The organism is Aliivibrio logei, from assembly GCF_001691055.1.
In the GTDB taxonomy this organism is placed as follows: domain Bacteria; phylum Pseudomonadota; class Gammaproteobacteria; order Enterobacterales; family Vibrionaceae; genus Aliivibrio; species Aliivibrio salmonicida.
On record NZ_MAJU01000011.1, the window covers coordinates 1 to 230686 of the forward strand.

The window sequence follows — 230686 nt, forward strand, 5'->3', positions numbered from 1 at the left end:
TCTTCTGCCAGTTCAACGTCATTATGCTCTTCTGTATCCGTATTCAACGTTTCAATAACGTCATCTTCAAGCTCGTTATCTGTTGGCATTTCAGATTCTAGCGGTAATTCTTCATCGATATCAAACGCTTCAGTCTCAAGAGCGGTTTCTGGTTCAAATAAAGAAATATCATCCTCTTCATCATCACTTTCAACTAACCAATCTTCATCTCTCGGTGTTTCTTCAGAAAGCGTCTCTGATACTGTTACACCTTCTTCAGCATCATCGCCACTCTTTCCCAGAGCTTCTTCCTCATCAGAATCATCACCGATTAGTTCATCTAATAAAGCGGTACTGTTTTCATCTAATTCAAACGTAGAATCATCCTCGTCGTCAGCTAATAGTTCATCTAAAAGCGCCGTACTGTCTTCATCTATTTCAATATCATCAAGATCGGTACTATCGTGATCTGACTCTTCAAGTAATTCATCTAATAATGCAGTGCTATTATCATCAAGCTCTAAATCATCGTCATCATCATTTGATTCAGCTAACATTTCATCTAATAACGAAGTGTTATCATCATCAATGTCTAAGTTAATATCGTCTTCATCTGATTCAGCGAGCATTTTATCTAGCAATGCCGTGCTGTCATCTTCAAGCTCTAAACTTGTATCCGATTTTTCATTTTGTTCAGGAAGTATGTTATGCAATACTTCCGTGTCGTCATCAAGATTAAAATCAATACTGTCGTCTTCAGTATTAGCCATATCACCTAATAATGATTCGAAATCTACGTCTTCTTCTAGACCGCTTTTTTCTGGTTCAGAAACAATTTTAGTTTCTTCTTTTTCATCCAAATCCCAACCTTGGTCTAAGACAGATTCTTCATCTTCTTCAGTATCCATTGATGAGAAAAGATCATCTAGCATCGATTGGTCTAATTCACCACCTTCAAGATCTTCATTGTCTTCAAGTTCTGGTGATTTTTTATCTAAAGCCGATAGATCAGAATCATCAATTAATGATAAGTCAAAATCATCATCCTCCGCTTCTAGATCACTTTCAGAGAATAAATCACTATCAAAGTCGTTTAGGGCTTTTTCCATTTCTTCTAAGCCAAGCGCCTTTTCTTCTGCATCAACAGTTAATGCGCTGCCTGACATATCAAGATCGTCATCCAAATCATCTAAACTATCAAGATCATCTAAATCACTTAACTCCGAATCTCCTTTTGATAATAATGAATCTAAATCGTCTTCATCATCTAACGATGCAAACGGGTCATCAAGAGAATCTGTGTTTTCATTTTCAAACTCCGCGAACAAATCATCGTTAGAATCCGTGTTCGTATCGTCACCGAATAAAAACTCATCATTATCTAGATCGCCTAAGATATCATCGTCATCATCTAAGCTGATCTCTGGAATATCATCATCCATATTGAAATGGTCATCAGGCATAATCAGAGCTGACGGTAGATCGGTTTGCGTATTCTCTTCTGCTTCTTCTTCCTCTTCTTTCTTACGACGTGATAAGAAGAAAGCAATGAGGCCTGCGATTAACGCACCAGGAATTAACGCAAGTAATGCGATCAAACCAGGGCTTGATGCCAATTTATCCATTGAACTTGGTTCTGCTTTTTTCTCAGAAACGGCAAGTTGTTTTTGCTCAGTAATGAATTTCTCAACTTCATTACGAATACGATCTTCATTGCCTAGTTCATTTTTTAAATTATCAACTTCATTTTGAACTTCAGCTAATCGCACACGTAATTGATGATTATTTTCTTGTAACGCTGAGAACTCTTGCTCTGTTGTTGCAAGTTCTGTTTTTAACTCACCAAGGCCAGTTGTTTTTTCTGCCATTACTGGCGCTACTGTTTTTTCTACTGCGGTTTTTTTCTCAGTAAACGTTGGTTTCTCTAGTTTTGGTTTTACATCTACTTTAGGTTCTGTGGATGCTTTAGGAGCTACCGACGATCGAGTGTCTGCTTTTTTCTGTGCCGTTTGTTTCTTTTTATGTGCGGCAAGTAATTGCTTCGCATCATCCGTATTTTCACGACGAACTTGTTCTAGTGTTGGTAGACGTAAACGGCTTTTTGGCTCTAAACCATGAATATTGTTATTTTCAAAGGCTTGTGGGTTTAGACGATAAATAGCAAGTAAGGTTTGCTGTACCGATGTCGTCGTTGATGGATTAACACGACTTGCAATAGACCAGAGGGTTTCATTTTCACCCGTTGGTCCATAAATTTTAGTTGCCGTCGGAGCGCTAACCGCAGAAGAAGAAGCCTTAACTGTTGAGGTTCTTGTTGGTGATGCAGGGGCAACCACTTGCGAACTGATCGTTTGATCTTTCCCATCAGGACCAACAATTTGAATTGTACTTGCAGCATTCGCAACCGAACACTGAGATGCAACGAACAACGCTAAAGGTGTTAGCGTTTTAAAGAATTTTTTAGATGCGTCAGACACTAGAGATGCCTCTTAATAAAATGAAAAAAACAATACCGGTGTAACTATATCGGATAATAATCAGAAAACTGTAGTTTTTAAGCAAAAACTGTGTGGTTTATGGAAGAAAAAAGCCTTAGTTTCCACTAAGGCTTTTTTTAAAAGAAAGAATAAACTTATCAATCAATGAATAAGGTACTCTTTAATCATTAAATTAATGGTGACGATTAGTAATAGTCACGAATTAATACTTCTGCAATTTGAACCGCATTTGTTGCCGCACCTTTACGTACATTATCAGCAACTACCCACATATTTAGTCCCATAGGGTGACTAATGTCAGCACGAATACGAGCAACCATTACATGATCTTTACCCGTTGCATCGCTTACTTGCGTTGGGTAATCATTACCATGGAATACTTCAATACCATCGGTTTCTTCAAGTAAGCGAGTCGCTTCTTCTGCATCAATTGGAGCACGAGTTTCAACATGAACAGATTCAGCATGGCCATAAAAAACAGGAACACGCACACACGTTGCATTCACTGTGATGCTCTCATCTGCAAATATTTTTTGCGTTTCCCACACCATCTTCATTTCTTCTTTGGTGTAGCCATTATCCATAAACTCATCAATATGAGGCAAACAGTTAAATGCAATTTGCTTATCGTATGCTTTATTTTCTGCAGGTAGTCCATTGAGTAGTTTTGCAGTTTGGCCTGCAAGCTCATCAATACCCGCTTTACCTGAACCAGATACTGACTGATACGTAGATACGTTAATACGATCAATACCAACAGCATCGTGAATTGGTTTTAATGCCACTAACATTTGAATCGTTGAACAATTAGGGTTCGCGATAATGTTACGGTTACGGAAATCAGCTAATGCTTCTGGATTCACTTCAGGGATCACTAATGGGATGTCCTGATCGTAACGGAAGTGTGATGTGTTATCGATAACAACAACACCAGATTCAGCCGCAATAGGCGCCCACTTAGCAGACAATTCGCTACCAGCAGAAAATAAACCTAATTGCACTTGGCTCCAATCAAACTCTTCTACGTTTTCAACCGTTAATGTTTTACCATTAAAACGAACTGTTTTGCCTTCACTGCGCTCTGAAGCTAGAAGATATAAATTACGTACAGGAAACTTGCGCTCTTGTAATACATTTATGATTGCTTCGCCAACGGCACCAGTTGCGCCTAGAATGGCAACATCAAATTCTTGAGTCATTAGACTTCCTCGATTGTAAATCCAAGTTGTTGTAACGGGGTAAGACCACAGTCTTTATTACCCGTGATAGTGATTGCACTGTATTCTCTTCTATCCCAATAATCTTTACGCATATTATCAAACGCACCGATTGTTGAGATTTCTTTTCTAAATACCGCATCATCTTTTCGCACATCATAGACTAACTGAATCAAATTGTGCAGTGTTGAATGATCCCACTGCTGATTTAGTGTCACATTAGGGATTGGAGCGACAGGCAATAGATTTTGAGGATCAGCACGCTCTTCCCGTTGTAAGAACTCACAGAACGAATTAAATATCATGGTCGTTCCTCGAGCTTTACCTTCCAAGCCATAACCTGCAATGTGCGGCGTTGCAAAAGAAAGTAATGGCAAGAGCGCCATATCAACCTCTGGTTCAAACTCAAAAACATCCAATACGGCTTTAAAACCATCTTGGATTAATAGGCGATTTTTTAACGCATCATTATCAACCACGGGACCACGAGCGGCATTGATCAATATTTGGTCATGACGCAATGTTAATAAGCGCTCTTGACCAATCAAATGATGTGTAGGGAAATCACCATCACGTGTAATCGGGGTATGGAGACTAATAACGTCTGACTTTTCTAATAATTCATCTAAAGAAACAAAAGAACGAGTGTCCCCTTCTTGCTCTTTAATCGGATCATTCAATAGGTAAGGAATACTTAACGCATCAAGACATTGAGCTAAATATGAACCCACTTGGCCCGCACCAATAATACCGAACGTTTTATCAAAAATAGAAAAACCATGTTGCTGAGCTAATACCATCACACAACTTAATACGTATTCAGCAACGCCTACTTTATTACAGCCTGGAGCCGCCGTAAAAAAGACACCTTTATTTTTCAATAAAGCTTGGTCAACGTGATCCATACCAGCGGTAGCAGTACCAACAAAAGAAAGTTTATTCGCTTTACTCAATAATTCTGAATTCACTTTAGTGACTGAACGAATCATCAACGCGTCAACGTCAATTAAATCATCAGCCGTCAAGGTTCTTCCTGGTTTAGCTATTACTTCGCCGAGTTCACTAAAAAGTTCTGCGGCATAAGGCATATTTTCATCAATCAATATTTTCATATTTTCAATATCTGTCCTTTAGATTCATCGGTTCAGTGTATCACCGCTCGATTACACCTATCTACCTAAGTATTAATCCTAGCAATAAAAAACAGTCATAAAAAAACCCAACCAATTGGCTGGGTTTTCATTATTTTAAACGTTAGTCACTGCGCAATATTATGCTTCGTATTTCTTAATTACTAACGTTGCGTTTGTGCCACCAAAGCCAAAGCTGTTAGACATTACCGTTGTTAGTTCTTGATCACGTTTTTCAGTCACGATATCAAGGCCTTCAGCTGCAGGATCTAAGGTTTCAATATTAATGCTTGGCGCGATAAAACCGTGCTCTAACATTAATGTTGAATAAATAGCTTCATGAACACCCGCCGCACCTAGTGCGTGACCAGTCATTGCTTTAGTTGCAGAAATTGCTGGGCTATTGGTACCAAAAACTTCTTGGATAGCGCCTAGCTCTTTCGCGTCACCAACAGGCGTTGATGTACCGTGAGTATTCACGTAATCAACACTGTCTACATTTTGCATCGCCATTTTCATACAACGAACTGCGCCTTCACCTGACGGAGCTACCATGTCGTAGCCGTCTGATGTTGCACCGTAACCAACGACTTCACCGTAGATTTTTGCGCCACGAGCTAATGCGTGTTCAAGTTCTTCAATAACAACCATGCCGCCGCCGCCAGAGATAACAAAACCATCACGGTCCGTATCGTACGTACGAGATGCTTTATCTGGTGTGTCATTGTATTTCGATGATAGTGCGCCCATCGCATCAAACATCATCGTTAAAGACCAATCTAGCTCTTCACCACCACCAGCAAACATTACGTCTTGTTTGCCTAATTGAATAAGCTCTACCGCGTGACCAATACAGTGCGCAGACGTTGCACATGCAGAACTCATTGAGTAGTTAACTCCGCGAATTTTAAACGGAGTTGCAAGACACGCCGATACTGTAGAAGCCATTGTACGAGGAACCATATATGGTCCAACACGCTTAACGCCTTTTTCACGCAAGATATCCACTGCATTAACTTGGTTTAGTGATGATGCACCACCAGAACCTGCAACAATACCGGTACGATCATTTGAAACTTGATCTTCAGTTAAGCCAGAATCCGCTACTGCTTGCTCCATTGAGATGTAAGCAAATGCAGCCGCATCACCCATGAAACGCATTTTTTTGCGATCAATGTGATCCGCTGGGTTCATCTTCAAATTGCCCCAAACATTACTGCGCAGGCCTTTTTCGGCGAACTGCTCAGAGAAGTTAATGCCTGATTTACCCGCTTTCAGAGATTCTAATACTTCTTCAACATTGTTACCGATACTTGAAACAATGCCCATGCCTGTAATTACGGCTCTTTTCATGATTCTTTCCTAATAAGTCATAAATCTTGGTAGATAATAGCGAAGATAGCACAACAAAGTGGTCAGCTTTCCTATAAGTCGTTAAAATCCGACGTAGATTATCTTTAATGGTTCAAATTTATGTCACAAAACCACGTTATACCAAAGAACAACATAACCAATGCTGTCTTAGAATGGAATGAGTCTGGAACACCAGTCTCCAATGATTTTGATGATGTGTATTTCTCTAATGATAATGGGTTAGAAGAAACACGCTATGTCTTTTTACAACAAAATCATCTCCTGCGAAGATGGCAAGAGTGTGACTTACGTCGTTTTGTTATTGGCGAAACGGGATTTGGGACGGGTTTAAACTTCCTTGCCGTGTGGCAATGCTTTAAAGAATTTCGCGCCCAATACCCTGATGCACCACTTAAAGAACTTCATTTTGTTAGCTTTGAAAAATTTCCAGTCACTAAATCTGATTTAGTTAAAGCACACCAAGCATGGCCAGAGTTGGCCGAATTCGCAGAGCAACTACATAAGTATTACCCTGCCGCCGTTCCTGATTGCCATCGTTTAGTACTAGAAGAAGGCATGATAACACTCGATCTCTGGTTTGGTGACATAAAAGATTGTATGCCTCAAATTTGGATGGATGATCACGGTATTATTGATGCATGGTTCTTAGATGGTTTTGCGCCAAGTAAAAACCCTGAGATGTGGAACCAAAATCTCTTCGATAATATGGCAAACCTCGCGAAAGAACATTGTACTTGTGCGACATTCACTTCTGCGGGCTTTGTTCGTCGAGGATTAATAGAAGCAGGCTTTGACATGAAAAAAGTCAAAGGATTCGCTCATAAACGAGAGATGATCGCAGGCACATTAACAGAACGAAAAGCAAAAGCAAATCACGCAGTTTGGTATGCCCGAACGACTCCGGAAGAGGTTACTGATGTCGCTATTATCGGTGGAGGCGTTGCCAGTGCTGCACTAGCTATGACGCTGCTTCGTCGTGGTGTAAAAGTGACGGTATATTGCAAAGATGAAAAAGCAGCACAAGGTGCATCAGGCAATCAACAAGGCGCGGTTTACCCTCTACTAAATGAGAAATATAATTCACTTTCTCGCTTTTTTGCTCCCGGGTTTATTTTTGCACGTCAATTCATTGAACAAGCCGCTGAACAGGTGGAATTTGATCACGATTGGTGTGGCGTAACTCAACTAAAATGGGACGATAAATCAGAAAAAAAACTCAACAAGATGCTTGCTGCCCATTTTCCAAATGAATTAGTCACAGAATTAAACAAAGAAGACACCAACCTACACGTTGGGTTACCTATTAACATGGAAAGTGTTCATTATCCTCTTGGTGGATGGCTCTGCCCAAAACAACTCACTCGTGGGTTATTTGATCATTTTGCTGCCAACCCATTATTTACCTTACACTGTGATTCAGAAGTAACCTCTCTTCAACAAACCAATGATAAACAATGGCATGTGTTATTAGGCGATAGCGTGCATCCACATCAAACCGTCATTGTCGCTAATGGGCATCGTTTCACTGATTTTGAACAAACGAAAGATATCCCTGCGACCGCAGTTCGTGGGCAAGTGAGTCATATTCCCACCACTGAATCATTGAAAAAACTCAACACCGTATTGTGCTATGACGGTTACTTGACACCAGAAAACACCAAACACCAAACTCATTGTATTGGAGCGAGTTACGATCGTCGTGATTTAGATTTAAAATTTAAAGAATCAGATCAAGTTGAAAATGGTGAGCGTTTACATAAATGTATTCCTAACGAAGCATGGCCAAAAGAAGCAGATACAAGCTCAAACCAAGCTCGTGTTGGTATTCGCTGCGCCAGTCGTGACCACTTGCCCTTCATTGGTAATGTCGTTCGATTTGAAGCGATGCAGGAAGAATATAAGAACCTTTATAAAAAGCGTCATTGGCAGCGCGATGCAAAAGAGATCCCTATCTATGAAGGTTTATTCTGTATGTTGACGCTAGGTTCTAGAGGCTTAAGCTCGGCTCCTTTATTAGCGGAAACCTTAGTTTCTCAAATAATGGGCGATCCAATCCCATTGCCTAATTCAGTGCTTGAAGGTCTACATCCGGGAAGATTATGGGTAAGAAGGTTATTGAAAGGAAAACCGTTGGATATTTAAGAGAAAGGAATAGCCGATTTTAGCTCGGTCGCAAGCTCTCTTACCCGTTTCAGGGGAGTTCGTTGTAAATGATAAACTCACAACGAACTCCTCTGATCACAGCTACCTAAATCTTGATCTTTTACTTAATAGAATCAGCCAAGTGGCTCACCGCTAATGCAAAATAATGCGAGCGATTCCAATCCATTAACACTTGATAGTTATTATAAACAAGGTAAGCACGACCATCATTATCATCTGGTTGCACTAACCATGCTTCTAACTCAACATTAGGTAACGACTTTCCATTTAAACGACGAACCCCTAATGCCTCCCATTCAGAGAGTAACTTTCCTTTATCTTCAGAAAGTCCCTTTAGGGCTTCTGCATCAAAAGCATCAGGCAACGTTACCTGACGACCCCAAGTATACGTATCATCCCAACCCACTTGTTTTAAGTAATTCGCCGCAGAAGCGAACACATCGGCATGAGTCGTCCAAATATCTTTACGACCATCATCATTGCCATCAACAGCATAAGCCAAAAATGACGTTGGCATAAACTGGCATTGCCCCATTGCACCTGCCCATGAACCTTTCATGTTTTCAGGGGTAATGTGACCTTGTTCTAAAATGGTTAATGCCGCCATTGTTTGCTTTCTAAAAAAGGCTTCACGGCGACCATCATAAGCCAACGTAGTTAATGCTTCTATCACATTATAACCCCCCGTTAGCTTACCAAAATTACTTTCAACACCCCATAACGCGACGATAAATCGAGGTTGAACCCCATATTCTTTGCCAATTCTAGTAAGCACTTCATGGTGTTTTTGATATAAATCGTTCGCTTGTTTTATCTTCCACTTTGGTACTGCTCGTGGAATATATTCATCTAGTGTTAATTTTTTTTCTGGCTGATTCCGATCAGATTTGACCGCTTTTTCTTTAAAAGCCACATTTTTAAACGCTCGTTCTAAAATAGGCTCTGAAATACCATTCTCGCGCGCTTCATTTTTTAAGTTAACGATATAATCCTGGAAATCCCCTTCAGGTGTATTCGCAGATACGCTTGTGGCCATTAACAAACTGACTATCCCTAGCAGTAATCTTTTCTTCATATTATTTCTCGTTTCGTTTGGCTTTATCTTGCTTGTATTTCTCAAGCAAATTTTCAGGAGGTGGCGGTAATTGTAAAAAATAGCCGTCATTTTTTAAAGAAGCTTCTACTTTTTCAATATCAACAGAGGCTAATTTTCTGCCTTCTAAATTTACCACCATAACCATTTTTGGCGTACCAAACATTGTCATCAATTCTTGAGGTACTGGAGAAAAATCATCTTTTTTCTCAATATAAAGATAAGCACCTTGCTTTTTAGAGCTTTTATAAATCGAACAGTACATTTTAGAACCTAATATTGATAGAGTTGATATTGCTCCCAATCCAGAAGTCTCTTCTCCTGTCTATTTGATGAGAGCCTTGTTAGAAAGTACACTTAAGACAATAAGATAACTTGCTGTGTGGTCAAACTGACTATAACATGGTATCAGATTTGTGGTATTAAAATTACCGTCTGAAAATCTGAATATTCATAACAGCGAAGATACCGAGAGCATGACAAAAACAGCCGATTTGAAGGGCAGTAATTTCACCCTTTCAGTATTACATTTACCTAATGATGACATCACTCAAGCCCTTAGTATGCTTGAGCAAAAAGTAGCACAAGCGCCTTCTTTTTTTGCTTCCGCTCCAGTGGTCATTAATATTGAAAATGTATCGAATGAAATTAATTTTGTTGAACTTAAATTAGGTGTAGAGCGCACAGGCATGATCCCTGTTGGCATTACCGGTTGCAAAGATAAAGAAAAGCAAGCGCAGGCAACGTCTGCAGGTTTTGCGGTAATGACGTCTTTTACACCTCAACAAGTAACACAAAAAGCAAATATGCAACCAACGAAAGTGGTAAGAACCCCTATTCGTTCTGGACAACAAGTGTATGCCAAGGATGCTGACCTTGTGATCTTAAATCATGTAAGCCCTGGGGCCGAAGTTATCGCCGATGGCAGCATACATATTCACGGTACGTTAAGAGGCAGAGCAATTGCCGGTGCCAGTGGCCAAAAAGAAGCAAAGATATTTTGCAAAAATTTACAAGCGGAGCTGATATCCATTGCCGGAAATTATTGGCTAAGCGATCAAATTGACAAAGAGTATTGGCATCAAAATGTCATGGTCACTATGGTTGAAGACCATATTAAGATCGATACCCTAACGTTATAGCACAACATAAAAGGAATAATAAAATGGCACGTATTGTCGTTGTGACTTCTGGTAAGGGTGGCGTAGGTAAAACTACTTCTAGCTCTGCCATTGCATCGGGGCTTGCTCTGGCTGGCAAGAAAACCGCGGTAATTGATTTTGATATTGGCTTACGTAATCTTGATTTAATCATGGGTTGTGAACGTCGCGTTGTTTATGATTTTGTTAATGTTATTAATGGTGAAGCAACGCTAAACCAAGCATTGATTAAAGATAAGCGTGTAGGTAATTTATTTATCCTTCCTGCGTCTCAAACTCGTGATAAAGATGCATTAACCAAAGAAGGCGTTCGTCGTGTTCTTGATGAGTTAATCGCAATGAACTTTGATTTCATTATTTGTGATTCTCCAGCAGGTATTGAAGCTGGCGCATTAATGGCATTATATTTTGCGGATGAAGCCATCATTACCACAAACCCTGAAGTATCATCTGTTCGAGATTCTGACCGCATTTTAGGTATTTTAGACTCTAAATCTCACCGTTCAGAAGAAGCTTTAGAGCCAGTAAAACAACACCTATTATTAACTCGCTATTGCCCAACACGTGTAAATCAAGGCGAAATGTTAAGTGTGGGTGATGTTGAAGAAATTCTAAATATCCCTCTATTGGGTGTGATTCCAGAAAGCCAATCAGTATTGAATGCATCAAACAAAGGTGTACCAGTAATTTTTGACGAAGAATCAAACGCAGGCTCTGCATACCAAGATGCAGTTGACCGTCTGTTAGGCAAGGAAGTTTCGTTCCGCTTCTTAGAAGAAGAGAAGAAAGGTATCTTTAAACGACTATTTGGAGGTTAAGCATGGCATTGCTAGAGTTTTTCAGACCACAAAAAAAAGCCACTGCTAACATAGCGAAGGAAAGGCTACAGATCATTGTTGCTGAACGCAGAAATGGAGGTCCAGCACCTTCGTATTTACCACAACTTAAAGAAGATATTCTTAAAGTAATTAGTAAATATGTTAATGTAAGCCCTGATATGATCACGGTTTCACTAGAACAAAAAGAAGAAGACCTCTCAGTATTAGAGCTAAATATCACTCTGCCAGAAGACGATAATTAAACACTATTTCGTTAATCAGAGTCTATAAAAAAGGTGACCTATCAGAGTCACCTTTTTTGTTTCTGTTTATTGAGATTAGCTTTTATCTAACACCGCCATAAAACGCTCAGCAAGTAACCCTTCTCTCCACTCTTTTAGTACGTCTGGTTTTAAATCAGGGTGACTGTTTTTCTTCCATTTCCAAGACAACAATTGATTAAGCTGTTTTTTAGAGGCTAAAAACTCAGGCATCAAACCCGATTGATCAGAGGCCGCTTTTACTTCATCTTTTAACAACTTAAAAATTTGCTTATAGCCAGGATAATCCATTAATCGTGTTAACGTTTCTGGATATTCGTTTTCATTTAGCTCATCGGCAAGGTATGTGAAACGCAATAGTTTTCCACCATGACGTTGAACCTCTCTCGAATCAAACTCTTCTTTTAGCATTTGCTCTTTACTGCGAAGTCCAAATCGAGCTAATTTCCATAAGTTTGCTTCTTGTACAACAAAGTTAACCGCCAAATCGCGCTTTCTTGCTTCTTCTAATCGCCATTGTGCTGCCATTTTTAAAATAGCTAACTGCTTACCATTTAATTGCCAAGCATTTTTAATATCTAAATACGCTTTCTCAGGATCAGGTTGTTTTTCACGCTTTTTAACCGCAAGTAACGATTCTTGATACGCTGCTTTTTCCCACTCTGTTTGAGCTAATTCTGCTTGTAGTTTCTCAAATAATGGTAATAAATAATGCACATCGGCTGCGGCATAATCTAATTGTTTATCTGATAAAGGACGCGCCATCCAATCAGTACGAGATTCACCTTTATCGAGATCAACACCTAAATAATCAGACACTAATTTCGCAAAGCCTGTCGACAAACCATAGCCTAAAAATGCCGCCATAATTTGAGTATCAATCATTGGTGTCGGCATACAGCCAGCATAATGTTGAAATACTTCTAAATCTTCACCACAAGCATGAAGAACTTTAGTCACACTTTCGTTTTTTAATAAATCCCAAAGCGGCGTTAAATCATCAATTTCAACAGGATCAACTAACGCTAATGTTTCACCATCAAACATTTGAATTAAACCTAAACGTGCATACAAAGTTCTCGTACGTACGAACTCAGTATCCAGCATTAAAAAAGGTTTATTACTTGCCTGTTGGCAAATTTCAGCTAAACGTTGGCTGTGTTTAACGATTTCAAATTCCACAATTTCTTCCTTAAAAATCTGTAACGCTTCTATTAATTGGTCTAAGGCAAGATAGCTTAACGTTAGAAAAACTAAGCTATCTTGTCTCTTCAAATAAAAATAATGCCAGCAACGAGGCTGGCATTTTCGGTTTGAGTATTGTAACTAAATTATGCGGTTTCTTCTGCTTTATATTCGTCACGCAGTTCACGGCGCAAGATTTTACCTACGTTTGTTTTTGGTAAGTCATCTCTGAACTCAACAATACGAGGGATCTTATATCCAGTTAAATGCTGACGACAGTGAGCAATCAGTTCATCTTTTGTTAAGCTTGGATCTCGTTTAACAACACAAATACGAACCACTTCACCTGATGTTGGATGAGGTTTACCTACTGCTGCAACTTCTAATACTTTGCCATGCAGTGCAACAACATCTTCAATCTCATTAGGGTATACATTAAAACCAGAAACCAAGATCATGTCTTTTTTACGGTCAACAATATGTAGGAAGCCTTCATCAAACTTAACGATATCGCCAGTGCTTACCCAGCCATCTTCCGTGATCATATCTTTAGTGGCTTCAGGTTGATTCCAATAACCTTTCATAACTTGAGGGCCACGAACTTGAAGCTCACCAACCTCATCATTTCCAACAACGTTACCTTCATCATCAACCATACGAACTTCAGTTGATGGAACTGGCAAACCAATTGAACCATTATATGACGTTAAATTATGAGGATAAGCTGCAACTAGTGGTGAACACTCAGTCAAACCATAGCCTTCAAGTAAATAACAACCAGTATGCTGCTGCCATTGTTCTGCAACTGCACGTTGCACAGCCATGCCACCACCAACAGATAAGCGTAGGTTACTGAAATCTAACCCATGAAAATCTTCATTATTAACCAGCGCATTAAACAGTGTATTTACACCAGTTATGGCCGTAAATGGGTATTTCTGTAGCTCTTTAATAAAGCCAGGAATATCACGAGGATTCGTAATTAATAAATTACGGCCTCCCATTTCAATAAATAATAAACAGTTCACTGTTAATGCAAATACATGATACAGAGGCAATGCCGTAACGATAAGCTCACGCCCTTCCGTTAGTACAGGGCCATAAGCACCTTTAGCTTGCATGACATTCGCCACCATATTGCGGTGAGTTAGCATTGCACCTTTCGCAACGCCTGTCGTACCACCCGTGTATTGTAGAAAAGCTAAGTCTTCACTATCAATAAATGGTTTTATGTACTGCATTCTACGACCTTTACGTAATGCATTACGCATAGAGGTCGCATGTGGCAAACTGTATTTAGGCACCATTTTTTTCACGTATTTAACAACGAAATTGACAATGGTCCCTTTCGCTCTTGGTAACTGCTCACCAAGATTCGTTAAAATAACGTGTTTAACCGGCGTATTATCTACGATTTTTTCTAGTGTACTGGCAAAGTTTGAAACAATAACAATCGCGGCAGCACCTGAATCGGTTAATTGATGCTCTAATTCACGTGGGGTATAAAGAGGATTAACATTGACCGCAATCATACCAGCACGTAATACACCAAATAATGCAATTGGGTATTGCAGTAAATTTGGCATCATCAATGCAACACGGTCACCTTTTTTAAGCTTCAGATCATTTTGTAAGTAAGCGGCAAAGGCGCGACTGCGCTCTTCTAACTTACGAAACGTCATGACTGAACCCATGTTAATAAATGCAGGTTGGTCTGCATGTTTTTGAACTGATTGCTCAAACATATCAACTAATGAGGTGTATGCATCAGGGTTAATTTCTGCAGGTACGTCTTCTGGGTAACGTGAAAGCCAAACTTTATCCACGCTTTTCTCCTATATCTTTATAAGAGACTCATTGTTTATCTCACAATAAGCCTCTGGCTGTGATAAGCATCACTTTAAGTGGGTAGACTATTTACTCTAGTATTATAGTCAACTTATTTTATTATCAATTATAGATTTGACTGAAATTTCATCATGAATGTGACGAAAGTTTACATTTAAACGTTTTTTAAGTATTAATTTTGTTAAATAACACATTTAAATACGTTGAGATTTTTCCCGGGTGTTGTAAATGACAATGATGCCCACCTTCGATTTGAAAAGACTCAACGTGTTGAATATAAGAATAGCGATGCTCTTTTTGCTTTAAATGTCCATACCCGTCAACCCCAATAATGACAATCACGGGACATGTTATATCAGACAGTAGAGCCAATGCGTGAGCTTCTGACATTCGATACAAAGATTCGCATTTTACTTTTGCATCCGTCGTCCATTGCACGCCATCAGAGGTTGAACGTACTGCTCTTTGCATTATAGGTTCTAATAACACTTCTGGTAATTGGTTTACCTTAGAGCGCAACGCTAACGCTGCTTGCCTATCTTTTAATGTTCTTTGGGGCTTATGACGATAACGCTGACGACTTAATACACCTTCACGTAATCGTTCGGATGTTTTCTCCGCCTCTTCACTTAAAGGGCCTAATGCTTCTATCATCATTAATGCAGCCACTTTTTCAGGAAAAGCAGCGCTATAAGCACTCGCAATCAACCCGCCCAATGAATGCCCCACCAAAATAACGCTATCTAGTTTTAAAGACAGTATTGCCTGATGAAGATCATCAACATAATCAAAAAAATGATAAAAATTATCGACGCCTTTATGATCAGATAATCCGTGCCCAAACCAATCAAATGCAATTAAGCGACAGGTCGGGTTAGAAACGGAAAAAGCCGTCATTGTACTTAAAAACGTAGCCGCGTTATCTTGCCAACCATGTAAAAATAAAACTACATTATCGGCATTCTTAGGTCCAAGCTCTATTATCGCTAACGAACCGTGATGAAGCGATAGGTCATATTGATGAAATGCGTGCATAACCGCTTATTGAACTTCCTGAACGACTTTGCCACGACGAGTATCAATATGGCTGCGTTGATATATACAGCGCGTTCCTCGACATGGCATATAATCCATATCAAAATCATTCGTTACTACGTATTCTTGAATTTGCCATAAATGCAATGCACTGCCATCAATCACAGGAAATGAATATTCATAGTCACCAACATTCCCTTTTTCAATCGATGCTGTTTTTCCTAACACAGTAATAAGTCGTCCCTTCGCGTAAGCGATTGGATCAACAAAACCATCCATATAAACAACAAATCGTCCATTCGGTTCTTCTGATATATCGGGTTTTCCAGCCGATGAGATCGGTAGGTTAACGACTTCAATTCGAGTTTTTTCTGCTTGATTATCAATACGAGCAATCACTCCGCCTAAACGAACAGCAACCGCGTTTCCTGATTCCGACGCATCAGAAAATGGCGTATAGGTAACAATCGTATTTTCTTGGTTTGACTCTAGCTCGGTCGGTAAAGAACTACACCCAGCCAAAAACAAAGCACATAATAAAAATAATGAACGTTTCATAATCACTTTCTCCTTATTAATTTAGATATAAAGATCGACACCCACTAATTGAGCAAGTTCTTCTCGACGTTTCTGCAACATAATATCCATGTATTCTTCCATCGCATGACGATTTCGTCCCTCAGGTAAATCATATTGAAGTCGAGAATCAGCATAAGCAGATGCATCAAGGTGTTTAATGTGATTAGTTACCGCTTTGGCCACTTGAGATGGCTGAGAAACAGAAGCTTTATCACCTCCTGCTTTCTTTACCTGATTTTTCTTTCCTACTGCTTGCTGCTTTTGTATTAGCGCAGGAGGTAAACCCTGAATAGAAACCATAGTGACCTTTTAAATTAATAATAACAGCGAGCTAATTAATCTCGCTGTTAGAGATAGAAAGATTACTCACGACCTGGTAATTTTTTCCATGTCACGGTATCACGAACATAAACAGGCGTTGATTCCTCAACAGGAACCGCTAAGCCTTGTTCAAATTTTTGTAATGCAAGTATCGCCATATCCTGAGCTTCAGGGTATAGAATATCACTCGCCTTTGTCTCAAGAGGCAATGTCTCTAATGCATCAGGATAAGCATCCCAACCAGTGCCTACCGTTAGCCATTCACCCGTTTGATCTGGTAGTTTAGCCGCTAATTCAGCCGGAACTGAAACCATATCAGAAACAAGTGGTGACCACGTTGCATCGTCATTACGTTGATACATGCCAAAATAGACTTCACTCATTCGTGCATCAATTGCGCCTGCAATTTGTGTTGCACCATGAATACGGTAAGCCGCTTGAGCCATTGCTTCTAATGTAGAAATACCTATCATAGGTAAATCGGCACCAAACGCCAAACCTTGAGCAATACCAATACCAATACGAACACCGGTGAAGCTACCAGGACCTTGTCCAAATGCTAATGCATCTAAATCTTGCAAACGCACACCCGCTTCTTTTAATACTTCATCCACAAACGGAAGAATCTTAATGGTGTGTTCACGCGGTGCCACTGCACTTCGAGAATGGACTTTTCCGTCAATGATTAATGCGACAGAACAGTTTTCAGTGGCGGTATCTACCGCTAAAATTTTTACGCTCATTAGTGCCTCAATTTTCTAAAATAACTTCTTGTTTCTCTAATTTTTTATGTTGATCTGCTTTCGCTAAAAATTCAGACACATTTTTTAAATCTCGAGTTCTTGGTATCGGCGGTAAACTTTGTAGAAACGTAGCCCCATAAGGCCTAGTAACTAAACGATTGTCACAAATAATCAATACCCCTTTGTCTTTGGTATCGCGAATTAATCGCCCTACCCCTTGTTTTAAGGTAATAACAGCATCAGGTATTTGTACTTGTGAAAATGCGTCACCACCACTTAGCTGACAATCTTCAATACGCGCTTTCAAGAGCGGATCATCAGGGGCAGTAAAGGGAAGTTTGTCGATGATAACACAGCTTAGCGCATCACCTCTAACGTCAATACCTTCCCAGAAAGCCCCTGTAGCAACCAATAACGCGTTGCCAAGTTCCATAAACTCCGCCAACAATTTTTGCTTGGTCGTCTCACCTTGCATTAATACCGGCAGATCTAACATCTCTCTGAACTGTCCTGCCAAATCCCGCATCATTTGATGTGACGTGCACAAAAAGAAACACCGACCATTATTTTGTTTAATCACTGGTAGCAGTAATTCTACAAGTTTATTCGCAATCCCATGACTGTTCGGTTCAGGAAGAAAACGCGGAACACACAACAACGCTTGAGTTTGATAATCAAACGGACTCGGTAATGAAAACTGTTTTGTAGGTTCCAACCCCAAGCGCTCGGTAAAATGAGAGAAATCATCATTTACAGCCAGTGTTGCCGACGTAAATATCCAAGCCCCTTCTTTATCTGCCACTTGTTCTTTAAACTTATCCGCGACAGACAATGGTGTAATATTCAAACTAAAATGACGAGGAGTACATTCAAACCAATAGGAATAACCACCAATAGTGGTATCACATACACGCTCTAGACGATTCTTTAATAAGGCACAACGATCAAAAGCAGCATCCAATAGCTGGCTACGCCCTAATGCTAATTTCAAAACATCATGAGCCAGCTCAAACGCATCATTTATACGTACAATTTCACGTTGAACCGCCGCCGACTTAATGGCCTCTCGCCAATTACCTCGAAATCCAGATTCACCTAACACAATACGTAAGTCCATTGCTGCACCCGCTAGACGCTCTGCTACTTTTTGCAATTGGCGCATGTCTCTTGCTTCGGTGCGATAACCAATTTCGATGTCTTTTGCTAATTCGGTCAACTGGCGGCTAGATAGGTTTTGTCCAAAATATTGACTCGCAATATCTGGTAATTGATGGGCTTCATCAAAAATAAAAATATCGGCTTCTGGAATCAGTTCACCAAAACCTGTTTCTTTAATCGCTAAATCAGCAAGAAATAGATGATGGTTCACCACCACGACATCGGCATCCATTGCTTTCTTTCGTGCTTTAACCACAAAACACTCATCAAAGCTCGGGCAATCTTTACCTAAACAGTTGTCGTTGGTGGAAGTAATTGAAGGAATTATCGGACTGTCTTCGGCAATCGCGGTGCAATCACCAAGATCCCCTGTTTTTGTTTCTGATGACCAAGCACGCACCTTAACAAGTTGCGTTAATAACTCAGGATCAGCTTGAGGAGTATGACTTTCGACTAATTGCTGGTTTAAACGCTCTGGACAAAGGTAGTTTGAGCGTCCTTTTAATAAAGCCACTTGGCCATAAAAACCCAGTGAAGACGTCATTAAAGGCAAATCACGATGAAAAAGCTGTTCTTGTAAGTTTTTAGAACCCGTACTGATAATGGTCTTCTTGCCACTAATCAGGGCAGGAACAAGATAAGCAAACGTCTTTCCTGTTCCCGTACCCGCTTCTACCACTAATTGTGTACCATCTTTGATAGCAGCATGAACCGCATGAGCCATATCTAATTGAGGTTGACGAGGTTGGAAACCCGGAATCGCTTTTCCTAACGCGCCTGATGACGAAAAAATCTTAGCAATCATATCAACCCATACTCATCGTGATTTTAAAATAGGGTTGAGATTATGCCAAGATTTACAGAGAAACTAAACGTTAAGTTTACTTATTCAGATAACGAGTTGGCCATAAACGTTGAATTCGCGGACTCAGTACTTTGTCTTCATAACTCCAATAAATATTATTTCTAACAAACCAAGTAATTTACTCTCATCAACATGACATTGTGGCGTTTTACATAATTGATGCCCCACCGACTTTATAATGTTTATTCGCCAGCATCTTAACCATCGCACAGTTCCTTAATTACAATGCATTATGATCGGTATCTTATTTATATTTTTGATTTTTCAGGGCGAAAAACACTTTACGTTCCCTTCTTTTGTCGGTACAACCATAGACAGTCCAAATTTATAGACACACTTTGTGAGCACGAGAGATATAATGGAAAAGAAAATATTATTAACGGATTGCCCTGATTCTCGTGGGCTAATCGCCAAAATAACCAACATTTGTTACAAACATCAGCTGAACATTGTTCACAATAATGAATACGTAGACAACGTTACGGGTCAATTTTTCATGAGAACCGAACTTGAGGGGATCTTTAATGATGAAACCTTCTTACTCGATATTGATCAAGCATTGCCGCCAGGCAGCCAACGAAAGTTAGTATTAGAACCAAAAAAGAAAGTCGTTATTCTTGTCACTAAAGAAGCTCATTGTATTGGTGATATTCTAATCAAAGCCTATTCTGGTGCGATGAACATCGAGATCTCGGCGGTTATTGGTAACCACGATACGTTAGGTGCCTTGATTGAGAAGTTTGATATTCCTTTTCATTATGTATCTCATGAAGGCTTGTCACGTGGCGAGCATGAAGACAAAATGCTAAGCATTATTCATTCATACGCTCCTGAATACGTCGTTTTAGCAAAATACATGCGTGTACTTACTCCTGAATTTGTTGAGCAATTTCCAAAAAGAATCATCAATATCCATCACAGTTTCTTACCTGCTTTCATTGGTGCAAAACCGTATCAGCAAGCTTATGATCGTGGAGTGAAAATCATTGGTGCTACAGCACACTTTGTCACCAATAATTTAGATGAAGGTCCAATCATCAAACAAGATGTTATCCCTATTGATCATAACTTCAGTGCAGAAGATATGGCAATGGCAGGACGTGACGTTGAGAAATCAGTATTAAGTAAAGCCTTAACAAAAGTTCTGAATGACCATGTATTTGTTTATGGTAATAAGACCGTTATTCTTTAAATAATGTCGTAAATACAAAAAACGGAGATCATCATGATCTCCGTTTTTATTTGTTCTTAATTTGAATTCAATCCAATTATTGTGCAGTAATAAACTCTATCGCGTGTTTATTAAATTCTCTCGGCCTGTCGATATTACATACGTGACCACATTCTGGAATTTGCAATAAATGACTGTGTTCATGTACCGCAACCATTTCTTGTACTGGTTTCATGAACATGTAGTCATTTTCACCCATGACATACAGCGTGGGGATTGGTAATTCTTTATCTTTAAAACAGCGCATTAATGGATTCACATCTGCAGCTAATTTAAACCAACGTTTAAACTCTTTCTGGCATAATTTCTTAGCTTCTCTGGTGAAAATATGACGCGATTCTTTTTGGCTTTTTTGTGGCATGACAACATAAGCAAACAATTTATACAGCCACATATAAGGCATGATATTTTTAGTAATATCGCCCATTTTAATCAAAAACTGAGAGCGGAAATTAAAACGTGTAATTGCACCGGCTAATACCATCGAACTGACTCTGTCTTGTGCCAGTTCCGCTAGGTTACGAATAATGATGGTGCCAAGAGACATACCAACAAAATGTGCTGATTTAATATTAAGATGATCAAGGACATCGATAATATCTTGGCTTACGACCTTAAAAGAATACTGTTTATTAATGAATTCTTTTAATTGTGAGAAGTGACTTGAGCGACCGTGGCCACGTAAATCAATAAGCAAAATATTAAAATTCTTTCTAAAAGCAGCGATTTGTTTGAACCATGTAGTGGAACTTCCACCTGCTCCATGAACAAACACAACCCACTTTGAGCTTGATTCATGTTCATAGGTTTTATGGAATAACAAAGAATTAGACATTCACTCTACTTTTAATATGAGAAAGATATGGAGTCAGACTATACCATCCTATATCAACGATGAATACTCACAAGGAAGTAGACTGATAGAAATCTGACATACGGTTACAAAACATTACTAAGTTATTGATTTTTTAGTTAAGTTCAGAGTTATTACTCTATATATACTATTAAAACAATCAATATAAGCTAAGCTACCTTGTTCTTTTTCTATGTAACAATTTAATACAAACAGTGCATTTGTCTCATAAAAATCATACTCATCAAGACCATCAAACTGAGGAATATTAATTTGCGACACTAATTGCTCAGATATAGCATTAGGTATTCTCTGACTAAATGCGACGTGAGTAATATCACTCCGACTGGCGATATAATCAACAATGGTTGTGCTATCAAATTGACAAGAAGAGACCTCAATACTTGCAAGTGCATTTTTAAAATCGCCACTAAGTAGCATCCAATTAGCTCCTTCACCAATCGCTTGATGAATAGGGAGATCTAAATAAGCGTGCGGAAGCGTGTTGTTTTCTGGTTTCTCATCAATGCCTCCTAACAGCACTTGTGTTTCTTTGCCTAACTTCAAATTTGCATGAACTAATAGTAATGCATTTTCGACCACGAAACCTTGTTGAGCTAAGTTCAGATTTTTGCTTTCTAATCCCAAATATTTAGCAATATAAAAGCCGGCGGTATTGCTTAATGAATTGATGAAATCAACCGGTTTTGGCGGCATTTCTTCAATATAACGTTGATGACACAAACGATTGAAGACAGCCAGATTACCTTGCCCTGATACCATAAATACGGCGGTATTTTTATCAATACCCCCTAATTCAATACCATCCTTTTCTTTTAATAACCCAGAAGCGCCTAATAAACCAAGTTGAATAAAACGATCAGTACGGCGAACATAGCCCGACGCAACTTTCTTACATTCTACTTTTGTATCAAACATTTCATCTTGTTTAATATTGAGCGTTGATACTCGATGAACATACATCATGCCGATACCTTTTTTATTACCAACGCGTTGTTATTTCCACCAAAACCAAAGCAATTTAATAAAAACACCCCTTCATGGCATTCTTGAGCCACAGTAAGTGGGCCCCACTCAATCTCATTATCTTGCAGTGAAAAATTTGGCGTTGCTGGGATAAACCCATGATCAATACTATTCATCATTAATACCAATTCACTGACACCACAACTTCCTAGTGTATGACCAATATAAGGTTTTAATGAGAAAAACGAAGGCATTTGATTAAATACTTGTTTCATACCGCTGACTTCTGCCAAGTCACTTAAATGACTTGCAGTACCATGAGCTTTCACCGCCGTAATATCAGCAGCGTTAACCTGACTATTTAACAAAGCTTGAGATAGCACTCGTTTAATCCCAGAGCCATCCGAATTAACACCCGTTACACTGTGTGTTTCACACTCGCTCGCACCACCTAAAAAGTGCCAGCCCGAATCACACACATCATCACGACTCATTAAAATCGCACTCAATGCTTCCCCCAGTAATAAACCATCTCGGTTTGTATCAAATGGCTTTATTGTTTCTTGCGCTAGTAACTGCATAGAAACAAAACCTTCAAACGAATGTGGGGCAAACATTTCCATCCCAACAACAAGCGCATAATCAATAATGCCACTTTCTAACATCGTAGCGGCTTCTAACACTGCATTAGAACTTGATGTGCATGCGGTATTACAGGTTAAGCTAAAGGTACTTAAACCAAAGTACGCTGAAATCACATCAGCATAATGTCCGTTTCCAACACGCTGTTGTTCTAATTCAGGAAGCGCTCCCTCTTTAATGCCTTGCCCTAATGGCACCATTAAAGAAATATCATTTGCTGCGCATCCAACAAAAACACCACAACGACTCAACTGTTCGGTAGTGAGTTGATGCAGTTCAAAAATAGGCGAGATTAAGGTAATTAAATGAGGAAGAGGATCAAAAAGAACACTAAAATCCCCTTCGTTCTGAATCGCGTAATACGGTAACGTTTTGGTCTGTTCGAACACTTTTACCGATTTATTTACGGTGGTATAACGTCCAGATCTCAGGGATTGTATTCTCTGCTTAATATCACCGAGGGCACTCAAAGTATCGCCCGCCAAAAGAGTTATCATCGTCATTATTCTGGTTGTAAATGGTCGGCAAGGTTATTAATCGTCGTAACTACCCTGCGGAACTCTTTTGGATCAACCAAACGTAAATTAAAATGGCGTTGCAATAACATTGAAATTTGCAATCCATCTACAGAGTCCAATTCTAATTCGCTCTCATCAGAAAAAAGTTCGACATCATCCGCCAATTCGTTAGCCGAAATATCTTCTCTATCGCACTCTTCTAAGATCATGGTTTTTAGTTTTACTTTAAATTCAGTATCTAAAGAGCCTTTCATGAGTTTTTCCTTTGTTTATAGGTAAATATAACGCTTGCAATCAACAGTGACACCACACCAAATAAAGTCAACGCAATGGATTCATTCAATACATCAATTACTGTCCCTCTGCGTAAAAATATATCCAGAAACCCTTCTAACCCCCACGACATCGGGGAAATATTAGCAAAGCTCTGCATCGCTTCTGGCATCACAAACTTAGGCACCATAACGCCACCAATCGCACCTAATAAAATATTAATGATCCCGCCAATAGTGGTTGCTTGCTCGATACTATCGACTGCTGTCGCCACTAAAATAGAGAGCCCAATAGCCGATAAGCTCAATGACAACGAGATTAAAATCAACCCAAAAACCGAGCCTCCAATAGTTAAAGGCGCAGCACCAAATAGAGGCACAATATACATACCAACCCCAATCATTAGCCAAACCTGAACTTGATTTATCAGCATATAAGGCAGGATTTTTCCACCAAACAACACGGGCAAACTTAGATTCATGGTACTTAAACGCATGAGGGTATTTTGTTTTTGTTCACTAATAAAAATCGTCGACATAGGAATGATGACAAAAAACAAACCAAAGACGATCCAGGACGGTACACTCTGCTGAGTTGACGTTGGCTTCTCATCTTCCGATAATTTGGCGTATTGCACCTTTATTAACGACGTTTCATCAAAATTAACGGGGACATTTGAGTTTTCGTCATCTAAGAAGTCAAATCCGTCTTGATTGGATGATTTCATTTCATCAAGCTGATTACCCATCCAACTAAGTGCTATCTGATTTTTAAAAATAGTCAGCAATGACGGAGAAGTATCGGCAGCTACACTAATATTGAGTGGCACCTCATCTTGATAAAAACCCTCAGGAATGTCGATGATAAATTGCACACCTTCCTCTTCAGGTGAGAGATAATGATCAGACGCTAACTCATGCTTTTTTAATACAGTTAAATTAGACAGCTTATTAATTAAGGCTTCACTGCCTGAACTTTGATCGTGATCGACAAGGGCATACGTCATTAATGCTTTATCTTCGTTCATCACATCTTTAAGCGCTAATGACATAATCAAAATAAACACCGCAGGCATAATAAACAAAGCCGCTAATGCATGTTTATCTCGGCTGACTAATAAGAATTCTTTTATCAACATCGCTTTAAACATCAGATCTGCCTTTAGACGTTAAATTGATGAACAATGATTCTAACGTCGTTGTTCCGTAGCGAATTTGCTTCATTTTAATATGATGAGTTTCAAGTAAAATCAATATTTCAGAAACCAAATCACTGTTTGAAGAGTTTAATAATAGAGTCGTTTCATCAATGAAGGAAACGTCTTCAAGTAAGGTAATTGTAGAGTGTAAATGCATTGAAGTATGAGGATAAAGCTCAACAATGACCTGTTGGCTTTCTTCATTATTCACCATTGATGAGATAGAACCTTGCTTAACTACTTTTCCGGCATTCATGATGGCGACTTGGTCACAAATTTTCTCAATCTCTGGCATGTAATGCGAGGTATAAATAACGGTTTTATTATCCGATTTGTACGCTTTAATCGTATCTAAAATCTCATTGCGAGATTCAGGATCAATACCCACCGTTGGCTCATCAAAAAACAACACATCCGGATTGTTTAATAACCCAATCGCAATATTTAAACGACGCTTTTGACCGCCAGATAACGTGGCTGACTTTTGATCCATCATGGCTGAGAGTCGGTTCGTATCAACAGCATACGCCAAGTTATGTTGCAATGTTTTACCTCTGATCTTTTGCACGCCGGCAAAGAAATTCAAATTTTCTTTTACCGTTAAATGCTCATAAAACGCCAAACTTTGTGGAATTAAAGAACAGCGCTCACGAATGATTTTTAGGTTCTTTTTCAGTGGTAAATCAAAAAACGAAATATCGCCCGAATCAAATGAAATCAAGCCATTTAGAATCGAGATTAACGTTGTTTTTCCGGCTCCATTAGGGCCAAGTAGGCCATAAATAGAGTTTTCAGGGATCGATAATGACAACCCATCTAAGGCCTTCTTATTCCCATAACACTTATCTAGCGAGTTAATCTCTATCATTAAAACGCTCGCATTAACAACTGATATAACTGCTTTTCTTGCTCAGCGACAGATTCAAGCTTTGTTGCAATAACATCAAACTCAATCGCATTTTTATTTCTTGGGCGAATGGCTTTGGCAATTAAGAGCGCAAATTCACGCCACTCATCACCAATAGCGGTCATTTCAACAGAAGCGGCCTTCAACTTTTCGTTGTTAATTAGCTCTGACGATTCTTGTAAAAAAGAAGCGTAAATATAACGAAACCCAGCTCCGCCGGTTCCAATTTCTTCTTGCATACGAATGATATGGCCTAAAAATAATTTGGCGTAGTGTTCATCTTTATTTGCTAACTGACGAATATGTTTCGCAAGAAAATACATTCCTTTTAAGCCTGCAATCGGCACTGGCGTTTTCAGCATCGTTTTTGCAGTTTTCTTAATACTTTTCTCAATTACCTTACGATAATCAATAAATTCTGGAATGTACGTTGGATAATACAAAGAACCTTTAGGTGCCATCACTCCTTTTACAAAGCGCGCTTTTTGTAGTGCTTTTTCTTCTGCTTCAACAAGATGCTCAAATACAGGATCACTGATTTTATAGCTACCATGCTTTTTGCCTACTACGATCAAATTATGCGCATTAAAATGAAAACGCATTTCTTCTGGAAAATAAGGTAACCAAAATACCGAGGTTTGAGCCCCTACAATTTTACCTTGTTCCAATAACTCATCTAATCGTTTTGTGCCTTGTTCTGGTTTAGAAAATGTTTCTAATTTCATTTTCAAACCAATATTTTTTTGAAGCCCTTTCATAATTGATTTAGGCATCGAGCGATACGCAATTAATGGCATACCACTTATTTTCACAAAAGGAAGATAAGCAAACACTAGCGCACTCGATAAACCAAACACCATTGGTTCCGATAACGGTAATCCATGATGAGTTAACATAGAAGACATAACGCCACTTTCACAGTGTGCATAATGTTGGTGTTTAAATTGGTTATTATTGGTCATGAGCACGCTTTATTTATTTTTATTGGAAAGATTAGGGAGTAAGGCTAACTGCTTTACTGAGACCCCTAAGGCATCGCTGTAGATTGCTAATTTGGCCGATGAAAGCTTGGCAAACACTGATGGAGAGAAATGACGCTTAACTCGCCATTGAAACCAACCGACGGATTGAGCCAATACCATGATATCCATTCGTTGAGCAAACATATGATAATACAGTGGTGATTTTTCACCTTGCCGTACCAATTCATACGCTTCAAGCGCTTGACGTTCAAACTCATTCAGCGCTTGCTTTGTCACTTCTTCTTCGACTTCCCACCCAGTAGATGCAATAACCGAATAGTCCCCATTTTCATCGGTTGCGTATACCGCTTTCGAATTATTCGCATACGTTGAGATATTATCTTGTGGGACCTTACCTACGTCCATTACACCACCTTCAATTGCATGAAAGCGGTAGAGAAACGCCCACTTTCAGGTACATAACACAACACTATGTCACCCACCTTTAATGAACCAGAATGAAACAGTTCTTCCAACATAATATAAATAGACGCCGATCCCGTATTCCCTTTAGAGGACAAATTAGTAAACCAACGATCTTGTGGAATATCACAACCCGCTTCTACCATCCCTTCATATAAGCGATCTCGAAAATAACCTGAAGAGTAATGAGGAACAAAATAGGTAATGCTTTCTGGATTTACTTTGCCATTCTCAATCAACTCTTTAAGGGGTTTAATAACGGTGTACTCAACAATATTTTCGTTAAGTTGCTTAACATCTTGTTTAACCGAGAAGATAGAATGATCAAGCCACGCTTGAGATTCGTACTCACGCCATCCTTTTAAGCTACCATCATCTTGCTTATCCGCTCCCGCATACATACATGCATCTAGTTCATTCGCGTAAGATTTCTGCATCATCCATTCAATTTCTAAAGAGATAGAATCGACATTTGGTTTAGATGTCAGTAAAGCGGCACCGGCACCATCACTCAGCATCCAACGTAAAAAATCTTTTTCAAATGCGATTTCTGGCTGACGTTCTAATTCACTAACCACCGTCTCAATTTCTGCCTGAAACTTATTCGCACGCATCATGGCTGACGCATTTTCAGAACCTGTCACCACGGCATTATTACTCTGACCACTCAATATAGACATGTAGCCATATTTCAATGACATGGTGCCAGAAAGACAGATACCAGAGGTAGCAATCACTTCACAAGCAGGGATCTTTAACTCGCCATGTACCATTAAAGCGTGATTAGGTAAAATCTGATCGGCAATCGTCGTACCGCAAGCCAATAACTCAGTATGATTAATATCAAACGATACTGAATTTAGTTTTCTAATTGCCTCTGCGGTTAACTCCGTATTTGTGTGTGTCGTTTCACCCGTTTCTGGGTTTATCGCATAATAGCGTTGTTTGATTTTGTTAGAGCGTAATATAAGATTTTTTGCACGAGAAGGACGAGAGCCCACTTGCCCAAGGACGTGTTCTATTTCTTTATTATTAACGGCTTCATTCGGCAGAAAAGCCTGAATATCGTTAATATATACTTTGTTATTCATTCTAACGTCCTGATGGTTTTTCATAATAAGTGATGCTTTCTTCAACCGCTTTTTTTCTAAAAGGAGAGATTAATTTTTTTACTAACAAGTTTATCGGCACTAACGTTAGAACCATTAAAGCAAGAAATACGGCGTATATAGTAATGACTATTTTTCGTGGAAAGGAGCCCGGTTTACCCGATTTTTGAATTAACTTTCCCCACACCATGAATGAACGCGTGGCGATTTTTTCAGACCCAACCAATTTCCCATTTACTGTCACAGCATTGAGCTTCGTCAATAAGGGTTCTTTATTCTTTTCTAAATCATTATCTAATGCAGAGACTAAGCGATGACCAAAACGTTCGCTTTCTTTTAGGTCTTTTTCTGATACACCCGCTGCGGGAAATACCCAAAACGGATCTTTTTTTCCGGTAAGCAACCAGCGAGGAGTTGTAATAAAAGCGTATATAGACCCGCCTTGATCCGTTAATACGGCATTATCAATCAGCGTACCACCTAGATCGGCAATAACCGCTTTCATTTTCTCTTGTGCCATTACCCACATATCACGACAAGCAATAAAAGTAACAACTGGTTTACCTTCAATAAGCGCTTTAGCCTGTGGTGTTTTTAAAAAACCAGTGATTGGAATGGAGGGCGACAAAAACCACACCGTATAACCTAAAATAATTAAGTCATATTCATCGTCTAAATCCTCAGCAGGTTTTACTTCGCAGCCATTCATATAGATAGCTTCGGGGAATGCATCAAAAAAAGGATAAAACGACCAAGGGTATGGGTATTTATTGATAGGTTCAACACAGTGATAATCCACTTTTACTGAATCAGTTTGACGTAAAGGGGCAGTTGCTAAGTCAACAAATTTTGCTAATTGTCCACTTTGAGAGTGAGAAATAACGAGAACTTTTTTCATAAAAGAGACCTAAAACAACTTTAAGAGCTTATTAGTTGCGAGGTATTTTATAGCATCTATATTTAATATAAATAGCTAATCATTAGATTTAACAAAATGTACGGCGTCATTTGGTTATTTTATATAAATATCAATAAAGATGAACTGATGTTACTTCGAAAAATCACATAACCCTTGATATATCGCTTAACAAAAAGACAGCATACAAACTATATGCATTTATTTAACAAACTTAATTAGGGATATCATGAACAAGCTCGTATTAATTATTCTGTGTGTTTTACTTCCTCCTGTCGGTGTTTTCTTTGCTAAAGGCGTAGGTAAAGATCTATTGATCAATATCATTCTAACTGTCTTTTTCTGGATACCAGGAGTGATTCATGGTCTTTGGATCGCAACTCGATAATCATAACTATTTAAACAATAAAAAAGCGAAGCTAATATAGCTTCGCTTTTTCTATTTAATACACGATATTTAAGCCGCGTTAACTTGCCATTTCTTACGTAATGCTTTTGCGGCTTTTACCATGTTTTCAAGCGCAGCTTCTGTCTCTTTCCAGTTTCGAGTTTTAAGGCCACAATCTGGGTTCACCCATAAACGCTCTACAGGAACTTTCGCTGCTGCTGTCTCAATTAAACCGATAATCCATTCTTCACTTGGAATATTAGGTGAGTGAATATCATAAACACCCGGTCCAATTTCGTTTGGATAATTAAAATCTTCAAACGCTTTTAATAATTCCATGTTTGAACGAGACGTTTCAATCGTTATCACATCCGCATCAAGTGCCGCCACCGATTCAATAATCTCATTAAATTCGCTGTAACACATGTGGGTATGAATTTGTGTTTCTGATTTTGCACTGGCTGCTGAGATCTTAAACGCTTCAACTGCCCAATCTAAATACGCTTTTTGATCGCTCTTTTTAATCGGCAAGCCTTCGCGAATCGCTGGCTCATCAATTTGAATAATATTAATGCCCGCTTGCTGAAGATCTGACACTTCGTCACGTAACACGAGAGCTAACTGCTGTGCAATTTCTTTGCGGGTAATATCTTCACGTGGAAACGTCCAACCAAGAATGGTAACGGGACCCGTCAACATTCCTTTCATTTGTTTTTTCGTTAAAGATTGTGCATATTGAGTCCAATCGACAGTAATTGGGGCTTCACGCTCAATGTCTGCAACCACGATAGCTGGCTTAACACAACGAGAACCGTAACTTTGAACCCAACCAAATCGTGTTGCTTGAAAGCCATTTAAGTTCTCCGCAAAGTATTCAACCATGTCATTACGCTCTGCTTCACCATGCACCAATACATCAAGATCTAAACGCTCTTGACGCTCTACTGCATCGGCAATATGCCCTTTCATCGCAGCTATATAATCTTGCTCATTCAATTTACCTGCACGATACGCACTACGCTGTTGACGAATATCAGACGTTTGTGGGAATGAACCAATGGTTGTGGTTGGTAATAATGGTAACCCTAATTTTTCAGCTTGATGCTGCGCTCGTACTGAATACGCTTCTGCGCGCTCTGCCAATGCCGGGGTAATCGCCGATAAGCGCTGTTGCACTGCCGGTTTATTAATGTGATCTGCGGTTTCTCGTTCTCGTAATGGTTGACTGTATTGATGACACGCTAGAATTGCGTTTTGGTTGCCATCAAGTGCATCCCCCAACAATGTCACTTCTTTTAGCTTCTGCTTAGCAAACGCAAACCACTGTGTTGTTTCTTGTGATAATTCCGTTTCTTGCTCCAAATCTACAGGGCTATGCAGCAGAGAACACGAACTTGCAATCCATAACTTCCCCCCCAGTTTCGCTTTTACTGGCTCTAGTTTTTCATGCAAGCGCTCTAAATCTGCTCGCCATACATTTCGACCATTGACAGCACCAACAGATAATACCCAGTCTTTAGGTAATGCATTCACAATAGTATCTAATTGCTTAGGAGCTGCTGATATATCAATGTGTAACCCATTAACCGCTAGCTCTGTAATTTTATCTAAATGATGTTCAACACCATCAAAATAAGTGGTTAGAAGTAACTTCACATCACTTTGGATCACTTGATAAGCAAGCTTGAAGGAATCTGCCCATGCTTTTGGTAATTCAAGCGCTAAAATAGGTTCATCAATTTGAACCCATTCAACACCCAATGCTGATAATTTTGAGAAAATAGCTTGGTATGCCGTTAATACACGCGGTAATAATGAAAGACGATCAAACCCTTGCTCAACTTCCTCATCGTTAATTTCTTTACCTAACCATAAGTAGCTTAGTGGGCCTAAAAGTACGGGTTTAACGGTATGACCTTGTTTTTGTGCTTCTGAAATTTCTTCAAACAATTGTGACCAACTGACGTTGAATTTATCGTCTTTTGAAAACTCAGGAACAATATAATGATAATTGGTGTTGAACCATTTCGTCATGTCTGAAGCCGCTTCACCACAACCACAGCTATTTTGTGATTGACCGCGGCCAACTCTAAATAAGGTATCTAAATCAGGAAAACCGGTATTGTGACGTGCAGGTACATGACCTAATAATAAACTTGTCGTTAATACATGATCATACCAAGCAAAATCACCCGCAGTAACAAAATCCAATCCAGACGCCGCCTGATCATTCCAATGACGCTGACGAAGCTCACTGCCTACTGATAATAATTCTTTTTGTTCGATCTCTCCGCGCCAGTATTTCTCTTGTGCGAACTTAAGTTCACGTTGAGCGCCTACTCGTGGATAACCTAAAATATGCGTTACTGTTTTTGTTTTCAATTCTGTTGTCATTGCTCTAATTCCCTTAGCCGTTTGGATGGCTAAACAATGACTCTTTTCTTTACCTGGCACAACGGAGAAATATTCACATTGATTATGAATTTATTTCAACAACAATAATTTTTTAATTAAAGTATTAACATCATTTAGCCGTCTAGATGTTTACTTTAACGATTTTTCACTTTACTGTGAAGATTATTGAACTGACTCAAACGGAACTTGAGGAATTATAATGATTGAATTAAAACACCTAAAAACCTTAGTCACACTTAGAGATACGGGATCATTAACCGCAACAGCGAATGCCCTACACCTCACTCAATCAGCACTGTCTCATCAATTAAAAGATTTTGAAACTCGTCTTGGTGGCACTGTTTTTTTACGGAAAACTCGCCCAGTCAAATTTACGTCTGAAGGTGAAATACTGTTAACGCTTGCTGATGATATTTTGCCTAAAATGGCCAGAGCTGAATATGACATCGCAAGTTTAAAAGAAGATCTTCATGGAAGGCTGCACATGGCTATCGAATGTCATTCTTGCTTTCAATGGTTAATGCCTGCAATTAAAGAGTATCAAGTCGGTTGGCCAGAAGTAGAATTGGATTTTTCATCTGGCTTTGGTTTTGAACCTTTACCGGCATTAGTTAATGGCGATTTAGATCTGGTTATCACTTCTGATATTCAACCTCGAAATGAAGTACATTACGAACCTTTGTTCGATTTTGAAATACGTCTGGTCATGGCAACCAATCACCCTCTTGCAAGTAAAGAATACATTGAACCGGAAGATTTGATCGATCAAACCATGATGACGTACCCAGTACAAAAGCAACGCTTGGACGTGGTTAAGCATTTTTTATCGCCAAACAACGTTGAACCCGCTAAATGGAAGCAGGCAGAAAACACATTAATGTTAATACAGATGGTATCCGCAGGATTAGGGGTTGCAGCATTGCCGAATTGGGCAATTAGCGAATTTTCACGACAGGGGTTGATTGAAAGTAAACCATTAGGGGAAGGGTTATGGCGAAGATTGTTCGCTGCCGTTAGAGACAGCGAACATGATAAAAAATATTTACAAGCATTTTTCTCTACTGCGAAACAGCAGAGCCAGAGTCATTTAGATGGTATTAAAATGACTTAAATGAGGTATGTTTAAAATCATTTATTCTTAAATTGATTCGTTAATGGGTCATATTTATAACCCAAGCCACTGAGCTTGTCTTGAACTCCTTCTGTATCAAGCTCATACATTCTGGATAATTCTTCTAGACTGTGACATTCCAATCGCAATTTTTCGTTAATGATGCCGAGCAGAATTCCACTTTCTAGGCCATGAGCATTACTTAAATCCAATCTTCACCCTCCATGTTACTTAAGAGACAAGATTAGAATAGACCAGATTTTGGAAGTAAGGCGTGGGCTACATCACAAAAAACAACTGAAATTGATAATAACCAGAAATAGCCATAATAATGCTTGCTGGTACTAAAAATTGCCATTTAGCGGCTTGCTTATTAAACAAATGAAAGTTCCATAAACCAAGGCTCAGTAACATCAGTCCTAAACCAATCCCCAACTTAACGGCCATTCTGTCTAAGAAGATTTCATGAATACTTAGGGTTTGACATAGTAAAATAACAACCATCACTATGCCGCTAATAATTCCACTGATGGGTAATAATCGATGAAATGCCTGTAAGCGAGTTCGTGCCAACGTTAATAAAAGATGAGTTAACAGAGCACCAAATAAGAAAGGACCAATAAGAGCAAAAAACAATTGCGTAAATGAGCCAGAGCCTAACGCTAAGTTAACAAAACTTGCGGCTGCAAACCCATTTGCTAGAGCCATAATAATTAGAGGCCCTTTATCTCGAGTTTTACTGGTTTTAACACTAAAATAAAACCCAGCAATGGCAATAGCAGGAATAAGGTTAATGGCAAAAACTATCGCGTAAGTCATCCCAACCCCCGCAATAAGACACCAACCTAAAATTAATACTGGTAACCATTTGTGAATGCGTCCTCGTTGACCAGGACAAATATCACCTTTATGCAAAATAATAGTTAACAGGATTTGTGCACCTAACAGTGCAGGAATAAGAATATATTGTAAGGTTTGAAAAAACATAATTACGCCACTGGATTAGAATAACGCTAGTATAAACCCTATTTTAACTTCGTCTAGTGACGGTGAAAAAACAACCATACCTACTCAACATCTCAAAACATCACATCATCTCTTTCAACTTATTATCCTTTTATAGCAACAAGAACAACAAGCCAATAGCATGTTATTAACAAAATTAATTATTGTTTGTTTTAGATCATAATGAAGTTAACTAGGTGATGTGCCACAAACAAAACTTAGGTAAGTTTCTATTATGAAATGTGTAAGAAAGTGTATGTAAGTTACACAATTTTTGTATTTTTGAAACTTTATAGAAGGAAATTCCATGTTGGAGTTAATGATTGGTTTAGTGATCACCGTTTTGGTTGGTTACTTTATTGTCAAAGGATATAAGGCTGCCGGTGTTCTACTGACTGCGGGTTTAGCGTTATTAATGATTGCGGGTTTATTAGGTCATACTGTTTTACCAGCTAAAGTTGCGACAACAGGTAACTTATTAACCGACGCATTAGAATACGTGAAATACATGCTGCAATATCGTGGGGGCGGCTTGGGTATGCAAATCATGCTACTTTGTGGTTTTGCTTCTTACATGACTCACATTGGCGCAAATAATGTCGTTGTTAAACAATTTTCTAAACCATTAGCATTTATTAAATCACCTTATGTGTTACTTGTAGCGGCTTACATTGTGGCATGTTTAATGTCTCTTGCTGTAAGTTCGGCAACAGGTCTTGGTGTGCTGTTAATGGCGACCCTTTTCCCAATGATGACAGCAATGGGTATTTCTCGCCCAGCAGCAGTAGCCGTTTGTGCTTCACCAGCCGCAATCATTCTTTCTCCGACCTCTGGTGATGTTATTGTTGCAGCAGAAAAGTCTGGCCTTCCTTTACATACCTTTGCGGTTGAAACGGTATTACCAGTTTCTATCTGTGCAATCATTGTAATGGCAGCCGCCGCTTTCTTCTGGAACAAATATCTAGATAAGAAAGAAAACACGCCAATGGAAAAAGTGGATATTTCGGCAATGGAAGTAAACGCGCCTTCTTATTATGCAATTTTGCCTTTCTTGCCAATTGTGGGTGTTTTTATCTTCAACGGTGAAACGATCCCTGGTTTATCTTTAGATATTTATACTATCGTTGTAGCGTCTATCTTTATTGGCGCAATCGTCAATTTCATTACTAATCGCTTTAACGGCAGAGCAACACTTGAAGATTTAGAATCATGCTACGAAGGCATGGCCGATGCGTTCAAAGGTGTGGTAATGCTATTGGTAGCGGCAGGCGTATTTGCACAAGGTCTAATGTCAGTAGGTGCCATTGATAACCTACTTCACCTTGCTGATTCTGCTGGTGCTGGTGGTATGGCGTTAATGCTTCTTCTTACTGGTTTAACCGTAGCCGCTGCAATTGCTACCGGTTCGGGTAACGCACCATTCTATGCCTTTGTTGAGCTTGCTCCACAACTTGCGGATAAAATGGGTCTAAGCCCTGCATTCTTAATCATTCCAATGCTTCAAGCATCTAACCTTGGTCGTACTATTTCACCGGTATCAGGGGTTATCGTTGCGACATCTGGTATGGCTAAAATCAGTCCATTTGAAGTAGTTAAACGTACTTCTGTCCCTGTAATCTGCGGTTTAATTACGGTTATCGTAGGTACAATGGTACTGGTTCCTATGTACGTATAATTAAGAAAAAACCATATTAACGCCAGCAGTGTAAAACTACTGGCGTTTTTTATTACAGTAGGCACCTTTATCACAAAGAATTTACAGTTTGCTCACCCAAAATGCATCGATAACCTATATATTTACCTCAAATATGAATCTACAATTAATAGGTAAATTAGTAATGATTAGACAAACAGCCATCCTTGTCGCTCTCTTTCTCTCCGCCACTTCTGTCGCTTATCTTTACCGTTTATTTTTATAATCTTTCTTCAAATAATTCTCTTACTTAGAAAGGGGCCTTTCTTTTCTGGTTAAAACACTCTCAAATCGGTATAATTCGGCCTCCAAATTCTGAGGTGAACTAATGCACAACGTAACTCCAATAAACGAATACCCGAAATTCTGGGCAGAATGCTATGGAACAGCCCCTTTCTTTCCGACATCTCGTAAAGAAATGGACCAACTTGGTTGGGATAGCTGCGACATTATCATTGTAACTGGGGATGCGTATGTGGATCACCCAAGTTTTGGTATGGCGATCATCGGACGTTTGCTAGAAGCACAAGGCTTCCGCGTTGGTATCATTGCCCAGCCAAAATGGGAAAACAAAGACGAGTTCATGGCTCTTGGTCAACCAAACTTATTCTTTGGTATCACTGCGGGTAACATGGATTCCATGATTAACCGTTATACCTCGGATAAAAAACTTCGTCACGATGATGCTTACACTCCAAACAATGAAGGCGGTAAGCGCCCTGATCGTGCGGTATTAGTCTATTCTCAACGTTGTCGTGAAGCATTTAAAGATACCCCTATCGTATTGGGTGGTATTGAGGCAAGCCTTCGTCGTTTAGCACATTATGATTACTGGTCTGACAAAGTTCGCCGTTCTGTATTATTTGATGCAAAAGGCGACATTCTTCTGTTTGGTAATGCGGAACGTGCGTTAGTTGAGGTTGCTCACCGTCTTGCTAGTGGTGAAGACGTGAAAACAATGACCAACATCCGTGGTACTGCCGTTAACCTCGCAGCCGAACCTGAAGGATTTAAAATCATTGATTCGTCTCGTATTGAGAAACCAGGCAAAGCTGCTTTTGTTCCTATCAATCCATACGCGACAGAAGAGCAATGCGAAACTAATAAAGCTGAGGTGAAAGAAGAGCAACCACAAGTTATTACGGTAACCGCTTCTCGCCATGATTCAAAAACAACAGCAATTCGCATTCCACCGTTTGAAAAATTAAACAGTGACCGTATTCTTTATGCTCATGCTAGTCGTATTATGCATTTAGAAACGAACCCATATTCTGGTCGTGCATTAATCCAACGTCATGGTGATCGTGAGTTATGGGTAAACCAAGCGCCAATTCCTCTGACAACAGAAGAAATGGATTTTGTGTTTGATCTGCCTTATGCGCGCGTACCACACCCTATGTATGGCAAAGCAAAAATCCCTGCGTATGAGATGATTAAAACATCAGTCAACATTATGCGTGGTTGTTTTGGTGGTTGTTCGTTCTGTAGTATTACAGAGCACGAAGGTCGTATCATTCAAAACCGCTCTAAAAAATCAATTCTTAATGAATTAGAAGAAATTCGCGACAAGGTTCCTGGATTTACCGGTACGATCTCAGATCTTGGTGGCCCAACAGCAAATATGTACCGTTTAGGTTGTTCAATACCAAAAGCGGAAGCAACGTGTCGTCGACCATCTTGTGTTTTCCCTAAGATCTGTGACAAGTTAAATACCGATCACGTACATACGATTGATTTGTACCGTGAAGCACGCCAAGTAAAAGGCATAAAGAAAGTCTTAATTGCCTCAGGTGTTCGTTACGACTTAGCGATTGAATCGCCAGAATACGTACGCGAGTTAGTGACTCACCACGTTGGTGGTTACTTAAAAATTGCCCCTGAACATACTGAAAAAGGCCCATTAGATCTTATGATGAAGCCTGAGATGGGGTCATACGATCGCTTCAAAACAATGTTTGAGAAATACAGCAAAGAAGCAGGTAAGAAACAATATCTGATCCCTTACTTTATCTCGGCTCACCCGGGCACAGAAGATGAAGACATGCTGAATCTAGCGATGTGGCTGAAAAAGAACAACCTTGAGTGTGATCAGGTTCAGAACTTCTATCCATCACCAATGTGTAATGCAACGTCAATGTATTACTCAGAAACCAACCCACTAAAACGCGTTAAATATAAAAAACGTGAAGATGTGACCGTTGCAAAAGGTGAGCGTCAACGCCGACTGCACAAAGGCCTATTGCGTTATCATGATCCTAAAAACTGGAAAATGATCCGTGAAGCATTAACTGAGATGGGTAAAAAGCACCTTATTGGTGATAAACCACACTGTTTAGTACCTGAACATGACATTGATACACAAACACCGGCTGAACGTCGTCAAACAGGTCGTCATGGCGCAAAACGCTTTGCAACTAAGCATACGCAAGCGCAGTTTGATGGTGATCCTCGTACTAGCAATAATCGCAGTGGTCAAAATAACAGTAACCGCAGTGGCAAGCCTGCTACACAAGGACAGCAACAAAACCGTACAGGGAATTCTGGTTCAGATAAACCAGCCTCTAGCGGTCAAAAGAATGGGATTCGCAACGGTTATTCAAACAACAAACCAAGTGGTAATGGCAAACCTGGTAGCAGTAAACCTACTGCAAATAAGCCAAACGGTTCAGCACCAAAACGTAATAAACCAAAACACCGTTAATTACTGTTTCTTAAATAGAACAAATTAACATGCATAAAAAAAGCGAACCTTGTCGGTTCGCTTTTTTATTATCTGAACAATGAATAATTTATCTCCCATGAATGAGAGACAAATCCCTCATCAACGGAAGCTAATATTATTTCCAGATGTATAAGTTAAACAGTTTCTTACCACGCTTAATCACGCTGTACTTACCGAATAATGCGTCTTCTTTTTTCAGAATCACTTCAGCATCAGCCACTTTTTCACCATTCACTGAAACCGCACCGTTACCGATAAATTCACGCGCCATCTTATTTGATTTTGCTAGTTCAGATTGAGTCAGTACTTCAACGATAGTTTGCTCAGAAGTCTCAAGTTCAGTCGTTGGTAGACCATCTTGTGCTAATTGTGCTAAATCGGTTTCAGTTAGAGAGGCTAAGTCACCAGAGAATAACGCGGCTGTAATGCGCTCAGAAGACGCTAAACCTTCTTCACCATGCACTAAGCGAGTGACTTCTTTAGCTAGTACACCTTGGCCAGCAGGACGACCTTGTACACTTTTGTCACTCTCTTCAATAGCAGCAATCTCATCAACAGATAAGAATGTGAAGAAACGTAAGAAATCATATACATCAGCATCTGCTGTTCCCAACCAGAATTGGAAGAATGCGTATGGTGACGTTTTGCTTGGGTCTAACCAAATTGTACCTGATTCTGTTTTGCCGAATTTAGTACCGTCTGATTTAGTCACTAGAGGTAGCGTTAGGCCGAATACTTTATTACGGTTCATACGGCGAGTTAGATCGATACCGCCAGTAATGTTACCCCATTGATCAGAACCACCGATTTGAAGCGTACATTCTTTCGCTTTATTCAATGCAGCAAAATCGTATGATTGAAGTAGCATGTAGCTGAATTCAGTAAATGAAATACCAGAACCTTCACGGTCAATACGCTGCTTCACTGATTCTTTTTGAATCATTGCGTTTACGCTGAAATGCTTACCAATGTCACGCATGAATTCGATTACATTGATTTCACCAATCCAATCTAGGTTATTCACCACTTCTGCACCATTTTTTGATTCATTAAAATCAACAAATGCAGACACTTGTGCACGGATTTTATTAACCCAATCACCAACAACATCTGATGTATTTAATTGACGCTCAGCCGCTTTAAAGCTTGGGTCACCAATTAGGCCAGTTGCACCGCCAACAAGCGCTAATGGCTTATGACCTGCTTGTTGAAAACGTTTAAGCACTAAAAGAGGAACAAGGCTACCAATATGTAAGCTGTCTGCTGTCGGATCGAAACCACAATAGAGAGTACGACAGTCTGTAGATAGGTGCTCAGCAAGTTCTTCATCTGCTGTACACTGTGCAATAAGCCCACGAGCTTTTAAATCCTGCAATAATTCATTTGTTGCTGTCATAGATAACCTACTTGTACTCTAAATTTCGGTATAAAAAAGAAGTCTCGATTTTACACATTTAGCGGCTAAATAACAGAGTTAGTGACTAAAAAGGCACTTCGTCGCCGTATCAATCTCTTATGATTAATTAATATCAAATATTCTCGTTACAATTGCTTTCATTTCCAGATTAGAAAAGTTCAAATTTTGACCTATATTTACGTCATAAAGTGTCATTTTGTGATGCCTAACTCAAACCTAAATAATGGTTATTTGCTAGGTATTGAATCTGCTAACTATGCCCATATTTCATTAGTAGGTGTTGCTAAGATACGCTTTACTTAGTTGCTATTTCTTTCTATCTTGCTAAGGAAAAAGAATGAAAAAGTTTGCCCGCGCTGCCGTCTTAATGGTTCTCGTCTTTGGACGACCTCAAGTACAAGCAGCCTCTTTAATTGAGTCCATTGAACCTGATTTTCAAGAAGCTAACCAATCAGAATTAGATCGCCATCATGTCCTTCATAGCTTAAATGGCCTACTTTCTATTGAAAGTTGGAACCAGTTTTCACATCAACCTTATTCCGATTTCGACATCTTAAATTCTAAAGCTCATCAAGCTCAACGAGAGTTAGAAAATATTTGTAAAGAAACCGCTCTGATTTCAAATACTCAGCCTCAATTTGCTGGCGTAAAAAGTAGCGAGCGCGCTTTATTAAAAATAGAGCAAGAATTAAACGGGCAGGTAAACAAGCTCACAGACATCGCACGAGCAACCATCGTCGCTGATTCCATTCCTGATCTCGTGACTGCTTATGAATCATTAAATAGAGAAACAACCATACTGAGTGTAACGAATCGTTTTTCAACACCAGCTAAATCAGGGTATCGAGATATAAAACTATTAGTTGAATTGCCAAAAACAAAACTCGTTGCAGAAGTCCAATTGCATTTAAAAGACATCGCGATTGTTAAGAATGGCGCTGAACATAAAATTTACGAAGAAATACAAAATATGGAACGTCTTGTATTTGTCGAGGACAGGAACTTCACTGAATTTGAACAAGCACGCATAACAAAACTGAGAGCATTATCTCAATCTTTATATGCTAACGCTTGGAAATCTTACCTCCCAACACAAGCTCTGGCTTAATCATAAAAAAAGCCTTTTCTGTATTAGAAAAGGCTTACATTTTTTATCACACTGGATAATTAAACTTGATCACGCAATGCATCAATCGTGAGTTTTGCTTGCTGTTTAAAGTGTGCTCTTTCGCTATTATCTACAGGCGAAGCTTGAGGTAAAGGAACTTTCATTGCATTTACCGCTCGCCCATTTTTAATCAGCTCATAATGCAGGTGTGGCCCTGTTGAGCGTCCTGTATTACCACTTAATGCAATTTTATCGCCCATAGATACTTTCTGCCCTTTCTTCACCAAAATCTTACTCAAGTGAAGGTAACGCGTCATGTATTCACGGCCATGCTTAATAATCACATAATTACCCGCTAAAGGATGGTGTAAAGCTCGAACAACCACTCCATCACCCGTCGCATAAACAGAGGTGCCTACAGGAGCAGCAAAGTCTGTCCCATTATGTGGTGAAATACGCCCTGTAATTGGGTGTTTTCGGTATGGGTTAAATGGCGAACTGATTCTAAAACGCTCATGTGTTGGATAACGATCCAATGCTCGGTTTAAACTTCGGCCTTGAACATCATAATAATGACCATCCGTATGTTTCAGTAAGGTAATTTCTCTACTGCCATTTTTGTACAGTACCGCTTCAACCTCACCAGATGACACTGCTTTTCCATCAATAAATTCTTTATTTATCTCAACCGCAAATTTATCACCTTTACGTGCTTCTCTGCCAAAATCAAATTTCCACTGTAATTGCTTAGCCAATGTTTGAATTTGTCCAGGCGTTAATCCTGCTGAACGTGCTGAGTTATAAAAGTTACTCGTCACTCTGCCCGTTAGAAATACCGGTTTAATTTCACCTTTCTCTTCTAACTGCGTAAATGTGTATTTATCACCACTCCACGCGTAAACATCAGTGTCTTTTATATTACGATGAATTTTAAGTTCAGTTAATTTTCCATCATTATCTTGCTGCCATTCAAGATCAGCACCAACTCTCATGTTCGCTGCTGACTTATTCACATCCAATAATGAATACATATCCGCCATTGGTAGCGCATATTGTTTGAATATTTCACCGAGTGTTTCACCGCTTGCCACAGTATGAGAATGCACAGTATCTGCTGCATCTAACTGTTTATCGAGTTCATCTTTAGGTGCATTGAAATTAGGATCATCTTGTTCAAAGATTGTCTCAACAGGTTCACTGTTTTGATCGGCTAATGTTTGAAGATTATCACTTGATAATGACACTTCATTTCGACCTTGAACTGATGAGGAAGTACCTAGACTGTGGGTAGGTTCCCAAATTAAGATAACGCAGGTAAACAGAGATAAAGACAATAAAATAAACTTATGTCTTTTTGATAATGTACCTACTTTAGCCGCGATGGCTTTTTTATATTTTATTGACTTAGACAACGTGATAACTCATTACTGATGGTTGATAGAAATATAAAATAAGCCCCATTTTCATCCGCTTGCTGTATGGCTAAAGGATCAAGTTCCCCTTTATGCACTTCTGTTCCTCTGGTAATTGTAGTCACAATTGCCGGTTCAAACTGAGGTTCAGAAAAAACACATACCGCTTGTTGATTTAAAAGTGATTTTTTTATATTAATCAAAGTTTTTGCACCCGGTTTTCTATCCGGACTCACCGTAAAGTGCCCCAAGTTATTCATTCCAAAATAACGTTCAAAATAACCATATGCGTCATGAAAGACAAAGTAGCCTTTACTCTGCACTGGTTTTAATTGCTTTGAAATAGTCTCCACAGCCTGTGCTAACTTATTTTCAAAGGCTGCAAGATTAGACTTATATTGGTCTTTATTCAATGGATCAATTTTAATCAATTGAACCGTTATCTCTTTTGCGACACCCAAAGCTTCTTTTGGGCCTAACCAAAAATGCGGATCAGTATTGTGATGATGCCCGCTTTCTTCGGCATGATCGTCATGGCCATGTTGATCAAAATGATAAAAATCAACCGAACTAAATTCACTGATCGTGATGACATTTTTTTGGTCCGCTAACACTTTACTTAGGAAAGGTTCTAAATCATTTCCGTACCAAATGATCATATCGGCATTTTTTATTTTTTTAATATCAGAAGGACGTAATGCATAATCATGTGGAGAAGCACTTTGTGGAACCAAGTAAGAGGACTCCGACACGCCATTTGTCAGTTCTTGCACGATTAGGTTAATCGGTTTCACTGATGACAACACGTTCATTGCTTGAGCTTGAGCGCTTAACAATGTACATAAACATAAGGCAATAAATTGATTTTTTTTACTCATTTTCTTCTCTTAAAAAATGTGATGGCGGTTGGATTTCTAAAATGTTACATTATAACACTTACTAATTGCAAACGACTCTTATTTTAAAATGACTACTTTACTCACTTTACAAGATGTCTGCGTTGTCTTTGATGACCGTCATGTTCTCGATAATATTTCATTATCCATCGAATCAAATAAGATCATTACTTTGATTGGTCCCAATGGTGCAGGTAAATCAACGTTAGTGAAAGCTATTCTCGGTTTGCAAAAACCGACCAGTGGTCAGATTAAAAGAGAAAAAAAATTACGCATTGGTTACGTACCTCAAAAAATACATTTAAATGACTCCCTTCCTCTAACAGTACAAGGCTTTTTGAAGTTAGCGGGAAAATACAGCCAACAAGAATACCTTGATGCATTAAAGCTGGTCGAGGCTGAACATTTACTTAACTCAAATATGCATAAATTATCGGGTGGCGAATCTCAGCGGGTATTACTCGCAAGAGCACTGCTACAACGTCCAGACTTACTAGTACTTGATGAACCAGCCCAAGGTGTCGATGTTCAAGGTCAAATCAGTTTGTATGCGCTAATAGAGTCAATTCGTCATCGTTTTAATTGCGCAATATTTATGGTCTCTCATGATTTGCATCTTGTGATGGCGAAAACAGACGAGGTCATTTGTTTGCAGCATCATATTTGTTGTTCTGGTGCGCCAGAGTCGATCTCTAAACACCCTAAATACATTGCATTATTTGGTCAACAACGAGATCAAGAATTGGCCTTCTACCATCATGACCACCACCACAATCATGATCTTTCTGGTGAACCTACCAATGGTTCATGCTGCAGTAAAAATAAAAAGGCATCATCATGATTGAGTTTTTACTTCCTGCTCTTTTAGCAGGATTAGGCATTGCATTACTTGCAGGGCCATTAGGTTCTTTCGTTGTATGGAGAAAAATGGCCTATTTTGGCGATACTCTCGCTCATGCCTCTTTACTTGGGTTATCTCTTGGCTTTTTATTCGACATCAACTTAAATTTAGCGTTGATCGTCTGCTGTATTGCCATCGCATTATTATTAGTTACGCTACAAAAACAACGTTTAGTCGCAACTGATACCTTACTTGGTATTTTAGCGCATAGCTCTCTCTCGCTAGGACTCGTTGCTGTCAGCTTTTTAGATAATGTGCGTGTGGATTTAATGTCTTATTTGTTTGGTGATTTACTTGCCGTTACTTATGACGATTTAATTTATATTTATACCGGCGTTATCATCGTTTTAGGTTTGATATACATTGTATGGCGCCCACTATTGTCATCCACGATCAGTGAAGAATTGGCTCAAGTTGAGGGAGTAAATGTAGAGTTAATGCGTTTAGTCTTAATGCTAATGGTTGGGTTGGTTATTGCGATATCAATGAAGTTTGTTGGTGCATTAATTATTACTTCGTTGCTAATTATTCCTGCTGCTACCGCTCGACGTTTTTCTCGTTCACCAGAACAAATGGTGCTATTCGCATCAATCTTTGGTTGTATTGCCGTTATTGCAGGTCTTGCCCTTTCTTGGCACTACGATACCCCAGCGGGCCCTTCCGTTGTTGTTTCTGGCGCGGCTATCTTTATGTTATCTCAGTTAAAGAAAACGACTCAATAGCAGTCTTAATATAATAAGCTTTAGATAATACCCATAAATAAAAACCCCGAGCTCACAAGAACTCGGGGTTTATTTTTACGGGAATATCAACAGTTGATTACCAACCAGTGATTTCACGCAATCCTTTACCGATATCAGCAAGGCTCTTAACTGTTTTAACACCTGCAGCTTCAAGTGCTGCAAACTTATCTTCAGCAGTACCTTTACCACCAGAGATGATTGCACCAGCATGCCCCATACGCTTACCAGGAGGCGCGGTAACACCTGCAATGTAAGAAACTACAGGTTTAGTTACATTATGCTTAATGAACTCAGCCGCTTCTTCTTCCGCTGTACCACCGATTTCACCAATCATTACAATTGCTTCAGTCTCTGGATCTTCTTGGAATAGCTTTAGGATATCAATGAAGTTTGAACCCGGAATTGGGTCACCACCAATACCAACACACGTTGATTGGCCGAAACCTTCATCCGTTGTTTGCTTCACGGCTTCATAAGTCAATGTACCTGAACGAGAGACAATACCTACTTTACCTTTTTTATGAATGTGACCAGGCATAATACCAATCTTACATTCATCAGGAGTAATTACACCCGGACAGTTAGGACCGATCATCACAACACCTTCAGCATCTAGACGAACTTTAACGTCAAGAAGATCAAGCGTAGGAATACCTTCTGTAATCGTTACGATTAATTTGATGCCCGCATCGATTGCTTCAAGAATCGCATCTTTACAGAAAGGTGCAGGTACATAAATAACAGAAGCGGTTGCGCCAGTTGCTTCAACTGCATCACGAACGGTGTTAAATACAGGAAGACCTAAATGAACTTGACCACCTTTGCCTGGTGATACGCCACCAACCATTTTTGTTCCGTAATCAATTGCTTGCTCTGAATGGAATGTTCCTTGGCCACCAGTGAAACCTTGGCAGATAACTTTTGTATCTTTATTAATTAGTACAGACATTATTTGCCCTCCGCAGCAGCAACAACTTTTTCAGCAGCTTCAGTTAATGAAGTAGCCGCAATGATATTTAGGCCACTTTCAGCCAGTTTTTGTGACCCTAGTGGTGCGTTATTACCTTCAAGACGAACAACAACAGGTACTTTTACACCCACTTCTTCAACCGCACCAATAATGCCATCAGCAATAAGGTCACAGCGAACAATACCACCAAAGATGTTAACCAAAACCGCTTTTACATTGCTGTCTGATAAGATGATCTTAAAGGCTTCTGTTACACGCTCTTTTGTTGCACCGCCGCCAACATCTAGGAAGTTAGCAGGTTGGCCACCGTGTAGATTCACGATATCCATTGTGCCCATAGCAAGGCCTGCACCATTTACCATACAACCAATGCTGCCATCTAGGGCAACGTAGTTTAATTCCCATTGTGCTGCATGTGCTTCGCGCTCATCTTCTTGAGATGGATCATGCATTTCACGCAGTTTTGGTTGACGGTACATAGCATTAGAATCAATGTTAATTTTACCATCTAGACACAGAAGGTTACCTTCTGCCGTTACCACAAGTGGGTTAATTTCAAGTAGCGCTAAATCATACTGAGCAAACATGTTGCCAAGACCTAGAAAGATCTTAACGAATTGCTTAATTTGATCGCCTTCAAGACCAAGTTTAAAGGCTAATTCACGGCCTTGGAAAGCTTGAGGACCAACTAATGGGTCAATAGCCGCTTGATGAATTAACTCTGGAGTTTCTTCAGCAATCTTCTCAATATCCACACCACCTTCAGTCGATGCCATGAACACGATACGACGCGTAGCACGGTCAACAACCGCACCTAGGTATAATTCATTTGCAATATTTGATGCTTCTTCAACCAAGACTTTCGTTACTGGTTGGCCTTTAGCATCCGTTTGGAAAGTCACTAGGTTTTTACCTAGCCACTTTTGAGCGAATTCTTTAACGCCTTCTTTTGTGTCATGCAGCTCAACACCGCCCGCTTTACCGCGACCACCAGCGTGGACTTGACACTTAACCACTTTTTTCGCAGTGCTTATACGTCCAGCCGCTTCAAAAGCTTCTTGAGCCGTATCACAAGCGTAACCTTCGGGTACAGGAAGGCCGTATTCTGCAAAGAGTTGCTTTGCTTGATATTCATGTAGGTTCATTATGTTCTATCCATTTTATGTTATTCCCTTTAATGGGAATTTTTAATGTCCTAAGACGCTCTAAGGCATCTTTCTATTTTTATCCAATAATGAAGTTGAATAAGAGGCTATCGTGAGCATGATAGCCTTTGTTTATTTCTAGATATTTATTACTAAACGTCTAGTAGTAAGCGAGCAGGATCTTCAAGTAACTCTTTAATCGTTACGAGGAAACCTACTGACTCACGACCATCGATTAGACGGTGATCATAAGAGAGTGCAAGATACATCATTGGTAGAATTTCTACCTTTCCGTCAACCGCCATTGGGCGATCTTGGATTTTATGCATACCTAGAATTGCAGCTTGTGGTGGGTTAATAATTGGGGTCGACATAAGCGAACCAAATACACCGCCATTTGTGATAGTAAAGTTACCACCAATCAAGTCTTCAACCGCTAATTTTCCATCACGGCCTTTGATTGCAAGCTCTTTGATGCCTTTTTCAATATCAGCAAAGCCAAGTGCATCACAGTCTTTAAGTACTGGAGTCACTAAACCACGTGGCGTAGATACCGCCATGCTAATATCAAAATAGTTATGATAAATAATATCATCACCATCAATGGATGCGTTCACTTCAGGGTAGCGTTTAAGTGCTTCAGTTACCGCTTTCACATAGAAAGACATGAAACCTAAACGAGTGCCGTGACGCTTTTCAAACTGCTCTTGATACTGCTTACGAAGTTCCATGATTGGTTTCATGTTTACTTCATTAAACGTCGTTAGCATTGCCGTGCTGTTTTTCGCTTCCAATAAACGTCTTGCTACTGTTTTGCGAAGACGAGTCATTGGTACGCGCTTTTGGCTACGATGAGCTAATGGCGCAGCTGGCTCATTAGATACCGTGGCTTTTGCTGATGTTGCTTTTAATGCTGCAACATGTGCATCAACATCTTCACGAGTAATTCGACCACCAACACCGGTGCCTTTTACATCTGATGCTTTAATGTCATGCTCACCAAGTAAACGACGTACCGCAGGGCTTAATGCGTCATTTTTCTCTTCTGCTAACGATGCGGTGTGACGTTTATCAGGAGAAGACTCCGTCTCATTCGTCACATCTTTTGTTGGCTCACCAACAACTGCACCTAGTTTGATTTTAGCAAGCAACTGTTTAGAAAGAACCGTCGCACCTTCATCTTCAAAAATAGCTTCGAGTACACCAGCTTCAGGAGCCGGTACTTCAAGAACCACTTTATCTGTTTCAATATCTACAAGTATTTCATCACGCTCAACTGCATCACCAGGTTGTTTATGCCATGTTGCTACAGTAGCGTCTGCTACAGATTCAGGTAAATCTGGAACCAGAATTTCGATTGTCATATCCGTTTTCCTATACTTTCTAGTTCTTATCTAGGGTCAGAGCGTCTTCAACTAACGCTTTTTGTTGTTTCACGTGCACCGACATATAGCCAACTGCCGGAGAGGCAGACGCTGGACGTCCTGCATAGTGTAATATTGCGCTCGCAGGTAATGCTGAACGGAAGTTATGTTGGCTTGAGTACCAAGCACCTTGGTTTTGTGGCTCTTCTTGACACCAAACATAATCCACTACATTTGTATATTGTGCGATGGCGGCTTCTACGTCTTCTTTAGGGAATGGGTAAAGCTGCTCAATACGAACAATAGCAACATCATTCTGTTCATTAGTACGACGCTGCTCTAAAAGATCAAAATAAACCTTACCAGAACAGAACACGACGCGTTTAACTAACGCAGGATCCAGAGCATCGATTTCAGGGATTGCTGGTTGGAAATTACCTTCAGCAAGATCTTCTAGTGACGATGTACATAGAGGATGACGTAGTAATGATTTTGGTGACATTACGATCAATGGACGACGCATTGGACGAACAACTTGACGGCGCAGCATGTGGTAAACCTGTGCAGGTGTTGATGGAACAACAACTTGCATATTTTGTTCAGCACACATTTGTAAGAAACGCTCAAGTCGTGCAGATGAATGCTCAGGACCTTGACCTTCATAACCGTGAGGTAATAGCATTGTAAGACCGCACATACGACCCCATTTTTGCTCACCAGAAGAGATAAATTGGTCAATAACCACTTGAGCACAGTTAGCAAAATCACCAAATTGTGCTTCCCAAATGGTTAAACCACTTGGTTCTGCCGTTGCATAGCCATATTCAAACGCAAGTACCGCCGCTTCTGAAAGCACGGAATCATGTACTTCAAATGGGCCTTGCTTATCATGAATATTTGCCAACGGAACATACGTACTCGCATCAGATTGATTATGCAGTACAGCATGACGGTGGAAAAAAGTACCACGGCCAGAATCTTGACCAGTAATACGAATTCGCTGACCCGCATCAACAAGAGTTGCATAGGCTAATGTTTCGGCCATACCCCAATCAATTGCTTTTTCACCTGCAACCATAGAAATACGATCATTACACATCTTATTCACGCGACTGTGTAATTTATGACTGTCTGGGTATTGGCAAACACGCTGACCAAGCTCAACTAAACGATTTTTATCGAATTCGTTAGCCCACTCAATATTCCAATCGTGACCAAGAAATGGAGACCAATCTACATTATGCAGTTGCATTGGACGCCACTCTTTAACCACGACTTCACCATGGTCAAGAGCATCACGATATTCATTAATTAATTGAGTTGTTGTTTCTAGCTCAAGATCTTGACGCGCAATCAATGTATCTGCATACAACTTACGAGGCGTTGGATGTTTTTTGATTTTTTGATACATCAATGGCTGAGTTGCATTTGGTTCATCAGCTTCGTTATGACCATGACGGCGATAACAAACTAAATCAATCACAACATCACGTTTGAATTCATTACGATAATCAAGAGCAATACGAGTAACAAAAGCAACCGCTTCAGGATCATCCGCATTCACATGGAAAATCGGTGCCTGAACCATTTTAGCAATATCAGTACAATACTGCGTTGAACGCATATCTTTAGGATTCGATGTTGTAAAACCAACTTGGTTATTAATAACAATACGAATCGTACCACCAACATGGAATGCACGAGCCTGAGACATATTGAATGTTTCAGCCACCACACCTTGACCCGCAATCGCAGAATCACCATGAATAGTAATTGGAATGACTTTGTCACCTGCGGCATCATTCAAACGGTCTTGACGCGCACGAACTGAACCGATGACTACAGGGTTAACAATTTCAAGATGAGAGGGGTTAAACGCTAGGGCTAGGTGAACATTACCGCCTGGCGTAGCAAAATCAGAAGAGAAACCTTGATGATATTTTACATCACCAGTACCCCATGATTCGCCATGTTTACCCGCAAATTCATCGAATAAGTCTTGAGGTTTTTTACCAAGGACGTTGATTAACATATTCAAACGTCCACGGTGAGCCATTCCGATAACGATTTCACGACATCCATTTTCACCACCACGGCGAATAATTTCTTTCACCATCGGAACCATGGCATCGCCACCTTCCAATGAGAATCGTTTGGCGCCAGGGAATTTAGCTCCTAAGTAACGCTCTAGCCCTTCGGCGGCAGTTAGCTCTTCAAGGAAGGTTAACTTTTCTTGAGGCGTAAATGTTGGTTTACCCGCAACAGATTCTAAACGTTGTTGGATCCAACGTTTCTCTTCTGTATTAGTGATATGCATGTATTCTGCACCAACAGAACCACAATAAGTGCCTCGTAGTGCTTCATACAAATCAGAAAGCTTCATTGTCTCTTGCCCAGAAGCAAAAGAACCAACATTAAACGTTTCGGAGAAATCGGCGTCAGTTAGATTATGAAAAGCAGGTTCTAACTCTGCAACATATTCATGTTGTTGTAGCTCTAATGGGTCTAAATTCGCATTTTGGTGACCACGGAAACGGTATGCATTAATTAACTGCAAAACACGTACTTGCTTAGCATCTACATCTGGATCATTAACTTGAGCACTAACTTGCTTTGTTTCTTTCGCAAGACGACGGAAATAATCTCGTACAGGGGAATGGGCTTGTTCTGATACACCAGTATTCTCAACTGGAAGTGTATCAAAAACTTCTCTCCATTCATCGCTAACGATTTCCGGGTCACTGAGATAGAGTTCGTAGAGTTCTTCTACGTACGTTGCATTAGCGCCAGCTAAATGTGAAGACTCAAACCATGCCTTCATCACGCTATTCTGCATTATTTTCCCTTAATCCAGTAGTTTCACGTCTATCCCGGTCTTTTGTGCCGGGCTTATAAACTTCAACTTACTCACCGCTTAATAAGATTCATAAAACCAATGAGTAAGTTGAGGGAGTATGGTTATACCGCTTTCTTCAATAGCATGGTCTTAATATGACCAATCGCTTTTGTCGGATTTAACCCTTTAGGACATACACTTACACAATTCATTATGCCATGGCAACGAAAAACACTGAATGCATCGTCTAAATTAGACAAACGTTCATTTGTTGCGGTATCACGACTATCAATTAACCAACGGTAAGCAGCAAGAAGCCCAGCAGGTCCAATGAACTTATCAGGGTTCCACCAGAATGATGGGCATGATGTCGTACAACATGCGCACATAATACATTCATACAACCCATCTAAGTGTTCACGTTCTTCAGGAGACTGTAGGTTTTCTCTAGAAGGCGGTGTAGCACCATCACTGATTAGGAAAGGTTTCACTTTCTCATAATTTTCATAGAACTGCGCCATATCGACAATTAAATCTCGAACGACAGGTAAGCCTGGTAATGGACGAATAACAAGATCACCTTTACCAATCAACTCTGATAACGGAGTGATACAAGCAAGCCCATTTTTACCATTCATATTTAAGCCATCAGAACCACATACACCTTCACGACATGAACGACGGAATGATATTGTAGGATCTTGCTCTTTTAATAAGATAAGTGCATCTAGCACCATCATATCAGAGCCTTCTTCCACTTCTAACGTATACGCCTTCATATGAGGGGCATTATCTACATCCGGATTATAACGGTAGATTGAAAAATTCAATTTCATCTTTCTGCCCTCTCTTAGTACGTACGTGCTTTAGGTGGAAATGCTTCACGATGGATAGGCTCCATGTTTACACTACGCTTTGTCATTGATTCCGTCTCAGGATTATATACTGAGTGACATAACCAATTTGCATCATCACGTTCAGGAAAATCAAAACGAGCGTGCGCGCCACGGCTTTCTGTACGGTAGTTAGCTGCAACCGCGGTTGCAAATGCCGTTTCCATCAAGTTTTCTAACTCTAAACACTCAATACGCTGCGTGTTAAATTCTGTTGATTTATCGGCAAGATAAGCATTTTTCAAACGCTCACGAATCGCTTTAAGCTCTTCAAGACCTTTAGCCATTGCATCGCCTTCACGGAATACCGAGAAATTATTTTGCATACATTGTTGTAAGTCTTTGCGGATTTGAACTGGGTCTTCACCACCCGTACTGTTCTCCCAACGATTGTAACGATCGAGAGACGCTTCAATATCCGCTTCAGTAGCCGGCTTAGCTTCTGCTTGTTTCTTCAGTGTTTCACCTAAGTGAAGACCAGTTGCACGACCAAACACGACTAAATCAAGCAGTGAATTACCACCTAGGCGGTTTGCACCATGGACCGATACCGACGCAATTTCACCACAAGCAAATAGACCTTGAATTTCTACATCTGCGCCCGCTGGGTCTTGCTTAATAGCTTGACCAGACACTTGTGTTGGTACCCCGCCCATCATGTAATGACAAGTAGGAATCACTGGGATTGGTTCTTTTACTGGATCAACATGAGCAAAGGTACGAGATAGTTCACACACACCAGGTAGGCGAGATTCAAGCGTTTCTTTACCTAAATGATCCAACTTCAGTTTAAGGTGAGGACCCCAAGGACCATCACAACCACGACCTTCGCGAATTTCAACCATCATTGAACGAGCAACAACATCACGACCAGCAAGATCTTTCGCGTTTGGAGCATAACGCTCCATGAAGCGCTCACCGTCTTTATTTAGAAGATAACCACCTTCACCACGACAACCTTCAGTAACAAGAACACCCGCACCGGCAATACCCGTCGGGTGGAATTGCCACATTTCGATGTCTTGCATTGGAACGCCAGCACGAATCGCCATACCAACACCATCACCGGTATTAATGTGCGCATTCGTTGTTGACGCATAAATACGACCAGCGCCACCTGTAGCAAGGATGGTTGCTTTCGATTTAAAGTAACAAATCTCCCCTGTTTCCATGCAAAGCGCGGTACAGCCTAAAATCGCACCGTCTTCATTTTTAACAAGGTCAAGCGCATACCACTCAGAAAAAATGGTCGTTTTGTACTTAATATTTTGTTGGTATAACGTATGAAGCAAGGCGTGCCCAGTACGGTCAGCTGCCGCCGCAGTACGTGCCGCTTGCTCACCACCGAAGTTTTTAGATTGGCCACCGAATGGTCGCTGATAAATCGTACCGTCATCAAAACGAGAAAAAGGCAATCCCATCTTCTCTAATTCGATAACTGATTCAGGGCCATTCTTACACATGTATTCGATTGCATCTTGGTCGCCAATATAATCGGAACCTTTTACGGTATCGTACATATGTTGTTCCCAGTGATCTTCATGCGCATTACCGAGAGCAACGGTAATACCACCTTGAGCAGATACAGTATGAGAACGAGTTGGAAACACTTTTGATAACAAAGCACATGATAAGCCTTGTTCTGAAATTTGTAGTGCAGCTCGCATTCCTGCACCACCAGCGCCGATTACAACAGCGTCAAATTCTCTAACAGCAATACTCACTACACACCCCACACAATAATTAAACCAGAGAAGAAATACCCAAGTAAAACAGCAACCAAACCTAGTTGAAGCAGAGCACGCAACAATACTGGTTTAATATAATCTGTAAGTACTTGCCATAAACCTATCCACGCATGAATGATTATGGAGAGTAAAGCTAGCATGGTGAATACTTTGGTGAACAAACCACCAAAGAAGTTAGTCCATGACATATAGGTTAGCTCTGGGCCAAAAACACAAAAACCAACAATATATAGTGTGTAGAGGGTTAGGATGATCGCACTAGCACGGATCAAGATAAAATCATGAACTCCGCTACGACCAAGGGAAGATACATTAGCTACCATACCAATACTCCTGCTAAAAGAGATAACACTGCTGTAATTACAAACGCAATTTTAGCGCTTTGGCTGGCTGACTCTAACTCTTCAAAATGTCCCATATCCATCAGTAAATGACGAATACCAACAACAATATGATAAGCGAGAGCAGTCAGGATACCCCACATAATGAACGTCACAAAAAAGCCATCGATATGATCAGCGGCTTGTGCAAATCCAATAGGTGAAGAAAGCGATAGGTTTAATAACCAAAGCAATATTCCAACAGAAACAAAAGTAATTACACCACTTACACGGTGCAAAATAGAGGCGATAGCCGTTATTGGAAAACGGATCGTTTGTAGATCTAAGTTGACAGGTCTTGACTTCTTAACTTTCACAAGGGGCTCACTCAGCTCCATTGAGCATTTTATTGTTATAGATACCCCTGATCTATCAAAAGTCAGTTAAATTTAACATTTTCATAACTTTCGTTGTGAGCAACATCTCTTTATGCGAGTTATTTAACAAATAAAACTCTATTTTTAAGTAGATGAAATTCACGTTAACCCTATATAATACAAGGGACAGACCAGAGACTCAGCCGCAGTATACGATGTGAAACATCTGATTACAAACGCATAAATAACACCTACATCACACCACAGAAAATTAACTTTTTTTTCATCAAAAATATAAACAAGTGCACACATAAGCGCACAAAAATTGACATTAGCCCGTGTAATGGGTACAAAGTTGTCACTCTCATATCCGGGATAGAATAAAAATATAACAAAAGGAGAATGTTATGGCTGATAAGAAAGCAACTCTTCACATTGAAGGTCAAGCACCAATAGACATGCCAGTAATGGAAGGCACTATCGGACCTGAAGTGATTGATGTACGCAAATTAGGCGCTAATGGTTACTTCACTTTTGACCCTGGTTTTCTTGCCACTGCATCTTGTGAATCTCAAATTACCTACATTGATGGCGATAAAGGTGTATTACTACACCGTGGCTTCCCAATCGATCAGTTAGCAAATAATGCTGATTACTTAGAAGTATGTTACATACTACTGAATGGCCAAGCACCAAGCCGTGAAGAATACGAAACGTTCAAAGATATTGTTACCCGTCATACGATGGTTCACGAACAAATTTCAAGCTTCTTCCATGGGTTCCGTCGTGATGCTCATCCAATGGCTGTAATGTGTGGTGTAGTTGGTGCATTAGCGGCCTTCTACCATGATTCACTAGATATTAATAATGATGAACATCGTGAAATTGCGGCATTTAGACTTCTATCTAAAATGCCAACACTTTCAGCGATGTGCTACAAATATTCAATTGGTCAACCGTTTATCTATCCACGTAACGACTTAACGTATGCTGAAAACTTCTTGCACATGATGTTCGCAAACCCATGTGAAGAATATGAAGTAAATCCTGTTGTTGCTCGTGCTATGGATAAAATATTTACTCTGCATGCTGATCATGAACAAAATGCGTCAACATCAACAGTTCGTTTAGCGGGCTCTTCAGGTGCAAACCCATTTGCATGTATCGCCGCAGGTATTGCTTCTCTTTGGGGACCAGCACATGGCGGTGCAAATGAAGCTTGTTTGCGTATGCTTGAAGAAATTGGCTCTCTTGATAATATTGATGAGTACGTTGCAAAAGCAAAAGATAAGGAAGACCCTTTCCGATTAATGGGCTTTGGACACCGAGTTTATAAAAACTACGATCCACGAGCAACAGTAATGCGTGAAGCGTGTCATGAAGTATTGAAAGAGCTAAACATTAAAGATCCACTGTTAGATGTAGCAATGGAACTTGAACGAATTGCGTTATCTGATGAATACTTTGTATCTAAAAAACTGTATCCAAACGTAGATTTCTACTCAGGTATTATTCTAAAAGCGATTGGGATCCCTGCATCAATGTTTACTGTTATTTTTGCACTGTCTCGTACTGTTGGTTGGATCGCACACTGGAGCGAAATGCACAGTGATCCAGATAACCGTATTGGTCGTCCTCGCCAACTTTATACAGGTGAAGAGTTACGCGAATTTAGACCACTTCACGAACGTGAATAATTTAGAGTTCATGTAGATAGTCACTATTTCTTAAATAAAAAGGTTGATGCGTTAGCATCAACCTTTTTTATTCTGATTTAAATAACATCAAATAATGAATCCATAAGTAAATGCTTATACTGGATTATCAATATCAATAAATTTAACGTCAAATCCGTGCTCTCTTACCAACCACTCACCAAGAGCTTTAACTCCATAACGTTCCGTTGCATGATGACCAGCTGCAAAATAATGAATGCCTAATTCACGTGCGATATAAGTCGTTCTTTCAGATATTTCTCCTGATATAAACGCATCTATCCCCTGCTCTGCCGCCAACTCAATATAATCTTGACCTCCACCAGAGCACCAAGCCACTGTTTTAATATTTTTATTCACATCTGGGGTAATGTGTAAGGGCTCTCTATTCAATATTTGGCTGATTCTTAAACTAAGATCTTCGCCAGATAATGCAACGTCAAACTCTCCTTTCATTGCTATGGATTGAGGCGTTGGCTCTAGCCCTTCAACATTTATAATTGAAAATAAACGAGCTAACTCCGCATTATTACCAAGTGTTGGGTGTATATCTAAAGGAAGATGGTAAGCAAATAAATTAATGTCATTTTTAATTAAAGAACGAATACGATTGCCTTTCATCCCTTTAATTGACTCATTTTCGCCCTTCCAGAAGTAGCCATGATGAACTAATAATGCATCTGCTTTATGCTCTATCGCAGCGTCAATAAGTGCTTGAGAAGCAGTTACACCTGTAATGATTTTCTTTACTTCATTTTTACCTTCAACTTGAAGTCCATTTGGGCAATAGTCTTTAATTAATTGAGGCTTTAATTCATTATTTAGTACTGTTTCTAACTGAAAATTATTCACTATCACATCCCTATATTTAAAATAAAAAAAGCAGCGACATGCGCTGCTTTTTTATTAACATTTTACTGAAATTATACTAGACCACTATAATCCAGCGTCTTTAAATACATTACTTACAATTTCTTGTGCTTCTTGCTCAATCAATGCCAAATGATCAGCACCTTTAAAACTTTCGCAGTAAATTTTATAAATCTCTTCAGTTCCAGATGGGCGTGCAGCAAACCAACCATTCGCCGTTGTTACTTTCAAACCACCAATCGCAGCACCGTTACCAGGAGCATGCGTTAAACGTGCAGTAATCTCATCACCTGCTAATGTTGTTGCAGACACCATCTCTGGAGAGAGTTTACTTAATACCGCTTTTTGTTCTTTATTCGCAACCGCTTGAATACGGTTATAACTTGATTCACCGTGTTGAGCCGCAAGTTTATTATAATATTCTTGCGGGTTCATACCTGTTATTGCTGTAATTTCAGCAGCAAGTAGACACAAAAGAATACCATCTTTATCTGTTGACCATGGTGTACCATCAAAACGTAAGAAAGAAGCACCTGCACTTTCTTCACCACCAAAGCCTAGTGTCCCATTGTATAAACCATCAACAAACCACTTAAAACCAACAGGAACTTCACATAAATCACGGCCTAAATCAGCCACAACCTTATCAATAATAGCTGAAGAAACGAGAGTTTTACCTACAGCGACTTCGTTTTTCCACTGAGGTCGATTTCGATATAAATAATCAATACATACTGCAAGGTAATGATTTGGGTTCATTAGTCCTAATGGCGTAACAATACCATGGCGATCATAATCAGGATCATTACCGAACGCTAAATCATAATCATCTTTTAATGATAATAATCCAGCCATTGCATAAGGTGAAGAACAGTCCATACGAACTACACCGTCTTTATCTAACGACATAAACTGGAATGACGGATCGATAGCTTCACTCACAAGAGTCAAATCAAGTTCAAACGCCTGACCAATTTGACGCCAATATTCAATGCCAGAACCGCCAAGTGGATCGACACCTAATTTTAAATTTGCTTTTTGAATCGCTTCAATATTAATCACATTTTTCAGATCATTAATATACGGTTGAACTAAGTCAATTTGCTTCACAAGATCAGAAGCCATCGCCTCTGTTATAGAAACGCGTTTAACTTCTGTTAATTCATTCGCAATCAATTGATTCGCACGATTTTCAATGGCTGTCGTCAGCTCACCTTCTGCCGGTCCTCCATGAACAGGATTATATTTAATGCCGCCATCTTGAGGTGGGTTATGAGAAGGTGTAATCACAATACCATCCGCTTTCTCATCAAATTTAACATTATGCGTTAAAATTGCATGCGAAATACCGGGGGTCGGAGTGTAGCCATTATTCTCTTGAATAATAACTTCAACGCCATTTGCAACAAATACTTCAATTGCAGACGTAAATGCAGGTTCAGATAATGCGTGAGTATCTTTCCCTAAAAACAGAGGACCAGTCACTCCATTCGCTTTACGAACATCAACAACCGCTTGAGCAATTGCCCAAATATGATGCTGATTAAACGTTGATTTATCCGCCGTTCCACGGTGTCCAGAAGTACCAAATTGCACTTTCTGATCGGCATTAGCTGGGTTTGGCTCTAATAAAAAATAATTAGCAACTAATGCTGGGATATTGTGTAAATCTTCTTGCTGAGCTTTTTGCCCAGCGCGAGGATGTATAGCCATTTGACGATTCCTTGTGACAAATTATGATTTGAGTGCTAACTCAAAAAATTAAATCGCCGCGCACACTTTTTCTGTTAAATCATGTTGGAAACCCATACGTTCCATTAATAATTCAACCATGTGGCGCTTGCGATTAGTATTCGTGTTTGTAATAACCCAGAAAGGCGTTCCTTTGATTTCTCGAGGCTTAGTCGTTTTACCACTTGCTATTAAGGTATCTTGATTATCAGCAAAATAAACTCGAGTTCGACCTTTAACTTCTGTTGCTTCAGAAAAAGCTTTAGAGTCAATGGTATATAATTCTGATAATACAGTTAAAAAGCGATCGATCGCTTTATCTAGTGAGGAGAATTCATCAGAAATTAATAAGGTACGTACTGCTTTCACTCGATCAACAGAGCTCTCTTTGCCGGCATCTTTACTAACGACAATGCCTCGTTTGATAACAGCAGAAGGCGCTGTAACAACAAGTTCAGTTGCGGATGATTGCATTAAGATACGACGTAAAATATCAGAGGCACTTTCACCGATGTGTTGAGTTTGGCTCGCAATAAAGCGGTATAGTTCTTCATCTACTTCAATTGTCTTCATTATATGGTTCGTATTCTTAATCTATTTATGAAGGCATAATTATACCTTGTATAATCGTGATACTCTACGACAAACCTAACACAACATAGAAAAATGAAGCGACTTAATTACAAACAACAAGGAAACGGGGATCCATTGATCCTTATTCATGGTCTATTCGGAAGCTTAGATAACCTAGGATTGATAGCACGTCAATTTGAAAGTAGCTATCAAGTGATCAGTGTTGATCTTCGTAATCACGGACTTTCTTTTCACTCTAATGAACATAATTATGACTTACTTGCGACTGATGTAATTGAATTAATGGATCATCTTTCCATTACGTCTGCCCATATTATTGGGCATTCAATGGGAGGCAAAGTAGCAATGGCTATTGCTGGATCTTCCCCAGAAAAAATTAATTCTCTTTCTATCTTAGACATGGCCCCAGTTTCATACCCAGAACGAAAACATGATGCTGTTTTTGCTGGATTACAACGTGTAATAACAACGCCACCAACGTCTCGAAAAGAAGCAGATGTCTTATTATCAACCTCAATTATTGATCCCGGAGTTAGACAATTTTTAAGTAAGTCATTGCATAAAGTAAATAATACGTTAACTTTTAGATTTAACGTGTCGACGTTATTTAATCAGTATTCTGACATTATTGGTTGGCATGACATCACTCCTTTCTCAGGCCATGTCTTATTTATAAAAGGAGAAAATTCCGATTATATTCTGCCTGAGCATAGAGCAAGCATCATGGCTCAATTCCCTACTGCAAAAGCGCATGTAGTGAATGGAACCGGGCATTGGTTGCATGCAGAAAAACCAGAGACGATTTATCGCATAATTAATCGTTTTATAGAAAATAGTCGTAAAAGATAATCAATACCAACCAGCGCAAAGCTATGGTATAGTTTTGCGTCATTATATGATTAGTTTAGCAAGCCTGCATAATGTAAGGGTGAATCATGCTGTATGAACATTTTGATCTTATTGAATCTATTGGATTAGATTTATTGTTTGCCTCGATTTTTTTCTTTATCGGTATGGCAATAAAAGATGTTTTAAAACAGGGAAATGTCCCACCTTTTGGCCGACGTATTGTTTGGCTAGTACTCTTTCTTGGTTGTACTGGTTTTATTGCGAAAGGTCTTATTCAGCTCAGCTGGGAAGGCGCAGGGCTTGGCTAAATTCAACTAATCAAATAACACCAAATTTCATTAATTAGAAAAATACAGGTATTCATCATATGGCAAGTGTAGGACTCTTCTTTGGTAGCGACACAGGTAACACTGAAGCTATTGGCAAGATGATTCAAAAACAGCTTGGTAAAAAGCTAGTTCATGTACAAGATATTGCGAAAAGCAGTAAAGAAGACATTGATAACTTTGACCTTCTTCTTTTAGGTATCCCTACATGGTATTACGGTGAAGCTCAATGTGATTGGGATGATTTCTTCCCAGAGTTAGAAGGCATTGATTTCTCAACTAAGCTTGTTGCTATTTTTGGTTGTGGCGACCAAGAAGATTACGCTGAGTATTTCTGTGATGCGATGGGCAATATTCGTGACATCGTAGAAGCAAAAGGCGGCACAGTAATTGGTTACTGGCCAACAGAAGGCTATGAATTCGAAGCATCTAAAGCTCTCGTTGATGAAAATAACTTTGTTGGTCTTTGTATTGATGAAGATCGCCAACCAGAGCTGACTGAAGAACGTGTTACTGCATGGGTGAAACAAATCCATGAAGAAATGTGTTTAGCAGAACTTGAAGACTAAATTTTAGTTTTTATGGGTGCCCTCTGTCATGAGGGCATTATCTAAATTGAGGTTTTTTCCTCACGTACAATGTTCGATTGACTCTTGCCACCACCTTTCCATTCTTATCATAAATATACACTTCAAACTCTGGAAAGCATTTATTTCCATTTTCCGTTAATTGTTTAATTTCTTTTATTTTTTCATCTGAAATAACAAAATGAGCCTCTAGGTTACTTGTTCCCGGTGAAATAAAATCGATTTCTGCTTTTTTATCCCATACAAAATATTCTTCCCGAAAAATACCCATTAGCATCAACGAAAAAACCGGATCAGTCATAGAAAAAATACTTCCTCCATATTGGGTACGATTCGCATTCCTATTCCAAAATCGATCTTTTAGTACAACTCGAACATCTTGAAAATTTTCTGAAATGTTTTTGATCGATATCCCAGCGCCCCAAAATGGAGGCCAAATATTTAATGCCCATCGGACTATTTTTGGGGTAAAGTAACGGTACATATTTATTTCCTTTAATTCTGGTCAGACCTCATAATAGTTTGTATATTAACAAAAGATCAACATCTATTTTTTTGTAAGAGATCTTGCAGATAAGGTTTCAACTGAATTGAATGTTCCCTATAATTAAGTTATTAAAACTGCACAAGAAATCGATGCAGAATGCCAATACAGGAAAAGTCAATGTCAGATAACAACCAAGCACTGAAAAAAGCCGGTTTAAAGGTAACTCTTCCGCGTCTTAAAATTTTAGAAATCTTACAGCAACCCGAGAGCCAACATATTAGCGCTGAAGATTTATATAAAAAATTAATCGATATTGGTGAAGAGATTGGACTTGCTACTGTTTATCGCGTACTAAACCAATTTGATGATGCAGGTATTGTTACTCGCCATCATTTTGAAGGCGGTAAATCGGTCTTTGAACTAGCAACACAACATCACCACGATCATCTTGTATGTCTAGATTGCGGCAAAGTAATCGAGTTCTCTGATGATCTAATAGAAGAACGTCAGAAAGACATTGCGAATAAATACAATGTTCGCTTAACTAATCACAGCTTATATCTATATGGTCATTGTATTACTGGTGACTGCATAGAAAATACCACCGCTCATAATGGCTAATATTTAGTTTACGTGCATAAAAAAACCAGCATCTCTGCTGGTTTTTTATTATCTATAAATTACTTGATTAGGATTAACCTTCCCAAGTATCACGTAAACCTACTGTACGGTTGAATACAAGAGCCTCTGGAGTAGAGTCTTTGTTATCAATACAGAAATAGCCTGTACGTTCAAATTGATAGCCAGCTTCCGCTTCTGCAGTTACTAAGCTTGGTTCAACAAAACCCTGTTTAGTAATTAATGACTCAGGATTAATACTTTCTGAGAAATCCTCTAAAGCCGCAGGGTTTGGCACTGTGAATAAACGATCATATAGACGAATTTCTGCAGGGAACGCTTTGTCTGCAGATACCCAATGAATAACGCCTTTCACTTTACGACCATCTGCTGGGTTTTTACCTAGCGTTTCTGTGTCATAGCTACAGAAAATAGTCGTGATGTTACCCGCTTCGTCTTTTTCAATTCGATTTGCTTGAATAACATAAGCACCGCGTAAACGCACTTCTTTACCAAGTACTAAACGTTTGTATTTCTTGTTTGCTTCTTCACGGAAATCATCTTGCTCAATATAAACTTCACGAGTAAATGGAACTTCACGAGTACCCATTTCTGGTTTATTTGGATGATTTGCAACGTTTAGCGTTTCGACTTTACCTTCTTCGTAGTTTTCAATCACTACTTTTACAGGTTCAAGTACAGCCATTGCACGAGGTGCATTTTCATTTAGATCATCACGAATACACGATTCTAATGAACCAAATTCAATCATGTTCTCTTGCTTAGTTACACCAATGCGCTTACAGAATTCACGAATAGACCCCGCAGTAAAACCACGACGACGTAAACCAGAAACCGTAGGCATACGTGGATCATCCCAACCATTTACTAATTTCTCAGTAACCAGTTCATTAAGCTTACGCTTAGACATGATCGTGTATTCTAAGTTTAAACGGCTAAACTCATATTGATGTGGTTGGCAATCAATCGTAATATTTTCCAAAACCCAATCATATAAACGACGGTTGTCTTGGAATTCTAATGTACAGATAGAATGCGTAATGCCTTCAAGTGCATCCGAAATACAATGAGTAAAATCGTACATTGGGTAGATACACCACTTATCGCCAGTTTGGTGATGAGTAGCAAAACGAATACGATAAATAACAGGATCGCGCATAACGATAAATGAAGAAGCCATGTCGATTTTTGCACGTAAGCAAATAGTGCCTTCTTTAAATTTACCATCACGCATTTGTTCAAATAGCGCAAGGTTCTCTTCGACACTACGATCACGGTATGGGCTGTTTTTACCCGGCTCTTTAAGAGAACCACGGTACTCACGGATTTGATCAGAGGTTAACTCATCAACATAAGCCAGTCCTTTCTCAATCAATTCAACCGCGTAATCATACAATTTATCGAAGTAATTCGAAGAATAATGAATATCTCCGCTCCAATCAAAACCTAACCATTTGACGTCATTTTTGATTGATTCAACGTATTCAATATCTTCTTTTTCAGGGTTAGTATCATCAAAACGTAGATTACACTGTCCCTGATAATCTTGAGCAATACCAAAATTCAAACAGATAGATTTTGCGTGTCCGATATGCAGATAACCGTTTGGCTCTGGCGGGAAACGAGTATGGACACTGGAATGTTTACCTGACTTTAGGTCTTCATCAATAATTTGACGGATAAAGTTGGTAGGACGAGTTTCAGTTTCACTCATCTAAAGCACCTCATTGGTATTAGGAGAAAGAACAAATTGTTCATATCTCCCTATGATCCACAATTATGGGCCAATACTCAATATATAGAATCAAATAGTTGCTTTATTTCCATAAAAAAAGCCGCTCTAATTAGAGCGGCTCATTAAATCGAGTTAATTTACTCAATAATTATGGTAGTGCAACTGCTGTTAAGTCTTCAGAAGCTGGGATTTTTTTCATTTCACCAGCAACGATTTCAGCAAGAGGACCTAGGATAACTTGAACATTGTTTGAACCAAGTTTAACTACGCCCATTGCACCAAGACCTTTCAGTTGCTTCTCGCTGATTACGCTAGTGTCTTTAAGAGTTAAGCGTAAACGAGTGATACAAGCATCAATGTTTTCTATGTTGTCGTGACCACCAAGCGCTTTAAGATACTGCTTAGCTAGTTCACTTGTTTCTTTAGAACCACGGATTGAGCTTTCTTCTTCATCATCGTCTTCACGGCCTGGAGTCTTAAGGTTAAACTTAAGGATTACAGCGCGGAAGATAAAGTAGTATAAAGCGAAGAAAACGATACCTTGGATAATTAGCATATACCAATTAACCGCTAGTGGGTTACGGCTAGAAAGAACCATATCAACTAGACCCGCAGAGAAACCGAAGCCTGCAATCCAATGCATAGATGCTGCGATGAATACAGAGATACCCGTTAATGCTGCGTGAACTACATACAATGCAGGAGCAAGGAACATGAATGAGAATTCTAGTGGTTCAGTTACACCCGTAAAGAACGATGCGAAACCGGCAGCAATCATAATAGATGCTACTTTTTCTTTGTTCTCAACTTTTGCAGTGTGGTAGATAGCTAGTGCTGCACCTGGTAGACCAAACATCATGATTGGGAAGAAACCAGCTTGGTACATACCTGTAACACCTACAGTTGCAGTACCTTCAGCGATAGACTTTGCGCCACCTAGGAAGTTAGGGATGTCGTTAATACCAGCAACGTCGAACCAGAACACTGAGTTAAGTGCATGGTGAAGACCTACAGGAATTAATAAACGGTTGAAGAATGCATAGATACCTGCACCCGTAGCACCCATACCTTGAATTGATTCGCCGAAGTGAACAAGACCATCGTAGATTGCTGGCCATACGTACATAAGCACGAACGCAATTAAAATACCTGCAAATGACGTTAGAATAGGTACAAGACGTTTACCTGAGAAGAATGCAAGTGTTTTATGCAATTCAACAGCAGAGAAACGGTTGTAAATTTCAGCAGATATGATACCAACTAAAATACCAACAAATTGGTTGTTGATCTTACTAAAAGCAGCAGGAACAGCAGCAGGATCAATACCTTGAATTTGAGCTACCGCACCTGGAGAAAGAAGATTCGTTACAACAAGGAAACCAACAAAACCAGAAAGTGCCGCTGCACCATCTTTATCTTTAGACATACCATAAGCAACACCAATTGCGAATAGTACAGACATGTTATCAATAATAGACGCACCAGCTTTGATTAAAAACGCTGCTAATGCACTATTGCCGCCCCAAGCCACCGGATCAATCCAGTAACCAATACCCATTAAAATTGCTGCTGCAGGTAATGTAGCAACTGGTACCATCAGTGCTTTACCTACTTTTTGAAAATATCCTAAAATATTCACCTTTAGATTCCCCCTATAAGGATTTTAGATTTTTTTGAGTAGCTTACGTTAGCTTATTATAAACTTATTTCGCTACTCGTTATTAACAGGGTCAGTGTAAGGGATTAATTTCGCCCCGCAAATTAAAAGCGAGCTAATTGTGATCATTATCACCTGCAGAGGGAATATTTAAGGTATTTTGCTAGCGAGATCATAAAACTTATTTTATCATTCGAAAGAATAAAACATCCGGAATAATATTTGGTCATAAATAGACTCAATTTTGTCATTACTGAACGAAACATTTAGGACATAGAGTGTACCGCTCAGTAAGCAGTTTTATTTTTTACTTGCTTAAAAATTTCCACAAAAAAAGTTCTATTTTTTTTGTACACTAAATTATAACTTAAAGGATTCACGCTATGTATGCGCTAACTAACTGTAAAGTCTATACTGGTAATGATGTTCTTGTTGATCACTCAGTGATTATCAACGGCACCAATATTGAAAAAATCTGCCTAACATCTGAACTTCCTGATGGCATCGAACGTAAAGATTTAGACGGTGCTAATTTAAGCCCTGGTTTCATCGACCTTCAGCTAAATGGCTGTGGTGGTGTAATGCTAAATGATGAAATTACAGCAAAAACCATGCAAATAATGCATGAAGCAAACCTTAAATCGGGTTGTACTAGCTTTTTACCGACATTAATCACTTCTTCAGACGAAGATATGCGCGCTTCTATTGAAGCTGCTCGTGAATATCACAACAAATATCAAAACCAATCTTTAGGTTTACACCTTGAAGGTCCGTACCTAAATGTCATGAAAAAAGGCATTCACAGCGTTGACCATATCCGTCACTCAGATTCAGATATGATCCAACTTATGTGTGATAACGCTGATTTAATCACAAAAGTGACATTGGCTCCTGAGCAAAATGATCCTGAACATATTGAGCGTCTTCACAAGGCCGGTATTGTTGTTTCAATTGGCCACACAAACGCAACGTATGCAGAAGCTCGCCAAGGTTTTGAGTCAGGCATTACATTCGCTACTCATTTATTTAATGCAATGACACCAATGGTAGGTCGTGAACCAGGTGTTGTTGGTGCAATCTACGATACACCAGACGTTTATGCTGGCATTATCGCTGATGGCTTCCATGTTGATTACGCAAACATTCGTATCGCGCACAAAATAAAGAAAGAAAAGTTAGTATTAGTGACCGATGCCACAGCTCCTGCAGGTGCTGACATGGAATACTTTATTTTTGTGGGGAAGAAAGTATATTACAAGGATGGTAAATGTGTTGATGAAAATGGCACATTAGGTGGATCAGCTCTGACTATGATTGAAGCAGTTCAGAATACAGTTGAACACGTTGGAATCGCTTTAGATGAAGCTCTACGTATGGCTACGTTATATCCTGCTCAAGCAATTGGTGTAGATAATAAACTTGGTCGAATCAAAAAAGACATGGTAGCTAACCTTGCTATTTTTGATCGTGACTTTAATGTAAAAGCGACTGTTGTTAACGGACAATACGAGCAAAGTTAATATGACTGACGGACAAATTGGTAATGTAGATCTAGTAAAACAATTAAACAGTGCCGCTGTTTATCGTTTAATCGACCAAAAAGGACCGATTTCTCGAATTCAAATCGCAGACGTTAGTCAACTTGCACCAGCAAGTGTTACCAAGATAACCCGTCAATTATTAGAGCGTGGCTTAATTAAAGAAGTCGCGCAACAAGCATCAACTGGTGGTCGAAGAGCAATTTCTTTGACTACCGAAACCTCACCCTTTCATTCAATCGCGGTGCGCTTAGGCCGTGATTATATTCAGCTAAGCCTATTTGATCTTTCAACAAAAGAATTAGCCAGTGAATACCAAGAATTTCATTATAGTAACCAAGAACACCTTTTAGATGGCCTAAATAAATTACTCCAAAACTTCATTACCCGTAATCAAGACACCATCAAACAACTCATCGCTATTGGTATAACACTCCCTGGTTTGGTTAACCCAGAAACGGGCGTTGTAGAATATATGCCAAATACCGATATAGACAAACTAGCATTGGCTGACTTCATTAAAGAAACGTTTGATATTCAATGCTTTGTTGGTAATGATATTCGAGGTTTAGCGCTCGCTGAACACTATTTCGGGGCCTCTCAAGATTGCCGAGATTCTATTCTAGTGAGTGTTCATAGAGGAACCGGGGCTGGTATTATTGTTAATGGTAAAGTATTTCTAGGGCATAATCGAAACGTTGGAGAAATCGGTCATATTCAAATCGATCCAATCGGCGATAAATGCCAATGTGGTAACTTTGGATGTTTAGAAACAGTTGCAGCAAACCCTGCAATTATTTCGCGTATAGAGACGTTACTTGAGCAGGGTTACCCATCTAGCCTTTCTCAGTTAGAAACGATAACTATGTCTGATATTTGCCATGCCGCAAATCATGGAGATGAATTAGCAACACAGACTTTATTACGTGTTGGTAATCAGCTTGGTAAAGCAATTGCGATGACAATAAACCTATTTAATCCACAAAAAATAGTTATCGCAGGAGCAATCACCCAAGCCGATAAAATCGTCTTTGCAGCAATACAGAATTGCATTAAAAATCAATCATTAACCGCTTTTCATAAAAACTTACCCGTTGTAGCCTCAAAACTCGACAAGCAACCGACGATTGGTGCTTTCTCAATGGTTAAGCGCGCAATGCTTAATGGCGTCTTGTTACAAAAATTATTAGATGAGTAAGCGCGAATAATTTTTGTCATGTTACCCTAAGGGCTGCATTTGCGGCCCTTTTTATTACTTTCAGGAAAATATCTTTTATGGAGTTGCTCTTTATTATCGCGGCCTTTGTCATGGGCTTCATCGCATTAAAAATAAATTTACCTCCATTGGTAGGCTTTTTATTAGCAGGGTTCGGCTTACACGCTTTCGGCTTTCAATCTAACGATACATTATCTACTTTTGCTGATCTTGGTGTCACTCTTCTCTTATTTTCTATTGGTTTAAAACTCGATATAAAAACACTACTAGCAAAAGAAATTTGGTTGGGCGCCACACTTCATAATGTATTTTCAACCCTATTTTTCACCCTCGCGTTATTAGGGTTAAAGTTACTTGGCATTACCATGCTAGCAAATATAGAAATAGCACAATTAGTGTTATTTGGCTTTGCTCTCTCTTTTTCGAGTACCGTTTTTGCTGTTAAAGCCTTACAAGAAAAAGGGGAAATGAATGCAACCTATGGGACATTAGCCATTGGTATTCTGGTCATGCAGGATATTTTTGCTGTTGTCTTCTTAAGTGTATCGACTGGAAAGATCCCTGAAATTACCGCCCTTGCTTTATTTGCCCTTCCTTTATTTAGACCCCTTTTCTTCAAACTATTAGATTGGGCAGGTCATGGTGAGATGCTCGTACTCTATGGTATTTTCTTAGCGTTAGTCGCAGGAGCTGGTACGTTTGAATTGGTTGGAATGAAACCGGATCTTGGCGCACTTATTTTAGGAATGCTACTCGCTGGCCATTCAAAAGCATCCGAGTTATCTAAATCTCTATTTAACTTAAAAGAAATACTCCTTATTTGTTTCTTCTTAAATATAGGTTTATCAGCAGCACCTACGCTATCTGGACTCACTCTTGCTCTACTTCTCATTTTATTACTTCCAGTAAAAGGATTTTTATATTTTATTATTATCAATAAATTTAAATTCCGTGTACGTACTTCTTTACTCGCCTCCCTTACATTGTTTAATTACAGTGAGTTTGGTCTTATTGTTGGTGGCCTCGCCTTTAAAATGGGTTGGTTACCAGGAGACACGCTAGTTGCCATTGCTATAGCCGTTTCTATATCATTTATTATTTCAGCGCCATTAAATAATTTTGGACACTCCATTTACCAACGATCTCGCCATTGGTTAAAAGAACATACCGCAGAAAAGCTAAATTCAATGGATAAACTGATTAATCCAGGTAGAGCACAAATATTAATCTTAGGTATGGGGCGTATAGGTAGCGGCGCTTACGATGAGCTTAAAGATAAATATGGGGATATTATTTTAGGTATAGAGCTTAAAGACGATGCAGCAAAACATCATCAAGAACTAGGACGAAACGTGATCACCGGTGATGCTACCGATCCTGATTTTTGGGAACGTATTTTATCGACATCTCACGTTAAACTTGTTTTGCTTGCAATGCCAAACCATCAAGGTAATCAATTTGCTTTAGAGCAATTAAAATCGAGAAATTACAAAGGACAAACCGCCGCAATTGCCGCTTATAATGACCAAATCGATGGCTTAGTAGAACAAGGGGTTGATGCAGCCTTTAATATATACAATGAAGCAGGTAGTGGTTTTGCTCGCCATGTCACAGAGCAACTAAACCCTAAATTCAATCAATAACGTTTTATTTATAACCAATCAAAGATAATCAAGTACATCAAATAAGAAGGAATGATATCAATTCCTTCTTATTTCCTTTCTTCTTCCTTTCAAATTGATTGATCTTGAGACTTAAACTAACGATTCCATCAATTTTTACTTAAAATATTAAATATATTCTAATCAAGCTACGTTTTTGTGATTTTATTTGTATTTCTGGGTTGTTTTTTTTAGTGATTATGTCAAATTGTATTCAAGACAATAATTTACGATAAAAATTAAGAAAGAAAGAGGGAATTTTATGTGCTCAATTTTTGGAATTTTAGATATAAAAAGTGACCCTACGCCACTTCGCAAAGTTGCGCTTGAGATGTCAAAAAAGCTACGTCACAGAGGACCGGATTGGTCTGGAATTTATTCATCAGATAAAGCGATCTTGGCACATGAACGTCTTGCTATTGTCGGTTTGAACAGTGGAGCTCAACCTTTATATAGCAAAGATAAGCAACACATCCTTGCTGTAAATGGTGAAATCTATAACCATAAAGAGCTTCGTGCAAAATACGCCGATGATTATGATTTCCAAACGGATTCTGACTGTGAAGTTATTTTAGCTCTATATCGTGATAAAGGTGCTGATTTATTAGAAGACCTAAACGGTATTTTTGCTTTTATTCTTTATGATGAAGAAAAAGACGAATACTTAATCGGTCGTGACCACATTGGTATCATTCCTATGTATCACGGCTATGATGAGCATGGTAATTATTATATTGCTTCTGAAATGAAAGCGCTTGTTCCTGTATGTAAATCAATGAGTGAATTTCCTCCGGGTCACTTCTATTCTTCAAAAGATGCGGAACCAACTCGTTATTATGTGCGTGACTGGATGGAATATGATGCAGTAAAAGATAACCCAACGAGCAAAGACGATCTTAAACAGGCATTAGAAGATGCCGTTAAACGTCAATTAATGACGGATGTACCTTATGGTGTCCTTCTATCTGGTGGCCTTGATTCATCAATTACTTCAGCGGTTGCAAAGAAATTCGCAGCTATGCGTATTGAAGACAACGAAAAATCTGAAGCATGGTGGCCTCAACTGCATTCATTCGCCGTTGGCTTAGAAGGGGCTCCTGATTTAAAAGCAGCTCGCGAAGTCGCTAACCAAATAGGTACTGTCCATCATGAAATGACTTATACCATTCAAGAAGGCCTTGACGCTATTCGTGATGTTATTTATCACATTGAAACATATGATGTGACAACAATTCGAGCTTCTACGCCAATGTATTTATTGGGTCGTAAAATCAAAGCAATGGGTATCAAAATGGTACTGTCAGGTGAAGGTGCTGATGAAATCTTTGGTGGTTACTTATATTTCCATAAAGCACCAAATAAAAAAGAATTCCATGAAGAAACAGTACGTAAGTTGCTTGCTTTAAATATGTTTGATTGTGCTCGTGCCAATAAGTCACTCGCCGCTTGGGGAGTTGAAGGCCGTGTTCCTTTCTTAGATAAAGAATTTATTGATGTTGCTATGCGATTGAATCCACAAGATAAAATGTGTGGTAACGGAAAAATGGAAAAACACATTCTTCGCGAATGTTTTGAAGATGACTTACCAGAAGCCATTGCTTGGAGACAAAAAGAACAATTCTCTGATGGTGTAGGCTATGGTTGGATTGATTCTTTACGTGAAACTGCTGAAGCAAAAGTAACAGATCAACAAATGGAATCAGCAAAATTCCGCTTTCCATACAATACTCCATTAACTAAAGAAGCTTATGTGTATCGTGAGATCTTTGAAGAACTGTTTCCTCTTGAAGACGCAGCTAAATGCGTACCTGGTGGACCTTCTATCGCTTGTTCTTCTGCAAAGGCAATTGAGTGGGATGAATCATTTAAAAACTGTGCAGATCCATCAGGACGAGCCGTTCAAGCCATACATAACGAAGCTTATAGCTAACTAAAATAAGCATTCATAAAAAAAGCGCTCTTAGCGCTTTTTTTTATTTAGAAACCCACATTAATATTTTCGATTTTTATTTCTACTTTTTTATTTATTAATGTAATCAAAAGAATTGAACGCATCTCTCCATCTGCTTCTTTATAAATAGCATCAATCCCAGTATATGGCCCTTCAATAATATCTACTTTTTGTCCACTTTCAGGCAAGCACTCTATGGTTTTTTTATGATGTAGATCTTCACCTAATTGCTTTAATGAATAAATAAGATCACCATTTAACACTTTAGGTTGTGACCCAAAACGCACAAAATCACTAATACCACGTGTTGAACGAATCGTCGTAAAGGTCGGTCCAACAGTAAAATCAAACCTTACAAACATATAACAAGGAAATAAAGGTTCCTTCACTGTCGTTCGTTTTCCCCTTATCATCTTTTCGACGTCAATTTCAGGATAAAAACACTCTACATTCTGATTTTCTAGATGCAACTTTGCTCGTTGCTGATCTCCACGTTTACAATAAAGTAAATACCACTGTTTCATCATTTCTATCCCTGCACCTAACCAGTGCTAATAATATCACGCTATCAAAATGAAAAGAATTTCTACCTTGTATAAAGGCAGCATAGAATGCAGATACACACATCAATAAGATGTTAACTTCATTAACATTGCATAAATAAGATTAAAAAACTAAAAATAAGCACAAAATAAGATAATAAAACCAAAATAGACACTACAATAGATAATGACAACTATGGTTATAGTGAACCCTAGGATAGAACCCCAACTATGTGTAAGGTGTTTCTAAATATTTCAACAACTTACAATGTTAAATAGATCACATTTATTCAAACTCTGTTGCAGTAATTACATTGAGAGAGTATAAATTTAACTACTATAAAAAATTAAAATAAAATTGACTAAAGAGAGCATTATGCCAAATAACAACAAGTTATTAATGGGACACCCTCAAGGGCTTTTCCTACTTTTTGGAACTGAATTATGGGAACGATTCTCTTATTACGCCATGAGGGCGATTTTAGTCTTATATTTAACAGATAGAACCATTAATGGTGGTTTAGGCTGGACCGTTAAGGATGCATTAAGCCTATATGGTACCTATACCGCTCTTATGTATATCACACCACTCATTGGTGGTTGGTTAGCCGATAATTATCTTGGCCAACGAAAATCATTACTTATTGGTGGTTTTTTAATGGTCATCGGCCAATTTACGTTAGCTCTTCCTCATAATACCTTGCCACTCTCGGTTGAGACTCTCTTTTATGTTGGTTTAGGATTCCTCATTGCAGGTAATGGTTTATTTAAACCAAATGTATCCACAATGGTAGGTGATTTATACCAAAATGGCGATCACCGTCGTGATGGTGCATTCACTATCTTCTATATGGGGATCAATTTAGGTTCATTACTGGCTGGTGTTGTTTCTGGTTCTGTTACTGGAATATGGGGATGGAAAGCCGGCTTTGCTGCTGCAGGCATTGGTATGATTATTAGCTTAATTATTCAAACCTTTTTTGCACAACGCTTCTTAGGTGATATAGGTGTTCGCCCTGCCGCACACATTGCAAAAGAAAGAGCAGAAGCAAAAGGAACATCTCATCATGTTTTAAGTAAAGTAGAAACCGATCGTCTAAAAGTTATTATGGTGATGGGATTGTTCGTTATTGTCTTTTGGGCCGGTTTTGAACAGGCTGGTGGCTTAATGAATATATATTCTCAACAATACACAGATAGAATGATTGGTTCATTTGAAGTCCCTGCGGCTTGGTTCCAATCGTTAAATCCATTCTTCATCATTACGTTAGCCCCACTTATTGCTATGCTATGGATAAAGTTAGGTCCTAAAGAGCCAAGCTCTCCAATAAAGTTTGCTCTCGCCTTATTCTTTTTAGCGATTGGCTTTCTTTGCATGGTTGGTGCTGTAATGCAGCAAGGTGGGGACTTAACAATCAAAACATCAATGTATTGGTTAGTCGGCGCCTATTTCTTTCATACTTTAGGCGAATTATGTTTATCCCCTATTGGGCTCTCTTTAGTTACTAAATTAGCACCACTACGCTTAGCCTCTTTAATGATGGGGACATGGTTTGGTTTCAATGCTATCTCAAATTACATTGCGGGTGTTGTAGGCTCTCACGTCGAGAGTTTAGGGGCACTAGACATCTTTGCTGGTATCGCAATTTCGGCAACTATCTCTGGGATTTTACTATTGATGATTTCAGGAACGTTGATCCGCTGGATGCACGGAGCTGAAAAAGCACACTAGTTATATCGTGATAGTTATTTAAGTAATAACGACATGACTAAAACTAAAAAGCCATTTCATCGTATGAAATGGCTTTTTTAGGCAACTATATTATAACTTAATACGGTTCTTATTCTTCTCGATCAATTTTTCACCAATACCTTTAACATTAGCTAATTCATTAATCGTTGTGAATTTACCATTTGCGTTGCGGTAATCTATAATCGCTTGAGCTTTAGATTCACCCACACCGATAAGTAATGTATCTAACTCTTCGATGTCTGCTTTATTTATATTAACAACGATCTCAATACCTTCATGTTTATCAATGGCCTTTTCACTTGCACTTATTACACCGCTAGTAAACAAGCAAAAACTTAATAACAGAGTATTAATAAACACTGACATAACTTTCATTCTCTTCCCTTATCATTTAATGAATGGTAACCATGATGCTGAGACAACAGGAAAATGCTTATCCATTTCAATCATCAAATTTATAGTAGTGGAAGCGATGAATTAGCCCAATGAAGAAAACTTTGCCTTCTTTAAAAACACGACGGGCTCCAATAAGGAGCCCGTCTGATTTACTTATCAATTACATTGAACTAAATTATTGCTCTAATAATGGATAACTAATTTCGGTATTAGATTTAAGCGTATCAAGTGTCGCCGTTAAATCTTGTTGTGTCTGAGTTCTAAGCAGACGAGTACTTACTTGTTCGGCCATTGCGCTATTATCAAGTTCTAGTACGCCATCCAAAGCAACAATGACATTATTACCTTGTCGATCCATTACTTGAGCGTATGTAGGCTTATCAGCAGTCGGTTTTTGTAAACGGTAAACATCGTTAGCAAGTTCATCTGCACGAGTAATCATTCGTGCTTCTGTAAATACTAAGCCTTGCTCTGATAAATATGCATCATCGTCTTTATTTAACGCCGTAATTGTATTCTTCGCTAACTCTAATGCTTTTTGCTCACCTTTAGCTTGAGATAAGCGAGTAATAACAGACGCTTTAACCTCTTCTAACGGTAATACCATTTCATCACGAGACTCTTCAACACGAACAACAACTACGTGTTCAGGAGCAATCTCAATAACATCAGAATTTAAGCCATCTTCTTTTACTTCTGCGCTATAAATAGCTTGAAGCACATCACTATTCGCTAGCAATGCTGGTGCATCCGCTTGAGAGAAGAAATCAGAAGTAATTACTTTTGCATTTACTGCTTCAGCAGCATCATCTAGTGAATCAGGAGATTCAAATGCTTTTTCTGCTAATTCTGTTTGCATGCTATAAAAAGCATCTGCAGCGTGCTCATCAACTAAAAACGCTTTAATGTCCGCACTTACTTTAGCCAAAGGCTTAGTTTTTGGTGCTTCAATCGCATCTAATTGAATAATATGATAACCAAATGCAGATTTAACTAAGCCTGAATGATCGCCTACATTAACAAGTTGGAAAGCTGCATCTTCAAATTCAGGATCAATCACACCGCGTTCAATCCAACCTAAAGAACCACCTTCTTTTGCTGTTGGAATATCTTGCGAGTCTTCTTTTGCTACAGTAGCGAAATCTTCACCTGCATCTAAACGAGCAAGAACCGCTTGAGCGTCAGCTTCGTCACCTTTGATAAGGATATGGCTTACTTCACGTTTTTCTTGTGTTGAGTACTTATCTTGATTCTCATTGTAATACGTTTGAATTTCTTCATCAGTAATTGGCGCTTGTGCCTTCAATGATTCACCAGACAATTCAATATAAGAAACTTTAACTTGTTCTGGACGAACAAATTGTTGTTTATTCGCATCATAGTATTCTTTTACTTCTTCTTCAGTCACTTTTGCATTTTTAGCAAATGTCGCAGTATCTAAAGTAATGGTACGAATTTCACGTTGCTGACCTTCAAGTTCACCTTGCGCTTTAACTTCATTACTTAGCGTAAATTCTGTTGATTCTAACGCTGACACTAATTGATTACGAACAAGATCACCACGTAAATACTCAGCGAAGCTGTCTGAAGTGAAACCAGCACGGCGTAATGAGACATTGAAGATTTCTTCGTCAAACTTTCCATCTTTTTGGAACTGAGGCATAGATAAAATTGCTTGGCGTATTTGTTCATCACTTACACGTAAACCAAGTTCTTGAGCTTGGTTATCGAGTAAAGCATCATTGACCATACGATCTAAAACTGACTTTCGGAATTGCTCTACATACGCGGGGTCACCAAGTAGAGTCGAAAAATATTCGCCCAGTTGAGATTGCATACGGTTGCGTTCATTTTGATAAACTTGTTCAAAATCATTTCGTGTTATTTCACGCTCACCGACTTTAGCCGCTAGAGGTTGACTACCACCGACTAAATAACTACCTACACCTGCAAACACAAATGAGAAAATAATTAGACCGAGAATGATCTTAACAACGAGGCCAGTTGAACCTTCGCGAATTCGATCCATCATAATATGTTTTAGCTCCTAATCACTGAATTGGGATGATAATCCCTAAGAAAACGTTAATTTCTATTGATAGTGAAAATTAAAAATAGTTCAACAAAAGAAAAATTTAACAATAAAAAAGCGCATCATCGGATGCGCCTACGATCAATCACTCTAGTTTACTAGCCTTAACTTGGCTTGTGTAGAGTTTTATCTTTTTTTCGATTAGTTACACGCATCTTTTAATGCTTTACCTGCTTTAAATGCAGGTACTTTTGCAGCAGAAATCTCGATTGCTTCACCAGTCTTAGGATTACGACCTGTACGAGCAGCACGCTCACGAACGATAAACGAGCCGAAACCAACAAGTGTTACTTGATCGCCACTTTTTAGTGTCTCTGTCACTGTTTCAACTAATGCATCTAAAGCACGGCCTGCTGCTGCTTTTGAGATATCTGCATTTTCAGCAATCTGATCAACTAATTGAGATTTATTCACGGTATTCCCCTTTAAATTGTTCATTCATATATTTATTGAATGAGTCCATATATAGTAATTTTGGTGTGAAAAACAAATCACAACACTGTGTCTAACTTAGCTATCTCATTATAAGCTGACAAGTATTTTCGACCTGTCAGCCCTGTTATATCAACGTTTTTTGCTACACATCACTTTTTTGAGACGATTCAAGACTAAAGCCTTGAGGATCATTTTGTAAAGCAAGTGTTAATACCTCGTCAATCCACTTCACAGGATGAACCGAAAGATCAGCAATTACGTTTGCTGGGATTTCTTCTAAGTCACGTTCATTATCTTTTGGAATAATGACAGTTTTAATACCACCACGGTGAGCAGCTAGTAATTTTTCTTTTAAACCACCAATTGGCAGTACTTCACCACGTAATGTAATTTCACCTGTCATTGCAACATCAGAACGAACTGGATTGCCCGTTAAGCTTGATACAAGTGCAGTACACATACCAACACCAGCACTTGGACCATCTTTTGGTGTCGCGCCTTCTGGTACGTGAACATGAATATCACGTTTCTCATAAAAATCAGGATTAATACCTAATTTTTCAGCTCGAGTACGAACCACCGTCATTGCCGCTTGAATTGACTCTTTCATAACGTCACCAAGAGAACCAGTATAAGCAAGTTTGCCTTTACCAATCATAGATTCCGCTTCAATCGTCAATAGATCACCACCGACCTCAGTCCATGCTAAACCAACAACCTGACCCACTCGATTTTCAGTGTCTGCTTTACCATAATCACAACGTTGGACACCTAAGAAATCTTTTAGATTATCTTGATTAATCGTTACTTTTTTAATCGATTTATCAAGTAAGATTTGCTTCACTGCTTTACGACATAATTTAGAGATTTCTCTCTCTAAGCTACGTACACCAGCTTCTCTAGTGTAATAACGGATAATTCCCATAATGGCTGAATCATCGATTTGAATTTCATCTTCTTTAAGACCATTACGCTTTACTTGCTTCATCAATAAATGATTTTTAGCTATGTTTAGCTTTTCGTCTTCGGTATACCCAGATAAACGAATCACTTCCATACGGTCAAGCAATGGGCCAGGAATATTCATAGAATTCGATGTTGCAACAAACATGACATCAGATAAATCGTAATCAACTTCTAAATAATGGTCACTAAATGTGCTGTTTTGCTCTGGATCCAACACCTCAAGAAGTGCAGAGGCTGGATCACCGCGCATATCAGAAGACATTTTATCAATTTCATCTAATAAGAAAAGTGGGTTTTTAACCTCAACTTTTGACATTTTTTGAATTAATTTACCAGGTAAAGAACCAATATACGTGCGTCTATGACCACGAATCTCAGCTTCGTCACGAACGCCACCAAGTGCCATTCGTGTATATTTACGCCCTGTCGCTCTCGCAATAGATTGCCCTAATGATGTTTTACCAACACCAGGAGGTCCAACTAAACAAAGAATCGGACCTTTAAGTTTAGTCACTCGACTTTGAACCGCTAAATACTCAAGAATACGTTCTTTAACACGTTCTAAGCCATAGTGGTCAGCGTTTAGGATCTCTTCTGCTTTAGCTAAGTCTTTTTTGACTTTAGAGCGCTTAAACCAAGGCACACCAACCATACAGTCAATGTAACTACGAACCACGGTTGCTTCTGCTGACATCGGAGACATCATCTTTAGCTTCTGTAATTCTTGTTCCGCTTTTTCTTGCGCTTCTTTTGGCATTTTAGCGTCTGCAATTTTCTTTTGCAGAGCTTCAAATTCATCAGGAGCGTCATCTAAGTCGCCCAGTTCTTTTTGAATAGCTTTCATTTGCTCATTCAAATAGTACTCACGCTGACTCTTTTCCATTTGTTTTTTAACGCGGCCACGAATGCGTTTTTCAATTTGCAGAAGGTCTATTTCAGACTCCATCATGCCCATCAAAAACTCTAAACGAGCGATCACATCAATCAACTCTAACACTTCTTGCTTATCAGCAAGCTTTAGTGGCATATGAGCAGCAATGGTATCGGCTAAACGCGCGGCATCTTCAATACCACTCAAAGAAGTCAGAACTTCTGGTGGGATCTTTTTATTCAGTTTGATAAAACCATCGAATTGATTAATTGCAGAACGCATAATCACTTCTTGTTCAGCATCATCAATTTCAGGGGTAACTAAAAATTCGGCATCCGCAGTAAAAAAATCTGCTTCTAAAAATTGATGTATTTTTGCACGCTGCTGACCTTCAACTAATACCTTTACAGTACCATCAGGCAACTTCAATAGTTGCAAAATAGTCGCGATAGTACCAACACTGTGCAGGTCATCTAGTTGCGGCTCTTCTTTAGCGGCTTCTTTTTGTGCCACAAGCAAGACTTGTTTGTTCTGCTCCATTGCAGCTTCTAAGCAACGGATGGATTTTTCACGGCCCACAAATAGTGGAATAACCATATGCGGATACACCACTACATCTCGTAATGGCAGAACTGGTATCTCAATGCGCTCGGAACGCTCCAGGTTCATATTCTTCTCTCTCTCCGTCAGTATCTATAGAAATAATATGGGGGCAAGTAGCTAAGATTCAACATTATTTTAAATTAAAAAATAAAAAAGGAGGCCAATGCCTCCTTTTTGTCTGTTTATTAGCTAAATTACACTATTCTGCAGATATTGCTTTCGTTTCTGTATTTTCAAACATCAACAATGGTTCTGACTCACCGTTAATTACAGACTCGTCGATAACTACTTTAGAAACACCTTCTTTAGATGGTAATTCATACATAGTATCTAATAATATCGCTTCTAAAATTGAACGAAGACCACGAGCACCTGTTTTACGGCTCATTGCTTTTTTAGCAATTGCTCTCAAAGCATCTTCACGAAATTCTAATTCAGCACCTTCCAAATCAAATAACGCAGCATATTGCTTAGTTAATGCATTCTTAGGTTGACTTAAAATTTGGATCAACGCTTCTTCATCTAATTCAGTTAATGTCGTGGTTACTGGTAAACGACCAATAAACTCTGGAATTAAACCGAATTTAATTAAATCTTCAGGCTCAATTTGCTTCAATAAGTCACCGACGGTTGCTTTGTCATCTTTAGAACGAACATCAGCAGCAAAGCCAATACCCGTACCAATTGCAACTCGTTGTTCAATTACTTTATCTAAGCCTGCAAACGCACCGCCACAAATAAATAAAATCTTAGAAGTATCTACTTGTAAGAATTCTTGTTGTGGATGTTTACGTCCACCTTGAGGTGGTACTGATGCAATTGTACCTTCAATCAATTTCAATAATGCTTGCTGAACACCTTCACCAGAGACATCACGTGTGATCGATGGGTTTTCAGACTTACGAGAAATTTTGTCAATTTCATCGATATATACAATGCCACGTTCCGCTTTTGCTGGATCGTAATCGCATTTTTGTAGCAGCTTTTGAATGATGTTTTCTACATCTTCACCTACATAGCCGGCTTCTGTTAATGTGGTTGCATCCGCCATAGTAAACGGAACATCCAAGAAACGAGCTAGCGTTTCAGCAAGTAATGTTTTACCACTACCTGTTGGTCCGATAAGTAGAATATTACTCTTACCAAGCTCAACGCCATCTTTTGTAGTATCGCCATTACGTAAACGCTTGTAGTGATTGTATACCGCTACCGCTAATACTTTTTTAGCATGTTCTTGACCAATAACGTACTCATCTAGATGACCACGAATATTTTGCGGTGTTGGTAGTTCTTCACTGCTCTCTTTTGGAGACAGAGTATTATCTTTTAGCTCTTCGCGAATAATGTCGTTACATAAATCAACACACTCATCACAAACATAAACAGAAGGACCTGCAATTAATTTACGAACTTCATGCTGGCTTTTTCCGCAAAAAGAGCAATATAGTAACTTTCCACTATTTTCGTCTTTACGCTTGTCTGTCATTTGCTAACCTCTTAAACGTTGCCTTTATGCTGTAAGTCTATACCAACTTACCTTCTTTGCTGTAAACGTTACTGCTTTTTTATTAATTAGTCACGCTTATTTAGCACAGCATCTACAAGACCATATTTCACTGCATCATCTGCAGCCATGAAGTTATCACGATCTGTATCTTTTTCGATCACTTCTAATGGTTGGCCTGTATGCTCAGCAAGTAATGTATTCAATTTCTTTTTAATCGTTAAGATTTCTTGCGCATGAATTTGAATATCAGATGCTTGGCCTTGGAAACCACCAAGTGGTTGGTGAATCATCACACGAGAATTAGGTAATACATAACGTTTACCTGGTGCGCCACCTGCAAGTAAGAAAGCACCCATAGAACATGCTTGACCCATACATACCGTACTTACATTTGGCTTAATGAACTGCATGGTGTCATAGATAGACATACCTGCAGTAACTGAGCCGCCTGGAGAGTTAATATATAGGAAGATATCCTTATCAGGGTTTTCAGACTCAAGGAAAAGCAACTGTGCCACAACTAGGTTGGCCATGTGATCTTCAACTTGACCTGTTAAAAAGATAACACGCTCTTTTAACAGACGGGAATAAATATCATACGAACGCTCACCACGTGAAGTTTGTTCAACAACCATAGGAACAAGTGCATCCATAATAGAAGGCATTGCATTGTTTTCTTGATAGCTCATAACCGTATCCCTTATAAAATAAATGGTCCGAATGACGCTTCATTCGAACCATTATTAGCAGATCTTTTGAAACTAAGTCAACTACTTAATTAATTTTAAATTAAGCTGGTTGTTGATTCATTAGTTCGTTAAAGCCAACCGCTTTTTCAGAAACTTGCGCTTTAGCTAAGATAGCATCAATCGCTTGTTCTTCTAGAGCAACATTACGCATGTTGTTCATCATTTGTTCGTTGCCTTCGTAGTAAGCAACAACTTCAGTTGGATCTTCGTAAGCAGAAGCCATTTCGTTGATAAGTGCTTTTACTTTCTCATCGTCAGCTTTTAGTTCTTCAGTTTTGATTACTTCACCAAGAAGAAGACCTACAACTACACGACGCTTAGCTTGTTCTTCGAACAATTCACGTGGAAGCTCAGGAGCTGAATCAGCGTTGCCGCCAAAACGTTGAACTGCTTGTTGACGTAAAACTTGAACTTCTTGATCGATAAGAGCAGAAGGTACGTCAATGTTGTTTTGTTCAACTAGGCCATTGATTGCTTGTTCTTTGATCTTGTTTTTAACTGTTTGAGCTAATTCACGCTCCATGTTCTTACGAACTTCAGCTTTAAGACCTTCAACGCCGCCTTGAGCACCAAACTTAGTTACGAACTCATCGTTCATTTCTGGAAGTTCACGAGCTTCAACTTTAACTACTGTAATAGCAAATTCTGCAGCTTTACCTTTTAGGTTTTCAGCGTGGTAATCTTCAGGGAAGTTAACATTGATAGTTAGTTCGTCGCCTGCTTTCTTACCTTTGATACCGTCTTCGAAACCAGGGATCATTCGACCTTGGCCCATTTCTAGAGGGAAGTTATCTGCTTTTCCGCCTTCAAATAGCTCACCATCGATAGAACCAACAAAGTTGATTGTAGCGCGAGTGCCATCTTCAGCCGCAACGTCAGCATCTGACCAAGTAGCTTGTTGCTTACGTAGCGTTTCTAGCATTTCTGCTACGTCTTCGTCTTTAACTTCAACTTGTGGTTTCTCAACAACAACTTTGTCTAGACCTTGAAGTGTTACTTCTGGGTAGATTTCAAATGTTGCAGTGAATACTAAATCTTGGCCTTCAGCAAATTCAACTGGTGCAAATGTTGGAGCGCCTGCTGGGTTGATTTTGTCTTTAACGATCGCTTCAATGAAGTGACGTTGCATAACTTCACCCATTTTATCGTGACGAACAGCGCTGCCGTACATTTTAGCAACCATCTTCATTGGAACTTTACCTTTACGGAAGCCATCAAAACGACGATTTTTAGCGATGTTACGAAGCTCTGCATTTACAGCATCTTCAATGTTTGCAGCAGGAACAGTAATAGTTAGAACGCGCTCTAGGCCTTCTTTAGTTTCAACGGTAACTTGCATGTTTATATAAACCTCAAAATCGACTCAGGTTCTCTGAGTTTGCGACAAAAAATACGTGTCGCATCCTTGCGTTACAGGCCTAATAAAATAGAAACCGTAACCCCTATGATTCGTGATACCAAACTTGGGTATCTTTCTTCTATCTGCTTATCTTAATAATAAGTAGATCGCGTATTTCATTGAATAAAATACGACATTTAGCCAAGTGGCAAAATAAGACGCGATATTGTAGCGATCTGACCCATCTATGTCGAGGCTCACTACACACGTAGATAATCTTTAATAAGAAATTGGGCAATGAGTAGTATTTTTCAACCCTTTTAAACGCTTTTTTTTCTAAAAAACGAGGTTAACTACGTGAAATCTTACTACTGACAATAGCTGCCATCATCTCAATATGTAATTCATCGTCATTTAAACAAGGAATAAAGGTGTATTTTTCACCACCAGCTGTCATATAAATTTCTTTACACTCTTCAGACAACTCTTCAAGTGTTTCTAAACAATCAACAGAAAACGCAGGGCTAATAATATCTAATGATTTTATCCCTTTTGGCGCCAGTTCTTTTAATGTTTCAGAAGTATAGGGTTGCAACCATGCTTCTCGACCAAAACGCGACTGATAACTCATGCCAATTTGTTCTGAGTTTAAGCCAAGCTCTTCAGCAAGTAATTCTGTCGTACGTATACAATGTTCAGCATAAATATCCCCATTATCAACGAAACGCTGTGGGATACCATGATAAGAACATAACACATAATCCCCTTTTCCTTTTTCTTTCCAAGAAAGGCGGATCGACTCTGCAAGTGCTTTTATATAAAGTGGGTGATCGTGGTAATTATGAACCATCGTAAAATTAGGCAACACCGACGTTGTTTTATATTGCTTACCGATTTGGTCAAAAACAGCTGCCGTTGTTGTTCTAGAATATTGTGGATATAACGGTAAAATGATTATCTCATCACAACCCTGCTCTTCTAATAACTCAATTCCAGACTTAATCGCAGGTTGACCGTAAGTCATGCCCAAAGCGACAGGAAGAGAAAGACGATCTTGTAATGCGCTCACTTGACGTTGTGAATAAACCATTAATGGTGAACCGTCTTCCATCCAAACACTCTGGTATAGCTTTGCAACTTTAGGGGCTCTAATCGGTAGAATCACCCCATGAAGCAAAGGGCACCAAATAAAACGGTTCATATCAACAACTCTCTTATCATGTAAGAATTCTGATAAAAACGTTTTTACTGCCGCTGCTGTTGGCGCCGTAGGTGTACCTAGGTTAACTAATAGCACCCCTGTTTTTTTATTATTCACTGTTATTATCCATTATTGTCTATAAAAAAAGGCGACCAATAAGGCCGCCTTCAATATAACAATAAATGATGACTTAGGTAAGATTACGAAAGTGCTTTTTCGATCTCAGCACTCACTTCTGTTACTAATTTAGTACCATCAAATTTAAGATATTCTGTTTTACCTGCTTCTGCTTCTTTAGTGTAATAAGCAATCAGTGGTGCAGTTTGCTCATGGTAAACACCTAAACGAGCAAGAACTGTTTCTGGTTTATCATCTTCACGAATAACAAGCGGTTCGCCAGTTACATCATCTTGTCCTTCAACCTTAGATGGGTTGAACGTAACATGATAAGTACGACCAGAAGGAAGATGAGCACGACGACCAGACATACGCTCAACAATCACTTCGTCAGCAACGTCAAACTCAAGAACGTAATCGATTGATACGCCATTTTCTTTTAGGCCATCTGCTTGAGGGATCGTACGAGGGAAACCATCTAATAGGAAACCTTTAGCGCAATCTTCTTGAGCAATACGCTCTTTAACAAGACCAAGAATGATCTCATCAGAGACAAGTTGACCCGCATCAATTACTGATTTCGCTTGTTTGCCCATTTCAGTGCCCGCTTTAATCGCTGCACGTAGCATGTCACCTGTAGATATTTGTGGAATACCAAATTTATCCATGATGAACTGAGCTTGAGTACCTTTACCCGCACCTGGTGCACCTAAAAGGATGATACGCATTGTTTTCCCCTTAAAAATTTATTTCGGAATTTATACCAAACCTTACAAACTAAAAATACGCACGGCATTTCAATTTATAAATTTAGGTATAAGTTTTATTTCTAAAAATAAGCCGTGAAAGATACACGGAACTGAGAACGCTATCAAGTTTGAGATGAAAATAGCAAAACCGAACCGAGTAAGAATGTAACTAATCCCAATAAAAAACAATGAGACCTTAGTGCACTATTGTCACTCAAGATCTCATTAATTTTACTATTTACGGTTATATCTCAATTACTTTGATAATAACTGATTCATTGCACTTAGAAATTGTGATGGATCATCTAAAGAGCCGCGCTCTGCTAGCATCGCTTGACCAAGTAGCATTTCAACCCAACGGCCAAATGCTTCTTCATCCGCTTCATCTGCCATTTGCTTAATCAGGGCATGCTCAGGGTTAATTTCAAAAATGTACTTCACTTCTGGCGCCGCTTGACCAGCCGCTTCTAAAAGTTTCGCCATTTGTGTACCCATTTCAAAATCATCGGTAACAACAACGGCTGGCGTAGTCGCTAATTTAAACGTAGTACGAACCTCTTTAACACGATCACCTAAGTAAGCTTTTGTACGTTCAACTACTGACTTAAATTCTTCGGCTGTTTCTTTTTGTTTTTCTTTTTCCGCTTCGTTTTCAAATTTGCTTAAATCCAAACCAGCTTTGGTAATTGATTGGAATTGTTTGCCATCAAATTCAGTTAAGTAGCTCATTAGCCACTCATCGATGCGGTCATACATTAAGACAACTTCAATGCCTTTTGCTTTGAATTGCTCTAAGTGTGGGCTATTTTTCGCAGCCGCATAGCTATCAGATGTTAGGTAGAAAATCTTATCTTGATCTTCTTTCATGCGCTCAACATAACTCGCAAGGCTAATCGCTTGTTCTGAGCTGTCTTTATCAGTAGAAGCAAAACGTAGTAGGCCTGCAATTTTATCTTTATTGGCGAAATCTTCAGCCAAACCTTCTTTTAATACTTGCCCAAACTCTTTCCAAAAAGATAAATATTTATCATTATCTTTTTTAGCTATCTTCTCAAGCATACTTAATACACGTTTTGTACACGCACCACGTAATGATTGAGTCACTTTGTTGTCTTGAAGTATTTCGCGAGAAACATTCAGAGGCAAATCATTCGAGTCGATTAATCCTTTAACAAAACGTAGGTAACTCGGCATGAACTGCTCAGCATCATCCATAACAAACACGCGTTGAACATAAAGTTTCAGACCACTTTTATGATCACGATTCATCATATCAAACGGAGCTTTAGCTGGAATATACAATAAGCTAGTGTAGTCATTTTTGCCTTCTACTTTATTGTGGCTCCACGTCAATGGATCAGCAAAGTCATGAGATACATGCTTATAAAACTCTTGGTATTCTGCGTCTTCAATTTCTGATTTATTACGAGTCCAAAGCGCTTGAGCTTTATTTACTTGCTCCCACTTACCTTCAGTCTCTTTACCTTCTTCGTCTTTTTCAACAGTCCAAATAGAAACCGGGATGCCGATGTGATCTGAATATTTACCAATCACTTCTTTTAGACGCCACTCACTTAAGAACTCTTTACCTTCATCACGCATGTGAAGAATAATGTCGGTCCCACGAGATTCTTTAGTCACGTCTTCTATTGTGTAATCGCCTTCGCCTTCAGAGTGCCATTGCACAGCCTGATCTTTTGCTGCACCAGCAACACGAGTACGAACCGTTACCGCATCTGCGACAATAAATGCAGAGTAGAAACCAACGCCAAACTGACCGATAAGTTGAGAATCTTTACTTTGATCTTCTGACAATTTTGAGAAGAAATCAGCCGTACCAGATTTCGCGATCGTGCCCAAATGTTCAATAACATCTTCACGACCCATACCAATACCATTATCTGAAATGGTCAGAGTATTCGCTTCAACATTAAACGAAATTTTCACACCTAAATCTGCATTTCCTTCGTATAAATCGCCGTTTGATAATGCTTTAAAACGTAATTTATCTGAAGCATCTGATGCGTTTGAAATAAGCTCACGTAAAAATATTTCTTTATTTGAATATAAAGAATGAATCATTAGATGAAGTAGTTGTTTAACTTCTGACTGAAAGCCGCGTGTTTCTTTGTTATTAATAGTTTGTTCGCTCATCTATAAAACTCCAAAAAAGGATAATGTTTATTAACTTGATAAAGTAATAAGGGCATAAAATATCAATTCAAGGTAAACCAATGTAAAAAACGGTGTTTTTTTGCTTTTTTTATACTATAAAATGCGTAATGATAAGTTTTGACATAAAATAGACATTCTAAAAATGATACTTGGATATCATTATCGAGAATCACACTACTGAGTTAACAACCAATGAATATAGAAAATAAAAAAATCATTATTGGCAACCGGTTCCTATTCGATCCAAACGATAATAGTCTCATCGATACATTAAATGATGATGAAATCCTTCGCTTGGGTGGCAATGAAAGCCGAGTTTTAAGCCTACTTATTCAAGAACCAGGGAAGGTTGTTAGTCGTCACGAATTACATGAATATGTATGGAGAGATCAAGGTTTTGAAGTAGATGATTCAAGCCTAACACAAGCTATTTCTACGTTAAGAAAAATGCTACAAGATCCAACAAAACTGCCTTTATACGTAAAGACAGTGCCTAAACGTGGATATCAATTCATTTCAACAGCAATACCTCAAGCGACGTCAGAAACAGAAGAAAGTAATCCCTTTGAAAGCGAGCTTCAACAAAGTGAAGTTTTAATCGTTGAGGAATCGATTACGTCAAATGAACCAGCGCCTATTACAGCTGAACATTCTGACAAAAAAGCATCTGTAGACTCTGATGTTGTAGTGGTAAAACCTCAAGCACACTTATCTTTATTAGGTACTATTACCTTAATTTTTGCTTTTATATTGCCGATTATTGCTTACATCAACCATACACCAAAATCAGACGCATTCGTTCAAATCGCGAGTTATGATAATACGCCGGTATTGATTCCAGTAAATCACCCAAATATAGACCAATGGAAGCCATTAATTGAACGATGTATTGTGTCGTATAACTCGAAGCATACTGACTTGTTAAAGCCGATTGAAGTCATTGCAACGGGTGGTAAGCCAAACCAAATCACCCTTAACTATATTCATAGTAGTGAATACAGCGATCAGAGTATTAGTGTTCGTTTAATGATAAATCAGAAAGAGGTGGATAATATATGTGGTTAAACAAAGAGCAGATGCCTCTCATAAAGCGCTTCTTTCCTCTTGCGTTACTTTTACTCTCTATTTTAGGCAGTGCTTGGTTTTATTGGGCAAGTGACAGTAAAGTGGAACAATTACTGACCTCTAAAGAATGGCAAAGTATGAGAACCATTCGTATTGATACTAACTACGAAGACATGGGGCCACTCAAACGAGCAGATATTCGCTCTAATGTCGTTTATCTTCCAAATAAGACTTACTCTAAATCATCAAACCTCACGCTTTTCAGTCCATCTGATGATAAGCAACAACCATTGACGATAAATGTCATGGAGACAGGGAATTGGGATTACAGCGGTGACTATTTATTGATTGATCCTACTGAATTTAAAGATGTTACTTCAAACGATAATAAAGAGTTCACAGGTTCTCAAAAAGAACTCATTATGCGTGTATTTAGAATGGACGCACAGCAAAGTAAACGTGTTGATGTACTAAATGATAAGACATTATTGCTTACTAGCTTAAATTACGGCTCAGATATTCTGTTCTCTCATTAAGTAAGTTTGCTTAGCGTATAAAAAAAGAAGCCCTCATTGGCTTCTTTTTTTATATCAAGGACTTAAGACGACAAATCGATTGAATTCAATGTATTGCCATCAAAATCATAAACAGATAACGTCAACTCATCCAATAAACCATAACTGGGCTTTTTTCCTACAATGCGCGGAAAAGTCGTTGAACCAGGGTTAAAAATAATGTGTTCACCCTGCCACTCAGCAACCGTTATATGTGTATGCCCATGAGCAATAATGTCGCCTTTTCTCAAAAGAGGACGTTTTTCTGCATTATAAATATGCCCATGAGTTAAAAATATTTTTTGTCCCGTTGGTAACAACACAATATGGTAGTCGGCCATGATAGGAAACGATAACAGCATTTGATCGACCTCACTGTCACAATTCCCTCTTACTGCAATGATAGACTCGGCATGTTCATTTAATAATTCGGCCACTGCAATTGGATTATGCCCTTCAGGCAATGGATTTCTTGGCCCAAAATTAATTAAATCACCCAGTAAAATTAAATGTTCAGCTTTAGAAGCCAAAAAAAGCTCAATAATGCGCTGAGTCGCCGGTAAAGAGCCATGTAGATCAGAAGCAAAAAATAATTTCACGTGGTGTCCTAGATTAATAATACACATAAATAACGAGATTAATTATAAAGGAAAATTACATGAAAGTTGCCAATCAATAAACTCGATTTATACTTAAACTATTGGATGTTCGAAATATCTTGCAGGAAACGAGATGAAAATACTAATTACAGGCAGTACCGGGTTAATAGGAAAAAAATTATTAGACCATTTAAAAGGTCATCATTTAGTCTTACTTACTCGTAATATAAAAAAAGCACAAACAGCATTAAATCATTTAGCATTACCTCATGCTGATTTCATTTCTGATCTGTCTACGCTTTCTCATTTAAATGATTTTGATGCCATCATCAATTTGGCGGGGGAACCCATTGCCGATAAAAAATGGACCAACAAACAAAAAAGAACCATTTTAAATAGCCGTTGTGAGCTAACCCATGCATTAACTCAATTGTGTTTGGCGTCTTCAACACCACCTCGTTGTTTTATTTCTGGCTCTGCGGTGGGTTATTATTCTGATCAAGGAAGCAACAACATTGATGAATCAACCGTTATCTCTAGTAATGATTTCGCTCATCGTGTTTGTAAAGAATGGGAAGACGTTGCCTTAAAAGCAAACAATGAAGATACACGGGTCTGTATACTCAGAACAGGCGTTGTTTTATCAACATCAGGCGGAGCTCTTAAGAAAATGCTTTTTCCTTATCAATGTGGTGTTGGCGGCCCAATAGGTAAAGGCGCACAATATATGTCATGGATTCATATCGATGATATGGTTTATGCAATCTTATTTCTATTAGAGCACGAGAAAAGTCAGGGTATTTATAACCTCACTGCCCCACACCCTGTCACTAATAAAGAGTTTAGCCAAACGCTCGCAAGTACATTAAAACGACCACATTTATTAGTAACACCAACGTTAGTGATAAAAATTCTTTTAGGCGAAGCTTCTGTGCTTCTTACGGATAGTCAACGGATTAGACCTAAACGACTCGTAAACGAAGGATTTAAATTCCGTTACTCTAGAATTGAATCAGCATTAAAGCATCTTTTAGACTAAACCATTCCTCTCATTGCAATATCGTCATTTTGGCGTCATTATTTTCTTTCTTAGTTTGGTTTTTATCGACTTACATGGGTAGTTACGTCAGTAATTATCCATTCATGCAAAGGAAGCAATGAATGCAACGCGCTATTTTTATCACTGGTTGTTCAACTGGCATTGGTTACACCACAGCTCATCAACTCTCAAAACATGGTTTTCATGTCATTGCTTCATGCCGTAAAAAAGAAGACGTTTTACGATTGCAAAATGAAGGATTAACGTGCTTACACTTAGATTATTCGGACTCAGAGAGCATTTCTCTGGCGGTCAGCGAGTTATTAATACTTACTGATGGAAAGTTGTACGCTTTATTCAATAATGGCGCGTATGGACAAGCGGGTGCACTGGAAGATCTGCCTAGAGAGGCACTAAAAGAGCAGTTTGAAGCAAACTTCTTTGGTTGGCATCAGTTAGTCATAGAGTTACTACCAATAATGAGAAAGCAAGGCTATGGAAGGATCATACAAAACAGCTCAGTACTTGGCATTGTGGCGATGAAATACCGTGGTGCATACAATTCTTCAAAATTCGCAATTGAAGGTTGGAGCGATACATTACGTTTAGAATTAATGCAGACTAATATTCAGATCAGTTTAATTGAACCCGGTCCTATCGAAACAAACTTTAGACCTAATGCATTGAAAGCATTTAAAAAATGGGTAACTATCGAGAATAGTCCACATAAAGAAAAATACCTCATGCAACAACAGCGATTAGAGAAAGAAACCTCCGGAAGTGCCTTTGTACTCCCTCCTGAATCCATTATGTCACCGCTGCTTCATGCACTTAATAGCAAAAAACCTAAAGCACGATATAGAGTTACCTTTCCTACTCATTTATTTGCAATATTAAAACGAATATTACCAACTAAGTGGTTAGATATGATCTTAAATAAGAGTGACTAATGTCATATTTTAAGTTTGTTTCAACCAAATAGAGAAGAAATATAAAAAAAGAACAATAATGTAATATTAGTGTCACATTGCAAGATTATATTTATTCCTATCCAGTCGTTAGTGTTTTTTCGGGGGGAATATGACGCTAGGAAAAATCAACTGGATCTGTGTGAGTGTAGCCGTTGCGGTATTCATACTGATCTAACTGTTACTTTCGCTTACGATAGACAAGCCATTATGCTCAGCATAGTGGCTTTCTTCGTATCTGGCGCCTTGAAAATCTATCCTAAACCCCATATAACTGTATATATCTATATAGAAAATACTATTTTAGGAAAAAACCATGCAGTCAGAACACAGCGTTGAACTTAACGAACAAAACTTCCAACAAATTCTTGAAGGCTCAACCCAGACTCCTGTCTTAATTCATTTCTGGGCACCAATGAGTCAAGAAAGCATTACGGTTATTCCTGCACTACAACAACTTGCTCAGCAATACGGAGACGCTGTTACTCTTGCTTTATTAAACTGCGAAGAACAGCAAGGCCTTGCTCAGCAATTTGGCGTTCAAACGCTTCCAACTATCGCCCTATTTAAAAGTGGCCAAGCCATTGATGGAATGGGTGGCCCCCAATCAATTGATGCAATACAAGAAATGTTAGATAAACACCTGCCAAGCCAAGAAGAATTACAATTAGGCCAAGCATTTAAGTTAGTCGAAGAAGGTAATTACCAAAGCGCTCTCCCTATCCTATTGGCTTTACTTGAACATTTTGGTGGTAATGGTCAAATCAAATTACATATTGCGCAGTGTTACATTGAAACACAATCTTATGAACAAGCTGAAACCATCTTGTCTGAGATATTAATGCAAGATCAAGACAGCAAATACAAAGAACTAATTGCAAAGCTTGAACTGCATAAACAAGCCGGTAATACGCCAGAAATTCAAGCCTTAGAAGATCAATACAAAGCCGATACAACCAATAATGAAATCGCTTTAGAATTGGCAATTCAATACAGCCAAGTTAATCGACAAGAAGAAGCTCTAGATATCTTAATTGCGATTTTATTAAAAGATCTCAATGCTGAAGATGGGCAAGTTAAAAAAACCATGATGGATATCCTGTCTGCTCTTGGTCAAGGTAACCCTATTGCAGGAAAATACCGTCGCCAGTTGTACTCATTACTTTATTAATCAATAGTTGAGAATCGCCTGTTGTTATTTATTATGGCAACAGGTTAATCCTTTGATTATTGGACAATCATGACTTTCATCTCCAGGGCACGCATTAGCAAGTTCTAACAACGTTTGCTTCATCCCTTCTAACTCTTTAATTTTAGCCTCAATTTCTGTCACTTTTTCTAACGTCTTTCTTTTCACATCCGCACTACGACGATTCGGATTATTCGATAAGCTTAATAATTCTTGGCATTCTTCTAGACTAAAACCAACTAGCCTTGAGCGGCGAATGAGTTGCAACTCTTCCACTTGATTTTTAGTGTACTGTCGATAGCCATTTGCACTTCGATTCGCTTCTCTTATTACGCCTTTACTTTCATAAAAACGAATGGCTTTCGTCGTTAATCCCGTTAATTTTGCAACGTCACTAATATTCATTTCTCTTTACTCTACTTTATAGCTTGACCTTCCATTTACTGTAAGGTTTATTCTACATAACATCAAGATTTGTTATCGAGGTTAATTATGAGTCAGAAACTTACCCTACTCCTAGCGGGATTAAATTGTGGTCGTTGTATCGCGAAAGTGGAAAAAGCACTTTCAGAGATCCCGAAGATATCTCATTTCTCGGTAACCAAAACAGAATTAACATTAACGACGACACTCTCTTATGAAGAAATCGCAGAGAATATTACGCAATTAGGCTACTCCGTTCCTGAACCCGAACTCATCACTTTGTACCTAGCAGGATTAAAGTGTGGTAAATGCGTAAATAAAACCACAGACACGTTAAGTACCTTGTCGCATACCTCTATTGAGTCTATTTCAAAAGATAAAATCACGCTAAACACCGTGCACTCTCAAGAAAGCATCATTGAATTAATTGAATCCATCGGTTTTCAAGCAAGCTCTGCCCCCTTTATTCCAGATAGTCCCTCGCCTAAAGAAGAGGTCATTACTCTGAATAAAGAAACACCGACAGATCAAAGCAAAACTGAAAAACAAAAAATAGAAAAAACAACACAATTAATTTTATCAGGAATGACTTGCGCTAGCTGTGTCGCCTCTGTAGAAAAAATAATTTCAGCCGTTGCTAATGTTCAATCTGTCAGTGTTAATTTAGCGGAACGTACCGCTTTAATTTATGGTGATATCAATGCACCTGAACTGATCAAAGCAATAGAAAAAGGCGGTTATGGTGCAGAGATCAGTTTAAGCGAAGAACAACGCCGTAAAAGGCAAAAAGAACAATACCTAAAAACCACCGCAGCACATAAAAGAAATACCATTATGTCGCTCGCAATAGGCGCACCATTGATGCTTTGGGGGGTATTTGGTGGCAACATGCAAATAACAACCGTTAACGACCAACTTGCTTGGGGATTCATTGGGCTTATTTGTTTAGGTTTATTACTTACCGCTGGGAAACATTTTTTTGTTAATGCCTGGAAAGCATTTACTCATCACAGAGCGACAATGGATACGTTAGTGTCTCTTGGTACTGGTTCAGCTTGGCTCTACTCTATGGCACTGGTGATCTATCCTGCATTTTTCCCAGAGCAAGCACGTCATGTTTATTTTGAAGCCACCGCAATGATCTTAGGCTTAATTACGCTCGGAAATCTAATCGAAACCAAAGCTCGTAATCGCACATCAAATGCCATCGAAAAGCTGCTCAATCTTCAGCCTCAAACAGCTACGGTTATCCAAGATGGAAAAGAAGTAGAGTTGCCAGTGGCACTAGTAACGAAAGGGATGATCATTAAAATTAAACCGGGAGAGAAAATCCCAGTTGATGGTTCGATCATCAGCGGTGAAAGCTATTTAGATGAAGCCATGCTTACTGGAGAGCCTCTTCCTTGTTTAAAAATAAAAGACGATGTTGTGCATGCAGGAACCATCAATCAACAGGGTAGCTTTACCTTCACAGCAACGAATGTCGGTGAACATACTATGCTTGCTCGGATCATTGCCATGGTACGTAACGCGCAAAGTAGCAAACCAAAATTGGCTAAGCTCGCGGACAAAATCTCATCCGTATTTGTCCCAAGCGTTATGATCATCGCCATTTTTTCGGCTTTACTTTGGTATAACTTTGGCCCAGAACCAACATCGAGCTACATGCTTGTTGTTGCCACAACGGTACTCATCATTGCCTGCCCTTGTGCTTTAGGTCTTGCAACACCAATGTCAGTGACTGTTGGTGTCGGTAAAGCCGCTGAGTTTGGTGCATTAATAAAAGACGCTGACGTTTTACAAACAGCAAGTCATATCGATACTGTGGTGGTTGATAAAACGGGCACATTAACAGAAGGGAAACCCACGGTCAGTAAAGTGACAAGCTTTGCGGCTTACAATGAAAAAGACATCATTTCATTCGCAGCAGCAATCGAAAGTCACTCTGAACACCCACTCGCTCATGCAGTAATGACATATCTCAATCAGCATTCATGGGATTTAGTCACCAGTACACAGTTTAATGCTCAATTAGGCCTAGGAGCTTCTGCAAACATTGCTGGCGATACTGTGTTCATAGGAAATACCTCTTATTTATTAAACAATGAGATTGCCACTCCTGACGTTGAATTATCTCCTGCATCAACGCCTCTCTTTGTGGCAATAAATAAAGAATGTATTGGTGTTATTGAAGTAAGTGATGCAATTCGACCCGATTCAAAACTTGCTGTAGCCCAATTTACTCAACTCGGTATTAATGTCGTAATGCTAACGGGTGATCGCAAAGAAACCGCCGATTATGTGGCCCAACAGCTCGGAATAACTCATGTTGTTTCGGGTGTATTACCCGATGGAAAAGCTCAGACAATAAAAGACTTACAAGCTCAAGGAAAGAAAGTAGCTATGATTGGGGATGGCATTAATGATGCCCCAGCGTTAGCTCAGGCAGAAGTAGGGATTGCGATGGGCAATGGCAGTGATGTCGCGATTGAAAGCGCTCAATTGACCTTAATACGACACTCACTGCTTACAGCCGTTAATGCGATTGAGCTTTCAAGAGCAACCATTACAAATATGAAACAGAACTTATTCGGTGCCTTTATTTATAATGCGATAGGCATTCCTATTGCTGCCGGTATTCTTTTTCCATTTACTGGAATGTTACTCAGTCCTGTTGTAGCTGGAGCAGCGATGGCACTTTCTTCTATTACCGTTGTATCCAATGCAAATAGATTACGACTTTTTAAATCTCAGTTTTCAAACGAACATACTGACTAGGAGCTTTACATGATTAATTTGCTTGGAGTCATACTTATTATTGCCATTATTTATTGGTTTTGGCTTTCACCACATTCAAAATAACCTTAGGACACAATAATGAAATTATTTAAACTCACTTTTGCATCATTGCTTTTCTTAACAACATCCGCTTACGCTTCTACCGAAGTCATGACTTATAAATCACCATATTGTGGTTGTTGCTCTGAATGGGTAGAGCACATGGAAGATAACGGTTTCACGGTAAAGATTGAAGATCATGAAGACATGAATCCAATCAAAGAGAAACTAGGTGTAGAGCCACGCCTCGCATCATGTCATACCGCTGTTATTGATGGTTACGTATTTGAAGGGCATATTCCAGCAGAGGATATTAAACAATTTCTAGCAGAACCAAGAGATTTTAAAGGATTAGCGGTTCCTGGAATGCCAATGGGATCACCAGGGATGGAATATGGCGATAAAAAAGACACATACCAAGTTATCGCATTTAAAGAGAATGGTAAATTGGCAATATTCAACACTCATAATTAAAATCTAACTAATTGATAAATAAAGCCATGTTGAGTTAATTAACATGGCTTTTTGTTATTTAGCACGACTTAGCTTGTTTTTTAAATGCATCAGACGTAAAAAAGCCGCATCATTTCTGATGCGGCTTTTTTGAAGGTGGTCGGTGAAGAGGGATTCGAACCCCCGACCCTCTGGTCCCAAACCAGATGCGCTACCAAGCTGCGCTATTCACCGAGCTGTTGAACAAAGGACTGTGTCCGTGTCAACGAGGGCTATAATACTGCTCAGGATTTTTTTGACAAGTATTATTTTAACTTTTTAATTTGTTCGGTCATTTATTCAGCAAAGACGTTGAATTTACAACTAAATCCCCTCAGTAAATAACAATCTGAGGGGATCAGTTTACTTTTTATCTATTACTTATAAACAATCTCACCACGTGGTGCGAATTCATTCACATCAATTGGGCTATTTGTTTCTAAAAACTCTTTTAATACTTCGGCATCAACAAAGCCCGTATTTACATAACCCGAATGATCCGACACTTTAGGGTAACCATCACCACCCGCGGCGTTGTAGCTTGGAATAGTAAAACGGTACGTTTTGTCTAAACGCAGTTGCTTACCACCAATGAATACGTTAGATACTTTACCGGCTTCAACGGTCATTTTAATACCTGCGAACTGAGCATAGGCACCAGAATCGATTGGTTTAGTCGCCACCACATTTAGGTAATCTAATACTTCAGCGCCATTCATATCAACATAACTAACAATATTACCAAATGGCTGCACCGTTAGAACATCTTTATAAGTAACATCACCCATTTCAATCGAATCACGTACACCACCCGAATTCATTACCGCAAAATCGGCTTTTGCACGAACCATGTGAGAAGTCGCAATTAAACGCCCAAGGTTAGTCTGCTCAAAACGAACCACATTACGGTCGCCTTCTAACTTTCCATTCGTTTCTGCAATTTTCACATTCAACTGGCCTTGACCTTTTTCTTGGTAAGGCGTTAGGAAAGCCAATAACTCAGGATCTTGCACAATTTCATCTTGAATAAAGACACGCTCACTTTTGCCATCAACTTTTATTTTCTTCTTCAAGTTAACCGGGATTAGGTTATAACTCACCATTTCCAATTCACCATTACGGAATTCAAAATCAGCACGACCTACGTACTTGCCCCATTCATGAGCTTGAACGATCCAAGTGCCATTTTGTTGATCAGGTTGACATTCGTCACCAGGCTTAAAGTTTTGTTTAACAACGTTCGCCCCTTCCATACAAACAGGCTCTTGTGAGTGGCCACCCACAATCATATCCAACTCACCTAATTCAAGAGAACGAGCAAGTGCTACATCACCTGGTGCATTAATACCACGTTGACCATTTTCATAGTGACCCATGTGAGTAACTGCAAAAATAAGATCGGGTTTTTCTGATTCATTCAGTTCAGCAATGACTTTCTTTGCTTCTTCTTTTGGATCTCGGAAATCAATACCACCGATGTATTCAGGGTTACCAATTTTAGCCGTATCTTCTGTCGTGAAACCAATAACCGCAATTTTAATGCCTTGCTTTTCAAAAATCTCGTAAGCTTGATACATGCGCTCACCAGTTTCTTTATCATAAATGTTAGCAGACAGCATTGGGAATTTAGCCCAATCTATTTGCTTTTGAAGCACATCTAATGGGTTATCAAATTCATGGTTACCTAATGCAATCGCATCATATCCAATTTTATTCATGCCTTTAAAATCAGGCTCTGCATCTTGTAAATCAGACTCAGGTACACCGGTATTAATATCACCACCAGAAAGAAGTAAAACACTCCCCCCTTCAGCTTGAACATCGGCACGTAATTCATCAATCAACGTCTTACGCGCTGCCATACCGTACTCACCATATTTATTTTGCCAAAAGCGGCCATGGTTATCGTTAGTATGTAGCACAGTTAACTTATACGTAGTGTCTTCTTGCCACGCATGTTCAGACGTTGTAGCGCAACCAGCCAATGTAGTAAGTAATGCGGCAGCAATCGCTGTTTTAAGAGAAAGACGTTCCATCATGTTTCACCATTTAAATTCAAGGGAATAAGTTAGATCAAAAAAGGGAAAACCACTTTAATAATCAAATAACCTGACCGAGTTTAAAAGAATTGCTTTTCACTCTCACATTGATCTCATAAATATGTCTATTGGATCACTAAAAATGGCTAATAAATAAGTAAAAAAAGGTAAACGCTAGAGAAATTTTAAATTTTAAACCAACGCAATCGTTCACTTTGATGGTTTTTAATTCAACGGTTTACCATCACTTCAAATCGCTTTCCGTTTAAGCTTAAAAATATAATCACTTCTTTATGTACTTTAAATAAAAAAAACCATCAAGTTATTTCATTTTTGCCCGATACCATATACATAAATGTACAAATAGATAATAAAAATAGAAATTTAATATATAAAATTTCACTACAATTTGGATGATATAATGAAATTAAAACATAAATTAATCGGGGCCAGTCTACTTGCTGTTATCGTGACTGCTGCGGCGTTAACATGGCTCGCGTCAAATCAGTTGTTTGAACAAACTCGAAATGGCGTTTATTCTCGAGCTGAAAGTGTGACATCTTCTGCCACTACCGGAATTTCTAATTGGATTTCAATTAAAGCTGAAATTGCGCATGCTATTAATGACTACACTCAAGAAGATGACGTGGTCTCTTTTTTACAGTTAAGCCGTAAAGCGGGTGGTTTTGATGATATTTTCTTTGGTACACCTCAAGGGGATATGTACCGCTCTCATCCTGAAAGAAATCGTGCCGATTACGATCCTCGTCAACGCCCTTGGTATCAAGAAGCTCAACGAGAAAACAAACAAATCATTACTTCCGCCTATCAAGATGCCATTACTCAATCTCTTCTGGTAACCATTGCTGAACCTGTTTATAAGAATGGTCAATTTCTTGGTGTTGTCGGTGCCGATGTACTAATTGACCAACTAATTGACGATGTCATCAGCCTAGATGCAGGTAAAGATACCATCACAATGTTAATTGATAGCGATGGCACTTTCTTAGCGCATCCAAATACGTCGCTTATCAAAAAAGAAGTAAATCGTTATTTCTCGGGTATGACGCCTCAAAGTATTCAAGAATCCATTAATTCAAAAACCATTGAATTCGCAGAAATCAACGGCAGTAATAAGCTGGTTTATTTTGCAAAAGTACCTAATACAAAATGGACATTTGCCGTCGAAATGACACAAGCAACAGAAGAAGCGGCACACAGCGCACTCCTTCGTGAAATCATCCTGCTTAGCATTGTATTAACAGTCATTGTTGCTATCGGTGTAACCACCTTGGTTAACGTCCTATTTAGAGATCTACTTCGAGTATCTGATGCGCTTGCTGAAATTTCATCAGGTGAAGGGGATTTAACTCAACGTTTAGTTCCAAACAGTAATGATGAAGTTGGCCAACTTGCTATCAACTTCAATACCTTTGTAGGCAATATGCACTCAATGGTGTGTCGCTTACGTGACATATCACTTACGTTAGCTAACCAAGCCAATTTAACCGCAGAAAGTGCTGAAGAACGTAATGTTCGAATCCAACATCAAATGGATGAGATCAACATGGTTGCAACCGCAATTAATGAGATGGCAGCTGCGACTCAAGAAATTGCAAGCAACGCAGACAATACTGCTCAAACGGCTGAACAAACCGTTAGTGCTTCAAACCATGGTGCTGAGCAAGTAAGTCAAAGCCAACATTCAATTGATAACTTGGCAAAAGAAGTAGAAACCGCAACACAAGTTATCGGCGAATTGCATCACAACGCACAAAACATCAATACGATCCTATCCACCATTCAAAACATTGCAGAACAAACGAACTTACTCGCACTCAATGCCGCAATAGAAGCGGCACGTGCCGGTGAACAAGGTCGTGGTTTTGCCGTTGTTGCTGATGAAGTTCGAATTTTAAGTCAACGTACACACGCGTCGACTCAAGAAATTCAACAAATGATAGAGACATTGCAAGGCACAACTCAAAAAGCGGTTGGCATCATGGAAGACAGCCAAAATCTAGCCAACACCAGTGTTGAAGATGCACAATCAGCCTCTGCTAGTTTGCTTCAAATTACAAATTCAGTGACATTAATTAGCGACATGGCGGCTCAAATTGCAGCGGCGGCTGAAGAGCAATCATCGGTTACAGAAGAAATTACACGTAACACTGAAGCGGTTCGTGATGTATCAAATGAATTAACAACCGAAACACAACAATCGGTTATTCAAGCATCACAATTATCTGAATTATCAAACGAACTAAAACAAGAAATAGACAGATTTAAACTGTAACTTCTTACTTACTTCGTCAAAAGACAGAATATATTTTTATATTCTGTCTTTTTTTTTCAGAAAAAATCGATTAATGAACAGATAAATACCGCACAAAACACCTTTTTTTGTAATAAAACTACGCACACCATCTACGTGCCACACGTAAATTGTTGAATTATAAATAAAAGCAACCACAAAAACACCGCCACTACTACTTTGGAGTAGTTTTATTTCGTAATTGATCTACATCATATCGACATATCCATTCATAATTCATCATATATCCATACCAAATATAATAGGATTCCTTATGAGCAAGATGAAACTAGTCATCATCGGTAATGGCATGGTCGGTCATCGCTACATCGAAGATTTAGTAGAGAAAACTGATGTTCAAAACATGGATATCACCGTGTTCTGTGAAGAACCACGTGTCGCTTATGACCGTGTTCACCTCTCTTCTTACTTTTCTCACCACACCGCTGATGAGCTCTCTCTTGTAAAAGAAGGATTCTATGACAAACACGGTATCAACGTATTAATCGGCGAACGCGCTATTAATATTAACCGTGAAAACAAAATTGTATATTCAAGCACTGGTCGTGAAATCCAATACGACAAACTCGTCCTTGCTACGGGCTCTTTCCCATTCGTACCGCCAATCAAAGGCAACGAAAGCAAAGACTGTTTTGTTTACCGTACTATTGAAGATCTTAAATCAATCGAAGCCACGGCGAAAAAAAGTAAAAGCGGTGTTGTTATCGGTGGTGGCCTCCTTGGTCTTGAAGCGGCTGGCGCATTAAAAGCACTTGGCGTAACAACTCATGTTGTCGAATTTGCACCCGTATTAATGGCTGAGCAGCTTGATTTACAAGGTGGCTTACAACTTCGTAATAAAATTGAACGCATGGGTGTTCAAGTTCATACCGGTAAAAACACATTAGAAATAGCACCTGAAGGCACAGAAGCACGTAATGTAATGCGTTTTGCTGATGGTACAGAGCTTGAGACTGACTTCATTGTCTTCTCTGCTGGCATCCGCCCTCAAGATAAGCTTGCTCGCCAAATGGAGCTTGATATCGCTCCTCGTGGTGGTATTGCGATTAACAACAACTGCCAAACTTCAGATGAACACATCTACGCGATTGGTGAATGTGCGTCATGGAATCAAACTTTCTATGGTCTTGTCGCTCCAGGCTACAAAATGGCAACCGTTGCAGTTGATCACTTAGTTGGTAACGACAGTACGTTTGAAGGCGCTGACATGAGCGCAAAACTAAAACTTCTTGGTGTGAAGGTTGGCTCTATTGGGGATGCAAACGGTCGTACTCCTGGTTGTAAGAGCTACGTTTACCAAAACGAAGAAGACGAAGTTTATAAACGCATTATCGTATCTGAAGATGGTAAGAAACTACTTGGCGCAGTAATGGTTGGTGATACTTCAGATTACGGCGATCTACTTCAGCTTAAACTGAACGACATTGATTTACCTGATCACCCCGACCTTCTTATTCTTCCAGCGCACGCTGGTGCAGAAAAGCCGTCTTTAGGCGCAGACTCTCTGCCTGAAACTGCCGTGATTTGTTCATGTTTTGATGTAACGAAAGGCAAAATTGCCCAAGCAGTTGCAGATGGCAATCACACAATGGCTGAAATTAAAGCGGTGACTGGCGCTGGTACAGGTTGTGGCGGTTGTCTTCCTCTTGTCGCATCCGTTCTTAATGCTGAATTGGCAAAATCAGGCATCGAAGTTAAAAACGACGTTTGTGAGCACTTTGCTTATTCTCGCCAAGAATTATTCCACCTAATTCGCATCGAAGAAATCAAAACATTCGATGAACTATTAGAGAAATACGGTAAAGGTTACGGCTGTGAAGTGTGTAAACCACTAGCGGGATCTATTCTTGCTTCTTGTTGGGGTGAGCACATTCTTAAACCCGCATTGGTTAAACTGCACGATACCAACGATAACTTCCTAGGTAACATTCAAAAAGATGGCACTTACTCTGTCATTCCACGTATGGCTGGCGGTGAAGTCACACCACAAGCACTAGGTGCATTAGCGGCCGTTGCTGCTGAATATAATCTTTACACTAAAATTACAGGTGCTCAACGTATCGGTCTATTCGGTGCTCAAAAAGACGATCTTCCAACAATTTGGAAAAAACTCATTGAAGCAGGTTATGAGACAGGACAAGCTTACGGTAAAGCTTTACGTATGGCTAAGACGTGTGTTGGTTCAACATGGTGTCGTTACGGTGTTCAAGACTCTGTAGGCTTGGGCGTCACACTTGAGAATCGCTACAAAGGTATCCGTACGCCTCATAAAATGAAATTTGGTGTCTCGGGTTGTACTCGTGAGTGTGCAGAAGCACAAGGTAAAGATTTAGGCATTATTGCAACAGATGCAGGTTGGAACATGTACGTGTGTGGTAATGGGGGGATGAAACCTCGCCATGCTGACTTATTGGCAACGGATCTAGACCAAGAAACGCTGATTAAATACATCGACCGTTTCATGATGTTCTACATTCGAACAGCCGCTCCACTGCAACGTACCTCTGTATGGATGGATAACCTTGAAGGTGGCGTTGATTATTTACGTGAAGTGATTGTCGATAATAAGCTTGGCATTAACGACCAACTTGAAACCGATGTTGCATCACTGATTAATAACTTCAGCTGTGAATGGACTGACACCATTAATGATGAAGCTCAACTAAAACGTTTCTCCCACTTCATTAACTCTGAAGAACGCGATGATAATGTTGTGTTTGTTTCTGATGGCCGTGAACAACACCGCCCTGCAACGTACACAGAAAAAAATCCAAACGCGAAAGGCGATATCTTGCATGTTGCTCTAACTGACACAAGTGTGGAGAAATAATCATGACGACTAAATTCCAAAAAATCTGTCCACTAGATGACATCATTCCAGGTACAGGCGTTTGTGCATTAGTTAACGGTGAACAAGTTGCGATATTTCGTCCGAACACTGATGACAAAGTGTTTGCCATCAGTAATCGTGACCCATTTGCAAACTCTAACGTATTGTCTCGTGGCCTTACCGTTCAACACCAAGGCGAACTTTGGGTTGCAAGCCCATTGAAGAAACAACGCTTTAACCTTACTACTGGGGTTTGTATGGAAGACGAACGCTTTAACGTAAAAGCGTATAACGTTCGAGTCATTAAAAATACCGTAGAAATCGCAGCATAAACTGAGATTCGATAGTTCAAGGGTTTCTAGCCTCACCTAGGAGCCCTTTCCTATCTAATTTTAATCTTTAACTTTTAATAAAGGGACTCTTATGTCTTATGTAAAACCTGCTGAATTAGTTCAAACAATGATCGATGTTGGCGAAGCAAAAGTAAAAACATCAAGTCGTGATCTTCTTTTACGTGGCACGATGGCGGGTATCATCCTTTCTCTTGCTGTTGTCGTTGCCATTACAACAATTGTGCAAACCGGTGTTGGTATTGTTGGCGCTTTAGTCTTCCCTGTCGGTTTTTGTATTCTGAGTCTTATGGGCTACGACTTATTAACGGGTGTTTTTGGTCTTGCACCACTTGCTAAGTTTGATAACCGTCCTGGCATCACTTGGGGTCGAATCTTCAGAACGTGGGGATGGGTTGGTCTTGGTAACCTAATCGGTTCTCTACTTGTTGCTTTTCTTATTGCACTTGTTTTTACTATGAACTTTAGTGTTGAAGCAGGCGCAGTAGGCCAAAAATTCATCGCAGCAGCAACAAGCCGTACTATGGGTTACGCCGCACATGGTATGGATGGCTGGATCACCGTATTTGTAAAAGCGATTCTTTGTAACCTCATGGTATGTTTAGGCGTTATTGGTAATATGACGGCTCGCTCTGTTGCAGGTAAGATTGCAGCGATGTGGCTTCCAATCTTTATTTTCTTTGCATTAGTATTTGAACACGCCGTAGTTAACATGTTCCTATTCCCATTAGGTATGATGCTGGGTGCTGATTTCACTATTATGGATTGGTTAAACTGGAACTTAATTCCAACGCTGCTTGGCAACCTTGTGGGTGGCCTTCTATTTACGTGTATTCCTCTGTACCTAACACACGCAAAAACTGCACCATCATTGGATCTTAAATAACAGAAAAATAAGTCATCGCATTTGTTATAACTCATTCAAATAAAATCACTCTTGATCTGGTATTAAGGGTGATTTTTTTTATCGACTCTTACATAATGGAGTCAGCGTCAATATTCATCATATTATTCTGGAACCCTATTATGCCAAGTATTCAAGCTCAGTCTGAGCAAAAAAAACAAAACGGATTTGTTTCTCTTGTTGGTGCAGGTCCTGGTGATGCCGATCTCTTAACCGTAAAAGGTTACCGCTTAATACAACAAGCCGATGTGGTTGTGTATGATCGCCTTGTCTCTAAAGAAATCTTAGCGCTCGCAAATGATACTGCTGAAATGATTTATGTCGGTAAGAAACTCGATTTTCATTTCGTCCCTCAAGACAAAATTAATCAAATATTGGTTGATAAAGCCCAAGAAGGTAAACACGTTGTTCGCCTTAAAGGCGGAGATTCCTTTATCTTTGGGCGTGGCGGTGAAGAATTAGAAACGCTTGCAGAAAATGGGGTTCGATTTGAAGTCGTTCCTGGTATTACAGCCGCAGCAGGTGCGACCTCTTATGCAGGGATCCCACTAACACATCGAGACCATGCTCAAAGCGTGCAATTTATTACGGCTCATGTCCAAAAAGATGGGGCTGAAATTGAATGGGATGCATTGGTTCGTTCAAACAACACGCTGGTATTTTATATGGGACTAAAACAATCTTCTCATATTTCAACTCAGCTGATCGAGCACGGTTTAGCTGCGGATACCCCTTGCGCTATTATTGAACGTGGTACGACTCAAAAACAAAAAGTCTTTACTGGTACTATTTCAGAATTAGCTCAAATGGCAAAAAATGCGACTAGTCCTTCTTTAATTGTCGTCGGTAGCGTAACTACATTGCATCATAAATTAGATTGGTTTACTCCAACAAATGCTGAGTAATGAATAAATAAGTAAGCACGCCCTATTCTAAATACAAAAAAGCCCAAGAAAATCTCTTGGGCTTTTTTATTTATAGACTCGCAACAATATTATTTAATATCGATGTGCTCAAAGCCTTTAATTAAGTCATCTAACGCTTTCATTTGTTTTAAGAAAGGTTCTAGTTGATCTAATGGTAATGCAGAAGGACCGTCACACAATGCTTTATCTGGCGTTGGGTGAGCTTCAATAAATAACCCAGCAATACCCGTCGCTAAACCTGCTTTAGCAAGTTCAACCGTTTGTGAACGACGACCACCAGATGCTTTACCACTTGGATCGCGATTCTGTAAAGAATGCGTCACATCAAAAATGATTGGGCTGCCATTTGATACTTTTTTCATCACACCAAAGCCAAGCATATCAACCACTAGGTTGTCATAACCCATGCATGAACCACGCTCACAAAGAATGATATTTTCATTACCACACTCAGCAAACTTATCAACAATATTGCCGACTTGATCAGGGCTCATGAATTGTGGCTTTTTCACGTTAATGACAGCACCCGTTCTAGCCATTGTCTCAACTAAATCAGTTTGACGAGCAAGGAAAGCAGGAAGTTGAATAACGTCCACTACATCAGCAACAGGTTGAGCTTGTGCCTCTGTATGAATATCTGTAATGATTTTCACACCAAACGTATCTTTCAATTCTTGAAAAATCTTTAGACCTTCTTCCATACCAGGACCACGGTACGAATGAACTGACGAACGGTTTGCTTTATCAAAAGACGCTTTAAATACGTATGGGATGCCTAATCGATCAGTGATCTCTACGTAAGTCTCACACATGCGCATAGCCAAATCACGAGACTCTAATACATTCATACCTGCAAATAAGGTAAACGGCTTATCATTTGCTACATCGATATTGCCAATTTTTACTGTTTTTTGATTTTGCATTATCTTCACTCTTAATGGAGAACGGTAGGGTGTTGTTCTAATAATTGAACTTGCTCTTTCATCATCAAGGTCGATGGATCATTAGGGCACTGTTCAATAAAATAGATTAAATCGGTTTTCGCTACATCATTACAGTGTAGCTGTTGATAGATTAAGCCTCTATCACGAATTTCAAAAGGATCATCGGGCACAACATTCAATGCGAGATCACTGCAAGTTAAAGCAAATGAAAATTTACGCTCTCTAATGCATGCCGTTTTAATCACCGCTAATAAACGGCCGACTAATGTTGGATTATCTATTTTCTCTAAATGTATCGGTAAGATCTCAGCCAATGGTCCACCATAGCCAATTAGCCATGCCGTCATTAAATGCGTACTAACATATTGTCCATCAAAAGGGTTTAAGTAACGGGGTGCTTGATTTGGCCATTCAACCTGTAACACTAACTGAGTGGGGAAATTAATCGCACTCACAGGTAAATTCACATACTGACAAATATGTAAAAAAATCGCCCCTAACGTTACCGGGATCCCTTTTTTACTTTCAAGCACATGATCAATGAACGCATTCTCTGAATTAAAATACGTATAAACATCACCTTGGTAGCCCCACTCAACATAAAACAGTTGAATTAATCGCTCTAAACGCTGCTCATCAGTTGGTTCGTGAACAAGCGTTTGCTCTGCTTCAATACACATTTCTCGCAGTTTAATATCAACACGCTGTCTTTGTATATCTGGATTAATGGCTAAATTTAGAGCTAATGCACCTTCAACAAGGCTAAGGTCTTCTAAATTTTCATCAAGCAACTGAAACATATTTACCCCAGAAATGTTGCTTTCGTCATCGCAATATTAGCTGCAACCATTAACCAACCTAATGCGCCAAGGAAGGCAAATGTTTTAAATACTTTGTTTTTACTGTTTCCTAGAGTGACAAACCCCAGAGCGATATAAACCAAAACACAAGTCAATTTCTCAGTTAACCAAGGAGCCGCACCTGTAAATGGAATGAATCCAGTAATAAAAATAAGTGCAACGCCACTTAATAGCATTGCTGTATCAACAACGTGAGGCACACGTTTAAAAAAAGCTTTATTACGAAGATCGGAATCAACCATCATTAACGCATAACGAACGATAAATAATAGTACGCTACAAGCGATCATAAATAAGTGAATGTGTTTAACAGCGGTATACATGAATTATCCTTTATTCTCTGTGTTTGTGATCCACTGACCTAATGTAACTCGATCATTGCCAGCGTAATCTTGTTCTGTTTTAACATTAATGAAGCCATATTCTTCAAAGTAATCACGTAATTGCTTACCTTGTTCAAAGCCATGTTCCATTAATAACCAACCGTTCTCAATTAAATGAGTACGACTGTGCTCCATAATATGGATTAAGTCCGCAAAACCTTCTTTCTCAGCAACCAAAGCGGTTTGAGGTTCGAACCGTACATCACCTTGAGACAAATGGGGATCATTCCCATCAATATAAGGCGGGTTACTCACAATAATTGAAAACTGTTCATCCATTCTAATCGGATCAAACCAACTTCCCTGACGAAATTCAGTGTTCAATATATTGTTGTCTTTGGCATTATCTTTCGCTAACGCAACCGCGTCATATTGATAATCAACACCAATAACACACATATCAGGCATTTCAGAGGCGATAGCTAATGCAATGGCTCCTGTTCCCGTCCCCAAATCCAATACCTTTTCAGATGATGGCGATAGATGCTCTAACGCAACTTCTACCAAACGTTCAGTATCAGGACGAGGAATTAATGTTGTTGGCGAGACTTTTAACGGTAATGACCAAAACTCTCGATAACCAACAATGTAAGCGATTGGTTCACCAGAAAGGCGTCGAGATAATAATGATTCAAATGCATTGTATTCGGTTTCAGCGACGAGCTTTTCAGGCCAAGTAAGTAAGTAGCTTCTTGGCTTATCTAAAACATGACACAGCAATACAGCAGCATCAACTTGAGGAGAATCACTCCCCTCAAGTTTCAGCAATTGAATTGAACGCATTAATAGCGCTTCAATAGAAATGCTCATTAGTTTTGTTCAGCTAAAGCCGCTAGTTGGTCAGCTTGATATTCTAATACGACAGGTTCAATCAGCGCCGCTAGATCCCCTTCCATCACTTCATTCAAACGGTAGATAGTCAGGTTAATACGGTGATCAGATACGCGACCTTGTGGGTAGTTATACGTACGAATACGGTCTGAACGGTCACCCGAACCTAATAGATTACGACGCGTATCAGAAACAACTGCGGCACGACGAGCTTCTTCAGCTTGAATAATACGAGCAGCAAGAACAGACATCGCTTTGGCTTTGTTTTTATGCTGTGAACGCTCATCTTGACACTCTACAACGGTACCCGTTGGTAAGTGAGTAATACGAATAGCGGAATCGGTGGTGTTAACGTGCTGACCACCAGCCCCTGATGAACGGAAAGTATCAATTTTCAAATCAGATGATTTAATCTCAGGTAAATCCGCTTCTGGAATTTCAGCCATTACAGCAATGGTACACGCTGAAGTATGTACACGGCCTTGCGATTCAGTTTCTGGTACACGTTGAACTCGGTGACCACCTGATTCGAACTTCATTGTGCCATAAACACCTTCACCGCTTACTTTTGCGATCATCTCTTTAAAGCCGCCTTGCTCAGAACCATGTGAACTCATGACCTCAACACGCCACCCTTTTTTCTCAGCAAAACGAGAATACATACGGAAAAGGTTCCCCGCAAAAATACCCGCTTCATCACCACCAGCACCGGCACGGATCTCTAAGAAACAGTTACGTTCATCATTTGGATCTTTTGGAATAAGAAGCACTTGTAATTCATCCGTTAGACGTTCACTTGCTTCTTTCGCTTCTTTAATTTCGTCTTGCGCCATTTCACGCATTTCAGCATCGTCTTCTTGTGCCATTTCTTGAGCAGCAACAAGATCTTCTTGTACTTTTTCATACGCTTGGAAGCATTGTGTTACTTCTTCCAGTTGAGAGTATTCACGAGATAACGCACGGAATTTATTTTGATCACCAATAACACCTGGATCCCCCAATAAATGCTGTACTTCTTCATAACGCTCAACCAGCGTTTCCAATTTTACTCGAATTGATGCTTTCATATTATAATTGATTCTTTATGTTGGTAGCAGAAGCTACACTTAGTTGTCTAGACCAATACTGGTACGGATCACAGCAAGTTTGTCCGGCTCACCATTTTTGGCGGCCTGCTGCATCGCAAGTGTTGGTGCATGAATGAGTTTATTCGTTAATTTATTGCTTAATTCTGCTAAAACTTTTTCTGCATTTTGACCAGAAGCTAGGGCCTGAATACTTTTTTGCAATAATTCGATACGAATAGATTCTGAATTCTCTCGGTATTGGCGAATACTGTTAACAGCTTGACGGGAACGTATCCACGTCATAAACCCTGCACTTTCTTCACTGACTATCGCTTCAGCTTGAATCGCTTCAATTTTTCGTTGTTCAATATTATGGTCAATGATCGATTTAAGATCATCAACTGAATACAAGTAGACGTCATTAAGATCCGCAACTTCACTTTCGATATCACGCGGAACCGCAATATCCACAAATAACATAGGTTGGTGTCTGCGCTGTTTTAGTGCGCTTTCAACCATTCCTTTACCGATAATAGGTAACGGACTAGCGGTTGAGCTAATAATGATATCCGCTTTAGAAAGGTGTTCAGGGATCTCGGGCAGACTGATCACATCAGCATTAAATTGGTCGGCTAATATCATGGCTCTTTCGCGAGTTCTATTCGCCACAATCAATTGTTTACAACCAGCATCATTTAAATGTTTCGCCACTAATTCAATGGTTTCTCCTGCTCCGACCAACATGACAGTTGATTCAGCAAGAGACTCAAATATTTGTCGAGCTAATGTACACGCTGCATAAGCAACGGACACCGCATTACCACCAATATTCGTTTCAGTACGGACTCGTTTAGCGACTGAAAAGTCACTTTGAAATAATTTTTCAACGACACCTTCAACCGCATTGTGTTCTCTAGCATCAGCAAACGCTTTTTTTACTTGCCCAAGAATTTGAGGCTCTCCGAGAACCAAAGAATCTAAACCACAAGACACTCGCATAAGGTGCTTAACGGCGGCTTGTTCTTCATAGATATAAATACTCGGCATGAGTAAATCTAATGCCACATGATGAAATTCAGCGAGCCAATTGATGACGTAGCCACTGCTAATGCCTAATTTCACCTCACAGTAGATTTCAGTGCGATTACAGGTCGATAAGATTACGCCACTTTTAATTGCATCACTGTTTTTTAATTCATCTAGCGCTTTGGTTAATTTATCAGGAGAAAAGGCAACTTTCTCACGCAAATCAACTGAGGCTGAAGTATGATTAATTCCAATAACAAGCAATGACATTCGGCAAACAAGACCAATTTAGAAAAATAACAAGGGCGGATTTTACTTGATGAAGCCGAATTTTAAAAGGCATCAGAGCTTCTACATCGAAAATTAGTGATATTTAACCTACTTATTGTGTAAATCTTGATACCCAAACAATCAATGGATTTGATACAATCCTATAATCTGTCTCGAATTAACAGTGAGTTCTTTATTTATGCTACGCCGTCCTCTTTCTTTTTTTGCTTCCGTTTTCTTTCTGCTGTTTTTTCTCAGCGCTTGTTCTACGACCCCACTAACCCCACAACAGTCGATTAATTGGAATAAACATCAATCTAATATTGAGCAATTAACTCAGTATAAAGTGACAGGGAAAATTGGATATCAAGACCCAGAACAACGCCACAGTCTCAACTTCCAATGGACTCAAAAAGAAGATAACAGTCAATTATTGCTCACCACATTTCTTGGGCAAACCATAATGAAACTGACGTTATCCAAAAATAAAGCCACCATTGAAACCGGCGATGGTAAGAAATTTGAAGGTAATGACCCAGGACGCTTATTATACGGATTAACGGGCATGACAATTCCTATCGCCTACCTAAGTGATTGGCTTAAAGGGTTACCAACCTCTGCCGATGCATTTGAACTCAATGAATTAAATACAGTAGAACACCTATCAAAACAAATCAGTCAAACCAATTGGCATCTTAGATATAACAGCTATATCGAAACCAATGGGTTATTGCTGCCAAATTCAATGAAATTGACACAAAAAGACACCGAAATAAAAATCATTGCTTCAAATTGGATTATATCTCAATGATAACGACAGCAACTCGCTGGCCTTCTCCAGCTAAACTCAATTTATTCCTGTATATCAATGGGCAGCATGATAATGGTTATCATGAATTACAAACCCTTTTTCAATTTATCGATCTTTGTGATCACCTAACGATTACCCCTAACGATTCAGGAGAGATCACGCTTTCTCCTCCGATTCCAGGTGTAGAGACAAAAGATAATTTAATCTGGAAAGCAGCAACGCAGTTACAAGAACACACTCAATGTTCTCTTGGTGCTCATATTGAACTAGAAAAAATATTACCTATTGGCGGTGGCATTGGCGGTGGTTCATCGAATGCAGCGACAACATTAGTTGCACTTAATTTCTTATGGGAGCTAAATCTCACTAATAAAGAACTGGCCGATTTAGGGGTTACTCTAGGCGCTGACGTTCCTATTTTTGTTCATGGTTTTTCCGCCTTTGCTGAGGGTATTGGTGAAAAATTACAACCAGCCACCCCTAAAGAGTTATGGTACGTATTAATAAAACCAGAAGTGAGTATCGCAACTGTCGATGTATTCACTCACCCAGAATTGATTAGAAATACACCAAAACAGCCACTTAACGTACTTTTAAGTGCCTCTTACGAAAACGATTGCGAAAAAATTGTCAGAAGAGTGTATCCAGAGGTTGATTACCAACTTTCATGGCTGTTAGAATATGCACCATCAAGATTAACTGGAACAGGCGCTTGTGTTTTCGCTGAGTTTATTAACGAAAAAGAAGCACAACACGTTTTTTCATTAATTCCTGATAACGCAACTGGATTTATCACCCGAGGTAGAAATACTTCACCACTCAACCAAGCGTTGGAAGAGTATAAATCATTATGCAACATATAAAATTCTCACAATTTGGACGCAACCCTGAGGTTTCCACCGTGCCTGACATGAAGCTATTTACTGGTAATGCAACTCCTGAACTTGCCCAACGTATCGCCGAACGATTATACATTTCACTTGGCGACGCTACTGTAGATCGTTTTTCGGACGGTGAAGTAGCCGTTCAAATTAACGAAAACGTACGTGGTAGTGATGTATTCATTATCCAGTCTACGTGTGCTCCTACTAATGACAACATCATGGAATTAGTAGTAATGATCGATGCACTTCGCCGTGCTTCTGCAGGTCGTATTACTGCGGTAATTCCTTACTTTGGCTATGCTCGTCAAGACCGTCGTGTACGTTCTGCTCGTGTACCAATCACTGCAAAAGTTATTGCTGATATGCTTTCAAACGTTGGTGTTGACCGCGTTTTAACTATCGACTTACACGCTGAACAAATTCAAGGTTTCTTCGACGTACCAGTAGATAACATCTTCGGTACTCCAGTATTACTTGATGATATGCGTACTCGTGGTTTAGAAAACCCTGTTGTTGTTTCTCCTGATTTAGGTGGTGTTGTACGTGCTCGTGCTACTGCTAAAGCATTAGGTGATGTAGACATCGCTATCGTTGATAAGCGTCGTCCACGTGCTAACGTTTCAGAAGTAATGAACCTTATTGGTGATGTTGACGGCCGTGACTGTGTTATCGTTGATGACATGATCGATACGGGCGGCACATTATGTAAAGCAGCTGAAGCACTGAAAGAACGCGGCGCAAAACGTGTATTCGCTTACGCAACTCACGCTGTTTTCTCTGGCACTGCTGCGCATAACATTGCAAACTCAGTGATAGACCAAGTTGTTGTCACGGATTCAATCCCTCTATCTAAAGAGATGGCAGCGACAGGCAAAGTAACTGAACTAAGCCTATCTCGTATGCTAGCCGAAGCAATTCGTCGCATTAGCAACGAAGAGTCTATATCGGCAATGTTTGATCACTAATTTCAAACAAAAACAATATCCAAACGCCCTGCTATTGCGGGGCGTTTTTGTATTTGGAATTCTTGTGGTAATATGGCGCGCCTTTTTAATAGTGCATACTAATATCATTAATTGTCTTTAGCTCTCAGCGCTAAACAAGTTCATTAATCATATTAGTATCCAAGATAGAGAGATAATTCTTTGAGTAATCAGATCAAACTTCTTGTTGGACTAGCAAACCCCGGCCTTGAGTACAAACGAACTCGCCATAATGCTGGGGCATGGGTAGTTGAAGAACTCGCTCGCATTCATAACATTCCAATGCGTGAAGAAGCTAAGTTTTTTGGATTAACAGGTCGAATTCAAACCAATGGTCAGGATCTTCGATTACTAATCCCTACAACATTTATGAACTTATCAGGAAAAGCGATTGCTTCGATTGCTAAGTTTTACCAAATAAAACCAGAAGAGATCCTCGTCGCTCATGATGAATTAGATCTTCCTCCTGGTGTTGCTAAATTTAAAAAAGGTGGCGGACATGGTGGCCATAATGGTCTTCGTGACACCATTAGTAAATTAGCGAATACGAAAGAGTTTTATCGCCTTCGTATTGGCATTGGTCATCCTGGCCATAAAGACAAAGTTGCCGGTTTTGTATTAGGGAAAGCGCCGACTAAAGAGCAAGAGTTGATCGATGCAGCAGTAGATGAATCTACTCGTTGCTTAGATATCTTACTTAAAGACGGACTAAGTAAAGCACAAAATCGTTTACACACATTCAAAGCTGAATAACAAAGATAAGGTTTACATCATGGGTTTTAAATGCGGAATCGTTGGTCTTCCAAACGTTGGTAAATCAACACTGTTTAACGCACTAACTAAAGCTGGAATCGAAGCAGCAAACTTCCCTTTCTGTACTATTGAACCAAACACCGGTGTGGTTCCTGTTCCTGATCTACGTTTAGATGCATTAGCTAAAATCGTAAATCCAGAACGTGTTCTTCCTACTACAATGGAATTTGTAGATATTGCTGGTTTAGTTGCGGGCGCATCTAAAGGTGAAGGTCTAGGTAACAAATTCCTTGCTAACATCCGAGAAACTGATGCGATTGGTCATGTTGTTCGTTGTTTTGAAGATGACAATATCATTCACGTTGCTGGTAAAATATCACCAATTGAAGACATTGAAATTATCAATCTTGAGCTTGCTCTTGCCGATTTAGATTCATGTGAACGTGCGATCTTGCGTCAAGCGAAAAAAGCAAAAGGCGGCGATCAAACGGCTAAGTTTGAAATTTCAGTACTTGAAAAGCTATTACCTGTTTTTACAGAAGGTGGCATGGCTCGTACTGTTGAACTTTCAAAAGAAGAAGTTGCTGCGGTTTCTTACCTTAACTTCCTAACGTTAAAACCAACAATGTATATTGCTAACGTTGCTGAAGATGGTTTTGAAAATAATCCATTCTTAGATCTTGTTCGTGATTATGCAGCAGCAGAAAACAACGTAGTTGTTGCAGTATGTGCTGCGATTGAATCAGAACTGTCTGAACTTGACGACGAAGATCGTGAAGAATTCTTTGCTGATATGGGCATTGAAGAACCGGGTCTAAACCGTGTAATTCGTTCTGGTTATGATCTACTTGCTCTGCAGACATATTTTACGGCTGGCGTTAAAGAAGTTCGCGCTTGGACTATTCCTGTTGGAGCTACGGCACCACAAGCGGCAGGTAAGATCCACACTGACTTTGAAAAAGGCTTTATTCGTGCAGAAGTTGTAGGTTACGACAACTTTATTGAATTTAGCGGTGAGAGTGGCGCTAAAGAAGCCGGTAAATGGCGTCTAGAAGGTAAAGATTACATCGTTAAAGATGGTGATGTTGTACATTTCCGCTTCAACGTATAATAAAAAAGGCCAGCATATTTGCTGGCCTTTTTATTAGTCGCCTAGATTTCAACCACTTAAATGATTTTAATCCCTAGTAATACAGCAACACTCACTTCTTGTTTTCCATCCTTATTCTTATTCTTTTGTTCTTATTCGCTCTGATTTGCATATAAAAAGCACGCTTTGATTAAAATCCGTTCGAACACACAAAGATTTTATGTTTTTTTCAAAAAAGTGTTGACGCATAAGCCTCAGATACGCATAATGCGCTCCGTCCTCACCGCTAAGGCGAATGAGAGATGAGAAAGAAATAAAGAAACAATCGTTGGCTACTTAGCTCAGCTGGTTAGAGCACATCACTCATAATGATGGGGTCACAGGTTCAAATCCCGTAGTAGCCACCATACAACTTTTAATTGGTTTACCATTCACCGATTAAAATACGAAATATCTACTCTTTGCAGATTAAGTGGCGATTGCCCTTAATAATCAAATAGCAGAACGCGGACGTGGCGGAATTGGTAGACGCACCAGATTTAGGTTCTGGCGCCGTAAGGTGTGAGAGTTCAAGTCTCTCCGTCCGCACCATATTTAAAGATGCATTATCTTAGTTTAATTACTAACGTAATCTTCTCTGTTGGGATATCGCCAAGCGGTAAGGCACCGGCTTTTGATGCCGGCATTCCCTGGTTCAAATCCAGGTATCCCAACCACTATTTACATAATTGATGCAACCTGATTGATTATGACAACGTTAGAAAGACTCTCCAATTCGTCTTCTAACTATAAAAAATTTCTACTCTTTGTTTTAATTAACAACTAGAAGAACGCGGACGTGGCGGAATTGGTAGACGCACCAGATTTAGGTTCTGGCGCCGTAAGGTGTGAGAGTTCAAGTCTCTCCGTCCGCACCATATTTAAAGATGCATTATCTTAGTTTAATCACTAATGTAATCTTCTCTGTTGGGATATCGCCAAGCGGTAAGGCACCGGCTTTTGATGCCGGCATTCCCTGGTTCAAATCCAGGTATCCCAACCACTTTAAGAAAGCTCATCATTAATTTGATGAGCTTTTTTTCGTTCATGCCTCTTATAAAGATACACCTACTTTTATTCATCACCGTAATGAACGATTCATCCTGTCTTTGAAAATCACATAATAAAAAAGGCGACCCAATGATCACCTTTAATTTGCTACGAATGAGTTTTCACTCACCTTTAAAACTCTAATCACGAATATCTTGAGTCTATAAACCTAACGCATACTTCAGCGCTTGTGTTTTTAACTTCCCAGACGAGTCCGCTAATTTTAACCCTATATTTCGTAATAACTTAACAGGCGGTAAAGAGTTACTAAATAAAGTGTAAAATAAATCCATACTGCTTTGCATCGCTAAGTTATCTATCTTTCGTCTTGATTCATACATTTTAAAAGCTCTATCTGTATTCAGTCCTTTTTTCTCTACTTCTTCTAATAGCACTTTGATGTCTTTAAATCCAAGATTAACGCCCTGTCCTGCTAGAGGATTTATTGTATGAGCGGCATCACCAAGCAATACACAATGATGAGCAACGTATTTTTGAGCATGTCGACGAGTTAAAGGGAAAGAACCATATTGCTCTACCGTAAATTCTCCGAGTTCTTTCGGAAAGTACGCTTTTATTTCATTTTCTAATTGAGTCGAGTTCATCGCGCAAAGCTGTTTAATGCGTTTTGGTGAGTCATACCATACCAAAGATCCTTTATTACCCTGTAAAGGTAGAAATGAGCGAGGACCTGACGGTGTGAACCATTGCCACGTAATATCTTGTTGTGGTTGCTCCGTTTCTATATTAATTAACATGCAATGTTGACGATAATCCCAAGCCGTAATCCCTATGTTAGTTTTTTGTCTAACATAAGAATTAGCGCCATCAGCACCAAGAACCCATTTCGCTTTAATTTTATCTCCATTCTCTAACGTCAGTTCATTATGATCACTAAAAAACTCAAGATCGGTTATTTTTGTGGGCGTAATAACGTGGAGGTTGTCATAACAAGAGAATGTCTGCCATAACCCTAATTGAATAAGACGATTTTCAACAATGAAGCCAAGCTGGTCCATATTAAGTGCATCAGAATGAAAGCGAGTTCGACACTCAGGGTGTTCCCATGTTTCTAAACGCTTATAAGGACAAACTCGCATTTCTTTAATGCTTTCCCATGCACCTAGTTTTTCAAGCAGGTCAACGGATGATTGAGAGATAGCAGAAACTCGAATATCCATCGGCTGTTTATTGTCATAAGGACTTGGCTCTTTATGCTCAATAATAGCGACTAAATAACCTAATTTAGCTAAACCTATAGCGGCAGCGGCACCAACCATCCCACCACCAACAATAGCGAAATCATATTCTTTCATCATCCATAGTCCTTATATGAGCCAAAAATTTTAACTATTCTACCGCGATTTACTTCAGATCTACATCTCTCAAATAATACCCATAAAAGATTCGTGGTTGTCTATACCTAGTCATAAGGCTTGGAAAGCAGTACAATACGCGCCCTATCCGTTTTGATTGAGCTTGTCTCTCAAAACAGTACCGAATTCTAGTAATAAAATACGAGTGAAAAAGTTACATGACTAAGAAACTGCTAATCAAAACCTGGGGCTGCCAGATGAACGAATACGATTCATCTAAAATGGCCGATCTTTTAGGTGCCGCAAATGGTTATGAATTAACTGAAGATCCAAAAGAAGCGGATGTTCTGTTATTAAATACCTGTTCAATTCGTGAAAAAGCACAAGAAAAAGTGTTTCACCAACTGGGCCGCTGGAAACATTTAAAAGACAAAAAACCAGACTTAGTGATTGGCGTAGGCGGTTGTGTTGCAACTCAAGAAGGCGATCATATTCGTCAACGTGCACCTTACGTTGATGTGATTTTTGGTCCTCAAACGCTTCACCGTTTACCACAAATGATCAAACAATCGCTTTCTAATGAAAAAACCGTTATGGATATTTCATTTCCTGAAATCGAAAAATTCGATAATCTTCCAGAACCAAAAGCCGATGGTGTATCTGCTTTTGTTTCTATCATGGAAGGTTGTTCAAAATACTGTACGTACTGTGTTGTTCCTTATACTCGCGGTGAAGAAGTTAGCCGTCCATTAGATGACGTGCTATTTGAAATTGCTCAACTTGCAGAGCAAGGCGTACGTGAAGTTAACCTATTAGGTCAAAACGTAAATGCTTACCGTGGTCCTATGTACGATGGTGATATTTGTTCATTTGCTGATTTACTTCGTATGGTTGCTTCAATTGATGGTATTGACCGTTTACGCTTCACAACCAGTCACCCATTAGAATTTGGTGATGATATTGTTGCGGTTTACGAAGATACACCAGAATTAGTAAGCTTCTTGCATCTACCTGTTCAAAGTGGCTCAGATCGAATCCTAACGATGATGAAACGTCCTCATACTGCTATTGAGTACAAGTCAATCATCCGTAAGTTGCGTAAAGCTCGTCCTGATATTTTAATCAGCTCAGATTTCATCGTTGCCTTCCCTGGTGAGTCAGAAAAAGACTTCCAAGATACAATGAAGCTAATTAAAGACGTAGACTTTGACATGAGTTATAGCTTTGTCTTCTCTCCACGTCCTGGTACACCAGCCGCTGATTATCCGTGTGATATTCCAGAGCAAACGAAAAAAGATCGCCTTGCTGAGCTTCAACAACAGATCAGTTTTCAATCTGCACGCTTCTCTCGTCAGATGTTAAATACAGAGCTACGTGCACTTGTTGAAGGCCCATCAAAAAGAAATCCGATGGAACTACGAGCTCGTACTGAAAATAACCGCGTAGTGAATTTCACAGGCAGTCCAGAACTCATTGGACAATTTGTTGACCTTCATATTACAGAATCATTTACTAATTCTTTACGCGGTACCTTAGTTCGTACCGAAAAAGACATGGGACTACGTGTTGCTGTATCACCTTCTGAGATGATAGAGAAAACTCGCCGTGAAGATGATCTTGGTGTAGGTACTTTTACGCCATAATGTGATCACCTCAGTAAAATCAAACACTAAAAAAGATGATTAAGGTTACTTGATCATCTTTTTTCTTATTTAACCTTGAGAAAACCCCCTTTTTCCCCAATAAATAATAGATAAACCCATAGCCAATATTATGCGAGGCAGCATTGAGCATTAAAACAACCAAATTAGAGTTGACCTTAGAGCCAGCTAATAATAAGCGTTTATCTAATCTTTGTGGTCCATTTGACGACAATATAAAACACCTTGAGCGTCGGCTTGGTGTTGAAGTAAATTATCGAGGAAATCTCTTTACCATTGTCGGTCAACCTCATACGGTTTCCGCTGCTGTTGATATTTTAAGGGATCTTTACGTTGATACTGCGCCAGTTAAAAATCAATATCCCGATATTGAACCTGAGCAAATCCATTTGGCTGTAAAAGAATCTGGCGTATTAGAACAACCCTCTGAAGCGGTAACAACGCTACCTTATGGTAAAGAGATATTCATAAAGACAAAGAAAGGGCTAATTAAACCACGAACAGAAAACCAAGCACAGTATGTAACTAATATCGTGACTCATGATATTACGTTTGGCATTGGTCCTGCCGGCACTGGTAAAACCTATTTAGCGGTTGCTGCGGCTGTCGATGCGCTTGAGCGTCAAGAAGTTCGCCGTATTTTACTGACTCGCCCAGCGGTAGAGGCCGGTGAAAAACTCGGTTTTTTACCTGGCGATCTAAGTCAAAAGGTCGATCCTTACTTACGTCCTCTCTATGATGCTCTGTTTGAAATGCTTGGGTTTGAGCGAGTGGAAAAGCTTATAGAACGTAATGTGATTGAAGTAGCACCACTGGCTTACATGCGTGGTCGTACCCTAAATGATGCCTTTATTATTTTAGATGAAAGCCAAAATACCACAGTAGAACAAATGAAAATGTTCTTAACGCGTATTGGTTTTAACTCCCGAGCCGTTATTACTGGGGATGTTACTCAGATAGATTTACCTCGCGGTGCGAAATCTGGTTTACGTCATGCCGTCGAAGTATTATCAGAAGTTGATGAAATTAGTTTTAATTTCTTTATCGCTGATGATGTAGTTCGCCACCCTGTTGTTGCTCGTATCGTAAATGCCTATGAAAAATGGGAAACAAATGATCAAAAAGAGCGTAAACTAGAAGAACAGCGTCGAAAAGAAGAACGTGATGCACGTTTACTCGATTCTGAAAACAACTAGTACAATAATTTCAGGTGAACCATGAGCATTGAACTCGATCTACAAATTGCATGTGAAAATGAAAAAGACTTGCCTTCAGAAAAAGATTTTATGTCTTGGTTGAATGCAGTGTTGCCTCAGTTTCAGCCACAAGCAGAATTAACGATTCGAATTGTAGATGAAAAAGAAAGTCACGAATTAAACCATCAATATCGTGGTATGGACAAACCAACAAATGTATTGTCATTTCCTTTTGAAGCACCACCAGAAATAGAAATTGATTTACTTGGTGATTTAATCATCTGCCGTCAAGTTGTTGAAAAAGAAGCTGTTGAACAAAACAAGCCTTTATTAGCACATTGGGCGCATATGGTTGTACATGGCAGTCTCCATCTGCTAGGTTATGACCATATCGAAGATGAGGAAGCTGAAGAGATGGAATCACTCGAAACAGAATTAATGCAAGAAATGGGATTTGAAGACCCGTATCTCGCTGAGAAATAATTGTTGGAATAATCCAACAGTTACCTATGTGAGCTATCCACATTGATAGCAACTACTTTTAAAGAAGCCATGAACGACGAAAATTCACAGAATACAGAAGGTCCGAGTAGAAAGTCCTTCTTAGGACGCCTTTCACAACTGTTCCAAGGGGAACCTAAAGATCGCCAAGAGTTGGTGGATGTATTTAGAGACTCTGAGGAAAATGAAGTTATTGACCACGACACCCGAGACATGCTCGAAGGCGTCATGGAAATTTCTGAAATGAGAGTTCGAGACATTATGTTACCGCGCTCCCAGATGGTCACTGTAGAGAAAACGCAAAACCTCGAATCACTGATAGCAACAATCATAGAAGCGTCACACTCACGCTACCCTGTGATCAGTGAGGATAAAGACCATGTTGAAGGAATACTCCTTGCGAAGGACTTACTAAGATACTTAGGCTCAGATTGTGAAGCCTTTGAGATCGAACAAGTTATTCGACCTGCTGTTGTAGTACCAGAAAGCAAACGTGTTGATAAACTTTTAAAAGAGTTTAGAGAAGAGCGTTACCACATGGCCATCGTAGTCGATGAGTTTGGTGGGGTTTCTGGTTTAGTTACCATTGAAGATATCCTTGAAGAAATTGTTGGGGATATTGAAGATGAGTTTGATGACGAAGAAGAAAAAGACATCCGTCAGTTAAGCAAACACACTTTTGCTGTGAAAGCCTTAACTGAAATCGATGACTTTAATGACGCTTTTTCAACACACTTCAGTGACGAAGAGATTGATACCGTTGGCGGTTTAGTATTAACCAGTTTTGGGCATTTACCTGAAAGTGGCGAAACTATCGAAATATCAGGCTTTACTTTTAAAGTCACCGCTGCCGATAACCGTCGCATCATACAACTTCAAGTGACGATTCCTGAAAAAGAATCAGAAAAGAAACACGAAGAAGAGTAATATTCTCAGCCGCTTAGCAATAAGCGGCTGAACTTTATCAGACTTTTGAAGACTAATTACAACGACTGATATCACATAACTGTTCTTTCATTATTTGTTTGAGACCTTCCATGCCATTTTTGAATCATTACCTTATTCGCCTTCTTATTGCCATTATCTCTGGTGCAGCTGCCACATTGGCTTTTGCTCCCTATTCTTTATGGCCTTTTGCTTTTATTGCACCACTCGTTTTATTTCTGTTGTTAAATAATCAAACAACCAAACGATCGACATGGATTGGTTTTTTCTGGGGGATAGGTTATTTTGGCAGTGGCATAAATTGGATACATATCAGCATCGATAATTTTGGTGGCATGCCTATCGCTGCAAGTCTTTTTCTAATGATCGGACTTATTAGCTATCTTGCTCTTTATCCGATGTTATTTGCTTTTTTAGCCACTCGCTTTTTCTCTTTGCATTCCTTACATAAATATTTACTCGCTTTCCCTGCTCTTTGGTTAGTGACCGATTGGTTGCGTGGCTGGGTCTTTACCGGCTTTCCATGGCTATGGCTTGGATACAGTCAAATAGATAGCCCTTTCTCTGCCTGGGCTCCAATTTTTGGTGTCGAGGGCATTACCGCCATCATTATCATTTCTGTCGGTGCAATCACTTACGCCTTACTAGAAAAAAAATGGACTTTATTACTTGTTCCTGCAATTTTAGCGGCGACGTCTTTTGCAATAAAACCATTCGATTGGGTAACACCACAACCTGAGAAAGCCACTAAAGTTGCGTTAATTCAGGGAAATGTTAATCAAGCATTAAAATGGCTACCAAGCGAACGTTGGCCAACCATCATGAAATACATGGATTTAAGTCGTAAAAATTGGGATGCTGATTTAATCGTATGGCCAGAGGCTGCAATTCCAGCGTTAGAAAGTGAGATCCCAAGTTTTCTTCGTAACCTTGATAGCGCTGCCACAATGAACAACAGCACTATAATTACCGGTATTGTAGGTCAAAGCCCGACAGGTAATTTTTATAATAATATAATCTCGTTAGGTAAGAATGGAACAAATGGTTACGATTACCTTGAGCAGCCAAGGTACAGCAAGCATCATTTACTTCCTTTTGGTGAATTTGTGCCTTTTGAAGCATTACTTCGCCCGTTAGCCCCTATTTTTAACTTACCAATGTCTTCTTTTAGCCGTGGTAGTTATATACAGCCAAACATTCAAGCAAGTGGATCTCATTTAGCGCCCGCATTATGCTATGAAATTGTTTATGGTGAACAAGTTAGAGAAAATATTACCGAACAAACTGATTACATTTTAACGCTTTCTAATGACGCTTGGTTTGGCACTTCTATTGGTCCATTACAGCACATGGAAATGGCTCAGATGAGAGCTTTAGAAACAGGAAAACCCGTTATTCGTTCAACCAATAATGGCGTAACCGCGATCACGGATTACCGAGGAAACATTATTAAGCAAATTCCTCAGTTCAAAACTGCGGTATTGCGTGGTGAGGTCATTCCAACGACAGGTACAACCCCATATCGCTATTGGGGAACATGGCCTTTGTACTTACTTGTGATGCTGTCTTTACTCATCGCTTGGCGTAAACAAAAATAAAAAGAATGCTTGGCCTGTATGCGTAAACATACGAATACAGGTCATTCAATCTACTAACCTCATTTTCGCACTACGGTTTTAACGACAAACGAGTGAATTCGTTATTATCACAATGAGTACAAGATTGAATAATTTGAGCATGATTATACTGCTCTCTATGACCACATTTTTCACACACCAACACACCTAATCCAACAACCTCCCCTGCTTGATAGACTCCTTGATGTTCTAAATCATCAAACACTTCACGCCATTCAAGTTGTGTTTTATCGGTAATTTCTAATAACCCGTGCCAAATAGAATCCGCAATAAGACGGTAGAACGGTGAATCAGGAAACGTTGTTTTACTCTCTTCATAGTTTTGAGCAAACTCTTTCATATCACGCTTAACGTAATTTGAAATCAATGACATTTCATCTTTGGTCATATCAGAAGCGGCATCAACCACTTCTTCTGATGATTTAGCCCATCGCTGAAATTCTTCTGGGCTTCGTTCCATTACATTCATCACATGCTCAAAGATGGTGTTATAACCCTTTTTTTGCTTAGACATAAGTCACCTCCACGAAATCACTATTATTAATATAGCTTAGAGTTAGTTAAACGACATCAGGTCGCTTGAGTATAAGCGCTCCATTCGTTATTCTATGCCGATCAAGTATTATCTGATCAAACCGATCTCACAAATTTTGTGATCCACTGACATAACTGGGTAAATCGATGCAAGAACAATATAATCCACAGGATCTTGAACAGAAGATCCAAAAACATTGGGACGACAGCAAAACATTTGTTGTCACTGAAGACGCAAACAAAGAAAAATTCTATTGCCTCTCAATGTTCCCATACCCAAGTGGTCGTCTACACATGGGTCACGTTCGTAACTACACCATTGGTGATGTGGTTTCTCGCTATCAACGCCTGCAAGGCAAAAACGTAATGCAACCTATCGGTTGGGATGCGTTTGGTCTTCCGGCTGAGAATGCGGCTGTTAAAAATAAAACAGCACCAGCGCCTTGGACTTACGAAAACATCGAATACATGAAAAACCAGCTTAAACTATTAGGCTTTGGTTATGATTGGAGTCGTGAATTCGCAACGTGTACGCCAGAGTACTACCGTTGGGAACAAGAGTTCTTCACAAAATTGTACAACAAAGGCTTAGTTTACAAGAAAACCTCTTCTGTAAACTGGTGCCCAAATGACCAAACAGTTCTAGCAAACGAACAAGTTGAAGACGGTTGTTGTTGGCGTTGTGATACCCCTGTTGAACAAAAGAAAATCCCACAGTGGTTCATTAAAATCACCGAGTACGCGCAAGAGCTTCTTGATGATCTAGATACCCTTGATGGTTGGCCTGACATGGTAAAAACCATGCAACGTAACTGGATCGGCCGCTCAGAAGGCGTTGAATTATCTTTTGCTGTTAACGGCGAAGAAGCACCTTTAGAAGTGTATACCACCCGTCCTGATACGCTAATGGGTGTTACATACGTAGGTATCGCTGCAGGTCACCCTCTTGCAGAACAAGCCGCTGCAAAAAATCCAGCATTGTTTGCTTTCACTGAAGAATGCCGTAATACCAAAGTTGCAGAAGCAGAACTAGCAACGATGGAAAAGAAAGGTATGGATACAGGCTTACGTGCTATCCATCCCCTTAATGGTCGTGAAGTGCCAATTTATGTCGCAAACTTCGTATTAATGGATTACGGCACTGGTGCTGTAATGGCGGTTCCTGCTCACGATCAACGTGACTACGAATTTGCAACTAAATACGGTCTAGATATCATCCCTGTAATCAAGCCAGAAGATGGCTCTGATGTTGATGTATCTGACGTTGCTTACACAGAAAAAGGCGTTCTGTTTGATTCTGGTGAATTCGACGGTCTTGCTTTCCAAGACGCATTCGATGCGATTGCTGCGAAACTAGAAGCTGAAGGTAAAGGCAAGAAAACGGTAAACTTCCGTCTACGTGACTGGGGTGTTTCTCGCCAACGTTACTGGGGTGCCCCAATCCCAATGGTAACCACTGAAGACGGTGAAGTTCACCCAGTACCTGCGGATCAACTGCCCGTAATTCTTCCTGAAAATGTGGTAATGGATGGCGTAACTAGCCCAATCAAAGCTGATAAAGAATGGGCAAAAACAACATTCAACGGCGAACCAGCACTGCGTGAAACAGATACCTTTGATACCTTCATGGAATCATCTTGGTACTACGCACGTTACTGTTCTCCGCAAGCTGACGATATTCTAGACCCAGAAAAAGCAAACTACTGGTTACCAGTAGACCAATACGTTGGTGGTATTGAACACGCTTGTATGCACCTATTGTACTCACGTTTCTTCCACAAGCTTTTACGTGATGCTGGTTATGTCACGTCAAACGAACCATTCAAGCAACTTTTATGTCAAGGTATGGTGCTTTCTGATGCATTCCACCACACCAATGAAAAAGGCACAAAAGAGTGGATCGCACCAACAGACGTTACCATTGAACGTGATGCTAAAGGTAGAATCGAAAAAGCCATTGATGATCAAGGCCGTGAAGTTCAACACTCAGGCATGATCAAAATGTCTAAGTCTAAAAACAACGGTATTGACCCACAAGAGATGGTTGATAAATTTGGCGCCGATACAGTTCGTCTATTCATGATGTTTGCAGCACCTGCAGATATGACACTAGAATGGCAAGAATCTGGCGTTGAAGGTGCAAGTCGCTTCCTAAAACGTGTGTGGAAATTAGTACACGAGCACACAACAAAAGGCGCAACTGAAGCGTTAGATGTTGCTGCTCTTTCTGGTGACCAAAAAGCATTACGCCGTGATGTTCATAAAACCATTGCTAAAGTAAGTGATGATATTGGCCGCCGTCAAACCTTCAACACTGCTATTGCTGCAATCATGGAATTAATGAACAAGCTAAACAAAGCACCTCAAGAATCAGCACAAGATCGCGCTCTTCTTGATGAAGCATTGAAAGCCGTTGTTGTTATGCTTTACCCAATGACTCCACACGCAAGTTTTGCGATGTGGGAAGCATTAGGTGAATCAAACATTGATACGGCAGCATGGCCAACATTCGATGAGAAAGCACTGATTGAAGATGAAAAAACAATCGTTGTTATGATTAACGGAAAATTACGTGCAAAATTAATTGTTGCTGCTGATGCAACAGAAGAACAAGTGAAAGAGCTTGGTCTTAACGATGAAAATGCACTTAAATTCCTAGATGGTCTAACTATACGTAAAGTTATCTATGTTCCAGGTAAACTTTTAAACATCGTAGCTAACTGATCATAAAGTTAAACTATAATAAAAAATGAAATGGAACTATTTTATCCATTTCATTTCTATAAAGCATAAGCAGCCTATCTGCTTATGCTTATTTAAGCGCTTTAATTATCATTGCTTACTATGAGCCAAATTATTAAACACGTTTAAATAAGCATTTTTATCACCATTTGAGGGAGTTCTCGGTGAAACGACTTTTATCTCTATTTTCAATCCGCGCAGTCATCATTATTGCTCTTTCTATTATGACCTCAGCTTGTGGTTTCCAGTTACGTGGTAGCTATTTACTTCCAGAAGAAGTTCATGAAGTATCATTAACGAGTTTTGACCAATACAGTAATTTAACCCGTGATGTTCAAAAACAACTGAGAATGAATGGGGTTAAACAAGTTGCACCGACAACGGTAACGCCTACACTCAACCTGATCAGCGAAACAACAAGTGAGCGTACGCTTTCGCTTTATCAAAATAGCCGTGCGGCAGAAATAGAACTGACTTATACGGTTCAATACAGTGTTCTTATTCCTGGCCATGATTTAAAAACCTATACCACCACAGTAAATCGTAACTATCTTGATAACCCATTAACTGCATTAGCCAAATCAGTTGAACGAGACATGATTGAAGATGAAATGCGAACTCAAGCCGCAGAACAAATTCTACGTCAAATGGCGCGTTTAAAAGCAGATGGCGAATTATTAGATGATACCGACGTTATTAGCAACAAAGACGAAACAGAAACTAAAGTAACAACAAAAGAGATGACTCAAAGTATGGCTACCTCTACAGATAATAAAAAATAATCATGCGAGTATTCCCTGAACAGCTAGTACAAAACTTAGAACGTGGTTTACGTCAAAATTACTTATTATTTGGTAATGAACCACTTCTAAAACAAGAATGCCTCGATCAAATCCGTAAGCACAGTTTTCAACAGGGTTTTGAAGAAAAGCATCAATTTACGTTAGACAAGCAGTTGGACTGGAACCTGGTCTTCGATTGCACTCAAGCATTAAGTCTATTTTCATCAAGACAAATTATCGAATTAACCGTTCCAGATACAGGTTTAACTGCGGCTCACACCAGTAAAATAAAAGAACTCGTCCCTATGTTACACGACGATATTTTGTTGATATTTCAAGGCCCAAGAGTCAATAAAAGCCAAGAAAATACCCAATGGTTTAAAGCATTAACACAACAAGGGTTATTTATTCCTTGTAACACCCCTGATAACCAACAATTACCTCGTTTTATTCAGCAACGTTGTAAATTATTAAAATTAAAACCTGACGCAGAAGCCGTACAAATGCTAGCGCAATGGCATGAAGGTAACCTACTTGCACTTGCTCAAAGTTTAGACAAACTGTCTTTATTATACCCAGATGGGTTGCTAACTCTTATTAGAATAGAAGAAGCATTAAACCGTAATAATCACTTCACACCTTTCCAGTTAATGGATGCTTTGTTATTTGGTCAAGCAAAGCGTGCACAACGAATCCTTCGTCAATTAGAAGGTGAAAGTGTTGAAGTGGTAATTCTCTTACGTACGATCCAAAAAGAAGTGTTCTTATTGCTCTCATTTCAACAAGCAATCAGCCAAGGTGAAGCAATGTTTACTGTTTTTGATCGTTATAAAGTATGGCAAAACCGTCGTTCATTGTATCAAGCAGCATTGCAACGCTTATCAATGACACAAATTCAAGCATTAATAAAATCATTAGCTCAGCTTGAAGTTGCCGTTAAAACCGATTTTGATACCAACTGTTGGCCACAACTTAGCCAGTTAAGCTTAGATATCTGTAATATTCACATTTCAGTGACACCTCCACCATCTCATTCATAGACGTTCACTGATATACTTCCTTATAAATAATCGATCCTAGGTGATACTTTGCAAGATAAAGAACTGCACGACTTTCTATTCAATCATGTTGATGACATGAAAGCTGAAAATATTACAACAGTTGATGTACGTGATAAATCAAGCATTACAGACTTTATGATTGTATGTACAGGTACATCGAAACGCCACGTCAGCTCAATTGCTTCAAATGTATCGGACCAAGCAAGAGAGGCTGGGCTGATCCCTTATGGCGTTGATGGAGAAGCCGAAGGTGAATGGGTTGTTGTCGATATGGGTGATGTAATGATCCATATTTTACAAGCTGAGCACCGTGAGCTATACCAACTTGAAAAACTGTGGAGCTAATCCATGAAACTTCAATTAATTGCTGTTGGCACTAAAATGCCTAAATGGGTAGAAGAAGGTTATAAAGAATATAGCCGTCGCTTCCCAAAAGACATGCCTCTTGAACTGATAGAGATCACCGCAGGTAAACGCGGTAAAAATGCAGATATAGCACGAATTCTTCAAAAAGAAGGAGAAGCAATGCTTGCTGCCGTTCCTAAAGGAAACCGCATTGTCACGTTAGACATCCCAGGTAAACCTTGGAATACAGAACAACTGGCAGAACAATTAGAAGTCTGGAAATTAGATGCTCGCGATGTATCAATTCTTATTGGTGGTCCTGAAGGTTTATCTCCCGCTTGTAAAGCCGCAGCAGAGCAAAGTTGGTCTTTGTCACCATTAACGCTTCCTCACCCTCTTGTTCGTGTAGTTATGGCTGAAAGTCTGTACCGAGCATGGAGTATTACGGCCAACCACCCTTACCACAGAGAATAAGAGTTGTTTAAGCGCAGACGCACACAGATACGTGACTATCATGCAGAATCGAGATTATTTGTTTCTAGAGCAATAGTCTCTTTTATCGGGATATTGGTTCTCATTAGCCTCTTATTGACTAATTTATACAATATTCAGATCAATGAGTTTCAAGATTATAAAACACGTTCAAACGATAACCGCATAAAAATCGTACCTATCGCCCCAAATCGAGGCCTTATTTATGATCGTAATCGTATGCCACTCGCGGAAAATCGTCCTGTTTTTAATTTAGAAATCACACCAGATAAAGTGAAAGATCTGTCTGCGCTATTTACTGAATTACAGACTATCTTGCCTATTTCGCAAGATAATATTGATGACTTCACAAAAGAACGTCGTCGTACTCGTCGTTTTAAATCCATACCAATTCTGTCTCAATTAACCCAAGAACAAGTGGCCATTTTCTCAGTAAACCAACACAAATTTTCTGGTGTAGAAATAAAGGCTTATCTAAAACGCTTCTATCCTTATGGAAAAACGTTTACGCATGTACTGGGCTATGTTGCAAAAATTAATGATAAAGATTTAGCTCGATTAGCTAGAGAAGAAAAAGATGCCAATTATCAAGCTACCCGAGATATCGGTAAGCTAGGTATTGAACGCTATTACGAAGATATTCTTCATGGTACGGCGGGTTATCAAGAAGTCGAGGTTAACAGTCGCGGTCGCGTAGTACGTACATTAAAATACGTTCCACCAATCCCAGGCAAAGACATTGTTTTAAATCTTGATATCGAAATTCAACAATTTGTGGCTAAACAATTAGACGGCCGTCGTGGTGCCGCAATTGTATTAGAACCAAACACAAGTGCCGTATTAGCGATGGTATCAAGCCCTAGCTATGATCCAAATTTATTTGTACATGGCATTTCCAGTAAAAACTATAACGCATTATTGAATAATCCAGATCGCCCATTAGTTAACCGAGCAACGCTGGGTATCTATCCACCAGCGTCAACGGTAAAACCTTTTATTGCCGTCTCTGCATTAGAAGAGAAGATAGTTACTCCGCTCACCACCCGCAATGATCCGGGCTACTGGCGTATTCCTAACTCAAAAACCAGACCATTCCGAGATTGGAAACGTTGGGGTCATGGAACCGTGAATTTAAAACAAGCGATAGAAGAGTCTGTTGATACTTTCTTCTACCAAATCTCTTTTGATATGGGAATTGACCGCTTATCAGCATGGATGATGAAATTTGGTTTTGGTGATTATACCGGCATCGATATCCATGAAGAAAGCAAAGCAAATATGCCAACTCGAGATTGGAAAGTCGCTCGTTTCCGTACACCTTGGTATCAAGGCGATACGATTCCAGTCGGTATTGGACAAGGTTATTGGACTGCAACACCGATGCAAATAGCTAAGGCGACTTCTGTACTCGTGAACCGCGGTAAAGTTCAAGCACCTCACTTATTAAAAACAATAATTGATGGTAGCGTTGAAACCCCGTTTGAACCCGAACCGTACCCTCCAATAGAAGGGATTAGAGACAGTTATTGGCAGCTCGCCATTGATGGCATGATCTTAGTGAATAATGGTGCCAAAGGTACAGCCAGACGTGTTTTTGCTGGCACTCCTTATGTTAGTGCAGGTAAATCAGGCTCATCTCAAGTCTTTGGTTTAAATGGCCAAGAATATAACGCTGATGAGATTGCAGAACGTTTACGTGACCATGCTTTGTTTACGGGCTTTGCTCCAGCAAAAGATCCAAAAGTCATCATCTCACTCGTTCTTGAAAATGGCGGCGGCGGTTCTAGCCAAGGCGGTCCAATTGCACGAAGTGTATTTGACCATATGTTATTACCAGCAACAGGAGAGGTGAGCAATAAATAATGAGAGTTGATATCGCATCAGGAAAAAATCGTGACTTTTTCCATCGAATTCATATAGATTTGCCCTTACTGCTTGGCATCTTACTATTAATGGCTTGTGCTCTTGTCATTATGTACAGTGCCAGTGGGCAAAGCTTATTGATGATGGATAAGCAAGCAATGCGAATGTTACTCTCCTTAGGTGTTATGGCTTTACTTGCCCAAATACCACCAAGAACTTATGAGGTCGCGGCACCTTATCTCTTTGCTATTGGTGTAATCTTATTATTAGGGGTTTTATTCTTTGGTGAATCCTCTAAAGGCGCTCAACGTTGGTTAAACTTAGGATTTGTTCGTTTTCAACCTTCGGAATTAATTAAGCTCGCCGTTCCCTTAATGATTGCCAGATATATAGGTAATAAACCTCTTCCTCCAACGGTTCGCACCTTGTTTATCGCATTGTTGATGGTATTTATTCCTACCATTATGATCGCCAAACAGCCCGATTTAGGTACTTCTATCTTAATCGCAGCTTCAGGTGTTTTTGTTATCTTTCTAGCGGGCATTAGTTGGAAAATAATTACTGCCGCCGCCATTGCGGTTGGGGGGTTCATTCCTATCCTATGGTTCTTTTTGATGCGGCCTTACCAAAAAGTAAGGGTTGAGACATTATTTAACCCAGAATCTGATCCTTTAGGCGCTGGCTATCACATTATCCAATCTAAAATTGCTATCGGTTCAGGAGGGTTATTCGGCAAAGGGTGGTTGCATGGTACCCAGTCTCAACTCGAATTTATTCCTGAGCGCCATACTGATTTCATTTTTGCCGTTATCGCAGAAGAATGGGGACTCATTGGAGTCATGGTATTGCTCACGATCTATTTATTCATTATTGGTCGAGGATTATTCTTAGCAAGCCAAGCTCAAACCGCTTTTGGGCGAATGATGGGTGGCAGTGTCGTTTTAAGCTTTTTTGTTTATATTTTTGTAAACATAGGCATGGTTAGTGGTATTTTGCCCGTCGTTGGCGTTCCTCTTCCCCTCGTTAGTTATGGCGGTACATCAATGGTAACGTTGATGGCAGGATTTGGCATTTTAATGTCAATACACACACATAAAAAAATACACTCAAAGGCAAACTAACTTATGCGTATTCTTCTACTGGTTATTTCTCTTATTTTGGTTGGTTGTGCTTCTGAACCACCAGTAAAAAATACAGATGAGCCTAATGCAGGGCGTTATCAAATAGATAATGATATTGCCCCAAATACCCCAATTTCGGTGGAACATATAGAAGATGCTCATCCTCGTTATGAACCTAAAAGCTTATACGGCAACAAAGACTACACGTTATTAGGTAAAGACTATCCTATTGTTCGAGATCCTAAAGGATTTAAGCAAGAAGGGAAAAGCTCTTGGTACGGCAATAAATTTCATGGTCATAAAACCTCTAATGGTGAGATTTATGATATGTATTCAATGAGTGCTGCACACAAAACACTTCCGATACCAAGCTATGTAAAAGTCATCAATAAAGACAATGGAAAAACAGCCATTGTTCGAGTAAATGATCGTGGTCCTTTCCATGAAGGACGCATAATAGATTTAAGCTTTGCTGCTGCCACAAAATTAGATGTGATAAAAACGGGAACAGCCAACGTAAAAATTGAATATATTTCTATCGATAAACCAACGAATGCTCAGGAATGGCACGCGATCGATCCTAATCAATATTATATTCAAATGGTGGCAGTAAAAAGTGAACAAAGTGCTAATTCAATAGCAAAAAAACTACAAACACAATTTAATTCACCAACACATATTGTGAAATCAAAATCGATTTATCGCGTTCGTCTGGGTCCGTTTATTGACAGAGATATTGCCGATAAAACATTGCTCGATGCAAAAAATGGACAATACACCTCAGCGTTTATCATCCAAGAAGCAAAGAAATAAACACCTAATTGGTTCATATTATCAACAGAAATGTCAATATTAGGTAAAGATTGTAACTAAATCGCCTGAAGCCGTAATAAATGCAATTTTATATGAACTAATTATTAGCCGTATTGTCTTTAGAATACAATAAGATATATCCATATTAAAAATGAAGCCGATGAATTTTTATTACCTTTCTTTCTCATAGAAAATCAGTTATTTAATTACACATCTGGTTATGATATTCAAATCTGCTATTATGTACGCAGTTTCACTACCTCAAAGTGCAAAGTTATTATTATGAAAAATTCAGCTAAACAGTTAAAACGAATCATCTTATCGAGCTTTATTTTAGGCTCCACCGTTGCTGTAGCTGCTCCTGCAGTTATTCCAAATGCACCACAAATAGCTGCAAAAGGCTACGTACTAATGGATTATCATTCAGGCAAAGTTCTGGCTGAAAAAGACATGAATGTTCGTATGAACCCTGCAAGCTTAACCAAAATGATGACAAGCTATGTTATCGGTCAAGAGATTGCGAGTGGTAATATTTCAATGGATGACGATGTTGTCATCAGTAAGAACGCATGGGCGAAAAACTTCCCAGGTTCTTCTAAAATGTTTATTGAAGTCGGTAGCGTTGTTAAAGTTCGCGATTTAAACCAAGGCATTATCGTTCAATCTGGTAATGATGCTTGTGTGGCAATGGCTGAACATGTTGCTGGTTCAGAAGACGCTTTTGTTGACCTAATGAACGCATGGTCTAAAACATTAAATCTTCAAAACACACACTTTGCAAACGTTCATGGTTTAGATCGTGACGACCTATATTCAACACCTTATGACATGGCATTAATTGGCCAAGCATTGATCCGTGATGTACCCGAAGAATATCGCGTATACTCTGAAAAATCATACACTTATAACGGCATCACACAATATAACCGTAATGGCCTATTGTGGGATAAAAGCATGAATGTAGATGGCATCAAAACAGGTCATACTGACGGTGCAGGTTACAATCTAGTAAGTTCAGCAACCGAAGGTAAAATGCGTTTAGTTGCTGTAGTAATGGGAACTAAATCAGGTAATGCTCGTAAAGCAGAAAGCAAAAAATTACTGAATTATGGTTTCCGTTTCTTCGAAACAGTTTCTCCACACAAAGCAAACGAAACTTTCGTAACAGAAAAAGTATGGATGGGTAGCACAGATGAAGTCGCGCTTGGCGTTGCTGAAGACACTTATGTTACCTTACCTCGCGGTCAAGCAAAGAAAATGACAGCAAGCTTTGTTCTAGAAAAAACATTGAAAGCACCAATATCTAAAGGTGATGTCGTTGGTAAACTTTTCTATCAAATTGATGGTGAAGATATTGCTGAGTATCCTCTACTTGCTTTAAATAATGTTGATGAAGGTGGTATTTTCAGTCGTCTTATTGATTACATTGTTTTGACATTTAAAGGTTGGTTAAGCTAAACGCTGACTAACTAATTGATTAAGGCGGCTTAGGTCGCCTTTTTTATACCTGATTTTTAGTGATGTAAACTCGATGACTTATAACTCTTGTTATCTGACTTAGGTCACAGTAAAATTGCTTTCTAATATTTATTCACTCTCGATTGGAGACGGTTATGCAAGAGCAACCAAAGCTAAAAGATCTTCTTGAATTCCCATGTAAATTTACCTATAAAGCCGTTGGCCTTGCTCATGAAGACCTTCCTGTCCTTGTACTTGAAGTCATTCAACGTCATGCTCCAGGTGATTACACGCCACACGTAAAAGCAAGCGGCAAAGGTAACTACAACTCTGTATCTGTAAGTATTACGGCGACATCGATTGAACAAGTAGAAATACTGTATAAAGAACTTGCTGACATCGAAATGGTTCGTATGGTTCTTTAATATATTTGGTAGGTAATAAGCGTACTATTTAGTAGAAAATATTACCTGCCATTTTTAAATTTTGATATACCCCTACATTTCTTATCTATTCCTTCCTTTCTATCCTTGCTATCATTAGCCAAATTTTCAAATCAAGTGTGATCCTATTGAACAAGCGTCTAGTAGTTAAAAACCTTGGCCGACAAGATTATGAGCCGGTATGGAAAGCGATGCATACCTTTACTGACGAACGCGATGAAAACTCGTGTGATGAAGTATGGTTAGTTGAGCACAATCCAGTATTCACTCAAGGACAAGCAGGTAAAGAAGAACATGTTCTGGCTGCTGGAGATATCCCTGTCGTAAAAAGTGATCGTGGCGGGCAAGTAACCTACCATGGACCAGGTCAACTCGTCGCTTATGTTTTGATTAACTTACGCAGAAAGAAAATAGGTGTCCGTGAATTAGTCACACACATTGAAAACACGGTAATCAACACATTAAGTCAGTTTACTATTGAATCAGCAGCAAGACCTGATGCTCCAGGTGTGTATGTTGATAATAAAAAGATATGTTCTCTTGGTTTGCGTATCCGCAAAGGATGTTCATTCCACGGACTGGCACTAAACGTAAACATGGATTTATCTCCTTTCCTAAGAATTAACCCTTGTGGTTATGCTGGAATGGAAATGATACAACTGCACGATTTAATTAAAGAAAATGATACGGTAGAGAACAAAGCAGAACACGTTGAAGATGTTCACCCTTTACTTATTAAAGAATTAACAACATTACTTGATTACACTGATATTGAGTACATAACGGAAAGCAGCCATCATGAGTAAGCCAATTCAAATGGAAAAAGGCGTTAAATACCGCGATGCCGATAAAATGGCATTAATTCCAGTTAAAAACATGCCAACAGAGAAAAAAGAAGTATTACGTAAGCCTGAGTGGATGAAGATCAAACTTCCATCAAGCAGTAAGCGTATTGATGAAATTAAATCAGCAATGCGTAAAAATAATCTTCACTCTGTATGTGAAGAAGCATCTTGCCCTAACTTAGCAGAATGCTTTAACCATGGTACGGCAACCTTCATGATCTTAGGTGCAATTTGTACCCGTCGCTGCCCTTTCTGTGATGTTGCTCATGGACGCCCAGTCACTCCTGAAGCTGAAGAGCCAAAGAAACTGGCAAAAACGATTAAAGATATGAAACTGAAATATGTGGTAATCACATCAGTCGACCGTGATGATTTACGTGATGGCGGAGCACAACATTTTGCGGATTGTAATCGTGAAATTCGTGAATTAAACCCTGAGATCCGTATTGAAACGCTAGTTCCTGATTTTCGTGGTCGTATGGATCGCGCATTAGATGCGATGCATAGCAACCCACCAGATGTATTCAACCACAATTTAGAGACCGCTCCACGCCTATACCGTAAGGTTCGCCCTGGCGCAAATTACCAGTGGTCACTTGACCTATTGAAGAAATTCAAAGAACAACACCCAACAGTACCAACCAAATCTGGTGTGATGATGGGTCTAGGCGAAACAAAAGAAGAAATAGTAGAAGTACTAAAAGACTTACGTGCTCACGGTGTAACGATGTTAACACTGGGTCAGTATTTAGCACCAAGTCGCCATCACCTACCCGTTGAGCGTTACGTTCCACCTGCAGAGTTTGATGAATTAAAAGTGATTGCTCTTGAACTTGGATTTACCCATGCTGCTTGTGGTCCATTTGTTCGCTCTTCTTACCATGCTGATCTTCAAGCGAAAGGCGAAGAAGTTAAATAGGGTCTAGGGTCTGAATAATAAAAAAAGTTGACGTTTTGGCGTCAACCTTTTTTGTTTTTACTAAACATTAATCAATATGATTATGGGCGAATAAGATAATCCGCTTTCCCCACCCATTTGTAACTTGTCAGCTCTTCTAAGCCCATTGGACCACGAGCATGAAGTTTCTGGGTAGATACTGCTACTTCAGCGCCTAAACCAAACTGAGCCCCATCAGTGAAGCGTGTTGATGCATTCACATACACGGCTGCTGAACCTGCGGTATTAATGAACTTTTCAGCAGATTCAATATTATTTGTTAAAATAGTATCAGAATGACTCGCATTATGTGTTTGCATATGAGCCGCTGCTTCATTTACATCAGACACCACTTTCACACCTAATGTGTAACTTAGCCATTCAGTATCAAAATCACCGTCTTGTGCTTCACGTAATGACACGTTTTTAAACTCTTTTAGTAACAAATAAGCTTTTGGTTCAGCAACCAATTCAACACGACCTGCCATTTTATTCGCTAATAATGCTAAGAATTGTGGAGCCACTGCCTCATGAACTAACAGTGTATCAAGTGCATTACATGCAGATGGACGCTGTGCTTTTGAATTATCAACCACCAATAGTGCTCTTTCTAAATCAGCACTCTCATCAACAAACGCATGGCTAATACCAAACCCGCCAATGATGACTGGAATTGAACTGTTTTCTTTGCACATTTTGTGCAAACCTGCACCACCACGTGGAATGATCATATCAACATAATCATCTAGGCGTAATAGTTCTGAAACTAGTTCACGATCTGGTTTCTCGATGTATTGTACTGATGCAGCTGGTAAGCCCGCTTTTTCAAGAGCAACTTGAATGACCTTAACTAACTCCATATTAGAGAAGAACGTCTCTTTACCACCACGTAGAATACTCGCATTACCGGTTTTTAAACATAATGAAGCGATATCGATCGTTACATTTGGACGAGCTTCGTAAATCACACCAATCACACCAATTGGTACACGGCGGCGAGAAAGTGACATGCCATTTTCAAGCATTTTACTGTCAATTTCACTACCAACAGGATCATTTAAGTTGATCACATTACGAACGTCATTAGCAATAGCAACTAAACGCTCTTCTGTTAGTAATAAACGATCTTGCATTGCATCTGAAATGCCCGCTTCTACCGCTGCACTAATGTCTTTTGCATTAGCCGCAAGAATCGCCTCTTTGTTCGCTTCAAGTTCATCAGCAATAATCGCCAATGCTTTGTTCTTCTGGGCTGTTGGAGCTACCGCTAAGTCAAACGCTGCATTTTTTGCTGCTTGACCCATTTTTGTTAAATTCACAATAAATATCCTTTACTAAATCAGTACTAAATCATCTCGGTGGATAGCTACAGGCCCATATTCATAACCTAATACTGCATAAATATCCTGACTGTGTTTTCCTAAAATCTTATGTAAATCGTCACTTGAATAACGAGAAATACCTCGGGCAATTAACTCACCTTTCGTATTTACAATCTTAGCAACACCACCGCGAACAAAGTGGCCAGAAATCGACGAAATCCCTTTGCTCAATAAACTGCTGCCTTTTTGCTGTACTGCATTCACAGCACCGTCATCAATAACAATCGTACCATTAGATGCAGGGCCAGCAAGAATCCAACGTTTGCGACTCTCTAATGCACATTCAACAGGCAAGAACTTTGTTCCTTGAGGCTTTGAATCTACAACATCAGTAATCACATTCTCAGCGCTGCCAGCAGCAATAACAACTTCAATACCCGCTCGACGAGCAATATCAGCCGCTTGAAGTTTAGTTGCCATCCCGCCTGTGCCTAATGCAGTCCCACTACCACCTGCGATTTTACGTAATGTTTCATCAATGGTGTGCACTTCTTTAATCAATTCGGCTTTTGGATCTTTACGCGGATCAGCCGTAAACAAACCAGATTGATCCGTTAACAGCAATAATTTATCTGCACTCGCCAAAATACCAACTAAAGCAGAAAGGTTATCGTTATCCCCAACCTTAATTTCATTTGTTGCAACCGCATCATTCTCATTAACGATAGGAACAATGCCATTTTTTAATAACGCTTGCAGCATGTCACGAGCATTTAGATAACGTTCACGATCATCTAAATCCGCTCGAGTTAATAACATTTGGCCAACGTTAACACCATAAATAGCAAATAAACTCTGCCAAGCTTGAATTAAGCAACTTTGACCAACAGCAGCTAATAACTGCTTGTTAGCCATGGTTTTGGGTAGTTCGGGGTAATTTAAATGTTCACGTCCAGCCGCAATTGCGCCAGAAGTTACAACAATCACTTGATGACCTAACTTTTTCAGATGCACACATTGGCGAACTAATTCCACCATGTGTGCTCTGTCTAGTTTTAATGTGCCACCAGTGAGTACACTTGTACCAAGTTTAACGACTATGGTTTGAGATTGTGTATTCAATTCCCTACTACCTATTTAACTAATAATGTTGTGTATTACGAAATACATTCATCGTAATAATAATATAAAAATCACCCTATTTTTAGCAAGCAAATCAGAACAGTACAAGCCTAAAATAAGATTTTATGACATTTCATCTAAATCAAGGAAATAAAAAGCCAGATTAGTGTTTCATCTCTTCTTTTATCCATTCAATCATTTGGTTTAATGCGTCTTCATAGCCACTGTGCAATGTCTTATTTTTTAGCTCAACACCTTTACCATATTTACTGAACATTGCCGCTAATTTATTATCTGATTTTGGAGAAACAGGATCCCCCGCTAACCCAATAGCTAAAATAGATACCGATGTTTTTCTTCCACCAGATAAAAAGCCTTGGTACTTAAGAGACCATGCTTTCATTTGCCCAGTTAAACTATTAACGTCCACCACTTGTTTTGCCAAGCGAGATGCCAATATGTCTAAATACATTTTTGGCATTTTCTTTAGTTGTGTTGAGTTTGACAACACTTGATGGATTGGAGCACCAAGAGCAACGCAAGTTTTCAGTTTATTCGGTTCAAGAAAAGACAACCGCAATGCGACATTTCCACCAAATCGGAACCCCATAACAGCAGCATGAAAACGATCAACCCAAGGAATATGAGGTAAATAATTTAGCACAGCTTGATGCAAGCAACTTGAGTCTTCAGTTAGCGGCCAGTACGAACTGTGTCCAATCGATGGCATATCTAATGTTAGCATTGCCATATTATTTGGCGCTAAATAATCACGGTACAAAGACCACATGTCCGTTTGCAACGAATCCATACCACCACTAACAATAACGACAGGTAACGGTTTTTCAGTATTCGGTAAATGCAAATAACAGGTGATTTTTCGACCTTCATAAGGGACTAAAATCTTTTCAATTCGGTGAGAGGTCTGTTTTGCCGCCATATCATAAGCTTTGCTCGCAAGTACCTGTGCCTGAGTGGCTAAATTATCCCCTTTTATATGCGGATAACCGGCAATACTAAAATATAAGCTGGCTTTAAAAAAACGTTCCGCAGCCTCGTTCCCTTCAAGGTCTGACGCACATTTCTGATGCTCCATTCCTGCATTAATCCACTCATAAGCCCAGTTACCAGCGCGATATCCGGTGACAGTATCTAACCATTCAGGTTTCGTTCTGTCTTTATCACTGCTTGCCATTTTAGACAAAATCCCTTCTAACTCAATCGGATCAACCCCTTGCCAAATCCATTGAGGACGACGAAGTTCGCGATACCAATTTCGTTCTGAATTTTTTGATATCTGTTCTAAACTGCTTGGAAGATAAGGCACAAGGCAAGAGGTTTCTAAAGCTTGCTTATTGGTTTTAAACAACTTAACAGAGAGATTTTCGCTTTCAGGCTGGGTCATATCAAACACCGATATACATAAAGTAATTAGGCCTACTATATACTGAAAGCCTATAAATAGGGTAATCAACTTACTCTTGAATTTAATTAATATCGATAAATAACAAACAAAAAAAATGACCCTTAAAAGAGTCATTTTCTATTGGTTATAACGTAAGCTTATTTTTTACAAATAGGATCTACGTACGTTACAGCCATGTCCCATGGTTGCTCGATCCACGTATCTTGTGGAATATCGACAACATACGCATCAACTAAATCAATGCCTGCAGGTTTTGCACATACAGTGACTAATTTACCTTTAGGGTACATTTGACGCAATTTAACCGCAGTGTCACCACTATCAACTAAATCATCAATGATGATGAAACCTTCACCATCACCTTCCATCGCTTTAACAACCGTCATATCACGCTGATGATCGTGGTCATAACTTGAAATACATACGGTATCAACATAACGAATGTTTAATTCACGAGCTAGAATTGCCGCAGGAACAAGTCCACCACGGCTCACAGCCAAAATACCTTTCCATTGTTCAGCAGGAAGTAACTGTTCAGCAAGCTGACGAGTATACATCTGCATGTTATCCCAAGTTATTACAAATTTATTAGCCATAATAGACAAAACCTCTCAGTGGCACAGTTAACAACAACTATGCCGTAAAAATAAATTTCAGCGTGAATAGTGCAGCAAGAACCCAAACGCTGATATGAACATCGCGACCTTTACCACTTAACAACTTAATCGCTGCATAAGAGATAAAGCCTAATGAAATACCATCAGCAATAGAGAAGGTTAAAGGCATTAGCAAGCATACCACAACAACTGGCGCCGCTTCAGTAAGATCTCTCCAATCAATACTCACAAGACCCGACATCATTAAAATTGCGACATAAAACAACGCACCGGCCGTTGCATAAGCAGGAACCATCCCAGCTAATGGAGCAAAGAATAAAGCCAATAAAAACAAAATGCCAACAACAACAGCCGTCAAACCAGTTCGACCACCGGCTGCTACACCTGCAACACTTTCAATGTATGATGTTGTGTTTGATGTACCTAATAAAGCCCCTACAGATGTCGCCGTTGAATCCGCAAGCAAAGCTCTATTTAGACGAGGAATATTGCCATCTTTATCCATGATCCCTGCCTTTTGAGATACACCAACTAACGTACCGGCAGTATCAAACAAATCAACGAATAAGAAAGCAAAAACAACGCTTAGCATACCAATATCAAAAGCACCTGAAAAATCGAGTTGTAAAAATGTAGGTGCAAGACTTGGTGGCATTGACATAATGCCAGCATATTGAACTTCACCAAAGAGCAAGGCAAGTCCAGTAACAGCTAAAATAGCGATCATAACAGCCGCTTTGTAGCCACGATGAACTAAAGCAATGGTTAAAAATAAAGCCAATGCCCCCATCGCTGCAGGAAAGCTATTAATATGACCAATAGACAATAAAGTTGCCGGATTATCGACAACTATGCCTGAATTCTTTAGAGCGATGAAAGCCAGAAATAAACCAATACCCGCCGAAATACCAGTGCGTAAAGAAAGAGGAATCGAATTAATAATCAACTCTCTTATTTTACATAAACTTAGAAGAATAAATAACACACCTGACATGAATACAGCAGCGAGCGCTACTTGCCATGTATGACCCATTCCCAATACAACAGTGTAGGTAAAGAACGCATTCAACCCCATACCTGGAGCTTGAGCTATTGGGAAGTTAGCAACAAATCCCATGATAAAACACCCTATTGCAGCAGCAATACACGTTGCAACAAAAACAGCGCCTTTATCCATTCCTGCATCAGCCAAGATTGCTGGATTCACAAAAATAACATAAGCCATTGTTAAGAAGGTGGTTAACCCGGCAATAATTTCAGTACGAACGTTCGTACCATTAGCTTTAAGTTGAAATAGTTTTTCAAGCATTGGGGCTCATTCCTAGTCTGCTTTATACAGATTAAACGTTTGCGTAATCGATTGGCTGAGAATTATAAAGAGGTATTATGGGAATTTCTAGCGATTATTTATCTTTTACTGTGTTAATAGTAAATAAAGTGGATGCTCTAATAGAAAAAGATAATATTTATTAAGAGGTTGGATACATAGAGGAGAATGTTTAGGCAAAAAAAACGCCACCCAAATATTTTGGATGGCGGAGAATGTAATATAACCCAAGCGGGTAAATTAGAATTCCAATTATAGGGGTATAACTTTAACGTATAAAACCGAAGTTTTATTAGTAACCAAAGCTCATTGGGTATACAAATTGACTTGTGTATACAGAGCGTTGATTCCAGAATTTAGAAGAGCTTATGCAGTACATAATATCACCTTATCAATTGATAGTTAAAAACAATAAAATTGATCTCGGTTCCTTGGAGGCGATAAATCGGACTCATCCTATGAGCATTTACAGTATCTGAAGACTCTCTAGCAGATGAGTAAACTATACTCTCACTGAAACTTTATTACAACAAAAATTTGAAGTGGATCACACAAAACACATTAAATAGTCAATCAATCGAAATATTACGTAACTAAAGAACGGAAACGTTTGCTATTTATGTGTCTGTATTTTTTCCTTAATCCTAGTAAAGAAGATTCAATAAATTTACGATATCAAACAGAGTAATTAGCTAATTTGAGGGGTATACTTATTTGTATTGATAATCAATTACCCAAAAAGACAGCGCATTAATTTGCTATTCACTGTTTTCAAAAGGAGATACTTGTGTCTGAGATCAGTCAACTAACACCACAACCTATTTGGCAATTTTTCGATAAAATTTGTTCTATCCCCCACCCATCTAAACATGAAGATGCATTAGCTCAATATATTATTGATTGGGCAACAAGCGAAGGTCTTGATGTTCGCCGCGATCCTACCGGTAATGTATTCATCAAAAAAGCGGCAACGCCGGGAATGGAAGATCGCAAGGGTGTTGTACTTCAAGCCCATATTGATATGGTTCCACAAAAGAATGAAGATACTGACCATGATTTTACTAACGATCCAATCCTTCCATATATAGATGGTGAGTGGGTTACAGCAAAAGGCACAACACTGGGTGCCGACAATGGTATGGGCATGGCTTCATGTCTTGCTGTTTTAGCCTCAAAAGAATTGAAGCATGGCCCATTAGAAGTATTATTAACCATTGATGAAGAAGCAGGCATGACTGGTGCCTTTGGTTTAGAAGCTGGTTGGTTAGAAGGTGACATTCTTCTTAATACCGATTCAGAACAAGAAGGTGAAATCTACATGGGTTGTGCTGGTGGTGCTGATGGTGCTATCAAATTAATGATCGAACGTGAAGCACTGCCTGCTGGCTATGTTACTCGTCAAATTACACTAAAAGGCCTAAAAGGCGGCCATTCTGGTTGTGACATTCATACTGGTCGTGGTAACGCAAACAAATTACTGGGTCGATTCCTTGCTGGCCACGCTGTTGAACTGGATTTACGCCTTGTTGAATTCCGTGGTGGTAGCTTACGTAATGCTATTCCTCGTGAAGCATTCGCAACGGTTGCCGTTCCTGCTGAGAATGAAGCAAAACTGGCTGAACTATTTACTTTCTATACCGATCTATTGAAAGACGAATTAGGTCGAGTAGAAACGAATATTGTAAGTATCAACGAGACAGCCTTTGCTGAAAACGTCTTGACACTAGCCACTCAAACTCCGTTCATTGCGACACTAAATGCCTGTCCAAATGGTGTTATCCGCATGAGTGATGATATTGAGGGTGTGGTAGAAACGTCTTTAAATGTGGGCGTTATTACTACTGAAGAAAGCACAATCACAATTCTATGCCTAATCCGTTCATTAATGGATTCTGGCCGTAGCATGGTTGAAGGAATGCTTTCATCTGTGGCTGAATTAGCAGGAGCACAAGTCAGCTTCTCTGGTACATATCCAGGTTGGAAGCCAGACGCAGATTCTGAAATCATGCATGTGTTCCGTGATGTCTACGAAGGCATTTACGGAAATAAGCCAAACATAATGGTAATTCATGCAGGTTTAGAGTGTGGTCTATTTAAAGAACCTTATCCTAAAATGGACATGATCTCATTTGGTCCGACCATCAAGTTTCCTCATTCTCCAGATGAGAAAGTAAAAATTGATACGGTTGCTCTTTATTGGGAACAAATGGTTGCCATTTTAGAGAACATTCCCAAAAAATAATCCTTTAGTATTGGGATTATAAAAAACGGTCAGCTTATGCTGACCGTTTTTATTTATAGTCAAATAACGTCAATCGTTAAAAATAAACTTTTGGGTTAGTTGCACCCCAGATAACATAAAGCTCAGGCATACTTCGGCTGCTAAATGCTTCCATTTCTTTAGTTTCAATCGTCTGCTCATTTTGTTTACCAAATAGAACGACTTCATCACCAGGCTGAACATTCTTAATATCAGTCACATCAACCATCGTTGTGTTCATTGATGTCACACCGACTACATTCGCTTTCTGACCATTGATCAACACATACCCATTATTACCAATAGAGCGAACATACCCATCAGAATAGCCTAAAGGTAAATTGGCTAAAATTGAATCTCGACCTAACACATAAGTGCTGCTATAGCCTATCGTGCTGCCCTTTGGTAAGTAATTCAAAGAAGCAACTGAGGTCTTAAAACGAACAATACGCTGATATTCAGGGTTACTTGGCATATCTCCATACAACAATCCACCTGGACGAACCATATCTAAATGTGCTTCAGGTAAATTAATCGTGGTGTAAGAGTTTGCGACATGCAGAGTGATGTTTTCACGATTTAACTGAGCTTCATCAATAAGCCATTTACTTTCTTGCTTAAATAAATCCAGTTTTGTACGGATCTCATCAACTGATTCATTAGGGAAATGCGTCATAATACCAACAATATTAATATGACCATTAAAGGCAATATTTAACGCCTCTTTTTTCCCTTGAGGTTGAGATAAATCAAGGCCATTGCGTCCCATTCCGCCCGCATTCAATGCAAGATGAACAGGAATTACGGTATGATTTTTTTTTGCTAATTTAGCAATCGTATTTGCTTGCTCACTTGAACCAATAAGCTCTTCTATTTGATAATTTAAGCCTGATTCAATTTCATTTGGTGTCGCAGCACGAACACGCATGATCTCACCAGAGAATCCTTTAGCTCGAACAATACGCGCTTCTTCATTACTTGTGATACCAATACATTCAACATCACGACTAATCACTGAATCCATTAATCCTTCAATTCCATTACCGTATGCATCCGCTTTCATGATCGCACAGATTTTAGTGTCTGAATTAAGTGATTTTTTTAATGTATCAATATTATGTTTAAATGCTTGAGTATCAATTTCTAACCATGCATTTGCTTGTTGGATTTTTTCTTGAGAAGTGAGTGTGTCTAGCGTTAATAATGGTGCAGAAATAGCTGATGTCGGTAAAATAAGGCTTAATGCCAAAGCACATTTTGTAAAGTTCATAAACAACCGTTGTGTATAATAATTATATCGTAAATTACGACGTTATATTATATAGAGATGGTTATTTAGCCTCTATGAAATTTGTCTATATAACAATCGGTTGCCCATTATATGTTCGATAAACACCAAATTGAAATCACCTATATATATACAAGTAATCTAACCAAAACAACTGCTACTCAAATGCAACATTTTATAAACTATCAAAAATGAGAATTGTTGATAGTTTTATTAGAAGAAACTTAATTGTTGAGTGACTTCCTTATCTTTAAGCATTACGTTTAATCCGATAAGTCGGATCTCCCTCCCTTTTTGCCTTTCTAATACTTCAATCAAAAGTTCTTCAAAAAATGCTAGCGTTAATTGATTATGCACATGTTCAATCGTCGTTTGTTGGAAGTCTGCGAACTTAATTTTAATACCTTGCTTAGCAATATAATTATCACCATTTGCTTTTATTAGTCTCGACTCTAATTCAGGGTACAAGCGTGTTTTAATGACTTCCCAGCATTCTTCAAACATGCTGATATTATGAGAAAATGTTCTTTCTACACCTACGGACTTTCGATTACGCTCTGTAATCACTTCTCTTTCATCAATTCCATGAGATCGCTTCCATAATGAAGCCCCCATTTTTCCAAATAACAATAATAACTCACGTTGGTCAAACTGTTGGACGTCCTTGCAAGTATGCAGTCCTGATCTATGTAACCGCTCTAAGCTTACTTTTCCGACCCCTGGTATTTTCTCCAATGGTAATGAGTCAATTTCATCCATAACCATATTTGGAGTAATCACATACTGACCATCAGGTTTATTTAAATCAGAGGCAATTTTAGCTAAAAATTTAAGAGGGGCAATTCCTGCTGATGCGGTTAATTGCAGTTCATTAAATATGTCTCTACGTATTTGTTGAGCTATCAATGTCGCCGAACCATGCAACAACGTACATTCACTAACATCGAGATAAGCTTCATCTAAAGAGAGTGGTTCTATTTTATCAGTATAGCGACGAAATATACGGTGTATATGGTGAGAGACTTGCTTATAGACCTGCATGCGACCAGGTACAACCACCAAGTGAGGACAAAGGGATAACGCTCGTCCTGTTGGCATTGCAGAATGAAGACCAAACTTCCTAGCTTGATAGTTACACGTACTTAATACACCACGCTGTCTTTCACTTCCACCAACGGCCAAAGGAACGTCACGTAATGCAGGATTATCTCGCATTTCAACCGCTGCATAGAAACAATCCATATCGATATGAATGATTTTACGCACCTTTTTATCTGCTTCTAATTCCACGTTTTCAATCTCAACACTCACATCAACTGTATAAATAAACAGTTAAATGATAGCGATGAAATGATTTTTTTACAATAAAAAACAGCATCTATAAAGATGCTGTTTTAAGATAGTTATAGAGTAAAAAACTTACGCGATGCGATCTTTTTCCCATGCAGCTAGTTTTTCAGCTCGAATGATTTCTTTAGCTTCACGTTTTTTTCGTGCATCACAAGGTTCTGGACAGTTACACACTTTATCTATCCCAACAGAACCAAGGCCACCACAACTGCCTTTCACTACTTTACGTTGCACAATATAACCAATAGCCATTGCACCAATAACAGTAAGAAAAACACCAAACGTAATTAGAAAAGTATTCATTATCTACTCACTTATTTCAAAAAAGGCTTAAAGGCTTCAGAAGAGAGTTCTTTAAAGCCATCTTTAGTTTTCACAATCATGAAAACAGGAATGTTATGTTTATTAGCAACGGCCATGCCTTGCTCTTCACCTAACACCATTAACCCTGTAGCAAGTCCATCAGCAGTCATTGATGATTTATCAAGTACTGTAACTGAGACAACTTTATTGGCTATTGGGTTCCCTGTAATAGGGTTAATAATATGAGAGTAACGTACACCTTCTTTTTCAAAGTAAATACGGTAATCACCAGACGTTGCAACCGCATGATGCCCAGGCTCTATTATTTCTTGAATAGAACGTTCATCAACCGTTGGCTTTTCTATCGCGATACGCCAAGCAACATTCTCTTTATTATTCCCTTTAACTCGCATTTCACCACCGACTTCGACCATATAGTCAGTAATGCCTAATCCTTCTAAATAATTAGCAACAACATCAACTCCCCAGCCTTTTGCTATTGTTGATAAATCAACATAAAGGTTAGGGATATCTTTTGTAACAGTTGTTTCTGTCGCGCTTAAATGCTGAATACCGACAATAGCACGACGAGCATTCAATTCATCTTCAGTAGGAACAACCTCAGGACGAGCTTCTGGACCAAAACCCCATATATTAACTAAAGGACCAACCGTGATATCTAATGCACCCAAAGTGACTTTATTTAAGCGAATCGCTTCACTAATCACTGTGGCTGTATCTTTAGAAACCGTAAATGGCGTTAATGCTGTACTCTGATTAAATTGACTCAGTTCTGAGTCTTTACGGTACGTCGACATTTGGTCATTTACTAACTCTAGTCGTTTATCTATCTCTGCATGAATAACATCTTGCTTTGGTAAGCCATCTTTATTAATAAATTTAATATTATAGCTTGTCCCCATCGTTGGACCATTTAAATACACTTGTTCACGTTGTTGTTCACCACAACCGCTAAGTAGTAGTAAAGCAAAACAAGATAACAAAATCAGTTTGGTTCTATTCACTAAATGAGTAACACTGACAATCACTGCCAACTCCTTAATTAACATAAATTTAAATAACAAAACAATACACAGGAATATACATTCCAAAAAAACCTATAACCCTGTACTTTGTCTGGTTAAATGTAGCGCACTAATACGAAAAAAGGCTGACTCAATTGATGAGCCAGCCAATATTTTTCACTTCGAGAGATTAACCACCGAAGTCATCTAGTAAGATGTTTTCATCTTCAACACCAAGATCTTTCAGCATACTGATAACAGCAGCATTCATCATTGGTGGACCACACATGTAATACTCACAATCTTCTGGTGCTTCATGATCTTTCAAGTAGTTTTCATAAAGTACGTTGTGAATGAAACCTGTGTAACCATCCCAGTTATCTTCTGGCATAGGATCAGATAAAGCACAATGCCATACGAAGTTATCATTGTTAGCCGCTAGGCCATCAAAATCTTCAACGTAGAACATTTCACGTTTAGAACGTGCGCCATACCAGTAAGACATTTTACGCGTTGATTTAAGGCGTAGAAGTTGGTCAAAGATATGAGAACGCATTGGCGCCATACCTGCGCCACCACCGATAAATACCATTTCATTATCAGTGTCTTTTGCAAAGAATTCACCAAATGGACCAGAAATAGTACATTTGTCGCCTTCTTTTAAAGACCAGATATAAGATGACATGATACCAGGCGCTACGTTTGGATTATTTGGCGGCGGAGTAGCAATACGTACATTAAGCTTGATAATGCCTTTCTCTTCTGGGTATGAAGCCATAGAGTAAGCACGGATCGAATGCTCTTTAACGATTGACTCGTAACGGAATAAATTAAATTTATCCCAATCACCACGATATTCTTCAGGAATATCATAATCAGCGTATTTAATATGATGTGGTTCAGCTTCAATTTGAATGTAACCACCAGCACGGAACGGAACTTCTTCGCCATCAGGGATAGCAAGAACCAATTCTTTGATAAAAGTGGCTTCGTTGTCATTCGAAGTAACAGTACATTCCCACTTTTTAACACCAAAGATTTCTTCTGGAAGTTCAATTTCCATGTCAGTTTTCATTGCAACTTGACATGCTAGACGCTCGCCTTCACGAGCCTCACCTTTAGAAATATGATCAAGCTCTGTTGGTAGAATATCACCACCACCAGATTTCACTTTTACACGACACTGACCACAAGAACCACCGCCACCACACGCAGATGATACAAAGATACCAGCGCTACCAAGAGCACTAAGTAACTTGCTACCTGGTTGTGTAATGATCGCTTTTTCAGGATCGCCGTTTACAGAGATAGTAATGTCACCTGCAGGTACTAATTTAGATTTAGCGAATAAAATCACTAATACTAAAATTAATACAATAATGGTAAACATCGCTACACCAAGAATAATGCTTTGCATTTTTTATTCCTTATAATTGGGTGCTTACCCTACAGTTGAACACCAGAGAAAGACATAAAGCCTAACGCCATCAAACCTACTGTAATGAAAGTAATACCTAGGCCACGAAGACCTGGAGGTACATCTGAATATTTCATTTTCTCACGAATACCCGCAAGTGCCACGATAGCTAACATCCAACCAACACCAGAGCCAAATCCGTACACGATCGATTCAGTGAAGTTATAGTCACGTTGTACCATGAAAGATACACCACCGAAAATTGCACAGTTAACTGTGATTAACGGAAGGAAGATACCTAATGCATTGTACAAAGGTGGGAAGAAACGGTCTAAAACCATCTCTAAGATTTGTACAAGAGCGGCAATAACACCGATGAAAGTAATGAAGTTAAGGAAACTTAAATCCACACCTTCTACTAGCGCGCCATCTTTTAATAAGTAGGTATAAACCAAGTTATTTAAAGGCACAGCAAGAGTCAGTACAACAACTACTGCAACACCAAGACCAAATGACGTCTTTACTTTTTTAGATACGGCAAGAAACGTACACATACCTAAGAAAAATGAAAGTGCCATGTTCTCGATGAAGATCGATTTTACAAGCAAACTAATATAATGTTCCATTTCGACCTTACTCCTTCGCTTCTACTTGTTCAGGCTTAAAGATACGGATAGCCCAAATCATAAAACCAATTAAGAAGAATGCTGATGGTGCTAGTAACATTAAGCCATTTGGTTGATACCAACCGCCATTAGAAACTAACGGAAGAACTTCAACACCAAACAATTTACCAGAACCTAATAGCTCACGGAAAAATGCAACAGTGATAAGAACAAAACCATAGCCTAAACCATTGCCAATACCATCAATAAAAGATGGTAACGGCTTAGATTTCATAGCAAAAGCTTCAGCACGTCCCATTACAATACAGTTTGTAATAATCAGACCGACAAAAACAGACAGTTGCTTAGAAATATCGTAAAGATAAGCTCTTAAGATTTGGTCAACAACAATTACTAATGATGCGATAATTGCCATTTGAACAATAATACGCACACTACTAGGTATATGATTACGAATTAATGAAACAAAAAAGTTAGAGAATGCAGTAACAAACATTACCGCAATAGTCATAACAAATGCTGTTTCTAATTTCGTTGTTACTGCAAGCGCAGAACATACACCAAGAACTTGCAACGCGATTGGGTTGTTATCCAATACTGGCGCTAAAATATTCTTTTTAAGATCTTTAGTATTCATTAGTTAAGGTCTCCTGCTTTCACTTTAGCAAGGAAAGGACCGAAACCCATATCGCCAAGCCAAAAATCAAACGTATGCTGAACACCGTTACTTGTTAATGTTGCGCCAGATAATCCATCTACGCCTGATACTGAATCAGCAGGAGCGCCACCTTTAACGACTTTAATAGCAAGAGTGCCATCAGCGTTAAACAGTTTCTTTCCGATGAATTGTGCGCGCCATTGTGGATTTTCTACTTCGCCACCAAGTCCTGGGGTTTCAGCTTGATCGTAATATGTAATACCAGCAATAGTATTACCATCAGTCTCAATCGCTAAAAACGCGTACATCATTGACCAAAGACCAGACCCATGAATAGGTAAAATAATACGAGTAAGCTCATTGTCTTCTTTTACTAGGTAAACTAACCCAATATTAGAACGACGAATGATTTTCGCTTTATCTTGTTCAGGCGTAAGCTTAATTGATGTTGCTGAATCTTTAGCAGAAGCACGTTGGTTAAAACTTGCTGCGTTGCCTTCAACGAATTCACCTGTTGAAAAATCAACTAAACGAGGCTCAATATATTCTTGGTATATCGCAGGAATATCTGTGCCTTTATCATTTAAGCTAGCAACAGCAACAATATTTTTTTGCTTATCAAGAACCGCATTATATTGTTGCTTATCTTTTAATAAAGAAGCCGCCATTGATACGACAAGTGAGCACACTAAACTCAAGCCGACAACAACTAGCAGTGTCTTTTTAATGCTATCGTTATTACTTGCCATAGCGTTTTAGTCTCCGTTTCACGTTACCTTCAACAACAAGGTTATCAAACAGTGGAGCAAATAAGTTTGCAAACAGGATAGCTAACATCATACCTTCTGGGTACGCAGGGTTAACTACACGGATCATTACAGCCATACCACCAATTAAAATACCGTACCACCACTTACCTTTACTGGTAAATGACGCTGATACTGGGTCTGTAGCCATAAAGATCATACCAAACGCAAAACCACCAAGAACTAGGTGCCAGTGCCAAGGCATGCTAAACATTGCGTTTGTATCAGAACCAATAAGATTAAACAGTGTAGACACTGCAACCATACCAATCATAACACCCGCAATAATGCGCCAAGATGCAATACGCATGTAAACGATCATTAGGCCACCAAGGATCAGAGCAAGAGTCGAAACCTCACCGATTGAACCTGGGATATTACCAATGAATGCGTCCATCCAAGAGATAGTGTTACCAGTGACTGTATTAACTAAGCCACCTTGACCGCCTTGTGCCCATTGGCTAAGTGCTGTAGCACCAGAGAAGCCATCAGCAGCAGTCCAAACTGTATCACCTGAAATTTGAGCTGGGTATGCAAAGAATAAGAATGCACGACCCGCAAGCGCTGGGTTTAGGAAGTTACGACCAGTACCACCAAAAATTTCTTTTGCTACAACAACACCGAAGGTAATACCTAACGCTGCTTGCCATAGTGGAAGAGTTGGTGGAACGATCAATGCGAAAAGAATAGAAGTAACAAAGAAACCTTCGTTTACTTCATGCTTACGCACCATACAGAACAACACTTCCCAGAAGCCACCAACAATAAACACAACGGCATATATTGGTAAGAAGTAAGTTGCACCCAGTAGCATGCTACTGCCCCAACCTGCATCAGCACTTATTGTGCCGCCAAGCATTTCGGTAAACCAGTAGTGCCAGTCACCAGAAACGACAGCTGCTAATTCAGCGCCAGAGTACATGTGCTCAAGAGCAACAATCGCTTGATGACCTGAGTTGTACATACCCCAAAATGTTGCAGGGAATACAGCAAACCAAACCATGATCATGATACGTTTTAAATCAACGCTATCACGTACATGTGAACCACCTTTAGTAACTAAACCTGGTGTATAAAATAGAGTTGCAGCCGCTTCATAAAGCGCAAACCACTTCTCATATTTACCGCCAGGTTCAAAATGAGGTTCAATTTTTTCAATAATCTTTAACAGGCTCATTGATTACCCTTCCTTCTCGATGGTATCCAAGATCTCACGAAGCATTGGACCATACTCATATTTACCAGGGCACACATACGTACATAGACCTAGATCATCTTCATCTAACTCTAATGCACCTAAACGTGCAGCACTGTCAACATCACCAGCACAAAGGTCACGCAATAACATGGTAGGTTCCATGTCTAAAGGCATTACACGTTCGTAACTACCAATTGGCACCATTGCACGATCACTACCATTGGTAGTTGTTGTCATGTTAAACAGTTGACCTGAGAATACATGGCTTAGGAATGAACGAGTAACAGAGAATTTATTTTTACCAGGGACAGCCCAGCCTAAAAACTCTTTCTCACGACCTTCACGAAGAACACACACTTGCTGATGGTAAGGACCAAGGTAAGCATGAGGGCCAGACGCTTGAGTACCATTTAATACAGAACCAGAAATGATTCGTACTTCACCAGGCATTACTTCGCTGTCAGTTAATTCAAGTAAGCTAGCACCAGTAATAGTACGAACTAAACGAGGATTATTTACGGCAGGTCCAGCTAAAGATACGATTCTGTCAGAGTAGATTTCACCCGTTAAGAATAATTGACCAAAAGCAATAACGTCTTGGTAGCCAATGCTCCACGCCACATTATTTAGATCCACAGGATACAAATAATGCATGTGAGTACCCGCTAACCCTGCTGGATGAGGGCCATCAAATACATGTTCTTCAACATTGCCTTGAGAAGAGCGAGGTAAACTCCCACCTTTCTTACATACATAAACCTTCTCACCTGTTAACACAGATAATAAATCTAGGCCTGCAACAAAAGCGTCTTCTTGTTGGTTGATGATCACTTCTGCATCAGCTGCTAAAGGATTAGTATCCATAGCAGTTACAAAGATAGCCTTTGTTTCAGAATCGATCGCTGGAACCTTGCTGAACGGACGAGTACGTAATGCAGTCCATGCACCAGAATCAATAAGCTGTTGCTTGATCGCATCACGATCAAGAGAAGCCAACTGATTTGCTGCATAGCTATTAAAAGTAACCTGCTCTTCGCCTTCAACTGCAATTACTACAGATTGAAGTACACGTTTAGCACCACGGTTAATTTCAACAACTTTACCACTTACTGGAGATGTAAAAATAACACCAGGATTCTTTTTATCAGCAAAAAGAATCTGACCTTTTTTAACTACATCTTCAACGCGAGCATGCATCGTAGGACGCATACCAACATACTCTTCGCCAAGCAAGGCGACTTTAGTGATGGAATTACCATCATTAATCACCTGAGTTGGAACTCCTGCTATAGGAAGATCCAAACCCTTTTTTATTGTAATCATACGCACTTGCACTAATTTAATTGGGAAAAAGGATTCTATATAAGACACGACATTACTAATTCATGTTCAGTGTTAATAATTAAAACTATCAACACAATAACAATCTAGTAATATGCTTTTTACATAAAGACGAAAAAAGCTATTTTAAGGCGGAAGATTCTAGCATTTTTTATAGTGTGCATGCCACGCTCAATAGCCAGATTCCCACAATTTTTTGCTCTTCATTGTTAGAAATCATTGAAATGCTTTACGCATTTTAGATCCAGTGCACAATTATTGCTCAAAAATTAAAAATACCACCTTAGTGGCAATGACATGGGTAACACGTAAAAAATCAACAAGAAAAAGTAACAATTGTTTACTTAATGTTAAGGAATAAACAATCTTGTTTCATCATTAACTTTTTGATCCCCCCATACAATTAGGTGAGCTCGGAACCAATTCAGAATCCAATGCCTGCCATTCTGATTCCGTGTAAGTATGAATGGCTAATGCATGAATATGGTTCGCCAATTCATCCGCTAATATTGCATTAATCATTCGATGACGAGCTAATAAGCGCTTATCATTAAACTGATCACTAACCACTATGACTTTAAAATGGCTCTCAGATCCTTCTGGTACATTGTGCATATAACTCTCATTCAATACTTTTAAGTATGATGAAGACAGCTCTGAGTGTAATTTTTGCTCTATTTGTTGCTGAATCATATAAATCCCTTCTTTATTTCAATTCTTCTATTTCCACTTTATACACCATTTGCGACAATAGCCAGAAGCGTTCCTTATTTGAAGATCCTATATATGAAAACTGAATTATGTTTGTTTGATCGTACTCTCAATCTACAGCGTTACCCAAAACGTGCTCAAGAATTATTGCAAGCATGGGATGCCGGTGATGAGTTCATCATTAAGCATGTAGAAGAAGAGCTAAACCTAGAAGACAATAAAAACATCCTTATCTTAAATGATAATTTTGGTGCTTTATCTTGCTGGTTCTCTGAAAAGCACAATGTCACCATGATGACCGATTCGTTTGTTTCTCAACGAGGTACATTAAAAAACCTACAACGTAATCAATGTAACCGCGTACAGTTGATCTCTTCAACGGAGGAAATGCCTCAAGGTTTCGACCTTGTGATAATGCAAATTCCAAAAAACAATCGAATGCTCGCTTGGCAACTTCAACAGCTTCGCCAATCAATGACGGCTGAATGCCCAATTATTGCCGTAAATAAAGCGAAAGAAATACACAGCTCAACACTTGAAGTTTTTGAAGACTATTTAGGGGAAACCAAGACATCATTAGCTTGGAAAAAACACCGCCTAGTTTTCTCAAATGCAAATGCAACCAATCCACTAACCATTGCAGAAGCCGTGTGTTGGAGTGTTGATAATGAAGATATCGATCTGCTAAATTACCCTAATGTGTATTCAGGTGAGCGTTTAGATCAAGGCGCTCGTTTTATGCTTGAACATATTCCAGTTGATGCAGAATTGCGTCATATCATCGACTTAGGTTGTGGCAATGGTGTTTTGAGTGTTAAAGCTGCTCAACTAAACCCAGAAGCACGAATTACCTGCATAGATGAAAGCTTTATGGCTGTAGAATCAGCTCGTCGTAATTTAGAAGTCAATCTAGGTAAAGAACGTCAATTTCAGTTTATTGCGAATAACTGCTTGGATGGATTTAAAAAACACAGTAGTTACTTAGTATTATGTAATCCTCCTTTTCATCAAGGCCAAGCCGTTACTGACCATATTGCATGGCAAATGTTCTGTGATGCTAAGCACATCTTATGCAAAGAAGGGAAATTATTAGTTATTGGAAACCGTCATCTTGATTATGATGATAAATTATGTCGCTTGTTCGGTGAAGAAAACGTCACCACCATTGCTAGCAATTCCAAATTCGTTATTTTAGAAGCCGTTAAAGCTGAAAAATCAAAATAAAAAGGATTCCCCAATGAAAAAGGCCATTATTGCCCTTTCTGCTCTATTTTTAGCAGCATGTAGTGCTCCTTCTGATCCTCAACTGGATATTAAGCCAGTTCCATCATCAAATGCACATCAAATTGTTGATGGCACGACGCTTACTTTGGATAGTAGCGATCTTAGAACTGCACAATACGTCGCTGTTATTGATAACGGGCGCCAGAACGTACAGCCTATTCACGCTAAGCAAAATTTACGTGTAACACTAGAAGATGCGTTATCTACTCAATTGAAAGCTCAAGGGTTTGTAATTACCGTAGACAGTGATAACACCTTACGTTTAGACATCATTGAAGCATTAGTCAGTGTTCAACACTCTCTAATGAGCAATGACATGAAAACAGAAGTGAAACTTCAAATAACCGCTGAAACTCCACAAGGTAAATTTGTTAAAACCTACACTGGTGTTTCTGAGAAAACGGGCGCGATGAGTGCAGATAATGAAGCAATTGAAGGCGTACTTAACGATCTTATCAATGCAGTGTTAGATAAGATTGCCGTTGATGAAGAACTTCAAACCTACATTAAAGGTAATTTCTAATCATGAAACTAACTTCAAAAGTGGCTCTTTTAATTGCCGCACTTGGCTTCACTCAATCAGCATTGGCTGAATCCGTAAAATTTGATACCACATTAGGTAGCTTTACTATTGAGCTCAATGCAGAGAAAGCGCCAATATCTGTCGCTAACTTTATTCGCTATGTCGAAGATGGAAGCTACGTAGGAACGCAATTCCACCGAGTGATCCCTGGCTTCATGGCTCAAGGCGGCGGTTTTGATAAAGACATGCTGAAAAAATCGAATTATGGCCCAATTAAAAACGAAGGTTATAACGGTTTAGGTAATGATACCGCTACGGTTGCAATGGCTCGTACCAATAATCCGGATTCAGCCACTCGTCAGTTTTACATTAACTTAAATGACAACGATTTCTTAAACGCAAATCAACGCCCACCAGGTTATGCTGTTTTTGGTAAAGTAACCCAAGGTTTTGACATTATTCAAAACATGGCCTCAAAACCAACCAAAGCCCTTGCCAATGGGATGCGTGATATTCCCGTTGAGCCAATTATCATAACTAAAGCAACATTGATTAAATAATCAAGTTAAGATAATCCAATTACAGAGCAGCTTTCGAGCTGCTCTGTTGTTTATGCTGAATTATTTCCCTCTTTTATTCCTATTATAAGAATAACAAGGAGCGTTACATGTCCCATTCGATGCAATGGAAAACCGCAATTAAAAGTTACATGGATAAACGCCTACTTTGGGTTTTTATGCTTGGTTGTTCAAGTGGTTTCCCGTGGGTTCTTATCGGCTCAAATATGTCAGGTTGGCTCCAAGATGCAGGGTTAACTCGTGCTGCTATTGGCTATTTCGGTTCAGTATTTGCAGTTTATGCCATTAATTTTATGTGGGCACCTTTAGTTGACCGTGTAAAATTACCCTTCCTTAGTAAAAAATTAGGGCAACGTAAAAGTTGGATTTTCCTCTGCCAAGGTATTGTATTAGTCTCAACCTTCCAAATTGCAGGTTTAAACCCTACCGATAATCTGGTGCTTATCTCAATGTTTGCACTCGTTATTTCAATCGCTTCTTCTACTCAAGACATTGCCATTGATGCCTTCCGTATAGACACATTTCCTAAATCAGAGTCAACCAAAATGCCACAAGCGTCTGCAATGGCGGTTATTGGCTGGTGGACTGGTTACTCCCTTCCTGGGTATCTTGCTTTTGTTAATGCAGATACTATCGGATGGAATAATGTCTACTACGGTATGACCGCGATTGTGGCTCTATTGATGGTCTTCACTTTATTAGTTGGAGAACCAAAAACTAAACGTGATGAACTGCAACATGAAGCAGAAGAACGATACAATAAAGTCATTGGCTCAAAAACGGCTACTTGGTTTTCCGTAACGATCATCGAACCATTTTATGATTTCTTTAAACGTAATGGCGTAAAAACCGCTTGTACCCTGTTGTTATTCGTTTTCTTATTTAAAATTGGCGAAGCCTTTTTAGGAAGAATGTCGATTACATTTTACAAAGAAATTGGATTCAGTAATGAACAGATTGGTTATTACTCAAAATTAATTGGTTGGGGAGCGACCATCTTCTTTACTCTTTTAGGCAGTTTAATTAATGTCCGTTTTGGTGTTATTAAAGGTCTAATGATTGGTGGGGTCGCGATGGCAGCAAGTAATTTGATGTTTGCATTGATTGCAAATGTTGGCCCTAACGAACACTTATTCTTAGCAACCATCATTGTTGATAATTTCACAACGGCTTTTTCTACCGTTGCCTTTGTGTCCTTCTTAACTATTTTAACTGGCGAAGCTTTCTCTGCAACGCAGTACGCCTTACTTGCCTCTTTAGGGAACTTAGGTCGGACGACATTAGCCTCTTTCAGTGGAGAGCTTGCCGACTATCTAAATAGTTGGCCTCTATTCTTCATATTGACAGCGGTAATGGTTATCCCAAGCCTAATTATGTTGCTTATGCTTAAAGATCACTTTAAAGCCCTACTTGATAAGTCTCAAGGTTCTTAAACCAGAGAAGTCATAACAAGTTTGCTACCAAAGCCCCCCTAACCCGGGGGCTTTATTGTTTCCAGATCACAAAATCATGTCAAATTAACGTCAAGTAAGTGATTTTGATCACTATTTATTTATAGTTAAATTTATAAACAAGATCAAGATCTACATATAACATCAACATTACATTTTTTGCATTTAAAAAAGTGAACTTTATCTATATTATGTGCACAACTTAAGGGCAAGAATTAAACCTACTTGCTGATTATTAGTAATACATAACTATAGAGATGCCATTATGCGTAAATCCCTTTTAGCTCTATCTGTTCTTGCTACTCTTTCTGCTCCTACTTTCGCTGCTGATTACACCGATGGCGATACTCATAAAAACGATTTTAAATTCATGCAGTTTAACTACATGTATTCAATTGATGAGAAGCCAGCATCAAGCACAGCTGCAGAAAACACACATGACTATTTAGAGATGGAATTTGGCGGTCGCTCTGGGATCTTTGATCTTTATGGTTACGTTGATGTATTCAACCTAGCAAACAAAGACGACACAGATAAATCTACATCACCAGATAAAATGTTCATGAAATTTGCACCACGTATGTCTTTAGACGGACTAACTGGTAAAGATTTATCTATGGGTCCTATTCAAGAACTGTACGTTGCAACATTATTTAACTGGGGCGGGAACACTAGTTATAATGAAAAAACAGGCAAAACAGAAGGTGTTAATAACTCTTTCTGGGGTTTAGGCTCTGATATCATGGTTCCTTGGTTAGGTAAAGTTGGTCTTAATGTTTATGGTCTTTACGATCTAAATAAAAAAGATTGGAACGGCTACCAAGTGTCAGCTAACTGGTTCAAACCATTCTACTTCTTCGATAACGGTTCATTCATTTCTTACCAAGGTTACATTGATTACCAATTTGGAATGAAAGAAGAATACAGTGCAAAAAGCAATGGCGGTGCAATGTTCAATGGTATCTACTGGCATTCAAACCAGTTTGCTGTTGGTTACGGCCTAAAAGCTTACCAAGATATTTACGGTTTAGATGATGGTTCTGCAACTAACTTCTTCACAGGTGATACTGGCAAATGGGAATCATCAGGCGTGAGCCACTATGTAAGTGTTACTTACAAATTCTAATCTAAGCTAGAATCTCGATTTTATTAAGGCGCTCATCATGAGCGCCTTTGTTTTTTCTAGCAAACCCATTACACTACTTTCATTATTTATTCTTAATGGATAGTCGCGTGAATATCACCATTCTTGGTCCTGGAGCTGTCGGTTCTTTATGGGCGTGTTATCTGCAAAAAGCAGGGCATAATGTCTCTTTATGGACAAGAAGCTCAGCGCCTTCTGATGTTTCTCTTTCTTTAAGTGCACAAGAAAACTCTTCGCACACTTTTTCTTGTAACGATAAAGAATCACTAACCTATTGTGATTTACTCTTTATTACGGTTAAAGCATGGCAAGTAGAAAGCGCTCTACTCCCTTTACTTCCTCATTTATCACAAGAGACCATATTACTCTTTATGCATAATGGAATGGGCGCTATTGATACTGTAAAAAATCACATAGATCACCACCCTATTTTACAAGCAACCACGACTCATGCAGCACTAAAACACAATAAAGAATCAGTTGAACACACAGGTCTTGGTACAACCGTTATTGGTCCATTTAATCCACTTGGTGAACAATGTCATTTTATGCAAGATGTACTTCATCATGCATTAGACTCTGTAGAATGGAATTCAAACATCCAAACCGCACTTTGGAAAAAGCTCGCCATTAACTGCGCAATAAACCCATTAACCGCAATCCATCAATGTAAAAATGGCGATCTACTGCATCCTAAATTGCATAGTGATGTTTTAACTATCTGTAATGAAGTCTATCTGGTGCTTGAAAAAAATCACATTGATTGGTCTTTAAAGGAATTAATCACCACCGTTAATCAAGTGATTACCGCAACGTCTGTAAATTACTCCTCCATGAACCGTGATCTTTTTTATCAACGCCGAAGTGAAATTGATTTCATTACTGGCTACCTTTTAAAACAAGCCGAGAAACACCAAATTTCAGCACCAATTAACCAAGCCCTGTATAATAAAATAAAACAATTAGAAGAGAACACACTATGACCACTAAAATTCTCGTTTGCCTAGCACCAGGAACAGAAGAGCTTGAAGCCATTACCGTTATTGATATTCTAGAGCGCGCTAAATTTGATGTCACCGTTGCCAGTACCGCATTTGATGGTGCATTAACCATGAAGGCTGCACAACGAGTAATACTAACTGCCGATGTAAAACTAGTCGATGTCGCTGATGAAGAATTTGATTGTATCGTTCTTCCTGGTGGGCTAAAAGGTTCTGAAAACTTCCGCGACAGTACATTATTAATTGAGCTACTAAAACAACAAAAAGACGATGGTAAATGGGTTGCTGCAATTTGCGCAGCGCCTGCCATCGTACTCCAACATCATAATATTTACCCTGCCGCTTTAATGACGTGTTACCCCGCACTAATGCACCACATTCCAGAACAAAACCGCCGAGTAAAACGTGTGTTTACCGATGTACTAAATAACCTAATTACAAGTCAAGGCCCAGGTTCTGCACTGGAGTTTGCAATGGAAATTGTGACGCAATTTGGTGGTAAAGAACTGACCGCTCAATTAGCGACTGACTTAGTAACACTACCAACATTAAATTACCATCAAGCCTAATCGGATGCTTGAAATCCCGATACCAAATAAAATTGCCATTGGGATTTCCTTCTTTTTTCTTTCTCTACACTATGATGCGGTTTCTTTTCTCGTCACTATGAAGGTTACGATAAAAATAAGACTTGCTCCCATTATTTGAATAACAGTAAAACTTTCACTCAACCATAAAAAAGCAAACAGAGCACCGAATATAGGCTCACTTCCCATTAAGATAGAAACCCTAGTCGGCGACATCTTCTTCACGCTGTAATTTTGAGCATAGAAAGCAAATACGGTACAAAATAAAACAAGATAAAGAGCTAACAACCAGAAAGAGAACTCCATTGGAATGGTGTCAATAAATTCAGTACCATGAATAAACAACAATAAAATAATAGAAAGAATCGAGACAACACTTGATTGAACGCTTGTCACCATAATAGGATCAACCTCTTTATCAACCATCACTTTTTTAGTAAATACGACCATAAACCCTCTTAATACGGCCGCCATTAACATTAAAACATCGCCAATATTTATATTAATTTGATGAACGTTAGCATTGGTTAATAAAAACACACCAATGACAGACATAATAGATAAAAAGAAGAGCTTATTCGTGGGTCTATTTTTATTTATAAGCCATTCAACAAATGGAGTAAAAACGACAAACAAACTAATAAGAAAAGCAGCATTAGACGCTGTTGTGTTTTTTATTCCATACGTTTCACACACGAAGATTAAAAATAAAATAAACCCTGTTGGAATAACCGATTTCCAATGCGCTATATTTTTTCGATAAATAACGATGGGTAATAAAATGAGTGTTGTCATAACAAACCGAATCACTAAAAAAACCAACACTCCAGTAAATAAAAGGGCTTCTTTCGCAATCCCATAGCTTGTCCCCCAAAAGATAGCGACAAGTAATAACATCAAAGGAGGAAGGTATTGATTAAGGGGGCCTTGTTGCTCTCTAGTTACACAGCTTTCCATCGCTATTCTCTTTTTTCCTTGTGAGATAACATAACTCACATCCTTATTTGCACTAACATACTGGAAACTGATAGGTTAAATAATCCCCTCTTAAATCAAATCTTTTGTGACTGATGGACATAAATAAGCTAATTACCCTACTACCAGATATGGCTGCCTTTGTAACCGTAGTGGACTCAGGAAGTTTCAGTAAAGCTGCGATCATTCTTGATATGACACCATCAGGGGTAAGTCGTCAGGTTTCTCGACTTGAAAAAGCACTACAAGTGAAGCTATTAGAAAGAACGACTAGAAAACAAATTCTGACCGTTGCTGGACAAGATACTTATAATTATTGTAAAAACATTGTCGATAACGCTCAAGAGGTTGTAAACGTATCTGACAGTAATAACAATAAAATTGAAGGTGAATTAAGGATTGCCACACCGAAAGCCTTTGGTAATAAAGTGCTGCAACCTCTTCTTCGTATCTTTGTTCATCACTACCCACACATTACTCTCAAGATAAAAGTAACCGATCAACCTTGCGATCCTATTCATGACAATCTTGACCTAATTTTCAAACTTACAAACAGTCCTCAAGAAAACTTAGTCGCTAAAAAACTAGGGGATGTAGATTTGCTCCTTTGTGCTTCTCCAGAGTATTTAAAACAAAAAGGAATCCCCAACCATCCTATAGAATTAAGTGCTCACGATTGTTTATACCTTGGTGAAACTCAACATGATAACCAATGGCAATTTGAGAAAGGTAATGAGTGCTTAACCATGACGGTTAATGGCCAATTTATTGTTAACCACACAGGAATGCGATTGGATGCAGTCAAACACCATCTTGGTATCGGTGTCTTTCCTGACTTTGTTGTAAGAGAAGATCTTACTCATGGAAAGTTAATAGAAGTACTGCCAGATTGGAAACTTCAGGGAAATTACACAGGTGAGATAATTATGCAGTTCTTAAGAAGTAATCATATGCCTAATAGGTTGAGAGTATTTATTGATTTTATGGTTCAACAATTTAAAACGCAGACATAAAAAAAGAGAGCTAATTATTCAGCTCTCTTTATCTCATTCTACATAATTAATACGTCGCAAGTTACGGACGGTAAACTTTCACATTTTTGTAGCCATTTTCAATCAACAATAACGCTTGAAGTCGGCTCATTACACCGCGATCACAGTACAATAGGTACTCTTTAGATTGGTCTAAATCACCAAACTGAGTCGCAATTCTAAAGAAAGGCAAGTGTTTAACTTCAACACCTTCTATTTCCAATGGATTTTCATCTTCTTCTTCCGCACTACGGATATCAAGAACAACCACATCAGAACCTAGCTCAGACACCATTTCAACTTCAGGTGCTTGCTCTTGGCTTTCTTTTTCAATCGCACGAATATCCATCACGCGAGCATCGTAAATCACTTGCTCAAGAATAGAGAAATCAAACTTAGCTTCTTCTTTCTCTAATTTGAATTTTTCAGCTTTGATGGTTGGTTTCTTAGAAATAACACCACAATACTCAGGCATTGTTTTAGCAAAATCTTCCGTTCCAATTTCACGAGCAACATTAATGATGTCTTCTTTATCCCAGTTGATTAGCGGGCGAAGGATCAATGTATCAGTGACATTATCAATGTGACGTAAGTTAGTCAGTGTTTGGCTTGATACTTGACCTAGCGCTTCACCAGTAACCATACCTTGGATACCTAACTTCTCAGCAACCATGCCACCTGCACGCATAAACATACGCTTTAGGATAACACCCATTTGACCATCATCAACTTTCTCAAGGATCTCAGCAACCACAGGTTCAAAATCGACCGCAATGAATTTTACTTTTGCAGATGAACCGTATTTCTTCCATAAGAAATGAGAAACTTGTTTAACACCAATTTCGTGAGCAGGGCCACCTAGGTTAAAGAACATGTAATGCACTTTTGAACCACGTTTGATGTGTAAGTAACTCGAAACGCCTGAATCAAAGCCACCAGAGATCAAACTTAATACATCTTCTTGAGTTCCAAGAGGGAAACCACCAAGACCTTTATGGCGAGCAATCACTAAGTTTAGTTTTTCATTTTCAACTTCAAACTTAACGGTAACGTCAGGATTTTTTAATTTTACTTTTGCAGATTCAACCGCCTGATTTAAACCGCCACCTACGTAACGCTCTAGTTCAATCGATGTAAATGGATGAGTACCACGACGCTTCACACGAACACAGAATGTTTTTCCTTCAATGATCTCACGGTTCATCTCTAAACATTGTTCATAGATGTCGTGCATATCAGCAAATGCTGTTTGTTTTACTTCTAACGTATGGTGAATACCCGGAGTATGCGTTACAGCCGTAAGTACTTGATTACGGTATGTGCCATCAAGACCTGAAACTTCAATGTAATCACGACGGTTAATCACTTCAACGCCTTTGGTATCACGTTGAATGATGCTACGTAAATTCGTTTCAAGAATACGAATAAAACGCTTACGTACTGAATCACTTTTAACAAAAACTTCTGGATGTGGCTTAACGATAAACTTCATAAATAGGCTTCACTGGTGTGGTGTAACGATCAAATAAATACGATTAGATTAGATTGGCGATGCCCTAATCTGAGGCGCAAGATTATACCCAAAAAAAAGGCAGGTTGCTAATTCAACCCGCCTTTCCTGTTTAATATCCCTAATTACGTTACGTAATTAGTCTTGTTTAGTTTTGCGCTACAGGTACTTCATCACTTTCATACGGTTTGCCTTGCATGATACTAATTTCAACTCTACGGTTTCTAGCCCGTTGCGCTGCTGTTTTATTAGGACCTAATGGCTCTGTTGATGCCATACCACGAACTCGTAAACGATCGCTATTAAACCCTTTAACTCGCAGCATTTCATGCCCAACCGATACCGCTCTCTGAGCTGATAGATCCCAATTCGAACGGTATAATTCCGACTCTAATGGTTGGTTATCAGTGTGACCAGAAACACGAATAATGCCGGGAACATCTTTAACTAGCTCACCAATCTGACGAATCAACGGGCGAAATTTAGGTTGTAAAAATGCGGACCCCGCAGGGAATGCACCTTTTTCACGAATACGAATAACAAGTTGCTGACCTAAGTTTTCAACTTCTACTGCACCTTCCGCAATTTCACGCTCTAACGCTTTTTTAATTGTCTCTTCTAACTCTTGCTGGCTCTGGTTTTGACTTTGAGATTCAGCGTCACTTTGCGCATTAGTTTGCGTCGATGTGGACGATGATTCTCCACCAGTTAAATTACCAGCTTCGCGTTTTGAACCACCCGCACGATCCGATTCTCCATCATGAAAATCTAATGTTTTCTGAGGAATATCGATCGTTTGCTGCATAATCACTTCAATCGGTGTCGGCTCTGGTCGCCCAGGTCTAAACTCTTGCGCAATCACACTTGTCCCTTTTGGAATGTCTTTTACTTCAAGCACATTCTGAACGCCGAACGCGAATTTCATGGAGCCTGCAATTTGTTTAAATTTCAGTACATCCATTTCCGAAAAAGAAAGCAATAAAACAAAGAAACACATCAATAGCGTTGCTAAATCCGCAAATGTTGCCATCCATATAGGGGAACCAGGAGGACATTTACACTTATCTTCATCTTCCATCATGAGCTCCTAATCTATTCTTCGCCAGTATCAACAACGCGTTTTTTCTCGTTTAAATAATTACGTAGATAACTATCAATAACACGAGGATTTTGACCATCTTGAATCGCAAGAATGCCATCAAGGATCAAACGACGGTTTAGTTTTTCTTGTTCTTTACGTAATTCCAATTTATGTGCAATAGGGAATGCAATCATATTTGAAATAACTGAACCATAAAGCGTCGTTAAAAGTGCGACAGCCATGGCAGGACCAATTGACTTAGGATCATCCATGTTTGATAACATACCGACCAAGCCGATTAGTGTACCAATCATACCCATCGCAGGGGCTACATCACCAAAAGCGGTAAAAACACCAATGCCTTTTTCATGTCGCTCATTCGTCAATGCGATGTCTTTTTGCAGTGTCGCTTTAACGACTTCCGCGTCATGGCCATCAACCAACAAATCAATGCCTTTTTGCATAAATGAATTGCTGATCTCTTTTTCTTCTAATGCAAGAAAACCACCCTTTCGAGCAGCATCAGCCATTTCAACAATGGTGACAATTAAATCAACGGGTTCATCGGTTTTAAAAATAAAAGCTTTAGCCGCAATTTTACCTGCGCCAAAAAATTGACCTACCGTAAACTTCATTAGTACAACAAATATTGAACCACCAAATACAATAAGAACTGATGTAACATCCATAAAGATGGCTAAGCCACCCGCTAGTACCATTGCCATGATGATAAATGCAAAACTACCAACTAAGCCTATTAACGTTGCTAAATCCACAGAGCGCTCCCCTATCTTGCTGCTTGTGTTTATGTATAGTGTGCTAAGCAAAAATTAAGCCACTAATATATGGCAGATTTTTACCGCTTCTTTTTATATCGACCACAATGCAAGATGGTTTAATTTTATTTGTGAAAAAACATGCTTTAAAGCGCGTTAGATTAAAAAGTAACCCTTTATTACTAAATTTTACCTTTATCCTACACTTTCTCATCAGTTCAATTGACCCTCTCCCCTCTCTGAGTTACCTTTCTTGGATCATTTTAAGAGTGAATCATTATGGCTGTAAAAAAACCGGAAAATTTGACATTTGAAGCGGCAATTGAAGAATTGGATTCTGTCGTGAATCAGTTAGAAAGTGGCGACTTGCCCCTTGAAGATGCCTTAAAGAAATTTGAGCGTGGCATTTCATTAGCACGAGCAGGTCAAGAAAAACTGACTCAAGCTGAACAACGTGTCGATATTCTCCTTCAAGCTGATGATAATGCAGAACTAACCCCTTTTGATGCCAATGATGACTGATTCACTAAAACAACAACTGCCTATTTTTCAACAGCGTAACATTGAACATTTAAATCAATGGCTTGAAAAGATTGAAATTCAGCAACAACCGCTTACTGATGCAATGAAATACGCATTATTATTAGGTGGCAAACGCGCACGTCCTTATCTCGTCTATATTACGGCTAACATGTTAGGCATAGATAGTGAGCATGCAGATGCGCCTGGGGCGGCAGTTGAATGTATTCATTCTTACTCATTAATTCATGATGACTTACCAGCTATGGATAATGACGATTTACGTCGTGGTCATGCAACTTGTCATATTAAATTCGATGAAGCAACAGCCATTCTCGCTGGCGATGCATTGCAAACTTTAGCCTTTGAAATTTTGGCTAACGGTACCCTAGCAGAAGAAGCTGAATCCTCGCGTATTGATATGATACGAGTATTATCTAAAGCATCAGGGGCATCAGGGATGTGTATGGGTCAATCACTTGACCTACAAGCCGAAGGGCAGCGAGTAGATTTAGTCTCTTTAGAACAAATCCATGCCAACAAAACCGGTGCATTAATGAAAAGTGCCATTCAACTTGGTGCGTTATGTGCTGGTGAAAAAGGCAAACAAATACTTCCACAACTTGAAAAATACGCAGACGCTATTGGTCTCGCCTTTCAAGTTCAAGATGATATCTTAGATATCACAAGTGACACCGAAACATTAGGAAAACCTCAAGGCTCTGATATAGCCTTAGAGAAAAGTACCTATCCTGCTTTATTAGGCCTTGATGGTGCTAAACTGAAAGCAGAACAATTATACCAAACGGCTATCACTGCATTAGATGATATTCCATATAACACGGATGCAATGCAAGCGTTCGCTCAATACGTCATCGAGCGTAAAAACTAAAACAGATAAGCGCTGAATAATTATGTCACTTGATATTTCAAAATACCCAATTCTGGCTTTGGCAAACACACCAGATGAACTACGTTCTTTGCCAAAAGAAAGCCTACCTGCTTTATGTGATGAGCTTCGTGCTTATCTTTTAAAGTCTGTCAGTAAATCGAGTGGCCATTTAGCTTCTGGGCTTGGTGTAGTTGAACTGACTGTCGCTTTACATTACGTCTACAATACCCCATTTGATCAACTTATTTGGGATGTAGGCCATCAAGCTTACCCTCATAAGATCTTAACGGGTCGCCGTGAAAAACTGTCTACCATTCGTCAAAAAGATGGATTACACCCTTTCCCATGGCGCGATGAAAGCGAATATGATGTGCTTTCTGTTGGTCACTCTTCAACCTCGATAAGCGCCGCTCTGGGTTTAGCTATCTGTGCTGAAAAAGAGCAAGCCAATAGAAAAGTCATTAGTGTTATAGGTGATGGTGCTATTACGGCAGGCATGGCGTTTGAAGCATTAAACCACGCCGGTGACATACACCCAGATATGTTAGTTGTCTTAAATGACAATGAGATGTCAATTTCAGAAAATGTTGGCGCACTTAATAATCAATTAGCTCGCGTATTATCAGGCAGTTTATACACCTCCATTCGTGAAGGTGGTAAAAAAGTACTCTCTGGTACCCCTACGATTAAAGAATTACTTAAGCGTACTGAAGAACATATCAAAGGGATGGTCATTCCTGGAACGATGTTCGAAGAGCTAGGCTTTAATTATATTGGTCCTGTCGATGGTCATGATGTAAACGAATTAGTTCGTACTCTTAAGAATATGCGCAACCTAAAAGGTCCGCAGTTCTTACACATTATGACGAAAAAAGGCAAAGGCTATGAGCCTGCAGAAAAAGATCCTATTAGCTATCATGGCGTACCTAAATTTGATCCAAGCAATCACTCATTACCGAAATCATCAGGCGGAAAACCAACGTTCTCAAACATTTTTGGTGATTTTCTTTGCGATATGGCAAAAGACGATGACAAATTAATGGCCATCACACCAGCAATGCGTGAAGGGTCTGGCATGGTTCGTTTTTCAAAAGAATTCCCAAGTCAATATTTTGATACTGCAATTGCAGAACAACACGCAGTAACGCTAGCCAGTGGTATGGCTATCGCAGGTTATAACCCTATTGTCGCCATTTATTCAACGTTCTTACAACGTGGTTATGATCAACTGATTCATGATGTTGCCATTATGAATTTGCCTGTAATGTTTGCTATCGACCGTGCTGGTCTGGTTGGTGCCGATGGTCAAACCCATCAAGGTGCTTTTGACATCAGCTTTATGCGCTGCATTCCAAACATGGTAATTATGACCCCAAGCGATGAAAATGAATGTCGCCAGATGCTTTATACCGGACATAAACATACTGGACCAAGTGCTGTTCGCTATCCTCGAGGAAGTGCGACTGGTATTGAGGTTAATAAAGAAATGCAAGCGTTAGAAATAGGTAAAGGTCGATTAATCCGTGAAACTAAAATCACAGAAAAAGGCGAACGTGTTGCTATCTTAAACTTCGGCACTTTTTTATCGAACAGTGTAGAAGCGGCAGAAAAACTAGACGCAACGGTTGCCGATATGCGTTTTGCTAAACCGTTAGATGAAGCCTTACTTTGTGAGTTAGTTACAAGCCATGATGTATTAGTGACTATTGAAGAGAATGCAATTTCAGGTGGTGCCGGCTCAGGCGTTATTGAGTTCTTAATGAAAAACCGTCTAATCAAACCAGTACTTCAACTTGGCTTACCTGACCAATTTATTGCTCAAGGAACACAAGAAGAAATGCATTCTGAGTTAATGTTAGATGCAACAGGTATTGAAAAACAAATCCGAGATTATCTGGATTTATAATTCATATCATTTCATAAAAAAATGCCACAACGTTGTGGCATTTTTTATCACTGTAATAAGTACGATTATCTAATTTAATTTCGGTGCATCAAAATCATTTGGTTCATCGCTATAAATACATACATTCCACTTATCGACCAACCCATCTTCAGCAATGCATTGCTGCTCAAAAAATTGTTTAATTTCTTCACGTTGGCAATGAGCCTCAAATACATCGTTATTAGCCCAAATCTCATTGAATGCAATAGGATAGCTTTCTCCTTCAGCAAATGGACTCTGTAACTGACGAGTCACTATATATTGCTGACAACCATCTTCTCGCATAGTGTTAGGCTCTAACGCTTGAAGCACACGAAATAGCTCATTCAATTTACCTTCTTTTGGTAAAAATTGAGCAATGCAATAGACTTTCTTAGACATGGTAATTTCCCTATATTATGGTTGAATAGTAACAATGCGTTGAAAATAAGATTATCATGGTTCTGTATATATATTACTGGTGAGCCCAATGAAATCAGACGTAGATAAAATGTTGAATAAACATCAAGACCTAACTCATAGTACGGATATGAAAGTAACCTCTCACACTCAACGTGAAGTTGGAGATTGGGTGCTGCATACCGTTATGATTGAAAACTGCAATACTCCGTTTAAATTTAAACGAAGCCAAGCGTACAAATCACTTAAAGGCGCGAATGTAAACATGACTTACTATCCTAGTACAGAGTCTCTTGCCGGTTTTGAACTTGAAATAATGAAAGTCGTTCGAATTAAACGCAGTTAATTTTTTCGTTTTAGCTCTGCTTTATAAAAAACCAAAGCATCTAAAATCGATTTTTCTTTAATTGGCTTAGTTATAATGTAATCCGCACCTGCCGATAAGAATTCGTTTGTCGCCTCTTCTAAAACATCCGCAGTATAAGCATAAATTGGCAGACTCAAATTAAGTGTTTTTCTTATGTATCTTGTGGCTTCTATCCCACTCATTTCTGGCATTTGGTTATCCATCAAAACCAAATCAAATGAGTGCTCTTTAATCATTTGAATCCCTTCAGCCGCAGAAGTTACCCACGTTACATCTAAGCTGTATTTTTGACAGTATGCTTTTGCGATATACGCATTCGATTTATTATCTTCTACCAATAATACTTTCAAATTTATTGGCAATAAATATTCATGATGGCTTGATGCTTCAGAAGGCAGTTCTTTTTTATACTCGATCACTTCAACAGGCAACCTAATCGTAAATGACGTCCCTAAACCCGGTGAGCTAACAACCGTAATCGACCCATTAAGTAAATGCAGTAATTGCTTAACGATCGCCAAACCGAGACCACTGCCACCAAATTTTCTTGTTCCAGTCGATTCCACTTGTATAAATGGGTCAAACACCGATGCTTGGTTTTCAATACCAATACCAACCCCAGTATCCTCGACATCAAAACATAAAAATATTTGTCCATTTTTTGATTCAAGATTTAAGCTCAGGGTGACCTGTCCAAGCTCAGTAAATTTCACACCATTGCTCAATAAATTAAATAGAATTTGAGTTAATCGTACTTTATCCGTATATAAAATCACGTCGGTATCAATTTTATTATTTAGATTAAACGTAATGTTTTTTCCCATACAAAGTGGCGTGTATATCGCACTAATCGTATCGAGTACGTCATCAAGAACAAACTCTTCAAAATTAATATTTAACTTATCTTGCTCTATCTGAGAGAAATCTAAAATATCGTTTAATACCGCTAATAAATGCTCTCCCCCTTGATGAATGATTTGAATTTGTTTTTTCTGCTCTAAAGGAAGTTGAGCTTGTTTTAATAAACTAGAGATCCCTAGAATACCATTCAATGGCGTGCGGATTTCATGGCTCATTCTTGCAAGAAAATCAGACTTAACTTGAGTTAATTTTTCAGCGGCTGCTTGCGCTTTATGACTCTCTTCTTTTGCCTCAATGAGCTCAATAAAGATATCTTCAAGTTTTGCGCCTATTTGATCAAATTCAAGGATCCCACTGCCAAGATAATGCTTATTTCCATTTTTTTTCGATACACTTTTTGCGTAAGAAAGAAGCGCGTTTAATGCTAATAAAATTCGGTGCTCAAATAGGCCACGGACTAATACCGCAATAGCAATCAATACAAAAAAAGAAAGAACAACACTGTAAATAAAACGCTGTTCAAGTAACGTCACGTTCTCTTTATTTTTTAATGATACGATCGATAAAGAACCATTTAATGATTTTATTTTTAGCGGGGTATAATTTAAGATCTTACCAGCAAAGGTCTCAACACCATTTCCAATACATTCTTCAACCTCTGCATACCTGGCGGTACTTTTCTTTATCGTTGATGAGATTAATTTTTTATTATTAACGATAAAGATTTCTTGGCTACGACTCACTCTCTTTAAACTATGAACAAACGAAATGTTATTATTTAATATTGCGGCATTGTATAAATAACTTCTAACTTCGCCAGTAAAAGAACTAACAACCGGTGTTCGTCTAATGAGGAGATGGGTTATCTTTTTGTCCGTGGTTACCGTTAAATAATACCATGTATTAATATAAATATTTTTATCTATAATATATTTTAAATTTTCAGAGTTCATACCAAGAAACAAGTGATTATCATCACTCCAAAAAACATGATTGTTCGCTTCAAGAAAACGAAAGTCAGGTGAGTTTGAGGGTTCTTTTGCTTCTATATCTGAAAAATACTGTTCTAAATTTAAAATTCGATCATTACCATAATGATCTTTTAATCCGAGACTGCCTGCATCTGTATCTTGCCTAATTTGTAAAATAGCTAGACGATGATTAAAATAATTTTCTAATAGTGCCGATGTTTGTTCTAAATTCCGTTTAACTTCTTCATTAATGGTATTCACGCTTAATTGATAAGTATGAATAGTAATACCTACGGTCAAAATAGAAAATATAATAAAAATAGCACGAAATATTAAATCTGCTAACGACGCTTTTTTCAGTACTTTCCTTTTATTATTCATGCGATCAATCAATTCCTGAGTAACGGAATGCGCATTCTTTAAATTGACGTAACTCTTCTTCTGTCGTTTCTGATGTTACCACTTCAAAATCGCCAGAAAATACAGTTGGTACTTCCTTTCCCTCTAAATCCAGCTTTATCGCTTCAGCCATTGCTACTCCGGTATCGTCATTCATACGCATAACGGTTGCATCTAACCTTCCATCTTCAATCGCCTCTAGCTCTAAAGAGCCGCCTCCCCATCCATTAACAAGGGGATTCAAACTCGGCATTTCCCCTAACGCTTCAATTGAACCAAGAGCGATATCTGTTGATGATGCATAAATGAAATCAACATCACTGTTATTTTTCATGATATTTTGAGTCGCTTTATAGGCACTCTCTGCCGTCGCTTCCGTATAATATGACGACGTTAATGTATATTTATTATTATCCATTGATTGTACAAAAACATCACCTCTTGCCGTACTTAAATAACCATACGAATAATAAAGCATTCCGTATTTAGCACCATCAGGAAATCGATTTTTAAAGTAATCAGCAATTAACTTCGTACCAATAATATGGTCAAACCCAACATACAACAATGGTTGGCTATCAGCCCATGCTTTTACTGGTGTCGTTATATTTTGAAGTATTATTTTAATATCAGGGCTTTGAATTACATGCTCCACAAACTTACGATGTCGACTTGTATTTAATGTAAAAATTAAATAATCAGATTTATTATTTATGGCTTCATATAATGATCGACTCTGTTCTTTAAAATCAACATTGAGGCGTGTCGATACTTGTATTAATTCATAATTAATACCTAAAGATTTTAATCGAGATTCAAATGCGACAATATTTCGAGTCCAATAATCAGATGACTGCTCACCTGGATAAATAAAGGAAATTTTAATTGGTCTTTCTTGTTTAATCGTCAATGGAATAGGTTCATTATTAACCATAACTCTTAACTCATTTGTAAGCACTTTTTCTTTTGGGTGCTCTGCTAAATACTCATCATATCCCCAATAACCAACAAGCACTGGGTCAGCGTGAGCAAAACTCACGCTACTTAAACAATAAAAAGTAACAACAAATAGAGTTCTTAACGTTAAACAAGTGTTACTCATTTACAACCAACCAGAATATTTACCAATTAACCACAAGCTAATTAGAGCCATAAATCCAGCGACAATATCATCAATCATAATACCAACGCCGCCATGAACTTTACTATCTAGCCATCCAATTGGCCAAGGTTTTACCATGTCGAAAAATCGAAATAATATAAACCCTGTAAGTAACCATTTCCAATCTGTTACTGATAAATTTAAATAAGGCACAATGCTCATTGTGATCCAAAGACCAACAAACTCATCCCACACAATAGATCCGTGATCATGTACTTTCATATCTGAAGACGTAATATCACAAATCTTAATACCAATAAGAGCAGAAAAAATCACTGCAATTACAAAAAGGTAAAAGGGAAGCTGAGCCAATAATAAATAAAATGGTATCGCAGCAAGGGTGCCCATCGTTCCCGGAATAATAGGAGCCAAACCACTGCCAAAGCCTGTCGCTAATAAATGCCACGGATTTTTTAAACTAATAAGTGCTAATGGATTTGTCATGCTTAACTCCTGAAATGATCGTAACCATATAGGCTCCAATCTAATTGCTTGCCTTCTTTTACTAATTGTACGCCACTCTGTAAATTAGTAAATGGACCCAGTGTAATTTCACCAATTATACTAACGTTTTGATTTAAAAGAGTCGTTATTTTTTTTATTGCTTCGCGATTCTCTCTTGGTGCAGTAAAGCAAAGTTCATATTCTTCTCCACTTATTAATGCCATTTTTTGACACTTCTCATCATCACCATGATGATAAGATTTTAGCTCATTAGAGATAGGCAAAAGAGTAACTTCTAATAATGCATTCACGTTTGATTGTTTCAGTATATGGCCTAAATCAGAAATTACACCATCAGAAATATCCAGTGCCGAATGGCATAAATGACGTATTTCTTGCGCTAATTCGATTCGTGGTGATGAATAATAATGTCGATATTCAAGCTCTTTTGCTAAGGGTAATTCAATATCATTTGTCTGTTCAAGAATAACCTCAAGGCCTGCAGCGCTATCACCTAATGTTCCGGTCACATAAATATCATCACCGCAGAGTGCACCTTTACGAGTCATCGCTTCACCCTTTGGAACAATACCCTGAACTGTAATCGTAATACTTAATGGCCCTTTTGTTGTATCTCCGCCGATCAGTTGCACGTTATGCAATTTTGCTAAACCAAAAAAGCCGTCACAGAACCCTTTAAGCCATTCTTCATTTGGCTCTGGTAATGTTAATGCCAAAGACACCCATGTAGGTTTTGCTCCCATCGCAGCTAAGTCACTCAGATTTGAAGCAAGCGCTTTGTAACCAACATTGACAGGGTCAGCAGTTAAAAGAAAATGAGTTCCTGCAGCTAAAGTATCTGTCGTAATGGCAACATGGTGGTTTTCTGGTACTGACACTAAAGCGCAATCATCTCCAATACCAAGTTCTACGTCTTTTCTTGATAAGTTCCCTTCAACAAAGAACCGTTCAATTAAATTAAATTCACTGGTCATATTATTAAGTATTCTTATCTTGTATTTAAGGTATAAAAAAGGCCAGCAATTAGCTGACCTTTAGTATTAATTAGTATGCTAATTCCAACTTACTTTTTACGTAATGTTGGAGCCGCTTTATCTAATACACCATTTACAAATTTGTGGCTATCTTCTGCTGCGAACACTTTTGCAAGTTCAATCGCTTCATTGATAACTACTTTGTAAGGTACATCGTCACGATTCATCATTTCATAGATAGACATACGTAATAACGCAAGCTCCATCTGATCAAGATCCTGAAGTGGACGAGATAAGTATGGACGCATTTTACCGTCTAACTTAATGTGGTTAAGAGCAACACCTGAGAAAAGATCGCGGAAGTACGCTACATCAGTCTCTGGAGCTTGTAGTTTAGGCTCTTTTGCATGATGCTCTTCTTCATCATACTTATCTGCAGTTAAAAACTGTTCTTCAATAGCAGCAACATTTTCTTTGCTTATTTGCCATGAATAAATTGCTTGAAGCGCAAATTGACGTGCATTACGACGTGCGGCTGGTTTCACACTAACTCCCATTAGGATTCTATTTGAGACAGAACATTAATCATTTCGAGTGCGCTTAGTGCAGCCTCCGCCCCTTTATTACCAGCCTTGGTACCGGCGCGCTCGATTGCTTGATCGATTGTATCAACAGTCAAAACACCAAATGCCACTGGAATGCTATATTCCAAAGATACTTGTGCTAGACCCTTATTGCATTCACTACATACGTATTCAAAATGTGGTGTACCACCACGGATAACAGAACCCAATGAAACAATTGCATCATATTTTGCTGTTTTAGCTACTCGTTGAGCAACTAATGGTAATTCTACGGCGCCAGGGCAGCGAACAACAGTGATGTTTTCTTCAGATACTTGACCAAAACGCTTTAGAGTATCGATAGCGCCTGAAAGTAGACTTTCATTAATAAAGCTATTAAAGCGAGAAATGACAATTGCAATTTTCGCATTAGGAGCAGCAACGCCGCCTTCAATTACGTTCATAAGCCTTCCTGTATCTATATTATTCCAATTAAACTGGGTAACTATTTTCAACTACATATCATAGTGAGAATCGGCGAATTCTATCACAGCTTTATGACAAATATCTAATTATTTGGGCTCTATTTACACAATAGAGCCCATCAATACGCTTATTTTGAAACGTATTCTACTACATTCAGACCAAAGCCTGATAATGAATGGTAACGCTTTGAAGAAGATGACAGCAGACGCATGTCTGAGATACCCATGTCCGCTAAGATTTGTGAGCCAACACCAACGCGACGTGACGTACCTTGCTTCTTCGCCATTGTAGGCGACTCACCGTTATCTTGACGCTCTAATACTTTGATTTTATGTACAATACTGTCCGTTGACTCTTCATTACCAAGAATAATAAGTACACCACCTTCGGCCGCTATACGTTGCATTGCCGTTGGTAATGTCCAGCTACGTTCTGCACAACGATCTGAATGAAGGATATCGGTGAAGGTGTCTTGAAGGTGAACTCGTACTAATGGCGCAATACCTGATGTATTTTCTTTTTTCATTGCATAATGAAGCTGATTATCAATCGTGTCACGGTAAGTCACTAGATCAAAATCACCAAACTCTGTTGGTAATTTACACTCAGCAACACGTTCAATCGTTGTTTCGTTGTTATTACGGTATTCAATTAAGTCAGCAATCGTGCCCAATTTAACATCGTGTTTTTCAGCAAAAATTTCCAGATCAGGACGACGAGCCATCGAGCCATCATCATTTAGGATTTCAACGATAACACCTGCAGGTTCAAAACCGGCTAAACGAGCGAGATCACAACCAGCTTCAGTGTGTCCCGCACGAGTTAACACTCCGCCTTCTTGTGCTGCAAGAGGGAAAATGTGGCCTGGCTGAACAAGATCAGCAGCAACAGCATTTTTAGCAACGGCAGCTTCAACAGTACGAGAACGGTCTGCTGCAGAAATACCCGTAGTAACCCCTTCAGCGGCTTCAATAGAAACAGTAAAGTTAGTTGTAAATTGTGCGTTATTGTCTTGCACCATTGGTGGCAGACCTAACTTTTCACAACGATCTTTTGTCATTGTTAAACAAATTAAACCACGACCATGTGTTGCCATGAAATTGATCGCTTCTGGTGTGATTTTTTCTGCTGCAATGATTAAATCGCCTTCATTTTCACGATCTTCATCATCCATCAGGATAACCATCTTACCTAAGCGAATATCTTCAATAATGTCTTTTGCTGAGCTAATTGCCATGTGAAATACCTTTAATATATTAGTTAGGTTAAATGGTTAATTTAAGAAACCTGATTTTGCCAAAAGATCCATCGTAACAGAAGACTGAGGTTGCTCTTCTTTCTGTCCGATCACAAGTCTTTCTAAATATCGTGCAATTAAGTCCACTTCTAGATTCACTTTTTTTCCAACAGTGAATGTATCCATCGTCGTTTCCGATGCAGTGTGGGGCACAATAGTAAGTTTAAATGCATTTTTACGTAAATCATTCACGGTCAAACTGATGCCATCGATCGTTATTGAGCCTTTTTCTACCACATATTTAGCTAAATCCTGAGGTAATTGGATCCAAAACTCGACCGCTCTGCCTGTTTGGTGACGTTCAATTATTTCCCCTACCGCATCAACATGGCCAGAGACAATGTGTCCACCAAAACGAGTGGTCGGCAACATCGCTTTTTCAAGATTGACTTTATCGCCTGCTTTATAATGGACAAAACCAGTACGCTTTAATGTCTCTAAAGACAAATCAGCGGTATAACTATTTTTTGTCATCGCTACGACGGTTAGACAAACGCCATTAGTCGCAATACTGTCGCCTAATTTCACATCGCCCATGTCTAATTTGCCAACATTAACTGTGACACTAACATCTTCACCTTTAGGCGTGATGGCTTGAAGTGTACCGATTGATTCAATAATTCCTGTAAACATACGTTACCTTACTATTGTTGCTGTAATTCGAATATCTTTGCCGACCATTCGAATATCACTAATGTCTAAATTAATTGCTTCAGACATCGCTTCTAATCCGATGAGGTTCACTATACTTCGGCCATCTGCACCCATTAACTTTGGCGCTAAATAGATAATAAGTTCATCGACCAGACCTTCGCAAATCATACTTGCAGCAAGTGTTGCACCAGCTTCAACCCAAAGATGGTTTACATTATGTTCTTGGGCTATTTTTTGTATTACATCAGACAATACTAATTGTTTATTATTATCAAGATCACAATACAAGTGACTTTCTGGATGGCTAAGAGGATGTGAAGGTTGGTGAGAAACGGTAACCACTTTCCCAGTTGTGTTAAACAGAGCAAGTTCAGAAGTAAGTTGATGTTGACGATCTAAAATGACACGTAATGGCTGCCTTACCTCTGCTTCTAAATACGATTCTTGAATTGAAGACGGTAAATCACTCCAACGAACATTAAGGGAGGCATTATCCTCAATAACCGTTTTTGCCGTAGATAGAATCGCTCCGGCTTGTGCACGATAACGCTGTACATCTTGTCGTGCTTCTTTTGATGTGATCCATTGACTTACACCATTTTTCAGCGCTGTTTTACCATCTAAGCTGGCCGCCATTTTTAATTGAACAAACGGTTTTCCCGTTTCCATTCGAGTTAAAAATGAAGGATTCAGTGCACGAGACTCCGTTTCTAATAAGCCTGACGCGGTCTCTATTCCTGCGGCTTCTAACATCGCTAAACCTCGGCCCGCTACTTGTGGGTTTGGATCAACCATGGCACAAATAACTTTGACTACGCCTGCTTTTATTAGCCCTTCAGCACAAGGTGGGGTTCGACCATAATGAGAACACGGTTCTAAAGTAACGTAAGCCGTTGACCCCTTCGCATTCTCACTTGCTTGGCGTAAAGCATGAACTTCAGCATGAGGCTCACCCGCTTTAAGGTGTGCCCCTTCACCAACAATAAGACCATTTTTAACGAGTACGCAGCCCACATTTGGATTCGGTGCCGTCGTATAAATACCGCGCTTGGCTAATTGAATAGCGCGCTGCATCATCAGGTGATCTTGAGGAGTAAATTTCATTTTATTTCTCTAGTTTTGCAATTTCTTCGCCGAACTCTTTAATGTCTTCAAAGCTACGATATACGGATGCGAATCGAATATACGCCACTTTATCGAGTTCCTTTAGTTGATCCATAACGAAATTGCCGATCATCTCCGAAGGTACTTCACGCTCACCAGTTGCTCTTAGCTTTGATTTAATTGTATTTAAAGCAAGCTCAACTAAATCAGCACTTACGGGACGTTTTTCTAATGAACGATACAAACCACCTGATAATTTATCTTCATCAAACGGTTCACGATTGCCATTAGACTTAATCACTTTAGGCATAACAAGTTCAGCGGATTCAAACGTAGTAAATCGTTCACTGCACGCCAAACATTGGCGACGACGACGAACTTGATGACCATCAGAAACCAATCGAGAATCGATAACTTTTGTGTCTGTAGCACTACAAAATGGACAATGCATTCTTGCCTCCTATTATTTTTTGTTTAGTGTACAAGAAAAGCGGATCGGTGCCTATCACCGAGACTAAGAAGACGTAACTAATACAAGGTTTTTACTTATTCTTTACTAAAGGTTTCCAACTTGTTGCCGATATGTCGGCATACCCATAATAATTAAAAGGTTACTCGATGAAGTTATCTATTCTAAAAAGTATAAAAACTCGCTTATTGCTCATATCACTCTTACCAACCTTAATCATTACTCTATTTTTAACCCAACTACTCATTCAAGAAAACCAAAAAGTTCATGACGCTAATTACTCGTTAGAAGCCGTTTCTTTATTTAACTTACTGGATAATGTCGCCCATAACTTTGCCGTTGAACGAGGAATAACCGCAGGGTATCTCGCCTCCCAAAGGAAATCAGGTAATAGTAAGCTCATTGAACAAAGAAAAAAATCAGACTCCGCTGAACAGGCATTACGTAACTTCACTCCTGATTTTTTAGAAAAAACGATTGTTTCATCTTTACTCTTTGAGGTAACCCAGCAATTAAATAATAAAAATAGCATTCGCTCTCAAGTCGATAACTTTTCAATTACGCTCTCTCCATTTGTTTATTATTCAACACTTAATCAACTCTCTCTTGATTCTATCTCTATTATTGTATCAAAAATAAATTCGCCAATATTACGCAGCGAAATGCAAGGGTTATCCGCATTATTACAAGTCAAAGAAGAAGCAGGAAAAGTGAGAGGGGCTTTAAATGGTGCATTTGCAGGTAAGACATCAAGCCTTGATAAATATGCTGACATTAGCAGTTACCTTTCAACTGAATATTTTTCTATTCGCCAAGCTAAATCGATTCTTTCTGCTGACTTTGTGCAACAGTTAAACAACGCGATGTCTTCTAATACCTGGAAAAAAGTAACGGATACGCAGTCGATTTATCTGTCTCAAAAAAACACATTGGCAACATTACAAGGACCAAGCGCAAATGTTTGGTTTCCAATGGCCACTCAACGTATTGGCCTCATCAAAACGATCACGGATAATCTATCAAAAAGTCTTAATATCGCTGCAACAAAAGAAATGTCACAATCAGCATTCATTCGAAACGGCTACATAGCGGTTGCTCTGTTCCTCATATTACCTATTATTTTCATTAGTCTTTTTACCGCGAAATCAATCAATAGCCGAATGACTTCGTTTAGCCTTCGTATTAATGAAATATCTGCCAGTAAAAACTTAACACTCGCATTGGAAAACAACAATGAGAATGAGTTCGATGCTATCGCAAGAGATATTAATTCATTACTTGAAAATATAGCACTCCCACTACGTTCAGCGCATAACGTCGCCTCTCAAACACAAAATGAACTAAACTTACTAAGTGAACACTTGAAACAAGCGACGCAATCAAGTCAAACAACGCTGACTCATTGTGACAGTATCGCGACAGCTATGACTGAAATGGCACAAACAAGCTCTGAAATTGCAGGGGTTACTAACAGCGCTCATGAAACAACAACACAAGCAACCGCGAACGCAACAGAATGTAAAAACCAAACTCTAGCCACAACAGAGACGGTTAACGAACTGCATAGCAGTATTATTAATACTCACCAACACGTTGAACATTTAGAAAAACAGACACTCAATGTGTCTGAAATATTAGATACGATTACAGCGGTCTCTGACCAAACCAATTTACTGGCCCTTAATGCGGCAATTGAAGCGGCCCGTGCCGGAGAACAAGGACGAGGATTTGCGGTTGTTGCGGATGAAGTAAGAAAACTCGCTCAACGTAGCCAAGAAGCCACTCATGACATTCGTCAACTACTTGATGGCATTGGGGTTAATGCAAAACAATCCTTTTTATTAATGGAAGAAAGTAAGTTATTGAGTGAAACAACTCAGAAAAGTGTCACGGATTCAGCTCAATACATAGAGTCACTTAGTCATTCGGTTTCTGAAATAGATAATTTTAACACCAGTATTTCAGCGGCGACATTAGAGCAATCAGAAACAGCAAATGCGGTTAATTCTGATATTGATGAGTTGGCCTCTCTCGCTAGCAGTACGAATGAATTAGTTCATCATCTTGAACATGAAATGAAGCAACTTGAAACGAAAATGAGTGAATTAACCACTCAAATTAATACCATAACCGTCTAAAAATCATGGTACGAATTCTCGTTTTATAAGTTAGAAACTCGCATTCATTTTATTAACAAGATATATTGAAGGCATAATTTTGCTTAAGGAATAGTCAACATGAAAAAAATCAGTCTAGCGTGTGCTTTTGCACTTGTTTTAGCCGGTTGTAGCAGCGCGCCAAAACAACAAGACAATTACCAAGATGCGTCTTTTGAGCTATGTAATACAGAAGTGAAAGTCTATTCAGTAAGTGATGATGGTCGCGTTCGTATCATCTGTAGCGATGGTTCTAAATTCCAACTGAACACAGAAAAAACATTAGATGTAATGAGAGATATCAATGTTGACTATTGTACAGGTGAAGGTCTAGGCAAATTTAATGAAACAAGCCGTTACTATACTTTCCAATGTAAGTCTGGCGCGTTGATTAATATTAATAAGTAATTTTCAGCTTAGATAACAGATAGTAAAAAGCCCTCAAACGATAATCGTTCGGGGGCTTTTTTAATCACACAATTGGCTAACTATTAATTAGGCAAAGCATTAATCGTTAACGGATCTATCTCAGGTTTATCTAAACGTAATCTCGTTAATGCATTTAATCCTGCATCACTGATCCCGCCAGAATATACTTTAGTTCCATCAGCATTAGTTACTGAAGTTTCACCCACATTCCATGTCATGAAAAAATCTCTTAAATCATAACCTGATACGTAAGAGCTGCATACCATCATTAAATCACCCGCGTTTAATCCAGTATCACTAGAACTACAATAATTTACGCCATTATCACCTTGTTGATCACCTCGAGCTTTTCTGTGCATTAATTTAACCATATTCCAACCTTGATCTTGATTGTAAATCGTCGGTTGAACATCACCATCAACATACCAATCATCAATTTTAAAATGGCTTTCTGCCCAAATTTTCAACTGACCAAACATCACTAAACGAAGTCCAGCATCGCCTTGACTCCATGCATGACCATCATTAGAACTTAACCAAATAGGCGCTTTTTGAATACTCGTTCTAATTCGATCCATTTCAGGCTTGTCATTACGACCGTCTAATTCTTGCATATATAACGCTAGAATATTATTCGTCACTTCAGTACTGCCAGGAACAGAAAATGGTGCAGAAGCTAGGTTATGACCAACTTCATGCCATACCAACCAATCATCAATTGCATTCGTTGGTGGCTTCGTTGCGTCTACGTTAAATGAACTGCTCATTACAGGATAACCTGAGTGCGCTGCACCAATAGAAATTTGCACATCATTAACAAAACGATGGCGGAACTCTTTTAATGCAGGGTAAGTAAAGCGACGATGTTGGCCACCTTCACTCACTTCATCACGCCCATAAAAATCACTTGCTGCATTAGCAAAGCGGTTCATATTATAACTAAACTCATTAAGATCAGCTGTCTTAACGTTATTAAGAGCAGTCGTATAAATAAATGAGCCCGTATCTATTTCAGCAATTGGAGCCGTTGATGACTCAGGGGCATTTATCCACTCACCTTTTGCACTATCAGGATCCTTTTTCCACCACGCTGCTTTTTCAACACCAATAAGATTAAACGATGCAATCGTTGAATCTCCGCTCAGAACCTCAGTTGGTTTAATATAAATTAGACCACCATAAGGCACTTTAAAGGTCAGTAATGTTCCATCATAAGCATAACTAGTTTGCATTCTTGGTGGACGATTTAAACTGGTTTCATGTTGAGGTTTACCCGTTAGATCATCCGCCATCATGACAGTGATCGTTGCAGAAACCCCACCATTAATAGTGATCTCGCTAAGTTGGGGCGCCCATAACCCCGTAGATTGATTATTTCCTGCAGAATAACTGACCGCTTTACCTGCCGTCTCGATATTTACGGTCTCTGTGATCGTTGAAGCGACGGTTCTACCTGGGTACTTAGTCGTATCAACCGTGATTTCATGATCCCAGAAAGAACGACCTAACATAATACGAGTTAGTGGCTTTTCCATGTAGTTTAGTGGGTAACTTGGATTCATTTGCCCAACAAGTTCACCTTCACCATAAATCATTCCATTTTTAATTAACTTAGTCGCTAAATCATCAGGACACGTTAATCCATTGCCATGCGCATTATTCGTGTAGCAATTAAGAAAACCTACCGCAGTTTTAAAGCCGAGTTCATCTTGAACGTTTGAATCATAAGCATAAGCGTTGTCATTCCACATCCAAATAGAAAGATTATCGTAAGTTTGATTTAACTCGACGGAAGATAAACGAATGCCTTGCTTACCTTTGGTGCGGTAATAAAGCTCATGCTCCATTAGTGCATTAAAGTTATCACCAAGGTTTGCCGCTTTAACCATACTTTCTACAACGTCTTGACTCATTTGATAGCGATCAAAATCTGCACGTCCGTACGACCCACGAACTTCTATACCATCACCTTGACGAGTTTCTATGCAGTTAAACTCATATTCATAACCATTAGAGCATAAAGGAGTGCCTGTAAACGCTGTTTGTAATTCAGAGATTGCAGCCGCTCTTTCTTCTTCATTTTTAACAAAAATACGAGCAAATTTGGTTTCCATTACTGGAGCACCATTTTTATCTAATACTGGCTGAGCTTTATCATCACGTTTGATCATTTCATAGGTTGGGATTTCAAATTTGATCTTAGTTTCATCTTTGATCCATTCGACCGAACCATCCTGAGTAACGGTATAAGGTTGCTTTCCATCCACATCTTGGAAACGTTCAAGAACCACCATTTCATACTGACTCTTTACATGAAGATTTGGGGATGGTGCTTGACAATAATATGACGAGCCACAAAATGCTTGCGATGTGGGCGTTACGTTACTTCCACCTAATGATACACCTGCAGAGTCAGCTAAACGCCCAATAGGTTCAGGGTTAGTGATTCTATCGATAGCGTCCATAAATAGAACGCTACCACCATCATTAATGTACGTAATTAAAGCGGTAATATCATCTTGACTCAGGTTTGGATTCTCTAAATCAGCAATAAAACGATGACTCATGCCATCACCTTGGGGCTTCGGAGGGTAAGCTTGAAGAATCAACAACGGTGTTTCTGAGGCCGATAAATGCCCTGAAAAACCATCTTTAGTTAACATTTCAACAGATGGTGAGAAACCAAAAGATGGATTAACAAAGAAATCATATGCAGTTCCATGAGAAGTACCAGAACGTAAAGCAGTAGCAACGTCTATATTGGAAGCAACATTGATGCCTTTAATTGTCTTATCATTATTTAACCATGTAAATAAATTAGAGAAAAAGGTCTTCATACTGCCGTTATCATTACGAGGATCATTTGCTAGATCAAATGACGATGTACATGATTTTTTGACACTATCAATACGTAAAGCATCATTAGCCCAATAGTTATCAGGGCATGAAATAATGCTTGGGTACATACTATTACCCATAAATACCACTTTACCCGCACCAATTTCACCGGCGGTAACGAATGGGAAACCGAACGTTGCATTATCTTTCGATACAACAGGGATAGCTGGCATCTTATCTATTCCTGGGTATTCCGCAATATAAGGACGACCTTCACGAGTCCATGCTTGCTGCTGACCAAATGGGATGTCTTTATTAATATCAGCACGAGGCATCATTATTGGAAATGCTCGATTAGATAAATTTAATGCGCGCATTCCTCGAGTGTAACCTGTCGCACCATAGAAACTGCCGTTGTCATTAAATACATGGAAACTGCCAACTCCCTTGAATATTGCAGTGAGAGAGTCGGTAACATAGGTACCACTATCGACAGCAAATACATGTGGATAATCTGAAAAATAAAATGATGGCCCTTGCGGTTGTAACTCTGCATCAATAGCGGCAGTTAAACCATGTTCAAATTGTGCATCAAATTCATTCGGAATCGAGAACTGTGTGCCTTCAATCATTCCACCGCTAGGTAAACTCAGATTAATTAGTTCATTGATTACATTAGGATAAAGAGAGAAAACCTCTTGTACTCGATTTGATATAAGCAGTGTATTATTACTATTTTCTGCATATCGTGTGATTAATGACTGAATATTTGATTTTACAATTTCATTATCGCTGACATCTGTAATTTTATAGTTAATTTGATTGCCGGTTACACTGCCAAATTCAAAAGTATTAATACTAAAGGTAAGTTTGTCACCCCACAGGTATTCAAATTCACCATTGTCATCCGTGATCCCAATAGCATTAGTAGAAAAGAAATTAACCCCAGCTAATGGTGTACCATTATCATCTGTTAATTTACTTTTAGTTAACACCTGTGCTGCTGAACTTGGTTTATAAGCGTAACTGTCTTCTGCGCTGGCTGATACAAACCCACTATTGAGGTCATTACTTGTACCAGGTGTGACAACTGGCGCTATTTCAGCATCAACATGAGAACTAGGTGCTTTACCGACGTCATCAGTGGCTTCTTCTTCTTTTGACTCCAAAAATGCATTTACAGAGTCATTATTGCCCAAATCTGAATAGATCTCTTGAATATCAATAGAATCAAAGTCATCTAAACAAATGCGATCTTGATGCTCACATGTGGAAATGGATTGTAGAATTTTCGTTACGTTAACCCCTTTACTGTCTTGAAGATCAAAAGAAGCAGGCACGATTGTATTAACCAAATCGATTGATTTAACCTTAGGAAAAGAAGCTTTAAAACGACCTAACTCTACCGCACCAAAAGAACAGTTAAATTCATTCCCTTGTTTAACGGTAAATGTACTTGTATTTTTATCTAAAACTACGCCGTTACAGCTGACTTCACCGGAAACGGTTTTACCCGAAGCCATCAAGGTACCAACGTATGTCACCGGAGGAATAATATCCGTTGGCGGTATCGGTTCTGGCGTTGGTTCAGGATTAGGCTTTGGAGGTGTCACCGAACCACCGCCAGTTCCTACATCAGGAATCGGTCCTGATGTATCTATATTCTCGTCATTACACCCAGCAAGCAGCATCGATATTAACGACGCTAATAATAATTTTTTACTCATGACTCAACCTTTTAAAAGTGCCGAAACTAATCGTCCAGTTCACTAAGGCCGAAACATATCACATTTATTTTCACTCAATCTTATAAATAATACAGAAATAGAATCAAAATCATGAATGTGAATTATATTTACATTGAATTACTGAATGTTATGTAGTTATCTTCTCCCATCTAAACATTAATCACATAAAGAAATACAACCCTCAACAGTTCATTAAATTTTAGGCAATAAAAAAGGCCAACCTATAACAGGCTGGCCTTTTTAATTTTTAAAACTGAATTAAAAATTAAGCGTATACAGGTAGACGCTTACAAATTTCTAATACTTTCGCTTTAGTTGCTTCGATAACAGACTCATCACCCATGTTGTCTAGAATGTCACACATCCAGCCAGCAAGGTTCTTCGCGTCTTCTTCAGAGAAACCACGACGAGTAATTGAAGGAGAACCAACACGGATACCAGAAGTAACAAATGGGCTACGTGGATCGTTTGGTACTGAGTTTTTGTTAACGGTAATGTTAGCTGAACCCAGAGCCGCATCGGCTTCTTTACCAGTGATGTCTTTGTCGATTAAATCAACCAAGAACAGGTGGTTTTCAGTAGAGCCTGAAACGATGTTGTAACCACGAGCAAGAAACTCTGCAACCATTGCTTTTGCATTAGCAACAACACGAACTTGGTATTCTTTAAATTCTGGTTCTAGTGCTTCTTTAAATGCCACCGCTTTACCAGCGATAACGTGCATTAGAGGGCCACCTTGACCACCAGGGAATACTGCTGAGTTCAGTTTCTTGTAAAGATCTTCGCCTTCGTTAGAAAGAATAAGACCACCACGAGGACCAGCCAATGTTTTATGCGTTGTTGTTGTTACTACGTGAGCGTGTGGTACTGGGTTAGGATAAACACCAGCAGCAATAAGACCCGCTACGTGAGCCATATCTACGAAGAAGTAAGCACCAACTTTGTCTGCGATTTCACGCATACGCGCCCAATCACATACTTGAGAGTAAGCAGAGAAACCACCGATGATCATCTTAGGTTTATGTTCTATTGCTAGCGCTTCCATTTCTTCGTAGTCAATTTGACCCGCTTCATCAATACCGTAAGGAATGATGTTGTAAAGCTTACCAGAGAAGTTTACTGGAGAACCGTGAGTTAAGTGACCACCGTGAGCAAGGCTCATACCTAACACGGTATCGCCAGCGTTTAGTAGTGCCATGTAAACGGCATTGTTCGCTTGAGAACCTGAATGCGGTTGTACGTTTGCGTACTCTGCGCCAAACAATTCACATGCACGGTTGATAGCCAGTGTTTCCACTTTATCAACGAACTCACAGCCACCGTAATAACGCTTACCAGGGTAACCTTCAGCATACTTGTTTGTTAGTTGTGAACCTTGAGCTTCCATCACTCGTGGGCTAGTGTAGTTTTCAGAAGCAATCAGCTCGATATGCTCTTCTTGACGTACTGTCTCTTCCTGGATTGCTGCAAACAAGTCTGCATCGTAATCTGCAATGTTCATATCACGCTTAAGCATCTGTATCTCCTGACTCAGATAAATATAAAACCCAAAAATAGCCCAATGACGCAAACGATTACGTCACTAGCCTTAACTGGTCGTTATTCTACATAATTTGATCTGGATCAGATAGCCTCAATTGTACTTTTCTTTGTTATTTTTGTTGGGGATTACTCATTATCAACATGAAAGATATTCATTAAGTGTCAATTTTTAGCTTTACACTGTGTAAAGGGTTAACTACAAACTACGTCGGATATTTATAGCCAACAGATTGCATAAAATTCATCTCACCCTATGCTAGCCTGCATTATTTTGTTGGTATCGATATTATGGAAAAAATCAAACACACTCACAAAGAAGATGTCATTGCGATTTTAACAGGGACATTTTTAGTCTCTCAAGGGATCTTCTTTTTGCAAGCTGCTAATTTATTAACGGGCGGAACGACAGGCTTAGCATTGCTGTTAAGCCAAATGACAGACATCAGTTTTGGGGTTTTATACTTTGTGTGCAACCTCCCTTTTTATGCGCTAGCTTGGAATCGATTCGGTAAGAAGTTTGCACTAACAAGCTTAATTTCAGGTGCACTCGTTTCTATCATGACCGATCATCTAAATATGATGATTTCAGTTGACCATATTAATGATATTTATTGTGCAGTTGCTGGCGGTTTATTGATGGGGTTAGGTATGCTGATATTATTCAGACACCGTTCAAGTCTTGGTGGCTTTAATGTCTTATGTTTATTCATTCAAGAGAAATTTGGCATTTCAGTGGGCAAGGTTCAAATGGCAATTGATTTCTGCATTTTAAGCGCCTCTTTCTTCTTTATTACGCCTTCGTTATTACTGATTTCCGTTCTTGGTGCTATCGTATTAAACATTGTGCTTGCAATGAATCACAAACCAAATCGTTATATTGTGACTTACGGGTCGTAGTTTCCTCATAAAAAAAGTGACATGAAATGGCCATGTAATTTCAACTACGTGGCCATTTTCAGATCCAACAATTACTGTATTACGGTGCACTCTTTAAGAACAACGCGACCTAACTCAAGAATTGCAGAATCCCCCTTCCCATGAAAGACAATCGTCTTACTCACATCAGGCATTCCATCATCTGAAATGTATTTCATCCCTGATGCTGATACTGCTCTTTTTAATGCATAATCTTCTTTTGGTAATTGCAGCAACGCTTTATCGTCATTAAATGTTATTTGAAAATTACGTCCTGCTTCGCACGTATAGTGCACGGGTTGTGCCGTTCCCATATCTGGCATCGTCGTCGAACAACCAGCAAGCGTCATCACAGCAGCCAAAGCGAATAATTTTTTCATACCTTCCTCAATCGTTTTATTTTTACTGATTATAGAATAAATGAACTCAAAAAAGAGGGTTCAAAATAGATATTTATTCAACTCATCCGTTAAATAACAGCCACTACTCCCCCCTGATATCTGTTATTCATATAGGTGACAAGCAACATCATGCTCAGCACTATCAATACACTGTCTTTGTGGTTCTATCTCAACGCATCTTTTTTCAGCTTTTGGGCATCGAGTCGAAAAACGGCACCCTTTAGGCGGGTTAATTGGCGAGGGTACATCGCCTTTTAGTATGATTCTTTTTTTTCCTCTAAGTCGAGGATGAGCAACCGGAATCGCAGACAATAACGCTTCTGTATAAGGATGTTTAGGTGAATGATATAAATCCTCTGAATTGCCGTACTCAACAATCTTCCCTAAATACATAACCGCCACTTTATCTGAAATATGTTTCACTACAGAAAGATCATGAGCAATAAATATAAGGGCTAAATTCATCTCCTTTTGAAGATCTAATAACAGATTAATGATTTGCGCTTGTACTGATACATCCAATGCCGATACCGACTCATCACACACTATCAATTTTGGTTTTAAAGCAATGGCTCTCGCAATACCAATTCGTTGTTTTTGTCCCCCAGAAAACTCATGTGGATAACGAGTAATCGCACTGGGTGATAATCCCACTTTAACTAACAGATCCTTTACCCACTCTTTGCGCTCTTTCGCTGTCCCTATACCGTGAATGATGAAAGGTTCTTCTAAAATCATTTCAATAGTATGCCTTGGGTTTAACGATTCTGTAGGATCTTGAAAGATAATCTGCATGTCTTGACGCAGAGATCGCATTGCTTTACTTCCGAGATCAGTAATGTCTTTTCCTTCAAAAAAAATGTTACCGGCCGTTGGTTCAAACAACTTCAGCAAACTGCGCCCTAGTGTGCTTTTACCACATCCAGACTCCCCAACTAATCCTAACGTCTCACCTTCATTAACACTCAGAGATACGCCATCCACAGCATGTACAATGTATCCTTTATTAAATACACCTTTACCTGAAATGAAATGTTGTTTTAATCCCTCAATTCTTAATAACTCCATCATAATGTCCCCTCTGATTTATTCTCAATCAACTGACCAGAAAAATGACAGCTCACATTATGCAACGGTGAAATCTGAGTCAATTCAGGTACCACCAAATCACATTGGTCTTGTTTGAATTTACAACGAGTAGAGAAGCGGCACCCTTGAGGCATTTCATTTAATGATGGTACGGTACCCTGAATGGTTTCAAGCTCTGTTTTAGGTTGTAAACTTAAGCTTGGCATTGAGGACATTAATCCTTGAGTATAAGGATGCAGAGGATTATCAAATAACTCAAAAATGTCAGCTTGCTCAGCCACTCGACCAGCGTACATCACCACCACTTCGTCACAGATTTCAGCCACAACACCAAGATCATGAGTAATAAAAATGATCGACATCCCCGTCTCGTCTTGCAGTTTTTTCATCAACGTTAAAATTTGCGCTTGAATCGTGACATCAAGTGCCGTCGTTGGCTCATCACAAATCAATATATCTGGCTCACACGCTAATGCGATTGCGATCATCACTCGCTGCCTCATCCCCCCTGATAAACTATGAGGGTATTCATGTAAGCGAGATTCAGGAGATGGCATACCTACTTTTTCAAGCATTTCGATAGAATACGCTAAACGCTGTTTTTTGTTTAAATCAGAGCGATGCAATTCCAACACTTCATTGAGTTGTTTCCCAATCGTATGTACCGGGTTTAGTGCCGTCATTGGATCTTGAAAAATCATCGAAATGTGATTGCCACGCATTTCATATAATTGACTTGGACTAAGTTGAACTAAATTTGTATTACCATATAAAATCTGTCCAGATACGACATTGCCGTAAGGATTAGGCAATAAGCCCATAATAGACAGTGCTGTTACGCTTTTTCCACAACCTGATTCCCCAACAATGCCAATGGTTTTCCCTTTAGGGACATCAAAACTGACACCATCAAGTACTCGAATGATCCCTTCATCGGTTTCAAATTCAGTGATCACATTTTCCACTGACAATATGATTTGTCTATCCATGCGCATCTTCACTATTTTTATAGTTATAATTTATAGGTTTCATCAACAATAATAACGGGCTCAAATGCCTTACCTGATTTCATCGCCGCTTTGGTTTCTTTTTTTATCGATTCATCAATCCAGAACGTACTGAAGGTTTGAGAAAAACCCCAACCATGGAATAAATAACCCGTTTGTTTTGTTGCCATTTTTTCGGGTAACTTCATCCAACGCCAATAACCAGAACGAGCGTAAGGCACCATATAACCGGGAACAATAACATTAGCATCTGCAATCGCTTGTTGAATTTCGCGAGACAATGCCTGTTTTTTATCAATATCAAATTCGTTTTTAAATGAATCGATTAAGGTATCCAGTTCAGGTGACGTAAAATTAGTAAAATGATTGGTTTGCGGTTTATTTGCATTGTCTGAATGAAAATATTCCCAATACGCAGGGATCTCACTGGTTCCCATATTATGAAAAGAAATGTCGTGCTTCTTCTCAAGTACGTATTTAAACATGCTTGAACCATCGATCAGGTTTAACTCAAAATCGACTCCAGCAAGCTTGGCTTGTTCACGTAATACCGCAATTCGAGGAGTATGAGCTTGAGCGGAATACGTGATGGCGAAACTGAGTCGTTCACCCTTGGCATTTATTCGAATGCCATCAGGGCCTATTTTTTCAAATCCGGCTTTCTCAAAATATTCGATGGCTTTTTTCGCATCAAATGTAGGTGCATTGATGGTGGTATTATCGTAGCCAATATGACCAAATCCCATCCCATTGGGTTTACGTGAATAGTCCCCTCTCAACACTTTGGCGATCATCATGTCAAAATCGGTGGCATACATAATGCCTTTACGAATGTTCATGTCATTCAGCATCGGTTTTGCTGTGTTTAACCATAAGCCACCCGCACCAACAGGGGCTTGGTTATATACCCAAGCCTTCTGAATATACCCATTTTGATAGTTTTTACCGTTCGATTTCTCATGCCATAAATCGGGACGAAGTAACGTAAAAGAATCTAAATTTCCTTTTTCAAAATGCTTTAATGCGATGTCATCATCACGGATCACTTTGATATTGATTTTCTCTACGTTGTAGCGATTCTGATTGTATTTATTTTCGTAGCCCCACCAATCTTCACCCACATGTTTAAAAACAATATTTTTTCCTTTTTTGATTTTATCGATGTAATAAGGTCCTGTAACCGGTTCTGGTTTAAAGTTATATTTACGAACAAATTTATCGTCAATACCATCGTTGTTTTCATCGAGTTTTGGCTTGCCATAGAAATGCGCAGGACGGGGCATTAAATTAGTATATTGAATCAACTCATCACGATTACGTTCTTTGGCTGAAACAACCCCAATAGTATGAGCGTCATAAGAAATAACATCGGCGATTTCATTGGTAAAAAAATCGTTATACCACGGCGCGACAATGTCTTTTGAGCGCATTAACGTCAGCATGAATTGGTAATCATCCGCGGTTACCGGCTTTCCATCACTCCATGTTGCTTTTGGATTTAATTTGAAATACATCGTTTTATTATCGTCACCAAACGCCCACGATGTCGCCAAGCCAGGCAGCCACTCACCCGTATTTGGGTGTTGAATTAACGGCGGTAAATTGGCCTCTACAATCCAAGAACGAAAAGCACCATTTGAATCGGGACCAACCGAGCGAAATGTCTGAGGAAAACTCAACGAATACGTACGATAAGTGCCACCAAACACGGCCTCTGGTGAAGCAAACGTCGGCGCTAAATCATTCGTTTTCCATTCTAAATTTGTCGGTAATTCAGCAGAAAAAAGTCCGACGCTAAATAACGCTGCAGATGCCGAAAATAACGTCATTTTATTTTTTATTGTCATAGATTCCTTCCTATTATTTATTCTTTTTGGCTTACACATAACGCGTGTGTTTTTTAGGGTCAAAAGCTTCTCGTATTCCCTCACCAATAAAAGTCACCATAATCAATACTGTAACAATAGCAGTCACGACCGAACTTGCTATCCAAGGAGAATCTAAATTGGATTTACCTTGCTGTAATAATTCCCCCCAACTTGGTGTGGGTGGCATAAGCCCTAATCCTAAATAATCCAAAGCGGTTAGCGCGGTAATATTAGCCACAATCGTAAATGGTGCTAATGTCACTATCATCACCATCGTATTGGGTAAAATGTGATGAAATAAAATTCGTGAATTTGAAGCCCCTAACGCTTTCGCTGCCATAACGTACTCACGAGATTTCTCTTTATAGGTCATTGTTCGCATGTACCATGTCATCCCCATCCACCCAAACATGACATTAATTAGTGTGAATAGCATGAAGCTAGGTTTCATTATGGAAACAAGGATCATGATGACGTATAAAAAAGGCACCATTGACCATATTTCAATAAAGCGCTGAAAAAACAGATCAAACTTGCCCCCAAAGAACCCCATTGCACAGCCAACCGATACACCTATCGCATATGAAATGACTAAAGTAATAAGCGCAAAGCCTATCGCAATCCTAAAGCCATAAACCAACCGCGATACAATATCTCGCCCAATGGTATCGGTACCCAAATAATGCTGCGCTTCAACACTAGGTGCGGTAGGCGGAAAATCCCCTGAGAAATCTTGTTCATAAGGATTCCAAGGCACAATCGGCATAACAACAAAATCACCATTATCTTGTTCTTTAAATTCAGTTTTTAAGTCTCGGTAATTCGTTTCATGGACATAATCTAATCCAAACGTTTCGCCTGATTTAACATCACCGTACGTTGGAAAGTGCCACTCACCTTGGTAACTCACCAGTAAAGCTCGACTGTTTACAAAGACTTCAGCAAAGATCGACAACACGAGCAATAAGAGCAGAATAATGAAAGACCAATAACTGCGTTTTATCGCTTTAAAGCGCTGTATTTTTTTCTGCGTTAATGGACTTACTTTTAAGATAGACGACATAGTTAGGCTCCAAACTTAACGCGAGGATCAACCACTGCCACACACACATCAGATAAAATATTCCCTATCATCAGCATCATTGCGTTAATAGCGAACAACCCCATCACAACCGGGTAATCTCGCTCCATGATCGCTTCATAACCCAGCAACCCAATACCATCAATATTAAATATCACCTCAATCAAAAATGATCCCGTCATAAAAAACATCAACGAATTACCAAAATGACTCGCGACCGGAATTAGACTGTTTCTTAATGCGTGTTTACGTACGGCCGTTTTAAATGGCAAGCCTTTTGCAATGGCTGTTCTTACATAATCGGCCGCCAAATTTTCCATCAAATTGTTTTTCATCGTCATTGTAAGCAATGCAAAATCACCAATCAGATAACAAAACAGAGGCAAAACCGCATGCCACATAATGTCTTTTATTTGTTCTATCGCACCGTAGTCATCAAAATCATCACTGACAAATCCCCCCATCGGGAACCACTCCATTTGATAACTAAATAAACTAATTAAGAAAACGCCAATGACATAACCGGGCAAAGCGAAGCCAACAAAAATAGCAACAGAGGACATAGAATCGAGGATGGAACCGTGCTTTAAGGCTTTAAAGTAACCCAGAGGAATTGAAATAAGATAACTGAGTAAAAAGGTCATTCCTCCATAAAATAAAGACACGGGTAATCGTTCAGAGATCATGTCCCATACGGGTTCGTAATAGCGGGTGGATTCACCGAGATCAAGAACGACCAATTTTGTTAACCAATCATAATAAGCTTCAAACACGGGCTTATCTAATCCATAAAAGGCGTTAAGTTCTGCGATTTGCTCTTCAGATAATGCATTATTTCCATCAGTAACGCTGCTGGTTCCCCCAGTTTCAGAACTCCCTTGCATTTGTAAACTCAGCAGCATTCTTTCTACTGGTCCACCAGGCACAAATCGGGTTAGCGCAAAAATGAGTAAGGTAATACCGATGAAAGTAGGGACAACCAATAAAAGCCGTCTAAATAAATAAGATATCATCCGTGACTAGTACTCCATGTCCAAGGCGCAGACTCCGCTGCTTATCATTATTTTTTATAATAGTTTTATTAAGTTAGCTCAATAAATAGAGAATCACAATGAAGGCTAGTGAGAATGCAATCAAGTTAACAGTTTGCAGGACCCTCATGGAAGGGAGAATGAGAACGTGTTTGGCACTATTAAAATAAAAGTGCCCCACATAAACGTTAAAGCGATAATGTATCGACAATCAGAAAAAAGAAGTTAACGCCGAGGATTATTGAAAAGGTACTTCGGTTAAGTGAGCCAAAATATCTTGTTGTTGCTCATCCGTTAGCTGATCCCATGTATTTATCGAATCGTTTGACTGAGCAGATTGAGTAGGCAACGTTTTTATGGTTTCTTCATCTGAAACCATGCTGTTTTTATCTAATTTATTCATATAAATCACCATACCCTTTTGCTCTTTAATTAAGACTTAACGCAACATTGTACTTAAAGTACTTTGCATTCATTTTACTACTGAGTCAATAGTATAAAAAAACGCCCATCGTTTTCACCATGAGCGTTGCCATCTTAATCGTTAACTATGTATGGTTTCAGGCTAGCTCTCCCGCACCTTTTAACGATTGCTCACTGTTTTCGACTAAAATAGCGGTCGCTGTTTTTTTCAAACTTTCCCAATCAGCATCATCAACCTGAATGCCATGACTCCATGCATTTTCTTGTGATCCATTCAGCTCAGCCGAATTAATATGAATGCTGTACCCTTCAGATAAAGCAACCACATCAAAATCTCGTACTGATAATTCAATGGTCATGTCATTTAATTTTCCACTGTTGAGCTCAACGTCATCTGACAAAAACAATTCAGGTGATACACACCCTCGATTTAAAACATACAAGGTCCGTTTAGGGCTAGTGCCATTTTCCCACTCGGCTTTACAAGCGATGCCTTTTGCTGCCAACTTCACCAACTCACTGTAGGCGAGCCAACGGTTATGGCATTTGGTTAATGTGATGCTTAAGCGTTTACGTTTCACCATTTTTTCAACCGCGTAATCAACAATCACAGGTAAATGGCAAGCCACACTGCAACCGTGTAAATCCACCACTAAATTACCTGATTTGGTCATGGTTATTTCGACAGGACAATCCTCCTCAACCGTTAAAAATTTGGTCGCATTATTAAAATGTCTGACGCCATTCAACCCAACCATTTGCAGATCTGCCACCATATTGGCAATAACATCAGCTTCTCCGCACGTTCGGCGCATGCCTAAGAATGCCTTATTAGTTACCGCTACTAATTCATTGTGTGACACGATCATTGGCCTTCTCCTGCGTTTGGCAATAACGGGAATAACCATTCCCCATCATGAACTTCATCTAACAAAGGCGCGCCTTGAAAAAAAGTAACTCGAACCCAGCGATCGGATCGTGGATCAAACTTCGTTGCACCAAAGACGGCTAATTTACACCGTAATAAATGCATTGGTAAAGACGACTTATGTAGTACATTCATTTGAATATCACCTAACGCTTTATGTCCTAATGTCCATACTCTGCGGCTTATTGCGCGATATTGAGGATGCTCTACTAAGAACTCAGCTAAAGACATTGATGCCTCACATTTCAATAATGCGTGATAAAGACGATACACTTGACGGCCAATATCAAGAGGCAATTCTCTGTCTTCGCCTTTCTCTTCACCTCGAACCCCAAGACGCGGTTCTTCTTTATCTTGTGAGCGATACCAAAACCAATAATTATTTTCAGGTTTAGTAAAGTCCGTTTTAATTGCCCACTGATAGCACGCTTCTACGGTCGTGATTAAGTCTTGAATCTTTTTTCCACTAGGTAACGATAGATTTTCATTGCAGTTCATTTGCTCTTCAAAACTATCAACTAATTCAGGATAGATTTCCATCAAGCAAGAGAGCAACATTTCTTGAGCTTCTAAGCTCATACCATTTGAATGGGTAACGACATCTTCCCAAGTTGAACTTTTCGCTACGATGTTATCTAAACCAGCAATCAATTCGTTAAGCTCAGAAACCGCACGATGATTTAGCGCATCTTGGTGTTCATTAATCGTGATCACTTGCTGTAAATGTCTTACGCCTTTGTGCAATAACGTTTGTAATGGCGCTTTTCTCTCTCGCATTACAGGCGCATTAAGTACCGCAGATAACGCCATTTCTCGTGCGAACATCCACTGATCAACAATGCAAGGATGGTTAATTAAATAAGGAGCCATCCCTAACCCTGTCGCATTACCAACGCCAAGATAGCGTTGCAACTCACGATCGAGAGTAACGGCATTCACTCCCCCTTGCTCTGTCGCTAAATAATGAACCCAGTCCAAACTGAACTGACGTAATAAATAAACAGCACACATTTGAGCGCTAAAAGACTGATTAAAATCAGCATTGTTTTCTAGCAATTTAAAGTCTGCAATACCAAATTTACCATTACCATAAACCGCGGTCGTTCTTAAAATATACCCCACCTCGGCAAGCTCTTTTTGATTGGGTTGTTCGCCTCTAGATAAATGAGAGACAAGATGATCAAACACTCGAACACTTTTATTTGCTCTTGCTAACACCAAGACATTATTTGGGTTTCTACCCGCTTCTTGCAATGGCACGTTGGCTCTTAATTGGCTTAATAAATCGACATTTACCTCTCCAAGAACCAAAGCAAACGTTACATCCCACTTTTCAGCAATAACACGATCATTACGCTCTTCATCTGCAATTTCGTCACAAAAAACAACCAAATGATACGTATCATTAGGTGTCACTAATTTATAAATAACATGACCAAAACCTTGGGGTGATAATTTCCATTCATGCTTAGTGACTTGCCACTCTTGCTGTGCCATTTTACGTATTAAGCTACGAACAAAACTGATTCTATTTTGGTGCATTGCACCCAGTCTGTCCGGTGCCATTACAATCTCAGGTTTACGCAGATGAGTTTCAGCGTACGTTGAACGATGTGCATCCATGTTGCTCACCACCATTTCTAATTATAGGTGTATTGATAGGGGCTCTTTTATTAGAATTTAGTTCATTATTAGAGCCAAGTTGAGCGGCAAACACCGCTCTTGCTTCACGTTATTGGATGGGTTTACAACCCTTGTTCTTTTGCCATCTTCATGGCGATCCGTGGTGCATCCCAAAGTGAGGGCAACAAGATTAAAGAGACAGGAACAGCGGTAATGACAATAAAGGATTGCAATGCTGATATACCACCAGATCCAAGAGAGATAAGGATTAACGCCGTTACCCCCATCATCACGCCCCAAAAGGTTCTGATAATGGCATTTGGCTCTGTTTCTCCACTGATAACCACACTGATGGTGTACGTCATTGAGTCCCCCGTGGTCACAATAAAGATGGTGGTTAAAATTAAAAATAGGATTGACGTTACCATTGGCATTGGCAATTGAGAGGTCACGGCCAATAAAGCCCCCGGTAAATTAAACCCTTCAAAAGCCGAGCTCACACTGCCTGGATTCGCAATTTCAAAAGCCAATCCTGAACCACCGACTATCGTGAACCAAAAGCACGTCACAAGCGGTGCAATAATACTAATGGTAGAGATCAATTGGCGAATACTGCGACCGCGTGATATACGAGCAATAAAGATCGCCATCATTGGTCCGTACCCTAAGAACCATCCCCAGAAAAAGACCGTCCACCAACTTAACCAGCCTTCATCACCACGATAAGTTGCCATTGGAATGAAATTATCAATCATGCTGCCCACCCCTTGGATGTAGCCATTGACGATAAAGTTAGTTGGACCAAAAATAAGCACATAAACCATCAATGCTGACGCTAAAATAACGTTATAACGGCTAAGCATTTGCATGCCTCGATTCAAACCACTTAACGCAGAAATCGTGTATAGAGCGATCGCGAATAATATGATGATGAGCTGTGTGGTAAAACCATCTGGTATATCAAACAGAGCGTTTAACGCATAGCTCACCTGTAGACCTAAGAAACCAATCGGACCAATTGTCCCTGCCGCAACCGCCACAATACAACACGCATCAATCAATGCACCGGTGTGGCCAGTCAGTACGCGCTTACCAAAGAGAGGATAAAGTAAAATTCTTGGTTTAAGCGGTAACCCTTTATCATAATGAAGATGCATAACAACAATGGACGTTAAGCTCCCCACGATTGCCCATGCTAAGAATCCCCAATGCATAAAAGATTGTGATAACGCATTAACCGCCGCTTGCTGTACGTTCTCTTGCGCGCCGTATAACGGTGGTGCACTAACAAAATGAGCAATCGGCTCAGCAGCGGCCCAGAATACGCCTCCCCCCGCCAATAAAGTACAAAAGATGATCGCCATCCAGCGGAATCCGTCCATTTCAGGTTTATCGATCCCCCCCAAAATAACTCGACCGGTACGTCCTGCCGCCAACCCTAAACCAATAAGGAATGTCAGTAATAATAAGATTTGCCAATAAGGACCAAAGACACTCACCGCCCATGCAAATCCACTATTAACAATGGTCGACAGTAATTCAGCATTCACTAACGCAAGTGAGACAAATAAAGCGATAAAACCACCGCTATACCATAAGGCGGGGTTATCAAGCCCCAGTTTTTCTGCCGTGGATTCATTCTCTTTTATTGACGAATTCTTGCTTGAACTTTTCATGTTATCGGTTACATCAGACATACTCTGGCTCCAGTATTCAATTTGCAGCTGCAAAGGTGTGCTTGCTACCTACCCTATTATTGTTGTATTGAGTAGGTGCTCCATGTATGGGTTTCGTTTTACGAAATAGGCTCTAGTCCTTGTTTTAAAAAGTTAAACCAGTTTTCACCCAGTACTTTTCCGGCCTCAGATTCACTGAATCCATGACGCATTAATCCGTTGTAGATATTTTCCATTCCGGCACTGCCACAAAACCATGGGAGTGCATCGGGCCATCCTGAATTACTGGCGGACCCCTCTCCATAATTCATCGCTTTTGACCAACGACCATTACGCATCCATTCCAACACTTCTTGTGGTTGGTTTAAGCACAAATCACTGCCGATCCCTAAATGATCAATACCAACCATATCCGCCGTTTTTGCCACCATTTGGCAGAAATCATCTAACGTACACTCACTGCCATTGGGAAGATGGAAGGGATATAAGCTAAAACCTAACAGTCCACCACGCTCTGCCAATGCTTTGATCACCGTATCCGATTTGTTACGCAATGCATCATGAGCAAACGTAGGGTTAGCATGACTAATACAGATTGGACGTGAAGAGAGAGCAATCGCTTCAAGCGTCGATCGCTCTGCACTGTGTGACATGTCGACCACCATTCCAACTCGGTTCATCTCTTCAATGACTTGCTGACCAAACCGAGTAATGCCCGTGTCATTTTTCTCATAACACCCAGTCGCCAATAAACTTTGGTTGTTATACGTCAATTGCATGATGAGCAACCCTTGCTGACGCATCACTTCCACTAAACCAATTTCATCATCAATCGGAGAGCAGTTTTGAGCACCAAAGAAAATACCCACCTTGCCTTCTGCTTTCGCTACGTCAATATCAGCCATAGAGTGCACTGGCATAATGAGATCCGCATTCTGCTCAAAACGTAAGTTCCATTCAGCAAAGCGACTTAACGTGTCACGTGCATTTTCGTGGTACACCATGGTGGCATGAACCGCCGTAATGCCACTGGCTTTTAAGGTTTGAAAATATTCGCGATCCCAATTGCAGTACTGCAATCCATCAATCACAATCCGTTGCTGATACATAACGCACTCCTTATTTCATTTCGGTTTCATCTATTTACGTAGATTTTCCATCCATTTTAATAAGGACGTTGGTAAGCGGTTTTCACTACGGTATAAAATTCTTTTGCGTATTGACCTTGCTCTCGAGGGCCAAAGCTTGATTCTTTACGACCACCAAATGGAACATGATAATCCGTACCTGCGGTTGGTAAGTTGACCATGACACACCCTGTTTGAGCTTGTTGTTTAAACAACGAACTGGTACGTAAACTTTGAGTGATAATACCGCCTGTTAACCCAAAACGCGTGTCATTGGTGGTGGCGATAGCCTCTTCTAAATCAGCCACTCGGATCACACTTGCCATTGGTGCAAACACTTCTTCTTGGTTCACTTCCCATTTATTATTGGTATTAATAAACAGCGTTGGAGACATGTAATAGCCTTCATGCTCAAGACTTAAACGCTCACCACCAAACGCCAATTCTGCGCCACTTTGACGTGCGTTTTCCATCCAACCAAAGTTCGCATCCAATTGATTACCATCAACTACCGGTCCCATGAATACGCCCTCTTCCAATGCATGCCCCACTTTAAGTTGGCTCATTCGTTTGATTAACGCTTCAACGTACGCATCATGAATGCCATCCATAACAACCAAACGAGATGACGCGGTACATTTCTGACCCGCCCCTGAAAACGATCCGGCAATGGTGGCTTCAACCGCAATGTTAATATCGGCATCATCTGCAATAACGAGTGCATTTTTACTGCCCATTTCTAACTGACAACGCACAAAGTTTGGAGCGGTTGCTGTTGCTACTTTACGACCAGTATCAACAGAGCCCGTAAAGCTCACACCGTTTATCTCTTTTGAGTTAATCAATGCGTTACCTACTTGAGAACCATTGCCTAACACCAGATTGAACGTCCCTTCTGGTAAACCTTGGCGGTGAATAATTTCAGTTAATGCCACGGCACTTGCAGGTGTTAGATTTGCAGGCTTCCAAATGACGCTATTACCAAATGCCAATGCTGGTGCAATTTTCCAAGCAGCGGTTGCGGTTGGGAAATTCCAAGGCGAAATAACCGCAATCACCCCAACAGCTTCACGCGTCACTTCAACAGAAACACCCGGTCTTACAGAATCGGCACTGTCTCCGATTTGACGTAACACTTCAGCAGCAAAATATTGGAAGAACTGACCCGCACGATAAATCTCACCACGACCTTCCATAAAAGGCTTACCTTCTTCACTAGAAAGTAAACGGCCTAATTCATCACAACGTGCAATTAACTCATCACCAATCGCTTGTAATACGGCTTGCTTACGCTCTAGTGGTGTTCTTTCCCACTCAGGCTGTGCTTTTTTGGCCGCTGAAATCGCATCTTGAACTTGGCTTTCACTGGCTTGAGCAAAATGACCTAAATGTTGGCTAATATCTGATGGGTTAATGTTCGCAATCGTACTGATGCCCGATTGCCATTCTCCGCCGATGTACAACGATTTTTCTGCTGAGATATTTTGTGCTTGAACTGTCATGCTGCTTTCCTTGTCTCTGAGATCCACTGCCTTTAAGTCTGGCAATAAATGATGTTTATACAAATTTAATCAAAACTACTTTCCCGCTATTTTGGTTCAACCGCTGCATACACAACAAATTCAACCAACATTTCTTCGCGAGCTAACCCCGCAACAATCATTGCTGCACGGTTTGGATAAGGGGCATTAAAGTATTCTGCGTACACTTTATTTACGGTTGCTAAGTACTCTCTGTCAGTAACATAAATAAGTACCTGAAGTACAGAATCTAACGACTCTCCTGCACATTCCAAAGTGTGTACTAAGTTTTTAAACGTTTGGTGAGTTTGAGCTTCAATCCCTCCCTCAACGACCGCGCCTGATTGATCAATCGGAATTTGAGCCGTATATAGCGTGCCGTTGTTAACAATTGCCCACTCAAGAGGCGCTTTAGAGGCAAATAAATCGGTTTTTACTGAATGCTTTTTCATTTTAGTCTCACGCTCTCATTCGTCATGTAATCACAATGTTTCAATACGGTTAAATATTGCACATTGACAGATGATAAATCTAACGGTAAATTTCTTACGTTCGATAAGAAAAACTTATCACTTTAGTGAGAGTTCGATAAATAAAGGGCTAACAAGGCGGTCGATAAAATGAGCATTAAATTACAACAATTAAAACATTTTACTTTAGTCGTAGAAGAAGGCGGGTTTCGTGCCGCCTCTGGCCGTGCAAATCGATCGCAAGCCGCATTATCAACCTCAATTAAAGAACTCGAACGAATTTTAGAACAACCTTTATTTGAAGCCGGAAACAAATCAAAACTAACGCCTTTTGGTGAAATTTGTTTTCCAAAAATAACTCAGTTTTTAGACGTCTATGACCGACTCACGAATGATTTACGTGCGGATGCCGCAGGACAACAAGGGCGAGTTCGAATTGCCAGCGTTCCTTCTGTTGCCGCAAAATTAATCCCGAGTGTGCTAGGCGCATTCAGTGAAAAATACCCTAACGTAGAAGTCAGCCTAATTGATGACAATGCCGCAGGTGTAGAAGCTCGCTTACTGTCTGGGGAGGTCGATTTAGCGCTAGGAAATTATTCACAATTGGAAGAAAAAGCCATTCACTTTACCCCGTTGATAAGCGATCCTATTGGTGTTGTCTGCTTAAAAGACAATCCTATCGCCACTCATCCTGAAGGGATCGAATGGAAAACATTACTTGAACAAACTTTCATTAGAAACGGAACTTGTACATTGCTTAACTCGACGCCAGCTCGAGTACTCAGTGAGCAAGCTTTATATTCTGTTGAAAACATTACCTCCTTATTTTCAATATTAGAATTAGGAATAGGAATAACCACACTTCCAAAATTAGCCTTCCCAACCAATGAGACTCGTTTAGTGTGGATCCCTCTTATCGATCCTCCATTAGAGCGACAAATTGGTATATTTCAACTCGCTGACAGGACTATTTCGCCACAAGCACAGCAGTTTTATGATCTTTGCATTCAATATTTAAATTATAAATAACAATTTATTATTTATATATAATAGAGACAACCAAATATATTATTAAGTGAATAAGATCACAATATTCATTTTTCATGGTTATATTTTATAAATAACTACCCATAATAATAGTCACAACCCATTACCGTAAATATAAGATGATAATATTATATAGAATTATTTTTTCAATCAGCCTTTTAACTTTTTCAATATTTCCATCAATAAGTTTAGCCGGACTTAATTATAACCATAATTACTACACCAACACGGAGATAACCGACATATTAAAAAAAATGGAAGACCCTTTCACCGAAGAAAGCATCGATAGTTATTACCAATTATTTTCAGAACTTCAATCTTCATCAATGGAGCAAGAATATGTGTTATCTTTTGAAGAAACGGATGCACTTAAACGCTACCAAGACGCTGACTATCAAGCAATTAGAAAAGCGTTAATTACCAGTAACAATACTGAAGAAACCGCCGAACTCATTACTCATATTGATTCTGCATTTCAACAAGGTGTAAAGTATTCAGGGGATGTGTATCGTGGTGAATCAACATTAATGGCTTATAGTGAGGGTTTAATTAGTGTCGGTGATATCGTTAGTCCTAGTAGTTATGTTTCAACCTCGGTATCAGCAAGATCGTCTCAAGCCTTTTACAAAGGGCAAACCTCAAAGTTTGAATTAAAAGAAGGCGACGCGGCGATTGTTATGCCAAATATTAGAATGGATGAACTAGAAGTGTTGATTAATAGGAATAGTACATTTGAGGTAACGGCTATTAACATCACTCAGGAAGGGAATCACGTTATATATAGAGAAATTAGTTTAAACGATATCGGAGAACGACCAATTAAAGACATGCACACTGGAGAAAATATATCAGCATCAGAAGCATGTCTGTTTTAAAATAAAAACAATCCATCAGTAGTAAATGACAAAATCCATAATATATATACCACAATATTTTAAATTAACTATTAATAGCCATAAACTTATTTATTCCATTAAATAAAAATAGGTCTCCTCATAATTAGGAGACCTTTATTTTTAAATACAGAAAAGAGATGAACGGGCACGTAAGGATATTTCATCGCCACTAAAACTGTCATAAATAACAACATCAGGTTCGATACTCAAATGACGTCCAGGATTTTTTATCTCCTTTAATTTAATGAAGTTGTATTCTATCGAATGTCGTTCAATCGCTTCCACCTGAAAATACGTATTGGGTTTAACCAGAATTTCAGCTTCATCAGGCTTAAAGGTGTAATTGTTAATAGCCCTACCTGACGATTTTAAATCAATTTTAAATTGAGCAGCAGAAAGAGAGACTTCTTCATTCGTTGCTGAAGCAGAAAAATTTCTCGCAAAACCAGGGTTTGTACTCGTTGATAGAAAGGCTTTCTCATGCAAAATATCACCAACATTGAGTTTTTCTAACAAGCTATCTTTGATTGAAGATCCTCGATATACCGTTCCCCGATAATTCGGGAGTTTATTAAGAGCCCCTCGTAAGCTATCTACCTTTCCTTTGACACTTTCATATATCCATGGCGTCGAAAAGTCCGTTGGTTCTCCTGTTCGTACAAATGTATTAATGACATCATGATCAACTCTGCCATACGCTTTCATAGCCGAGTACTCATTTGGGAGTAATTTTTTTGCAGCCTTAATATGGTGAACCTCTACCCAATCCATTAGATTTTCTGCAATTTTCTCTTCTTCAAAGAAAGTCAATTCCCTTCCTTTAAACTCTGAGAAATCTTCGGATTGCACTAAGAATGACATAAACGTAAAAAGGATAACTACCACAATTTTAAACATTCGTATATTTCCTAAATTAATGAATTAACGACAGAACATCTGCTGCCAACGAGAAGGAGGCAGCTGCTCACCTGAATATAAATTGAACAGTCGATCGCTTCCCATACGAACCGATCTTGGCGATACCGTTTCTAATGAGATGTAATTATTAAGAACGCCTCGTTCAATACCTGTCACCTTGAAATAACTGTTCGGAGAAATAACCACTTCGGCCTCTGAGCTATAGTTTGAAATGGATGCAATTGAAAAACTGCGTCGATTTGTCTCAATATGAAAAAGAGCCCTTACTGTGCGATTACCTGAATTAGGAGGCACAACGGCAAAACGTCGAGCAACTTCAGGTATAACAGAGGTAGACAAAAAGCCTGATTCATACATAACATCGCCTACCTCTAGCTGTTCTATCATCGCTTTATTTGACCATGTACCTCGATAAGTTGTGCCACGATACTCTGGCATTTTGTTTAACCCAGATTTCAATGTACGAACAAAACCTTTGATCTCTCTACCCGATGAACCCCACGATTTCGTTTCAGCCGCATGTAAATATTGATTGGCCGTCCGGTACCCTGATATAGAAAAATCTTCCAAAGCTTCCGCTTCTGCATTGCTTAATAATTTAGATTTCCAACTGGCATTACTTTTAGACCAGTCCTTAAACCCCTCAGAAAGTTCCGTTATGGCCTCTTTCGAACGAGTGGGTTGTTTGAAAACCTCAAAAGGAGACGCAAAGGTAAACGCTGCCCACCCCCATAAAATCAAAAGAATATATTTTTTCATTGCCTATTCTCCTGAGATTATTGGTAAGAGGGGCTATTGGGACTGATACCACATTCAATCCCAAACTCAGTTTGTTTTCTTGATCCCCATCCAATCACCGCCTGGCTCGTTAATTGTTGACGCGTTAAATTATCCAACCAACTCGATATAGGTGATAGCCAATACAATGATTCATCACCTGAAATAGCAAGTAAGGTTTCTTTTAGGGGTATAAAGTTGATGTCACACGTTCTATTTGAACGGTCATTAAGTGTTTGATTGACGTCTACAAGTTGTGTGATCTTTTGGCCTAACTCTGAAGAAGGGTCATACAAAGCATTAATAGAATTAACCAAACGAGCATCGTAACTGTCTGGAATTAAATCAGACACTAAATAACGTAAAATATAAGCAGGCAGCATCTCTGAAAATAAAACGGGGGTTTCTTCCATTTCAGGAGCGTGACGCCCAACACTGGTATGTTGTGAATGAACAATTGCGGCATAACGTTGAAAGTCACCAACCTGAGAAAGTAACCAATCAGGCCCATTTTGTTCACCTAATTCAACCGCTTCAATCAAACGCGATTTTACAATCCCTTTTGCTAATGGGAGTGCATTACCCGATAAATTAGTCACATCAAGGGTTGAGTTTTTCAATGCAGAATCAATCAATGGCGCGTATTTTTCCATATCAAAACTGCTCGGATAAGCGTAACTATAAAACTGACTGCCTTGCGTGGCTTTCCAATCGCTTTCTAAAGCGGGTTTAATTAATTCATCCAGTTTTTCCAATCGTTTACGATGAATGTACGCTCCTCGACCCGAGTAATCCGCCAACCAACGAGCAATATGAGCAAGAGAAGAAGTTCGAGACAGATTTTCTTTGGCTAAATATGACGAACTCCATCCTGAACATTCTCGCTCACCGATGCATTCACTCCCCAGTTGGGCGTGTGAATCAAACAACCAGCGATAGATTTCAGCTTTATTTTCTCGGCTCTGAACCATCTGATTTTGTTGTTCTGAATAATCGAGAATTTGTTGCTCAAGCCATTGTTCTTCGATTTCTGAATTCCAACCCTCTTTAATCAATAGGTTAAGCGTGGTAGCAAATACCTCGTAATACGTTTCACGTAACGGCATTTTTATTTGGCTAGTCACATCATCTTGAGAAAAGTCAAATCGACGTGTTTCTGCTGGCTCCCACGTATATTTTAGACACCCTCTAAAATTAGGGTCTCCCGCTAAAACGCCAACACTAGAACAATACTTATAAGTCTCTTTCAGTACTAAAACCTTAGAAGAAAGCTCTCTTGACGTTGCAGGTCGATACAGCAAACTTCTCGCCATCTCATCAACCGCATAGCGACTTGCTTGCTCTTTAAAAAACGCATTCGCTTTTTCTACCGAACCCGAATCAAAAAGCCGATTAATTAGCGCTAAACCCTCATTTTTCATTGAGTTTTGTAATTTCATACTCGTAATACGAACATGATTATCGGCCGTTTCAGCAATCTTCTTCTTTGCGTTCAATGTACGTGTATAAAGTTGAGTTAGCGCAAGATGGTTCAAACCATTCAACTGCCCATTACGTATTTCATCCAGCTTAGTCACCGCTTGATCAAGAATGTATTGCTGACAATGTTGCAGCGCGGCTAATGTACGATTTGCGACACGGGCGGAAGGAATCGAAGGTGGACGATTATTATTTTCTTGTTGGTTAGGATAAAGAGCAAATAAAGCGTCAGTTTCTGTTCGGCACGTACTTGCTATATCAGACGAAAATAATCGTGACCCCTCTTTATTTATTCCTAATTGAAAATGAAGTGTCTTTTCCAATTCCTGATCTACAGCACTTATCAATTCATTGGCAAGTAATGCTTGTGCCTTGACCGTTTCTTGATAATGCAGTTGGTATTTTAATGCGACATCAGAAGCATAGCTTTTTACTATTGATTCAAGAGTTTTGTGCTGATTACTCGCCAATTCCGCCCAGTGTTTCTTATCCCTTAAATCTTGCTGCGTCACAATATCATCATGAATAGTAAAACTGTAATGATTACCAGAAGCCATGCTGTCCCAACGATTACTAATAATGTAACGATCAACAGCACGCTCAGGAAGTTTGAGAACCCCAAACCAATCCACCAACCCCATAACGGTTGCAAAACGATCGTAGGATGTCCGAGATTCATCTTCAAATGTATCCGCGACATCACGCGCCCAAAGGCCTACTGCAGCAGCTTCTCCAATTGGTCCTAACGCCTCAAGTGCAGCACTGCCTGCTTCAGATGCAGATCGTCCAATAGTAGACAATAAGCGCGAAGCTTCTTCTGTTTCTACAGCAAAAGAGCTCGCAGGGCCGGTTTCGAGTAAAGAAGAAGTGTCGCTGTAAACGTGAGTGGCTTCGCTTAGATTCGGTTTTAAACTTGAGAAATGGTCTGGTACTTTTGGGAAAAGATCCTCTGGCATAATTTCATCACTAAAAGAACGGTAATTTTTCTTACTTAAATTATTAAACGACTCTTTATCAAGAACGTTGATTTCATCGCCTACCCGGCACAGTTCTAAAGCGGAAGCGCCCGTTGAGAGCAAGGAACAAACAAGCATCAAATTATTTAATTTCATATTATTAATTATTCTTATATTTTTGAAAAAACACTCAATAAGCAAACTAAAAAACTAGAAAACTAGAAAATGGACTTCAAGCTTATTGAGTGAATTAAAAACGAAAAAAGGTATTTATAAATCTAGAGGGGAATGATTAGCAACAACTAATCTATCTAGGACATGCGCAGGTATGCGATGAATAAATTCTGCTAAATCCACTGATAGTGGGCCAGTAAATCCTGCTCGGCACATAGAGCTTGGATACTCACCAACAATGAGCAACTGTGGTGTTGCACCATTCCATTGCAATTTAGCTTCGATATCAAGATCGCTAATATTAATACCGCAATTGTATGTTCTTGACGTTAATATTCCATTTTCAATTTGATATCCACCAACCAATGGTACTGGCGTTTTATCTTTAGGAAAAACAATCTCGGTTTTTGTTCTCGCATTATTTTCAGAATCAGGAAAGACAATAGCGTTTGCAAAAGCAGAGATTGAGGTAGAAAAGGCAACTAAGCCAATAAGTGTACTCGTTTTCATAGTAACTCCGTTAAACTTGCTCTAAATGAAAATGAGAACTTATATCAATTAGATATATTCATCAATAAGCCGAAGTCTCAATAGCTTGTAAGACATTCACCATTTTGATGAGTTAACATCGAAAAACAAAATTAAATGCCGAGAGTAATCAATCAGTTGTAGTTTTATAAAATTTAACTATTAATAAATCAATTACTTGACCTTTGTTCCAATAAAGATCAAAAAAAACGCCTATAGATTTCTCTATAGGCGTCTGAAATTTCATTGTATCGGTATTAATTAAGCAAACAGAAACTTAGGCACATCCGCAATACTATCAAGTACCGTTGTTGCTAATGCTTCGCCTTCTTCTGTTACAGGTTTACCTGTACGAACAAGAATACGTGTACCAACGCCAGCCGCTTGAGCTGCCATCATGTCTTCTTTCTTATCACCGATCATCACAGATTTTTCCATGTCGATATCTAAGAAGCTTTGAGCTGACATGAACATACCAGGATTTGGTTTACGACAATCACACTCTTCTTTGTACTGTTCTACTGTCGCTTCAGGGTGATGCGGACAATAGTAAATGCCATCAAAATCGATGTCATGCTCAGCAAAGTTCCAATCCATCCATTCAGTTAATGTTTCAAACTGCTCTTCAGTAAAGATACCACGTGCAATGCCTGATTGATTGGTCACTAATACAAGTAAGTAGCCCATGTCTTTGCATATCTTAACAGCATCGAACACACCATCAATGTATTCAAAGTCATCACGCTTATGAACGTAGCCACGATCAACGTTAATCACGCCATCTCTATCAATAAATATTGCTGGTTTAGACAAGGTAAAACCCTCTAATTGTCGAATCTCTTAATGACAAAATTATCTCACGCTTTTAAATGATTAGCATCTTATTTATACGTTTAGCCGTCTAGACGTAAAAATATCTATTGACTTAATTATCCATTCGAAATAGCATCGTCTTACATTAAAAAATAATTTAAAATGCGATATAGCTCAACTTTTGCAACATTGTGAACTTTTGTGTAACGTTATTTAAATTCCAATTGCTTAGCAGTTCAGTTCAAGGCGAATCATGATTGAAATAAACCGCGTCAATAAGGTCTTTTATCAAGGTGCAAAGGAAATTAATGCCCTTAAAGATATTAACCTTCATATTGCCCAAGGCACCATCTTCGGTGTTATTGGTTCATCAGGTGCAGGGAAAAGCACACTGATACGCTGTGTAAACATGTTAGAAAAACCAACCAATGGCGAAGTCATTGTGGATGGTGTTGATTTAACTAAACTGTCGTCAAGTGAATTAAGCAAGGCTCGTCGTAATATTGGGATGATCTTTCAGCACTTTAATCTTTTGTCTTCTCGCACTGTATTTGAAAATGTAGCTTTACCTTTAGAGCTTGCAGGAAAATCAAAACAAGAGATTAATAAGAAAGTGAATGACTTATTAGATCTCGTCGGACTGTCAGACAAACACCACACTTACCCTGCGAATTTAAGCGGTGGTCAAAAACAACGTGTGGCGATTGCTCGTGCGCTTTCAACCGATCCAAAAGTATTGTTATGTGATGAAGCAACCAGTGCGCTTGATCCTGCGACGACGAAATCAATTCTAGAACTGATTAAAGATCTAAACCGTAAATTAAGCATCACTATCTTAATTATTACTCATGAAATGGAAGTGGTAAAAAACATCTGTCATGAAGTCGCGATCATCGGTGATGGTGAATTGGTTGAGAAAGGCATTGTGAGTGATATTTTTGCTCACCCTAAAACCGTTTTAGCTCAAGAATTCATTCGAGCGACATTAGATTTATCAATTCCTGACGATTTTAAAACGCGTCTACACGATACTTATGTCGAAGGCAGTTACCCTCTGATCCGTTTAGAGTTTACTGGCGCAACGGTGAATGCACCTGTTATCAGTCAAATATCTCGTGAATTCAATATTGATATCAGTATTTTAAGCTCTGATATTGATTACGCTGGCGGCGTTAAATTTGGCCTAATGCTTGCTGAGTTTTTCGGTAACCAAGAGTCAACAAAACAAGCGATTGAATTCTTACGTAATCATCATGTAAAAGTAGAGGTGTTAGGTTATGTCGTTTGATGTGATTTCCGCATGGCTTGATTTAAACAGCAAGCTATTATTAAACGCGACTGGCGAAACTCTGTACATGGTTTCTGTTGCTGGTATTGTCGGTTTTGCTATTGGTATTCCACTGGGTGTTATTTTGCATATCACCAAAAAAGGTGGATTAATGGAAAACCCAGCGTTCAATAGCATCCTTGGCGCTGTTGTAAATATGGGACGTTCTGTGCCTTTCTTGGTACTCATGGTTGCTATCATTCCGGTGACTAAGCTTATTGTAGGCAGCTTTATTGGTACCACGGCAGCCATCGTTCCATTAACTATCGGGGCAATTCCGTTTGTTGCTCGTTTAGTGGAAGGCGCATTAATTGAAGTACCAAGTGGGTTAGTTGAAGCCGCACAATCAATGGGTGCAACTCCTCTTCAAATTATAACTAAGGTATTGCTTCCTGAAGCTTTGCCTATGATAGTGAACTCAGTGACTATCACTCTGGTTACCCTCGTTAGCTACTCAGCAATGGCTGGAACAGTTGGCGGCGGCGGGTTAGGTGATGTAGCGATTCGTTATGGTTTCCACCGTTATGATTTAACCATCATGGCTGTGACCGTTGTTATGTTGATTGTTTTGGTTCAAATCATTCAATCAATTGGTGATAACTTAGTTAAAAAAGTTGATCATCGTTAATCTAATTTAAAATTTAAATGGAATTCATTTTTAAGGAGTAAATAATGGTATTGAACATAAAAAAACTGGCAGCAGTAGCGGGTCTAGCATCAACGCTTATTCTTACTGGTTGTGGCCAAGAAGAAACAAACACAAACCTAATTAAAGTAGGTGTAATGGCAGGTGCTGAAGCACAAGTCGCTGAAGTTGCAGCAAAAGTAGCAAAAGAGCAATACGGTCTTGATGTTGAGTTAGTGACATTTACCGATTACGTAACACCAAACGCAGCATTAGATGATGGTTCAATTGACTTGAACGCATTCCAACACAAACCATATTTAGATCAACAAGTCGCTGACCGTGGTTACAAGATTGAAGTTGCTGGTAATTCATTTGTTTACCCAATTGCAGGTTACTCTAAGCAAGTAACTGCTGTTGACCAAATTGAAGATGGTGCACGTATTGCGGTACCAAACGATCCAACTAACCTTGGTCGTTCTCTTCTTCTTCTTCAAGAACAAGGCCTAATCACATTACGTGATGGTTCTGGTCTTGCTGCAACGGTTCGTGATATTACCGCTAACCCTAAAAACATCTCAATTGTTGAGCTAGATGCGGCGCAACTTCCTCGTTCTCTTGATGATGTGGCACTGTCTGTAATCAACACAACTTACGCAAGTAGCCTAAACCTTACACCAGAGAAAGATGGCATCTTTGTTGAAGATAAAGACTCTCCATACGTAAACTTAATTGTTGGTCGTACTGATAACGTAAACACTGAAAACGTAAAGACTTTTGTTAAAGCTTACCAATCAGATGAAGTTTACCAAGCTGCTCTAAAAACATTTAAAGGTGGCGTAGTTAAAGGTTGGTAATCCCTCTTTTGACTTAATCAAACCTAAAAAGGTTGGCAATGATGCCAACCTTTTTTCTATCTTACTTTTTCTTCTTTCCTTGAACCGCTTTAAATCGAGGGTTTGTTTTACAAATAACAAAGACTCGCCCCTTTCGCTTTACAATTTGACAGTCTTTATGTCGCGATTTAGCACTTTTCAATGAGCTTAATACTTTCATTATACCTTACCTTTTAATGCACCAAATCGACGATTGAAGTTTGCAACTCGTCCTTCCGTAGAAACCACTCTTTGTTCACCCGTATAAAATGGGTGTGATTCAGAAGAGATATCCAATGTCATGTAAGGGTATTCCTTTCCATCTTCCCATTTCATCGTTCTGTCTGTTTGTAATGTTGACCCGATAAGAAAATATTTATTAACACTCGTATCGTGAAAAAGAACCTTTCTGTATGTTGGATGAATGCCTTCTTTCATTTTTCTCTCCCTATAAATCGCCATTAATTGTTATGTTATAACATAACAATTAGCAATTGCGAACTATTATCATATAAAGTAAAAAAGTGACGATTCATTAGTTATGATAAAATTTATCCATATTCACCGTTGAGCTTACATAAATGACTTATCACATCGATCCTGTTGGTTTTATTCAATCGCCTTATAAAGAAAAGTTTGCGGTTCCTCGTCAACCTCGCTTAGCACCTAGCGCGACATCTCGCCTAAAATTGGTGGGAGATGCAAATTCACCAGAAGCGGTGCGTGGGATTGAGCAGTTCTCTCATTTATGGCTCTTATTCTTATTTGACCAAAACTTAGATGCGGGATGGAGGCCAACGGTTCGCCCACCACGATTAGGTGGAAACGAACGCATTGGAGTTTTTGCTTCACGAGCGACCTTTCGTCCCAATGGTATTGGAATGTCAGCCGTCGAGTTAAAAGGCGTTGTTCAAGAAGGTAATCAAACTTATTTAGAATTAGGCAGCGTTGATTTGGTAGATAGCACACCGATTATCGACATCAAACCCTACATCCCTTATTCCGATTCAATCCCTACTGCGTTGGGGGGATTTGCAGAAAAAGAACCCGATGTTCTCAACGTGTACTTATCGATTGAGGCACAAAAATCACTCGCATCACACCCTCAAAAATCACACATTGAAGCCGTGATAAAAGAAGTACTTGGACAAGATCCCCGCCCAGCCTATAAAAAAGGCAAAGCGGATACTAAGGAATATGCGGTAAATTTGTTTGATTTGAACGTGAAATTCACCGTTGACAGCAATTCCATCACGGTAACTGCAATTGATCGCTTTTGAGATCGCTTTTAGGCTGATATCATAGAGGGCTTAATTTTAGATTTGAGCCCATTCTTAAAGAACATACTCTTACTAAAATTGAACTCTCGGTTTAACTGTTTAAATCGAGCTATTCCAATATTCATAACTAACAAATGGATGAAAACATGCGCACTAGCAAATACCTTCTTTCAACACTGAAGGAGACTCCAAACGACGCAGAAGTAGTGAGCCACCAGCTCATGCTACGTGCAGGTATGATCCGTCGTCTAGCTTCAGGTTTATATACTTGGCTACCGACTGGTCTACGTGTATTGCGTAAAGTCGAAAATATCGTTCGTCAAGAGATCGACAATGCAGGTGCAATCGAAACGTTGATGCCCGTAGTTCAGCCGTTTGAGCTTTGGGAAGAAACTGGCCGTTCTGAAAAGATGGGGCCTGAACTGCTTCGTTTTACTGACCGTCATGCTCGTCCATTTGTACTTAGCCCAACGGCTGAAGAAGTTATCACTAGCCTTGTGCGTAACGAAGTGAATTCTTACAAGCAGCTTCCGCTAAACTTGTACCAAATTCAAACAAAGTTCCGTGATGAACGTCGTCCACGCTTTGGCGTAATGCGCGCACGTGAATTCTGCATGATGGATGCGTACAGCTTTGACATCGATAAAGACGGTCTACAAAAGTCTTACGATGCAATGCACGATGCTTACTGTCGAGCATTCGACCGCATGGGTCTTGAGTACCGTCCAGTATTGGCTGACTCAGGCGCTATCGGCGGCAGTGGTTCTCAAGAATTCCACGTACTTGCAGAAAGCGGCGAAGATTTAATCGCATTCTCAACAGAATCTGATTACGCAGCAAACATCGAAAAAGCAGAAGCACTAGCACCAACTACTGAACGTGCTGCTCCTACTCAAGAGATGACAACGGTTGATACACCAAACGCAAAAACAATTGCTGAATTGGTTGAGCAACACGGTATCGCGATTGAAAAAACAGTGAAAACATTGTTTGTTAAAGCATCTGATGAAGTTGATGCTGATATCATCGCACTTATCATCCGTGGTGATCACGAACTTAACGAAGTTAAAGCTGAAAACCTTCCACAAGTTTTATCTCCACTAGAGATGGCTGACGAAGCACAACTTCGTGACCTAATCGGCGCTGGTGCTGGTTCTCTTGGTCCTGTTGGCCTAGAACTTCCATTCATCGTTGACCGCTCTGTTGCGGTAATGAGTGACTTTGGTACAGGCGCAAACATCGATGGTAAGCACTTCTTTGGTGTGAACTGGGATCGTGATGTACAGCTTGGTCAAGTTGAAGATCTACGTAACGTTGTTGAAGGCGATCTAAGCCCATGTGGTCAAGGTACTCTACAACTGAAACGCGGTATCGAAGTTGGTCACATCTTCCAATTAGGTACAGCCTACTCAGAAGCAATGAACTGTGGCGTACTTGATGCTAACGGTAAAAACTCTATCCTTGAGATGGGTTGTTACGGTATCGGTGTTTCACGTGTTGTTGCCTCAGCTATTGAGCAAAACAATGACGAATACGGCATTGTATGGCCAGAAGCGCTTGCTCCATTTACTGTAGCTATCGTTCCAATGAACATGTACAAATCTGATCGCGTTAAAGAAGCAGCAGAAAAACTGTATGCAGAATTAACAGCGATGGGTATCGACGTTCTATTTGATGATCGTAAAGAACGCCCAGGTGTTATGTTCAAAGACATCGAACTTATCGGTATTCCACATACTGTAGTGATCGGTGATCGCAGCATGGACGAAGGTAACTTTGAATATAAGAACCGTCGTGCAAACAGCAAAGAAGTCATCGAAATTACAAACATCGTTGAGCACATTAAAGCTCAATTAAGTTAATTCGACGCTTCATCAAACAAAAAAAGCTAAGTCGTATGACTTAGCTTTTTTTTATGCATTAAATCAGATAAATTAACTGAGTAAGCTGCGATGTACCTTAATGACTATTTTTTTAATTGGCATCGATTGTTCGACTAAGCAGCCCGGTTTATGCGGTTCTTCAGGAAAAAAAATCGCAAACATCTTTGGGTGCATAATCACTTCATTACACTGATGCATACTCTCTACTAAATAAAAATCGTTCTCTTCATCGTATGCTTTAGCTATTGGGTTTACTTCATTTTCCAACGAATATTGAATTCGTTCTTCCCCATGAATTAAGCATTGAACATCAATATATTCTTTATGCACTTCCGCTTGTTTGTCATTCGCAAACCCCGTATCAAACTCCATCACATTAGCAAAAATACGCTCACCATCAATGATGTGTTTTCCCGTTGTTAATCGCGCTAAATCCGTCTCATTTAAATACGTTAAACATTGTTGAATAACTGGCGGTAAATACTGATTTGTTGCTTGATGTTCAATATGACCATAAATCATAAACAGTCCTTAGAAGAGCCTCTACAATAAAATAAAGGCTCAGATAAATAATAAAATTACGCTTTAGCGGCTTGTGTTGATTTCTTTTCTTTTACTGCACTTAACTCATCAATTTCGTCAGAGCTTAAATCATTTTTGAAAAGAGGCGCGGTGAAATAACCCACAATCACGACTACCAACGTACCAATAACACCATAGAAGAAGAAGTTTAAATCGGTTGCTGAACGAACCCACAGTACCGTAACAATACTTGCAATGACGCCTAATAAAGCACTGTTCGCATTTGCTCTACGGAAGAAGATGCCAAGCATAAAGAGTCCTGTCATAGGCCCCCCCATTAAACCAAGTAAACTATTAAAGGCATCCCATATTTCACTTTCATTCGACATAATTAAGTACGTTGACGCAATTACCCCTAAGATCCCCGCAATAACCGTTAAAATCCGACCTACTTTTAGTTTTTGCTCTGAGGTCGGGTTATTACTGAGTTTTTCATAAATATCAGAAGTAAAACACGCCGCAATACTGTTTAAGCTGCTTGAGATACTTGATTGTGATGCGGCGAAAATAGCGGCAATAATTAAACCCGCAATACCAACCGGCATTTGAGAAATAATATAGAAAGGTAAGATCCCTCCGGTATTAAAATCCGCAGGAAGCAACTCAGGATTTTGAGTGTAATAAGCAAATAACGCACTCCCCACAGCAAAGAAGAAGACAGGAACACACGCCACTAACTTGGCATTAGTAATCAATGCTTTCTTCGTTTCTTCAATATTCTCTGTCACGATATAACGTTGAACCACATCTTGGCTTGCCGTGAACTGTTGTAAAGAAGCAAAGAAGAACCCAATCATTAATACAGGGATTGTGCTCTCTGTCCAACTCCAACTAAATTGTTCCGCGGGAAAATATTTATTCGCTTGATTTGACATACTGAATACTTCAACAATACCGCCATCAACATTAAAACAAACCACCACAAAGATAAAAATAGCCGCAACAGATAACATGATGCCTTGAATTACATCAGTCCAAATGACCCCTTCAATGCCCCCTAAGAACGTATAAATAATACAAAGAACACCAATTAAAAACACAATCATCAATGGGCTAATATCAATAAATGGCATTAGCGCTAATGCGGTTAGATAAGTAACGATTGCTATTCGGCCAATATGAAAAAGCATAAAAGAAATACTGCCAAATAAGCGCATCTTCACATCAAAACGTCTTTCTAAGTATTCGTATACAGAGGTTAAATTTAATTTACGAAAGAAAGGGATGTAAAACCAAAAAACGATAGGAAGAATAGCAATAGCAACGTATTGCCCTATTAAAAATGTCCAATCACTGGTGTATGCTTTTGCTGGAATAGACATAAACGTTATCGAACTGAGGGTTGTTGCAAAAACACTGAATCCTGCGGCCCAACCGGGGATACGCCCCCCAGCTTTAAAGTAGTCATCCGCTGACTTTTGGCGACGAGCAAAATAGACACCCACCCCCATAATCGCCCCAAGATAAACAAAGAGCGCGATGTAGTTTAGTGTACCAAATGAATGTGCTTCCATTAGATTGTACCTTGTATAATTTTATGTCGGGTTAAATTATTATTATTTTAGAGGTTGTTCTTTAACGCATTTTATTCGCCCAATCAGCCACACCTATTAATCCAGCGTCCGCGCCACACAGTGCAGATTGAACTTTGGTTTGATAAGCAATGGGTTGTTGTGCTAAATAATGTTGTACTCGTTGTAAGTAATTCGGAGCAAGACCAACACTGCCACCCAAAGTGACAAGTTCGATGTCTAACACCATTTTTAAATCAGCAATCAGGTTGGCAATTACCTTTGCTGAGGTATTCACGATTTCTTCCGCGTTATTATTTTTTTGTGCGAAATGTGTAAACACGGTTTCACCATCACAAGTGTCACCAAAAAATGGTTTTCCGGCATGGCCAATGGCGGTTCCAGAGGCGATGCTTTCTACGCATCCCCTCCGGCCACAACCACATATTGGTCCATTAGGATCCGCAAGCGTGTGTCCTGCGTGGCCTGCAATTCCATTTGCGCCAATCAATAATTCATTATTAATAACGACCCCAGCACCTACGCCAGTCGATACCGTAATAAATGCCATGTTGATATTGTTCAATTCAAGAGTTTGATACTCAGCCCACGCGGCGGCTTGCGCATCATTAATCACAACCGTTGTTTTTTTTGTGATGTTTTCTATCACCGATTGAAGTGGGTAGTTATTTAATCCACCAAGATTTTGGGGGTTTAACGCCGTAAGTACGCCGTCATTAATAATCCCTGTAGAGGCAACCGCAATCGTAGATACTTCATTTAAAAATGGCATTAATAAGTGTTCTAGCGCCTTATCCATATTTTTAGGATCACTGGATGATGGCGTTGATATTTGATGACGGCGCAGAACTTTTCCAGATTGAACAATCGCTGCCGCAATTTTAGTTCCACCAATGTCGACGGCTAGGCACGATTTCATGCAATATCCTTAACCACGTTTGATTTACCCAGTTCAACTTCAGATTTAAACCACTCACAAATATGCTCAATACGAGTAATGGCAGAACCAACGGTGACACAAGACGCCCCCGCTTCTATAGCTTGGCGTGCGAGTAATGGTGAATTGAATCGACCTTCAGCCATCACAAAACACCCTTTACTCGCTAAGTGATCTATCAGCTGGAAATCAGGTTCTTTTGGTATCACTGATGTCGTGTAACCAGACAATGTCGTGCCAATAATTTCAACGCCGAGCTCATGGCAAAACATCCCTTCAGCATAAGTAGAAGAATCAGCCATGACCAAGCAACCTAAGCTTTGAATTTTGCTAACTAACTCTTCAACGGATACTGGACGAGGTCGATGAGTTGCATCAATAGCAATAATGTCAGCCCCCGCTTCTTTTAATGCGATTACATCTTCTATAAAAGGGGTAATTCGTACCTCTGAATCCATTAAGTCTCGTTTAACAATACCAATAATAGGTACAGAGACATGAGGTCTCACCGCTTTTAAATTATCAATGCCTTCAATTCTTAAGCCAACAGCTCCGCCTTCAACGCTTGCGATTGCCATGGCAGCAATAATGTCAGGGGTGTCCATCGCACCACCATCCACAGGTTGGCATGATGAAACGAAACCTTGTGATAATGCATTCAATGTTTTGTTGATATTGCTTTCCATAAAGCCAAACTCCAAATCTAGCAACAACATAATAGTATTGCTCCAATATATATTTATGGAGTTAAACTTCAACGATTGAATGTTAAAATGGAGATCCAGATCGACTAAAAAATAAAACATCGAAAAAACAAACGAACAAAAACCTTTATTTATAGGTATTTTAATTGATTGGGGTTCAACATTACTGTATTTTTAACGGTATATAAATTGGAGCTTAACTCCAGTTAAAATTAAAAACTTATTAATAAGGTAGAATAATGAAGAGAGAAAACACTCAAAATAATCATTATATGATTACTAATATTGACGTTTTTGATGGCCAAAAAACAGATAAAAAACAAGCAATTATTATAACTAACGATACGATCACATCCATTATCTCAATGGAAAAAGCACAATCTTTATCACTCAATAGCATTGATGGAAATGGCGCATTAGCGACAGCTGGATTTATTGATATCCAATTAAATGGGTGTGGTGGTGTACTGCTCAATACGGACATTGCGTTATCGACCTTAGACACAATGAATAAAACAAACGTGATGTATGGAACGACTCAATACCTACCGACTTTAATCACTTGTACCGAAAAAGACCTACACCGCACATTAACAATGATGGCCGATTTTAATCAGGCAGAGCAAGAAGGTGTTTTAGGTCTCCATCTTGAAGGCCCGTTTATCAGTATTGAAAAAAAAGGGGCACATCAAGCTCAATACATTCGCGAATTAGACTTAACGACAGCACTATTACTCGCCAAAAACAGCGCATACATTAAGGTAATTACCGTTGCACCAGAGCACGTTTCTCAAGACGTTGTTGATTGCTTAACTGACGCTGGTATTACCGTTTCTATGGGGCACACAAACGCCACTTATGCGGATGTAAATTCAAGATCTGGCTTTACTATGGCAACTCACCTTTACAATGCCATGACCCCATTAGGCTCAAGAGAGCCGGGAGTGGTCGGTTATATTTTTGATCAAAAACCGTATGCGGGAATTATCGTAGATGGTATTCATGCCTCTTATCCGTCCGTTCGAATTGCTCATCAACAACTAAAAGAAAAACTATTTTTAGTGACCGATGCCGTGACTCCCGCAGGTACTGATCTGACTGAATTTGATATGGCAGGCACACAAGCTTTTGTGACAGAAGGTAAATGCCATTATGAAGATGGCACTATTGCCGGTGCTGCGATTACCATGATTGATGGTGTAAAAAACCTGATAAACCATGTTGGGCTATCTAAAGAAGAAGCACTAAGAATGGCAAGTTTATATCCAGCTCAAGCATTAAACATGGATAACAAATACGGAAAACTAAAAGAAGGGTATAAGGCAAACATAACGTTATTAAACGACGATAATGACGTTATGAGTACGTTTCAGATGGGTAAATTAGCTTATCAACGATAATAAAACCGCGAGCAGAGATCCTACTCGCGGTTTCTTTTATTAGGATTTATGACACAACGCTTCCGTTGTCTTCAGTTTATTGGCTTTTGCACCATTGATGTCTCGTTTCACTAATAAGGTATAAATTAAATCCAATACAAATAACTGTGAAATTTTCGTACCAATAGAATCACCTTGTAATTGGCCTTGTCTATTACCATTAACCAACACGTAATCAGAATGCTTAGTAATATCAGAGCGTGGGTTATGGGTTATCGCAATCGTCGTAGCCCCGTTATCTTTGGCTAAACGCAACGCTTTAGTCGTTTCGACTGAACACCCAGAATGGCTAATACCCACAGCGAAATCGCCAGGTTGCATTAGCGATGACTTTACATACATAAAATGATTATTGGTAAATGCATCTACATTTAGACCAATTCGCATAAACTTATGCTTTGCGCTTTCTGCCGTTAATCCAGAAGAACCAACCCCAAAAAAATAAATCGCTTTCGCATCTTTTAATGCTTCTGCTACCAACTCCAAAGACTGAAAATTAAGTAAGTTCATGGTCTCTGACAATACACTTTCAATCGTAGCTTGAAGCTTGTGCCCTATGACTTCCGCATTATCTTCCGCAGTCACATCCGTATCAAAAATTTCTTTTTCGCGACCTTGAAGATTAGACACCTCAATCGCAAGTTCCATTTTAAAATCTTGGTAGCCTTTAAATCCTAAAGTACGACAAAAACGAATGATGGTCGCATCACCCGCATTAACGATCTGTGATAACTCTGCAATAGAGTGCTTGCTCACTTGTGTCGCGTTAGCCATAACATAATCAGCAATGCGTTTTGATGATGGCGTTAAGCTATTATAAAGACTGCCGATCATATCAATGATATTGCCAGCTTTGATTTGAATATGATGGTTGGACATTATTAAATAATCCTTGAATAAAACAACCTACTGATTTTATTTTGTCACGGCACTCCTTATTTGTGAAGTGTAACTCCGTGATTAGTTTGTACTAACCGCCCCTAAAAACCGAAAATCAGGCGCATATAAAAATTTTATCTGAAAAATGGGGCTTACAGATCACATTTACAGCATCACCCTCCCCTTTTTATATTGCAAAATGAAACTTTACTCCATAATATTAGTTTAACTCCAAAGTATTTAAATTAATGAAGAATGACTTCACAAAGATAATCTAATGAGGATGACATGAAAAAGTTAACAGGTTTAATTGCAGCTCCACATACTCCATTCGATAGTTCAGGTAACGTTAATTTTGAAGAGATTGATAAAATTGCCAAGCATTTAATTAATGATGGCGTAAAAGGTATTTATGTATGTGGCACAACAGGTGAAGGCATTCATTGCAGCGTAGAAGAACGTAAAGCAATTGCTGAACGCTGGGTAAGTGCTTGTAATCATAAACTCGACATCATTGTTCACACTGGTGCGCTTAGCATTGTCGATACATTAGAACTAACTCGTCATGCCGATACACTTGATATTTTAGCGACCTCAGCCATTGGTCCTTGTTTCTTTAAACCAGGTAGCGTCGCTGATCTTGTTGAATATTGTGCAACCATCGCTGCAGCGGCACCATCAAAAGGATTTTACTATTACCACTCAGGAATGTCTGGCGTAAACTTGAATATGGAAGAGTTTTTAATCCAAGCCGATAAACGCATTCCTAACTTATCAGGACTTAAATTTAACAGCGGTGATTTATACGAATACCAACGTTGTCTTCGTGCTTGTGATGGTAAATTTGATGTACCGTTTGGTGTTGATGAGTTCCTACCCGGCGCATTAGCCGTTGGTGCAAAAAGTGCAGTAGGCAGTACTTATAACTACGCAGCACCTCACTTTAATTCTATTATTGAGGCTTTCAATAAGGGTGACCACGACGCTGTATTTAATAAAATGACCAACGTTATTGAATTAATCCGAGTGCTGGTTGAGTTTGGTGGTGTGGCCGCAGGAAAAATCGCGATGGAACTTCACGACATTAATGCTGGTGATCCTCGTTTACCACTAATGCCGCTAAGCGCAGAGCAAAAGTTAGCGGTCGTTGAAAAAATGAGAGCCGCAAATTTTCTTAAATAAAGAATAACTTAGTTAACCATACGCCTTGATTTAGCTCCTAAGCTGAAAAACGTTTTCCCCTACGTTTTTCAGCTTTTTTTAATCTATGTTTTCCTTATTTCTCAGTGTAAACTTCATAACAGTTATCATTTTAAGATGGAAAGTATTATGAAAGTATACGATTGTTGTGACATGGTTCGTGAACTGTACTCATTAATTGGCAGTGGCGATCAAGGTTATATTCCTCAAGCGATTAACTGTGCAGTTAAATCATTAAACGACATTGCAGCCGACGATTCTCTTCCAAAAGAAACCCGTGAAAAAGCCGCATTTGCTGCTGCAAACTTATTAATTTCTGATTTTGAGGATGCGTAATGACACCTGAAAAAGTCGCTTCAATGGATCCAATTATGTTAATGAGTATCGTTAATATGAAAATTCGTGATGAATTTGGGGATCTTCACTGTTTCGTGAAATTCTATGAATTAGATCAAGATGCATTAATAAAGAGATTAGCTGACGCTGGTTTTGATTATTTAGAAGAAGCCAAACAATTCAGATAATCTATTTAACAAGGGAAATTAATATATTGTTTCCCTTTTAATAACACTTCTCGCCTCTCCCTTCTTTCCTTGCTTACTTTATTATTAAATTTATATATTAATATTTATACTTAATCATTTCATCAATATAAAAACAACAAACGTTAATATAAAAAGAGACATTACTCCCACCTTATTTTAACTATTCCCAATCGAATATATTGATAATAACGCAACTAAAGTGATACTTATCCCAGATTTACCCAATAAAACCGAACTTAATTATTATCGTTAATAATTAATTACTTAACTTAAAAACACCTGATTTTTTCATTATTAATCACATAAATAAATAATATTAAATTAAAAATGCTCTTTACAGAAACATCTTGTTACATTTGTAAAATATAACTTTTAAATATCCATGATAATTTCATTTCTCTTTATTAATCACCGTTAATTAAATCTATTAATATATTTAATTAATCCGATTGACTTACCTTTTATGAGTGAATTATGTATGGCATTACTAACAAATAAAATGAAGCTAAACACTATCGCATTAGCGTTATTAGGTGCTGGTTTTTCAGTTCAATCCCACGCAAATGATATGACAAACCCTGAAGGCGGTATTGTTGTTGGTTATTGGCACAACTGGTGTGATGGACGTGGTTACCAAGCAGGTAACGCGCCTTGTATGACACTTAAAGAAACAAACCCAATGTATAACGTGGTCGATATTTCATTCATGAAAGTATACGACACCGCTGAAGGTCGTATCCCTACTTTCCGTCTTGATCCTACCGTTGGTTTAAGTGAAGCGGAATTCATCGAACAAATTAAAGAATTAAATGCACAAGGTCGATCTGTTGTGATTGCTCTTGGTGGTGCTGATGCACACATCGAATTAAAGCGTGGCGACGAAACAGCATTTGCAGACGAAATAATTCGTCTTGTTGAAGTGTATGGCTTTGATGGCCTAGACATCGATTTAGAACAAGCCGCCGTCACCGCAGCAGATAACCAATGGGTAATTCCTGAAGCATTAAAAATGGTGAAAGATCATTACCGTACTCAAGGTAAAAACTTTCTCATCACAATGGCTCCTGAATTCCCTTACTTAAAAGCAGGCGACAAGTACATCCCATACCTTGAACGTCTAGAAGGTTACTACGATTGGATAAACCCACAGTTCTATAACCAAGGTGGTGATGGTGTCTGGGTTGATGAAGAGAACGCTTGGATTACTCAAAACAGTGATGCTATGAAAGAGAAGTTTATTTATTACATCTCTGACTCTCTGATCAATGGAACTCGTGGTTTCCATAAGATCCCTCATGACAAACTTGTTTTCGGTATTCCTACCAATAGCGATGCAGCTGCAACAGGGTTTGTTAAAGAACCTCAAGATCTTTACAACGCATTCGATGCACTAAAACAACAAGGCCAACCATTACGTGGCGTAATGACATGGTCAATTAATTGGGATGTCGGTACAGATGCAGCGGGTACCCCATACAACAGTAGTTTTATTAATGATTATGGCCCTTATGTTCATGGTCAAACACCACCGCCGCCAGTCGTTGGTAAACCTGTATTTAGTGGCCTATCTGATACACGAGTTCAACACGGTACCGTATTCTCGCCATTAGCGGGTGTAAAAGCGATGGACAAAGAAGACGGCGATGTAACGTCATCAATCACGGTTGAAGGCTCAGTAAACACACAGGTACTTGGTGATAATGTACTTACTTACAGCGTGACCGATTCTGATGGCAACGAAACAAAACAAGGCCGCAATGTCGAAGTTTACAGTGCATTACCTGAACTTACAGGTGTAACCAATACGACAATAAAAATCGACTCTGCATTTGATCCATTAACGGGCGTAAAAGCAACAGATGCTGAAGACGGTGACTTAACGTCTCAAATCAACGTTGAAGGATCAGTCGATACGACTCTTGCTGGTAAATACTCATTAACGTATTCAGTAAAAGACAGCGCAAATCAAACAGCGACAGCAACACGTACTGTTACCGTAAATGACGGTTCTGAAGTCTGCGTGACCCCTTGGAAAGCAGACCAAGTGTATTTAACAGATGAAACGACAAGTCACAATGGCAAAACGTGGCAAGCTGGCTGGTGGACTCAAGGCGATGAACCGGGAACCACTGGTGAATGGGGCGTTTGGAAACTGATTGGTGATACCGATTGTGGCGGCGTAATACCTGATCCAGAAGCAGAGTTAAGCGCTAAAATTACAGGACTTAGTAACGAGTATTCCGTCATTGATTCAGCAGCAACGATCACGTTTACAATTACGACGAATGAGATGGCGTCAACTACCGTCGATATCATTGACCGTATGGGAAACAGCGTGACGTCATACTCAGAACAAGTCACAGGAACCCAAGCGATTTCGTTACCATTAACGAATGTTGAAGAAGGGTATTACTCTATGCGTCTATTGGCATCAAATGATGATAATTCAGTAGAGGAACGTTACAGTTTTAATCTAGTATCGGAAGATACGACAACGCCACCAACAACAGATGTTCCCGCTTATGAAGCAGGGAAAACATACGCTGAAGGTGACCAAGTCTTAGCGACAGATGGTAATGTTTATCAGTGTAAAGCTTGGCCTTACACTCCATGGTGCTCAAGCTCTGCTTATGCTCCAGCAGAGAGCCAACTTTGGGCTAATGCATGGGATAAAAAATAAGCATTAACCACTGAATGTATCGTATTTTTCGATAGTTAAAAATAAAACAGCCAGCATTTATCTGCTGGCTGTTTTCTATCTTAATGCTGTTTATTTATAAGTGTATTAGAACGATGCCCACAATACGGCGATAACTAAAACAGGACACACAAATTTCACATACAGAGGCCAAACTTTACCAAAGAATCCTTGTTGGAA

Annotated in this window: 209 protein-coding genes and 6 tRNA genes (1 of these 215 cut by a window edge); 89 read left to right on the plus strand and 126 right to left on the minus strand. The window is 39.2% G+C overall.

Annotated features, from left to right (window positions below):
- The 4 genes from A6E04_RS10535 to fabB all read right to left on the minus strand — a co-directional run.
- Positions 1-2456, minus strand: a 2456-nt coding sequence (locus A6E04_RS10535) for a FimV/HubP family polar landmark protein (RefSeq protein ID WP_280513404.1), incomplete at its 3' end; no start/stop codon positions are given.
- Between the two features lie 206 nt (positions 2457-2662).
- Complete coding sequence (locus A6E04_RS10540) at positions 2663-3676, minus strand: aspartate-semialdehyde dehydrogenase (protein ID WP_012549828.1); 1014 nt, start codon at positions 3674-3676, stop codon at positions 2663-2665.
- On the minus strand, positions 3676-4806 hold the full coding sequence (locus A6E04_RS10545; protein WP_065611294.1) for a 4-phosphoerythronate dehydrogenase: 1131 nt from the start codon (positions 4804-4806) through the stop codon (positions 3676-3678). The genes A6E04_RS10540 and A6E04_RS10545 overlap by 1 nt, the downstream gene beginning before the upstream one ends.
- Positions 4807-4965: 159 nt before the next feature.
- Positions 4966-6177: a beta-ketoacyl-ACP synthase I gene (gene fabB / locus A6E04_RS10550; RefSeq protein WP_017022463.1), complete on the minus strand. Its 1212-nt coding sequence runs from the start codon at positions 6175-6177 to the stop codon at positions 4966-4968.
- A gap of 120 nt (positions 6178-6297) precedes the next feature.
- On the opposite strand from fabB, the gene mnmC reads away from it, so the two are divergent.
- Positions 6298-8340: a bifunctional tRNA (5-methylaminomethyl-2-thiouridine)(34)-methyltransferase MnmC2/FAD-dependent 5-carboxymethylaminomethyl-2-thiouridine(34) oxidoreductase MnmC1 gene (mnmC, locus tag A6E04_RS10555; RefSeq protein WP_065611296.1), complete on the plus strand. Its 2043-nt coding sequence runs from the start codon at positions 6298-6300 to the stop codon at positions 8338-8340.
- Between the two features lie 121 nt (positions 8341-8461).
- Here mnmC and A6E04_RS10560 read toward each other — a convergent pair whose 3' ends face one another.
- Positions 8462-9436 carry a lytic murein transglycosylase gene (locus A6E04_RS10560; protein WP_023603581.1) on the minus strand — a complete coding sequence of 325 codons (975 nt, stop codon included), beginning with the start codon at positions 9434-9436 and terminating at the stop codon, positions 8462-8464.
- A 1-nt stretch (position 9437) separates the two neighbouring features.
- Positions 9438-9719 carry a YcgL domain-containing protein gene (locus tag A6E04_RS10565; protein WP_017022460.1) on the minus strand — a complete coding sequence of 94 codons (282 nt, stop codon included), beginning with the start codon at positions 9717-9719 and terminating at the stop codon, positions 9438-9440.
- A gap of 211 nt (positions 9720-9930) precedes the next feature.
- Between A6E04_RS10565 and minC the strand changes: the two genes are divergently transcribed.
- From minC to minE, 3 genes are read left to right on the plus strand one after another with little or no spacing between them, the layout of a single operon-like run.
- Positions 9931-10596, plus strand: coding sequence for a septum site-determining protein MinC (minC, locus tag A6E04_RS10570; RefSeq protein WP_023603582.1), 666 nt, complete (start codon positions 9931-9933; stop codon positions 10594-10596).
- Between the two features lie 23 nt (positions 10597-10619).
- Positions 10620-11432 carry a septum site-determining protein MinD gene (gene minD, locus A6E04_RS10575; protein ID WP_012549821.1) on the plus strand — a complete coding sequence of 271 codons (813 nt, stop codon included), beginning with the start codon at positions 10620-10622 and terminating at the stop codon, positions 11430-11432.
- A 2-nt stretch (positions 11433-11434) separates the two neighbouring features.
- Entirely contained in the window at positions 11435-11695 is a 261-nt protein-coding gene (minE, locus tag A6E04_RS10580; RefSeq protein ID WP_012549820.1) for a cell division topological specificity factor MinE, read from the plus strand.
- Between the two features lie 75 nt (positions 11696-11770).
- On the opposite strand, the gene rnd is transcribed toward minE, so the two are convergent.
- From rnd to yoaA, 7 genes are all read right to left on the minus strand, one after another.
- On the minus strand, positions 11771-12895 hold the full coding sequence (rnd, locus tag A6E04_RS10585) for a ribonuclease D (RefSeq protein ID WP_017022458.1): 1125 nt from the start codon (positions 12893-12895) through the stop codon (positions 11771-11773).
- Between the two features lie 149 nt (positions 12896-13044).
- Positions 13045-14724 (minus strand): long-chain-fatty-acid--CoA ligase FadD, encoded by a 1680-nt coding sequence (fadD, locus tag A6E04_RS10590; protein ID WP_065611298.1) that lies wholly within the window; start codon positions 14722-14724, stop codon positions 13045-13047.
- A 187-nt stretch (positions 14725-14911) separates the two neighbouring features.
- Entirely contained in the window at positions 14912-15781 is an 870-nt protein-coding gene (locus tag A6E04_RS10595) for an alpha/beta fold hydrolase (protein ID WP_065611299.1), read from the minus strand.
- A gap of 6 nt (positions 15782-15787) precedes the next feature.
- Positions 15788-16339, minus strand: a complete 552-nt coding sequence (locus A6E04_RS10600; protein ID WP_065611301.1) for a Slp family lipoprotein — start codon at positions 16337-16339, stop codon at positions 15788-15790.
- A 21-nt stretch (positions 16340-16360) separates the two neighbouring features.
- Positions 16361-16660, minus strand: coding sequence for a hypothetical protein (locus A6E04_RS10605; protein ID WP_017022454.1), 300 nt, complete (start codon positions 16658-16660; stop codon positions 16361-16363).
- A gap of 62 nt (positions 16661-16722) precedes the next feature.
- On the minus strand, positions 16723-17424 hold the full coding sequence (gene tsaB / locus A6E04_RS10610; RefSeq protein WP_012549685.1) for a tRNA (adenosine(37)-N6)-threonylcarbamoyltransferase complex dimerization subunit type 1 TsaB: 702 nt from the start codon (positions 17422-17424) through the stop codon (positions 16723-16725).
- A gap of 7 nt (positions 17425-17431) precedes the next feature.
- A complete protein-coding gene (yoaA, locus tag A6E04_RS10615; RefSeq protein WP_065611303.1) occupies positions 17432-19387 on the minus strand; it encodes a DNA repair helicase YoaA in 1956 nt (651 codons plus the stop codon).
- 418 nt (positions 19388-19805) lie between these two features.
- Between yoaA and purU the strand changes: the two genes are divergently transcribed.
- Positions 19806-20639 carry a formyltetrahydrofolate deformylase gene (gene purU, locus A6E04_RS10620; RefSeq protein ID WP_017022452.1) on the plus strand — a complete coding sequence of 278 codons (834 nt, stop codon included), beginning with the start codon at positions 19806-19808 and terminating at the stop codon, positions 20637-20639.
- 76 nt (positions 20640-20715) lie between these two features.
- Here purU and A6E04_RS10625 read toward each other — a convergent pair whose 3' ends face one another.
- The 10 genes from A6E04_RS10625 to A6E04_RS10670 form a co-directional block, all read right to left on the minus strand.
- The gene (locus tag A6E04_RS10625; protein WP_012549688.1) at positions 20716-21513 is read right to left on the minus strand and encodes an alpha/beta fold hydrolase; all 798 of its coding nucleotides are present in this window, start codon (positions 21511-21513) and stop codon (positions 20716-20718) included.
- 117 nt (positions 21514-21630) lie between these two features.
- Complete coding sequence (locus A6E04_RS10630; RefSeq protein ID WP_065611305.1) at positions 21631-22518, minus strand: hypothetical protein; 888 nt, start codon at positions 22516-22518, stop codon at positions 21631-21633.
- The gene (locus tag A6E04_RS10635; RefSeq protein WP_175365426.1) at positions 22515-23657 is read right to left on the minus strand and encodes a beta-ketoacyl synthase N-terminal-like domain-containing protein; all 1143 of its coding nucleotides are present in this window, start codon (positions 23655-23657) and stop codon (positions 22515-22517) included. The genes A6E04_RS10630 and A6E04_RS10635 overlap by 4 nt, the downstream gene beginning before the upstream one ends.
- Before the next feature lie 5 nt (positions 23658-23662).
- Positions 23663-23932 carry an acyl carrier protein gene (locus tag A6E04_RS10640; protein ID WP_065611309.1) on the minus strand — a complete coding sequence of 90 codons (270 nt, stop codon included), beginning with the start codon at positions 23930-23932 and terminating at the stop codon, positions 23663-23665.
- Positions 23929-25101 carry an ABC transporter permease gene (locus tag A6E04_RS10645; protein WP_065611311.1) on the minus strand — a complete coding sequence of 391 codons (1173 nt, stop codon included), beginning with the start codon at positions 25099-25101 and terminating at the stop codon, positions 23929-23931. Before A6E04_RS10645 ends, A6E04_RS10640 begins: the two co-directional genes overlap by 4 nt.
- Complete coding sequence (locus A6E04_RS10650) at positions 25094-26017, minus strand: ABC transporter ATP-binding protein (RefSeq protein WP_065611313.1); 924 nt, start codon at positions 26015-26017, stop codon at positions 25094-25096. The genes A6E04_RS10645 and A6E04_RS10650 overlap by 8 nt, the downstream gene beginning before the upstream one ends.
- Entirely contained in the window at positions 26017-27018 is a 1002-nt protein-coding gene (gene darH, locus A6E04_RS10655) for a BtrH-related acyltransferase DarH (RefSeq protein ID WP_065611315.1), read from the minus strand. Before darH ends, A6E04_RS10650 begins: the two co-directional genes overlap by 1 nt.
- 9 nt (positions 27019-27027) lie before the next feature.
- Entirely contained in the window at positions 27028-27444 is a 417-nt protein-coding gene (locus A6E04_RS10660; RefSeq protein ID WP_065611317.1) for a DarG family dialkylresorcinol biosynthesis protein, read from the minus strand.
- Positions 27444-28592 carry a beta-ketoacyl-ACP synthase III gene (locus A6E04_RS10665; RefSeq protein WP_017022444.1) on the minus strand — a complete coding sequence of 383 codons (1149 nt, stop codon included), beginning with the start codon at positions 28590-28592 and terminating at the stop codon, positions 27444-27446. The genes A6E04_RS10660 and A6E04_RS10665 overlap by 1 nt, the downstream gene beginning before the upstream one ends.
- 1 nt (position 28593) lies before the next feature.
- Entirely contained in the window at positions 28594-29508 is a 915-nt protein-coding gene (locus A6E04_RS10670; RefSeq protein WP_023603593.1) for a hypothetical protein, read from the minus strand.
- Between the two features lie 247 nt (positions 29509-29755).
- Here A6E04_RS10670 and A6E04_RS10675 point away from each other — a divergent pair, with 247 nt between their 5' ends.
- Positions 29756-29914: a YqaE/Pmp3 family membrane protein gene (locus tag A6E04_RS10675; RefSeq protein WP_012549690.1), complete on the plus strand. Its 159-nt coding sequence runs from the start codon at positions 29756-29758 to the stop codon at positions 29912-29914.
- 69 nt (positions 29915-29983) lie between these two features.
- Here the strand turns inward: A6E04_RS10675 and metE are convergent, their stop codons facing one another.
- The gene (gene metE / locus A6E04_RS10680) at positions 29984-32308 is read right to left on the minus strand and encodes a 5-methyltetrahydropteroyltriglutamate--homocysteine S-methyltransferase (protein ID WP_065611320.1); all 2325 of its coding nucleotides are present in this window, start codon (positions 32306-32308) and stop codon (positions 29984-29986) included.
- A 220-nt stretch (positions 32309-32528) separates the two neighbouring features.
- On the opposite strand from metE, the gene A6E04_RS10685 reads away from it, so the two are divergent.
- Positions 32529-33440, plus strand: a complete 912-nt coding sequence (locus A6E04_RS10685; RefSeq protein ID WP_065611323.1) for a LysR substrate-binding domain-containing protein — start codon at positions 32529-32531, stop codon at positions 33438-33440.
- A 17-nt stretch (positions 33441-33457) separates the two neighbouring features.
- On the opposite strand, the gene A6E04_RS10690 is transcribed toward A6E04_RS10685, so the two are convergent.
- Both A6E04_RS10690 and A6E04_RS10695 read right to left on the minus strand, forming a co-directional pair.
- Entirely contained in the window at positions 33458-33652 is a 195-nt protein-coding gene (locus A6E04_RS10690; RefSeq protein WP_012549646.1) for a DUF4250 domain-containing protein, read from the minus strand.
- Positions 33653-33719: 67 nt separating this feature from the next.
- Entirely contained in the window at positions 33720-34427 is a 708-nt protein-coding gene (locus A6E04_RS10695) for a hypothetical protein (protein WP_065611325.1), read from the minus strand.
- Positions 34428-34752: 325 nt separating this feature from the next.
- On the opposite strand from A6E04_RS10695, the gene dcuC reads away from it, so the two are divergent.
- Positions 34753-36120: an anaerobic C4-dicarboxylate transporter DcuC gene (dcuC, locus tag A6E04_RS10700; protein WP_017022439.1), complete on the plus strand. Its 1368-nt coding sequence runs from the start codon at positions 34753-34755 to the stop codon at positions 36118-36120.
- Between the two features lie 346 nt (positions 36121-36466).
- Positions 36467-38839: a YgiQ family radical SAM protein gene (locus A6E04_RS10705; RefSeq protein ID WP_065611327.1), complete on the plus strand. Its 2373-nt coding sequence runs from the start codon at positions 36467-36469 to the stop codon at positions 38837-38839.
- Between the two features lie 136 nt (positions 38840-38975).
- Here A6E04_RS10705 and tyrS read toward each other — a convergent pair whose 3' ends face one another.
- Complete coding sequence (gene tyrS, locus A6E04_RS10710) at positions 38976-40256, minus strand: tyrosine--tRNA ligase (RefSeq protein WP_065611329.1); 1281 nt, start codon at positions 40254-40256, stop codon at positions 38976-38978.
- 358 nt (positions 40257-40614) lie between these two features.
- On the opposite strand from tyrS, the gene A6E04_RS10715 reads away from it, so the two are divergent.
- Positions 40615-41385, plus strand: a complete 771-nt coding sequence (locus A6E04_RS10715; protein WP_012549641.1) for a phosphoribosylglycinamide formyltransferase — start codon at positions 40615-40617, stop codon at positions 41383-41385.
- Positions 41386-41444: 59 nt separating this feature from the next.
- Here A6E04_RS10715 and mepM read toward each other — a convergent pair whose 3' ends face one another.
- Both mepM and znuA read right to left on the minus strand, forming a co-directional pair.
- The gene (gene mepM / locus A6E04_RS10720; protein WP_023603597.1) at positions 41445-42785 is read right to left on the minus strand and encodes a murein DD-endopeptidase MepM; all 1341 of its coding nucleotides are present in this window, start codon (positions 42783-42785) and stop codon (positions 41445-41447) included.
- Positions 42782-43675, minus strand: a complete 894-nt coding sequence (gene znuA / locus A6E04_RS10725) for a zinc ABC transporter substrate-binding protein ZnuA (protein WP_017022434.1) — start codon at positions 43673-43675, stop codon at positions 42782-42784. Before znuA ends, mepM begins: the two co-directional genes overlap by 4 nt.
- Positions 43676-43763: 88 nt before the next feature.
- Between znuA and znuC the strand changes: the two genes are divergently transcribed.
- A complete protein-coding gene (znuC, locus tag A6E04_RS10730; RefSeq protein WP_012549638.1) occupies positions 43764-44534 on the plus strand; it encodes a zinc ABC transporter ATP-binding protein ZnuC in 771 nt (256 codons plus the stop codon).
- Positions 44531-45316, plus strand: a complete 786-nt coding sequence (gene znuB / locus A6E04_RS10735) for a zinc ABC transporter permease subunit ZnuB (RefSeq protein WP_065611331.1) — start codon at positions 44531-44533, stop codon at positions 45314-45316. The genes znuC and znuB overlap by 4 nt, the downstream gene beginning before the upstream one ends.
- A 97-nt stretch (positions 45317-45413) precedes the next feature.
- Here the strand turns inward: znuB and sucD are convergent, their stop codons facing one another.
- The 8 genes from sucD to sdhC form a co-directional block, all read right to left on the minus strand.
- Positions 45414-46286: a succinate--CoA ligase subunit alpha gene (gene sucD, locus A6E04_RS10740; RefSeq protein WP_017022432.1), complete on the minus strand. Its 873-nt coding sequence runs from the start codon at positions 46284-46286 to the stop codon at positions 45414-45416.
- The gene (sucC, locus tag A6E04_RS10745) at positions 46286-47452 is read right to left on the minus strand and encodes an ADP-forming succinate--CoA ligase subunit beta (protein ID WP_012549635.1); all 1167 of its coding nucleotides are present in this window, start codon (positions 47450-47452) and stop codon (positions 46286-46288) included. The genes sucD and sucC overlap by 1 nt, the downstream gene beginning before the upstream one ends.
- A gap of 152 nt (positions 47453-47604) precedes the next feature.
- Positions 47605-48816, minus strand: a complete 1212-nt coding sequence (gene odhB / locus A6E04_RS10750; protein WP_065611333.1) for a 2-oxoglutarate dehydrogenase complex dihydrolipoyllysine-residue succinyltransferase — start codon at positions 48814-48816, stop codon at positions 47605-47607.
- A gap of 19 nt (positions 48817-48835) precedes the next feature.
- A complete protein-coding gene (gene sucA / locus A6E04_RS10755; protein WP_023603599.1) occupies positions 48836-51652 on the minus strand; it encodes a 2-oxoglutarate dehydrogenase E1 component in 2817 nt (938 codons plus the stop codon).
- 122 nt (positions 51653-51774) lie between these two features.
- The gene (locus A6E04_RS10760; protein ID WP_012549632.1) at positions 51775-52488 is read right to left on the minus strand and encodes a succinate dehydrogenase iron-sulfur subunit; all 714 of its coding nucleotides are present in this window, start codon (positions 52486-52488) and stop codon (positions 51775-51777) included.
- Positions 52489-52502: 14 nt separating this feature from the next.
- A complete protein-coding gene (sdhA, locus tag A6E04_RS10765) occupies positions 52503-54269 on the minus strand; it encodes a succinate dehydrogenase flavoprotein subunit (protein WP_065611335.1) in 1767 nt (588 codons plus the stop codon).
- Positions 54269-54616: a succinate dehydrogenase, hydrophobic membrane anchor protein gene (gene sdhD / locus A6E04_RS10770; protein WP_012549630.1), complete on the minus strand. Its 348-nt coding sequence runs from the start codon at positions 54614-54616 to the stop codon at positions 54269-54271. The genes sdhA and sdhD overlap by 1 nt, the downstream gene beginning before the upstream one ends.
- Positions 54610-55005 carry a succinate dehydrogenase cytochrome b556 subunit gene (gene sdhC, locus A6E04_RS10775; RefSeq protein WP_023603601.1) on the minus strand — a complete coding sequence of 132 codons (396 nt, stop codon included), beginning with the start codon at positions 55003-55005 and terminating at the stop codon, positions 54610-54612. The genes sdhD and sdhC overlap by 7 nt, the downstream gene beginning before the upstream one ends.
- Positions 55006-55397: 392 nt before the next feature.
- Between sdhC and A6E04_RS10780 the strand changes: the two genes are divergently transcribed.
- Complete coding sequence (locus A6E04_RS10780; protein ID WP_017022428.1) at positions 55398-56687, plus strand: citrate synthase; 1290 nt, start codon at positions 55398-55400, stop codon at positions 56685-56687.
- Between the two features lie 114 nt (positions 56688-56801).
- Here A6E04_RS10780 and A6E04_RS10785 read toward each other — a convergent pair whose 3' ends face one another.
- From A6E04_RS10785 to seqA, 3 genes are all read right to left on the minus strand, one after another.
- The gene (locus A6E04_RS10785; protein WP_023603602.1) at positions 56802-57557 is read right to left on the minus strand and encodes a Nif3-like dinuclear metal center hexameric protein; all 756 of its coding nucleotides are present in this window, start codon (positions 57555-57557) and stop codon (positions 56802-56804) included.
- Between the two features lie 84 nt (positions 57558-57641).
- Positions 57642-59288 carry a phosphoglucomutase (alpha-D-glucose-1,6-bisphosphate-dependent) gene (gene pgm, locus A6E04_RS10790; protein WP_065611337.1) on the minus strand — a complete coding sequence of 549 codons (1647 nt, stop codon included), beginning with the start codon at positions 59286-59288 and terminating at the stop codon, positions 57642-57644.
- Between the two features lie 48 nt (positions 59289-59336).
- Positions 59337-59879, minus strand: coding sequence for a replication initiation negative regulator SeqA (seqA, locus tag A6E04_RS10795; RefSeq protein ID WP_012549625.1), 543 nt, complete (start codon positions 59877-59879; stop codon positions 59337-59339).
- Positions 59880-59972: 93 nt separating this feature from the next.
- Between seqA and A6E04_RS10800 the strand changes: the two genes are divergently transcribed.
- The 3 genes from A6E04_RS10800 to fldA all read left to right on the plus strand — a co-directional run bounded on the left by A6E04_RS10800 (position 59973) and on the right by fldA (position 61644).
- Positions 59973-60749 carry an alpha/beta fold hydrolase gene (locus A6E04_RS10800; protein WP_017022425.1) on the plus strand — a complete coding sequence of 259 codons (777 nt, stop codon included), beginning with the start codon at positions 59973-59975 and terminating at the stop codon, positions 60747-60749.
- 86 nt (positions 60750-60835) lie between these two features.
- The gene (locus tag A6E04_RS10805; protein WP_017022424.1) at positions 60836-61057 is read left to right on the plus strand and encodes a DUF2788 domain-containing protein; all 222 of its coding nucleotides are present in this window, start codon (positions 60836-60838) and stop codon (positions 61055-61057) included.
- Positions 61058-61116: 59 nt separating this feature from the next.
- Positions 61117-61644, plus strand: coding sequence for a flavodoxin FldA (gene fldA, locus A6E04_RS10810; protein WP_012549622.1), 528 nt, complete (start codon positions 61117-61119; stop codon positions 61642-61644).
- A 37-nt stretch (positions 61645-61681) separates the two neighbouring features.
- Here fldA and A6E04_RS10815 read toward each other — a convergent pair whose 3' ends face one another.
- Positions 61682-62146, minus strand: a complete 465-nt coding sequence (locus tag A6E04_RS10815) for a DUF4442 domain-containing protein (RefSeq protein ID WP_012549621.1) — start codon at positions 62144-62146, stop codon at positions 61682-61684.
- Positions 62147-62326: 180 nt separating this feature from the next.
- Between A6E04_RS10815 and fur the strand changes: the two genes are divergently transcribed.
- Positions 62327-62770 (plus strand): ferric iron uptake transcriptional regulator, encoded by a 444-nt coding sequence (gene fur, locus A6E04_RS10820; protein WP_012549620.1) that lies wholly within the window; start codon positions 62327-62329, stop codon positions 62768-62770.
- Positions 62771-62843: 73 nt separating this feature from the next.
- On the opposite strand, the gene glnS is transcribed toward fur, so the two are convergent.
- Both glnS and nagE read right to left on the minus strand, forming a co-directional pair.
- Positions 62844-64502 carry a glutamine--tRNA ligase gene (gene glnS, locus A6E04_RS10825; protein WP_023603604.1) on the minus strand — a complete coding sequence of 553 codons (1659 nt, stop codon included), beginning with the start codon at positions 64500-64502 and terminating at the stop codon, positions 62844-62846.
- A gap of 169 nt (positions 64503-64671) precedes the next feature.
- The gene (nagE, locus tag A6E04_RS10830) at positions 64672-66162 is read right to left on the minus strand and encodes an N-acetylglucosamine-specific PTS transporter subunit IIBC (protein ID WP_017022422.1); all 1491 of its coding nucleotides are present in this window, start codon (positions 66160-66162) and stop codon (positions 64672-64674) included.
- 401 nt (positions 66163-66563) lie between these two features.
- Between nagE and nagA (A6E04_RS10835) the strand changes: the two genes are divergently transcribed.
- The 4 genes from nagA (A6E04_RS10835) (at position 66564) to asnB (ending at position 72525) form a co-directional block, all read left to right on the plus strand.
- Positions 66564-67700, plus strand: a complete 1137-nt coding sequence (gene nagA / locus A6E04_RS10835) for an N-acetylglucosamine-6-phosphate deacetylase (protein ID WP_012549617.1) — start codon at positions 66564-66566, stop codon at positions 67698-67700.
- A 1-nt stretch (position 67701) separates the two neighbouring features.
- On the plus strand, positions 67702-68916 hold the full coding sequence (gene nagC, locus A6E04_RS10840) for a DNA-binding transcriptional regulator NagC (RefSeq protein ID WP_017022421.1): 1215 nt from the start codon (positions 67702-67704) through the stop codon (positions 68914-68916).
- Positions 68917-68993: 77 nt separating this feature from the next.
- Positions 68994-70577, plus strand: coding sequence for a cation:proton antiporter family protein (locus A6E04_RS10845; protein ID WP_017022420.1), 1584 nt, complete (start codon positions 68994-68996; stop codon positions 70575-70577).
- 280 nt (positions 70578-70857) lie between these two features.
- Entirely contained in the window at positions 70858-72525 is a 1668-nt protein-coding gene (gene asnB, locus A6E04_RS10850; protein ID WP_017022419.1) for an asparagine synthase B, read from the plus strand.
- A 47-nt stretch (positions 72526-72572) separates the two neighbouring features.
- Here asnB and rfaH read toward each other — a convergent pair whose 3' ends face one another.
- The gene (gene rfaH, locus A6E04_RS10855; protein WP_023603605.1) at positions 72573-73070 is read right to left on the minus strand and encodes a transcription/translation regulatory transformer protein RfaH; all 498 of its coding nucleotides are present in this window, start codon (positions 73068-73070) and stop codon (positions 72573-72575) included.
- Between the two features lie 394 nt (positions 73071-73464).
- Between rfaH and A6E04_RS10860 the strand changes: the two genes are divergently transcribed.
- Entirely contained in the window at positions 73465-74820 is a 1356-nt protein-coding gene (locus tag A6E04_RS10860; RefSeq protein WP_023603606.1) for a peptide MFS transporter, read from the plus strand.
- A gap of 90 nt (positions 74821-74910) precedes the next feature.
- On the opposite strand, the gene A6E04_RS10865 is transcribed toward A6E04_RS10860, so the two are convergent.
- The 10 genes from A6E04_RS10865 to htpG form a co-directional block, all read right to left on the minus strand.
- Positions 74911-75207: a ComEA family DNA-binding protein gene (locus A6E04_RS10865; RefSeq protein ID WP_023603607.1), complete on the minus strand. Its 297-nt coding sequence runs from the start codon at positions 75205-75207 to the stop codon at positions 74911-74913.
- Positions 75208-75412: 205 nt separating this feature from the next.
- Positions 75413-77269 (minus strand): peptidylprolyl isomerase, encoded by a 1857-nt coding sequence (gene ppiD, locus A6E04_RS10870; RefSeq protein ID WP_017022415.1) that lies wholly within the window; start codon positions 77267-77269, stop codon positions 75413-75415.
- Positions 77270-77470: 201 nt separating this feature from the next.
- Positions 77471-77743: an HU family DNA-binding protein gene (locus A6E04_RS10875; protein ID WP_023603608.1), complete on the minus strand. Its 273-nt coding sequence runs from the start codon at positions 77741-77743 to the stop codon at positions 77471-77473.
- A 163-nt stretch (positions 77744-77906) separates the two neighbouring features.
- Positions 77907-80270 (minus strand): endopeptidase La, encoded by a 2364-nt coding sequence (lon, locus tag A6E04_RS10880; RefSeq protein WP_065611339.1) that lies wholly within the window; start codon positions 80268-80270, stop codon positions 77907-77909.
- 133 nt (positions 80271-80403) lie between these two features.
- The gene (clpX, locus tag A6E04_RS10885) at positions 80404-81690 is read right to left on the minus strand and encodes an ATP-dependent protease ATP-binding subunit ClpX (RefSeq protein ID WP_017022413.1); all 1287 of its coding nucleotides are present in this window, start codon (positions 81688-81690) and stop codon (positions 80404-80406) included.
- Positions 81691-81776: 86 nt separating this feature from the next.
- Positions 81777-82400 carry an ATP-dependent Clp endopeptidase proteolytic subunit ClpP gene (gene clpP / locus A6E04_RS10890; protein WP_012549607.1) on the minus strand — a complete coding sequence of 208 codons (624 nt, stop codon included), beginning with the start codon at positions 82398-82400 and terminating at the stop codon, positions 81777-81779.
- A 100-nt stretch (positions 82401-82500) separates the two neighbouring features.
- Entirely contained in the window at positions 82501-83799 is a 1299-nt protein-coding gene (tig, locus tag A6E04_RS10895) for a trigger factor (RefSeq protein WP_065611341.1), read from the minus strand.
- Positions 83800-84148: 349 nt separating this feature from the next.
- Positions 84149-85117, minus strand: coding sequence for a ferrochelatase (gene hemH, locus A6E04_RS10900; protein WP_065611342.1), 969 nt, complete (start codon positions 85115-85117; stop codon positions 84149-84151).
- A gap of 83 nt (positions 85118-85200) precedes the next feature.
- The gene (gene adk / locus A6E04_RS10905; RefSeq protein ID WP_017022411.1) at positions 85201-85845 is read right to left on the minus strand and encodes an adenylate kinase; all 645 of its coding nucleotides are present in this window, start codon (positions 85843-85845) and stop codon (positions 85201-85203) included.
- A 276-nt stretch (positions 85846-86121) separates the two neighbouring features.
- Entirely contained in the window at positions 86122-88020 is a 1899-nt protein-coding gene (htpG, locus tag A6E04_RS10910; protein ID WP_065611344.1) for a molecular chaperone HtpG, read from the minus strand.
- A 213-nt stretch (positions 88021-88233) separates the two neighbouring features.
- Between htpG and A6E04_RS10915 the strand changes: the two genes are divergently transcribed.
- Both A6E04_RS10915 and A6E04_RS10920 read left to right on the plus strand, forming a co-directional pair.
- Entirely contained in the window at positions 88234-89106 is an 873-nt protein-coding gene (locus A6E04_RS10915; protein WP_017022409.1) for a winged helix-turn-helix domain-containing protein, read from the plus strand.
- Positions 89097-89642 (plus strand): regulatory protein ToxS, encoded by a 546-nt coding sequence (locus A6E04_RS10920; protein WP_023603611.1) that lies wholly within the window; start codon positions 89097-89099, stop codon positions 89640-89642. The genes A6E04_RS10915 and A6E04_RS10920 overlap by 10 nt, the downstream gene beginning before the upstream one ends.
- 62 nt (positions 89643-89704) lie before the next feature.
- Here the strand turns inward: A6E04_RS10920 and yfcE are convergent, their stop codons facing one another.
- The gene (gene yfcE / locus A6E04_RS10925) at positions 89705-90259 is read right to left on the minus strand and encodes a phosphodiesterase (protein ID WP_023603612.1); all 555 of its coding nucleotides are present in this window, start codon (positions 90257-90259) and stop codon (positions 89705-89707) included.
- Positions 90260-90392: 133 nt separating this feature from the next.
- Between yfcE and A6E04_RS10930 the strand changes: the two genes are divergently transcribed.
- The 3 genes from A6E04_RS10930 (at position 90393) to A6E04_RS10940 (ending at position 93437) form a co-directional block, all read left to right on the plus strand.
- On the plus strand, positions 90393-91298 hold the full coding sequence (locus A6E04_RS10930; protein ID WP_017022406.1) for a TIGR01777 family oxidoreductase: 906 nt from the start codon (positions 90393-90395) through the stop codon (positions 91296-91298).
- Between the two features lie 122 nt (positions 91299-91420).
- On the plus strand, positions 91421-92248 hold the full coding sequence (locus A6E04_RS10935) for an SDR family oxidoreductase (RefSeq protein ID WP_065611346.1): 828 nt from the start codon (positions 91421-91423) through the stop codon (positions 92246-92248).
- A gap of 334 nt (positions 92249-92582) precedes the next feature.
- Positions 92583-93437: a co-chaperone YbbN gene (locus A6E04_RS10940; RefSeq protein WP_065611348.1), complete on the plus strand. Its 855-nt coding sequence runs from the start codon at positions 92583-92585 to the stop codon at positions 93435-93437.
- A gap of 24 nt (positions 93438-93461) precedes the next feature.
- On the opposite strand, the gene cueR is transcribed toward A6E04_RS10940, so the two are convergent.
- Positions 93462-93860: a Cu(I)-responsive transcriptional regulator gene (gene cueR / locus A6E04_RS10945; RefSeq protein ID WP_012549596.1), complete on the minus strand. Its 399-nt coding sequence runs from the start codon at positions 93858-93860 to the stop codon at positions 93462-93464.
- Between the two features lie 87 nt (positions 93861-93947).
- Here cueR and A6E04_RS10950 point away from each other — a divergent pair, with 87 nt between their 5' ends.
- On the plus strand, positions 93948-96656 hold the full coding sequence (locus A6E04_RS10950; protein ID WP_065611350.1) for a cation transporter: 2709 nt from the start codon (positions 93948-93950) through the stop codon (positions 96654-96656).
- Between the two features lie 99 nt (positions 96657-96755).
- Positions 96756-97190 carry a DUF411 domain-containing protein gene (locus A6E04_RS10955; RefSeq protein ID WP_012549594.1) on the plus strand — a complete coding sequence of 145 codons (435 nt, stop codon included), beginning with the start codon at positions 96756-96758 and terminating at the stop codon, positions 97188-97190.
- 136 nt (positions 97191-97326) lie between these two features.
- On the opposite strand, the gene A6E04_RS10960 is transcribed toward A6E04_RS10955, so the two are convergent.
- Together A6E04_RS10960 and ushA are read right to left on the minus strand one after the other, a co-directional pair.
- Positions 97327-97403 (minus strand) — tRNA-Pro (locus A6E04_RS10960).
- Between the two features lie 182 nt (positions 97404-97585).
- Positions 97586-99247 (minus strand): bifunctional UDP-sugar hydrolase/5'-nucleotidase UshA, encoded by a 1662-nt coding sequence (gene ushA, locus A6E04_RS10965; RefSeq protein WP_023603616.1) that lies wholly within the window; start codon positions 99245-99247, stop codon positions 97586-97588.
- 421 nt (positions 99248-99668) lie between these two features.
- Between ushA and A6E04_RS10970 the strand changes: the two genes are divergently transcribed.
- The 5 genes from A6E04_RS10970 (at position 99669) to cobA (ending at position 106571) form a co-directional block, all read left to right on the plus strand.
- A complete protein-coding gene (locus A6E04_RS10970; protein ID WP_017023125.1) occupies positions 99669-101543 on the plus strand; it encodes a methyl-accepting chemotaxis protein in 1875 nt (624 codons plus the stop codon).
- 292 nt (positions 101544-101835) lie between these two features.
- Entirely contained in the window at positions 101836-104412 is a 2577-nt protein-coding gene (nirB, locus tag A6E04_RS10975; RefSeq protein ID WP_023603617.1) for a nitrite reductase large subunit NirB, read from the plus strand.
- 2 nt (positions 104413-104414) lie between these two features.
- On the plus strand, positions 104415-104744 hold the full coding sequence (gene nirD / locus A6E04_RS10980) for a nitrite reductase small subunit NirD (protein ID WP_065611352.1): 330 nt from the start codon (positions 104415-104417) through the stop codon (positions 104742-104744).
- A gap of 91 nt (positions 104745-104835) precedes the next feature.
- Positions 104836-105648, plus strand: coding sequence for a formate/nitrite transporter family protein (locus A6E04_RS10985; protein ID WP_023603619.1), 813 nt, complete (start codon positions 104836-104838; stop codon positions 105646-105648).
- 140 nt (positions 105649-105788) lie between these two features.
- Positions 105789-106571, plus strand: a complete 783-nt coding sequence (gene cobA / locus A6E04_RS10990; RefSeq protein WP_017023121.1) for a uroporphyrinogen-III C-methyltransferase — start codon at positions 105789-105791, stop codon at positions 106569-106571.
- 89 nt (positions 106572-106660) lie between these two features.
- Here cobA and kdsA read toward each other — a convergent pair whose 3' ends face one another.
- From kdsA to hemA, 6 genes are read right to left on the minus strand one after another with little or no spacing between them, the layout of a single operon-like run.
- Positions 106661-107515 carry a 3-deoxy-8-phosphooctulonate synthase gene (gene kdsA, locus A6E04_RS10995; RefSeq protein WP_012549587.1) on the minus strand — a complete coding sequence of 285 codons (855 nt, stop codon included), beginning with the start codon at positions 107513-107515 and terminating at the stop codon, positions 106661-106663.
- Positions 107516-107526: 11 nt separating this feature from the next.
- Positions 107527-108336, minus strand: coding sequence for a SirB1 family protein (locus A6E04_RS11000; protein WP_012549586.1), 810 nt, complete (start codon positions 108334-108336; stop codon positions 107527-107529).
- A gap of 2 nt (positions 108337-108338) precedes the next feature.
- Positions 108339-108719, minus strand: coding sequence for a SirB2 family protein (locus A6E04_RS11005; RefSeq protein WP_012549585.1), 381 nt, complete (start codon positions 108717-108719; stop codon positions 108339-108341).
- Positions 108720-108722: 3 nt separating this feature from the next.
- The gene (gene prmC, locus A6E04_RS11010) at positions 108723-109589 is read right to left on the minus strand and encodes a peptide chain release factor N(5)-glutamine methyltransferase (RefSeq protein WP_023603620.1); all 867 of its coding nucleotides are present in this window, start codon (positions 109587-109589) and stop codon (positions 108723-108725) included.
- Positions 109589-110677 carry a peptide chain release factor 1 gene (prfA, locus tag A6E04_RS11015; protein WP_017023119.1) on the minus strand — a complete coding sequence of 363 codons (1089 nt, stop codon included), beginning with the start codon at positions 110675-110677 and terminating at the stop codon, positions 109589-109591. Before prfA ends, prmC begins: the two co-directional genes overlap by 1 nt.
- A gap of 39 nt (positions 110678-110716) precedes the next feature.
- Entirely contained in the window at positions 110717-111973 is a 1257-nt protein-coding gene (gene hemA / locus A6E04_RS11020; RefSeq protein ID WP_017023118.1) for a glutamyl-tRNA reductase, read from the minus strand.
- A gap of 184 nt (positions 111974-112157) precedes the next feature.
- On the opposite strand from hemA, the gene lolB reads away from it, so the two are divergent.
- The 10 genes from lolB (at position 112158) to A6E04_RS11070 (ending at position 117536) form a co-directional block, all read left to right on the plus strand.
- Complete coding sequence (gene lolB, locus A6E04_RS11025) at positions 112158-112784, plus strand: lipoprotein insertase outer membrane protein LolB (protein WP_241802789.1); 627 nt, start codon at positions 112158-112160, stop codon at positions 112782-112784.
- Positions 112781-113647 carry a 4-(cytidine 5'-diphospho)-2-C-methyl-D-erythritol kinase gene (gene ispE, locus A6E04_RS11030; protein WP_017023116.1) on the plus strand — a complete coding sequence of 289 codons (867 nt, stop codon included), beginning with the start codon at positions 112781-112783 and terminating at the stop codon, positions 113645-113647. Before lolB ends, ispE begins: the two co-directional genes overlap by 4 nt.
- Before the next feature lie 38 nt (positions 113648-113685).
- Entirely contained in the window at positions 113686-114633 is a 948-nt protein-coding gene (locus A6E04_RS11035; protein WP_023603623.1) for a ribose-phosphate pyrophosphokinase, read from the plus strand.
- Positions 114634-114813: 180 nt separating this feature from the next.
- Complete coding sequence (gene pth / locus A6E04_RS11040; RefSeq protein ID WP_012549578.1) at positions 114814-115404, plus strand: aminoacyl-tRNA hydrolase; 591 nt, start codon at positions 114814-114816, stop codon at positions 115402-115404.
- Positions 115405-115423: 19 nt separating this feature from the next.
- Positions 115424-116515: a redox-regulated ATPase YchF gene (gene ychF, locus A6E04_RS11045; RefSeq protein WP_017023115.1), complete on the plus strand. Its 1092-nt coding sequence runs from the start codon at positions 115424-115426 to the stop codon at positions 116513-116515.
- A 309-nt stretch (positions 116516-116824) separates the two neighbouring features.
- Positions 116825-116901 (plus strand) — tRNA-Met (locus A6E04_RS11050).
- A gap of 99 nt (positions 116902-117000) precedes the next feature.
- Positions 117001-117085 (plus strand) — tRNA-Leu (locus A6E04_RS11055).
- A 50-nt stretch (positions 117086-117135) separates the two neighbouring features.
- Positions 117136-117210, plus strand: a tRNA-Gln gene (locus A6E04_RS11060).
- A 116-nt stretch (positions 117211-117326) separates the two neighbouring features.
- Positions 117327-117411: transfer RNA gene (locus A6E04_RS11065), tRNA-Leu, on the plus strand.
- A gap of 50 nt (positions 117412-117461) precedes the next feature.
- Positions 117462-117536: transfer RNA gene (locus A6E04_RS11070), tRNA-Gln, on the plus strand.
- A gap of 208 nt (positions 117537-117744) precedes the next feature.
- Here A6E04_RS11070 and A6E04_RS11075 read toward each other — a convergent pair.
- Positions 117745-118899 carry a 2-octaprenyl-3-methyl-6-methoxy-1,4-benzoquinol hydroxylase gene (locus A6E04_RS11075; protein WP_175365429.1) on the minus strand — a complete coding sequence of 385 codons (1155 nt, stop codon included), beginning with the start codon at positions 118897-118899 and terminating at the stop codon, positions 117745-117747.
- Between the two features lie 218 nt (positions 118900-119117).
- On the opposite strand from A6E04_RS11075, the gene miaB reads away from it, so the two are divergent.
- From miaB to lnt, 5 genes are all read left to right on the plus strand, one after another.
- Positions 119118-120542 (plus strand): tRNA (N6-isopentenyl adenosine(37)-C2)-methylthiotransferase MiaB, encoded by a 1425-nt coding sequence (miaB, locus tag A6E04_RS11080; protein WP_012549760.1) that lies wholly within the window; start codon positions 119118-119120, stop codon positions 120540-120542.
- A 143-nt stretch (positions 120543-120685) separates the two neighbouring features.
- Positions 120686-121756, plus strand: coding sequence for a PhoH family protein (locus A6E04_RS11085; protein ID WP_065611356.1), 1071 nt, complete (start codon positions 120686-120688; stop codon positions 121754-121756).
- Between the two features lie 21 nt (positions 121757-121777).
- Complete coding sequence (gene ybeY / locus A6E04_RS11090; RefSeq protein ID WP_017023110.1) at positions 121778-122239, plus strand: rRNA maturation RNase YbeY; 462 nt, start codon at positions 121778-121780, stop codon at positions 122237-122239.
- Between the two features lie 69 nt (positions 122240-122308).
- Positions 122309-123184 (plus strand): CNNM family magnesium/cobalt transport protein CorC, encoded by an 876-nt coding sequence (corC, locus tag A6E04_RS11095; RefSeq protein WP_065611358.1) that lies wholly within the window; start codon positions 122309-122311, stop codon positions 123182-123184.
- A 110-nt stretch (positions 123185-123294) separates the two neighbouring features.
- Positions 123295-124800 carry an apolipoprotein N-acyltransferase gene (gene lnt, locus A6E04_RS11100; protein WP_065611361.1) on the plus strand — a complete coding sequence of 502 codons (1506 nt, stop codon included), beginning with the start codon at positions 123295-123297 and terminating at the stop codon, positions 124798-124800.
- Between the two features lie 70 nt (positions 124801-124870).
- Here lnt and A6E04_RS11105 read toward each other — a convergent pair whose 3' ends face one another.
- A complete protein-coding gene (locus A6E04_RS11105; RefSeq protein ID WP_012549755.1) occupies positions 124871-125353 on the minus strand; it encodes a zinc ribbon-containing protein in 483 nt (160 codons plus the stop codon).
- 167 nt (positions 125354-125520) lie between these two features.
- Between A6E04_RS11105 and leuS the strand changes: the two genes are divergently transcribed.
- From leuS to lipA, 12 genes are all read left to right on the plus strand, one after another.
- Positions 125521-128097 carry a leucine--tRNA ligase gene (gene leuS, locus A6E04_RS11110; RefSeq protein WP_065611363.1) on the plus strand — a complete coding sequence of 859 codons (2577 nt, stop codon included), beginning with the start codon at positions 125521-125523 and terminating at the stop codon, positions 128095-128097.
- A gap of 242 nt (positions 128098-128339) precedes the next feature.
- Positions 128340-128897 (plus strand): LPS-assembly lipoprotein LptE, encoded by a 558-nt coding sequence (locus A6E04_RS11115; RefSeq protein WP_175286806.1) that lies wholly within the window; start codon positions 128340-128342, stop codon positions 128895-128897.
- 2 nt (positions 128898-128899) lie between these two features.
- The gene (gene holA / locus A6E04_RS11120) at positions 128900-129937 is read left to right on the plus strand and encodes a DNA polymerase III subunit delta (protein WP_023603632.1); all 1038 of its coding nucleotides are present in this window, start codon (positions 128900-128902) and stop codon (positions 129935-129937) included.
- A 48-nt stretch (positions 129938-129985) separates the two neighbouring features.
- Positions 129986-130303 carry a ribosome silencing factor gene (gene rsfS / locus A6E04_RS11125; protein ID WP_017023105.1) on the plus strand — a complete coding sequence of 106 codons (318 nt, stop codon included), beginning with the start codon at positions 129986-129988 and terminating at the stop codon, positions 130301-130303.
- Between the two features lie 3 nt (positions 130304-130306).
- A complete protein-coding gene (gene rlmH, locus A6E04_RS11130) occupies positions 130307-130777 on the plus strand; it encodes a 23S rRNA (pseudouridine(1915)-N(3))-methyltransferase RlmH (RefSeq protein ID WP_023603633.1) in 471 nt (156 codons plus the stop codon).
- Between the two features lie 3 nt (positions 130778-130780).
- Positions 130781-132658: a penicillin-binding protein 2 gene (mrdA, locus tag A6E04_RS11135; protein WP_065611365.1), complete on the plus strand. Its 1878-nt coding sequence runs from the start codon at positions 130781-130783 to the stop codon at positions 132656-132658.
- Complete coding sequence (gene rodA / locus A6E04_RS11140; RefSeq protein WP_065611367.1) at positions 132658-133779, plus strand: rod shape-determining protein RodA; 1122 nt, start codon at positions 132658-132660, stop codon at positions 133777-133779. Before mrdA ends, rodA begins: the two co-directional genes overlap by 1 nt.
- Before the next feature lie 3 nt (positions 133780-133782).
- Positions 133783-134592 carry a septal ring lytic transglycosylase RlpA family protein gene (locus tag A6E04_RS11145; RefSeq protein ID WP_065611369.1) on the plus strand — a complete coding sequence of 270 codons (810 nt, stop codon included), beginning with the start codon at positions 133783-133785 and terminating at the stop codon, positions 134590-134592.
- A gap of 282 nt (positions 134593-134874) precedes the next feature.
- Positions 134875-136050, plus strand: coding sequence for a serine hydrolase (locus A6E04_RS11150; protein WP_012549746.1), 1176 nt, complete (start codon positions 134875-134877; stop codon positions 136048-136050).
- A gap of 155 nt (positions 136051-136205) precedes the next feature.
- Positions 136206-136475: a DUF493 family protein YbeD gene (gene ybeD, locus A6E04_RS11155; RefSeq protein ID WP_012549745.1), complete on the plus strand. Its 270-nt coding sequence runs from the start codon at positions 136206-136208 to the stop codon at positions 136473-136475.
- A 146-nt stretch (positions 136476-136621) separates the two neighbouring features.
- Entirely contained in the window at positions 136622-137299 is a 678-nt protein-coding gene (lipB, locus tag A6E04_RS11160; RefSeq protein WP_035470463.1) for a lipoyl(octanoyl) transferase LipB, read from the plus strand.
- Positions 137292-138257: a lipoyl synthase gene (gene lipA, locus A6E04_RS11165; protein WP_012549743.1), complete on the plus strand. Its 966-nt coding sequence runs from the start codon at positions 137292-137294 to the stop codon at positions 138255-138257. Before lipB ends, lipA begins: the two co-directional genes overlap by 8 nt.
- Positions 138258-138337: 80 nt before the next feature.
- Here lipA and A6E04_RS11170 read toward each other — a convergent pair whose 3' ends face one another.
- The 6 genes from A6E04_RS11170 to vcdP form a co-directional block, all read right to left on the minus strand.
- Entirely contained in the window at positions 138338-139594 is a 1257-nt protein-coding gene (locus A6E04_RS11170) for a glutamate-5-semialdehyde dehydrogenase (protein ID WP_065611370.1), read from the minus strand.
- Between the two features lie 15 nt (positions 139595-139609).
- On the minus strand, positions 139610-140719 hold the full coding sequence (proB, locus tag A6E04_RS11175; protein ID WP_012549741.1) for a glutamate 5-kinase: 1110 nt from the start codon (positions 140717-140719) through the stop codon (positions 139610-139612).
- A 163-nt stretch (positions 140720-140882) separates the two neighbouring features.
- Positions 140883-142124 (minus strand): esterase FrsA, encoded by a 1242-nt coding sequence (frsA, locus tag A6E04_RS11180; RefSeq protein WP_065611372.1) that lies wholly within the window; start codon positions 142122-142124, stop codon positions 140883-140885.
- A 158-nt stretch (positions 142125-142282) separates the two neighbouring features.
- The gene (gpt, locus tag A6E04_RS11185) at positions 142283-142741 is read right to left on the minus strand and encodes a xanthine phosphoribosyltransferase (RefSeq protein WP_012549739.1); all 459 of its coding nucleotides are present in this window, start codon (positions 142739-142741) and stop codon (positions 142283-142285) included.
- Between the two features lie 37 nt (positions 142742-142778).
- Positions 142779-144071 (minus strand): NCS2 family permease, encoded by a 1293-nt coding sequence (locus A6E04_RS11190; protein WP_012549738.1) that lies wholly within the window; start codon positions 144069-144071, stop codon positions 142779-142781.
- Positions 144072-144381: 310 nt separating this feature from the next.
- Positions 144382-144468 (minus strand): small protein VcdP, encoded by an 87-nt coding sequence (vcdP, locus tag A6E04_RS21650; RefSeq protein ID WP_479722855.1) that lies wholly within the window; start codon positions 144466-144468, stop codon positions 144382-144384.
- A 408-nt stretch (positions 144469-144876) separates the two neighbouring features.
- Here vcdP and A6E04_RS11195 point away from each other — a divergent pair, with 408 nt between their 5' ends.
- Positions 144877-146331 carry an aminoacyl-histidine dipeptidase gene (locus tag A6E04_RS11195; protein WP_065611374.1) on the plus strand — a complete coding sequence of 485 codons (1455 nt, stop codon included), beginning with the start codon at positions 144877-144879 and terminating at the stop codon, positions 146329-146331.
- Between the two features lie 76 nt (positions 146332-146407).
- On the opposite strand, the gene alr is transcribed toward A6E04_RS11195, so the two are convergent.
- The 11 genes from alr to bolA all read right to left on the minus strand — a co-directional run bounded on the left by alr (position 146408) and on the right by bolA (position 157054).
- The gene (gene alr / locus A6E04_RS11200) at positions 146408-147619 is read right to left on the minus strand and encodes an alanine racemase (protein ID WP_065611377.1); all 1212 of its coding nucleotides are present in this window, start codon (positions 147617-147619) and stop codon (positions 146408-146410) included.
- A 231-nt stretch (positions 147620-147850) separates the two neighbouring features.
- Positions 147851-148927, minus strand: coding sequence for a DNA polymerase IV (dinB, locus tag A6E04_RS11205; RefSeq protein WP_026469734.1), 1077 nt, complete (start codon positions 148925-148927; stop codon positions 147851-147853).
- A gap of 129 nt (positions 148928-149056) precedes the next feature.
- A complete protein-coding gene (gene nqrM, locus A6E04_RS11210) occupies positions 149057-149290 on the minus strand; it encodes a (Na+)-NQR maturation NqrM (RefSeq protein ID WP_012549726.1) in 234 nt (77 codons plus the stop codon).
- An 11-nt stretch (positions 149291-149301) separates the two neighbouring features.
- Complete coding sequence (locus A6E04_RS11215) at positions 149302-150300, minus strand: FAD:protein FMN transferase (RefSeq protein WP_220488517.1); 999 nt, start codon at positions 150298-150300, stop codon at positions 149302-149304.
- Between the two features lie 205 nt (positions 150301-150505).
- Positions 150506-151732: an NADH:ubiquinone reductase (Na(+)-transporting) subunit F gene (gene nqrF, locus A6E04_RS11220; RefSeq protein WP_012549724.1), complete on the minus strand. Its 1227-nt coding sequence runs from the start codon at positions 151730-151732 to the stop codon at positions 150506-150508.
- Positions 151733-151761: 29 nt separating this feature from the next.
- Positions 151762-152358, minus strand: coding sequence for an NADH:ubiquinone reductase (Na(+)-transporting) subunit E (gene nqrE / locus A6E04_RS11225; protein WP_012549723.1), 597 nt, complete (start codon positions 152356-152358; stop codon positions 151762-151764).
- Positions 152359-152365: 7 nt separating this feature from the next.
- Positions 152366-152995 (minus strand): NADH:ubiquinone reductase (Na(+)-transporting) subunit D, encoded by a 630-nt coding sequence (locus tag A6E04_RS11230; RefSeq protein WP_012549722.1) that lies wholly within the window; start codon positions 152993-152995, stop codon positions 152366-152368.
- Positions 152995-153765: a Na(+)-translocating NADH-quinone reductase subunit C gene (locus A6E04_RS11235; protein WP_012549721.1), complete on the minus strand. Its 771-nt coding sequence runs from the start codon at positions 153763-153765 to the stop codon at positions 152995-152997. Before A6E04_RS11235 ends, A6E04_RS11230 begins: the two co-directional genes overlap by 1 nt.
- Positions 153755-154999, minus strand: coding sequence for an NADH:ubiquinone reductase (Na(+)-transporting) subunit B (locus A6E04_RS21305; protein ID WP_012549720.1), 1245 nt, complete (start codon positions 154997-154999; stop codon positions 153755-153757). The genes A6E04_RS11235 and A6E04_RS21305 overlap by 11 nt, the downstream gene beginning before the upstream one ends.
- A 3-nt stretch (positions 155000-155002) precedes the next feature.
- Positions 155003-156343, minus strand: a complete 1341-nt coding sequence (locus A6E04_RS21310; protein WP_012549719.1) for a Na(+)-translocating NADH-quinone reductase subunit A — start codon at positions 156341-156343, stop codon at positions 155003-155005.
- A gap of 396 nt (positions 156344-156739) precedes the next feature.
- Positions 156740-157054 carry a transcriptional regulator BolA gene (gene bolA / locus A6E04_RS11250; protein WP_012549718.1) on the minus strand — a complete coding sequence of 105 codons (315 nt, stop codon included), beginning with the start codon at positions 157052-157054 and terminating at the stop codon, positions 156740-156742.
- A gap of 93 nt (positions 157055-157147) precedes the next feature.
- Here bolA and A6E04_RS11255 point away from each other — a divergent pair, with 93 nt between their 5' ends.
- From A6E04_RS11255 to A6E04_RS11285, 7 genes are all read left to right on the plus strand, one after another.
- Positions 157148-158296 (plus strand): methyltransferase, encoded by a 1149-nt coding sequence (locus A6E04_RS11255; protein ID WP_017023094.1) that lies wholly within the window; start codon positions 157148-157150, stop codon positions 158294-158296.
- 13 nt (positions 158297-158309) lie between these two features.
- Positions 158310-158879: a YajG family lipoprotein gene (locus A6E04_RS11260; RefSeq protein WP_017023093.1), complete on the plus strand. Its 570-nt coding sequence runs from the start codon at positions 158310-158312 to the stop codon at positions 158877-158879.
- A gap of 2 nt (positions 158880-158881) precedes the next feature.
- On the plus strand, positions 158882-159439 hold the full coding sequence (locus A6E04_RS11265) for a peptidylprolyl isomerase (RefSeq protein WP_065611380.1): 558 nt from the start codon (positions 158882-158884) through the stop codon (positions 159437-159439).
- Between the two features lie 107 nt (positions 159440-159546).
- Positions 159547-160890, plus strand: coding sequence for an AmpG family muropeptide MFS transporter (locus A6E04_RS11270; RefSeq protein ID WP_023603643.1), 1344 nt, complete (start codon positions 159547-159549; stop codon positions 160888-160890).
- A gap of 283 nt (positions 160891-161173) precedes the next feature.
- Positions 161174-162034, plus strand: coding sequence for a nucleoside-specific channel-forming Tsx family protein (locus A6E04_RS11275; RefSeq protein WP_065611382.1), 861 nt, complete (start codon positions 161174-161176; stop codon positions 162032-162034).
- Positions 162035-162141: 107 nt separating this feature from the next.
- The gene (gene panE, locus A6E04_RS11280) at positions 162142-163035 is read left to right on the plus strand and encodes a 2-dehydropantoate 2-reductase (protein ID WP_175365427.1); all 894 of its coding nucleotides are present in this window, start codon (positions 162142-162144) and stop codon (positions 163033-163035) included.
- Positions 163032-163622, plus strand: coding sequence for a DJ-1 family glyoxalase III (locus A6E04_RS11285; RefSeq protein WP_065611384.1), 591 nt, complete (start codon positions 163032-163034; stop codon positions 163620-163622). The genes panE and A6E04_RS11285 overlap by 4 nt, the downstream gene beginning before the upstream one ends.
- A gap of 69 nt (positions 163623-163691) precedes the next feature.
- Here A6E04_RS11285 and A6E04_RS11290 read toward each other — a convergent pair whose 3' ends face one another.
- Positions 163692-164597, minus strand: a complete 906-nt coding sequence (locus tag A6E04_RS11290; RefSeq protein WP_065611386.1) for a DMT family transporter — start codon at positions 164595-164597, stop codon at positions 163692-163694.
- Between the two features lie 113 nt (positions 164598-164710).
- Between A6E04_RS11290 and A6E04_RS11295 the strand changes: the two genes are divergently transcribed.
- Entirely contained in the window at positions 164711-165628 is a 918-nt protein-coding gene (locus A6E04_RS11295) for a LysR family transcriptional regulator (RefSeq protein WP_065611388.1), read from the plus strand.
- A 61-nt stretch (positions 165629-165689) separates the two neighbouring features.
- On the opposite strand, the gene thiI is transcribed toward A6E04_RS11295, so the two are convergent.
- The 3 genes from thiI to pomA all read right to left on the minus strand — a co-directional run bounded on the left by thiI (position 165690) and on the right by pomA (position 169013).
- Positions 165690-167138, minus strand: a complete 1449-nt coding sequence (thiI, locus tag A6E04_RS11300; protein WP_017023085.1) for a tRNA uracil 4-sulfurtransferase ThiI — start codon at positions 167136-167138, stop codon at positions 165690-165692.
- A 166-nt stretch (positions 167139-167304) separates the two neighbouring features.
- A complete protein-coding gene (locus A6E04_RS11305) occupies positions 167305-168234 on the minus strand; it encodes a flagellar motor protein MotB (RefSeq protein WP_017023084.1) in 930 nt (309 codons plus the stop codon).
- A gap of 14 nt (positions 168235-168248) precedes the next feature.
- Complete coding sequence (pomA, locus tag A6E04_RS11310) at positions 168249-169013, minus strand: flagellar motor protein PomA (RefSeq protein WP_012549707.1); 765 nt, start codon at positions 169011-169013, stop codon at positions 168249-168251.
- A gap of 279 nt (positions 169014-169292) precedes the next feature.
- Here pomA and xseB point away from each other — a divergent pair, with 279 nt between their 5' ends.
- The 3 genes from xseB to dxs are packed head-to-tail and all read left to right on the plus strand — an operon-like array spanning position 169293 to position 172330.
- Positions 169293-169535 (plus strand): exodeoxyribonuclease VII small subunit, encoded by a 243-nt coding sequence (gene xseB / locus A6E04_RS11315; RefSeq protein ID WP_012549706.1) that lies wholly within the window; start codon positions 169293-169295, stop codon positions 169533-169535.
- The gene (gene ispA, locus A6E04_RS11320) at positions 169528-170424 is read left to right on the plus strand and encodes a (2E,6E)-farnesyl diphosphate synthase (protein WP_065611391.1); all 897 of its coding nucleotides are present in this window, start codon (positions 169528-169530) and stop codon (positions 170422-170424) included. Before xseB ends, ispA begins: the two co-directional genes overlap by 8 nt.
- 22 nt (positions 170425-170446) lie before the next feature.
- Entirely contained in the window at positions 170447-172330 is a 1884-nt protein-coding gene (gene dxs / locus A6E04_RS11325) for a 1-deoxy-D-xylulose-5-phosphate synthase (protein WP_065611393.1), read from the plus strand.
- Positions 172331-172399: 69 nt separating this feature from the next.
- Here the strand turns inward: dxs and A6E04_RS11330 are convergent, their stop codons facing one another.
- On the minus strand, positions 172400-172750 hold the full coding sequence (locus A6E04_RS11330) for a putative quinol monooxygenase (protein WP_017023081.1): 351 nt from the start codon (positions 172748-172750) through the stop codon (positions 172400-172402).
- 88 nt (positions 172751-172838) lie between these two features.
- On the opposite strand from A6E04_RS11330, the gene A6E04_RS11335 reads away from it, so the two are divergent.
- Positions 172839-173114, plus strand: coding sequence for a hypothetical protein (locus A6E04_RS11335; RefSeq protein WP_012549702.1), 276 nt, complete (start codon positions 172839-172841; stop codon positions 173112-173114).
- Here A6E04_RS11335 and A6E04_RS11340 read toward each other — a convergent pair.
- The 10 genes from A6E04_RS11340 to nrdR all read right to left on the minus strand — a co-directional run bounded on the left by A6E04_RS11340 (position 173111) and on the right by nrdR (position 182522).
- Positions 173111-175348, minus strand: coding sequence for a LuxQ periplasmic sensor domain-containing protein (locus tag A6E04_RS11340; RefSeq protein WP_065611395.1), 2238 nt, complete (start codon positions 175346-175348; stop codon positions 173111-173113). The genes A6E04_RS11335 and A6E04_RS11340 overlap by 4 nt on opposite strands.
- A 4-nt stretch (positions 175349-175352) precedes the next feature.
- Entirely contained in the window at positions 175353-176468 is a 1116-nt protein-coding gene (locus A6E04_RS11345; RefSeq protein ID WP_065611396.1) for a substrate-binding domain-containing protein, read from the minus strand.
- On the minus strand, positions 176469-176972 hold the full coding sequence (gene pgpA / locus A6E04_RS11350; RefSeq protein ID WP_012549700.1) for a phosphatidylglycerophosphatase A: 504 nt from the start codon (positions 176970-176972) through the stop codon (positions 176469-176471).
- Positions 176973-176974: 2 nt separating this feature from the next.
- Positions 176975-177967, minus strand: a complete 993-nt coding sequence (gene thiL, locus A6E04_RS11355) for a thiamine-phosphate kinase (RefSeq protein WP_065611398.1) — start codon at positions 177965-177967, stop codon at positions 176975-176977.
- 89 nt (positions 177968-178056) lie between these two features.
- Positions 178057-178524 carry a transcription antitermination factor NusB gene (nusB, locus tag A6E04_RS11360; RefSeq protein ID WP_012549698.1) on the minus strand — a complete coding sequence of 156 codons (468 nt, stop codon included), beginning with the start codon at positions 178522-178524 and terminating at the stop codon, positions 178057-178059.
- Entirely contained in the window at positions 178524-178994 is a 471-nt protein-coding gene (gene ribH / locus A6E04_RS11365; RefSeq protein WP_012549697.1) for a 6,7-dimethyl-8-ribityllumazine synthase, read from the minus strand. Before ribH ends, nusB begins: the two co-directional genes overlap by 1 nt.
- 149 nt (positions 178995-179143) lie before the next feature.
- Complete coding sequence (gene ribBA, locus A6E04_RS11370; protein ID WP_065592103.1) at positions 179144-180253, minus strand: bifunctional 3,4-dihydroxy-2-butanone-4-phosphate synthase/GTP cyclohydrolase II; 1110 nt, start codon at positions 180251-180253, stop codon at positions 179144-179146.
- A 36-nt stretch (positions 180254-180289) separates the two neighbouring features.
- Positions 180290-180946: a riboflavin synthase gene (locus A6E04_RS11375; protein WP_017023076.1), complete on the minus strand. Its 657-nt coding sequence runs from the start codon at positions 180944-180946 to the stop codon at positions 180290-180292.
- Positions 180947-180949: 3 nt separating this feature from the next.
- Positions 180950-182071 (minus strand): bifunctional diaminohydroxyphosphoribosylaminopyrimidine deaminase/5-amino-6-(5-phosphoribosylamino)uracil reductase RibD, encoded by a 1122-nt coding sequence (ribD, locus tag A6E04_RS11380; protein WP_065611400.1) that lies wholly within the window; start codon positions 182069-182071, stop codon positions 180950-180952.
- Position 182072: 1 nt separating this feature from the next.
- Positions 182073-182522, minus strand: a complete 450-nt coding sequence (gene nrdR, locus A6E04_RS11385; RefSeq protein ID WP_012549693.1) for a transcriptional regulator NrdR — start codon at positions 182520-182522, stop codon at positions 182073-182075.
- 167 nt (positions 182523-182689) lie between these two features.
- On the opposite strand from nrdR, the gene A6E04_RS11390 reads away from it, so the two are divergent.
- Together A6E04_RS11390 and A6E04_RS11395 are read left to right on the plus strand one after the other, a co-directional pair.
- The gene (locus A6E04_RS11390) at positions 182690-184678 is read left to right on the plus strand and encodes a methyl-accepting chemotaxis protein (protein WP_065611402.1); all 1989 of its coding nucleotides are present in this window, start codon (positions 182690-182692) and stop codon (positions 184676-184678) included.
- A 99-nt stretch (positions 184679-184777) separates the two neighbouring features.
- Positions 184778-185104 (plus strand): hypothetical protein, encoded by a 327-nt coding sequence (locus A6E04_RS11395; RefSeq protein ID WP_012549691.1) that lies wholly within the window; start codon positions 184778-184780, stop codon positions 185102-185104.
- 83 nt (positions 185105-185187) lie between these two features.
- Here the strand turns inward: A6E04_RS11395 and A6E04_RS11400 are convergent, their stop codons facing one another.
- Positions 185188-189690: an SslE/AcfD family lipoprotein zinc metalloprotease gene (locus tag A6E04_RS11400; protein WP_065611405.1), complete on the minus strand. Its 4503-nt coding sequence runs from the start codon at positions 189688-189690 to the stop codon at positions 185188-185190.
- A gap of 286 nt (positions 189691-189976) precedes the next feature.
- Complete coding sequence (gene glyA, locus A6E04_RS11405; protein WP_017023072.1) at positions 189977-191227, minus strand: serine hydroxymethyltransferase; 1251 nt, start codon at positions 191225-191227, stop codon at positions 189977-189979.
- 314 nt (positions 191228-191541) lie between these two features.
- Here glyA and A6E04_RS11410 point away from each other — a divergent pair, with 314 nt between their 5' ends.
- Entirely contained in the window at positions 191542-192150 is a 609-nt protein-coding gene (locus A6E04_RS11410) for a YitT family protein (protein WP_012549649.1), read from the plus strand.
- A 71-nt stretch (positions 192151-192221) separates the two neighbouring features.
- Here A6E04_RS11410 and A6E04_RS11415 read toward each other — a convergent pair whose 3' ends face one another.
- From A6E04_RS11415 to A6E04_RS11470, 13 genes are all read right to left on the minus strand, one after another.
- The gene (locus A6E04_RS11415; RefSeq protein ID WP_065611407.1) at positions 192222-192548 is read right to left on the minus strand and encodes an MliC family protein; all 327 of its coding nucleotides are present in this window, start codon (positions 192546-192548) and stop codon (positions 192222-192224) included.
- Between the two features lie 123 nt (positions 192549-192671).
- Entirely contained in the window at positions 192672-193640 is a 969-nt protein-coding gene (locus A6E04_RS11420) for an ABC transporter ATP-binding protein (protein ID WP_065611409.1), read from the minus strand.
- The gene (locus A6E04_RS11425) at positions 193637-194647 is read right to left on the minus strand and encodes an ABC transporter ATP-binding protein (RefSeq protein ID WP_065611411.1); all 1011 of its coding nucleotides are present in this window, start codon (positions 194645-194647) and stop codon (positions 193637-193639) included. Before A6E04_RS11425 ends, A6E04_RS11420 begins: the two co-directional genes overlap by 4 nt.
- Before the next feature lie 23 nt (positions 194648-194670).
- Positions 194671-196512, minus strand: coding sequence for an extracellular solute-binding protein (locus A6E04_RS11430; RefSeq protein ID WP_422614048.1), 1842 nt, complete (start codon positions 196510-196512; stop codon positions 194671-194673).
- 31 nt (positions 196513-196543) lie between these two features.
- A complete protein-coding gene (locus A6E04_RS11435) occupies positions 196544-197587 on the minus strand; it encodes an ABC transporter permease (protein WP_175365430.1) in 1044 nt (347 codons plus the stop codon).
- An 11-nt stretch (positions 197588-197598) separates the two neighbouring features.
- Entirely contained in the window at positions 197599-198627 is a 1029-nt protein-coding gene (locus tag A6E04_RS11440; protein WP_023603662.1) for an ABC transporter permease subunit, read from the minus strand.
- A 256-nt stretch (positions 198628-198883) separates the two neighbouring features.
- Complete coding sequence (locus A6E04_RS21315; RefSeq protein ID WP_175365425.1) at positions 198884-199048, minus strand: hypothetical protein; 165 nt, start codon at positions 199046-199048, stop codon at positions 198884-198886.
- Positions 199049-199205: 157 nt separating this feature from the next.
- Positions 199206-199937: a DUF3726 domain-containing protein gene (locus A6E04_RS11445; protein ID WP_023603664.1), complete on the minus strand. Its 732-nt coding sequence runs from the start codon at positions 199935-199937 to the stop codon at positions 199206-199208.
- On the minus strand, positions 199934-201619 hold the full coding sequence (locus tag A6E04_RS11450) for a hypothetical protein (RefSeq protein ID WP_065611416.1): 1686 nt from the start codon (positions 201617-201619) through the stop codon (positions 199934-199936). Before A6E04_RS11450 ends, A6E04_RS11445 begins: the two co-directional genes overlap by 4 nt.
- A 122-nt stretch (positions 201620-201741) precedes the next feature.
- Entirely contained in the window at positions 201742-203316 is a 1575-nt protein-coding gene (locus tag A6E04_RS11455) for a BCCT family transporter (RefSeq protein ID WP_023603666.1), read from the minus strand.
- A gap of 98 nt (positions 203317-203414) precedes the next feature.
- The gene (locus tag A6E04_RS11460; RefSeq protein WP_023603667.1) at positions 203415-204404 is read right to left on the minus strand and encodes a membrane dipeptidase; all 990 of its coding nucleotides are present in this window, start codon (positions 204402-204404) and stop codon (positions 203415-203417) included.
- Positions 204405-204460: 56 nt separating this feature from the next.
- The gene (locus A6E04_RS11465; RefSeq protein ID WP_023603668.1) at positions 204461-205924 is read right to left on the minus strand and encodes an aldehyde dehydrogenase family protein; all 1464 of its coding nucleotides are present in this window, start codon (positions 205922-205924) and stop codon (positions 204461-204463) included.
- Positions 205925-206010: 86 nt separating this feature from the next.
- A complete protein-coding gene (locus A6E04_RS11470; protein ID WP_065611418.1) occupies positions 206011-206394 on the minus strand; it encodes a RidA family protein in 384 nt (127 codons plus the stop codon).
- Between the two features lie 168 nt (positions 206395-206562).
- Between A6E04_RS11470 and A6E04_RS11475 the strand changes: the two genes are divergently transcribed.
- Together A6E04_RS11475 and A6E04_RS11480 are read left to right on the plus strand one after the other, a co-directional pair.
- A complete protein-coding gene (locus A6E04_RS11475; RefSeq protein WP_017023058.1) occupies positions 206563-207441 on the plus strand; it encodes a LysR family transcriptional regulator in 879 nt (292 codons plus the stop codon).
- 272 nt (positions 207442-207713) lie between these two features.
- Positions 207714-208334, plus strand: a complete 621-nt coding sequence (locus A6E04_RS11480; RefSeq protein ID WP_017023057.1) for an ADP-ribosyltransferase — start codon at positions 207714-207716, stop codon at positions 208332-208334.
- A gap of 141 nt (positions 208335-208475) precedes the next feature.
- Here A6E04_RS11480 and A6E04_RS11485 read toward each other — a convergent pair whose 3' ends face one another.
- The 5 genes from A6E04_RS11485 to gmhB all read right to left on the minus strand — a co-directional run bounded on the left by A6E04_RS11485 (position 208476) and on the right by gmhB (position 214000).
- Positions 208476-209252: an ADP-ribosyltransferase gene (locus A6E04_RS11485; protein WP_065611422.1), complete on the minus strand. Its 777-nt coding sequence runs from the start codon at positions 209250-209252 to the stop codon at positions 208476-208478.
- 24 nt (positions 209253-209276) lie between these two features.
- Positions 209277-210032, minus strand: a complete 756-nt coding sequence (locus A6E04_RS11490) for an ADP-ribosyltransferase (protein WP_065611424.1) — start codon at positions 210030-210032, stop codon at positions 209277-209279.
- A gap of 17 nt (positions 210033-210049) precedes the next feature.
- Positions 210050-212641 (minus strand): hypothetical protein, encoded by a 2592-nt coding sequence (locus A6E04_RS11495; protein ID WP_065611427.1) that lies wholly within the window; start codon positions 212639-212641, stop codon positions 210050-210052.
- A gap of 114 nt (positions 212642-212755) precedes the next feature.
- A complete protein-coding gene (locus A6E04_RS11500) occupies positions 212756-213169 on the minus strand; it encodes a hypothetical protein (RefSeq protein ID WP_017023053.1) in 414 nt (137 codons plus the stop codon).
- Between the two features lie 279 nt (positions 213170-213448).
- Positions 213449-214000: a D-glycero-beta-D-manno-heptose 1,7-bisphosphate 7-phosphatase gene (gmhB, locus tag A6E04_RS11505; protein WP_017023052.1), complete on the minus strand. Its 552-nt coding sequence runs from the start codon at positions 213998-214000 to the stop codon at positions 213449-213451.
- Positions 214001-214253: 253 nt separating this feature from the next.
- On the opposite strand from gmhB, the gene metN reads away from it, so the two are divergent.
- The 3 genes from metN to A6E04_RS11520 are packed head-to-tail and all read left to right on the plus strand — an operon-like array spanning position 214254 to position 216809.
- Positions 214254-215288: a methionine ABC transporter ATP-binding protein MetN gene (gene metN / locus A6E04_RS11510; protein WP_012549669.1), complete on the plus strand. Its 1035-nt coding sequence runs from the start codon at positions 214254-214256 to the stop codon at positions 215286-215288.
- On the plus strand, positions 215278-215955 hold the full coding sequence (locus tag A6E04_RS11515; protein ID WP_023603674.1) for a methionine ABC transporter permease: 678 nt from the start codon (positions 215278-215280) through the stop codon (positions 215953-215955). Before metN ends, A6E04_RS11515 begins: the two co-directional genes overlap by 11 nt.
- A 44-nt stretch (positions 215956-215999) precedes the next feature.
- Positions 216000-216809, plus strand: a complete 810-nt coding sequence (locus A6E04_RS11520; protein WP_065611430.1) for a MetQ/NlpA family lipoprotein — start codon at positions 216000-216002, stop codon at positions 216807-216809.
- Between the two features lie 61 nt (positions 216810-216870).
- Here the strand turns inward: A6E04_RS11520 and ykgO are convergent, their stop codons facing one another.
- Together ykgO and A6E04_RS11530 are read right to left on the minus strand one after the other, a co-directional pair.
- Positions 216871-217008: a type B 50S ribosomal protein L36 gene (ykgO, locus tag A6E04_RS11525; RefSeq protein ID WP_012549672.1), complete on the minus strand. Its 138-nt coding sequence runs from the start codon at positions 217006-217008 to the stop codon at positions 216871-216873.
- Positions 217008-217265 (minus strand): type B 50S ribosomal protein L31, encoded by a 258-nt coding sequence (locus A6E04_RS11530; RefSeq protein ID WP_012549673.1) that lies wholly within the window; start codon positions 217263-217265, stop codon positions 217008-217010. Before A6E04_RS11530 ends, ykgO begins: the two co-directional genes overlap by 1 nt.
- A gap of 143 nt (positions 217266-217408) precedes the next feature.
- Between A6E04_RS11530 and tsaA the strand changes: the two genes are divergently transcribed.
- Together tsaA and A6E04_RS11540 are read left to right on the plus strand one after the other, a co-directional pair.
- On the plus strand, positions 217409-218107 hold the full coding sequence (tsaA, locus tag A6E04_RS11535) for a tRNA (N6-threonylcarbamoyladenosine(37)-N6)-methyltransferase TrmO (protein ID WP_065611432.1): 699 nt from the start codon (positions 217409-217411) through the stop codon (positions 218105-218107).
- A gap of 146 nt (positions 218108-218253) precedes the next feature.
- Positions 218254-219969 (plus strand): proline--tRNA ligase, encoded by a 1716-nt coding sequence (locus tag A6E04_RS11540; RefSeq protein WP_065611434.1) that lies wholly within the window; start codon positions 218254-218256, stop codon positions 219967-219969.
- 72 nt (positions 219970-220041) lie between these two features.
- On the opposite strand, the gene nanQ is transcribed toward A6E04_RS11540, so the two are convergent.
- The 4 genes from nanQ to A6E04_RS11560 all read right to left on the minus strand — a co-directional run bounded on the left by nanQ (position 220042) and on the right by A6E04_RS11560 (position 223757).
- Complete coding sequence (gene nanQ, locus A6E04_RS11545; RefSeq protein ID WP_065611436.1) at positions 220042-220512, minus strand: N-acetylneuraminate anomerase; 471 nt, start codon at positions 220510-220512, stop codon at positions 220042-220044.
- Between the two features lie 56 nt (positions 220513-220568).
- A complete protein-coding gene (locus tag A6E04_RS11550; protein ID WP_065611438.1) occupies positions 220569-222086 on the minus strand; it encodes a sodium:solute symporter family protein in 1518 nt (505 codons plus the stop codon).
- Between the two features lie 61 nt (positions 222087-222147).
- Positions 222148-223023 carry an N-acetylmannosamine kinase gene (locus tag A6E04_RS11555; protein WP_023603690.1) on the minus strand — a complete coding sequence of 292 codons (876 nt, stop codon included), beginning with the start codon at positions 223021-223023 and terminating at the stop codon, positions 222148-222150.
- Complete coding sequence (locus tag A6E04_RS11560; RefSeq protein ID WP_065611440.1) at positions 223020-223757, minus strand: N-acetylmannosamine-6-phosphate 2-epimerase; 738 nt, start codon at positions 223755-223757, stop codon at positions 223020-223022. The genes A6E04_RS11555 and A6E04_RS11560 overlap by 4 nt, the downstream gene beginning before the upstream one ends.
- Positions 223758-223984: 227 nt before the next feature.
- Here A6E04_RS11560 and nagA (A6E04_RS11565) point away from each other — a divergent pair, with 227 nt between their 5' ends.
- Entirely contained in the window at positions 223985-225145 is a 1161-nt protein-coding gene (gene nagA / locus A6E04_RS11565) for an N-acetylglucosamine-6-phosphate deacetylase (protein ID WP_026469742.1), read from the plus strand.
- 39 nt (positions 225146-225184) lie between these two features.
- On the opposite strand, the gene A6E04_RS11570 is transcribed toward nagA (A6E04_RS11565), so the two are convergent.
- The gene (locus A6E04_RS11570) at positions 225185-226063 is read right to left on the minus strand and encodes a MurR/RpiR family transcriptional regulator (protein ID WP_017023043.1); all 879 of its coding nucleotides are present in this window, start codon (positions 226061-226063) and stop codon (positions 225185-225187) included.
- Positions 226064-226351: 288 nt separating this feature from the next.
- On the opposite strand from A6E04_RS11570, the gene A6E04_RS11575 reads away from it, so the two are divergent.
- The 4 genes from A6E04_RS11575 to A6E04_RS11590 all read left to right on the plus strand — a co-directional run bounded on the left by A6E04_RS11575 (position 226352) and on the right by A6E04_RS11590 (position 230488).
- Positions 226352-227245, plus strand: a complete 894-nt coding sequence (locus tag A6E04_RS11575) for a dihydrodipicolinate synthase family protein (protein ID WP_023603693.1) — start codon at positions 226352-226354, stop codon at positions 227243-227245.
- A 147-nt stretch (positions 227246-227392) separates the two neighbouring features.
- Entirely contained in the window at positions 227393-227599 is a 207-nt protein-coding gene (locus A6E04_RS11580; RefSeq protein WP_023603694.1) for a YaeP family protein, read from the plus strand.
- Positions 227599-227787, plus strand: coding sequence for a DUF4250 domain-containing protein (locus A6E04_RS11585; RefSeq protein WP_012549681.1), 189 nt, complete (start codon positions 227599-227601; stop codon positions 227785-227787). The genes A6E04_RS11580 and A6E04_RS11585 overlap by 1 nt, the downstream gene beginning before the upstream one ends.
- Before the next feature lie 499 nt (positions 227788-228286).
- Entirely contained in the window at positions 228287-230488 is a 2202-nt protein-coding gene (locus A6E04_RS11590; RefSeq protein ID WP_065611442.1) for an immunoglobulin-like domain-containing protein, read from the plus strand.
- Between the two features lie 105 nt (positions 230489-230593).
- On the opposite strand, the gene A6E04_RS11595 is transcribed toward A6E04_RS11590, so the two are convergent.
- Positions 230594-230686, minus strand: the end of a protein-coding gene (locus A6E04_RS11595; protein WP_065611444.1) for a sodium-dependent transporter. The gene runs 1257 nt beyond the window's last position; only the last 93 of its 1350 coding nucleotides appear in the window; the start codon falls outside the window, past its right edge — the gene reads right to left on this strand; it ends in the stop codon at positions 230594-230596.

Excerpts from the sequence above, each read along its gene's own strand:
- A6E04_RS10540 (WP_012549828.1), bottom strand. The coding sequence starts at position 3,676 with ATGACTCAAGAATTTGATGTTGCCATTCTAGGCGCAACTGGTGCCGTT.
- A6E04_RS10545 (WP_065611294.1), bottom strand. The coding sequence starts at position 4,806 with ATGAAAATATTGATTGATGAAAATATGCCTTATGCCGCAGAACTTTTT.
- fabB (WP_017022463.1), bottom strand. The coding sequence starts at position 6,177 with ATGAAAAGAGCCGTAATTACAGGCATGGGCATTGTTTCAAGTATCGGT.
- mnmC (WP_065611296.1), top strand. The coding sequence starts at position 6,298 with ATGTCACAAAACCACGTTATACCAAAGAACAACATAACCAATGCTGTC.
- A6E04_RS10560 (WP_023603581.1), bottom strand. The coding sequence starts at position 9,436 with ATGAAGAAAAGATTACTGCTAGGGATAGTCAGTTTGTTAATGGCCACA.
- A6E04_RS10565 (WP_017022460.1), bottom strand. The coding sequence starts at position 9,719 with ATGTACTGTTCGATTTATAAAAGCTCTAAAAAGCAAGGTGCTTATCTT.
- minC (WP_023603582.1), top strand. The coding sequence starts at position 9,931 with ATGACAAAAACAGCCGATTTGAAGGGCAGTAATTTCACCCTTTCAGTA.
- minD (WP_012549821.1), top strand. The coding sequence starts at position 10,620 with ATGGCACGTATTGTCGTTGTGACTTCTGGTAAGGGTGGCGTAGGTAAA.
- minE (WP_012549820.1), top strand. The coding sequence starts at position 11,435 with ATGGCATTGCTAGAGTTTTTCAGACCACAAAAAAAAGCCACTGCTAAC.
- A6E04_RS10595 (WP_065611299.1), bottom strand. The coding sequence starts at position 15,781 with ATGCACGCATTTCATCAATATGACCTATCGCTTCATCACGGTTCGTTA.
- A6E04_RS10600 (WP_065611301.1), bottom strand. The coding sequence starts at position 16,339 with ATGAAACGTTCATTATTTTTATTATGTGCTTTGTTTTTGGCTGGGTGT.
- A6E04_RS10605 (WP_017022454.1), bottom strand. The coding sequence starts at position 16,660 with ATGGTTTCTATTCAGGGTTTACCTCCTGCGCTAATACAAAAGCAGCAA.
- tsaB (WP_012549685.1), bottom strand. The coding sequence starts at position 17,424 with ATGAGCGTAAAAATTTTAGCGGTAGATACCGCCACTGAAAACTGTTCT.
- yoaA (WP_065611303.1), bottom strand. The coding sequence starts at position 19,387 with ATGATTGCTAAGATTTTTTCGTCATCAGGCGCGTTAGGAAAAGCGATT.
- purU (WP_017022452.1), top strand. The coding sequence starts at position 19,806 with ATGGAAAAGAAAATATTATTAACGGATTGCCCTGATTCTCGTGGGCTA.
- A6E04_RS10625 (WP_012549688.1), bottom strand. The coding sequence starts at position 21,513 with ATGTCTAATTCTTTGTTATTCCATAAAACCTATGAACATGAATCAAGC.
- A6E04_RS10630 (WP_065611305.1), bottom strand. The coding sequence starts at position 22,518 with ATGATGTATGTTCATCGAGTATCAACGCTCAATATTAAACAAGATGAA.
- A6E04_RS10635 (WP_175365426.1), bottom strand. The coding sequence starts at position 23,657 with ATGATAACTCTTTTGGCGGGCGATACTTTGAGTGCCCTCGGTGATATT.
- A6E04_RS10640 (WP_065611309.1), bottom strand. The coding sequence starts at position 23,932 with ATGAAAGGCTCTTTAGATACTGAATTTAAAGTAAAACTAAAAACCATG.
- A6E04_RS10645 (WP_065611311.1), bottom strand. The coding sequence starts at position 25,101 with ATGTTTAAAGCGATGTTGATAAAAGAATTCTTATTAGTCAGCCGAGAT.
- A6E04_RS10650 (WP_065611313.1), bottom strand. The coding sequence starts at position 26,017 with ATGATAGAGATTAACTCGCTAGATAAGTGTTATGGGAATAAGAAGGCC.
- darH (WP_065611315.1), bottom strand. The coding sequence starts at position 27,018 with ATGACCAATAATAACCAATTTAAACACCAACATTATGCACACTGTGAA.
- A6E04_RS10660 (WP_065611317.1), bottom strand. The coding sequence starts at position 27,444 with ATGGACGTAGGTAAGGTCCCACAAGATAATATCTCAACGTATGCGAAT.
- A6E04_RS10665 (WP_017022444.1), bottom strand. The coding sequence starts at position 28,592 with ATGAATAACAAAGTATATATTAACGATATTCAGGCTTTTCTGCCGAAT.
- A6E04_RS10670 (WP_023603593.1), bottom strand. The coding sequence starts at position 29,508 with ATGAAAAAAGTTCTCGTTATTTCTCACTCTCAAAGTGGACAATTAGCA.
- A6E04_RS10675 (WP_012549690.1), top strand. The coding sequence starts at position 29,756 with ATGAACAAGCTCGTATTAATTATTCTGTGTGTTTTACTTCCTCCTGTC.
- metE (WP_065611320.1), bottom strand. The coding sequence starts at position 32,308 with ATGACAACAGAATTGAAAACAAAAACAGTAACGCATATTTTAGGTTAT.
- A6E04_RS10685 (WP_065611323.1), top strand. The coding sequence starts at position 32,529 with ATGATTGAATTAAAACACCTAAAAACCTTAGTCACACTTAGAGATACG.
- A6E04_RS10695 (WP_065611325.1), bottom strand. The coding sequence starts at position 34,427 with ATGTTTTTTCAAACCTTACAATATATTCTTATTCCTGCACTGTTAGGT.
- dcuC (WP_017022439.1), top strand. The coding sequence starts at position 34,753 with ATGTTGGAGTTAATGATTGGTTTAGTGATCACCGTTTTGGTTGGTTAC.
- A6E04_RS10705 (WP_065611327.1), top strand. The coding sequence starts at position 36,467 with ATGCACAACGTAACTCCAATAAACGAATACCCGAAATTCTGGGCAGAA.
- tyrS (WP_065611329.1), bottom strand. The coding sequence starts at position 40,256 with ATGACAGCAACAAATGAATTATTGCAGGATTTAAAAGCTCGTGGGCTT.
- A6E04_RS10715 (WP_012549641.1), top strand. The coding sequence starts at position 40,615 with ATGAAAAAGTTTGCCCGCGCTGCCGTCTTAATGGTTCTCGTCTTTGGA.
- znuA (WP_017022434.1), bottom strand. The coding sequence starts at position 43,675 with ATGAGTAAAAAAAATCAATTTATTGCCTTATGTTTATGTACATTGTTA.
- znuC (WP_012549638.1), top strand. The coding sequence starts at position 43,764 with ATGACTACTTTACTCACTTTACAAGATGTCTGCGTTGTCTTTGATGAC.
- znuB (WP_065611331.1), top strand. The coding sequence starts at position 44,531 with ATGATTGAGTTTTTACTTCCTGCTCTTTTAGCAGGATTAGGCATTGCA.
- sucD (WP_017022432.1), bottom strand. The coding sequence starts at position 46,286 with ATGTCTGTACTAATTAATAAAGATACAAAAGTTATCTGCCAAGGTTTC.
- sucC (WP_012549635.1), bottom strand. The coding sequence starts at position 47,452 with ATGAACCTACATGAATATCAAGCAAAGCAACTCTTTGCAGAATACGGC.
- odhB (WP_065611333.1), bottom strand. The coding sequence starts at position 48,816 with ATGACAATCGAAATTCTGGTTCCAGATTTACCTGAATCTGTAGCAGAC.
- sucA (WP_023603599.1), bottom strand. The coding sequence starts at position 51,652 with ATGCAGAATAGCGTGATGAAGGCATGGTTTGAGTCTTCACATTTAGCT.
- A6E04_RS10760 (WP_012549632.1), bottom strand. The coding sequence starts at position 52,488 with ATGAAATTGAATTTTTCAATCTACCGTTATAATCCGGATGTAGATAAT.
- sdhD (WP_012549630.1), bottom strand. The coding sequence starts at position 54,616 with ATGGTAGCTAATGTATCTTCCCTTGGTCGTAGCGGAGTTCATGATTTT.
- A6E04_RS10780 (WP_017022428.1), top strand. The coding sequence starts at position 55,398 with ATGGCTGATAAGAAAGCAACTCTTCACATTGAAGGTCAAGCACCAATA.
- pgm (WP_065611337.1), bottom strand. The coding sequence starts at position 59,288 with ATGGCTATACATCCTCGCGCTGGGCAAAAAGCTCAGCAAGAAGATTTA.
- seqA (WP_012549625.1), bottom strand. The coding sequence starts at position 59,879 with ATGAAGACAATTGAAGTAGATGAAGAACTATACCGCTTTATTGCGAGC.
- A6E04_RS10800 (WP_017022425.1), top strand. The coding sequence starts at position 59,973 with ATGAAGCGACTTAATTACAAACAACAAGGAAACGGGGATCCATTGATC.
- A6E04_RS10805 (WP_017022424.1), top strand. The coding sequence starts at position 60,836 with ATGCTGTATGAACATTTTGATCTTATTGAATCTATTGGATTAGATTTA.
- fldA (WP_012549622.1), top strand. The coding sequence starts at position 61,117 with ATGGCAAGTGTAGGACTCTTCTTTGGTAGCGACACAGGTAACACTGAA.
- A6E04_RS10815 (WP_012549621.1), bottom strand. The coding sequence starts at position 62,146 with ATGTACCGTTACTTTACCCCAAAAATAGTCCGATGGGCATTAAATATT.
- fur (WP_012549620.1), top strand. The coding sequence starts at position 62,327 with ATGTCAGATAACAACCAAGCACTGAAAAAAGCCGGTTTAAAGGTAACT.
- glnS (WP_023603604.1), bottom strand. The coding sequence starts at position 64,502 with ATGAGTGAAACTGAAACTCGTCCTACCAACTTTATCCGTCAAATTATT.
- nagA (WP_012549617.1), top strand. The coding sequence starts at position 66,564 with ATGTATGCGCTAACTAACTGTAAAGTCTATACTGGTAATGATGTTCTT.
- nagC (WP_017022421.1), top strand. The coding sequence starts at position 67,702 with ATGACTGACGGACAAATTGGTAATGTAGATCTAGTAAAACAATTAAAC.
- A6E04_RS10845 (WP_017022420.1), top strand. The coding sequence starts at position 68,994 with ATGGAGTTGCTCTTTATTATCGCGGCCTTTGTCATGGGCTTCATCGCA.
- asnB (WP_017022419.1), top strand. The coding sequence starts at position 70,858 with ATGTGCTCAATTTTTGGAATTTTAGATATAAAAAGTGACCCTACGCCA.
- rfaH (WP_023603605.1), bottom strand. The coding sequence starts at position 73,070 with ATGAAACAGTGGTATTTACTTTATTGTAAACGTGGAGATCAGCAACGA.
- A6E04_RS10860 (WP_023603606.1), top strand. The coding sequence starts at position 73,465 with ATGCCAAATAACAACAAGTTATTAATGGGACACCCTCAAGGGCTTTTC.
- A6E04_RS10865 (WP_023603607.1), bottom strand. The coding sequence starts at position 75,207 with ATGTCAGTGTTTATTAATACTCTGTTATTAAGTTTTTGCTTGTTTACT.
- ppiD (WP_017022415.1), bottom strand. The coding sequence starts at position 77,269 with ATGATGGATCGAATTCGCGAAGGTTCAACTGGCCTCGTTGTTAAGATC.
- lon (WP_065611339.1), bottom strand. The coding sequence starts at position 80,270 with ATGAACCTGGAGCGTTCCGAGCGCATTGAGATACCAGTTCTGCCATTA.
- clpX (WP_017022413.1), bottom strand. The coding sequence starts at position 81,690 with ATGACAGACAAGCGTAAAGACGAAAATAGTGGAAAGTTACTATATTGC.
- clpP (WP_012549607.1), bottom strand. The coding sequence starts at position 82,400 with ATGAGCTATCAAGAAAACAATGCAATGCCTTCTATTATGGATGCACTT.
- tig (WP_065611341.1), bottom strand. The coding sequence starts at position 83,799 with ATGCAAGTTACCGTTGAAACTAAAGAAGGCCTAGAGCGCGTTCTAACT.
- adk (WP_017022411.1), bottom strand. The coding sequence starts at position 85,845 with ATGCGTATCATCCTTTTAGGTGCACCAGGTGCGGGTAAAGGTACTCAA.
- htpG (WP_065611344.1), bottom strand. The coding sequence starts at position 88,020 with ATGAGCGAACAAACTATTAATAACAAAGAAACACGCGGCTTTCAGTCA.
- A6E04_RS10915 (WP_017022409.1), top strand. The coding sequence starts at position 88,234 with ATGAATATAGAAAATAAAAAAATCATTATTGGCAACCGGTTCCTATTC.
- A6E04_RS10920 (WP_023603611.1), top strand. The coding sequence starts at position 89,097 with ATGTGGTTAAACAAAGAGCAGATGCCTCTCATAAAGCGCTTCTTTCCT.
- A6E04_RS10930 (WP_017022406.1), top strand. The coding sequence starts at position 90,393 with ATGAAAATACTAATTACAGGCAGTACCGGGTTAATAGGAAAAAAATTA.
- A6E04_RS10935 (WP_065611346.1), top strand. The coding sequence starts at position 91,421 with ATGCAACGCGCTATTTTTATCACTGGTTGTTCAACTGGCATTGGTTAC.
- A6E04_RS10940 (WP_065611348.1), top strand. The coding sequence starts at position 92,583 with ATGCAGTCAGAACACAGCGTTGAACTTAACGAACAAAACTTCCAACAA.
- cueR (WP_012549596.1), bottom strand. The coding sequence starts at position 93,860 with ATGAATATTAGTGACGTTGCAAAATTAACGGGATTAACGACGAAAGCC.
- A6E04_RS10950 (WP_065611350.1), top strand. The coding sequence starts at position 93,948 with ATGAGTCAGAAACTTACCCTACTCCTAGCGGGATTAAATTGTGGTCGT.
- A6E04_RS10955 (WP_012549594.1), top strand. The coding sequence starts at position 96,756 with ATGAAATTATTTAAACTCACTTTTGCATCATTGCTTTTCTTAACAACA.
- ushA (WP_023603616.1), bottom strand. The coding sequence starts at position 99,247 with ATGATGGAACGTCTTTCTCTTAAAACAGCGATTGCTGCCGCATTACTT.
- A6E04_RS10970 (WP_017023125.1), top strand. The coding sequence starts at position 99,669 with ATGAAATTAAAACATAAATTAATCGGGGCCAGTCTACTTGCTGTTATC.
- nirB (WP_023603617.1), top strand. The coding sequence starts at position 101,836 with ATGAGCAAGATGAAACTAGTCATCATCGGTAATGGCATGGTCGGTCAT.
- nirD (WP_065611352.1), top strand. The coding sequence starts at position 104,415 with ATGACGACTAAATTCCAAAAAATCTGTCCACTAGATGACATCATTCCA.
- A6E04_RS10985 (WP_023603619.1), top strand. The coding sequence starts at position 104,836 with ATGTCTTATGTAAAACCTGCTGAATTAGTTCAAACAATGATCGATGTT.
- cobA (WP_017023121.1), top strand. The coding sequence starts at position 105,789 with ATGCCAAGTATTCAAGCTCAGTCTGAGCAAAAAAAACAAAACGGATTT.
- kdsA (WP_012549587.1), bottom strand. The coding sequence starts at position 107,515 with ATGCAAAATCAAAAAACAGTAAAAATTGGCAATATCGATGTAGCAAAT.
- A6E04_RS11000 (WP_012549586.1), bottom strand. The coding sequence starts at position 108,336 with ATGTTTCAGTTGCTTGATGAAAATTTAGAAGACCTTAGCCTTGTTGAA.
- A6E04_RS11005 (WP_012549585.1), bottom strand. The coding sequence starts at position 108,719 with ATGTATACCGCTGTTAAACACATTCACTTATTTATGATCGCTTGTAGC.
- prmC (WP_023603620.1), bottom strand. The coding sequence starts at position 109,589 with ATGAGCATTTCTATTGAAGCGCTATTAATGCGTTCAATTCAATTGCTG.
- prfA (WP_017023119.1), bottom strand. The coding sequence starts at position 110,677 with ATGAAAGCATCAATTCGAGTAAAATTGGAAACGCTGGTTGAGCGTTAT.
- hemA (WP_017023118.1), bottom strand. The coding sequence starts at position 111,973 with ATGTCATTGCTTGTTATTGGAATTAATCATACTTCAGCCTCAGTTGAT.
- ispE (WP_017023116.1), top strand. The coding sequence starts at position 112,781 with ATGATAACGACAGCAACTCGCTGGCCTTCTCCAGCTAAACTCAATTTA.
- ychF (WP_017023115.1), top strand. The coding sequence starts at position 115,424 with ATGGGTTTTAAATGCGGAATCGTTGGTCTTCCAAACGTTGGTAAATCA.
- A6E04_RS11075 (WP_175365429.1), bottom strand. The coding sequence starts at position 118,899 with ATGAAAGAATATGATTTCGCTATTGTTGGTGGTGGGATGGTTGGTGCC.
- miaB (WP_012549760.1), top strand. The coding sequence starts at position 119,118 with ATGACTAAGAAACTGCTAATCAAAACCTGGGGCTGCCAGATGAACGAA.
- ybeY (WP_017023110.1), top strand. The coding sequence starts at position 121,778 with ATGAGCATTGAACTCGATCTACAAATTGCATGTGAAAATGAAAAAGAC.
- corC (WP_065611358.1), top strand. The coding sequence starts at position 122,309 with ATGAACGACGAAAATTCACAGAATACAGAAGGTCCGAGTAGAAAGTCC.
- lnt (WP_065611361.1), top strand. The coding sequence starts at position 123,295 with ATGCCATTTTTGAATCATTACCTTATTCGCCTTCTTATTGCCATTATC.
- A6E04_RS11105 (WP_012549755.1), bottom strand. The coding sequence starts at position 125,353 with ATGTCTAAGCAAAAAAAGGGTTATAACACCATCTTTGAGCATGTGATG.
- leuS (WP_065611363.1), top strand. The coding sequence starts at position 125,521 with ATGCAAGAACAATATAATCCACAGGATCTTGAACAGAAGATCCAAAAA.
- A6E04_RS11115 (WP_175286806.1), top strand. The coding sequence starts at position 128,340 with ATGACCTCAGCTTGTGGTTTCCAGTTACGTGGTAGCTATTTACTTCCA.
- holA (WP_023603632.1), top strand. The coding sequence starts at position 128,900 with ATGCGAGTATTCCCTGAACAGCTAGTACAAAACTTAGAACGTGGTTTA.
- rlmH (WP_023603633.1), top strand. The coding sequence starts at position 130,307 with ATGAAACTTCAATTAATTGCTGTTGGCACTAAAATGCCTAAATGGGTA.
- rodA (WP_065611367.1), top strand. The coding sequence starts at position 132,658 with ATGAGAGTTGATATCGCATCAGGAAAAAATCGTGACTTTTTCCATCGA.
- A6E04_RS11145 (WP_065611369.1), top strand. The coding sequence starts at position 133,783 with ATGCGTATTCTTCTACTGGTTATTTCTCTTATTTTGGTTGGTTGTGCT.
- A6E04_RS11150 (WP_012549746.1), top strand. The coding sequence starts at position 134,875 with ATGAAAAATTCAGCTAAACAGTTAAAACGAATCATCTTATCGAGCTTT.
- ybeD (WP_012549745.1), top strand. The coding sequence starts at position 136,206 with ATGCAAGAGCAACCAAAGCTAAAAGATCTTCTTGAATTCCCATGTAAA.
- lipA (WP_012549743.1), top strand. The coding sequence starts at position 137,292 with ATGAGTAAGCCAATTCAAATGGAAAAAGGCGTTAAATACCGCGATGCC.
- frsA (WP_065611372.1), bottom strand. The coding sequence starts at position 142,124 with ATGACCCAGCCTGAAAGCGAAAATCTCTCTGTTAAGTTGTTTAAAACC.
- gpt (WP_012549739.1), bottom strand. The coding sequence starts at position 142,741 with ATGGCTAATAAATTTGTAATAACTTGGGATAACATGCAGATGTATACT.
- A6E04_RS11190 (WP_012549738.1), bottom strand. The coding sequence starts at position 144,071 with ATGCTTGAAAAACTATTTCAACTTAAAGCTAATGGTACGAACGTTCGT.
- vcdP (WP_479722855.1), bottom strand. The coding sequence starts at position 144,468 with ATGTACTGCATAAGCTCTTCTAAATTCTGGAATCAACGCTCTGTATAC.
- alr (WP_065611377.1), bottom strand. The coding sequence starts at position 147,619 with ATGAACTTTACAAAATGTGCTTTGGCATTAAGCCTTATTTTACCGACA.
- nqrM (WP_012549726.1), bottom strand. The coding sequence starts at position 149,290 with ATGAATACTTTTCTAATTACGTTTGGTGTTTTTCTTACTGTTATTGGT.
- nqrF (WP_012549724.1), bottom strand. The coding sequence starts at position 151,732 with ATGCAAAGCATTATTCTTGGTGTAGCGATGTTTACCATTATTGTATTA.
- nqrE (WP_012549723.1), bottom strand. The coding sequence starts at position 152,358 with ATGGAACATTATATTAGTTTGCTTGTAAAATCGATCTTCATCGAGAAC.
- A6E04_RS11230 (WP_012549722.1), bottom strand. The coding sequence starts at position 152,995 with ATGAATACTAAAGATCTTAAAAAGAATATTTTAGCGCCAGTATTGGAT.
- A6E04_RS11235 (WP_012549721.1), bottom strand. The coding sequence starts at position 153,765 with ATGGCAAGTAATAACGATAGCATTAAAAAGACACTGCTAGTTGTTGTC.
- A6E04_RS21305 (WP_012549720.1), bottom strand. The coding sequence starts at position 154,999 with ATGAGCCTGTTAAAGATTATTGAAAAAATTGAACCTCATTTTGAACCT.
- A6E04_RS21310 (WP_012549719.1), bottom strand. The coding sequence starts at position 156,343 with ATGATTACAATAAAAAAGGGTTTGGATCTTCCTATAGCAGGAGTTCCA.
- bolA (WP_012549718.1), bottom strand. The coding sequence starts at position 157,054 with ATGATTCAGCAACAAATAGAGCAAAAATTACACTCAGAGCTGTCTTCA.
- A6E04_RS11255 (WP_017023094.1), top strand. The coding sequence starts at position 157,148 with ATGAAAACTGAATTATGTTTGTTTGATCGTACTCTCAATCTACAGCGT.
- A6E04_RS11260 (WP_017023093.1), top strand. The coding sequence starts at position 158,310 with ATGAAAAAGGCCATTATTGCCCTTTCTGCTCTATTTTTAGCAGCATGT.
- A6E04_RS11265 (WP_065611380.1), top strand. The coding sequence starts at position 158,882 with ATGAAACTAACTTCAAAAGTGGCTCTTTTAATTGCCGCACTTGGCTTC.
- A6E04_RS11270 (WP_023603643.1), top strand. The coding sequence starts at position 159,547 with ATGTCCCATTCGATGCAATGGAAAACCGCAATTAAAAGTTACATGGAT.
- A6E04_RS11275 (WP_065611382.1), top strand. The coding sequence starts at position 161,174 with ATGCGTAAATCCCTTTTAGCTCTATCTGTTCTTGCTACTCTTTCTGCT.
- A6E04_RS11285 (WP_065611384.1), top strand. The coding sequence starts at position 163,032 with ATGACCACTAAAATTCTCGTTTGCCTAGCACCAGGAACAGAAGAGCTT.
- A6E04_RS11290 (WP_065611386.1), bottom strand. The coding sequence starts at position 164,597 with ATGGAAAGCTGTGTAACTAGAGAGCAACAAGGCCCCCTTAATCAATAC.
- A6E04_RS11295 (WP_065611388.1), top strand. The coding sequence starts at position 164,711 with ATGGACATAAATAAGCTAATTACCCTACTACCAGATATGGCTGCCTTT.
- thiI (WP_017023085.1), bottom strand. The coding sequence starts at position 167,138 with ATGAAGTTTATCGTTAAGCCACATCCAGAAGTTTTTGTTAAAAGTGAT.
- A6E04_RS11305 (WP_017023084.1), bottom strand. The coding sequence starts at position 168,234 with ATGGAAGATGAAGATAAGTGTAAATGTCCTCCTGGTTCCCCTATATGG.
- xseB (WP_012549706.1), top strand. The coding sequence starts at position 169,293 with ATGGCTGTAAAAAAACCGGAAAATTTGACATTTGAAGCGGCAATTGAA.
- ispA (WP_065611391.1), top strand. The coding sequence starts at position 169,528 with ATGACTGATTCACTAAAACAACAACTGCCTATTTTTCAACAGCGTAAC.
- dxs (WP_065611393.1), top strand. The coding sequence starts at position 170,447 with ATGTCACTTGATATTTCAAAATACCCAATTCTGGCTTTGGCAAACACA.
- A6E04_RS11330 (WP_017023081.1), bottom strand. The coding sequence starts at position 172,750 with ATGTCTAAGAAAGTCTATTGCATTGCTCAATTTTTACCAAAAGAAGGT.
- A6E04_RS11335 (WP_012549702.1), top strand. The coding sequence starts at position 172,839 with ATGAAATCAGACGTAGATAAAATGTTGAATAAACATCAAGACCTAACT.
- A6E04_RS11340 (WP_065611395.1), bottom strand. The coding sequence starts at position 175,348 with ATGAATAATAAAAGGAAAGTACTGAAAAAAGCGTCGTTAGCAGATTTA.
- A6E04_RS11345 (WP_065611396.1), bottom strand. The coding sequence starts at position 176,468 with ATGAGTAACACTTGTTTAACGTTAAGAACTCTATTTGTTGTTACTTTT.
- pgpA (WP_012549700.1), bottom strand. The coding sequence starts at position 176,972 with ATGACAAATCCATTAGCACTTATTAGTTTAAAAAATCCGTGGCATTTA.
- thiL (WP_065611398.1), bottom strand. The coding sequence starts at position 177,967 with ATGACCAGTGAATTTAATTTAATTGAACGGTTCTTTGTTGAAGGGAAC.
- nusB (WP_012549698.1), bottom strand. The coding sequence starts at position 178,524 with ATGGGAGTTAGTGTGAAACCAGCCGCACGTCGTAATGCACGTCAATTT.
- ribH (WP_012549697.1), bottom strand. The coding sequence starts at position 178,994 with ATGAACGTAATTGAAGGCGGCGTTGCTGCTCCTAATGCGAAAATTGCA.
- ribBA (WP_065592103.1), bottom strand. The coding sequence starts at position 180,253 with ATGGCAATTAGCTCAGCAAAAGACATTATTGAAGATATTCGCTTAGGT.
- A6E04_RS11375 (WP_017023076.1), bottom strand. The coding sequence starts at position 180,946 with ATGTTTACAGGAATTATTGAATCAATCGGTACACTTCAAGCCATCACG.
- ribD (WP_065611400.1), bottom strand. The coding sequence starts at position 182,071 with ATGAAATTTACTCCTCAAGATCACCTGATGATGCAGCGCGCTATTCAA.
- nrdR (WP_012549693.1), bottom strand. The coding sequence starts at position 182,522 with ATGCATTGTCCATTTTGTAGTGCTACAGACACAAAAGTTATCGATTCT.
- A6E04_RS11390 (WP_065611402.1), top strand. The coding sequence starts at position 182,690 with ATGAAGTTATCTATTCTAAAAAGTATAAAAACTCGCTTATTGCTCATA.
- A6E04_RS11395 (WP_012549691.1), top strand. The coding sequence starts at position 184,778 with ATGAAAAAAATCAGTCTAGCGTGTGCTTTTGCACTTGTTTTAGCCGGT.
- A6E04_RS11400 (WP_065611405.1), bottom strand. The coding sequence starts at position 189,690 with ATGAGTAAAAAATTATTATTAGCGTCGTTAATATCGATGCTGCTTGCT.
- glyA (WP_017023072.1), bottom strand. The coding sequence starts at position 191,227 with ATGCTTAAGCGTGATATGAACATTGCAGATTACGATGCAGACTTGTTT.
- A6E04_RS11410 (WP_012549649.1), top strand. The coding sequence starts at position 191,542 with ATGGAAAAAATCAAACACACTCACAAAGAAGATGTCATTGCGATTTTA.
- A6E04_RS11415 (WP_065611407.1), bottom strand. The coding sequence starts at position 192,548 with ATGAAAAAATTATTCGCTTTGGCTGCTGTGATGACGCTTGCTGGTTGT.
- A6E04_RS11420 (WP_065611409.1), bottom strand. The coding sequence starts at position 193,640 with ATGATGGAGTTATTAAGAATTGAGGGATTAAAACAACATTTCATTTCA.
- A6E04_RS11425 (WP_065611411.1), bottom strand. The coding sequence starts at position 194,647 with ATGGATAGACAAATCATATTGTCAGTGGAAAATGTGATCACTGAATTT.
- A6E04_RS11430 (WP_422614048.1), bottom strand. The coding sequence starts at position 196,512 with ATGACAATAAAAAATAAAATGACGTTATTTTCGGCATCTGCAGCGTTA.
- A6E04_RS11440 (WP_023603662.1), bottom strand. The coding sequence starts at position 198,627 with ATGATATCTTATTTATTTAGACGGCTTTTATTGGTTGTCCCTACTTTC.
- A6E04_RS21315 (WP_175365425.1), bottom strand. The coding sequence starts at position 199,048 with ATGAATAAATTAGATAAAAACAGCATGGTTTCAGATGAAGAAACCATA.
- A6E04_RS11445 (WP_023603664.1), bottom strand. The coding sequence starts at position 199,937 with ATGATCGTGTCACACAATGAATTAGTAGCGGTAACTAATAAGGCATTC.
- A6E04_RS11450 (WP_065611416.1), bottom strand. The coding sequence starts at position 201,619 with ATGGATGCACATCGTTCAACGTACGCTGAAACTCATCTGCGTAAACCT.
- A6E04_RS11455 (WP_023603666.1), bottom strand. The coding sequence starts at position 203,316 with ATGTCTGATGTAACCGATAACATGAAAAGTTCAAGCAAGAATTCGTCA.
- A6E04_RS11460 (WP_023603667.1), bottom strand. The coding sequence starts at position 204,404 with ATGTATCAGCAACGGATTGTGATTGATGGATTGCAGTACTGCAATTGG.
- A6E04_RS11465 (WP_023603668.1), bottom strand. The coding sequence starts at position 205,924 with ATGACAGTTCAAGCACAAAATATCTCAGCAGAAAAATCGTTGTACATC.
- A6E04_RS11470 (WP_065611418.1), bottom strand. The coding sequence starts at position 206,394 with ATGAAAAAGCATTCAGTAAAAACCGATTTATTTGCCTCTAAAGCGCCT.
- A6E04_RS11475 (WP_017023058.1), top strand. The coding sequence starts at position 206,563 with ATGAGCATTAAATTACAACAATTAAAACATTTTACTTTAGTCGTAGAA.
- A6E04_RS11480 (WP_017023057.1), top strand. The coding sequence starts at position 207,714 with ATGGAAGACCCTTTCACCGAAGAAAGCATCGATAGTTATTACCAATTA.
- A6E04_RS11485 (WP_065611422.1), bottom strand. The coding sequence starts at position 209,252 with ATGTTTAAAATTGTGGTAGTTATCCTTTTTACGTTTATGTCATTCTTA.
- A6E04_RS11490 (WP_065611424.1), bottom strand. The coding sequence starts at position 210,032 with ATGAAAAAATATATTCTTTTGATTTTATGGGGGTGGGCAGCGTTTACC.
- A6E04_RS11495 (WP_065611427.1), bottom strand. The coding sequence starts at position 212,641 with ATGAAATTAAATAATTTGATGCTTGTTTGTTCCTTGCTCTCAACGGGC.
- A6E04_RS11500 (WP_017023053.1), bottom strand. The coding sequence starts at position 213,169 with ATGAAAACGAGTACACTTATTGGCTTAGTTGCCTTTTCTACCTCAATC.
- metN (WP_012549669.1), top strand. The coding sequence starts at position 214,254 with ATGATTGAAATAAACCGCGTCAATAAGGTCTTTTATCAAGGTGCAAAG.
- A6E04_RS11515 (WP_023603674.1), top strand. The coding sequence starts at position 215,278 with ATGTCGTTTGATGTGATTTCCGCATGGCTTGATTTAAACAGCAAGCTA.
- A6E04_RS11520 (WP_065611430.1), top strand. The coding sequence starts at position 216,000 with ATGGTATTGAACATAAAAAAACTGGCAGCAGTAGCGGGTCTAGCATCA.
- ykgO (WP_012549672.1), bottom strand. The coding sequence starts at position 217,008 with ATGAAAGTATTAAGCTCATTGAAAAGTGCTAAATCGCGACATAAAGAC.
- A6E04_RS11530 (WP_012549673.1), bottom strand. The coding sequence starts at position 217,265 with ATGAAAGAAGGCATTCATCCAACATACAGAAAGGTTCTTTTTCACGAT.
- tsaA (WP_065611432.1), top strand. The coding sequence starts at position 217,409 with ATGACTTATCACATCGATCCTGTTGGTTTTATTCAATCGCCTTATAAA.
- A6E04_RS11540 (WP_065611434.1), top strand. The coding sequence starts at position 218,254 with ATGCGCACTAGCAAATACCTTCTTTCAACACTGAAGGAGACTCCAAAC.
- nanQ (WP_065611436.1), bottom strand. The coding sequence starts at position 220,512 with ATGATTTATGGTCATATTGAACATCAAGCAACAAATCAGTATTTACCG.
- A6E04_RS11550 (WP_065611438.1), bottom strand. The coding sequence starts at position 222,086 with ATGGAAGCACATTCATTTGGTACACTAAACTACATCGCGCTCTTTGTT.
- A6E04_RS11555 (WP_023603690.1), bottom strand. The coding sequence starts at position 223,023 with ATGAAATCGTGCCTAGCCGTCGACATTGGTGGAACTAAAATTGCGGCA.
- A6E04_RS11560 (WP_065611440.1), bottom strand. The coding sequence starts at position 223,757 with ATGTTGTTGCTAGATTTGGAGTTTGGCTTTATGGAAAGCAATATCAAC.
- nagA (WP_026469742.1), top strand. The coding sequence starts at position 223,985 with ATGAAGAGAGAAAACACTCAAAATAATCATTATATGATTACTAATATT.
- A6E04_RS11570 (WP_017023043.1), bottom strand. The coding sequence starts at position 226,063 with ATGTCCAACCATCATATTCAAATCAAAGCTGGCAATATCATTGATATG.
- A6E04_RS11575 (WP_023603693.1), top strand. The coding sequence starts at position 226,352 with ATGAAAAAGTTAACAGGTTTAATTGCAGCTCCACATACTCCATTCGAT.
- A6E04_RS11580 (WP_023603694.1), top strand. The coding sequence starts at position 227,393 with ATGAAAGTATACGATTGTTGTGACATGGTTCGTGAACTGTACTCATTA.
- A6E04_RS11585 (WP_012549681.1), top strand. The coding sequence starts at position 227,599 with ATGACACCTGAAAAAGTCGCTTCAATGGATCCAATTATGTTAATGAGT.
- A6E04_RS11590 (WP_065611442.1), top strand. The coding sequence starts at position 228,287 with ATGGCATTACTAACAAATAAAATGAAGCTAAACACTATCGCATTAGCG.